Below are 230,686 nucleotides of genomic sequence, written 5' to 3'. Positions count from 1 at the left end.
GTGAAACGATTGAATTACTTGCTTCTGATTATGGAATTGAAACAGAAGAAAAAGTTCAGGTTGATTTAACAGATTTCGATACATTCTTCAACAAAGAAGTTGTAGAAGAAAATCTTGTTACTCGTCCAGCAACAGTAACCATCATGGGTCACGTTGACCACGGTAAAACGACTTTACTAGATACATTGCGTAATACAAATGTAACTGGTGGAGAAGCTGGGGGAATCACTCAGCATATCGGTGCTTATCAAGTGGAAGAAAAGGGCAAGTTGATCACTTTCTTGGATACTCCTGGACATGCTGCGTTTACAACAATGCGTGCTAGAGGGGCAGATATCACAGATATCGCAATAATCGTTGTTGCTGCAGATGATGGTGTTATGCCTCAGACGGTTGAAGCAATCAATCATGCTAAAGCTGCTGAAGTACCAATCATTGTTGCGGTAAATAAAGTCGACAAACCTGGAGCAAATCCAGATCGAGTTATGCAAGAATTAACTGAATACGAACTTGTTCCAGAAGACTGGGGCGGCGATACGATTTTCGTTCAAATCTCAGCTCTATTCAACAAAAACCTAGATGAATTATTAGATATGGTTTTACTTGTAGCAGAAGTTGAAGAATTGAAAGCAGATCCTACACGTCAATCAATCGGATCTGTTATCGAAGCAAGACTTGATAAAGCTAAAGGACCTATTGCTACATTACTTGTTCAAGAAGGTACACTTTCTCAAGGAGATCCAATCGTAGTTGGTAACACATTTGGTCGCGTGCGTACGATGACAAATGATAAGGGACGTAGAGTTAAATCTGCCACACCTTCAACGCCGGTTGAGATCACTGGTTTGAACGCTACACCACAAGCTGGAGATCGTTTTGTAGTCTTTGAAGACGAAAAAACAGCTAGACAGGTTGGAGAATCAAGAGCAATTGTTGCAACTGAAGCTAACCGTTCTAAAATGAATAAAGTCACCCTTGAAAACTTATTTGAAAGTCTTGAAGAAGGCGAAATCAAAGAAGTGAATGTTATCGTTAAAGCGGATGTACAAGGTTCAGTAGAAGCACTAGCTTCAAGTCTGAAGAAAATTGAAGTAGAAGGCGCGAAAGTGAACATTATTCACACTGGAGTTGGTGCAATCAACGAAAGTGATGTCACATTAGCATCTGCTAGTTCTGCGATCGTAATCGGATTTAACGTTCGTCCTACGGTTCAAGCAAAAGAAAGTGCTTCTCGTGAAGAAGTAGATATCAGAACACACCGTGTAATCTACAATGCTATCGATGAGATCGAAGCTGCGATGACAGGTATGCTAGATCCAGAATTTGAAGAACAAGTTACGGGTCAAGCAACAGTTCGTGAAACGTATACTGTTTCAAAAGTTGGAACGATTGCAGGATGTTTCGTCAGCGATGGCGTTATCAAACGTAGTAGTTCTGTACGTCTAGTTCGTAATGGAATCGTTCAGTTCGAAGGCGAACTGTCTAGTCTGAAACGCTTCAAAGACGACGCGAAAGAAGTTAGAACTGGTTTTGAATGTGGTATTACAATTGAAGGATACAACGATATTAAAGTAGACGATGTTGTTGAAGCATTCGAAATGGTTGAAATTGAAAGAAAATCCTAATATGATGGTATCAGCCATCAAAGATGATGGATTGAACTAGAAGACATATATAAGGATAGGTGAGCAAATATGCCAAATTATCGAGTTGGGCGAGTCTCCCAAGAAATTCAAAAAGAAATCAACGATATTATGCAAAAGCGAGTAAGAGACCCTCGTGTTCAAGGAATCACGATAACAGATGTTGAAGTTACCGGAGACCTACAACAAGCTAAAGTATATTATAGTACGTTGAAAGATGATGAAAAGACAGTTACTGATACTCAAGAAGGCTTAGAAAAAGCTAAAGGTTTGATCAGAAAAGAACTTGGAAGTCGTCTGTCTATTCATAAAACACCAGAATTATTTTTTGCTCGTGATGAATCCGTAGCTTACGGTAGTCATATTGATGAATTATTGAATCAATTAAAAAAAGAAGATTGATCCAACATTCATTTGAATAAAAGATCAAATCGAATCATAATTGATTGAAGTGGAAAGAGAGTCAACTGTCTTAACTGGCAGTGATTCTCTTTTTCCACGTTCAATCACTTTACATAGAGATATGCTATAATAGAAACATTGAGTATTGGAGGAATGGGCATGGAGGGGATCATACCTTTATGGAAAGAAAAAGGCATGACAAGTCATGATTGTGTATATAAACTGAGAAAAATACTGAAGACTAAAAAGGTCGGCCATTCTGGCACACTGGATCCAGATGTAGAAGGTGTATTGCCTATTGCTATTGGTAAAGCGACAAAAGTACTAGAATATATGGTGAATACGGGTAAAACATATGAAGGTGAAGTAACATTAGGTTATTCTACGACTACTGAAGACCGTTCAGGAGAAATAGTTGATAGACAAGAGGTAGATCTTGAATTGTCACTGGAAGCGATCGATAAAGCTATTACATCTCTAACAGGAGAAATCACACAAACCCCACCAATGTATTCAGCAGTGAAAGTGAACGGAAAAAGGTTGTATGAATACGCTCGAGCTGGAGAAGTGATTGAGAGACCTTCGAGACAAGTGACCATTCATAGTTACGAAAGAACGTCAGATGTCGTTATAGATGAAGAGCAAAAGACCCTTTCGTTCAAATTTAAAGTTTCTTGTAGTAAAGGGACGTATATTCGTACGTTAGCCGTTGATACAGGTGCCTTGCTGGACTATCCAGCGCATATGTCTGATCTAAGGCGAACAGAGAGCGGAGGCTATCAGTCAGCTCAGGCGGTCACTTTAAGCCAAGTGCAAGAAGCAGTAGATGAAAATAAGCTTTCAGCTATATTGAATCCTCTAGAATCTGCATTAACATCTTTCCCTTCACACCACCTTTCTGAAGAGGAATGGAGCAGAGTGAAAAATGGGACAGTATTCATGAAATCAGAGTTGCCTGTTTTTTCAGAATTTCCAATTATTTTTTATAAAGACAGCAAAGCTGTTGCAATTTATTCAGAGCATCCAACAAAATTAGATAGGATCAAACCAATCAAAGTATTGAGAACAGAAGTGTAGGTGAACGTATGAAAATTATTAAGATCCATCATCCTTATGATCCATCAGCGATTTTTCCAGACGATATTGTATTAATATTAGGATTTTTTGATGGTATTCATAAAGGACATAAAGCCGTTATTGAAACAGGCGTAAAATTAGCAAAAGAAAAAGGGTTAAAAGCAGCTATGATGACGTTTAACCGCCATCCGGCATTTGTATATAGAAAATTTGACCCGGAGTATCACTATTACCTCACACCCATCAAGAGAAAAGAAGAATTACTTGAACAGACAGGGATTGATATTTTATATGAAGTCGATTTTACTTCAAGCTTTGGTACTTTAGCGCCACAAGAATTTGTAGATCAGTATATCGTTGGGTGGAATGCTAAGGCAGTCGTAGCGGGCTTTGACTATACGTATGGTAAAGCAGACATCGCGAATATGGATAATCTAAGTCAGTTTGCTAAAGGTCGATTTGAAATTCATCAAGTGCAAAAACAACTAGCTTCTGAACAAAAAATTAGTTCTACTCGTATCAGAAAATGTATTGTAGAAGGCAACATGAACGAAGCAAATGATCTTTTAGGTTATATTTATGAAACTTCAGGCTTTGTCATCCATGGAGACGCTAGAGGGCGCACAATTGGCTATCCAACAGCAAATGTTTTATCAGATCCAGATGTCTTTATGCCGAGAATTGGTGTGTATGCTGTTAAGATGTTTGTGGATGACGTGTGGCATGATGGAATGGCTTCGATTGGTTACAACCCGACATTTGGTTATAGAAAAGATATTTCTGTTGAAGTAAACATTTTCGATTACAAAAAAGAAATCTATGGTGAAGATGTTCGAATCAAATGGGTTAAATACTTGAGAGATGAAGTGAAATATGAATCCAAAGAAGGATTGATTGATCAACTCATTCTTGATGAAAAAGAATCTAGAGCGATTTTATCAAAGGTCAAAATAAATCAAATTTAATAGTTGACAAGTTAAGGATCATTTGTTAAATTATAGTTGTGTTAGCACTCGGTTATGTCGAGTGCTAATTTAATGAAAGTGTTAAGGTAGAAGGCTTTTAAATCTCTACTATTAAATGATTGAAATTTTAGATGTCTCTAGCGTGCTTAGGGAGATGATGCACATGTTGACAAAGAGACAGTTGGCTATTTTGGAGACAATCATCAGGATATACACAACAACAAGTATGCCTGTTGGTTCAAAAAGATTAGTCGACGAAACAAATATCGATGCGAGTTCTGCAACGATTCGGAATGAAATGAGTTACCTTGAGAAAATGGGCTTTATCGAAAAGACGCATTCGTCTTCGGGTAGGGTACCTTCTTTGAAAGGTTATCGATTTTATGTCGATCATCTCATTCGTCCAAAAAAGGTCGAACAAGATCAGATTGTTATGATCAATAATACATTTGATAGTCATGTACGTCAGATGGATGATTTGTTTCATCAGTCCGCTCAATTATTGTCGCAGTTAACAAGTTACACAGCTTTCGTTCTTGGACCTCAAGGAAAGACGAGTAAATTGACTGGTTTCAGACTTGTATTACTGAACCATCAACAAGTTATGGCCATCATTCAAACGGATACGGGCGCAATAGAAAACACAGTTTTCCAGATTCCCGAACACGTCAATGAGTCAGATATCGAAAAAGTGACAAACATTTTTAACCAGCATTTAGTGGGAATATCGCTATATGAGGTTTATCAGAAACTTCAAAACGATATACCGCTGCTGGTCAACAAGTATGCTGCCACTGCTTCAGATATGTTGATGACCATTCAAACTGTCTTTGGTGAGTCACAAGAAGAACGGCTGCATGTTTCAGGGAAAATGAATCTACTTGATTTCACTGAAAACATGGATAGGAAAAAATTGAAGTCTTTGTATGAATTGCTGGATAACGATCTGGATCTGAACACGATTTTAAGTCGCGTAACAGAAGATTTTGAAGTCAAGATCGGTAGTGAACTCAATCACGAATTGTTTGATGAATTCAGCTTAGTTACGGCTACTTACAAAGTAGACGGTCATGGGGACGGAATCATAGCTGTTCTCGGGCCGACAAGTATGCCTTACGACCAGACTTTTGGTGTATTAGAAGCATTCAGAAAGCAATTATCAGCTAATTTACTCAGATTTTATTTAGAATAATGTTTAAAGTGAGGGACTATATATGGAAGATAACAACGAAGAAATTTTAGATCAAGAAGTTGAAGCGACAGAAGATGAAACAGAACAAGTTGAACTTGATCCAGTACAAGAAGAACTTGAGAAAACAAAACAAGAACTAGAAGAAGTTCAAGACCGTTATATCCGACTTCAAGCAGAACTAGCAAACATTCAAAAGAGAAACCAGAGAGAAAGAGAACAAGCGACTCGCTACCGTTCTCAGGACCTGGCAAAGCAATTGTTACCAGCATTAGATAATATGGAACGTGCATTAACCATTGAAGTTGAAGATGAAGCTGGCAAAAACTTGAAAAAAGGGATTGAAATGGTTGTGGAAAGCATCAATCATGCGCTTAAGTCAGAAGGCATAGAAGTCATTGAAGCAGAAGGCCAGCCGTTTGATCCAAACTTCCACGAAGCATACACTCAAGTGCCTGCTCAAGAAGGTCAAGACAGCAATGTTGTTGCACAAGTATTTGAAAAAGGATATAAATTAAATGACCGTGTTTTACGTGCGGCGAAAGTAACCGTAACACTTTAATTGTTAAAGTTATTTAAAAATAAAAATTTTAAAAAGCAAAGGTGAGATTATAATGGGTAAAATTATTGGTATTGATTTAGGAACAACAAACTCTGCTGTAGCAGTTCTTGAAGGTGGAGAATCTAAGATCATTCCTAACAAAGAAGGAAACCGTACGACTCCTTCCGTTGTTTCTTTTAAAGATGGCGAAATTCAAGTAGGGGAAGTTGCTAAAAGACAAGCAATCACTAACCCGAATACTGTGATTTCAATTAAACGTCACATGGGTGAAAACTTTAAAGTTGAAGCTGAAGGAAAAGAATATTCTCCTCAACAAGTTTCTGCTTTTATTCTTCAACATTTAAAAGCTTATGCTGAAGATTATCTTGGCGAAGAAGTAACAAATGCAGTTATTACTGTACCAGCTTACTTCAATGACTCACAACGTCAAGCAACTAAAGATGCCGGTAAAATTGCTGGATTAGAAGTAGATCGTATCGTTAACGAGCCGACTGCTGCTTCACTAGCTTATGGTTTAGATAAAGTAGATACAGATGAAAAAATTCTTGTATTCGACTTAGGTGGCGGAACATTTGATGTTTCCATCCTTGAATTAGGAGACGGGGTCTTTGAAGTATTATCTACTTCTGGAGACAACTTGCTAGGTGGGGACGACTTCGACGAAAAAATCATCGATTACCTTGTTGCTGAATTCAAAAAAGAAAACGGCGTAGATTTGGCTAAAGATAAAATGGCCTTACAACGTTTGAAAGATGCGGCTGAGAAAGCTAAAAAAGACTTATCAGGCGTTTCTTCAACTCAAATCAGTTTACCTTTCATTAGTGCAGGAGATGCTGGTCCATTACATTTGGAAATCACATTAACGCGTGCTAAATTCGATGAAATTACTGATGACCTAGTTGAAAGAACAAAACACCCTGTTCGTCAAGCACTTAAAGATGCTGGACTTTCAAAATCAGATATCGATCAAGTCATCTTGGTTGGTGGATCAACTCGTATCCCAGCTGTTGTAGATGCAGTTAAAAAAGAAACAGATAAAGAACCTAACCGTTCTGTTAACCCTGATGAAGTTGTAGCAATGGGAGCAGCGATCCAAGGTGGGGTTATCTCTGGTGACGTTAAAGATATCGTCTTACTAGATGTTACACCACTATCTTTAGGTATTGAAACAATGGGTGGCGTATTTACTAAACTGATCGACCGCAACACAACGATCCCAACAAGTAAAGCTCAAACATTCTCAACAGCAGCGGATAACCAACCAGCAGTTGATGTTCACGTATTACAAGGTGAGCGCCCAATGGCTAAAGACAACAAAACTTTAGGTCGTTTCCAATTAACAGATATTCCTGCAGCACCACGTGGTGTACCTCAAATCGAAGTTAAATTCGATATTGATAAAAATGGTATTGTAAATGTATCTGCGAAAGACCTAGGTACTGGTAAAGAACAAAACATTACGATTAAATCTTCTTCAGGCCTTTCAGATGAAGAAATCGAACGTATGGTTAAAGAAGCTGAAGAAAATGCTGAATCAGATAAACAACGTAAAGAAGAAGTTGAAATCCGCAATGAAGCTGACCAACTTGTATTCCAAATCGACAAAACCCTTAAAGATCTAGACGGTAAAGTCGACGAAGCAGACGTTAAAAAAGCTGAAGAAGCTCGTGATGAATTGAAAACAGCTCTAGAAAACGATGATCTTGAAGAAATCAAAGTGAAGAGAGATACTTTAAACGAAATCGTTCAAGAAATGTCAGTAAAACTTTACGAACAAGCGGCTGCTCAACAAGCAGAAGCTGAAGGACAAGATGCTGGAGCTCAAGCAGAATCTTCTGATGATGGTGTTGTAGATGCTGAATTTGAGGAAGTCGACGACGAAGAATAATAAAGACTTCTTTAAAAGAACGATCTGAACTGCAATTCAGTTTATTCATGAATCAACCGAATAGTCTGTACGATAAAAAGCCAAAGCTTAGTGCTTTTGGCTTTTTATTCGGATTGTAGTATAGTCATATAGAAGCAAAACATCTAGTAACTCTTAAGAGTATGGAGGATCAAAATGGCAGGAAAAGAAGATTTTTATGATCTTTTAGGGGTATCTAAAGATGCCTCAAAAGATGAAATAAAGAAAGCCTACAGAAAATTATCGAAAAAACATCATCCAGATATCAGTAAAGAAGCAAATGCTGACGAAAAATTCAAGCAAATCACTGAAGCTTACGAAGTATTGAGCGATGATCAAAAACGTGCTGCATACGATCAATACGGCCACGCTTCAACAGATCCGAACTTTGGAGCTGGTGGCGGTTTTGGCGGTGGATTCGGTGGAGGTGCCGGCGGCTTTGGCGGAGGCGGATTTGAAGATATCTTCGATCAATTCTTCGGTGGAGGCGGAAGACGCTCTAGGAACCCGAATGCTCCTATGCAAGGAGATGACTTGCAGTATGTAGTGGACTTGAAATTTGAAGAGGCCATTTTTGGTAAAGAAACCACTGTACGCTATAAGAGAGATGAAGAATGTAATACTTGTGGCGGTGACGGTGCAAAACCAGGAACGAGTCCTCAGACATGTTCTCAATGTGGTGGTGCAGGTGCAATCAACGTTGAACGTAACACACCATTTGGCCGTGTGATGACTCAACAAGCTTGTCCGACTTGTAATGGTACTGGACAAGAAATCAAAGAGAAATGTGATGTTTGTCATGGTTCGGGTCACACGAAAGAGCAACATTCTGTTAAAGTAACCGTTCCAGCTGGAGTAGAAGATGGCAATCAAATGCGTCTTCAAGGTCAAGGGGACGCTGGTAAAAACGGCGGACCTTATGGTGACTTGTATGTTGTATTCAGAGTAGCGGGATCAAAAGAATTTGATCGACGAGGACCAGAAATCTATTATGAATTGCCAATCAACATGGTACAGGCAGCTCTGGGAGATGAACTTCAAGTACCGACTGTTCACGGTAAAGTGAAATTCAAGATTCCTGCTGGAACACAGCCTGGCACAACTTTCCGTTTAAGAGGAAAAGGTGCACCGCGCTTACGTGGTACAGGGAATGGTGACCAACATATTACAATCAATGTAGTGATACCAAAAGATATCAACGACCAGCAAGCAGAACAATTGAGAAAATTTGCCCAAGTTAGTGACTATGATGAAGTTGTAGAGCAAGACGAAGGTACATTTTTTTCAAAAGTGAAAGATGTATTCAAAGATAAACACAAATAATCAATGAAGAGACGGCTAAGTAGTCGTCTCTTTATTATATGTTTTTGAATTTGATTGTACTCTATTCTCATCGTTGGTATAATTAAGAGAACGCTCGTGAAGACGAAGGAATGAGGACTTTATATAATGGATAAAAATCTTGCTCGAAAGAGACAGAAACAAATTAGAAACTTTTCAATTATTGCCCATATCGACCACGGTAAATCTACGCTTGCTGACCGTATTTTACAACAAACACATACGGTAGCTGATCGTGAAATGCAAGACCAATTGTTGGATTCAATGGATCTTGAAAGAGAACGTGGCATCACGATCAAATTGAATACAGTTGAATTGCAATATACTGCCAAAAATGGAGAAACGTATATCTTGCACCTGATTGATACACCGGGACACGTCGATTTTACCTATGAAGTATCTAGAAGTCTGGCTGCCTGTGAAGGCGCAATTCTAGTAGTGGATGCGGCTCAAGGGGTAGAAGCTCAGACGCTTGCCAATGTGTATCTTGCCCTTGAAAATGAACTGGAAATCTTGCCTGTAATCAATAAAATCGATTTACCCGCAGCAGATCCAGAACGTGTAAGAACTGAAGTTGAAGACATTATTGGATTAGATGCTAGCGACGCTGTTTTAGCGAGTGCAAAATCTGGTATCGGAATTGAAGATATTCTGGAACAAATCGTTGAAAAAATCCCTGCTCCTGAAGGAGACATCGATAATCCATTACAAGCACTGATCTTTGACTCAGCGTATGACCCGTACCGTGGGGTTGTACTGAATATTCGTGTGATGGATGGTGTCTTGAAAAAAGGGGACACGATTCAAATTTTAAGTAATGGTAAGAAATTTGAAGTAACTGATCTTGGAATCTTTTCGCCTAAACCATTATCTAGAGATTATTTGATGGTCGGTGATGTTGGTTATGTTACGGCAAACATCAAGACGGTTCGTGATACGCGTGTAGGGGATACTGTTACTCTAGCAAATAACCCAACAACTGAAGCTTTACCTGGCTATCGTCACATGAATCCAATGGTATTTTGTGGTATGTATCCAACAGATTCAGCAAGATACGAAGACTTAAGAGAAGCACTGGAAAGACTACAGTTAAATGACGCTGCACTTCAATACGAAGCAGAAACGTCTCAGGCTTTAGGTTTTGGTTTCCGCTGTGGTTTCTTAGGAATGCTTCACATGGACGTAATTCAAGAAAGATTAGAGCGCGAGTTCAACCTTGACTTGATTACAACAGCACCATCCGTTATTTATCACATCAACAAAACTGACGGTGAGAAAATTACCGTATCAAACCCAGCAGATATGCCTACACCTCAAGAAATTGAATCTGTAGAAGAGCCCTATGTTAAAGCAGTTATCACAGTACCAAACGATTACGTAGGTGCTGTAATGGAAATTGCTCAACGTAAACGTGGTGAATTCTTGACGATGGAATACTTGGATGATATTCGAGTAAATGTATCTTACTATATTCCTTTATCCGAAATTGTCTATGATTTCTTTGACAGACTGAAATCAAGTACTAAAGGATATGCGTCACTGGATTATTCTGAAGCTGGTTATAGAGAAAGTACATTAGTGAAAATGGATATTATGATCCACGGAGAAACAGTCGATGCCTTGAGTTTTATCGTGCATAAAGACTTCTCTTATGCTAGAGGACGCTCTGTAGTAGAGCAACTAAAAGAAACGATTCCTCGTCAGCAGTTTGAGATTCCGATCCAAGCAGCTATTGGACAGAATATTGTGGCGCGTTCAACGGTTAAAGCTTACCGTAAAGACGTTACAGCTAAGCTATATGGTGGAGATGTCACTAGACGTCAGAAATTACTCAAGAAACAAAAAGCCGGTAAAAAACGTATGAAGAATGTCGGCAACGTAGAGATTCCTCAAGAAGCGTTCATGGCAGTATTGAACTTGGATGATGAGTAAGAACTTACACACCAACTTTTAAATCCAATATCATCGAAAATAGTATAAAATCCTACCATCCTCTTATTTCAGTAGAGGCTGGTAGGATTTTTAGTTATCTATCTACTATTATTGTTCTTTAAAACTCTAGGCGAATTTGATAGTAGAATATGTATGAATTCTATTGTCTACTTCGTCAAATGTAAAGTATCAATTAAGTAAAAACAATTTTTAAAAATGATTCTTAAATATTAATTCTCCATCTTCAGTTACATCAATGATGGTTAGTATATGAGAATACCTTTTTGAATTTCCTCCAATATAATGGTTAACAGTATCTGTTTTCAAAGTCCCATCTTTAAGTGCATATTCCATCAAAATATTGTAATCTCTTTCTATTTCTTGAGAGCTAATGGTTTCACCGGTTTCTCCTGGCTGAATTGCGGAAATTGAGCCAAATTCAAAATCTTTTTCTGGTTCTGGATCATCAGGGATACTCGGAGACAAGTAAAATTGAATGGAGGGTACTAATTCATCACTATCATTTTCAACACTAATGGAATTTTCTATTTGAAAAGGCCCATAAAAAAACCGAAATAATAATCCACCTATCAATATAACAACCAATGAGAGCAAAGCAATAATTGTTTTTTTATACATCATATTTTTCACCTCAGTTATGGAATTTTAACTTACTGTCACTAAGTCAATAAGGTATTCTACATCAAAAAATACTATTGTATGAAAATTTTCTTTTAACTATAATTTAACATCTTTTATCTTAAAATATGTGCTAGACTATTTTCAGGAGTGAAATTTCTCATCAATGAATGTCGTTGTATCTTGGTTAATTAAAATTGATAGAAAACCATTGGACTTCATATTAACATATTGACGCTTGATAAAAACGAAATGAGGTGATTGAATGATAGAAGTAAAAATAATTGATGCTACAAATAAAGAGGATATTAAACTAAAGAATGAAGAGTTTCAATTATGGGGACGTATGATTCCTTCCTATGAGAATGAGAAGTGGGCGTATACAGTACATGAATTTGCACCAAAAGATGTGAGCCAAATGTGCTTCCCTGACGAAAATTACCAATACGAAGAAATGAGTAAGAATAGCATTTTCATAGGAGCCTATGATGAAGGTGAGTGTATAGGACTTGCGATCATGCAAGAAGCGTTTTTTAAGTATATGTATCTTTACGACTTGAAAATAAATAAAACACACCGCAAGCAAGGTATTGCCAATATGCTAATAGAGAAAGCAAAAGAAGTGGCGCATCTAAAAGGGTACCGCGGGATATATACGCAAGCACAGGATAACAACCTTTCAGCTTGTATTTTTTACGTGAATACAGGGTTCCATATAGGTGGTCTTGATACGAAGGTATATAATGGAACCGTGCAAGATGGCAAAGCAGATATTTTGTTTTATCTGGATATTTGATAACACGAACCTATCAGTATAAATGCCCATCAATTTTATTAAACCGTTCAATCATTTGTTCATGAGCCGTTGTGTAGCCTGAGCGCCCCATTAAAGTGCAAATACTTTCGATATCGGTTAAACGGGCTTCTCTAATCATTGTAATCAGTCCTTAAATTTTTGATATAATAGGGGATTTCAAATCTAGTAGCTATAGTGATATACTATGTGAAGTACTTGTTAGTAAAAGGACTATAGTCGATTAAAAATTCAATTGTTTTTAATGATATGTAAAGGGTTTAAAGTTAAATAATTTCTAAAAATAACAGAATATTTTAAAAAATATATAGCGTTTATGATACAATATATTATATAGAATTATAAAGGGGGAAGTCCAGCTTAATGGACAGTGGGGATTTATCGAGTATATTGCTCTTAATAGTATTAATCGTTTTATCGGCTTTCTTTTCTTCATCAGAAACAGCCTTTACTTCAGCTAACAGAATTCGGTTGCGAAATGAAGCGGAGAGTGGAAACAAACAAGCTAAAAGAACCTTACACTTAGCTGAAAGATTTGATTCCGTATTATCTACGATTTTAATCGGAAATAACATTGTAAACATTGCGACATCAGCCATCGCTACATTGCTTTTTGTAAAATGGTTTCCAACGTATGGTGCTACAATTGCGACGATCGTGATTACAGTTATTGTGTTAATCTTTGGAGAAATTACGCCAAAAACAATTGCGAAGGAAAAATCTGAAACAATCGCCAAATTTGCTGCTCCGGTTATCCAAGTATTTATGACTATATTCAGACCAGCAATTTGGTTTTTTGAAAAATGGAGAATGTTATTAGATAAGTTATTCGACTTTGATGGTCAAGAAACGATCAGTGAAGATGAGTTGCTTTCAATGGTTGACCAGGCTGAATTAGGTGGAAGTATAGAAGATCACGAACACCAGCTTGTGAGATCAGCGATAGAGTTTGATGACCTTGAAGTCTCGACGATTTTAATGCCTAGAGTGGACGTTGTCGGGTGTGATGTTAATGAAGACGATCGCAAAATAGAAGAATTATTCAGTACGCACAATTTTTCTAGATTGATTATGTACGATGACACGATTGATCACGTTGTCGGCATCCTTCACGAAAAAGATTTTAATCGCTACCTTAAAGCTAAGGAGCGAACGGGTAAGGCAACTTCTATCTTGACGATTATAAAAGAAGTGATTTTTGTACCGCCGGTTATGAATTTATCTAGATTGCTTAGAACGATGCAGTTAAAGAAAACGCATATGGCAATTGTAACGGATGAACACGGTGGGACAGTGGGAATTGCCACCATGGAAGATGTTCTTGAAGAACTTGTAGGTGAAATTTGGGATGAATCAGATGTCATTGAACAAGAAATCTTTGAAGTTGTTGAAGGTGAATCTTATAAAATTAAAGGAACGGCCAAATTAGACAAATTGTTTGATTTGTTCAGGTTAGATGATTCTGATGAATTTATTTCCAATACCGTTAGTGGATTTGTCATTGAAGAATTGAACCGGGTTCCATTTGAAGGTGACCAGTTCACCTATAAAAATATGGAAGTAACCGTTCTTGAAGTGAAAAATAGAAGAGTGCTTGAAATTCAGGTGGACTACAAGAGTATGGATCCTGATTCTGAGTAAAATAGTGGAAGCATGTTGATTATCAGCGTGCTTTTTCTTTATCTATAAAATCTGTAAGGCGAGGGTTAATAGTTTGAATTTAAATGAAATCGATCAAAATAAAAGTACAGAAGAAATCGCAAAACAGTTACTTGGCTGCTTAGTTATTAAAGAAACCGAAGTAGGAAAAGTATCTGGGTGGATTGTAGAGACAGAGGCTTATCTAGGTGTAGAAGATGAAGCGGCACATACGTTTTATGGGAAAAAGACACCAAGAGTTGCGTCCATGTATGAAACAGCGGGTACCGTTTATATTTATAGCATGCATACACATCATATGCTCAATATTGTGACTCAACCTGAAGGAATTCCTCATGCGGTACTTATACGTGCAATTGAACCATTTGAGGGTGAAGATTTGATGTTGATGAACCGTCAGAAACAAGGGGTTGAATTAACAAATGGTCCTGGGAAAATGACAAAAGCTATGGGAATCAACATGGCTGATAACGGAACTACTATAAAGGAAAAACCACTCTATATAGATGAATCGATGAAGAAGATTCCTCAAGTCATCGAAGCTTCTCCTAGAATTGGTATTCCCAACAAAGGAATATGGACACAAGCGCCTTTGAGATACACAGTTGTCGGTAATCCATACGTTTCAAGAAAGCGCGGAAAGGTTTCCGTAGATAATGGATGGAAGACTGTGTTAAAATAAACTGACGCATAACTATAGGAGGGTACAAATTGAAATCAGATCTCGCAACTTATATAGACGATGAACTAAAATCAATTTATCCGGTATTTCAATGGAAAGTTGTAAAAAATACAAAGAAAAGATTGATTGAAGTATATATTACATTCAACGTTAAGGTCGATGAGTCTTTACAGGTTCAAGATGTGACTGGTCGTTCCAACATGCCAGGGTCGATTCAATTTGAAGACGTTATCTGCTTTTACGATCCAGCATACGCACACATTAAGCCGCAAAACTATTTAGAAGCGGTTATCATGAATAGTCATACTGGAATCGAAAAAGGATACGTGGATGCTTGTATTAAGCAATTAAATATCGTAGCTGAAGCAGGAATAACTGAACTTGAAAAATTTGCTTTGGATAACGTATCTGGAGAGTTTAGGCTGGTTTGGAGTGACCGAGATCTTGAAGGTGCTGTTCAAACACTTAAATCACTTGATCGCTATGATGAAGAAAAAATCCAGATGAAACTGGACGAAGAAGAATCATTTATAGATCAAATCAAAAAGGATGAAGCGAATGGTGGAGTGGAAAGAATATAAAGTTTTTATCAATGGTGAGGCCTCTGAAGCTGTCTCTAATATCTTAGTTGAGCTAGGATCAGCTGGTGTATCGGTTGCTGATCGGCAAGACTTTCTAGTTCATCCTGAATACGTTACGGATTCACTTTGGGAATTAAATGAAGATGACTTTCCTGAAGATGGTGTTTTAATTAAAGGATATTTTTACGGCAAAGATGCTTCTGAAGAAACGAAAGAACGGTTGATCAAAAGAATCGAAGAGTTGAAAAACTATGATTTAGACATCAAGGAATTTCAAGTGGAAACTGTGGATGTCGTAGAAGAAGAATGGGCTAATGCCTGGAAAAAGCACTATCATCCTGTTTCGATCACAAGGTATATGACAATCGTCCCTCAGTGGGAAGAGTATACGAAAAAACATGAAGACGAAAAAATTATTACACTAGATCCAGGACTGGCTTTTGGGACCGGAACGCACCCAACAACACAACTATGTTTACAGTCTCTAGAATCCATCGTGCGCGGTGGAGAACATATCCTTGATGTTGGAACTGGATCAGGGGTCTTGACGATTGCTAGCGCACTGCTTGGAGTAGCTTCTATACAAGCATATGATTTGGATGACGTAGCTGTTAAATCTGCTTTAGATAATGTCAAACTAAACCAATTAGACGCTGATATTTCCATCAAACCTAATGACTTGTTAAAAGGAATCGATGTACAGGCAGATATTATCGTTGCCAACATCCTTGCAGAAATTATTTTGAAATTGATTCCGGATGCTTTCAAGAATCTTAAACCCGGTGGGCAATTCTTGTCTTCAGGAATTATTTTAGATAAAAAAGAACAAGTGCTCGAAAGTCTAGTTGCAAATGGATTTGAAATTCAGCAAATCAATCAGATGGGTGATTGGATAGCCATTTTAGCCATCAAACCTGAAGAAGATTAACCATATTATTTTAAATCACTCACTTAGAAAGCAGGAATTTATCAATGGAAAACTTAAAAAGCTATATCGATCACACCGTACTTAAACCAGAAGCAACAGACCTTATTATTCAACAAGCCTGTTTAGATGCAAAGAAATATGATTTCAAAGCAGTATGTGTCAACCCGACATGGGTATCTTATGTTTCTGATTTACTTAAAGGTACAGATGTACAAACTTGTACCGTTATCGGATTTCCATTAGGGGCAAACACTACAGAAATTAAAGTAGCTGAAACGAAACAAGCCATTGCTGACGGAGCGAATGAAGTCGACATGGTTATCAATATTGGTGCAATGAAGAGCGAAGATTTTGGATTCGTACATGACGATATTAAAGCAGTTGTTAAAGCTGCTGGTCATAAAGCCATCGTTAAAGTGATTATTGAAACATCTTTGCTTGAACGTAATGAAAAAATCAGAGCTTGTGAAATCGCTAAGCGCGCAGGTGCTGATTTTGTTAAAACGTCAACTGGCTTTTCAACAGGAGGCGCGACAGTCGAGGATATTAAATTGATGCGTTTATCTGTTGGTCCTGAAATGGGCGTGAAAGCTTCTGGAGGCGTTCGTACTTTAGAAGATGCTAAAGCAATGATCGAAGCTGGAGCGACTAGAATCGGAACATCAAATGGTATCGCCTTAGTCGAAGGCGTAGAAGGTTCTGAAACTTACTAATCTACAGCAGTGTGTTCTTGACTGGTTGAAAGTACAGCTTAAAAACGATATAATATACCTTAGAACCAGCACTGTAAAAAGTGCTGGTTTTATTATCAATACAGTAAAGTTCAACACTAATTTATTCATAAACTATTTAAAAATGAAATCATGAGAAAAGAAGGTAGGATTTATGTCACAAAAAAAAGACTATACTCCTCAAGAAGTTATAGCGCTTTGTTTAACGTATATGAACAGCAAGCACGTAACGTTTGTTAAACAGGCATATGACTTGGCAGAAGAGGCGCATAGAGGTCAGATTCGCAAGTCAGGAGAAGCTTACATCATGCATCCTGTCCAAGTAGCTGGAATCCTTGCAGATCTGAAAATGGATCCCGTAACCGTTGCTACTGGTTTTCTTCATGATGTAATCGAAGACACAGATTATACCTATGCAGATATTTCTAATATCTTTACACCTGAAGTAGCAGATTTAGTAGATGGTGTAACAAAGTTAGGGAAAATCAAATTCAAATCCAAACAAGAACACCAAGCTGAAAATCACCGAAAAATGCTATTAGCTATGGCTCAGGACGTCAGAGTTATATTAGTAAAACTGGCGGACCGCGTTCATAACATGCGTACACTCAAACATCACCGTCCCGAAAAACAAAGAGATATTGCTAAAGAAACACTTGAAATTTATGCACCATTAGCAGATCGCTTAGGTATCAGCCGTATTAAATGGGAACTGGAAGATACTTCATTAAGATACATGAATCCTCAACAATATTACCGCATCGTTCATTTAATGAATTCAAGAAGAGAAGATAGAGAACGCTACATCGAGGATTCAAAAAGTGCGATCGTTGAATCCGTTGAAGAATTAGGCATTAAAGCGAATATCACTGGACGACCGAAGCATATCTATTCTATCTATAAAAAAATGAAACATCAGAAAAAACAGTTCAATGAAATTTATGATCTTTTAGCAATCAGAGTCATTGTTGATTCTATTAAGGACTGTTATGGAGTTTTGGGTGCGATTCATACCAGATGGAAACCCATGCCAGGTCGTTTCAAAGATTATATTGCGATGCCAAAAGCAAATATGTACCAGTCTTTACACACGACTGTACTAGGTCCAAATGCAACGCCTTTGGAAGTTCAAATCAGAACAGTTAAAATGCACGAGATTGCTGAGTATGGTGTGGCAGCTCACTGGGCTTATAAAGAAGGCATTACAGAGAAAATCGATAATGATGACATGTCTCAGCATATTTCTTGGTTCAGAGATATTTTAGAGCTTCAAAGTGAATCAAATGATGCTAGTGATTTCATGGACTCCATCAAACAAGACATCTTTAAAGATAAAGTGTATGTATTCAGTCCTAAAGGCGACGTTATGGAACTACCGTCAGGCTCCAGTACACTAGATTTTGCCTTCCATGTGCATACAGAAGTTGGAAGCAAGTCCATGGGGGCTAAAGTAAACGGCAAAATCGTTCCGTTAAATTATAAATTAAAAAACGGGGATATTGTAGAAATGTTGACGTCTCCGAATTCATTCGGTCCAAGTAGAGACTGGTTAAATTACGTCAATACTTCTAAAGCCAAAAATAAAATCAAACGCTTTTTCAAAACGCAGGAAAAAGAACAGAATGTTGAACGCGGTAAAGATATTCTTGAAAAACAGATTCTTGACATGGGATTCAATCCAAAAGAAGTGATGAAAAAATACGCAATCAAAAAAGTTGCGGAGCGTTTTAATTATCAGCACAACGATGATTTTTTCGCGTCTATCGGTTTTGGAGAATTAAAAGTGGTTACCGTCGCGAATCGTTTAACAGATAAGTTAAGAAAAGAACGTGAAGAAAAAGCACTGCAATTGGATGAAAACAATCCAATAGAAATGAAACAGAAAAAAGAACCGGAAAAAATGAAAATCAGGCATGAAGGCGGCGTAATGATCCAAGGTGCAGACAACTTGCTTGTTCGTTTAAGTAAATGTTGTAACCCTGTACCTGGTGATGATATAGTCGGCTATATCACAAGGGGGCGTGGTGTTTCTATTCACCGAGTAGATTGTCCAAATGTCCATGCTTCAGAAGATGCTGATCAACGTTTAATTGATGTTGAATGGGAATCTACAGGAACTGAAAAGTCTTATAATGCAGAATTACAAGTACAAGGCTATGACCGTTCCGGGTTACTGAATGAAGTGCTACAAGTCATCAATTCTCAAACTGGAAAACTGAACAATGTAAATGGAAGAATTGATAACAATAAAATGGCGATTATTCGTGTGACGATAGGCATTCAAAACTTGGCAGAACTTGAAAAAATTGTTGATAAAGTGAAATCCATTCCCGATGTCTATTCTGTTAAGAGAATCACATCCTGATTTTCAACTTTATTTAATGGTATATTGGGAGGGAAAGCATTGCGTTTAGTTATACAAAGAGTTTTAGAAGCTCAAGTAAAGATCGATAATGAAATTGTAGGTTCCATTGATAAAGGGTTAATGATTCTTGTGGGTGTCGGTGAAAACGACTCAGAAGAAGATGTAGATTACCTCGTTCAAAAAGCGAGCAATATGCGTATATTTGAAGATGAAAACGGAAAGATGAATCTTTCTCTACAACAAGTAGAAGGTTCAATCTTATCTGTTTCTCAGTTCACGTTATATGCCGATACGAAAAAAGGGAATCGTCCAAGCTTTACCCGCTCGGCTAAGCCCGATAAAGCGATCCCGTTATATGAGCAATTCAACGAGTCTCTTAGAAATCAGGGAATTAGAGTTGAAAAGGGTCGTTTTGGAGCGGATATGAAAGTTTCCTTGATCAATGACGGACCGGTAACTATTACAATTGATTCTCAAAATAGGTAAAATGATCTGATAAAAAACTTCAGTATAAAAAAGGGGCCCCGGCTAAATGTGTTGTATTCACTCATTTAGCCGGGGCCTTTTTCGGTTCACGTATTTATAGTATTCACTATCTCACTTCTTTTTATTCAATAACTTAGTCAATGGATATATACCTGCACTTTGTAATACAAATGAGATCAGGATAGAAGCGAATGCCAAGGAAATCAAGATCGGTATTTCACCAGCTGAACTATCCAATGTCCATAGAAGAAGAATCACGGACATGGATCCTTTGATTCCTGACCATGAAAGCATGATCAGAACGGAGAGAATATTACTGAATTTTTTTCTCCATTTAGGCACAGAGTATAAAGTTAAAGCCAAGACTGCAAAGCGAGCCAAAACGGAAAGGACGAAAATAATCAGGGCTAAATACCAATAATCAAAATTCAAGTAAGCGGCTGATTGTATTCCGATAAAGAGAAATAAGATAGAGGATAACAATGGATCGATTACATTCCAGAAGCCTCCTAGCGCGATTCTAAAGGGTCTCTCTTTTTCTTTTTTTGAAAAGGTATTAGATAGCATGATTCCTGAAACCACCGTTGCGAGTACACCAGAAAAGCCAATTTCTTCAGCGAGCAGGAAACTACCGTATGCAATCAATACACTTAACATGACTTGATAGGGTTGATGGGAAGTAATATGCACAGCCTGACTTAATATCCAGCCAAATACCAACCCAACAACGACTCCGCCGATGGCTACAAAGGCAAAATCTTCTACGAAATGAAGGGTAGAAAATCTCCCACCTGATTCTACAAGCGTTAAAAAAACAGTGAATAAAACAACACTCGTTCCATCATTCAACATGGATTCTCCCTCGACAACATCAGCGATTTCATTTGAACCCGAGCTGTGTTTGAGAATAGATACAACTGAAATCGGATCAGTAGGAGCTAGTATAGCCGCGAGTAAAAAAGAGATACTCCAACTGAATGGATAGAAGAAAGAAGTTGCATAGTAGATACCAGTACCTAGTAGAAGAACTGTCGCAATCATCCCTAGAGTACTTAAGGAAATGATTAGTAAGGCATTTTTCTTAAAGGCTTCAGCCGAATACTGATAGGCTGACACAAAGAGTAGGCCTGGGATAAACAATTCGTAAAGAATATCTTTAGAGGTCTCAAATCCTGAAAACAAGGGCAAAAAGGAAAGACCGATACCGATAAAAACCAGCACAACGGGTACAGGAAAATAATACTGTTTTACGTCTATGGTGAAGACGATCATACTGACAAATAATAAAATGATTAATTGGTGAATCACTAATTGCATAAAAATACCTTCTTTCTATTTACTGAGTTATGTATTATTTATTACTTTAACATAATTTTATTTTGAACTTAAAAAATGTTTATGATATCTAAGTCATTAACCACGTATAAAAAGATAAACAAAAGACGGTCAAAAGATAGAGTGAAGCATTCTTCTGACCGTCTTTTATATAATGTATTTATGTTCATTTCAAGCTAATTTGAGAAGTAATCTCTTAATCCCTGGTAGATTGATTCTACAACAGTGGATTGATAGGACTGAGTATTTACTTGCGTGACATCGACATCATGATTCAAGTATCCCAGTTCCAATAAGATAGATGGTTGGGCATTGTTTCTTAAAACGTAATAATCTCCTAAACGAACACCGTTATTAGATAGTGGGCCATTCTGTGCTAGATAAGCGTTGACTGTATCTGCCAGATCTTTTTCGTTGTCGGAGTAATAATAAGTTGTTGTGCCAGTCATCGAATTAGCGATTTCCATCGCATCGAAATGAATACTAATATAAGCATCTGCTGAAGCTTTGTGAGTAAGGTAAACTCGATCATTCAGTGATATAAATGTATCATCATCTCTAGTTAGTAAAACATTTGCTCCGGCGTCTTGAAGACGACGTTGAAGTATTTTGGCGGTACTCAAGGCGATATCTTTTTCGTACAAGCCACTTGCAGAAATAGCACCTGGATCTTTTCCACCGTGACCGGGATCAATCATAATGGTAGCTTCTGATAAATTTGTGACCGCTCGGTTAGTTTGTCTTTCCACTTCTTGAACATTCACTGTCTCAACATTGGATAAACTTGTAACCCAGTTGGCGACAAAACCCGTTCTACCATCATCTAACTGAACTTTATACCAGTCTTGTTCTTGGTCTAAATAAATTAAACGGGCATTAGGCTCAGCTGTTGTTAAAATTTCTGCATCTGTTGAAGCAGCTGCTCGGATATTGGTTTGGACATCACCAACGATGACTTCTTGTGTTGAAGAAGTTTCTTCCGTAGGTTCAGCTGATAATGTATCAATGATTTCCACGTAGTCTTTGTGAATCCAAGCAACTTTACCAAGATACAATACTTGATACCAGTCACCCTCCTCGAAGAGTATAGACAGTTCAGTGTTCTCAAAAACAGTACCAAGGATTTGAGAATCTGTTGTAGCATATTGTCTAATATTAATTTCTTTACCGGTAACTCTGCCGTATCGTTGAGTTTCAGAAGTGATTTCATCATTCTCTACGAGCCATCCAGCGACCCAGCCGATTTCATCGTTTGAGAGCCTAACTTTATACCACTGGTTTTCTTCGTCAAGCACATTCAATCTCTGATTTTCATTGACTTGAGTTACTACATCATAAGAGAGACCAGGTCCAATTCGAACGTTTAATATACTTGCTTTGACCGTAACGCTGTTTTCATTCGCTAATACGATTGTTGAAGCTACCGTAATGCTGAGTAAGAGTAAAATAATGGCTATAAAAAGATTTTTTTTAGGTAAGAATTTATGTAGGGAAGGTTCATTCTGATCCATTCCAGTCATCCTTTCAGAAACACAAAATAAACGCATTTATTACTTTCTATTATAGCAATTAAATTCTTTGATATGCAATATGAATCAGTCACAGTGAAAATAAAAAACCTATATTGACATTAGATTGGCTTTCTTGTAAGCTTATATTCAATATACAAACATAATAAATTACAAATAGACCGTTGAAAGAGACAGTAAACTAAAAGTTACCGATAAAGAAAGGTTCTCCCTGGCTGAAAGAGACCCCTAACTTTTATTTGAAAGACACTCTGGAGGTATGACAGTGAAAAGCTGTCACGTTTAAAAGGCGTTAACTGTTGAGAGAAAGTATGTTTACTTTCTGAAATTAGGTGGTACCACGTGAGTATACTAATATACACGTCCTACTTTTATACAATTGTGTAAAAGTAGGACTTTTTTTATAGATTTTTTTAACAATGGAGGATTAAAATGGGCTATCAAAAACTTAAAGGCACACCAGATTTCTTACCTGAAGACACGAACAAATGGCAATTTGTAGAGTCAAAATCCAGAGAACTATTATCACGCTATCAATTCAAAGAAATACGTACACCGATTTTTGAGCAGTTTGAATTGTTTGCACGTGGTGTTGGAGAAACAAGTGATATTGTATCTAAAGAAATGTATGACTTTTACGATAAAGGAGAAAGACACGTAGCGTTGCGTCCAGAAGGTACAGCGGGTGTCGTTCGTTCTTATGTTGAAAATAAATTATACGGACCAGAACATCAGAAACCGACTAAATTTTATTATATTGCCCCAATGTTTCGCTATGAGCGCCCTCAAAAAGGACGCATGAGACAATTCCACCAGTTAGGTGTTGAAGTATTCGGTAGTCAAAATCCTGAAACAGACGTTGAAACAATGGCGCTGGCAATGGATTTGTTTAAATCTTTCCAGATCAAAAATCTTAAACTAGTGATCAATTCATTAGGAGACGTTGAAACAAGAAAAGTATATCGTCAGGCATTAATTGACTATCTAGAACCTTTTAAAGAAGAACTCAGTAAAGATTCAAAAGAACGATTATACAAAAATCCTTTAAGAGTATTAGACAGTAAAGATAAAAATGATAAAAAAATCGTTCAGTCAGCACCATCGATATTAGATTATTTAGATGATCAGTCGTCAAAACACTTCGAAACGGTCAAAGCCTCTCTTGAAGCACTGGATATCGAATATGTTATAGATTCTAACATGGTAAGAGGCCTAGATTATTATAATGACACGATTTTTGAAATCATGACAGAAGATCCTAATTTTGGATCAAACACCACAGTTTGTGCGGGTGGTCGTTACGATAAGCTTGTAGAAGAAGTCGGAGGACCTGAAACAGCAGGTTTTGGCTTTGGAATTGGCTTGGAACGTTTAGTTATGCTGCTTGAGAACGCGCAATTTGAGTTTCCTGTAATTGATGCATTAGATGCCTTTATCGTTACAATCGGAGAATCAACAAATAAAGAAGCAACGAAACTAGCACACGCCTTAAGAAAGAACGGAATGAACGTTGAACGTGAATTCTTGAATCGTAAACCAGCAAAACAATTCAAAACAGCTGATAAGTTAAATGCTCAGTATGTATTTACTTTAGGTGAAAACGAACTCGCTGAAGGAACAGTTAACATTAAAAAACTTTCTACAGGAGAGCAAATCAAATTAGCCTTGAGCGATTTGTATAGTGAAGATCATGAAGATCTTACTGCTGAAATAGAATCTAGATTAAAAAAATAGGAATGGTGAAGCATATGAAAAGAACGATGTATTGTGGAGAAGTAAGAGAAGAGCAAGTTGGAGAAAAAATCACACTTTCTGGGTGGGTTCAAAAAAGAAGAGACTTAGGTGGAATGATCTTTGTTGATTTAAGAGATAGAGAAGGTCTTGTACAAGTCGTATTTAATTCAGATAAATCAAAAGAAGCTTTTACGATTGCGGAATCTTTGCGCTCTGAATTTGTTGTTGAAGTAAGGGGTACAGTGGTTAAGAGACGGGAAGGAACAGTTAATACTTCATTACCTACTGGAGAAATCGAACTTGAAGCAACAAGCTTATCTATTTTAAATAAAGCTAAAACTCCACCATTTGACTTGCAAGATACAAACGGTGTGTCAGATGACCTTAGACTGAAATACAGATATTTGGATCTTAGAAGAAACAAAATGAAAGAAAACATGATCATCCGTCATAAAGTAAAAAAAGTATTCAGTGACTTCTTAGATGAACAAGGATTCTTGGATATCGAGACACCTTACCTAACAAAATCAACGCCGGAAGGGGCGAGAGACTATCTTGTACCTTCAAGAGTGCACGAAGGAAAATTCTTCGCACTTCCCCAGTCACCTCAATTATTTAAGCAACTATTGATGGGCGCTGGACTAGACCGTTATTACCAAATCGTTCGTTGTTTTAGAGATGAAGATTTAAGAGGGGATCGTCAGCCAGAATTCACTCAAGTCGATATTGAAACAAGTTTTGTCGATGAAGAAGAAATTCAAGAATTGATGGAACAGTTGCTCGTTGAAGTCGTTAGAAAAACTAAAGGTACAGAAATCACTAGACCATTTGCGCGTATTTCATATGATGAAGCAATGAACCGTTTTGGTAGCGATAAGCCAGACACAAGATTTGCTATGGAACTTGTTGAATTGGGAGATGTAGTTGCAGATTCAGATTTCAAAGTATTCTCTAGTACTTTAGAAAACGGTGGAATTGTTAAAGGATTGACCGTCAAAGGTGCTGCAGATCAATTCTCGCGTAAAAATATTGATGCACTAGGAGAAGTTGCTTCTATATACGGTGCTAAAGGATTAGCTTGGATGAAAGTTACTGCTGAAGGCTTTAGTGGGCCGATTGCTAAATTCTTTAATGATAAACCCATTACCACTGAATTACAAGAAAGAATGCAGGCGGAAGAAGGGGATTTGCTATTATTTGTAGCAGATAAGCCTAAAGTTGTGTTTGACGCGCTTGGAGCGATCAGAACGCATCTTGGTAAAGAACTGAACTTGATCGATGAAGATGAGTTGGCCTTTTTATGGGTAGATCAATGGCCACTTCTTGAATATGATGAAGAAGCGGGTAGATATAGTGCTGCGCATCATCCATTCACGATGCCACTTGAAAAAGATATTGAAAAACTAGAAACTGATCCTCAAAGTGTTTATGCGAATGCCTACGATATCGTATTAAACGGATATGAGATTGGTGGAGGCTCTATTCGTATACACCAAAGAGAGTTACAGGAAAAAATGCTTAGTGCATTAGGATTCTCAAAAGAAGAAGCGGCTAACCAATTCGGATTCTTATTAGATGCTTTGGAATACGGATTCCCACCTCACGGAGGAATCGCCTTTGGATTAGATAGATTAGTGATGATCCTTGCTAAAGAAAAGAATATCAGAGAAGTTATTGCCTTCCCTAAAAATGGAAAATCAATTGATCCACTGACAAATGCACCTTCTTTCGTATCTGATAGCCAGCTTCAAGAATTATCACTAGAAGTAACGAAAAAAGAAGGAGATTCATAAAAAATGGTTCTTATCGGTTCACATGTAGGGATGAAAGGTAAACCTATGTTACTAGGATCGGCAGAAGAAGCCGCATCTTATGAAGCCAAAACGTTTATGATTTACACGGGTGCTCCTCAAAATACAAGACGCAAAGATATATCAGAAATGAATATCGAGTCAGGTCAAGCTTTTATGAAAGAGAATGGCATTGATGTTAATGATATCGTCGTTCATGCACCTTATATCATTAACTTGGGGAATACGGTTAAACCTGAGAATTTTGGTTTTGCAATAGAGTTTATGAAAGAAGAAATCAAAAGAGCTGAAGCTCTCGGGGCGACTCAAATGACGATGCATCCGGGTGCTCACGTAGGTGCAGGTGTAGATGCTGCGATTGATCAGATAGCAAAAGGGTTGAATGAAATTCTTCATGAAGATCAAACAATCCAGATTGCACTGGAAACTATGGCGGGTAAAGGAACGGAAATCGGTAGAAACTTTGAAGAACTAGCTAGAATCATTGAAAAAGTAGAGCTGAAAGATAAAGTATCCGTTACTTTAGATACGTGCCATACGCATGATGCAGGATATGATATTAAAGATGATTTCGATGGTGTATTAGAAGAATTTGACCGTATTATTGGACTAGATCGATTGAAAGTCCTCCACATCAATGATTCTAAAAATGTGAAAGGTGCCGCGAAAGATCGACATGCTAACATTGGATTTGGAGAGATCGGATTCGAAGCGCTGAGTAAAGTCGTGCATCATCCTAAACTAGTATCTGTTCCAAAAATTCTTGAGACCCCTTATGTAGGGGAAGATAAGAAAAATAAAAAAGCACCTTATGGTCATGAAATTCAAATGCTCAGGAATAACGTATTCAATCCTAATTTACTTCAAGAAATTTTTGAAGAAAAAGACTGGAAGTAATTCAATATCTTAAACTCGAAAAACTGGAATCTAACCATTCAGTTTTTCGAGTTTTTTTATAGAAAAAAGGTCAGTCTATGTTGTTAGACTGACCTTTATCGTTATATTTAAGTGAGTAAATCTAGACTTTTTCGTTAACCGGTAGTTGCTTGATATATTTGGTTGGTGTTTGACCGGTAATTTTCTTGAACACTTTCGTGAAATAAGAATGACTATTGAATCCAGATAAATTAGCAACTTGGCTTAACTGGTAGTTTCCAAGATGGAAATAATATTTAGCCAAGTATATTCTTTGCTGGTTCACATAACCAATAAAAGTCGTACCTGTTTCTTGTTTGAATTTACGAGCAAGATGTACAGGGTGCATACCAAAAATTGAAGCAATATTCGTTAAAGTCAATTCGCTAGTAAGGTTTTCAGTGATATAACTTACTACTTCTGTCATCGCACTAGAATAAGTCAAAGTAGAGAAATCAATCACTGCCTGGCAGTATTCTCTATAGATTTCATAATATACATTTTCTCTTAGATATTGAATAGATTCAGCATCTTCAATAAGAATAGAGAAGCGCTCAGATATCAAGTGAAGATAAAGTGGTAATACGCCCCCATTTTTTGCAGCAATTCTACAGTAAGTGTTAACGATGATTAATTGATTCTTGAAATTTCTTAATTGATGTTCAATACCTTCTTCTGCAAGATACTCAAGTACCTCATCAAGATTAATAATGTTCAGCGTATCTTCAAGCATTTCACGATTTCCTTCAGTAATAGCATCTGTTACTTGGTCCTCAATCAAGTAACGGTAGCTGAAAGCATCGCTATTCAACTTTTTAAGTTTATCAACGCGTTCTTTTTTGAATAGTTCTTTTACTTCTACCTTATCCATAATACACGACCCTTCTTTGTAAAATTAAGTTTATTTCTCCCATCTATCTTGATTAAATATACCACAAATTCGGAATAAATAAAGTTCTTTTTTTAAAAAAGCGGACTAAATTAATCAAATTTTATTCTGCAATTTTATTCTAATATACAAAGTCCCATTAACTGGTGGTTGTAACTAAATTAATTTATCAGGAACTTCCTAGTCAATTTAGAATTAAAATAACACTTATTATAAACTTGTACATACAATTTATTGTAATTTTATAGTTTAAAAAAATATCTATTCACTTGTAAAAAACGCTTATCTTGTCATATGTATGACATTTTTATCAATGATGATAAGTAAAACTTATCGTTACAATATTGAAGTACATTAAGCCTTATCTTTTTACAACATTATAATGCGGTGGTAACATTCTAGGTAAGACAACCTTATCATTTCGTAGTTGATAAGGTAACTAAGGAGATGATTCATCAGATGGAAAGAAGATTTGAAGGTACGTTTCAGACTAAAAAAGAGATAAAAGCTGAAATAAAGAGATTAATCAATGAAGAAAACTATTCTGCCGACGAACTTTTAGTCGTAACAGTTAAAGATAATAATGAACTGTCGAAAAACGATACTTTGGAATCTGTTGAAGTTGATTTAGTAGATTCAGAAGAAAATGGTTCATTCTGGGAGAAAATCAAAGAAACCTTATCTTTTGGAACATATGACTCCGACGAAGCTCATAACTCGCTTGAAGAACATGGCGTTCCGCATGAGATTGCTGAACACCATATCGAAGCACTGCAAGCTGGCGAAATTGTATTACTAGCGAACAGTGATGCACCAAGTCATACGGAGTTATCAGAAGTAAATAAAAACGTAACTAATGAGGAGAATGATCAAGATATGAAAGATAATCAGACTAATCCAATAGAAGAAGAAAGCAAAGAAGTAGATGCCGTAACAAACGAGCAAAAAGATGTAAAACCTACGGATGTGGATACGAGCGAAACAGATCCTAAAAATATGAGTGGCGGTATTGATCCTTCACAAGCTCAAGATACTAGAGAAGAAGATAAAGTAGAAACAAATGAATCAAATGAGTCTAATCAGGGTACTGACAAGTCAGATGATCAGGATCACACTACAACTGAAGATAGTGGAGAATCATTAGATAAAAATCCTGATTTAACTGGGGAAGAGACAACTGTTGTATCAGAAGAATCTAATCATGGCTATCCTGAAAATGTAGCAAAGGGTGTCGTAAAACCTGAATCAAATAGTCCATTGAATGCTGAACCAAAATCTGAAAAAAGTCCTTCAGAAAACACTGAAATGCCAGAAAGTGATGCTAAGTATACCGACGACGATGCTAATGATGCCGGTATGAAAGAAGAACCAACAGAAAAATAAGCATAAGTGAATGCACTATACTAAAAACAACTTAAAGGAGTAATGACAAATGACTGAAGAAAATATCGTAAAAACTCAAGAACCGAAAAAAGATTACTTGATGGATGACGAATCAGAAAATATGCGTCGTGAGCCAGTAGTTGAAAATGAAGAATATAAATCAGCCGATAAACTTAAAGATAAAGTGGCAATCATTACAGGTGGCGATTCTGGAATCGGAGCAGCTACGGCTATACTTTTTGCCAAAGAAGGTGCAAAAGTAGCTTTCACTTATCATTCTTCCGATGATGATGCTGAAAAGACTAAAAATCGCCTTCAAGAAATTGGCGCTGATGTATTAGTATTTAAAGGTGACGTTGGTGATGAGAAACACGCGGCTGAAGTTACTCAAGAGGTCGTCTCTAAATGGGGATCTATTGATATTTTAGTGAATCATGCCGGGGAGCAAATGTATCAAGAGTCTATCTTGGATATAACTGCTGAACAAGTGGACAGAACTTACCGTACAAATATCTTTAGTATGATTTATTTTGTTAAAGCTGTTTTCCCTCACATGAACGAAGGTGGAAAGATTATCAATACTTCCTCTGTAACAGCTTATAAAGGTAATCCAAATCTACTAGACTATTCTGGGACGAATGGAGCGATTGTATCCTTTACGCGTTCATTGTCTCAAAACCAAGAGTTCACTAATAAAAAAATCAGAGTGAACACTGTAGCACCAGGACCAATCTGGACACCACTTATTCCAGCAACATTCCCAGAAGAAGAAATTGCTAGTTGGGGTAAAGATGGTGCACTTGGAAGACCAGGGGAAGCTTATGAATTAGCACCTGCTTATGTATTCCTAGCAAGTGATGATTCTAGTTACGTAACTGGGCAAACTATCCACGTTAATGGTGGAGTTATTGTTAACGGATAATTTTAGAAAGAATACTTGGAGGTTTAAACTATGAGTAAAGTGGATAAAACATCTAATAATGATTTAAAAAGAACCGGTCAGCCGGATGCAACGCCTGATAGACGTGATCCTGCTAGAGATGAAGTTACGAGTCCAGATACATCGTCTCCATTAGGCTTTGTGAAAGATCGTCCTTCAAGATCCGGACTGGATGAAGATGATCGCAGAGTTTATGAAAAAGCAAAAGGTGATCAAGTTGGTAATGATGTAGAAAAAGATCTTTAATCTGAATCACAATAGTATAGAGTCTACCTGAATCTAGGTAGGCTCTTTTTTGAGAACAAAAGTTCTTTTAATGACTCCAGAACCTATAGGAATCTTATTACCTGTGTTATAATAGAGATACTATATTTGGAAGGTGATAAAATGAATCGTTCGGATAAAGAAAAAAAATTCAATGAACAATTGATCAGACTACAACCGAATCAGCCACAAGAAACAAAAAAAGTAGGCAAAGAAAGTGGTAAAAAACCTTCTATCCAAAAAGAGACTAAATCAGTTAATGAAGAGAAAATCACTAGTATCCAAGCACAAAAACGTCCGGGTCGTTATAACATTTTTATCAATGAAGTATATGCTTTCCCAGTAGATGAGGAATTGATTATTCGACATATGCTTCATAAAGGGATGGTTGTATCAAAAGAATTTCAAGAATCCCTCCAAGAAGAAGACGTTTCTAGAAAAGCTTATCAAAGAGCGCTAGTTTACTTGAGTTACGGTATGCGTTCTGAAAAAGAAGTAAGAGATGACTTGATAGATAAAGAATTTGAAGAATACGTCGAAGAAATTATAGAACAACTAAAAGATCAGAGATTGATTAATGATCTGGACTACGCCAAGAGTTACGTAAGAACAGCGGCCAATCTAAATAGAAAAGGTCCGAAGACGATCATGAATGAATTGAACCGAAAAGGGATCGACAAATTACTAATAGAAGAAGCCATGCTAGAATATTCATTTGAAGATCAGTTTGATAATGCGTTCAACTTAGCAGAAAAATCATGGAGAAAATCTAATCAGAAGTCTCAAAGAGAAGCGATTCAGAAAACAAAACAGTTTTTACTTCAAAAAGGCTATGATATGGATATTATCCAAGAAGTGGTCAATGAGATGGACACAGAAAAATCAGAAGACGAAGAGTATGATGCATTAGTCGTGCAAGGTGAACAAGCTTGGAGACGTTACTCCAGCAAGGCAAAGGGATATGATCTGATTAGAAAAACTAAAACGAGTCTGTTTCAAAAGGGATATCCATCCGAATTGATTCAAAGATTCATCGAGATGAAGGAAGAAGAAAATGAAGAATAACCATTTAACAACTGAAGAATTAAAAACAAAATATGATATTGAAATGTGGTCACAAGATAAAATCGATTCATTTAGAACGGTTCTACTAGACTGGTATGATAAAGAGAAAAGGGATTTACCTTGGAGAAAAACGTCAGATCCATACAAAATATGGATTTCTGAAATTATGCTTCAACAGACTAGAGTAGATACGGTCATTCCATACTACAATCGTTTCTTGGAATTGTTTCCAACCATTGCGGATCTCGCCAGCTCAGACGAAGATACGCTTCTAAAAGCTTGGGAAGGGCTTGGATACTACTCCAGAGTCAGAAACATGAAAGCAGCAGCGATCCAAGTCGTTACTGAATTTGATGGAGTATTTCCTACCGAACCTGAACAAATTAAAAAGCTTAAAGGCATTGGACCCTATACAGCAGGAGCGGTTTCAAGTATTGCGTTCAACCATGCTGAGCCTGCCGTTGATGGAAATTTGATGAGGGTGCTTAGCCGACTTTTTGAAATCAACGTTGATATTGCGAAACCTGCTAGTAGAAAAGTCTTTGAAGAGGTTATGTACCATATTATTGATCCAAACAGACCAGGCGATTTTAACCAAGCACTAATGGATCTTGGAGCAACAATCTGTACGCCTAAAAATTATGATCCTTCAAAAAGTCCTGTAAAAGAATTCAATGCTTCTTACCTAAATGAAACGTATCTCGAGTATCCTTTCAAAAGTAAAAAGAAAAAGAAAAAAATCGTCAATTATTTTGCAATGATGATTAAGAATAATGAGGGAGCTTATTTGCTAGAAAAAAGGTCTGAAGACAGACTACTGGCTAATATGTGGACTTGCCCTTTAATAGAAGAGCAAACCATACTTGATCAAGTAGAATGGAAATCTTTTACTCAAAAAGATCTGCATGAGATTGATGAGATAGAAGCGAAGGCAGTAACTGAATTTCTAAAGCAAAAGTATAATGTAGATGCTACTGTGAGTCAGAATTCAAATGGATCGGTCAAGCATATTTTTACGCATTTGCACTGGAATATCTACTTATATGAAGCTACTTTAAATCAACTGGAACAAGATATACCAACAAATTGTGAATGGGTCAATGAAAGCGAGTTTGATCAATTCGTATTCCCAGTATTACAACAGAAACTCCTGAAAGCATCCAAAGAAATCACTTTATTTTAAAATACTCCCACAAATCTGCAGACGAAGCAGAGTCCTTTAAATTGCATTATATTTCAGGGGATTCGATCAGGATCACTTTTCCCTACGGATAATTAACGGATTGTGATATAATACGTGGTGAGATGAATCCGAGAATATTATTGTAGTAATATTACTTGGATAAAGAAAGTTGGTACATGGATGCAGTTTCCAAAAGAAGGAGATTTCATCACGATCAAAAGCTATAAACACGACGGAAGTTTGCACAGAACTTGGCGAGATACTATGGTTTTGAAAACAACTGAGCACTCATTGATTGGTTGTAATGACCATACACTTGTAATTGAATCTGATGGTAGAAGATGGAGAACTAGAGAACCTGCGCTTGTTTACTTCCATAAGCACTACTGGTTCAATATCGTTACAATGATTCGCCAAAAAGGAACTTCTTATTACTGTAATATGGCTTCTCCATTTCTTATTGATGAAGAAGGTGCGAAATATATTGATTATGATCTAGATGTAAAAGTTTTTCCAGATGGAGAAAAACGTTTGCTGGATGTTGATGAATATGAAGAGCACGGTAAAAAATGGGATTATCCAGAAGAAGTTGATCTTATATTGAAAGAGCATATCAAGGTACTTGTTGAATGGATCAAAGAAGAAAAAGGTCCGTTTTCAGAAGGCTACGTTGATTTATGGTACGACCGATATAAACAACTAACGGGTAAAAAATAATTGTGATGAAACAAAGTTAAACAGCAAGAGTCTTTCTTAAAGACTTTTGCTGTTTTTATTGTAAAGATAGAGGAAAGTATGATATGATTTTTAAGAATCTGCTTGAGAGGATGTTAATTTGTGAAAAAGAATATTTTTTTAACTGTAATATTAGGAATTGCTTCGATTCTGATTATCTTTTTTGGTAGACAATATGCAAATAATCAGGAAGAAGAAATGCTTCAAAATAGTTTGAGTGCAAATGATACAAATGAATCAGAGGGAGAAGGTAGTACAACTTCTGAGCAAACTGCACCTGATGCACTAAGTACTGAAGAAAAGCTTGCTGAATATGAATCGAATCTGGATTCATTATCTATTCTAGAGACGATTGATTATACAACGTTGACTAATGAACAAGCTAAATTAGCTTACTATGGTCCAATCGATACATCCTTAGAATGGTATGGACAGATGAATACAATCATTCAAGATAACGTAAGTGGTCCTTTAGAAATTGAAGAATATACATACCCAGAAACAGATACATATGACTTGTATATTCAACGAACAGTTGACACTGTGGTAGAATCTGGAGCGGATGTTATTATCTACCGTATGCCTGCTTTGGAAGACAAAAATAGAGATATTGGTCTTTCAGAAACTAATCAGTACCTAACCAGTATTATGAATGCTTTAACAGAAGGACTACCTGATACTGAAATTTTCTTTATGGAACCAGCACCAATCCTATCGGAATTTGATAACCCTAACTCTAGATCATTGAGTTATAGAAGTTATATGAATGAGATGAATTCAGTGGCAAGCGAGTTTGGAATCCCTGTTATCGCTATTCACGACCAGTTCACTACACTGGCTGAAGAAGAGGGACTTGAACTGGACTCTTTATTCGATGAAGAACAAACGAACCTTAATGAGCAAGGAAATACGTTAATACAGCAAGCCATTGAAAGTGAAGTTTCAAACACAACAGACGAATAAAAAGGGATATAAAAAACTTCCATTACTGAACCGAGATGGTTCAGCTAATGGAAGTTTTTTGCTGTGAAATTTAATGAAGATCTATGATTTTATCTTCTTCTTCATTGTGATTTTTCTTGTAACTGCTGACCAATTTGTTTAAATGCTGAAGGCTTTCTTCGTAATCCAAAACGGAAGACATGATATGAATAACTGCATTACTTTGTCCATATTCATTTTCCAAGTAGGATTCTAGGTTCGCTTCATTGAAAAAGGAGTCCATAAAGGATTTTCTTAAGGTTGCTTTATGCGTAATGAAATTGACTTCTTCAGGCAATACACGACCGTTCCATTTCAAGATAATCTGTTCATGCGCCGACATCAGTGTTTCTAGGCGTTCAATGAGTAAATGTCTCAATTCTTGAGGGAAGTGATTATAAACATTTTCTGCTTGATGTAGAGTCTGCACTAGATCATAGGCTTTTTCAGTTGTTCGAATAAATTGCCGATAGACAACGATCGTTCTAGCGAGAGAGTACTCAGAAGATCTAAAATATTTTCTAAGATCGCCATCAACCAAATGATCAAGATATAAATTCATTTTGGAAATACTGGCTTCTAAATTTTTCAAGTCTTTACGCATCATAGGATATTGAATATTTTTTCTTAAACTCGCGCGTATGAATCTCGTTAAGTCATCGGTTACTTGATTATTCAAGTAAAAGAGTTTTTCATCGTATTTAGGTGGTAAGACAACACCATTAACAACAAAAGCTGAGAATACACCAATGATTGTACCCAGAACGCGTATTGAAGCGCTCATAACAATTGGATAATCGGTTGACATCATAATGATGATTAGTGTGATGATAGAAGAGACGATCACGTTGTTTAGTTTGAATTGATGAAGAATTGCGATTAAAATTGCAGAAGCTAAGCCAATCATAAAATAGGAATTACCTAAAGCAATGACGGTAAGGACGGCAACAACGCCTCCTATTATATTCGCTAGTAATCTGTCTTTCAAAGTTTGGAAAGATTTTTTCACGGAAGGTTGCATAGAAACTACAGCTGATATCCCAGCAAGTGGAACACCTTCTGAGATATTTAATAAAGAGGGAATAGCTAATGCTAAAAACACGGCTAAACCGGTTTTGAATGTGCGGGCTCCAATTTTCATTTTATAAGTTCACTGCCTTCGAATAATATGGATAAAAGTATGAATGATATAATAGTATAGCAACTAGAATGATTTCTCAAAGGTTATTTTCGTTATTCCGCATTTTCTTGCATTAAAAGTAGTAAGAGAGTATCATGAAGAATAAATAGGCCGAATGTCGGAAATGTTATAAGTGAATAAAAAAGGATAGATAAAAAATGAGTTATTTAGTGAATCAGTCTATTGAGAGACTGAAATATAACAATGTAAGGATTACGCCACAAAGGCATGCAATCTTAGAATATTTAATTGATATGGATACTCATCCAACAGCAGATGATATTTATAAAGCTTTATCTAGTAAATTTCCTAGTATGAGTGTTGCGACAGTTTATAATAATTTGAAATTGTTCATCCAACTTGGTTTGGTGAAGGAAATGAAATATGGGGATGCCTCTAGTCGCTTTGATTTTGCTTCAACCGAGCACTATCATGCTATTTGTACAAACTGCGGAAAAATAGAAGATGTGTACTATCCTGGACTTGATGACGCGGAAGAGGTTACGAGTAATCTAACCGGTTTTAAAGTGACATCTCATCGACTGGAAATCTATGGATTATGTCCTGAATGTCAGTGAAAAGCTTGAAAAGACTACGTAAATTTTACGTGGTCTTTTTTTGTACGGCGTGGTTGAGAATGTAGTATAATAAAACCAATTACGAAAGAAAGAAGGGCAAGCCAGTGAAAGAAGTTATGATTATTGCCAATCCATCTTCTGGTAAAAAACAAGCTGAAGAGTTTGCGATTAGAGCTCAATCAATATTCAAGGAGAATGGACGTACGGCAGATATTAAAATCACGGAAAAAGAGGCAGATATCGGAAAATTTGCCAGAGAGGCTTGCGAAGAAAAATATGAAATTATTATTGCGCTCGGAGGAGACGGAACTGTTTCTGGACTAGGAGATGCACTTAAAGATGAACCTTATAGACCCAAAATTGGTATCATTCCAACCGGTACAGTGAACAATATCGCTAGAGGACTTGGTATTTCCACAGATATGGCTCAAGCAGTAGAAGATCTTGCAAATTGTGTGGACAAAAAGGCAGATGCAGGGTTAATCAATGGTCGCTTATTTTTAAGTTCTATTTCGGCGGGTTCTATTCCAGAAACTGTTTGGGAAGTGAGTAAAGAATCAAAAGAACGATTTGGATCATTAGCTTATTTCTTTGAGGGAATAAGATCCCTAACAGAAGATGAGACATTTGAAGTGGAATTAACGGTAGATGGAAAAACGAGTCAGCATGATTTAAGTTTACTATTGATTGGCTTATCAAATTCCATAGCGGGTATCCCTAACTTTTTCAAAGATGCAACCTATGATGATGGACAATTATACCTTTTTGGATTAGAAGAATCGACTTTAGGAGAAAAGATTACAGCAGTGACCTCTTTATTTAAAGACGATGAGAATAAAACAAATGAGGAAAATAAAGGGTTCGTCTGGAGCTTTAAAGAAGCCATTATTAAAAGTAGTCATGATGGACATGTAGCTTTAGATGGGGAAAAAGGACCAGCTTTCCCGTTAGATATAAAGGTTCTTCCTAGTCTTTTCACTTTCTTGGTTCCGAAAAATATGAACTAAAAGTAAGCATATGATTCGTTCTCTTTCAGCAGTATTGGTATAATCATTCTAATCTATGTTGGAAGTGAGCGATTCTATGAGTGAAAAACAATGGTGGAACGAAGCAGTTATTTACCAGATTTACCCAAGAAGTTTTAAAGACTCAAATAATGATGGTATTGGAGATTTAAAAGGGATTATTCAGAAACTGGATTATATTGAAAGTCTGGGTGTGAATACGCTTTGGATCAACCCGATTGTATCCTCTAATCAGGTAGATAATGGATATGATGTAATTGATTATAAACACATCGATTCATTATTTGGAACCGAAGAAGATGTAGATACATTTTTCTCGGAGATGAAAAGACGAGGGTTAAAAGTCATCTATGATCTTCCTCTTAATCACACCTCAATTGCGCATCCATGGTTTAAAGAGGCGCTGAAAGGTCCAGATAACCCTTATCGCAATTACTATATCTGGGCAGATGCGTCTGATGATGGAACTTATCCAAATAACTGGACAGCAGCTTTCGGTGGTTCGGCTTGGTCAAAAGAAATGAATGGAGACCAGTATTTCCTTCACACATTTAAAAAAGAAATGCCGGATTTAAACTGGGATCATGAACCTTTAAGAAAAGAGATGATTGGTATACTCAATTATCTAATGGATAAAGGAGTAGACGGCTTCAGATTAGATGCATTCATTTATATTGATGTTGATAAAGAATTTCCAGATAAAGAAGCTGACCAAGAGACTCAAGACGTAATAGAGTATGGTGGGAATCTAAAACAATACCTCAATGAACTCAATCAAGCGCTAACGGATCATGAAAATGAGATTTTCTTGATTGGAGAAGCAACAAGCGCAGATGCCGAAAAAATCAGAGAGTACACCAATAATAGTATTTTAGATGGTGTTATTACACTCCAGCACTTTACAGATGATGAAACACTGAAAATTGAAGAACTACCTCAAATGAACCAACACGTTCCGTTGGATTTCGAAAAATTCAAGAGAATTCAAAAAGAGATTCAAGAAAGTCTGAAAGATAAATGTGGTCCGATATTGTTTTGGAATAACCATGATCATCCAAGAGCACCTCAAAAATATGGGGATATGGACAATTATAGAGACGAAACAGCTAAAATGATGGCCACATTACTGTATCTGCAAAAAGGAATCCCGATTATTTATTATGGTGAAGAAGTTGGGATGAACAATGCCTGGTTTGATGATCCTTCAAATATTTCAGATAATAGTGCATATAGTTTTTACCAAGAAGCTAAAGCATTCGGATGGTCGCATGATAAAATCATGGAGAACTTGAATCTAACAGTCAGAGACGCTAGTAGAGGCATTATGCAGTGGACAGATGAAAAGGGATCAGGATTCACAGAAGATGCAGCACCGTGGATTATATCCAATCAGGAAGCCATTTATAACGTGAAAGACCAAGAAGAGTTAGAATCTAGTATCTTAAACTACTACCGTAAACTGATTAAGTTGAAAAAGACCGATTTGTTTACTAGAGGAGACTGGAAGCTTTTAGATACGCAAGATAAAACTTACGCATATGAAAGAACTTTTGGAGATTCTACTGGACGAGTGTACTGTAACTTTTCTGCAGAAGAAGCTGAAGTTACAATTGACATGCAGTTTGATGAAGATAGCCTTGTGTTATCAACGCATGAAGCTGATTTGACTAACGACAAGATTTTTTTACCACCTTATAGTGCATTTGTTTTTGTATCAGAGTAGATAGGTAAGGCTCGTCAGTGTGAAAACTGATGAGCCTTTTCTTTTTCAGAAATTAGTATGTGAAAAATAATGATAACTTATTGACATTTAAAGTAGTCAATATTATAATAATGGAGTTGCTAAAATCTTATTCCGCAATAGCTCAGTTGGTAGAGCGCGCGACTGTTAATCGCGTTGTCGCAGGTTCGAGCCCTGCTTGCGGAGTTTCACAATGGAGAATTGTCCGAGTGGCTTAAGGAGCACGCTTGGAAAGCGTGTATACGGTATTCCCGTATCAAGGGTTCGAATCCCTTATTCTCCTTTTGGGGTATGAAAGAGAACAGGTTAAAAAAAACAGCCTATTAACGTTGATTTACTAACGTTAATAGGCTGTTTTTCAAAGTTGTCTATTATAAATGATTGATAAATCTAACTGGTTAAAAAGGGGGAAGGTTTTAAAAATGAAGCGAGCAACCAAAGAAAGAATACTTGAAACAGTAAAGACTATACTTATTACATTAACATTGATTCCAATTGTAGAAAAAATACAAAATCAGGAAGTGAATGTCTTTCTGTTCATTTTTTTGGGAATTCTTATTGCTTTGGTTTCATACATAATGCTTACCGTGATTTTCAACAAGCTATTTTTAAAATAATAAAGGAACCATATTGACAAAGGGGAAAAAGTCCTGTAATATATCTCTTGTTGCTGCAATTTTTTTATTGCTGTTACACAAGTTAAGGCCCCTTGGTCAAGCGGTTAAGACACCGCCCTTTCACGGCGGTAACACGGGTTCGAATCCCGTAGGGGTCATCCATTTTTCAGGCGCAGTAGCTCAGTTGGTAGAGCAACGGATTGAAGCTCCGTGTGTCGGCAGTTCGACTCTGTCCTGCGCCATGATGCGCAGAAGAGTTCTTGATTTAGCAAGAGGATAGGGGTATAGTTTAACGGTAGAACAATGGTCTCCAAAACCATCGATGTGGGTTCGATTCCTACTACCCCTGTGGTTCAATTAAATATTATGGCGATTGTGGCGAAGTGGTTAACGCACCGGGTTGTGGTCTCGGCATTCGTGGGTTCGATCCCCATCAGTCGCCCTTTGGTTTTTGGGCTATAGCCAAGCGGTAAGGCAGCGGGTTTTGATCCCGTCATTCCCCAGGTTCGAATCCTGGTAGCCCAGTAACGAAAAAACGATATCTCAATTTGAGATATCGTTTTTTTAGTGCGCCTGGCATGGGCGACAACTTGGTGGTGAAAGTCCACTACAGGCTTGGCAGTAGGAACTGTTAGCGAAAGACAAGGGTGTCCGCCGTGAGGCGGAATCTGAAGGAAGTCGGACGCAAATGCTCGCACTGACGAACAGAAACTTCATATCAAGGCTGAATCAGGACGGACGAGCTTGCTAAACAAAGTAAAGTCCAATACTGCACGAATCCTGTACAGTAAATGAAGCAGTGACATGAGCGGAAGGTTGTCGTTCTTACCCGGGGAGGTCTGTCTAGCGACCGTTCGGTCGTAGTAACAACGAATAGGCAGAAGTCAGCCGAGGTCATAGTAGGGAAAATGTACTGAAGGACCAAACAATATCTAATACAAAGTATAGATTGGAGGTTAGAAGGGACGTTTACTGCAGAAAACAACCGAACGGTTAGCAATTTACAGAGGGATAAGGTGGAACCGAAAGAGTATGTAGATGTGTAGAGTACCCTTCTAGGTCAAATGAAAGAACTGTATCGTAAGTCTCCATCTTTGATGGAGCTCGTTGTAAGTAGAAAGAATCTATCGACAGCTGCCACGAAAGTTAGACGTAATAAAGGAGCAGCTGGGATAGACGGTATGACAGTATGGGAAGTCGAGGAACATATTGAAGAAATTTATCTGCCATTGAGGCAGAAACTCCTTAATGGAACTTATAAACCTCAACCCGTTAAACGAGTTGAAATTCCTAAGCCAAACGGAGATAAACGTAAACTCGGTATTCCTTGCGTTCGTGACCGTGTTGTACAACAAGCTATCAAACAAGTGATTGAACCACTGATTGACCCGCACTTTCTTCCGCAAAGTCATGGATTCCGCCCGAATAAAGGAACCCATACAGCATTGAAGCAATGTGTAGATTATTACGAAGAAGGATATAAATTCGTGGTCGATTGTGACTTGAAACAATGTTTCGATACATTAAGTCATGATAAACTGATGTACCATCTTGAAACCTTTATTCAAGATAAAGCGATTTTAAAGGTTGTCCGTAAGTTTTTGATGAGTGGTGTCATAGACCTGTCTGGCGAATTCGTAGAAAGTAAAACAGGCGCACCGCAAGGTGGCGTACTCTCGCCCCTTCTCAGCAATGTTTACTTACATGAACTGGACAAAGAACTAGACCGTCGTGGTCATCGATTTGTTCGTCATCTATGTGAAATCTAAACGAGCAGGTGAACGTGTGATACAAAGTGTGACACAATTCATCGAGAAAAATTTGAAACTAATCGTTAACAAAGATAAGAGTAAAGTCGGGTCTCCTACTCGTTTAAAGTTCTTGAGCTGTCTGATAAGGAAAGTGAATGGAACCTGTCGTTTTATCCCTACAAATTCAGCCAAATAGAAATTTAAACGAACACTCAAACGACTAACGAGTCGTAAACGTTCCGGAACCTTTGAAGTTATTATAAAGGAAATCAATCAAGTGACTCGAGGGTGGATTGGCTATTTTGGTCTTGGATTTATCAAAATGTTCATAAAACGGATAGAACAATGGTTACATCATAGAATCAGACAGCTGATACTCAAAAGATGGAAGAAAAGCAAAACGAAAATAACGAAGTTATTCAGCTATGGATTGGATATGGATAGTGCTAGAAGAATCGGATTTTCCCGCAAGAAGTACTGGAGGCTATCCATGACGCCTGAAGTTCATCAGGCACTTACAACGAAAAGACTCCACCATTGGGGCTTAGTCTCTTTAAGCTCCTTGGTAGAGTCAGCTTACGCAAGGTATTGAACCGCCGTGTACGGAACCGTACGCACGGTGGTGTGAGAGGACGGTAAATCAATTAATGATTTACCTCCTACTCGATTTGTCTGCTTTTTGCGAAGGGAAGACGGTGACCTTTATAATTGAAAATCTGTCCAAAATAAGAAGGCTTTGCTAGTACGTCATAATTTAATACAACGAACTGGTTTCTATTATTAATCCTACCAGTCAGTGAAAGGCGTGTACCTTTTTCAACTTCGTAAAGAAAAGCATAGGCCTGTTTACCTGTAATCAGGCAGTTAAGTTTGTGTGTAGGTGTAGAGAAAGTGAATCTGCATAGGGGGATAGCATCAGTTGTTTTAAGAACTTTGATTTCTTCTGAAATAACGTACCCTTCAGTCATGATGACATTCATGTGTAACCCTCCAAAATGATATAGTAACCGAACGTTTGTTTATATTTAAATTATAAACAAACGTTCGGTTAAAGTCAATGCTGTCATTTTACTTGGTATATGAGAATGGTTTAACTTAATAAATGAGAAAAAGCAACGTACTTTAATATGGTACGTTGCTTTTCTATTAACGAATACCTATTACCAAACTATCTCTAGCTGTTTCTACGACTTCGGTACTTATTTTATCTAATCCATTTATATCCATAATTCTATCGTAAGCGATGAATAGCTTGGTACCTGTGAAACCTAACGGCCTCCTGTTAAACTTAAGATATCTTAAGTACGCAGGAGGTTTTTAATTTGGAAAAGAGTAAACAGTCTATCGTTCCTGTAATATTACAGGACAATCAAACCCATCGTCGAACTGTGGAGAACTCCTCAGCACAAAAAGTAGTGGCCCATTTGAAAAATGGTCAAACAGAGCTGTTTATATATGAAGGGATCAAACCCTCGACGCTGAGAGTTCTCCTTTCGGAGATGACGATCAATGAAGCTCGTTAATTTTACTCAAGTAGAGAATATTTTTATTGTGTGCGGGAAGACGGATATGCGACGCCAAATTGATGGCTTAGCCGCAACAATCACTGAAGAATATGATATGGATGTTTACAACGACGCTCTCTTTCTCTTCTGTGGTGGAAATAAAGATCGGTTCAAAGCTCTTTATTGGGAAGGCGACGGCTTCCTGCTCTTATATAAACGTCTAGAGAATGGTAAATTGAATTGGCCGCGTAACCAGAACGAGGTTCAACAATTGACGACACAACAGTTACGTTGGCTCTTAGAAGGACTATCAATTAACCAAAAAGTCTCTGTTAAACCTGCAGTTAAAGGGAGTATAGCCTGAAGTAGGAGAGAGAAATTGATAAATAAATCAATGACTCTCTCGTTTTCTTTTCCTTATTATAGTAAAATTTAAGTACTATTTATGTGAGGAGAAGCAACCAACATGTCTATCAAGAGCGAAAAACAGTTTGAAGTGATTATTGAAAAGTTAGATCAGCTTTTAGAAGAAAACAAACAACTGAAGACCCTTATCGCTCAAAAAGATGATGAGCTCTCTTTACAGAAAGAACAAATCGAATTCTTAACTCAGAAATTGTACGGCCCAAAGAAGGAAACATTGAAGAATGATCCTAATCAAGGCAACCTTTTCAATGATCGCCTTTTTAGCGAACCAGAGCAGACTGGTGATCAAAGCGACGAAGATGAAGTCATTATCACAACAGAACGTCGCCGCAAGAAACGTAAGGGATTAAAAAACCAGCAGTTATCGTCTCTTCCTACCGTTGACTATATTCATGAAATCGAATCTTGTACGTGTCCAACGTGTCAATCAGCTATGAAAGAGGTCAGCACACAACTCATCCGTCAGGAAGTGAGATTTATCCCGGCGAGAGTTGAAAACCACAGACATTTCCAGAAAACATATGCCTGCGCGAACTGTGAGAAGAGCGGAACGCGGACGCCTTTTGCGAAAGCTGAAATCCCCCGATTTCCTTTAAATAATACAGCCGCTTCTGCGTCATTGATAGCGGAAACCATGTATCAAAAATTCGAGCAAAAAGTCCCGGGCTATCGCCAAGAGGCTTATTGGAATCTGCTTGGCTATCCGATCCCTCGGCATACCATTGCGAACTGGCACATTAAAACGTCCCAGTATTATCTCGAAGCGCTGGTGGCTGTCATGCGACAAGAACTGTTGAACCAGAAGGTTCTACACGCCGACGAAACGACATTCAAAGTACTGAATGATAAAGACCGACAAAAGTCTTATATGTGGTTATTCAGTACCGGTAAATACAGCGAACGTGCTATACATATCTACAAGCTTGGTCCATCACGCAGCGGATCTGTCCCTAGAGATTTCTTAGAGGAGTACACTGGGTATCTGCATAGTGATGGATTCTCCGGGTACAACAATCTTCCGGAGATGACGATGATTGCCTGTCTGGCGCATATCAGACGGAAGTTCTATGACGCACGACCAAAGAACTATTCCAGTAAGAGTGTCGCTCATAAGGGAGTCACGCTGTGTAACGAGTTATTTGCGCTGGATAAGTCCCTCAAGGACTTAACTGTTAGCGAAAGGTATGATCAGCGATTAAAACTATTGAGGCCGAAGCTTGAGGCCTTTTTTGACTGGTGTGAATCCCTGACTGCGCATGGGAAACTTGGTACAGCGATCAATTATGCGCTGAACCAAAAAGAACGCATGATGAACGTCCTAGAAGATGGCCGTCTTGTGCTTTCCAATAATTTAGCCGAGCGTGGAATCAAGTCGCTTGTCATGGGCAGAAAAAACTGGCTTTTCTCTAAATCGTTTGATGGTGCACATGCCGTCGCGACTATTTTAAGTCTCGTTGAAACAGCTAAATCCAATGGATTACATCCACGAAAGTATCTCGATTACTTACTAACTCACTTGCCAAACCGACAAAATACACCTTTGGAGGCTTATTTGCCATGGAATCCAAAGGTACAGATAGAATGTCGCTAGACATTCACCCTGCAAATAAAAATCGGACATCTCTCAGTATAGAGGTGTCCGATTTTTATTTGTAGGTGCTCAGCTATTCATCGCTTACGTTTAAATTATAGATTTTTTTAAAAGGTTATGATAAATTAAAGTTACAAAAATATTGTTTTGTAACTTTAAGGAGGAATTTTATCGCACAGTTTAAATTGCCTAAAAATGAATATTTAAAAGTCGAAAGTACTGAATTTGAATATAAAAAGCTTGGACAAGAAGAAGGCATACCTCTTGTTTTTATTATCCATTTTAGAGGAACAATGGAAAATTGGGATCCCTTAATGTTGGAAAATATTGCTAAAGAACGTCCAGTAATTTTATTTGATAATGTGGGTGTAGGATATACAAATGGAGAAACACCGAATTCTATCAATGTAATGGCGGAAGATACGTATAAATTTATACATGGTCTTGGTTATCAACAAGTTGATATATTAGGATTTTCAATTGGAGGTATGGTTGCGCAATCGCTAGCTATTCATCATCCAGATTTAGTAAGAAAGTTAATATTATCAGGAACAGGTCCTGCCGGTGGAATTGGCCCATCACATCCTAAAATGGAGGAAATGATGTATAAATCAGAAGGATCTGAAGAAGATGCGATTGAAACGTTTTTATTTCTTTTTTATCCAGAAACAGAAAAAGGACGTGAATTGGGTAAACAATCATCAAAGAGAATTTTTTCTCAAAAAACCAAGGACAGTACGTTACAAGTAAGAGATGCACAGTTAGTAGCAATTGCTCAATGGACGAATGAGGATTTTGATAATGCTAAAAAAGAACTGAATAATATAGAAAATCCTACATTAGTAATTAATGGAGATAATGATATTATGGTCCCTACCGAAAATAGTTTTATGTTAAGTCAAAATATATCGGATGCGCAGTTAATTATATATCCTAACGCGGGACATGGACATCTATTTCAACATCCTGTAAGATTTGCGAACCATGTAAATACATTTTAAATGAATAATAATATTTTATACATTGTATTTTATTAAATCCCAAAGGGTTTCGAATCTTAGCTTGTAGTCTGGTTTATTCCATGTTTCTTTAAACATTGGAAGGGTAAAAGTCGAAAATACTGAAAAAATGGCTTCTACTTTATATAAAGGGTCTGTTTTATAATCCATTTTATTTTGAACACGTATAAAGCAAGGATTTAAAATTTCTTTCAATACGTAAGGATCTTTTTCAACATAATAAGTATTTAGTTCAAACATTAAAGGATTACTATTATAGGCCTCCTTTTTCGCATTTACGAATTGCCAAAGATAGTCATGTAGCCATAATTGTTTATCAGTATACTGATTATCATCTATACCTATATTTTTAATAATAGACTCATTAAACCAATCTTCACATACAGCAGTCCAAAGCTCTTTTTTATTCTTAAAATGCTTATAAATTGCTGCATGTGTAATTTCGAGTGATGAGGCTATTTTAGAAAGAGATACTTCAGGTTTTTGAGTTTCTTGAATTAGATTTCGAGCTGTATCAATAATTAATCGTTGAGTTATTTTTTTCATAACAATAATAATATCACATATTATTAAAATATAAAGAGGAGTGGCTAAATGAAAGCTGTACAAATTGAAAAATATAATAAAAATTTAGAAGTAAAGGTTAGAGACATAGAAGTTCCAGAAATTAAGCCTAATGAAGTATTAGTGAAAGTTGCTTATGCAGCTATTAATCCTTTAGAAAAGTTGATTATAACTGGAAGTTTAAAATTAATACAAGATTATAAAATGCCTGTAACTTTAGGAAATGAATTGACAGGCGTTGTTACTAAAATTGGCAGTGAGGTGAAAGACTACCAAATAGGCGACGAAATTTACAGCCGACTACCAATCGATAAGATAGGTGCATTTGCAGAATATGTTGCCGTTGATGCTAATGCTATTTCTAAATTACCAAACAATTTAAGTCTTAAAACAGGAGCAGCAGTGCCATTAACAGGTTTAACAGCATATCAAGCAATTACTGAAGAATTACAGGCTGAATCTGGAAAGACATTATTTATTCCAGGTGGATCGGGTAGTTTTGGACAAATGGCTGTTCCAATAGCGAAAAATTTAGGTTTAAAAGTAATTGTTTCTGGTAGTCCAAGGTTAAGAGAACAATTTATCGCAAAAGGTGTAGATCAATATATAGATTATAAGAGCGAAAATTATTGGGACACTTTATCTAATGTGGATTATGTGATTGATACCCTAGGTGCTAACGAATTCGATAAAGAATTATCCGTAATGAAACCAGGAGGAACAATAGTCAGTTTAATTAACGCGCCCAATAAGCACTTTGCTGAAAAAAATGATTTCTCAATGTTTAAAAAGACGTTATTTACAATTGCAGGTAAAAAATTTGATAAAAAAGCCAAACAAAAATCTATAGATTATCGCTTCATTTTTGTACGTTCTGATGGTGAACAACTGAAAGCACTAAGTAAAATTATCGAAAGTGATCACATTATTCCAGACGTAGATGATCAAGTATTTACAATAAACGAAATCAATAAAGCATTAGACTACACATTTAATCATCATACAAATGGTAAGGTTTTATTAAAAATTGATGAGACACAAGGATATGTCTAATGATGAAACCATTAACATATCAAAATGTACCTAATGAATTTGTAACATCTAAAAAAAATACACAATACGCCTACAGAATTTTAGGACAAGGTAATAATAAAACCCTACTATTACTGACACATCTAGCTGCGACGATGGATAATTGGGACCCGAAACTTATTAATGCTTTAAGTGAAAAATATAGAGTGATTGTATTTGACAACAAGGGCGTCGGATTATCTAAAGGAAAAGTTCCTAATACGATAGAAGAAATGGCAGAAGACGTTTTAGAATTTATAGATGCACTGCAATTGAATACCATTAATGTTCTAGGGCTTTCGATGGGTGGAATGGTTGCTCAAGAGTTAGTAAAAATTGCTTCTGAAAAGATAGATAAGCTCATCTTAGTAGGGACAGGACCAAGAGGTGGAGAAGGTATAGAAAAAATCATTCCAATTGCTAATAAATTAAGCTTCAAAGCAATACTTCACGCTAAAGATCCTAAGTATTATTTATTTTTCAACCAAGATGATATTGGCAGAACTAAAGCAACTGAATATCTTAAAAGGTTAAAAGAAAGAAAAATAAATAGAGATAAAAAAATAACATTACCTCCATACATCAAACAATTAAAGGCGATAAAAAAATGGGGTAATGCGAATAGAGAGTCTTTAAATTATATTGATATGCCTACGCTCATTGTCAACGGAGACAATGATAAGATGGTACCTACTCAAAATAGCTTTATGTTGGCAGATGAAATTTCATATTCAGAGATAAAGATATATCAAAATGCTGGACACGGTTCTTTATTCCAAGAGCCAGTAGATTTTTGTGAAAGTGTAAATGAATTTATAGGAGAGTGATGGTTTGTCTGTTTTATTTCAAGAAAAAACATTACCTAACGGTAATATTACTAAGAATAGGTTTTTTAAATCAGCAATGAGCGAGACATTAGCTACTAAAACAGGCGTTCCAACGCCTACGTTGATTAATTTGTATAAAAAATGGGCACAGGGCGGCGCAGGTATTTTAGTAACTGGCAATGTGATGGTGGATAGTAATCATATTGGTGAACCTGGCAATGTAATTTTAGAAAGTGCATCACATTTAGAAAAATTTAAAGAATGGGCACGAGCTGGGAAAGTAAATAATACTGAAATTTGGATGCAATTGAATCATCCAGGAAAGCAGTCACCTAAATCTTTAACTAAGCAACCTGTTTCACCAAGTGGTGTAGCAATGAAAGGGTCAATCGCAAAAGGATTTAACCAGTCAAGAGCATTACATGAAGTGGAAATTAAAGCGATAGTTCAGCAATTTATAACAAGTGCTGTCCTTGCTCAAGAAGCAGGGTTTACTGGTGTTCAAATACATGCAGCACATGGCTACTTAGTAAATCAATTTCTATCACCTATCGAAAACCAACGAACGGATAAGTATGGTGGTTCCAGCCAAAATAGAATGAGAATATTAGTTGAAATTTATGAAGGAATAAGAACTGAATTAGGTGAAGACTTTAATATAAGTTTAAAACTTAATTCAGAAGACTTTAAAGTTGGAGGATTTTCGAAAGAAGATTTTATTGACGTTGCTAAAAAGCTAAATGAGTTAAAGATAGACTTGATAGAGATATCTGGTGGTAACTATGAAGATCCTAAAATGGCTGGTAGCCACAAAGAAGCAGCACCTTATTTTATTAGTTATGCATCCTTATTAAAAAAAGAAGTGAGCACGCCTATTGTCGTTACCGGTGGCTTTCGCTCTGTAGCATCAATGGAAGATGTAATTATTCAAAATAATACGGACTTTATAGGAATGGCAAGACCGTTTATATTGAAACCAAACATTGTTAATGATATTAAAAGCAATGATTTTTCGAATATCACTCTCCCAAGATTAACTACCGGTATTAAAAATATGGACAAAGCGCTAGGCCCAATATTAGCAAATAGTTATTACAATCAACAAATGAAAAGAATTGGCAATAATAAAAGTATCATAATAAAGAAAAATGCATGGCTTCCTTTATTATCTAGTTTTAGCCAACATGGCAAGACTGCCTTAACTCGTTTAAGAGAGTAAACATATAAATCAAATAAATGTTAATGGATAATTCAGATGTAGGTAATCATAAATAAGAAAAGCAATGTTTACTAGTGCACATTGCTTTTCTTATTTATTTGGTAAAATCATTCTCATATATAAAGTAAAGTTACAAGTCAATGCCTAAGGGTGATAATGAATGAGTTTGTTGAAATCTGCTTCTAAATCATTTAGTATTGAATTATTCGAAATGAAAATATAGTAATTTAAAGAGAGAAAGATAAAGATGAGCAAAAATAAAAGTAAAGTGATGTTAGGCATTGGAATTCTTTTAGTTCTTCTAGGCGGATATGCGTTTTTCCTTGACCCTATTATAGGTGGAGTTGGTTTTTTATGTGGTATCTGGACCATGTTTTTAGCAATAAAAGCATTACGTGGAAAACCATTATTTAAGAATTCAACTGAAGAGGAAGACGAAAAAAGGTAGCACTCGGGCTACCTTTTTGTTTATTCATTTTCTGAATCTTCTTCAGGTGGGGTAGTGGTATCTTCTTCATCAGAATCACCGTTATTATTCCCGTTATTTCCTGAGTTATTGTTTCCATTGTTCCCGTTATTGCCGTTGTTTTGGTTATTATTTCCACCGTTATTAGCGGGTTCTTCTGGTTCTGCATCATCATCTTGAGGATCAGGAACGTCTTCGGTGTCTTCTTCAGTATCCTCTTCGTCTTCAACTGGTTCTTCAGTATCTTCCTCGGGCTTTTCAGGTTCTTCTTCTTCGTCTTCATCCGGCTCTTCTTCCTCAGCTTCTGAAATCGTAAGAGTCGTTGTAGCGGCAGGTCCAGTTTGACCGTATGCCTGAACAGAAAGACTGATTTGCATCGTTCCAGGATCTGGTTCAGAAACTGTATAAGATGTTTCACCCGTACTGATCTCTTGACCATTTACAGTTAGAAGGTAAGCAAGTGTTTCTTCTTCATTTGTTAACTGATAGTCGTTCCAATTAATGGTGACTTCGTTAGCTTCTTCATTATAACTTGCGTTTAGTCCGCTTGGTGCAGATAGTTCTTCACCAAATGAAGTCGAGATAGAAGACGGTTCAGTACCAGCTACAAATAATTCCGTTACGATTGAACTTGTTGGTGCATTTGGTCCAGGTAATTTAGCTGGGTTTGAACCAGCTTCAACTCTAACTTCAGATACAGAAGAGGGTTTAGTCCAGTCCGTATTATCTAAACCTTGAGAAACTTGGCTCATCAGAGCTTGATAGATGTCTCTTGGCAATTGCCTTGTACCATCATTGTTGCTCAACCAGTTACCTTGTTCATATTGCTTGTCATAACCGGTCCAGACAGATAGCGAGTAGTTAGAAGTATAGCCAACATACCATGAGTCAGGAACTGCATCTGAAGGAATATTTAGTTCTTCAATCTTATCAGTGGGGTAGTTTGTCGTTCCGGTCTTACCTGCTTGAGGTACACCAGGAATGCCGACTGTACTATTGTAATTTTCAGCAACATCTTTAAGCATATCCGTTATCATATAAGCCGTATAATCAGACATCGCTTTGTTGGTTTCTGGTGTTAAATCAATTTCTTGACCATCTTGAGTGGTTACTTTAGAAACCGTGTAAGGCTCTGTATAGTTACCACCATTTGCAAAGGCTGAGTATGAAGCCGCTAATTGCAAACCGGAAATCTTTCCACTAATGGCATTTGAAGGAACAGGTTCAGAAGAATCAGAAATCTCTGCAGGATTAATACCCACGCTTGTTAAAAACTGTTCAATATCTGACATTTCCAACTCCTCAGTAAACAATCGAGCAGTTGGGATATTTCGTGAATCTACTAAAGCTTCACGCATACTAATTTGTCCTTTGTAGCGACCATCATAATTTCTAAGGGGTGAGCCGTCAGGGTAATTCCATTCTTCATCCACTAATTGATGATAAGTCGAAAACTGTTTGGATTCAATTGCAGGACCGTAAGTCGTTAAAGGTTTAATGGTTGATCCAGTTTGACGATCAGTCTGAGTCGTTCTGTTTGTCAATAACTGTCCTTCTTGCAAACGACCTCCGACAAGTGCTTTCACTTGTCCTGTGTTAACGTCAATTAAAGACATCGCAGTTTGAACTTCGTCATCTGGAAAAGCCACATAATCATTTGTGTTTGCTACATCAAAGGCAGCTTGTTGTGCGTCCATATCAATATTTGTTTGAATCGTTAATCCAGCAGTTTGTGGATCTAAACCGGTTTTTCTTCTAGTTTCATCTAATACTTCAACTAGATAACTATCAAATACTTGATTATTTTGTTCTTCTTCCGTACGATCTTTCAATCCTTCAGTAACAGGGATCGCTTTAGCTGTTTCTGCTTCTTGAGCAGTAATATGGCCTTCATCCCGCATAACATTCAGTACAACGTTACGACGATTTTCAGCTGCCTCAGGATCTACATAAGGATTATAACGGTTGGGAGCTTGAGCCATCCCAGCAAAAAGCGCTGCTTCTTGAACTTCTAGTTCAGAGACTGGCTTGTCATAGTATTCTTCAGCAGCAGTGGAGATCCCATAAACATTACCGCCTAAATTGATTTTATTCATATAGAGTGTAAGGATTTGTTCTTTTGAGAGTTCACGTTCAAGTTGAATGGCTAGCCATGCTTCTTGAGCTTTTCTTCTCAACGTTTGATCTTCTCTAGCAGTTGAAAATACAGAAAGCTTGACCAGTTGCTGAGTCAAGGTACTACCACCACCGGAAATACGTCCTTTGTTGGTTACAAAGCCCACAGCTGCTCGAGCGATACCAACTGGATCGATACCAAAGTGATTATAAAAGTTTTGATCTTCAATCGCAGTCATGGCTTCTTTCATGACTTCTGGATAATCTTCTGCAGAAGCATAATCACGATTTTCTGCACCTAACGTATAAAAGACTTCGCCGTTAGAAGCTAGAAGATCGGTTGAAAAGTCACCGTTTAAGTTTTCATTGGTGATTTCTGGAGCACTGGAAGCGTAATAAGCGAAAAGTCCACCTCCGGCAACAATGGCTAAAAGAAATAGTAAGACCAAAGAAAGAAAAATCCTCTTAAACCAAGATTTCTTTTTTCCAGTTTTCTTTGGCTGTTTTTTATTCTGTCTTTTGTTTTGTTTATTTTTCTGCTTATTTTGGGTACGAGACATGTTTTGATCAGACATAAGTTTCTCCTTTACTGTTCGAAATGTTCATTGAAGCATCTAAGATAATGGCTATCATTTATTTGATGCTAGTCGGAATTTGCAATATATATAAAGCTTTAGTTTCACTATACAGAAGAAATATTAAGAAAAGTTTGATTGGATCATTTGATCAACCGCATCGAGATAAGGTAGACGTGGTGAAAACCCATAATTTATTTCTATGCCTTCTAATTCAATTTGCTTTAAAGGAATCGATTTTTTCCCTTTTTCTTCAGATTGCTGATTCCACCACCAGTGCAGCTTATCAAAAGGTAGAACAAATACACGATTCAATGAACTAAACCTCAAAAGAATAAAACAAATCGCTTTCTGGTCACAGCAGGCTTTCATATGAAGAATTTGGTGTTCATGGAAGTTCTTTAATGGAAAACTCGTTTTGTTTTTTGTTTCTTTAGCTTCAAAATCTAAATAAAAGCCTTTATAAACACCGTTATAATCGGTTGTTGAAGCTTTCTGGTAATAAGCTTCCGTAATTTTGGCAGCACTTCTTTTAGGGTAATTTACGTTAACAACTTGGATCGGAATAGGCTTTTTATGAATAACAGCTAAACCTTTAGCTAAGTATTGTTCATTGGTCACATTTAGATCATTTTCCAATGTCATACCACGATTACTGTAAGTTGTTTTTTTAGTTTTCGCTTGCTTTTTTGCTTGTACTTTGTCAACATTAACCTGATAAGACTGACCGTTAGGATACTTAATATTCATTGTGCTCACGCTCCTTTAAGAGTGATCAACTAGTATAATACCAAACAAATGAACGGTTTGGGAAGAAAGGTGTGAAATTTTATCAAAAATTTATACGTAAGTGGCTACAGATCTTATGAACTTGGTATATTCAATGATAAAGATCCTAAGCTATTTTATATAAAGGCATACTTGAAATCTCGTCTACTTGAATACATCGATACTGGATTAGAGTGGGTCCTGATCAGCGCGCAATTGGGAACAGAATTATGGGTTGGCGAAATCGTTATAGAGTTAAGAGAAACTTATGATATTAAATTAGGTGTCTTGTTGCCGCATGCAGGATATGCTGAAAATTGGAAAGAAGGCAATAGAGCCGTTTTTGATCAAGTCATCGCTAAAGCAGACTACAGCAACTTTACTTCTAGTCAACCTTACCAGAATCCTTCGCAATTAAAAGGGAATCAGCAATTTCTTATTGATCATACTGAAGGGTGTTTACTTTTTTATGATTCAGAGAAGGAAGGTAAGCCAAAGTTCTTGCTAGATATGATAAATGGATACAAAGAGACACAGTCTTATGAGATTGATTTTATTGAATTTGATGAACTTCAGTCTTTTGTTACTGACTATGAAGAAAATCATTTTGAAAGCTAGCTTTTATTTATTCTGATAATTTGGTACAATTAGATTACAAAGTGACAGATTTCACTTTTTTATACAAGATTTACCTTAAACAGGTTAAAAGTAACCGAGGAACTAGGGGTGCAAAAATGATGAATAGAGAATTAACTCAAAAAGAGATTGTTGAAAAAGACTTTAAAACAACTATGCGTGGGTATAACCAGACTGAAGTAGATGAATTTCTAGATGTCGTGATTCGTGATTATGAATCTTTCCAAAGCGAAATCAGCCAGTTGAAAACAGAAAATGACCGCTTAATGGATAAGTTAGACGAATTTTCTAAACAAGTCGCAGCTAAACCACAAGGTCAAAACTCAAATGGTTCATCTGTTACAAATTTTGATATTCTTAAAAGACTATCTAATCTTGAAAGACACGTATTCGGTTCTAAACTAGACGACGAGTAGAAAGTTAAATAAATGTGCAAATCATGGATAATCGCACGTTGTTTCAAACAATGTGAGGAAAGTCCATGCTCACACAAACTGAGATGTTTGTAGTGTTCGTGCGTAGCGAAAAAATAAGCTACGGCTCTATTCTCACGAGTAGATGACGGCAGAAAAAAGAGCTAAGGTTTAAGCTATGCTTGAGTATTCTTGAAAGTGCCACAGTGACGAAGCAGTAGGGGAAACGCTACTGGTGGAACGCGGTAAACCCCTCGAGTGAGCAACCCAAACTTATGGTAGGGGCACTTTTCTCCTGGAAATGAACAGAGGGAAGAGGCAATTTTAAATTGCAGACAGATGATTATCTCTGAGAAAACGGCCTGATCATTTTCTCTAGACAGAACATGGCTTATAGTGATTTGCACATTTGTTTATGATGTGTAGCAGCTTTTCTTTTGAGAAGCTGCTAGATAAACAAACATCATTTTGATTCAGGAGCTATCCTCCCCGAATAGGGAGGATTTATTTTTTGCATTTTTATGTATGAAGGGATCGAGGTATGAAAGAACTTTTTGTTATTCCAATGGTACTGTATGGTGTATTAGTGGGTATTATGATCAGTATGAACAGAGCTAAGTCAAAGTCTGAGAAATTAAGTCAAACAGTTGCGACCGAAAACTTAATGGATACTATGTTTGGAAACGAACTATCTAAGAAAAAAGGAGTTGTTATCAGAATAGTATTATTTCAATTTGTCCTCTTATTCGGTTATACTTTGATTAGTTTATGGATGAATTTTACCGTACCAATAACGAGATATTTTACACTTGTGATGCTGCTTTTACTAGTAGTTGAATTGCTTACTCGAATGATTACGTTACTAAAAGCAAGCAGCTCAAAAGAATTAGTTGAACGGAAAAAAATTTCTGACATTGCGCCTTACATATATCTAGTAGTAATCGCAGTCAGTATCGGAACAATACTTTAAAACAAATGAAATGAAAGTAGGGATGAACTTGACGTATAAACTTTTAGCAACAGCAGCTAGCGGGATTGAAGCGCTGGTTGGTAAAGAATTAAAAGACATGGGATATAAGGTTGAAGTAGAAAACAGTCGTGCACGTTTCGAAGGTGAAAAAGAAGACATTGCGAAAACCAATTTGTGGTTAAGAACGGCTGACCGAGTCAAAATCATTGTTGGAGAGTTTGAGGCTACCACATTTGATGACTTGTTTGAGCAAACAAAAGCATTGCCTTGGGATGATTTCTTATCAATTGATTCAGCTTTCCCAGTTTCTGGAAAGTCTCATAAATCAACGCTTTATAGTGTGCCTGATGTACAGAGAATCGTAAACAAAGCTATTGCAGATAAGATCAAAGATGTTTATCACAGAAGTGGTATGCTTCCAGAAAGTGGCGCGAAAGTTCCAATCGAAGTATCGATTTTGAAAGATAAAGTATTATTGACGATTGATACGACAGGTCCAAGTCTTTTCAAACGTGGCTATCGTTCTGATAAAGGTGGCGCACCGCTTAAGGAAAATATGGCGGCAGCTCTAGTTATGCTGACAACATGGAGAAAAGATCGTCCATTTGTAGATCCAGTATGTGGATCTGGTACGATTGCCATTGAAGCAGCATTGATTGGTCACAATATTGCTCCTGGATTCAATCGTTCTTTCTTATGCGAAGAGTGGGACTGGATGCCTGAAGAAATGTGGGCAAAAGTGAGACAAGATGCTGAAGATCAAGCTGATTATGACGCAGAATTAGATATACTGGGTACAGATATTGACCATAGTATGATTGAGATCGCGAAAGAAAATGCTATGGAAGCGGGGCTTTCTCATAGTGTCAGATTCAAACAGATGCAAGTTGCTGATTTTACAACAGATAAAGAATTTGGTGTGATTGTAGCTAATCCTCCTTATGGTGAACGTTTAGGCGATCCGGAACAAGCAGCTCAGATATATCGTGATATGGGTAAAGCGTTCAAACCTCTTAAAACTTGGAGTAAATATATCATTACAAGTGATTTGGACTTTGAAACGCATTACGGAGAAAGAGCGACTAAGAAGCGAAAACTCTATAACGGATATCTTAGAACAGATTATTTCCAATATTGGGGAAAAAGAAAATAAAAATGCGTTAAACAAAGACCACTTTCTCAAAATGAAAATTTGAGAAAGTGGTCTTTTAATGTTTTTAGATTAGAAGCTTTTCTATTGATAAGGGATTAAAATAACTGAAGTAGTAGTCAAGTCCAGATTTCTGTGTAAAATGTACGATACTTTGTTTTAGTCTGATTAGTTTGATTCAAACTGGATATATTTTCTCGGAGAACTGATCCAGTTTTCATGCACGTCCATCAGGACGGCTCCAATTAAGCGATTGGCTGAAGCAGTATTGGGGAAAATACGGATGACTTTTTCTCTCCGTCTGACTTCCTCATTCAATCGTTCGAGTAAATTTGTGCTCTTCAATCGGTTATGGCTTTTGCCTAAAACAGTGTACTGGAAGGCATCTTCGAAACCTTCATCTAGTGTTCTACAGGCCTTTTGATACTTTACTTGATCAGCGTATTCTTCAACCAACGCATTTTTAGCCTTACGGGCTAAATGAATATCTGAGAATTTGAAGATCTCTTTGACTGCTTCTCGAAAGGGTTTAGAACCTTTCTTAGGAGCTGTACTTAAAATGTTTCGCATAAAGTGAACCTGACATCGCTGCCATGAAGCATGAGTGAAGGAAGTTTGAATAGCTGACACAAGTCCTTTATGCGCATCAGAAATCACGAGCTTGATTCCTGATAGTCCTCTGTTTTTCAGATAGTCGAAAAAATTTGACCAGGTTTCATGACTTTCTTCATTTTGAAGCATAATGCCAATGATCTGGCGATCGCCTTCTTCTGTAATCCCTATAGCAATATGGCAGCTTTGAGAAAGGACGCGCTGTTCTACTCGTGCTTTTATGTAGAGAACGTCTACCATGAGGTAAGGGAACTTCGTTCCTGTCAGGGTTCGATTCTGCCATTCTTTAACGATCGGATCTAATTGAGCGGTCAGAGAAGAAACAAAGGACTTAGAGACCGATTTTCCACACAATTCTTCTACGATCTGAGAGACTTTACGAGTGGAGACACCTGATACATACATCTCTAGCATAGAAGCTAGCAATGCTTTTTCATTTCGTTGATACCGCTCAAAAACAGTCGGAGAAAAGACACCATCTCTTGTCCTTGGAACCTTAAGTTCCAACGTTCCTACGCGTGTTGTCAATGCTCTTTCGTAGTAGCCATTTCGCTGTCCCGTTCGATTCTCGGATCGTTCGTAACCCTCAGCCTGAATAAATTCTGTTCGTTGGTGCTCCATTAATTGGTTAAAGACGGTCGTTAAAATCAGCTTTGAAGCATCGTCTTTCACACTATTCTCAATTAATGCTTGTATCTGTTTCGGTTCTAGGTTAATCTGTAGATGTTGGGTCATATGATTGCCTCCAGGTATGTTTTTAGTGGTTAAAAACATTGTACCGCACAGGCGATCATATGGCCTTTCTTTTTACACAATTATATGGACTTTATCGAAGTAGTTGCTTTATAATGAGATAAAAATATAAATTAATGTAAAATTGTTGGTTTAATTTTGAAGATAGATTTATTTAGAGGAGGCAAAAAAATGGGAAAAATTAAATTTACATATGGTGAACATGTTTCACAGTTTGGCGAATTACATCTACCTGAAACTTCAGGACCTTGGCCGGTCATTGTTAGCATTCATGGAGGTTTCTGGAAATCAAAATATCATTTGGATGAGAATAATGACCTAGCAGTGGATCTGAGTAAGCGAGGATATGCTGTCTGGAATATTGAATACAGACGCGTAGGAGAAACTGGTGGCGGATGGCCGGGAACTTTTTTGGATATTATTGCAGCTATTAATCATCTTACTCAGTTAAAGAGTTTATACGATTTAGAGCTTACTAAGGGGGTAACTTTGATAGGACATTCAGCTGGAGGTCATCTAGCATTATGGGCATCGTCAAATGATAAATTCACAGATGAAACTATCGAGCTAAAGGTACCTATAAAAAAAGTCATTAGTCTCGCGGGTGTAACTGATCTAGAACATATGCTACTTATTCATAATAGCCAGAAACCATTAATAAGTCCAGTTTTGGAATTAATTGGCGGCACTGTAGAAGCGTTTCAAGATCGGTACGATAAAGCTTCGCCAGCAAATTTACTACCCCTTCGAACTCCTCAGGTTCTAATACACGGTACAGAGGATCGACATGTTCCGGTCGAACTTAGTACGGATTACTACACTAAAGCAAAAGCAATGGGAGAGGAGATTGAGATAGTCAGACTCTCAGGTATTGAGCACTTTGGAGTTGTCAATCCAGCCTCTAAGGCCTGGAAAAGTGTTCTTCAATATTTTTAAAAAGAAAAAGTGAAATGATCTTTCAATGATGTGTGACGTTTAAGACAATCGGCGTCTTTCTTTACTTTGCTTGTTTTGACAGGTAAACTTGTAATACAGGACAGTAAGTAGCATTGAATCAATAGATAAAGACTTTTTGAAGTGTAAAAAAAATCAAACTGTTTGAATCACTTACTTCAACAAATGTATCATAGGAGGATTATTATGAGTGAAGAATTAAGGTTAAAAGCCGTAGAAAAAGAAGATGTAGACTTTATGCATCAAATGAGAAAGAATCCAGATATTATGGAGTTTTGGTGTGCTGAGGCCTATACGTCCAAAGAACGATTGCTCAAAGAGTATGAAGACAATCAAAAAAGTGATACAATCAGACAATTCATTATTTATGATGGAGACCAGAAAATCGGCTATACCAGTCTGTTTAATATTAATCCCCGCCACAGAAGTGCAACTTTTGCAATCATGTTAGATCCTTCCCATCACGGAAAAGGATATGCTACTCGTTCTACGGAATTAGTGGTCAAATACGGTTTCAATCAGTTAAACTTAAACAAGATTTCACTGGATGTTGTAGATTATAATGAAAAAGCCATTCATATCTATAAAAAAGTGGGATTCGAAATCGAAGGAGAAAGAAAGCAACAGTATTTCATTAAAGGTGCATATACGAACGGATATGTTATGGGACTTTTAAGAGAAAACTTCAACCAGTAATTTAAACGATTAAGAAGCCTACATCACTGTATGCAGGCTTCTTTTTAATTCTCTGGCTTATGTTTTAGTTCTAGCCGTCCCATCCATAGTCCAAGAAGTAAACCAATTATAAATAATACAACTGAGAAAATTAGACCGTATAGAGATAGTTGAGACCATTGATTTTGACTTGGAAAAATAATCACGGTTGAAGCGATCACGATTCCCAAGATAAAGTGAAAAATCGTTGTATAATACAAATTCATCAAGTGATTGACCAACTTGGAAAGAGCTATCACACATACAAGTGCACCGAGCCCAACAGGTAATAATATCATCCAATCCAGTCGACTGATTCCGCGAGTTAATGGTTCATAGAGATTCATGTAAATCAGAAAATTTGAAGGACTTAGACCTGGTACAATAAAACCCAAAGCGAAAATAAAACCTACCATAATCCACGTCACAGGTGTCTGGGCTACTTGTATATCCAAGAAGGTGTTGGCTGAGACTAATAAAATAAAAGAAATAATAGCCGTAAAAGCAGTAAGGTAAATATGCCAATTTTTCTGTCCATGAAACTTAGCTTTTCTATAAAGCAAGGGAACAGTACCGAAGATACAGCCCATGAAAAACAAAAGAATGAAAACGGGATGATTTCGTAGTAAGGATTCTATTGGATAGGCGAGTACGATGATTCCAAATAAGCCACCAAGTCCAACAGGTAAAAAGAAGAGCAATTTACTTTTGAATTCTTTCTTAATATTGGAAATAAACTGAATGATCTCTTCATAAATTCCAAAAACTGCTGCTAAGGCGCCGCCGCTAACGCCAGGTAAAATAGCACCTGAACCGATAAATATACCTTTTATAAAACGAATGATCCACTGTACTAATTCATTTTTCAATTTAGCTAACCTCCATTATTTTCCAATCATAAATGATAGCTCTTTAATTAGCAATTCAAATCAGGTACTTACGAATAATTTAATATTTCAACACATCTGGTCGTCTATGATAGTCATAGTTGACTGGTAGAAAAACATTGTTATACTAAGATTAATAAAATTTCATGTAGATAAGAAGGTTAGTCATGGAAAGTAGTGATGACGATGCGACAACGGAGCAATCAATTGTTAAAGATTTTGATTTTTCCGCTTGGATATATACGAAATATTATTCTAATGAGGATGGAAGTCGATTTATTCAATATTGTGTTTTACGTTTATAAAGTATTCCAGTGCAATGAAGCCCCACACAATCAAATCAAATACACTTGGAGGTAAATCAGTTGTCCGATATTTCTTTGCTATGGCTTTTTGTTTTACAGTTTGTCTTTATATTTCTAAATGCGATTTTTGCTAGTGCAGAAATTGCTGTCATTACAATAAACGATAATAAATTAGAAAGACTTTCACAAAGTGGAGATGTTCGTGCGAAAAGACTGAAAAAGTTAACAGAAAATTCTTCAGACTTTCTAGCAACGATTCAAATTGGGATTACATTAGTCAATCTACTGAGTAGTGCGGTGGCTACTGAAAACTTTTCGAGTCGATTAGTCAACCTACTTTCAAGAATTGGAGTAGAAATTCCAATTGCTATATTGAACCTTACATCATTAATTGTCATCACATTGCTATTAACTTTCTTTACAGTCGTATTAGGTGAGTTGGTTCCTAAACAGTTAGCATTGAGAAGTCCAGAAAAAGTAGCACTTTTTCTTTCTGGATTAGTAACCCTTATCTCAAAAATTTTCACACCCGTTGTTCGACTGTTTTCTCTTTCTACAAAAGGAATTCTGAGGATTTTTGGTATCAGTTCAGAGGATGATGAAAGTGAAGATACTGAAGAAGAAATTCGTTTGATGCTAGACATAGGTGCTCAAAAAGGACAAATACAACCAGATGAAGAACATATGATTCAAAATATTTTTGAATTCGATGATACTCAAATAGAAGCAATCATGACGCACAGAACTTCTGTTGTCTTTTTATGGATGGACGATACGGAAGAGGACTGGGAAAGTACGATTAGAGCTGGGAGACATTCGGTTTATCCAGTATGTAGTGAATCTACCGACAATATCGTGGGTATTTTGTACACAAAAGACTACTTCAGAGTGGATGACAAGAGAATAAGTTATCTAAGAAATGAAGTGATTCGTCCTGTGAACTATGTACTAGAAACGGTTCGAGCAGACGTACTTTTCAGAAATATGAAGCAGACTAAAGATCGCTTTGCTGTTGTGATTGATGAATATGGTGGCACAAGTGGGATTATAACGATGAACGATTTACTTGAACAAATTGTGGGAGAATTCAGTGATGATATCCTGATGTCCAATGAAACTCTTAATATCAAGCCACTTAATCAACATTCATGGCTTGTAAGTGGAAACACGAGTATCGAAGAATTGAATCGAAAGCTCCTACTGAAGATTCCAGTGGATCAATATAAGAACTTAAATGACTTTTATCTTTCAAATAAAGAATTTATTGAAAAGCAAAGCACACAGTTATTCACAGAACAAGGGTTTATTATGAAAAATATTCATATAGAAAATGATCGGTTAAAGAATGCGATCATCGTTCTCTCAAAATAAAGAACAAGAAGTGATCAACTGTCATAGATCACTTCTTGTTCTATTTTAACTTTAAGATAGCGATTTATTCGATTTTAAACTATTTTCAAGCAAATAAAAGTGAAACCTGTTATGATATAAGAGCAATATATGGGATACTAACGAATTGCTTTCTGCAAACCTTGCTTTGCAAGATTATCGGCACCTTTGTTTTGCTTTTCTGGAATCCAATTGATTTCATAATAGGAAATGGATTCAAGCAAGGCCAAACATTCGTTTAAATAAGGCTTGAAAGTCTCGCTTTTCACATACTTTTTTTCTATAGAGCGAGCGACGACCTGACTATCGGTAAAAAATTGAGTAATAGAATGAGTCTGGTCATTTTCTACGAGCCAGCTGATTGCTAGCCTCATAGCTTCAAATTCTGCAGTATGGTTATCCCATTGACCTTCTAATGGTAAAGCAAGTTGCGTGTACATACCTGCTCCAGTTATAACAATGCCGATACCGGCTGAACCAGGATTGCCATTGACTGCAGCGTCAGAATAAACTTTTAACATAAGCCACCCTTTCAATTATTAAAAAATAGGAGTTCAATGATTATGAAAATAAAACAAAAATCAACAAAACAGGTCTCAAACAAATATACTCTCATTTTAGAACCAGCGTTCCAGTCCATGTATATCTCAGCTATATTCATTTCTTTTTGTTTAGCCATCATCATTACAACAACGGTTACTAGACCAAACTGGGGTACAGCGGTTTTTGCGATTCTTACGATTGTCTTGGTGTATTTGAAGAAAGAGACTTATCTAACAATTAGTGAAGAGTCAATAAATTTTCGCTATTTTGCTGGACTAAAAAAGGATTCAATTGAAATAATAGAAATTGATCAGATTATTTTAACAGATTCCAGAACAATCGTTAAATTAAAAAGAACTAACCAAGCGCCTTATATCATTTATATGCCTAAAGCAGCTCAAGAGCAATTAGCCTTATGGGCGCAGCAGCAGAAAATTAGTTTAGGAACTGATATGATAGAATATAGTAAAAAGGACTAGACAATTGTCTAATCCTTTTTTTAATTATAAAGATTCTGTAGAGGTTTCAATTTCGCGTACTTGTGTTGCTTGAGGACCACGATTACCTTCAACGATTGAAAATTCAACTAACTGACCTTCTTGAAGAGTCTTGAAACCCTCTTTTTCAATTCCAGTAAAATGAACAAATACATCATCATGATCGTTGTATTCTATGAAACCATATCCTTTTTGATTACTAAACCATTTTACTTTACCTGAAGTCATGATAATCCTCCTATGAAAATTAATGGGTTCAATAAGCCTAATACGCTTATAAACAGTATATACAAATTTGTGTTTATAAGCAATCACAGACTGAAGAGCTATATGTTTTAAAAAAATCAAGTTAGGTTTTATAGAGAACTCAAATTATTTCATTATATGTTCCGTATGATATGATAGAATAGTAGTACGATAATATGAGGGGTGGGTCTAGATGAAAGAATTGAAAATAGAAAATTTGACTCATTCGTATGGGATGAAAACATTATTCGATTCAATCGATTTTTCAATAACAGACGGACAAAGAATTGGTTTAATTGGAGTAAATGGGACTGGAAAAACAAGTCTCCTAAACATTCTTACAAGACAACTATCTCCAGATAAGGGAGAAATCTCAAAACCCAATGACTATACTATTGGATATCTGGAACAGAAGAATACTTTAGACGAAACGAAAACAGTTTTAGATACAGTTTTTGATGGAACGAATGCGATCATGTCAGCTGTTAGAGATTATGAATCTGCTTTGCAGCAGTTGACGAATGATCCGACTGATGAACGTGCACAAAATCACTTTGCTTCTGCAGAACAGAAGATGAATAGCGCGGATGCATGGAACGCTAGTGCTAGCGCTAAATCTATCCTAACTCGTTTAGGCATTACGGACATGCAGTCAATCGTAGGTCAACTATCAGGTGGTCAACAAAAAAGAGTTGCACTGGCACAGGTACTGATCCAAGAACCAGACTTGTTGATCTTGGATGAGCCCACCAACCACTTGGACTTCGAGATGATCCAATGGTTGGAAAACTTTTTGATGTCTTACAAAGGAGCACTGCTACTTGTAACGCATGATCGATATTTCCTTGATCATGTCGTCAATCATATGGTTGAGTTAACTCATGGTCGATTGGAAAGATATGTCGGAAATTATCAGGAATATGTTCGGTTAAAAGCTGAGCGAGAAGAAACTCAAGCGGATAAGACGCATAAACAAAAGCAACTTTACAAGCAAGAACTAGCATGGATGCGTGCGGGGGTTAAAGCCCGTGGTACAAAACAACAAGCTAGAATTGACCGCTTTACTGATTTGAAAAAAGAGGTTTCCAATACAGATTCTAATGGTTCACTTGATTTGAATTTGTCAGGTAGCCGATTGGGTAAAAAAGTTCTTGAGCTTGAAAATGCTAGTTTCAAACGTGATGATCTAGTCATTTTGGATGAGTTCAATCTCTTGATTCAACAAACCGATAGAATCGGGATAACAGGAGAAAATGGATCGGGGAAAACGACGTTCTTGAATATCCTTGCCAATCAAATTCCACTCGATAGTGGGATTTTTGAAGTAGGAGAAACGGTTAAGATTGCGTATTACACCCAGACGAACGAATCTATGGACGAAAATAAAAGAGTGATTTCTTATTTACAAGAAGTTGCGGAAGAAGTTCGTTTAGCAGATGGGACAAGTGTGAGTGTGACTCAGTTACTGGAACGATTCTTATTTGATCGTTCAAGTCATGGGACTATGATCGGTAGACTATCTGGTGGGGAAAAAAGACGACTATATTTGTTGAAGTTATTGATGCAACAACCGAACGTATTACTGCTGGATGAGCCAACGAATGATCTAGATATCCAGACGCTAACTGTTCTGGAAGAATATATTCAAACCTTTAGTGGTGCGGTTATAGCCGTATCGCATGATCGCTATTTCTTAGATAAGATGGCTACTAAATTACTTGTATTTAATGGTAATGGATCAATCAGCGAGTATTATGGTAAAATGACAGAATTTTTAGAAGAAAAGAATCAAGAAACGAATACGGCTTCTACAAAGATTAAAAATCAAAATAACCCACCTGTTCAGAAATCGTCTGATAAGAAAGAAAAAACAAAGTTATCTTATATGGAGAAAAAAGAATGGGATACAATAGAAGATGAAATTGCGAAACTTGAAGAAGAACTAGAAGAGATTCAATCTGAAATGAATCAAGCAGGTAGCGACTACGGTGTCATAGGTGAGCTCACACGCCGTCAAGAAAACCTTGAGCAAAAATTGGAAGTTAAAATGGAACGATGGGAATATTTAACCGAATTTATTTAAAGAGGAGAAAATTTTATGGAACAAGAATATCTGGATCTAGCCCAAAGAATACTAGATGAAGGAAGTATTAGAGATGACCGAACAGGTACCGGTACAAAATCTGTGTTTGGACACCAGATGCGTTTTGATTTACAAAAAGGCTTTCCCTTGTTAACAACTAAAAGAGTCTTTTTTAAGTTGATCAAAAGTGAACTGTTATGGTTTCTTAAAGGAGATACGAACATCAAGTACCTTCTTGAACACAACAACCATATCTGGGATGAGTGGGCATTTGAACGTTACGTTCAATCAGAAGATTATACAGGACCGGACATGACCGATTTTGGCTTGCGCTCCCAAAAAGATGAAGTCTTTAACAAAACCTATCAAGAAGAAAAAAAAGCCTTTAATCAAAAAATATTAGATGATGAAGCTTTTTCTGAAAAGCATGGGACACTTGGTAATGTATACGGAGCACAGTGGAGAACTTGGCCAACCACAGCTGGTGGAACCATTGACCAGATTCAAAACGTCATTGACTCTATTAAAAACAATCCAGATTCAAGAAGACATATCGTTTCTGCATGGAATCCAGAAGAAGTACCAAATATGGCACTACCACCTTGCCATACGTTATTCCAGTTTTATGTTCAAGATGGTAAGCTAAGTTGTCAATTATACCAAAGAAGTGGAGATGTTTTCTTAGGTGTTCCGTTTAACATTGCAAGCTATGCTTTATTAACGCACTTAATTGCTAGAGAAACGGGTCTTGAAGTAGGAGATTTTGTGCATACTCTTGGAGATGCGCATCTATACTTGAACCACATGGATCAGATTAATAAACAACTATCTAGAGAGCCGATGCCATTTCCTACTTTAGAATTAAATCCAGAAAAAACAAGTATCTTTGACTTTGAAATTGAAGATATTAACGTTACGGGCTACAACCCCCATAAAGGTATTAAAGCACCTATAGCAGTGTAAAAGAGGTGGCAAAATGGACTATAAAGTACTAACTGAAAAAGATCTGACTCAATGTACCATGCTTTTTGTAGAGGTATTCAACCAGGCTCCCTGGAACGATAACTGGTCACTTGAAAAAGCTACTAATTATGTCCAAGATATTTTCAATACTCCTGGTTTTAAAGGGGTAGGATACTTTCAAAACGGGGCCTGTCAAGGAGCACTTCTTGGGAACACTAAACAGTGGTATAGCGGAAAAGAATTCTTTATTCAAGAAATGTTTATAGGACTAGAAATTCAGGGAAAAGGCATCGGTAAAAAACTGATGACAGTCTTGATGAACCTCTTGAAGGAAGAAAATATTAAAGATGTTGCACTGCTCACAGATCGAGGAATAGATGCAGAGTACTTTTACAAAAAAGTTGGATTCAATGAAGTTGAGCGCTTGGTTTTCTTAGCAAAATCGGCTGAATAAAAGATAGTTGTCTATAGCAATTAGTTTGGTTGTTATAGACAACTAATAAGGAGAATGTTTTAATGTTAACATTTGTATGGGCGGAAGACGAAAATGGCGTCATTGGTAAAGAAGGTGGCCTTCCATGGTCTCTTCCTAACGATATGAAATTTTTCAAAGAAGTTACTTTAACGGGAAACGTCTTAATGGGTCGAAAAACCTTGGAATCTATTCCGAATCCACCTTTAAAGAATCGGATCAACGTCGTGTTAACTCGAAACACTGAATTCGAAAAAAAGGATATTATTGTTCTTAATACTAAAGACGAAGTGCTTGAGCTCGCTAAAACGATGGATAAACCACTACACATTATTGGTGGAGCAGATATCTTTAATCTGTTTGTAGATGATGTAGATAGATTGTACCGTACCTTGATACATGAAACGTTCGAAGGGGATGTTTATATGCCTTCAATAGACTATGATTTGTTCGATCTAGTTGAAACAGTAGAAGGTAGTGTAGATGAAAAAAATATTCATGCCCATACTTTCCAGATTTTCGAACGCAAACAAGCTTAAGCCTTTTAACGTAAACAAAAAAGACTGACGATTAAAACATCATTGTTTTAATCGTCAGTCTTTAATTTTTATCTGAAACTTTTAAGTGTATAGATAAATTGAGAAGAACATACAGACTGTACCTGCTAATACAAATAAATGCCATACTACATGCATGAATTTAACGTACTTCATTCTGTAGAATATCGCGCCTACAGTAAAAGACAATCCTCCTGCGACTAACCAGATGAAACCAGTTGTCCCAAGTCCCTGGTATAGATAATTCAAGAAGAATAAGGAAATCCATCCCATAATGATGTACAACCATACAGACAGTCCTTGGAATTTTTTGAACCATACGGTTTTATAAATCACGCCTAATAAGGCGATAGACCAGATCATTACAGTTAACAGAATACCTAGACGTCCTGAAATTGTAATAAGCGTATATGGAGTGTACGTACCTGCTATCAATAGGAAAATACTACAGTGATCTAGAACACGGAAAAACTGTTTTGCTTTCGTGAACGTTAAACTGTGGTACAACGTTGAACACAAGTACAACAAAATGAGTGTTGTTCCGTAGACAATGTAAGAAGTAACTTCAACTACACCACCCATTTCAAGTCCTTTTCTGACTAGAAAAATCAACCCGGTTATGCTCAAAATCACACCTAAACCGTGGGTGATTGCATTAAGTACCTCATTCCATATCAAGTAGCCTCTAGAAAAAGCTGTTTCTGATGTTTTTTCTGGCATATTATACCTCCTCTACAACCTTCACTTCTGTACGTCAATACGATAATTTGGTATACTATCTTTTGGGTACTTTCAAATAGTAACCAAATCATTTTGACAAATTTAGTATAGCATATTCATCTTACTGAAAGCGACTTTTAGATTTTTTTATCTAGTTCAATTTCAAAAATAGAAGATTTTTAATCTGGAAAGGACTTCTTTATGAGAACATTAAAAAAAGTAGGATTTAGCTTGATCAGTATCATTTTGTTTGCACTTTTAAGCTATGTGGTTTTGGATTTTCTTGTTCCAAAGTCCAATTCATCTAGTTCTGAAAATGAGGAAATAGCGCAGCAACAAAGTAGAGTTTTCTTGGACTTAGTTGCTGTAGGCGATTCTTTAACAGAAGGTGTAGGCGACAGTACACAAAGAGGTGGCTACGTTCCGTTAGTTGCAGACATGTTAAGAACCAATCCTAATGTCAAAAACGTTCAAACAGCAAACTATGGTCACGCAGGAGATACTTCTAGTCAATTAATGAATTTACTGGAAGAAAACGAAGAGGCACAGGCAGATTTAAAAGAAGCTAACATTATTACTTTAACGGTTGGGGGGAATGATTTAATCAGGAACTTCAGACAAGTGGGGTTAAATGGATCTGTTGAAGATTTTGAAACCACCATACAAGAGTATGAAGAAAATTTAAACAGCATCTTTTCTTTATTGAATCAGTATAATGATGAGGCTTCGATTTATATATACGGGCTGTACAATCCTTACCATTACTACTTTGCGGAATTTGAAGGGTTGCAGGCTGTCTTTGATTTATGGAATGAGAGGACTGTAGAGATTGCCGAAAATACTGATAATGTAACATTTGTAGAAATTGATTCATTATTTAATCCAAGTGATGCGCCCACTGAAACAGAAGTGGAATCAAATAGTGGTGATTCCTTAGAAGACATTCAAGATACCAATCATCCATACTTGTTCGAAGACGATTTATTTCATCCGAACGATAGTGGTTACAAGGTTATGGCTTCAGCCTTAAGAGAAGCAATTGAAAAAGAACTTGAAGATACTGACTCCTTGCTCAGTATGAATAGATAAAGAAAGGAAGATTAATATAGTGGAACAACGCTCAGATAATTCAAGTAATAAGAAAACAGTCAATGTCTGGAAATGGGCCTTTTTGATTTTAATCGGCTTAATTATAGGTGCTGCTATATGGTTAGCTGTTCAATTACAACCAGTGAGTGTAGGCGAAGAAAATACAGCACCACTTGTGACAAACGACGATGATTTGATTTTTGAAGTCAGTACAACGAAGGCTGATGTAACAAGGCTGACGAATGAGTACCTTGAAAAAGAACTGGACGATCAATATGCGGGCTTTAGTTTCTCTTTAGAAGAATCTGCTGAGTTAAATGGGGAAATCGAGGTTTTCGGATTCCCAATACAGTTTTCTCTATATATGACACCGTATGTTTTAGAGAACGGCAATTTACAGCTAAGAGGGGATTCAATCAATATTGGATCACTTAACTTGCCGATCAGCTTCGCTATGTCCCAATTAGCAAGACAGGTCGATTTTCCAGAGTGGATTGTCATCGACAGTGAAAATCAGTTCATCATTGTTAATCTTAATGAATTTGAGTTAGATAATGGAACGCGTTTCTCTGCTGATCGAATCAATTTAGAAGAGGATGATATTCGGTTGAATATCCATTTGCCAGTTGAGGCAGTAAGATGATAAACTAGCTCAGATGAGTCATCGTACTGAAAATATAATAAAGAGGTGTTGAGATAGATGGAAAAAGCATTATTTGCAGGTGGATGCTTCTGGTGTATGGTAGAGCCATTTGAAGAACAAGATGGCATTGTATCTGTGTTGTCAGGTTATACAGGAGGACACGTTGAAAATCCAAATTATGAACAAGTTAAAAGTCAAACAACAGGTCACACGGAAGCTGTGTTAATTGAATTTGATCCTGATAAAGTAACGTATGAGTCACTTATATCATTATATTGGGATCAGACGGATCCAACTGACGCAATGGGACAATTTATGGACCGTGGGGATAGTTACAGACCAGTCATTTATTATTATTCAGACACTCAAAAAGAAATTGCTGAGACTTCAAAAGAAAAGCTACAAGAAAGTGGAAAGTATCAGGACCCTATTGTTACTACAATAGAAGAAGCTGGTGTTTTTTATGAAGCTGAAGAAGAACACCAAGAGTTTTACAAAAAAAATCCACGTTTGTATAAGCAAGAAAAAGCTGAACGGGCTGAATGGGAAGCTGCAAACTCCAAAGGAGCAAAGTAATGATTCGACCGTTTTATCATTATCTTATGACTGAAAGAGATCCCAGAAAGAAAGATGCTGTAACGCTTTTTGCAAATCATGCAGAAAATGACGGTAGCTTTCCAAAGCAATCGGAAGACTATGATGAAATCAGCGCTTATCTGGAACTAAATGGACATTATCTGCCGAGTATGGATGTTTTTGATGAAGCTTGGGGAAGTTACATTGATAAAAATTCAAATTAAGTTCAACTATTAAACGATTAGGGAGATGCAACGATGAGTACACATATTGAAGCTAAACAAGGCGATATAGCAGAAACGGTTCTATTACCAGGAGATCCTTTAAGAGCAAAGTATATCGCAGAAACTTTTCTAGAAGATGTTGTTCAATACAATACGGTTAGAAATGCTTTTGGATATACGGGAACTTATAAAGGACAGAAAATTTCCGTGCAAGGTACTGGCATGGGCATTCCTTCAATCATGATCTATGTAGAAGAATTGATTCAAGATTATGGCGTTCAGACATTGATGCGTGTAGGTTCAGCTGGCGGAATGAAAAAAGAAGTAGAAATTAGAGATGTGGTATTGGCGCAAGCGGCTACTACTGATTCAAGTGCTGTTCGAAATACCTTTGAAAACCAGGTAGACTTTGCTCCAATAGCGGATTTTGGTTTGTTGAAAGATGCATATGATATCGGGACTGCAAAAGGAATGAAAATCAAAGTCGGAAATGTCTTGAGTGCAGACCGTTTTTATAATCAAGAACTCGATAAAATGAAATTAGCAGATTATGGAGTACTTGCTGTTGAAATGGAAGCGGCTGGTCTTTATCTGTTAGCTGCTAAATACAATAAAAAAGCGCTGGCTCTTTTAACGATTAGTGACCATTTAATTACTGGTGAAGAGACGACTTCAGAAGAAAGAGAAAGAACATTTGACGACATGATGGTTATCGCACTAGAAACGGCTCTAAAAGCCAATGAAGCTTAGCTTAATAAGGGATTAGTCGAGAAAAGAGGAAGTTCATGGAACAAGATCCAGGAAATAAACAACCTAAAAAAGTCAGTTTGACGACTTATATTCTTTCGTTAGTTGTAGTATTGGTCGTAGGTATTGCAGGAACTAGTCTGGCCGTTAGAGGATCAGATGAGCAGTCAGAAAGCACGATTAGTACACAACCAGAAATGCAAAACCAATTACCAGATGAATTAATACAAGTTGAAGAACTCTATTCAGTGCTGATGGAGAATTATTTCGAAGAAATTGATTCTCAAGTGCTGATTGAAGGTGCACTTGAAGGTATGGCTGGTTCAATCGGGGATCCCTATACGGAATACCTAGATGTCAGTGAATCAACTTCTTTACAAGAAAGTACTGATGGGGAATTTGAAGGAATTGGCGCAGAAGTTATGAAAGAAGGAGAATTTGTTCGAATCGTTTCTCCAATAGCTGGCTCACCAGCAGAAGAAGCAGGACTGCAGGCGAATGATATGATCGTAGAAATTGACGGTGAATCAGTAGCAGAATTGTCCTTATCAGATGCAGTAGCTCTAATCAGAGGACCTAAAGATTCTGAAGTGACCATTTTACTTCAACGTAGCGGTGAAGAGTTTACCGTAACCTTGACTAGGGATGCTATTCCTGTAGAATCAGTCGTTTATGAGATGGACAGCAATAATCCATCGATTGGTCATATTCGTATTACGAATTTCAATCGACCAACATATGAAGAGCTTGTTAATGCTATAGAAACTCTAAAGGAACAAGGTGCCGAAAAGTATGTATTTGACGTTCGGAGTAACCCTGGCGGCCTTCTAGATAGTGCTTTACAAATTTCCAATATCTTTGTTGAAGACGGCAAACCATTGATGCAGTCTCAAGGCAGAGGCGAAGAGCCGTTTGTCTACCTTGCAGATTCTGAAAATCTTGGAGAGTACAAGTTTGAAGGCGAGGCGGTGCTGCTTATTAACGAAGGTAGTGCAAGTGCGTCTGAAATTATAGCAGGTGCGCTTAGTGAATCGGCGGGCATTCAATTGATCGGACAAACAACATTTGGTAAAGGTACAATACAAAACGTTGCACCGATTGTTGATGGCGAAGGCGAAGTGAAATATACGACAGGTAAATGGTTGACAGCTAATGGCGAGTGGATTCATGAAAAAGGGATTGCTCCTGATATTGAAGTCGCAATGCCTGAATATCAGAACTTACTCATTGTGAATAGTCAAGAAACTTATCAAATAGAGGATAGCTCTGAAGAGGTTGCCAACTTGAATGCTGTTCTTGAAGCACTTGAATATCCAGTAGGAGACTCTGGGGACACGTTTACAGAAGAAACGCAATCCGCTGTCAGAAGTTTCCAAGAAGATCATGAATTAGAGGTTGATGGTATTGTTACTGGATCTACGGCTACAAAACTCGTTGAAGCTTTGAGAGCCTTGATCGAATCAAATGACACACAATATGAAGAAGCAGTAAAAATCTTAAATGAAGAATAAAGACTCGAAGCGATTTATGAATTTATAAATCGCTTTTTGTCTGAATAAGATAAGGGTTACAATCAACAGATGACTGTACAATTAAAAATGGCTTGATAAAAATGGAAAATATGAGCTATAATAAGTTAATCAATCATTTCAATTACTTTATTCAGAAAGAGGATGCATATGCAAGAAAGTCTTAAAAAATTAAGACGTAAGCGCATCGCGAAAGTCTTGTTTGGCCTCGTTTTAGTCGGTGCCTTTTTAAGACTTTATATTTTAATACCTACAGATGTTACTGGAATATCCATGTATCCAACATTTGATTCAAATGATAAAGTAGTGATGTCGACCGTATCTTCAATAGAACGATTCGATATTCTCGTGTTTACAGATCCGATGAATAAAACGGTTGTTAAAAGGGTTATAGGACTGCCTGGAGAGTCTATACGGTATGAACAAGATCAATTGTACGTGAACAATCAAGTCGTAGCAGAACCTTTCTTTGACCGTGATGAGATTAATGAGGAGCCTGGACTTTGGACTTCAAATTTTGATCTTATTCAAACAGGTGATCAGAGAGTCCCTGAAGGCGAGTATTTTTTAATGGGAGACAATCGTCGTTATAGTTATGATAGTCGTTTTTATGGTAGTATATCCAGTGAATCAGTTATAGGTAAAGTTGTTCTGCTCTATTATCCCTTCGAAAGAATAGGATGGCATTGAACCAATTTTTGAAAAATCCCTATATCATTATGTTAGAGAGAAGGTTGATTAATGAGTGATCAACAATACGAAGAAACCAATTACGAACCTAGAAAAAGTAAGCATGACAAAAAAGCTAAAAAACCCGAGAAGAAACGCACATTTTTTCAAGAAGTCATTAGCACGTTACTGTACATTGCTGTTATAACCGGCTTGATACTGCTCTTTCAAACGTATGTCTATACCTTTGTTAGCGTGGAAGGCGAATCGATGGCGCCGACGCTTGAAGAGGGAGATAAACTTTTACTCAGCAAGATCGGGGAAGTTGAACCTTTTGATATTATCGTATTTCCCGCACCAGACGAACCTGAAAAACAATATATTAAAAGAGTCATTGGTGTCCCTGGAGACGAAATAAGATATAGCAATGATACGCTTTATGTGAACAACGAGGAAGTTGAAGAACCTTATCTTGAAGGGTTAGAAGAACTGGATGCTCCTGTTATTGGAGGAACTATCAACGAGTTCTCACTTGAATCTCTTCAAGGTGTTCAGACGGTACCTGAAAATGAGTTTTTCGTTATGGGTGATAATCGCGGAAATTCTAGAGATAGTCGTTATTTTGGTTTTGTGCCAGAAGATTCGGTTACTGGTATAACAAACTATAGACTATTACCTTTCGAACACTTTGGCCGTATTGATAATAACGATTAAAGCAAAAAGATAGTTGGTAAATGAAGGGAGACCTTCTGTACCAACTTTTTTTCATGAAATAAGCTAATTCATGATACACTGATAATAGATAATGTGTTAGGAGAAAAATAATGACAATACAATGGTACCCAGGTCATATGGCCAAAGCTAAAAGACAATTTCTTGAAAAACTTAAGTTAGTAGATGTGGTATTTGAACTGGTTGATGCTCGAATCCCTTATTCAAGTCGAAACCCTGATTTAGTAGATATGATTGGAGATAAGCCAAGAATCACCATATTGATGAAAAGCGATTTAGCTGATATGAAAAAAGTTAATGAATGGATCAGATATTACGAGTCTCAAGGCATTTATGCAATTTCCATCAATGCAAAAGAAGGTCAGGGGATGAAAGAAGTCATCAAACTGGCTAAAGTAGCGCTGACTACTTTTTTTGAAAAAAGAGAGAAAAAAGGGTTAAAACCACGCGCAATCAGAGCCGTATGTGTAGGTATTCCTAATGTTGGGAAATCTACTTTGATTAATCGCTTCGCTCGTAAAAATATTGCTCAGACAGGTAATAGACCTGGTGTAACAAAATCACAGCAATGGATTAAGTACGGTAAAGAGCTCGAATTATTGGATACTCCAGGTATTTTATGGCCTAAATTCGAAGATCAAGAAGTTGGCAAACGATTGGCTTTAACAGGGGCAATTAAAGATGCCTTATTGAATCTTGACGATATTGCACTTTTTGGAATGGATTACTTGGTTCAACATTACCCAGGGGCCTTATCATCTCGTTATAAATTTGATCAAGAACTTGAAAAAGGAATGGAATTACCGGAATTATTAATGGAAATTACACGACTAAGAGGCTTCAAAGAAGACTATGAACGAACAGCACAAGCATTGATATATGAGCTAAGAGACGGTAAGTTAGGTAGAATCACTCTTGAAACACCGGATGACATATTTACGGAAAGTGATGAAAATGAAGAAGCAGACAATTAAGGAAATCAAACAGCAACTTGATTTAATAAATGATCAAGACGATCCTCTTTTCCGTGAACTTTTAAAAGATGACCGTAAAGGTGTTCAGAGTGCCATTAAAAAATGGAAAAAAGATCAGGAAAGTCAGCAAAAGCTTTTAAAAGACTATCAAATAATGTCTAAATTTGAAGAAGCGGCTAGAAATCAAGGAGCTTCTTTTATCGCGGGAATTGATGAAGTCGGAAGAGGCCCTCTGGCAGGTCCTGTCGTAGCAGCTGCTGTTATATTAGATCCAGATCAGCCAATTATCGGACTGAATGATTCAAAAAAGCTTTCTCTATCCACTAGAGAAAGACTTTTTATTGAGATAAAAGAAAAAGCAATCGCTTATAGCGTGGGCCAAGTTGATGCTAAAGGAATTGATGAGATCAACATTTATCAAGCCAGTAAACGTGCAATGGAGATGGCGGTAGCGGATTTACCCATTGAACCTGATTATTTGTTAATTGATGCAATGAAACTGAATAGTCCTATAGCTCAAGAAAGTCTGATTAAAGGAGATGCACGTAGTGTTTCGATCGCAGCCGCTAGTATCTTGGCAAAAGTGACTAGAGATAAAATGATGGAAGCTTATCATGAGCAATATCCCGGATACGGATTGGATAAAAATGCTGGTTACGGTACAAAACAGCATTTAGAAGGGTTGGACTTACTAGGAATCACACCCATCCACCGACTATCTTTTGCACCAGTAAGAGAAAGACAGGAGTTTCGTTAAGTTAAAATTTATCAGTCAGTATATATAAGTAAGAAGCTTCTGAGTAAGTTTCTACTATTATATAAGGAGTGTGTATACTTGAACGATTATCTAAGTCTCTCAGAAACGTGTTTTATATTAGCTCACTACACAAAATGGACGATTAAAGAAAAATGGTGTTTTTTAAATGAGTTTTACCAAGAAGACCCGATTTTTCAAGACACGTTCAGACAATATGAGAAGCTTTCTGAAAAAAAGAAGGCTTCTTTTTTTGAATTCAAATCCAATTTTGATGTTCATAAACAACTGCACTCTTTAAAAAGTTATGAGGTATCATACGTGTCGGTAGATGATCCTTCTTATCCATTTATGTTAAAAGAAATTTTCTTACCACCACTGGTTTTGTTCTATAAAGGAAGCTATGATTGGTTATCTTCTAATATTGTAGGAATTGTTGGTGCAAGAGAATGTACGGTATATGGACAAAAAAGTGTAGACACACTCGTACCGGAACTCGTTAAACAAGGGATCACGATTTCAAGTGGATTGGCTAGAGGAATAGACACCCGAGCGCATGAAGCGAGTATACGTGCTCGTGGCCAAACGATTGCGGTTATCGGTACAGGCTTAGATCGGTATTATCCGGGAGAAAATCAACGATTACAGAGGAAAATTGAAAAAGAGCAGTTGATCTTATCAGAGTTTCCTTTAGGAACTAGGCCACTCAAACACCATTTCCCACTGAGAAATAGAATTATCTCGGGAATCAGTTCTGGTGTTATCGTCATTGAAGCCAAAAAAAGAAGCGGGAGTCTGATTACTGCCTATCAGGCACTAGAGCAAAATCGAGACGTTTACGCTGTCCCCGGATCGATTTTTGAAGAACGATCTGCTGGAACAAATGAATTGATCAAAATAGGTGCAAAACTGATAACATCAGCTAATGATGTAATAGAGGATATAAACTTTTAAACGGTCATTTTTCATGAGGGATAGATGGACCCTTTAACTTTTTTTGATCTTGCAAGTTGACAAACCCTATTCGTATAGCATATGATGAGTAACGATTCTTTCATAATGAAAAGAATATGGCATTAGAGGCAAAATATTAACGGATATCAACGGTTAAATCGTGCCATTCCAAACTGAATCATCTAGTTTAAATCTTACAAATCAGAGCTAACGAAAGGGGCCGTTCATTTGGCTTATAAATATTTGGTCATTGTGGAGTCACCAGCTAAAGCAAAAACAATTGAAAAATATCTTGGTAGAAATTATAAAGTAGTAGCGAGTTTAGGTCATATCAGAGATTTGCCTAAAAGTAGAATGGGTGTAGATTTTGAAAACAACTATGAACCTGACTATATTACGATACGAGGCAAAGGCCCGGTTATTAAAGATCTAAAAAAATACGCAAAAAAAGCTGAAAAAGTTTTTCTCGCAGCCGATCCGGATCGCGAAGGAGAAGCAATCGCCTGGCATTTGAGTTATTTATTAGATTTGCGAGACGATGAGAAAAACCGAGTTGTATTCAATGAAATTACCAAAGATGCTGTTAAAAATGCGCTCAAGAATCCGAGAGATTTAGATGAAAATCTAATCGATTCCCAGCAAGCTAGACGTGTTCTTGACCGTATTGTAGGATACCAAATCAGTCCTCTTCTATGGAAGAAAGTGAAACGTGGATTAAGTGCAGGGCGTGTTCAATCGGTAGCACTTAAGATCATTTGTGATCGAGAAGATGAAATCAAGCAATTCAAACCAGAAGAATACTGGACAATAGATGGAAACTTCATCAAGTCTCGTAAGAAATTCAAAGCAAGTTTTTATGGTGTGGATGGAAAGAAAAAAGCGCTAGCTGATCAATCAGAAACTCAGACCGTACTTGAGCGCATCAACAAAGAGGAACCTTGGACCGTTAAGAAAGTAACTAAGAAGGAACGTAAAAGAAATCCTCAAAATCCTTTTACGACAAGTAGTCTGCAGCAAGAAGCAGCAGGAAAACTGAATTTTAGAACGCGTAAAACGATGATGGTTGCACAACAGCTCTATGAAGGCATTTCTTTAGGTAAAGGTGGCTCTGTTGGTTTAATTACCTATATGCGTACAGACTCAACTCGTCTGTCTGATACAGCAAAAGCAGAAGCGACACAGCTGATTCACGATGACTACGGCGAAGAGTATGCAGCAGTGAAGGCTCGCGCTGTTAAAAACAAAGAAGGGGCTCAGGATGCTCATGAGGCCATCAGAGCGACTAGTGCAATGAGAAGACCAGAAGACATCAAGCAGTATCTTAGCAAAGATCAATACAAGTTGTATAATCTGATTTGGTCAAGATTCATTGCAAGTTTAATGAAGCCAGCCATTTATGACACTATGAGAGTTGATTTGGAACAAAATGGCGTGATGTTTAGAGCAAACGGGTCAAAAATCAAGTTTGACGGTTATCAAATCGTCTACAAAGATTCTTCCAGAGAAAAAGATAATATTTTACCTGAAATGGAAGAAAATGATGAAGTATCACTAGACACAATTGAACCCGAACAACACTTCACGCAGCCACCAGCAAGATTCAGCGAAGCGACACTAATCAAAACGCTTGAAGAAAATGGTGTAGGACGTCCATCAACATATGCACCAACTCTGGAAACCATTCAGCGTAGATATTATGTAGCGCTTAAAAACAAACGGTTTGAACCTACTGAACTAGGTGGAATCGTTAATGAAATGATCAAAGAGTTTTTCCCGAATATAGTAGACGTAAACTTTACTGCAAAAATGGAAAAAGATCTCGATTCAGTTGAAGAAGGAAAGATTGAATGGGTAGAAATTATTGACCAGTTCTACACACCTTTTAAAGAAGAAGTTGAAAAAGCTGAAAAAGAAATTGAAGAAGTCGAAATTGAAGATGAACCCGCTGGCTTTGACTGTGAAAAATGTGGTCATCCAATGGTGATCAAAATTGGACGCTACGGCAAATTTTATGCTTGTTCTAACTTCCCTGACTGTCGTAATACAAAACCCATCGTCAAGAAACTTGAAATCACTTGTCCACTTTGTAAAAAAGGGGAAGTCGTGGAAAGAAAATCTAAGAAAAACAGAATTTTCTACGGGTGTGACCGTTATCCAGACTGTGAATTTACTTCTTGGGACAAACCGGTAGGTAGAAGCTGTCCGAAATGTGATCATTTCCTAGTAGAAAAAATCACTAAAAAACAAAGCCAAGTTAAATGTTCTAACTGTGACTATGAAGAAGAAGTTCAAAAATAAATTTTAGACGTTTTGATCGTAGACAAATAAGTCATTTGCTGGTTCAGCACACGACTTATTTTCTACTTTCGGCGTCTTTTTGCGTCCGTTCTTCTTATACGAAAATTTATAGAAATGTGTTAAACTGTATGAGGAAGAATGTAGGAGGTAAGTCCAGTGGAGCGAAATTTAGTTACTTTGTTTATGAACTATCTGATTCATGAGCGTCACTATTCAGATTTGACAAAAAAAGCCTATCTTGAAGATATAGAAGCCTTTTCTTCTTTTTTGAAAGAGAGTGGAAATGATGATTTACTGGCAGTTACATTACCAGATGCTAGAGTTTATCTTGGCTACTTGAATGATCGCGAATATTCTAGAACATCTATTTCCAGGAAAATTTCTAGTTTAAGAGCGTTCTATCAATTTCTGCTTAACAATGAGCTAGCTTCGGATAATCCCTTCTCTTATTTGAATATGAAGAAAAGAGGGTTAAGATTACCCACCTTTTTCTATAGTCAAGAGATGGAAAAGTTATTTGAAGCAGCTGTAGGAACGAAACCTCTGGATTACCGAAATATTGCGATACTAGAAGTTTTATATGGTACGGGGATTCGTGTCAGCGAGTGTACTGGGTTGAAAATGGAAGATGTGGATTTTGACATGGGTGTTATGCTAGTCAAAGGAAAAGGGAACAAAGAGCGATATGTGCCTTTTGGCCATTATGCGTCCATTGCCCTTCAGGAATACATTGAAGTGACCCGAAACGTCATCATGGCAAAGTATGCTAAAGATCATGACTACTTGTTTATCAATCATCATGGCGATCAAATTACTCAAGCAGGTGTACAATACACACTGAATCAGATTCTTAAAAAGAGTACGTTAACTTCTAATATTTCACCACACATGTTGAGACATACTTTTGCCACGCATCTCTTGGATAATGGTGCAGATATGAGGACCGTACAGGAGTTACTTGGCCATAAAAGTTTATCATCTACTCAAATTTATGCACATGTTACAAAAGAACATCTGCAGTCGGACTACCGAAAGTACCATCCTAGAGCTTAAACAAATCGATTCTAAGTTATAATGGAGGAAAATCATGGTTGAATTTCATGCAACAACGATATTAGCAATACAGCATAACGGAGAATCCGCTATGGCTGGAGACGGACAGGTCACAATGGGTGAACAAGTCGTTATGAAAGGAACTGCGCGTAAAGTTCGTAAGATCTATAACGGAGAAGTTCTTGTCGGATTTGCTGGTAGTGTAGCAGATGCATTTACACTCGAAGAAAAATTCGAAGGTTATTTGAATCAATATAACGGACATTTGATGCGCGCTGCAGTGGAGCTTGCACAAGAATGGCGTACAGATAAAATGATGAAAAACCTTGAAGCGTTATTAATTGTTATGAATAAAGACGAAATGTTGCTGATTTCTGGTAACGGAGAAGTGATCCAACCAGATGATGGTATCCTTGGAATAGGATCAGGAGGAAACTTTGCATTGTCTGCAGCAAGAGCCTTGAAACAATACGGAGGACCGCTATCGGCTAAAGAAATCGCTGAAAATAGTTTAAATGTTGCGGCAGATATCTGTGTCTTTACAAACCATAATATTATTTCAGAGAAATTGTGAGGAGACCCTAATGAATTCTAAAACGGACTTGAAACCTAGAGAAATCGTAGAAAAATTGGATAAGTATATCGTTGGACAAAAAGAAGCTAAAAAAGCTGTTGCTGTCGCTTTGCGTAATCGTTACCGTAGATTGAAACTGGATGACGATATGCAAAAAGAGATCACACCTAAAAATATCTTGATGATTGGGGCAACGGGTATTGGTAAAACGGAAATTGCCCGTCGTCTTGCAGATATTGTTGATGCACCTTTTATCAAAGTAGAAGCCACTAAATTCACAGAGGTTGGATATATTGGTCGTGATGTAGAATCTATGGTCAGAGATCTTACAGAAGCAGCCGTACAACTTGTTCGTGAAGAGCAACGAAGAAATGTTCGTGGGAAAGCAGAAAATAAAGCGATTGACCGTGTAGCCAAGGCGCTTGTACCAGGGATTAAACAAGAGAAGAAGAAACAAGATCCTAATCCTTTGGCAGGTATGTTTCAAAGCATGGGCGTAGACCCAAGCCAACTATATGCTGATCAAACTGAAGAAACAGAGACCATAACAGCTGAAATCTCGACTAAACGAGACGAATTGACCAGGCAAATCAAAAAAGGTCTATTAGATAGTAGAGAAGTAGAAATCAAAGTGGATGAAAAGAAAGCTGCATCTAATCCTATGAGTGCTCCTTTAGAACAGATGGGGATTGACCTTTCGGATACATTAGGTCAGTTAAAACCAACGAAAAAAGTTAAAAGAAGTGTAACCGTAAAAGAAGCTGTAGAAATTTTTACTGAAGAAGAAGCGGACAAGCTCATTAACCAAGAAGACATCCACGCAGAAGCCGTTCACTTAACTGAGAATGCAGGAATCATCTTTATAGATGAAATTGATAAGATTACATCAAAAGGTCAAAATAACAGCGGACAAGTTTCAAGAGAAGGTGTCCAAAGAGATATTTTACCGATTGTTGAAGGCTCTAGCGTGAAAACAAAATTTGGTACAGTGAATACGGATCATATCTTATTTATCGGTTCAGGCGCTTTCCACGTTTCAAAACCAAGTGATCTGATACCCGAATTACAAGGACGCTTCCCGATTCGCGTTGAATTAAATGATCTTACAAAAGACGATTTCGTTAAGATTCTTACAGAGCCACATAATGCTTTGATTAAACAATATCAGGCTTTATTAGATACCGAAAACATCAATGTAATCTTTACAATGGAGTCTATCGAAAGAATCGCTGAAATTGCTTATGAAGTGAATGAATCAACGGATAATATCGGAGCTAGAAGATTGCACACCATTCTTGAGAGACTACTAGAAGAATTGTTGTTTGAAGCTCCTGATATGCAAATGGGCGAAGTGAAAATCACTCAAAAATATGTGGATGATAAGATTGGACATATCGTTGAGGATAAAGATTTAAGTCGCTACATTTTATGATAGGCCAGAATGATGCTATTGCTGAAAGGAAATCAGATTAAATGAGTAATGAAGCCTTTTTACAAAAAGTAAAAGAATTAAATAAACAGGCTAATGTTAAAGAATGGGCAAAGTATATTCTTTCTAATAATTCAAATGAAATAGACTTTCCATTGAAAAGCATCTCATTCGCCCTGGGTAAAATACTGGATGCAAATATTTATATTGTTAACGCGGAAGGTCATTTACTGGGGTATCATGAAAGACATCGTGTGAATACGCAAAGAGTTAGAAACTTGATCGAAAATAAGATGTTTCCTTATAACTATATTCAAAGGTTATCAAATGTTACGGAAACAACGTTGAATGTGAAAATCGATGATAATTTGACGATTTTTCCTGTTGAAAAGAGAGCCTATTATCCAGAAGCAATGACGAGTGTTATTCCGATTGTATTATCTGATGATCGTTTGGGGACCCTACTAGTAGGAAGGGTTCAAGATGAGATTGATGATGTAGCTGCATTGTTTGTTGAACATGCAGCTTCAATGATTGGTTTAGAAATCGCTTTGGAGTATGGGAAGAATGAAGTAGAAATAGAAAAACAACTTTCTGGAGCAAGGTTGGCTATTTCCACTCTTTCGGTCACTGAAGTCAAAGCACTTAAAGGCGTTTTCTCTCAAATCAATACCGATAATCAGGAAACCATTCTGACTACCTCAGAAATCGCTGATAAAATCGGTGTAACGCGTTCTATCGTCGTTAATGCTCTACGTAAGCTAGTATCTGCTTCGGTCATAGAGCAGCGCTCTATGGGAATGAAAGGGACCTATATCAAAGTTCTTAATCCTATCTTCTCAAAGACATTGTTTTCAGATCAGGATCCATCAAACTAAAGAAAAGAAGCCTTTTCCAAAAATAAGGAAAGGCTTCTTTTCTATTTGAATAATCGTGATCATGATTTATTCTTTTTAAGACCAAAAGGCACTTTACTTTCCGAACCATTTTTTATACGAACAATATTAGAACTATGTCGAACGATCACAATGATCATAGCGATCCAAGCAATCACAGTGAATAACGGATCTCCCAGAAAAAGAGAAGCAATTGCGGCAATGATCACAGCAATGATGCTCGCAAGACTGACCATGCTCGTAATATATAGGGTTGATCCCCAAATAGCAGCTAAACAAAGGAGAAATAAAGGTTGCGCGCCTAGTGCAATACCTGCGCTCGTTGCTACTGCCTTGCCGCCTTTGAACTTAGCAAATATCGGAAATACGTGCCCGATTACAGCAAACAAACCAACGACCATAGGGTGGACATTACTCCCTAGCCATAGTGGCAATAAAGCCGCAATGGTTCCTTTTAGAATGTCCATCACTAAAACGATTGTACCGGCGGTTGCTCCAAGAACTCTATATGTATTGGTTGTTCCTGAATTCCCGCTCCCATGTTCACGAATATCTGTTTTAAAAAATAGTTTACCGATCCATACACCTGAAGGAATTGATCCCAGTAAATATGCCAAGAGAAACATAAGTGTTTCTATCAAGGTCTTCACTCCTTAACTAACCAATTTATATCTTTGTCTATCATACCACGTATCAGAATAAAGGAAAAAGAAATTTTATCGTAATCTGCATATTGATTATTTGCTTAAAAAAATATAAAGTTAGAAACTGATTTGAAAGAAAGATTCACTTTTAAAGCTAAAAAGGATGTATTCGGCACATATGTTCTTCACAAAAACGCTGACTTTATGGTAAGATAAATATGCTTGCTTGAAACAGAATGGGAAATTTTCCTATTTTCTTGTAATTAGATCAGTAGCTTCTTCAAATATATTTGAAGAATAGAAATATAAGGAGTGGCTAGAATTGGCTAAAAAACCACAATATGATGATGCATCGATCCAGGTATTAGAAGGATTAGATGCAGTTAGAAAAAGACCTGGTATGTATATTGGGTCAACGGATTCAAGAGGGTTACATCACCTTGTCTATGAGATTGTAGACAACTCGGTTGATGAGGTACTAGCTGGATTCGGGACTGAAATATCCGTTAAAATCAACAAAGACGGTAGTATCTCTGTCTCAGACGACGGTAGAGGGATGCCAGTGGGCATGCACGCTTCCGGCATACCAACGATCCAAGTTATCTTTACCGTGCTACACGCAGGCGGTAAATTCGGTCAAGAAGGTGGCTATAAAACCTCAGGAGGACTCCACGGTGTTGGTGCTTCTGTTGTTAATGCACTATCAGAATGGCTGATTGTAGAAGTCGTACGTGAAGGTACCTTATACACTCAAAGATTTGAAAAGGGTGGAAGACCTGTTGGAAAACTGAAACAAGAGAAAGTTGCTAAAAGAAAAAATGGTACGACAATTCATTTCAAACCAGATACAGCGATCTTTTCGACTGTTGATTACTCTTACAGTTTGTTATCAGAACGCTTAAGAGAATCTGCCTTTCTTTTAAAAGGGTTAAAAATTACGCTAACAGACGAAAGAGATGGTCATGAGGATACTTTCCATTACGAAGAAGGTATTAAGGAATTTGTTCATTATATCAATGAAGAAAAAGATACATTGACACCGATTGCTTATTTTGAAGGCGAAAATAACCAGATTGAAGTTGAGTGTGCTTTCCAATACAATGATGGATACTCAGAAAGTGTCTTAAGTTTTGTCAATAATGTTCGAACAAGAGATGGCGGAACGCATGAAATCGGAACGAAAGCGGCAATTACAAAGACTTTCAATGAATATGCCCGTCGAACAGGACTTTTGAAAGAAAAAGAGAAAAATCTTGAAGGGACAGATGTAAGGGAAGGCATCGCGATTATTATTTCTGTTCGAATCCCTGAAAACATCTTACAGTTCGAAGGTCAGACTAAGAGTAAGTTAGGAACAACAGAAGCGAGAGCAGCTTGTGATACGGTCGTTTCTGAGCAATTAAATTTCTACCTTTCAGAAAATGGCGAAATGAGTCAGCAGATTGTCAGAAAAGCGATCAAGGCTCGAGAAGCTCGTGAAGCTGCCAGAAAAGCCAAAGAAGAATCAAGAAACGGTAAGAAAAAGAAACGAGAGACTTTGCTTTCTGGGAAGTTAACACCGGCACAAGGACGAAATGCTAAAAAGAATGAACTGTATCTTGTAGAGGGTGATTCCGCAGGTGGTTCAGCTAAACAAGGAAGAGACCGTAAATTTCAGGCGATTTTACCCCTTAGAGGTAAGGTTATCAACACTGAAAAAGCGAATATGCAAGACATTCTGAAAAATGAAGAAATCAGTACAATGATTTATACGATTGGAGCAGGAGTAGGACCAGAATTTGATATCAAAGACTGTAACTACGATAAAATCATTATTATGACCGATGCGGATACGGATGGCGCGCATATCCAAGTCTTGCTTTTAACCTTCTTTTATCGCTATATGAAACCACTGATTGAGCAAGGTAAAATCTACTTGGCCTTACCTCCTTTATATAAAGTTTCTCAAGGTAAAGGGAAAAATGAGAAAACAGATTACGCTTGGACGGACGAAGAACTTTCTGTCACATTGAAAAACTATGGTAAAAATTATATTATCCAACGGTATAAAGGTTTAGGAGAGATGAACGCTGATCAGCTTTGGGAGACCACTATGGACCCAGATACTAGAACGCTGATTCGAGTGACCCTTGATGATCTTGCACAAGCAGAACGTCGCGTATCCGTCTTGATGGGTAACAAAGTAGATCCAAGAAGAAAATGGATTGAAGAGAATGTGGAATTTTCTTTGGAAGAAGATGGAAGTATTCTGGAATCGACTAACATACTGGAAGAGAATGAACTGAACTCTTAACAGCTAGAAAGGTTTGAAGAACTGAATGTCAGAAGAAAGAGTAGAAATTCAAGAATTGACATTAGAAGATGTTATGGGCGACCGTTTTGGACGTTATAGTAAATATATCATCCAAGAGCGTGCACTCCCAGATATTAGAGATGGACTAAAGCCAGTTCAGCGTAGAATACTCTATGCAATGTTCTCGGAAGGGAATACCCAAGATAAAGGCTTTAGAAAATCAGCTAAGACTGTCGGGAATGTTATTGGTAACTATCACCCCCACGGAGATAGTAGTGTTTATGATGCAATGGTAAGACTAAGTCAGTACTGGAAAATGCGTGAGCCGTTAATAGAAATGCATGGGAATAACGGTAGTATGGATGGTGATCCACCAGCAGCTATGCGTTACACGGAAGCGCGACTTTCTAAAATCGCAGATGAATTGCTGGCTGATATCGACAAAGAAACAGTGGAATTTGTACTGAACTTTGATGATACAACACACGAACCGACTGTATTACCTGCAAAATATCCTAACCTCCTTGTAAATGGAGCTACAGGAATCTCAGCAGGTTATGCAACCGATATTCCTCCGCATAATGTAGGGGAAGTCATCGATGCAGCCATCTACTTAATTGGTAAACCTAAAGCATCGACACAAGATTTGATGCAATACATTAAAGGTCCTGATTTTCCAACAGGTGGGATTATCCAAGGTGTTGCTGGCCTGACATCAGCGTATGAAACAGGTAAAGGCAAAATTGTTGTTAGATCCAAAACGGAGATTGAAACTGTTCGTGGTGGAAAACAACAAATTGTGATCACTGAGATTCCTTACGAAGTAAACAAAGCGAATATGGTTCGTAAAATGGATGAAATCCGAATCAATCGTAAAATCGAAGGAATTGCAGAGGTACGAGATGAGTCAGATCGTACCGGTTTAAGAATCGTTATTGAATTAAAAAAAGAAACAAATGCAGAAGGTATTTTGACATACCTATTTAAAAATACGGATCTTCAAATCTCTTACAACTTAAACATGGTTGCCATTGATGAAAGAAGACCTCAACAAGTAGGCTTAAAACAAATCCTGAGTGCTTACTTGGATCATAAACGCGATGTCATTTTGAAACGTACGCAGTTTTTACTTCGTAAAGATCAAAAAAGAGAACATATCGTTGCTGGTTTGATTAAAGCCATTTCAATTCTTGATGAAGTCATTAGAGAAATCAGGAACAGTCAAAACAAATCAGATGCAAAAAACAATCTGAGTACGAAATTTGAATTCACTGAAGCGCAAGCCGAAGCGATTGTGAGCTTGCAGTTGTATCGTCTGACAAATACAGATATTACCCAACTTCAAAAAGAAGAAGCAGAGTTACAGAAACGCATCAAGCAGTATAGAGAAATTCTTGAGAGTGAAGCTAAGTTAAATGCTGTGATGAAAAAAGAATTAAAAGAAACGCAGAAAACGTATCGTTCAGATCGTCTGACTTCTATTGAAGAGAAAATTGAAGAACTGAATGTGGATACAGAAGTTCTAATTGCTGAAGAAGATGTGATTGTTTCCGTAACTAAAGAAGGGTATTTGAAACGAACCAGTCTAAGATCTTATGGTGCGTCAGAACCTTCAGAAATTGGATTGAGAGAAGGCGACTATCCGGTCTTCGCTGAAAAATTAACGACGCTACAGCAAATTCTGATATTCACAACAAAAGGAAATGTCATCAACCGACCCGTTCATGAACTTCCAGATGTTAGATGGAAAGATTTAGGTCACCATATTTCCCAATCCATTACGTTGAGTCAAGACGAAAAAGTTTTGGCAGTCTATCATATGAATGAGTTCAACGAATCGCACAAATTTGTTCTAATTACCCGAGAAGGTTATATTAAACAAACGACTGCGAATGAATATGAGGCGAAAAGAACGTATCGTACGAGATCAGCAAATGGGATCAAGTTAAAATCAGAAACAGATCGATTAACGGCGGTCTATTATATCGATGATCAAGATACAAGAGACGTTTTCCTAGTCACGAATCTTGGCTTCGGTCTGAAGTATGGTCTAGATGAAGTTTCTATTGTCGGGGCAAATGCAGTCGGTGTTAAATCAATGGATCTTAAAGAAGAAGATTATATTGTCTCAGGTACTGTCTTTAAACGTGACCAGAAACAATCTAACGTACTACTCGTTACCCAACGTGGGGCAGTTAAGAAAATGAACTTATTGGACTTTGATTCAATTTCAAGAGCTAAGCGTGGGTTACATGTGCTGAAAGAATTGAAGAAAAATCCGCACCGGATTACTTTGATGATAGATGTTCACGACAACAACGATTCTTATACAATCATTACAGATAAACAAAAAACTTTTGAGCTGACACCAAAGGCTTACAAAGTGAGCGATCGTTACAACAATGGTTCATTTTTACTAGATGAAACCTCTGATGGCGTTCCGGTAGATTTTAAAGTGAATAATATCGTTGAGGTAGATACCTCTTCCGATGAAGCTGAAAAGAAAGCTTAATGATCAACTAAAAAAGACGTGCCTATGAGTGAAATCATAAGCACGTCTTTTAAATTGTCATATTATTTACCGTTATAAGCCTGTTTGTATACTTCAGCCAATTCTTTCACAAGAGGCAGTTTGGGATTTGCTGTTGTACATTGATCTTCAAAAGCCCGTTCAGCCAGACTATCCACTAATTGATCGAAAGCTTTTTGATCAACATTGTTTTCTTTTATACTCATAGGGATAGCCAATTGTTCAGCTAATTGATAAATCGCATTGATTAAACTATTGACACCTTCTTCTGTTGTAGATGAAGGTAAACCAAGTGCTTTAGAAATCTCAGCGTAACGTATGTCAGCTATAAAGTGTTCATATTTAGGGAATGAAACAAATTTAGTCGGTTTTTTGGCATTATAACTGATGACGTGTGGTAGTAAAATCGCATTTGCTCGACCGTGGGCAATATGGAACGCTGCACCTAATTTATGTGCCAAGCTATGGTTGATTCCTAAGAATGCATTGGCAAAAGCCATACCCGCTATTGTAGAAGCGTTGTGCATTTTTTCTCTAGCTTGTTCGTCGCTGCCGTCACGGTAAGCTTTTGGAAGATATTCGAACACAAGTTGTATTGCTTTAATCGCAAGCCCATCAGTATAATCATTTGCCATATTTGATACATAGGCTTCTATCGCGTGCGTTAAGACGTCCATTCCAGTATCTGCAGTTACAACTTTTGGAACACTCATAACAAATTGTGAGTCAATGATCGCCACATCAGGGGTTAGCTCGTAATCTGCTAGCGGATACTTGATATTGTTTTCATTGTCCGTAATGACTGCAAAAGAAGTGACTTCAGAACCTGTACCAGAAGTTGTTGGAATCGCAACGAATTGTGCTTTTTCACCAAGTTTAGGATATTTATAGACACGTTTTCTAATATCCAGGAATTTTTGTTTTAAACCATTGAAGTCAGTGTCTGGGTGTTCGTAAAAAAGCCACATGCCTTTAGCAGCGTCCATAGGAGATCCTCCACCTAATGCAATGACGACATCGGGTTGGAAGGCGCGCATAGCTTCTGCACCGCGAAGAACCGTTTCTTTAGAAGGATCTGGTTCGACATCAGAAAACACTTCGCAGTGAACATAGTCAGGACGTTTTCTTAAATTGTAAAGAACTTTATCTACGTAGCCTAATTTAACCATCATTGGGTCTGTTACAATAAAAGCTCTTTTGATATCTGGCATTTTAGACAAATACTGGACAGAATTTTTTTCAAAGTAAATCTTAGGTGGTAATTTGAACCACTGCATATTATTGGTTCGATTTGCACGTTTTTTGATATTGATCAAATGCGTTGTCCCCACGTTTGTAGAAACAGAGTTTCCACCATAAGAACCACAACCTAGTGTGAGTGAGGGAAGGTAAGCGTTATAGATGTCTCCAATTGCACCTTGAGAAGAAGGGGCATTAACAATCAGACGGCCAGCTTTCATTCTTCTTTCAAACTGTTCAATCACTGTTTCATCCAGAGAATGAAGAACAGCTGAGTGTCCGATACCACCGTATGCCAGCATTTCTTCAGCTTTTTTCAGTCCTTCTTCTGTACTATTCACTTTATATGCTGCAAGAACAGGACTAAGTTTTTCTCTAGATAATGGATACTTTTTCCCGACACCTTGTAGTTCGGCAATCAGAATTTTCGTATCTTCTGGAACAGAAACGCCTGCTAGTTTAGCTATGTCATAAGCAGATCTTCCAACCACAACGGCATTTAAGCCACCGTCTTCTGTAACCATAAAGGTTTCAATTTTTTGTCTTTCTTCACTGGATAAGAAGTAGCAACTGTTTTCTGTCATTAACGCTTTAACTTCTCTATAGATTTCCTTATCGATGATAACTGCTTGTTCTGAAGCACAAATCATACCGTTATCAAACGTTTTTGAGAGAATCAAATCATTAACGGAACGTTTGATATTGGCAGTTTTTTCAATATAACAAGGAACATTTCCAGCGCCAACGCCTAAGGCAGGTTTTCCGGAACTGTAAGCTGATTTGACCATTCCAGGACCACCTGTAGCTAGAATTGTTGCGACGCCATTATGTTTCATTAATGTCTGTGTTGCTTCCACAGAAGGTGTGGTGACCCATTGTATACAATGCTCAGGAGCACCAGCTTTTACGGCAGCTTCGTAAACGGTTTTAGCTGCAGCCACACTGGAACGTTGTGCAGAAGGGTGGAAAGCAAAAATAATTGGGTTTCCTGTTTTGATTGAGATAAGTGATTTAAACATTGTAGTAGAAGTCGGATTGGTAACCGGTGTTACACCTGCAATTACGCCAATCGGCTCTGCAATGGAAACCGTACCTTCATGTTTATTTTCCTCAATAATACCAATTGTCCGATCATTTTTAATGCTGTGATAAACATATTCTGTTGCAAATAGATTTTTGATGATCTTATCTTCATAGACACCACGCTGAGTTTCTTCAATCGCCATTTTAGCCAAAGACATATGGTTGTTCAAACCTGCCAGGGCCATTTGTTTAACAATTTCATTGATCTGTTCTTGATCGAGCTGGGATAGAGATAGAAGTGCTTGTTGAGCATTGTCCACCAACACATCAATCGTACTTTCGACAGTAGGTGTGGGCATTTCTGTTTGTTTGACGGAAACTAATTGAACCATAATTAAAACCTCCATATTTTTATGTGAAATTGTGAGCAATAACCTTTAAAAAAAACTCTTTACTTCCCCTTGGTAATTAAGTTTACAGGATCGAGTAAAGTAAAACTTGTTTACAAGCTGACTATAGCATATCAATAATCACAATGGTCAACTGAAATGTGTCTATTTTGTGAATAAAAACACAATTGTAGAATTGTTCCTTATATGTTTTCGAAAAAAACAATAAACTAGTTCAATGTTTCACTTGTTGAGAAAGTTTATATGTGATATATTGAGCTTGAAAAAATCAGAATGTAAAGGAGTCAATATAATGGAAAAACAAGAAGTAGAATCAAAAAGATTTGATCATTTTTGGAAGGGCTTTAAGGGTAGTAGCTGGAAAGAAGCTATTGATGTTAGAACGTTCATACAAATGAATTATCAACCTTATGACGGAGATGACTCATTTCTAGAAGACGCTACTGAAGATACAAAAGAATTATGGGCGCAAGTAATGGATTTAAATAAACAAGAATTAGATGCTGGAGGTATGTTAGATATGGATACTGAGGTTGTATCAACCATTACCTCTCACGGTCCAGGGTATCTAGCAAAAGAAAAAGAACAAATCGTTGGATTTCAAACAGAAAAACCTTTTAAACGATCTTTACAACCGTTTGGTGGCATTCGAATGATGGAACAGGCCGCGGAATCTTATGGATTCGAAGTGGACCCAATGCTGTCTCATGTATTTAGAAACTGGACAAAAACACATAATCAAGGCGTATTTGATGCCTATACTCCTGAAATCAAGAATGCCAGAAGAACGGGTGTCATTACGGGATTACCAGATGCATATGGTCGAGGACGCATTATTGGAGATTATAGACGTGTCGCTTTATATGGTGTCGACTTTTTGATCAAACAAAAAGAAAAAGATTTATTAAATTGTGGAAACGGTATGATGAGCGAGAAAGTCATTCGTCAGCGGGAAGAGCTCAGTGACCAGATCAAAGCCTTAGTAGAGTTAAAAGAACTTGGAAATATTTATGGATTTGATTTATCTATACCTGCTCAAAACACAAAAGAAGCTTTCCAATGGCTATATTTAGGCTATTTAGCAGCAATCAAAGAACAAAACGGTGCTGCCATGTCACTAGGGAGAACGTCAACTTTCTTGGATATTTATATTGAAAGAGATTTGAAAGCTGGTTTAATGACTGAAAAAGAAGTTCAAGAACTAGTGGACCACTTTGTTATGAAACTGAGATTAGTGAAATTTTCTCGAACACCAGAGTACAATGAACTATTTTCAGGAGATCCTACTTGGGTAACCGAGTCTATTGGGGGAGTAGGAATAGATGGTCGCCACATGGTCACCAAAAACAGCTACCGCTTCTTGCATACTTTAACAAACTTAGGACCAGCTCCGGAACCGAATTTAACCGTTTTGTGGTCAACTAGACTACCGAATACTTTCAAAGAATATTGTACAAAAGTTTCAATCGAAAGTAGCGCGGTACAGTATGAAAATGATGATATTATGCGCCAGGAGTGGGGAGATGATTATGGTATTGCCTGTTGTGTCTCTGCAATGCCAATTGGAAAACAAATGCAGTTCTTTGGAGCTAGAGCGAACCTGGCTAAAGCATTACTTTATGCCATTAATGGTGGCGTGGATGAAAAAACAAAGACTCAAGTAGGACCTAAATACCAGCCAATTACGAGTGAAGTGCTGGATTATGATATCGTTCTTGAAAAATATGATGAGATGCTTGAATGGTTGGCAGGGATGTATATCAATACATTGAACATCATCCATTATATGCACGATAAATACAGCTACGAACGGATCGAGATGGCCTTACACGATACAGATGTAGCAAGAACAATGGCAACAGGTATCGCTGGTTTTTCCGTTGCAATAGACTCCCTTTCTGCCATCAAATACGCCAAAGTCAAGACGATTAGAGATGAGCAGGGATTAGTTACGGATTATGAAATAGAAGGAGATTATCCAAAATACGGAAATAATGACGATCAGGTTGATCAGATCGCCATAGATCTTTTGAAAACCTTTATGAGTAAAGTGAAAAAGCACCCAACTTACCGAGATGCGAAACATACGACCTCTATATTGACGATTACTTCAAACGTTGTATACGGTAAAAAGACTGGTAACACACCGGATGGTAGACGAGAAGGCGTTCCTTTCGCGCCAGGTGCTAATCCGTTGCACGGTAGAGATACAAATGGAGCGCTAGCAAGTTTGAATTCAGTGGCTAAACTTCCTTACTCAGAGTCGCTCGATGGTATTTCCAATACATTTTCGATTGTACCAAAAGCGTTAGGTAAAGAGGATGAAACACAAAGAAAGAACTTGGCAATGATGCTCGATGGGTATGTTAAAAAAGGTGGACACCATCTGAACGTGAATGCTTTAAATCGTAAAACGCTAGAAGATGCTATGGAGCATCCAGAAGAATATCCGCAGCTGACAATAAGAGTTTCAGGGTATGCAGTGAATTTCGTGAAATTGACAAGAGAGCAGCAATTGGATGTTTTAAGTAGAACATTCCACGAAACAATGTAAGGACACTTAGTATAAATGGAGGAATAATGATGACAGAACCAGCAGTAGGATACGTACACTCAACAGAAAGCTTTGGATCCGTTGACGGTCCGGGTATTCGGTTCATTATCTTTATGCAAGGATGTCGGATGCGCTGTGAGTTCTGTCATAATCCGGATACTTGGAATATGGGTGGCGGTACACCCTATACAGCAGAAGAAATGATGGTAAAGGCCCTAGACTATAGAGAATACTGGGGAGAAGAAGGTGGCATCACAGTAAGTGGTGGGGAACCACTTTTGCATATTGATTTTTTAATCGAGTTTTTCAAATTAGCTAAAGCAGAAGGTGTTCATGTTTCACTGGATACATGTGGTCAACCCTTCACTTATGAGGAACCCTTCTTTAGTCGTTTCGAAGAATTGATGGAGTACACAGACCTTGTCTTGATGGATGTAAAGCATATTAATAATGACATTCATAAAAAGTATACGATGCATTCCAATGAAAGTATTTTAAATATGGCTCAGTATTTATCCACACGAGGCATTCCAATGTGGCTTAGACATGTGCTGGTTCCAGAACGATCTGATTACGATCATCATTTAGAGCAGTTGAATTCCTTCATAGAAAAGCTTGATAGTGTAGAAAAAGTAGAAGTGCTTCCTTATCACAGACTTGGTGTTTACAAGTATAAAGAACTGGGTATTCCCTATAAACTGGAAGACATTGATCCACCGACAGCTGAACGAGTAGCCAATGCGAATCGGATATTACAGACACATAAATATAAGTAATGAACTACTTTAGAGTAGAACGGATCGAACAATCCTCTTAAATGACTTAGGATGTTTCGAATGGTTCTGCTCTTTTGTGTTTGGAGATTGAATTTTGACTAAGTATCCTATATTCTTAAAGTATAAATGAATTAAAAGGAGATTTTTAAATGAGTGAAATTTTTGTTTTTGGACATAAAAGTCCTGATACAGACGCTGTAACATCTGCGATCAGCTTCAGTTACTTGCAGAACCAACTTGGCTTAGATACTAAACCTGTAGCGCTAGGTGCTATTACGGACGAAACGTCTTATGCGCTGGATTATTTCAAGGTTGATTACCCAGAAGTGGTAACGACTGTTTCAAATGAAGTGAAACAAGTTATGTTAGTAGATCATAACGAAGCGCAACAAAGTGCGGATGATATCGATCAAGTTGAAGTGTTATCTGTGGTCGATCATCATAGAATCGCTAACTTCCAAACAGCGAACCCACTTTATTACCGTGCAGAACCAGTTGGATGTACAAATACAATCATCTTCAAAATGTTCAATGAAAAAAATATTGAAATTCCAAAAGAGATTGCAGGTCTTATGCTTTCAGCAATCATTTCGGATACTTTACTGCTTAAATCACCTACCTGTACAGAAGAAGATGTTACGGCTGCAAAAGAATTAGCTGTCATTGCAAATGTAGATCTTGAAATTTATGGCGTAGAGTTATTAAAAGCCGGTACAAAAACAAGCGATAAATCTGAACAAGAACTACTAGATGCTGATGCGAAGACTTTCCCGATGGGAGAAAAAAATGTCAGAGTCGGTCAAGTAAATGTTGTAGATGTTCAAGAAATCATTGACAGAAAAGACGCGCTACTTGAAGCAATGAAAAAACAAAGTGAAGCAGAAAATTATGATGTATTCTTATTATTGATCACAAATGTGCTTGAAAATGATTCAACTGCAATTCTTTATGGACCATATGAGCAAGAGGTAACTGAAGCGTTAGCAACAACAGTTACTGACAATGTATTATTCTTAGAAGGCGTTGTTTCACGTAAAAAACAAGTTGTCCCACAGTTAACCGCTAAATTTCAATAAATAAAGATATAGAAAACCCCAACAACATGTTTAGGCACGTTGTTGGGGTTTTTGACTATTCTTGAAAAATGAATAGGAATCATCAATAAAAATGAGTTTGTGATTTTATATCAATAAAATCTATATAGATACTAGCATCCTCACAAATCAAATAAATTGTGAAAAAATATCAAATTTACAATATTTGTGGCTTAATTATTCTGATAGTGGAATATTAGTTATCTTAAAGGTTTGATGATTTAAACTCGCCATTTGTTCTGAAAAAGCCCCGACACCTTTATGCGTGAAGTAATCTAATCTCAACGTATCGTTATATAGATAAACACGATCTCCAATTGAAACGGAAGTATCCACTTTGACCATCAAATGACTCATCATTAAAACGGCTATTGGAAAAGTCTTTTGGTTGATCATCACTTTGTGTTTTGAGCGCGTCCTTAAAATACCGTTACCGTATCCAATATCACAAATAGCTAGTGTCGTATCTTCTGCAGCTACAAAAGCCGCTGAGTAACCGGCGGATTGCCCTTTGGGAACAGAAACAACATCTTTAACAGTAGCGCTCACTTCAATAGTTTGCATCGCAAGCGATTCTGGTAAATCATAATAGGGGCGCGTGCCATAAGCAATGACGCCAGCTCTGATATGTGTATGCTGATCAAAGAGACCGTCTCTCAAGTAAGACGCACTATTTTGTGCATGAATAAAGGTCAAAGTATCCAAGTAAGGTTCTAAGACCGTTAAAACATTTGACCAGTTTTCTTTTTCGATTTCGTAACGATTATCTAATAATTCATCTGCAAAGGCGAAATGAGTCCAAATACCTGTAATCGTTAGAAGTTGCTCATCAAAGACGGTTTTCATTTCATCAGCGGTATCAAATCCAAATCGGTTTAGAAGGTTTTTGAATACCAAATGAATCTTAATACCTTCTAAGTGTTCTTTATACTGATGATAAAATGCTAAATTTGGTAAGGTCAGACTGATATCGTGTTCACGCAGTATATCAAATTCAGTTGAAGGATCCAGGAGTAAAACGGTGGTTTGATCGTCTTGTTTTCTTAACCACACGGCTTCTTCTAGATTAGTTGTAGCGTAACTTCTGATTCCGGCTTTGTAGAAAGCTCTATAAGCACGTTCCATACCAAAGTTATAAGCGTTATTCTTCACAACAACGATCACATCTTGTTTCTCTTGTAAAGAACGCGCCTGCTCGAACAATCTTTGTTGATTAAACGTTAATATCGCTGTCATGATTATTCTCCTAAATGATTTAATATTTCCTGAAAGTACTGAACACCATAAACGAGGACCGATTCATCAAAATTGAAAGTCGAGGTATGCAGTCCGCTAGTATAACCTTTAGCTGTATTTTTAATCCCTAAAAAAGCGAAATTTGTTTGTGTGACTGTAGAGTAAAATGAAAAATCTTCTCCGAATAAATAGGGGTTAGCTTTCAATGATAAAGATAATCCTGCTGAAGCTGCACTTTTTTCAACTAAGTCTAAAAGAGAAGACGGATTGATTACAGGAGGATAACCTTCCGCAATAGATAAAGTGGAGGTGGTGCCAAAGATTTGATCATTGCTTTCAACAATTGCGCTTAATTGACTTTTGATGACTTCAAGATCTTCTGGACTATACGTACGAATCGTCCCTTCAAGGTAGCCGTTACTAGCTACGGTATTAATGGCTTCTCCAGCATCCATTTTCCCGATGTGGATGACATTTTGATTCAGACCGGACAATTGATACTGTTGGATCTGAGCAATCTGGTTTACAATATTTGAAAGTGCCCCTAAAGCATTGGCACCTGTTTCCTTTTCAGCAACGTGGGCAGATCTTCCTTTGATGCGAATGCGGTATTCTGTAGCGCTCGCCGTAAGCGGGCCTTCTTTGGTTAAGAGTACACCTTCATCCGTGTCTGGTCCTAAATGCACTCCAAACAAGGCTTCAAGGTTATAGTCTTCAAAAGGAAAAGCTTTTATGAGCGCATTTGCGCCCGCATTCGATTCCTCTGAAGGTTGAAAGACGAGCAAGACATTATGCTTCAGTTGGTTTAAGTCTTGTTGGGCTTTACACCATTCAGCAAATGTCAATAAAATAGAAGCATGCCCATCATGACCACAAGCATGCATCGCCAGTGGGTGAGTAGACTCAAAGGGGACGCCCGTTTCTTCAACAATCGGTAAAGCGTCAATATCCGCTCGAAATCCAACAGTTTTATCAGAATTTCCTTTCAAGTAGACAACCGTTGCGGTTTCTAAAGGGGATAAATACTCAATAGATAATTTTTCTAACTCTGAGCGAATATACTCTGTGGTTTTGTATTCTTGAAAAGATAGTTCAGGAATTAAATGTAAGGATCTACGGTGAGTCGTGACGCGTTTTTCATAATCTATCATTTAAAAGCTCCTTAAGTTCAGTTAAAAGATAAGCTGAGAGCGAAATCCTAAAGAGAATTTCGCTCGGCTATCTGTTTTTAGTTTAAGTTTCTTAGAGCAGAAACAATATCAATTTTACTCGCTTCTACTTCGCTTGATTTTTTAATGATTCTTGCAGGGACACCGGCTACAACGGTATTTTCTGGTACATCTTCCGTTACGATTGCGCCTGCAGCGACCACCGCACCTTTTCGAACTGTAACGCCTTCAAGGACAACGGCATTAGCACCAATCAAAACGTTGTCTTCAATCACAACAGGTTGTGCACTAGCCGGTTCAATAACACCAGACAACACAGCGCCAGCACCAACGTGTACGTTTTTCCCAGTTGTTGCGCGTCCCCCAAGAACAGCACCCATATCAATCATGGTTCCTTCGCCGACGATTGCGCCAATATTGATCACAGCGCCCATCATAATGACGGCATTATCACCAATCACAGCGTGTTCTCTGATAAACGAACCTGGTTCAATACGTGCATTCACTTCAGAAGCATCTAAAAGCGGAATGGCTGAATTTCTTCTGTCTTGTTCCAGTACATGATCAATTAAAGCTTCTTTATTATCCATGAAGAAGGCTTTCCAGTCTTTAAGATCAGTGAAAATGGTATAACTATCTTTATTCCCAAACACTTTAAACGTATCTGGAAAATCAGATTTAGATAAAGAAGTGTTCACATAAATTTTGACCGGAGTCGTTTTTGTCGACTCACTAATGTACTGGATAATTTCTTGAGCTGAAAATTCGTTCATAAGTTTATTCTCCTAAGTTATGGTACGTGTAGTAACCATTTTGTTTGTGTTGTAATGTTTGAGCAACAGTCAAAGCGCCACTAGCGAAAATGTCTTTGGACTGAGCAGAGTGTTTAATAGAAATGACTTCATCATGACCTGCATAGATCACTTCATGCTCGCCAACAATGGTTCCGCCGCGGATAGAAGAGATGCCGATTTCTTTTGGATCACGTTTTTCTGATTTTTCATGACGATCGTAGACTGGCTGTGCAGCGGGTTTGGCGCTCTCAACGATTGCATCATAGAGCTTAACCAAGGTACCGCTTGGAGCATCCACTTTTTGATTATGATGCTTCTCGATCATTTCAATATCGAACTGTTCAAGTAGTGGGGTAGCATATTTAATGATCTCAGTCAGAATATGCACACCATAACTCATATTGGCACTAAAGAAAACCGGTTGTGTTTGGGCTTTTTCTTGCATCAACTCAGCCAGACGATCTTTTTCTCCGGTTGTTGCAATGACAAGTGGCGCAGTAATAGAGGATTCTAGTAAAGCGGTTGTGAGTACTGGATGAGAAAAATCAATGACGACATCGACTTTAGGCAAAGCATCATCAAAGGTTGAGAACACTGGATACTGATCCGCTTTTTCATCCGGTGTAACCACTCCAGCAATCTTGTGTCCTTGTTCTTCTGCGAGTACTGCGACACGCTTGTTCATTGCGCCGTATCCAACTAATAATATATCCATCTATACACTTTCTCCTTTTAAATGACGGAAGACTTCGATGATAGAAGCCTGATCCATTTCTTCAAGTGGGACAAGAGGGAGTCTGACTTCGTACTGACCAAACCCTAGAAAACTTGTTAACACTTTGATTGGAATTGGATTGACATCAATACTGAGCACTTCGACAACTGGATGCAGTTCTCTATAAATCAGATTTGCTTTAGCGATATCGATCTTAACCGTTTCAAACATCAGTTGATATTCGCTGGGTAGTACGTTGGCAGCGACAGAGATCAGGCCATGTCCACCTTGAGCAAAGAAAGGTAAAGCTAGATCGTCATTTCCACCATAAAAGGCAAAAGAGTCATTCACCACAGCTTGGAGACGACTTAAGTGAGTCAGATCTCCTGTTGCATCTTTAAGACCGACGATATTTGGATGCTCAGCGAGTATTTGCAAAGTTTCAGGTTCAATGGTCATCCCTGTTCTTGCGGGAACATCATACAAGATGATCGGAATGTTTACAGCATCAGCGATCGTTGTAAAATGTGCCACTAATCCTCGTTGGCTTGTTTTATTGTAGTAAGGGGTAATAACCAGTAATCCATCGACACCGAGTTCTTCCGCTTTTTTGGAAGCCTCGATACTTGCTTTCGTATTGTTTGAGCCAGTTCCCGCAATAACGGGGATCTGTCCATCAGAAACCTCAAGCGCAACGTTCAGCAAGTTCATTTTTTCTTCGGTTGAAAGCGTCGATCCTTCACCGGTAGTCCCATTTACAATTAGACTTTGAATCTGATTGTCTTTCAAAAACGTTAAGTGATTTCGGAACTGTTCATAATCAACGGCGTCTTCCGTAAAGGGTGTAGTAACGGCAGCGCCAATTCCTGTAAATAGGTGAGACATAATGTGTTTCTCCTCTCAGTTCGTTAATTGTTGAAGAATCTGTACGGCATTGAGTGCAGCACCTTTTAAAATATTATCGCTGACTGTCCAGACATGATAGGTGTTTTTAAGGCTGTCGTCTTTTCGAATCCGTCCAACAAAAATGCCTTCTTTACCACCTGCTTGAATGGGCATCGGATATTGGTCATTTTTAGGATCATCCACTAACGTAACGTAGGGACTTTCTTCAAATAACTGTTGGATGTTTTGAACCGTTGTTTCTTTTGTCAGTGTAACATTCATGGCAACGGAATGCGCGCTCGTAACGGGTACGCGTACACAAGTAGCCGTAACAGGTAATGTTGGCAGACTGAGTATTTTCCTTGTTTCTTCAATCATTTTCACTTCTTCTTTTGTGTAGCCGTCTTCTTGGAAAACATCAATATGCGGAATCACATTATTATAAATAGGGTACGGATAGTTCAATGGTTCTTTCCCTTGTTCACCACGTTTCAAGTCTTCGATGCCTTTCCATCCGGATCCGGACACAGATTGATAGGTCGTATAAGCGACTCGTTCAATACCGAAGGCATCTAGTAGGAGTTTTAGTGGTCCTACAGACTGTATGGTTGAACAGTTTGGATTGGCGATGATCTTTCTATCCAGTACGGGAGGGTTTACTTCCGGAACCACTAAAGAAATTTCTGGATCCATTCTCCAAGCACTTGAATTATCTATGACGACTGCACCGTGTTGTTCAAAAAGAGGAGAGAAGGTTAAACTTGTTTCTCCACCAGCAGACATCAAGACATAATCAAAAGGACCAGTTGTTTTTTCTGGTGTTAATTCTTCTACAACCAGTTCTTCGTCTTTGAAGATTACTTTAGTTCCTGCTGAACGGGCAGAAGAGAATAGAGTCAATTCTTCAATAGGAATATTTTTTTCTTCTAGTAAGCGAAGCATCGTACTACCAACTAATCCAGTAGCGCCGACTACGGCAATTTTACACATAAGAACGTCCTTTCTTGTTTTAAGAGATGGATTATAGATCGAATTTTTCGCAAAGCAATTTCGTTGCTTTTTCACCATTGCTTTCATCAATCACACAGGAAACACTGATTTCAGAAGTCGTTACTTGGTAATAAGTGATGTCTGATTCAATCAAAGTTCTAAAAATCTGAGAAGCGACACCAGACATATCTCTCATTCCTGCACCAATAACAGAGATCTTGGCATAATGATCAACGATGCTGACGGTCAAATCATGATAATGACCTTTCAACTGATCAAAAACTTGCACGAGCTGACGTTCATCGGAATCTTTAGCTGTGAAGGATAACTGCATGACGTCTTGATTTCTGATTTGAGAAATCATATCAATATTGATTTCTTCTTTTTCTAGTTCAACAAAAATATCATTTAATAGTTGAGCACCGTTTGAGGGATCCGTTAAGGTTACATGAGCCATATTCTTATCTAACGCAACGCCAGTGACGGCTTTGTGTTCAAGTATTTGTTCATTCGGCACGATCCAAGTTCCTTTCTCTTTAGAGAGTGTTTTAGCAAGATAAAGCTTTATTCCGTTATTGTTCGCCAGTTCCACGCTTCTCGTTTCTAGTACACCTGCACCAAGAGCAGACATTTCCATCATCTCTTCATAGGAGATTTTATCCCAACGTTTTGCATTTGGGAAAATTCTGGGATCCGTACTATAGACACCTGTAACATCTGTATAGATTTCACAAGTTGTTTTCAAAGCCGCAGCCAATGCAACGGCTGTCGTGTCTGAACCACCACGTCCCAGTGTTGTGAGTTCGCCTTCTTTATTGAAGCCTTGAAAGCCAGCAACAATAACGACCTGATTCGTTTCAAACAATTGATCGAACAAATCCGTTTTGATTGAAGAGATTTTACTTTTTAAATGATGCCCAATAGTTTCGATGCCCGCTTGGTAACCCGTTAATGGTTTAGCTTTAACATCCAAATCATTCAGAGTGATCGAAAGATAAGAAATAGTTTGCTGTTCACCGGTCGTCAGCAGCATAGCCAAATCCTGATCATTTGGTTTAGAAGTAATTTGTCCGACATTTTTCAGTAATTCATCGGTTGTTTTGCCCATAGCGGACACAACGACAACCAATTGCTCTCCTTGGTCAGTCCGTTCTTTGAGATATAAGGCGATTTCTTTTATTTTTGACAGATCGGAAACACTTGATCCACCAAATTTTAATACGCTTCTTTTCATGGCTATCCTTTCCAAACTTAGTGAGACTGCCTTTGGTACTCTAGAGTATACAAAAAGGACAAGTCGAAGTACCGACTTGTCCTAAAGAATCTATATACAAGCGGAAGCACTCCGTAAAGTAGATTACCTATTCAATTATTAGGTGTCTACTTATATTCATACGGCAGTCTGCATATTCTTCATATGCAGCCCAACAGTTAACCTTACTGTAAAGATCAACCATTTCGGCAGATTTCCCTTTCGTTATCAAGAACTTACAGGTTCTATTGTTGATAACTACTTTTGATTTCTGCGCCTCATCCAGTCATTCAGTTTTAATTTGTTATTTGCATATAACCTTATCAAAAATGCAAAAGAATGTAAATAGAAATCTTTTTGAGAGGTAAAAGAATGTGAAACAAAGGTCTTGATGAATCTATAGTGTTTTTTGATTAATAAAAAGAGGGAGTATTGATATACTGGTAGAGAATTCATAAGGAGGGTCCAAAGATGAAACAACAGATTCAATTTCCAGATGAACAGACAGTACTGAATTTAGGCCAAGGAACTTGGCGCTTAGGCGAGGATAGCAGTAAGCATGATCAAGAAATAACGGCGCTTCGCTCGGGAATAGACAGCGGCTTAACATTGATTGATACTGCAGAAATGTACGGAGAAGGACAATCAGAAAAACTTGTAGGAGAAGCCATCGCTAACTACAATCGAGAAGATTTATTTCTGGTCTCAAAGGTATGTCCTCATCATGCAGGAAAATCAGACATATTTGATGCTTGTGACCAAACCCTTGAACGTTTAGGTGTAGAGACACTCGACTTGTATTTACTCCATTGGAGAGGCCGTGTGCCACTACAAGAAACGGTCGACTGTTTTGAAGATCTGAAACGTCAAGGTAAGATCAAAAATTGGGGCGTCTCTAACTTTGATTTGGAAGATATGCAAGAGTTACTCGCAATAGAAGGCGGCGAAAATTGCCAAACAAACCAGGTCCTTTACCATTTAGCTTCTAGAGGAACGGAAGTTGTCTTACAGGATTATCTAAAAGAAAAAGGCATTCCCATGATGGCCTATTGCCCAGTCATTGGTCAAGAACCGAATTTGAAAGAGCGTGTCTATAATGATGCAACGGTTAAAAATATCGCTGATGCTCATGATATTTCCATCATTCAATTACTACTCGCATTCGTGATGCAACAAGATAATGTTATTGCGATTCCAAAAGCCAGCAGTAAGGAACATGTCCAGTTGAACGCTGACGTTTTGGACGTTACTTTATCTGAAGAAGAGATAAACCAGTTAGATGCCGCTTTCCCTGTGCCGGATCATAGAGTCCCATTAAGTATTCAATAATTGGGGAAGAAGGATAGCATATTAAGGAAATGATTTCTTGGAGTTTGAAATGAAATATGATTCGTATACAATGCCCAAACGGCAAGAATGAAAACAATCCAAGCGCAGATGGACAATATCGGTGCAAAAATCAGTAAAGAAGATCATGTTGATGCTAAGATGGCTGTTCGTTATCTAGCGGATCATGCAAAAGAACTGGAAATTGATTTGGACCGTATCTTGCTGTGCGGCGATTCTAGTGGTGGCCATACGGCTCTAATGGCTTGGTCAACTTGGAACAAGCCATTACTGGATGCATCAGAAGACCCACTTCCGGAAATTAAAGGATGTATTGATCTCTACGGAGTATATGATTTGCTTACGATTCCGGACAAAGAATCAGCGGTTGATCATAGAAACCCAACGAGCCCAGACAGTCTCCTCACAGGCGGTTTCTTACCAGAAAATTACCCGGAAAAAGCAGAGAAAGCATCCGTTCCTTACTACCTTAAACAAGCCGATGCATTGGGTCCATTACTCATTATCCATGGTAACAAAGACAGATTAGTTCCATTTGAACAAAGCGTAGAGCTCTTTGAACTCTGCAAGGAAAAGCAGACTCAAGCAGATTTTTACTGCGTAGATGGAGCTGATCACGGAGGCCCAACTTTTTTCACGGATGAAGTCATTCAAATCATGTTAGACTTTATGGATAAGTATTTGAAATAAAATGAGACAATGTTTTATGCAAAGTAGTAATCCCGCCTTGGAACTACTACTTTTTTCATTTATGAAAAATTAAAATAATGTTAATATATCTATTTTATTTGTAATGTTTTTTTAATATAATAGAACTTATAAATTAGTTAGTGAATAATAGGAGGGGTTCAATGAAAGAATACTTAAGATTTGAAACCGAACTGTTTATGAGAGACCGAAAAAATGGCTTCTTGTTCTTAGGGGTGGCACTATTTTTAATCGGTCTACTGTTTTACATACCGTACCAACAGGTGAATGACATTTATAATAAGACACAAAACGAACTACATACCGTCAGAAACACTATTACTAGTTTTCCCGTACATATTGTAGAAGAAGCTCCTGATCGTTTTCCGGTTTACAGTGATGTTTTAAAAGAATCTCAGCTGATTGGAAATCAGGAAGTCGCTTTAACATTTTATGATGACCTGGAGCAATATACGTCTGTCGGTATAGAACTTGCAGAAACGAGAATCCAGGCACATGAAAAAGGCTATGAATCCTTTAATCAGAATTTCTATGTGCCGTTAGAACACTCGCTAAGAGAAGCTGTTTACTATCAAGCTTTAGAGGATCAGAACCAAACGATCGAAAGAGATGCACAAAGTAGTTCCACGTATTTAGTGCTCGCAATCACGGCATTCAGCAGCGTGTTTTTTATCTTTTTACTTTTATTGACAAGTGATATTTTAACAAAAGACAATGCACATCATACCATCATTCAAGCCTATCCTATTAATGAAAGTCAAAGACTGCTTGGAAAACTATTGGTTTATCTATTCACCACGATGCTTGTATTAACCGGTTTATTCGGTTTAGCTTATATTGGTTCACTGCTACTGTTCGATGCAGGATCAATGCAATATCCGAGAGTCATCTATACACTATCAGGATATGAAGCAGTATCTACCGGTCAATTCATTCTGAAAAGCTTATTGATTTCTGCAGGCTTTGTTATCCATACCATTTTATTAGCGGCTGTTTTGAATAGTTTTTTGAAGAATCGTTACTTGACGTTGTTCTTTGGTAGTAGTTTTCTGCTGATTAGTTTCTTGTTTTCTGGAGAATGGGGCAACCTGGCTTATACGCCAATTAGTTATTTGAATCCAATAGCCGTTTTGACAGGGATAGCCAGAGAGCATTTTGGTCAGAGTGGGATTGTCTATTCTAGGGCAATACTTATTTACTCTCTATGGAGTCTAATCTATCTGATTATACTATCCATTTATTTTTCTAAAAAACATCGACTATCAACAAGTCATAAGGAGGGAGGAGAATGAGGGCCTTTTATTTCTTTGAATTAAACAGCATCATTCGCAATAAAAAGAATCTTGCGGCAATCATTCTTTTGCTGATTACGACACTGTATTATGTATTTGTTATTGAACCGAATTATCAACCGGATGAAAGAGTAGATGCAGTAAACGTACAACAAGACTATGATGAAATGAGTCATTGGTTAGAAAACTACAGAGGAGAAGGCACCAGTTCTGGAGCGGCGTTTGCTTTAAGTTATTTTCCACCACTTGTTGAACTTAATGAAACACGTTTAGATGCATTAGAGCAAAAAGACTTTGCTGCCTATACAAGAGCGACGGCTGAATGGTATCGATATGAGGACCAGTGGATCTTTTCAAGCCCAGAGTTTCTTTCTTATAATACGGCTTATTACGGAATTGGCCAGCAGTACCCATTACAAGAAGGTCGCTATTGGTATTTAAGCACCGCTACGCGCTATAGTGCTTATGTAGATAAAGGGACAAGGATAACACCAGCTGTTCTTGAGGAGCGCACAGCTCTTCAGACAGGCATTCGAGCATGGAATTCAAGTATTGTCCCCATCGCACTGATCAGTCTAGTGGTGATTTTCTCTATTGATATCGTAACAAAGGATCGTAACCACCTCTCATTAGTCAGTAGTTTTCCACTGTCATTTGAGCAAAAACTCTGGGTTAAAACAGCTGTTGTAATAACCACTTTCAGTATCGTTAGTTTTTCTATCTTTCTGCTTGGGTTGAGTATAGTTGCTCTAAAAGAAGGCTTTGGAAGTTTTTCAATCCCCGTAATCGTATTTAATGGTCCGATACTACTTGAAGAAAACTTCTATACCATTTCAATCTGTCTTTTCTATCTACAAGCCATCGCATTGATACTCGTAATTGCCTATTTATTTACTCGATTTATCATCTTGTGTAGTCTGCTACTGAAAAATGAATACTTCAATCTATTAGTCGGACTCGCAGTCATTTTCACAGAAAGGCTATACTATATAAGAGGCATTGGTTACTTTTCAAATGTCGATTTATTTCCTTCAACCTTTTTCCGAATGTTCCTAGTTAGTCGATTTAATAGAGTAAGAGCGATTATTTAATGTTAGGAGGATGCAAAATATGCTGAAGATCAATCAAGTGTTCAAGTCTTTTGGAGAAAAAGACATTTTAAAAGAAGTCAGCTTTGAAGCGCATAGTGGAGAAATCATTGGACTCGTTGCACCGAATGGAACAGGTAAGTCCACTTTACTGAATATCATTATGAATTTTCTTACACCAGATGCAGGAGAGGTAACCATTTTAGATCAGTATGGCTATCGATCCAAAAAGCAGGAAATCAAGATGCACGAGTACCTGTCCTTTTTGCCCGAATTAAATGACTTATATGCAGAACTAAGCGGCTACGAACATATGAAGTTGTATGCCAAAATGTGGAAAGGGAAGGTGACTAGTATAGACGACATCATTGAATCCTTGAACATGACGCATTATGTTAAAAAGCCGGTAGGAACCTATTCCCTTGGGATGCGTCAGAGGTTAGCCTTTGCGATGCTGCTCGCTGCGGATACAGAGATCATGCTAATGGATGAAGTTATGAACGGGCTCGATCCTGATAATGTAACACTGCTGACAAATGAGCTTATTGAACTAAAAAGACGAGGAAAAGTCATTTTGATTGCCTCGCATTTACTAGATAATTTGGATCTGTATGCTAACCGGATTCTATTCTTCAGAGATGGCCATATCTTACTGGAAACAAGGGAAGGTGAAGTAGACAAAATCAACCAGTCCTATATTAAAATACATTTGAATAAACCCAAGTATGATGAATTGAAAGCAGTAAAAGACTTTCCAGAAAACACTCAGTATATCGCTGGAAAAATTGTAGCAATCCCGTTAAAATCTCTTGAAAAAATCGAAATCAATGATTGGATCCAGTTTTTTATCGATCAGAATATCCTGAACGTTACGATTGGTCAAATAGGAACAGCAGAATGGTACGAAGAATTTTATAATCAGTAGATTTTTTAGAGACTAATAAACATAGATAAGATGATGTTAGATTCCAAATAGCGCCTTTAGAACTAAAAAACTATGATTCATTTAGGAGAGCTTTAGTAATGATTGGTCATTCAAAAAAGAATAAAGAAGAGAAGTTCCGCAGAATTGAATTAAGTGAGGAAGAGGAAACCGAACTCTATGGAAGTAAAGGCTTCTCGTGTGCAGGTGGCTTTGCGCTTGTTTTTCTCATTATTATAGTCTTCATACTTGTGATCATTGGATTACTTTACTTTTCAATGAGGTTTGACGTAGATCTTTTTAAATTATTTGAATAAAGTGATAATTTGAATATATATAAATGAATGGAATAAGTAGAACCTTCATCTTAGCTTAGGTTTTCATTATTTCTGAAAGGAATGTTTACAAATGACCAAAAAAAAGAAACTGGATTTATTTCATAGTCATGCCAATAATAATCGTTACGATATTTGAGTTCATACCAACTGATAACTTAAATACAATTCCAAGAATCCTTTTGGGTGGTTTAATCGGATTTCTAGTTGGTATGGCGATAGATTATATTTTAAAAAAGGTTGTGACTAACAAGAATGAATGAACTATTGAAAAAGTTTAAGGAAATATCTGATTTGAAAAGTACTGGTGAAGAATTTGAACAAACTAATCCTAAATTCTCCGGAAAAAGAGTAATATATATTTTAGGAGCGATTTTTGGTTTTTTAGCATCTACCATGTGTATGATATATGTTGAAGGCTCATATTTATTCTTATTTATCGGTATATTTGGCATGATGATCATGATGTATTCGATTCAGAAATTAGTACAAGGATTGATGAATTGAAAAACTAGAGGGAGTGATTAATGTGTATATACGTAAGACTAGGGCAGAAGACGCAGCTCAGATTGCAAAAGTGCAAGTAGATAGTTGGAAAACTACATATAAAGGGATTGTGCCAGATGATTTTCTAAATAAGATGAATTACGATTTCTATACAGATAGGTTTCAAACTTACTTTATAGAAAACAGCCCAATTAGTTATGTAGCTATTGACGATAGCAATCAAATCGCAGGATACATAACTGGTGGTCAAAACCGATTGATCGATACGTATCGAGATTACGATTGTGAAATTCACGCGATATACATACTTGAAGGATATCAAGGAAATCAACTAGGTAAAAAACTTGTGAGTCATTTAATGGATGATTTATTGAGACTGAATCATAAGAAAATGCTTGTACAAGTATTAGCAGCAAATAAAGCTGTAAAATTTTATGAAAAACTTGGCGGGAAATATTTAGACTCAAAACAATTATCGATCTCTGGAAAAAATTTAGAGGAATCCATATTGGGATGGGATGATATTTCCCAAGCTTGGGTGGATTAATGTAAGGATTAAACAGTCTAGATTGAATTTCAATTGGATTTCAATTTAAACCGATTGAGAAGAGACTTTATTTCATATATTCTACTTTGTATAATATATATTATGTAAACTAATATAAAAATTTAAGAGTCTATGGCTTGGAAAATCATCATATTATTAAATACCCTATTTATTGTTAAATAATACCTAATTTAATCTAAGAGTTATGCTCCGTTACTTTTGAATCATGTATTCTTGTTTTTACAAGCATACACATATATTTAGAGAACCATATCCAAGCTTAATTAGCTCTGCAGAATGTTTAATCCGACTCAACTCTTATTCATATTCATTCCTAGTAGATTATTCTTATTACTCTATATCTGTGCTTGATAATCATTATTTCTACAATTAATGACTAGTTGATTGCTATTTATAGATATTAAAAACATTTACAAATCAGTTTATAGTAAATGACTTTAATTAAGCAATTGGAACTAAAGTTATTAAAAAATTGCTGAAATTTACCTAAAAGTATATTATTGCTTTTATATATATGCTTTTATGATTAGATCCAATGGATTATCATTAATAGTTTAAAACAGCATAAAATCAAACAAATTCTATTTTAAGATCAAATCATTAATAGATCAATAAGGAAAGCTTGCAAATCATGGTATTAAAATGTAACGAAATCCATTATTTTTTGAAAGCGTTACAAAAGGAATTCATTCCTTAAACCAAAAGCACTCTATCATATACCACTATCAGCCCCTCTCTCCTACTCTCTAGCGTAAAAGAGTGAAGGGGGAACCGTGGTGAGCAAATATCTTCTTAATAAAAACGGTGAGTACCTCCAAAAGAGGCATTCACCGTTTGAATTTTAATATAATTATCTTAGTAGTCTTCTGCTTTTGTTTCAGGTTCTAAGTCATAGGCTTTTTGAACCATCTGGTGACGTTCGCCCAATGCTTCATCTGTTTTTTTGTTCCACAGATATTCTTGTTGTTCTTTTACTTGAGAAATCATCTTTTCAGGTATTACGTTACGATAAGATTTTGTTTCTCCTAGGATGACTTTAAGTCCACCTTCTATTAATTCTTCTGGGTTGAACTGTTCAAATGGAAAGGCAATGTCTTCGTAATTGAATACACGCTTAGAGGCATCATCTTGCCAGCTTCTCCAAACTTCCATTTCACGGTCGTTGAATCCAGTCAAATACGGCCCTGGGTTAATCGTAGCAACTTCTATATTAAACTCTTGTAGCTCCTGAGAAAGAGTATTCACTAACGCTTCAGTAGCGTATTTAGAAGCAGAATAAGGTCCGGAAAATGGATTAACCATCATTCCTGATATAGAAGAAACAAATACAATTCTTCCTTTATTCTTTTCAATCATCTTACGAGCAAAGCCTTGTGTTAATAAAACTGGACCAATAACATTGACATCAAACTGATTGCGCAGGTTATCTTCAGGGATATCAACCACTGCTCCTCCCTCTTTGATGGCTGCATTGTTAACTAGCACATCAATGTCCCAATTCCAGGCTTTTTCTCTGTCCTTAGGATCGGTTACGTCTAATTTATCAATCTGCATCGTAAGACCTTGTTTTTGGTTTTCATAATTTATTAGATTAAAATCCATTATATGTTCTTGATAAATCAACAAAGTGACTGGTTACCATTAAAATAAATTTCATTGACTTTGATTCCTAAGAAGGTCAATTAGATTACCAAATTAAGCAATGCATGGGCGTGCTGTTTCTAATAAATTAAAAAGAGTTACGAATGCGATCTCTATTTTATGGAAGGTTCAAATGAAATCAACTAATATCATTAGCTTATTGTAATAGGAACCTATTTTAAAATCCTACTTGTTAATTTCAGGTAATTATCTAAAAATTTATCTTGTTTTTTCAAAACACAAATATATTGTTACTTATATTGACTAAAAAAGGTTTGCTCTTACCATAACAAATACCATTTTTCACTATATATACTTCAACTAAATGACTTCCTACGTATAATGCATCTTCTTTTCTAACTCTTTTTCCTTCCTCAATCTCACTATCATAAAAATCTCCTCTTAAAGAATTTTTTTTACGAGCTTGACTTCCTGTATTTGTTACCTGCCAGAATATGTCAAAGCTTCTAATGTTTTCTGTGTAAATCTCAAATTTCAAATTCCAATTTGGATTTACAATATCTCCACTATTAAACTCTCTATATCTGAAGCCATCTCTTCGCTTAAACCCTTTAATAGTGACAACTTGCTCATCCCTCATTACCCAGTTAGGTTTTCTTCTATGAGGTATGTTATAAGAGTTTTGATCTGTACTGTTTATTCTTTTGTTTATTTTTAAACTTTCTTTCATTTTAATACCGTCAAAGAGTCCAAACTCAGAATCCATAATTCCAAAATCTTTTAGGAGCTGAATATGCCATTTCTTATAATTTTCATAGTATTTATTATCATGTTCCCATTTTTCTGTGAAATTTTCTTTGTCATTTGCAGGATTAGTAACAAAATACTTATTATTGTGGACAACTAAATAATCATTTATATTGGTGCATGTATAAATCCACAGATCAAATAAAGAATTATTACCTCTATAGTCTTTGAAGGCTTGCGCTGCCAATGTTGTAATTACGATAGAAGAGGGTTTATATTCTTGATTTGTTTCAAAGGCATACTCAGCATGCCTTTTTAATAATTGAATTACTCTTTGTAATGGATTCCTGACCTTATAGATCGGAATATCTTCAATAGACATTTCTCTAGCTTCTGCATATGTAGCCCTGTATTCATTGTATTTAGATACCTCTTGAAACCACTTATAATATCCTTTCGGATTACTAACTTCCCAGTTAGAACTTACTGTATTAAAAAAAGGATTTTTTTTATCAGTGATATAAACTAAATCTTCGGAGTACAAGTTAGTTTCTGAAATACAGGGAAGTATATCTATATGAAACTTTGAACCTTCACTGTAATTAATCGTCCAGCATCTCTTTCCATCTTTTGGATCATTCTTCATACTTTTAGCTTCTGAATAGCTTATTACCTCTGTACCAAGTTCTTTTTTTAGTTCTTTTTGAGTGATATCTTTCCTACCTAATTTGTTGAGTTTACAAACAATATCTAAATCAAAATTGCCTTCATCAGTTATTGGGTTTATTGCTGTTCCAAGCTTAAATGAGCCCTGAATAAAAATATCAGGTTCATATTTATTTAAAATAGATTGTTCTCTTTGAAGCCAATTGGAAAGTGACTTGTAACTTCTTTCTGCGTTTTCATAATCAGTATCTGAAACATCAATTTCTTTAATAAGTTCATTCAAGTAATTTTTGTACCCATTAATGTCAAATATCAATATTTCCCACCTCTATATTATGAATAAAGCATGTTCACCAATTGCTGTAGAAATGCCATTTAAGTTAAAGCTTTTAGCCTTTATTTCTTCAGCAGTTACTAATACTAAATAGTTATCTTTTTTTATTTTTTCTAAGAGAAGCTGATTATACTCTTCATCAAGTTCAATTTCGTAAATATCGTATACAAGTAATTCATCTATATTAAAATGAGTAGAGAATCTAATTCCTAATTTTTCCTGTTTTATAAACTCTGGACTTAAACCTATCAAAGCATCTGTAGGAAGAACGCCGGTATCAATCAGTTCTTCTCTAAATTCTCTATGAACCGATACTTCTCGATTTTCTCTTGATTCAAACCAATTAAGAAAATGATTTAACTTTTCCCCTTTAATATTAATCCTTAAATCATTATTATCATGAAAGTTTCGGTCATCAATAACGCCTAAAGTATTTTTCAAACTTTTAAAACTTTGATAATATTGATACACCCCTCCTACGGGCTGGTATTGAGAAATCTTAGAGCCACGTATAAGTAAGTATTTTTTTCCTATTTTTATTCTAAAAATATAAGACATACTAAGTCGTATATCTTTCTTTCTTAAGAAAAATGACTTTGTTAAGATTTTTAACTTTCCAAAATTACCTACAATATAGCCTAATACAAATTTCCCTATATCCAATATAATGCTTGATATAAAGTCTATATTAATCACTTCCTTGAGTAGTATTTGTTTTAATTAAAGAGGTAAAATATTTTATCGTCTATGTCCTTGGTCCGAGAAATTTATCGCCATTCAAGTGGATCATGTGATCAGGCATTTCCGCAATCCAAACTTCAGTTTCCCATGCTAGCTCTTCTGAAAACTTTTTAAACGTTTTAAAATCAGGAAATGCGGTTACATAAATTTTTCCAAATGAAGAGTCTTTCGTCATTTCTTCAATTTCTAAAATCCTTTTAGGACTCATTGGTCCAACTGAAGTAACTGATTCAATAAAAAACATCCAGTCATTTTCTTTTTGATAAAGTACTACGTCAGGCAACTTATCATGCAAAGTTATGTCAACGCTCAATTCATAAAACGCAGAGTCTTCTTTGACTAAATCCTTTTTTATTGTGTCACCTACATATAAGCATATACTGTCAGGAGCAAATCTAGGTGCGAATTCTTCAATTATATCTTTTTGTAATTGATTATGAGCTCCTGCTGAAAATGTATACTTCTTATTGTTTATCTTTACAGGCATTTTAGTCATTTTTTTCTTAGATGAATAGATACTTACTAATGTATCATGAGTATCTAGAAACTCATCAATTGCAACAACCCATTTTTCATTATCGTATTGTTGAATTAACTCTAACGCTTCTTCAGTAAGTCTATATCTATAGTTAGGAGAATTGGTTGCTTTTCCGTTATCTTCAATAATCGCGGCATTTCTAAAGTGGTGAATAGCTTGTTTCCTTATAGTTTCTCGACTATTTTCAGCATATTTTATTCCATACTCATCATTAATAAATACGATGATATCGTGTATTCTTATCCACTCAGCTTTCGAATTTCCCCATGACATTTCTTCTTTAAGACCTGCAAGAGCAAGAAAAACATATCCACATAGATCAGATTGCTGCCTTATAGGCATTCCTATTTGATTCAATATATCTTTTGCTTCATCTAATTTAGTCATTCAGTTCCTCCAATATAATGTCACATGTTTTTTCTGACAGATTATTTAATTTCTTTAGTTCTATACCCATTTTTCTGATTTGATTTATAGAGGGAATTGGCATGTTATTTATTTCAGTTGCATTTACTTGAGTAGAACCATTTAGAATTCTGTAGTACGCGTCGTAAATAGACGAATTAAAAATCACAAATAATCCATATACTAGGATATCATCCATATCCTCACCGTTTTTAAAGTCGATGAAATTAATTTTATTTTGCGTACTTATATACTCATATTCTGGGAATTTTGCACGTAAGTATATCCCCGACTGCAGTCTTCTCTTTTCTTCCTTACTTGTAAATCTTTTTACAAACAAATAATTTTTGTTCTTTTGAATTAGGCCAGCTTTTTCTTTAGTAATAAACTGATTATCCTTTTCGATTGGAAAAACAACTTCCCCATTCTTGATATGCGATGAATAAAATAATGGAACTGTATTGCTTTCAGGACTATTCCTTAGTTCATCTCTATTTCGAAAATCTACAGTAATCCCTGTTTTCATCTTTAATCCTAGAAGGGGTAATGTGTGTTCAAAGCTATTAATTTTTTCTACAACTTTTGCTTCCTCTTTTGAAGTTATTAAAAAAACGTATTTTTGCTCACCAACAACTATCTCGTCATACGGAACAGTTAATGTTTTTAAATTATGAAAATCACTATTGTTAGCTGATGATGTTATTACAATATTTTCCTTATGCTTATCTTTTTTATTTAATTTAAGAATCATAGTTTCTTGCAATACTTTTTCCTTTTCAAAAACTTTGTCTCTACTAACAAAAAGATGCATCTGCTCAATGTTACTGTTTTGTATTAAATACTCACGAAATGATTTAAAGTATGTCCCTGATGTCCATGATCTTGGAATAATATATACTAACTGTCCATCCTTAGCTAAATTAAAAATACTCATAGAGGTGAATAGAAAATATAGGTTTGGAGCTCCGTGACATACTTTCTTCATACATACTGCCTCTTCAGCATTCTTATTAATCTTTTTATACGGAGGATTGCCAATTATCATATCGTACTTAGTAGGATTATTATTTTCAAATATGGAATTGTTAAAATCATCGCTTTGGCTGAGTATATAATTTTCTTCATGGATATTTACGACTAAATCAATCCTACTTTTTCTCGTTGCAATTTCTAAATTCTCTTTAAGGATTGGTAAAATTGTAGAATCATTCTCATAACAAGTTAATTCTATTCTTTCGATGTCATTTTTTTGCAATTTTTCAATTAAAGCAACAGACAAAACTCCTGTTCCTGTTCCTGGATCTAATATCTTTTGCACAGATTTATCTGGAATTGTGAACATTTCTGCCATGTACAACGCGGTTTCCTTTGAAGTGAAAAATTGACCGATTTCTTTTTTCTCAACTTTACTTTTTGAATCTAAATAATTATCTGTATTTTTAATCACAGCATCTAATATGGTGTTTTGATTATGATCTGTATTCATTAACGCTTTTGTTTCTTCTATATCTAACATGCTTACCATCCTAACATCGCACTCTATTATCTATCTTAATAGTATCATTTTCGCTTTAACTATTCATCTTAATCTTAATAGTGATACAATAATTTGGTATGTCAACACTTTTTTGAACAAAAATTATAAGGTGTAAATGATGATTGAGTTCACTTTCCTTTTGCCTCTCTAACTGAATGAGAGGCTAGTTTCGACCAGCTGGGGAACAACGGATTTGCAGACTTCCATTTCAGACTGTTCCTGTTCCCAATCTTTTCGATAATCGATAGGAGATTCGTAGTCCAATGATCCATGTGGGCGAAAATGATTCCACCAATGGACGTAGTCCATAAGTTGGACCTGCAGTTCATAGAGTGTATGGAATGTGTTGTCGTAGACAAATTCAAACTTAAATGATTTATACGTGGACTCCGCTACGGCATTGTCGTAAGGATTCCCTTTTCTACTTAACGAGCGCACAATATCAAAGGTATCCAGTAACTCATCAATAGTATGGTTGTCGAATTCTTTTCCCCGGTCAGTATGGAACACGTTGACCGTATGTAAATCACCCTTAACTGTAGCGAGAGCCTGCAGGACTAAGTCAGCTGTCTTAGTGGGACCAGCAGAATACCCGATGATCTCGCGGTTAAACAAGTCTAAAATAAAACAAACATAGAACCACTTATTGGCAACTTTGACATAGGTCAAGTCCGTGACGATAGCTTTCATCGGCTCTTTCGGATTGAACTCACGGTTCAATGCGTTTTCAATCTTCGCTTGATTGACTCCACTCTTTTGTGGTTTGTATGATGGTTTATCATACTTGGACACCAGATGAAACTTTTTCATAATGTGTCCAATTCTCCGACGAGATACGATAAACGCACGCTTCTTCAATCTTTTCTTCAGTTTACGCGTGCCATAATTGTTTTTGCTTTTGGCAAACTCTTCAATAATCGCTTGTTCGAGTTCCGCGTCACTTTCTTTCTTTATTACTTCGTAATAATAAGATCCTCTACTGATCTTAAGGGCACGGCACATCGCTGATATAGAATAGTTATGTTTGTTGCGTTTGATTACTTCGACTTTCGCCCGAATATCAGCGCCGCTTGCTTTAAAATATCATTTTCCATCTTAAGCTGGGTATTTGCTTTCCTTAATTCTTTCAATTCTTTCTGTTCAGGTGTTAAGTTATCTCTTTCTTTGAATGAACCGGTTTGACTATGTTGACGTACCCATTTGTCAAAAGCCGATCCTGTAAGATCATATTCTTCTATGATTCCTTTTCTTGATTTTCCTGCTTTGTGTAAATCAACAATTTGTTTCTTAAATTCTTCTGTATAAGTTCGACGTGGACGACGAGTAGACATGATAGATTCCTCCTGTGTATGTTGTGTTTAGTATACACACCTTATCTTTTCTGTCCAACTGAGTGTAACCTATCCATTTTCTCCCTAGTGTAAATATACAATCACTCCTTTATAAATACAATGTTTTGTGGTTTTGCTTATCGTTAAGTTGTCTTATCAAACTTATTATAGGCGAGCCATTCTCCGCCGCCACCTTAAGACCAACTTAACCGTAACACATGGTTCCCTTTCATACCAACTTGGTCACCTCTCTTTTAATTATTCTATCTAGACACTCCTCTTCACTCTTTTGTAAGTAATCAAACACAAAAAGACGACCTCCGATTAAGAAGGTCGTCTCGAGATATTTTCTTAGTAAAGTTCAATGACTTTATCAAACAAGTCTTTTTCTTTTTCTATTTGTGTTTTGTTCCCAATGACGACAACTGTACTATCTTCCAGTACTTTGCTGTACTCAGTTGCTAGTGAAGCCAAGTCTTCTGAAGTTGTAGCTAAAATTTCTTGTTTTAGTTTCTGAATTTCTGCTTGCTTAATGCCTCGATTGAATCGTTCGAAAGCAATGAGTCCTTTACTGAATGCCGAGTTTGGTTGTTCTAAGGGACTCATGGTTCCTATAATATATTTAACCAATTCTGTCTCAGATAACGAGAGTTTATCTACAAAATTTGATAATTTCTTGTAGATCTCCAAGGTTTTACCAATATTTGGATCTCGATATGACCCAAGCGCAAAGCTTCCGTTTCTACGGTGATTGTACAGTGAACCATACGCCCCACCTTTTACGCGAATCTCATTCCATAAATAATCAAAACGGAAGACGGTACCTAATACACTAGTCGTGCCGTTAAATGGCAATTTGTCTGAAGCGTCAGCTGCAGTACCCACATAGTTTACATCCTGTGCCGTAACATAAGCTTCTTTAACAAGTTCTCCAGGAACGAATTGAACGGCATCCCCTATTTTAGAATCTTCTACCTCAGCAAAAGATGACTCTAATTGAGCTTTAATGGGCTCTACACGTTCGCTTTCACCGACGTACAAGACCGTGACTCTTTGTTTATTAAGCATTGTATTTAGTAATGATTTCAACTGTTCCGTTAATTCTTCAGTCTCTTCTGATTTCAATTGATCACGAATGGTTTTCAAGTGTCCAAACTGATCGATGCCACCAGCTAGCTCGTTTAATTTAGAAGCAGGTTTAACTTGGCTCAAAGCTCTATTAGCAGCCAATACATGGGCTCTATAGTTAACAGCATTTTCAAAGTTAGAAATCGAGCTTTGAGTGATTTTCAGCATCTCCGAGCTATCAGTGAATTGAGTGTGCGCAATAATCTCATGCATCAGTTCAATCACTTTTTCCGAAAAGTCTTCTAAACCTTTCCCTCTTATAACAAAGTGAGGTTTTACTTCACCATTTTTGTTCTCAAATATATCGATTGTTGCGTAAATACCACCAGTGTGTAAATCGCTTTGACGTTGAAGGGTCGCTACGTCTAAATGGTCTGTCCCTAGTCTACTGAGTAGTTTACTTAAATATCCTAGTAATGGATACGCTTCTTGTTTGAAGTCGCTGATATCAAAATACAGGCTAATATAATCGATTCCTGAAGTGAACTGCTCAGCATGATAGAACTTAGACTGTTCGAAAATAGTCGAAGATACTAATGGATAGTCTTCTACTTCAGTACTTAAATCTTCTCTTGTTAAAGTAGGGATTTTAGCTAGATCTTCCGGACGATCTGGCGTTTCTTGGCGTTCGATTAAGGCGTTCGTTTTCGTAACGATTGCCTTGATTTCATCCTCAGAAAGTTGAGCTTTGTACTCTTGTAATTTTTCTAGAGTTTCGGCTTCCAGCTTATCATTTTTACCCGGTTCAGCTTTTAAGGCCACTTCTACTCGGAACGTGTTTTCTAATAGTTTATCGGAAATAAGTTTTTCAAAATATCCTTCAGTAGCAAGTTCTTTTAACTGATCCAAGTAAGTTGAAAACTCAAGATTTACAAATGGATTTTCTTCATATAGCCATGTACTCAAAGAACGTATAGCATAAATGACACCACGCGGATTATCTTCTGATATAGCGGCTTCTTTTGTTTGGAAGGTAATTTTGTTCAATGCTCCATCAATAAGTTCTTGATCAATGCCATCTTTGACAAGGATTGATAACGTTTCTTCTACAACTTCTTTTAATTGATCCATTTTAGCTGTATCAGAATATTTAGCTAGAATCGTAAAGGCTGTTGGAAAACCAATATCATCCACGTCTCCGTCAATATCTCCACCGATTTCTGCATCCAGTAATGCTTTTTTAAGCGGGGACTGATTATTTCCGAATAAAATCTCTTGTAAAACTTCTAGTCCATACTTATCTAAAGGATGATCTTGAGAAGCCACGTGCCATCCTAGAGCCAAGAAGTCTTTTCCTTCAGGCGTATCCCCTTCAGTAATCGAATACGTTCCTTCGTAAGATTTTTGAGTGGGTTCAGTTGCATCCATCGTTAAATCAACAATATCTTTGCGGCCCATTCCTGAGAAATAAGATTCAAGGGCTGAAAAAGCTTCATCTATATCTAAATCACCATATAAAATCGTTAACGAATTACTTGGGTGATAATAGTTTTGATGGAATTCAACAAATTCTTTTTGAGTTAAACTAGGGATCGCTTGTGGTTCTCCGCCTGACTCATAACTGTAGATACTTTCTGGGTACAGATGACTGATCAAGTTCTGATATACTTGTCTCTCAGGAGAAGCGGTTGCCCCTTTCATCTCATTATAAACGACGCCTTTATAAATCAAATCGTCTTCTGCGTTCTCTAAATGATAATGCCAGCCTTCTTGTTCTAGTATTTGTTCATCCGTATATAAATTAGGCTGGAATACTGCGTCAAGATAAACACCCATAAGATGTTTGAAGTCTTTTTGATTTGTAGAAGCGACAGGATAAATCGTTTTATCCGAAAACGTCATTGCATTCACGAATGTATTCAGAGATCCTTTAATCAACTCTACAAAGGGTTCTTTAGAAGGATACTTCTTCGACCCATTCAAAACAGAATGCTCTAGAATATGGGCAATCCCGTTATCATTATAAGGCGGTGTCTTGAATCCGATGGTAAAAGATTTATTTGAATCATCATTCTTCAGATAAAGGACCTTTGCGCCTGTTTCTTCATGTTCGTAAAGTGTTCCGACTGATTGAATATCGGCTAGTTCTTTGGTTTCCAATGACTTAAAGCTCATATAATCTAATTCTCCTCTTCCTACATAGTATTTCTAATTCAATTCTAACACTATTTATGAAAAACCAGAATCATTATTTACGATTTAGTTTTTCTGTTACAAAACACTTTGAGATATCGCTTGATTTCGAACGTGTGTTTGCTATAATGGATTTGTAAGAAGTTCTGACGGTGGCTTTTATTTAGGAGGTGGCACTATGCGGTGCTATAGTCCATTTTTCAGAAAGAAGAAGCCTGATTGAGTGTTACCGAAGCCTTGCAACTGATGATGGGATTTGGCATGTTCGTCATTGCTATGATTTCTCTTGTCATCAATATCAATAAAAAAGATAAATGAAGACACAAAAAAACCGTCCTGACTTTGGAGAGTTAAAGGACGGTTTGATCGCTCAATTCATATGGTCACCGTCAGTAAACGGCTTATGGAAAGAGTCTTGTTCAGGCAAGGCTCTTTTTCAATTCTAGTATATCATATTACATAACACTGTCAATTTTTAAGAGAAGTCTCCTATAGTGATTTTTACTCAAAAATCAACGAGTTCGGTTGCTTTAGAAAACAAGTCCTGCTTGAAATTTAAATGATTTGTTTCAGCGATCTCTTTAGCTACCCGTTCCATTACTTTATTTAAAGAATCTAAAGTACTAGTGATCTGATCGTAGGTGGTTTGAGACAGTTTCAGGAGGTACACTTGCTTGTCTGGAGTTAATAGGCTTCTCTCCCCTTCGTATTTACTCCAGTCATCAGGACTATTGGCCGGAATACCTAAATGAATATGATAAAGCGAGACCAGGCAATGCTGCATCGATAAAAAACTTTGCTGAACATAATGATATTCCTTACGCTGGTATCTTCTATATAACTCATGAAAATGTGCTAAGTACTTATATACGATTGCTTCGAACTCTTCTTGAGTGGGTAAGTATGTTAACTTTTCAGAATCATTTTTCAACTTTTCCAAGATTCCTTTAGTATCCTTTAAGATTTTAATTTCTTTTAACCATATATCTGCATCTAATTGACTTTGGTAGTAGACAAAAAGATCTAATTTTACAAAACAGTCAAAATGGATAACCGCAAAAGACGGAAACCAAGATTCTATAAACAGAACATCTTTTCGATCTTCTATCAGTTCTGTCAGTTTATCCTGTTTTGAAGCACCCTCTTCTATTACGATTCTCAAGTCGATATCTGAAAACGCATCTTCCGTACCCTTTGCTAAGGACCCACCTAAGTATATACCGATAATATCCCTATCCTCTTTTAGCCTACTAACGATAGCCTTTTTTATTCTTGTCCGCTCATATCTCAACGTAAAAACCTCCTTTTATTCTAGGTTACTTGATTACGGAGATAGTTTCCACTAAAGATATAGAGTATCCTTTTACCATCTTAAAATAACAAATACACAAATACGATATCAAAACGATATTGTATTTGTGTATTGATTCACTGTACTTTTGTTAATCTTTTTCGGTGCTTATCTCTATCCTTCGACATTCATGCTAGAATTGATTAATTCTAGGAGTATAGATGAATCAATTTGGTTAATGATGAGTTCCCGCTCATCAAGCAACCTGACTAATCGAATATTTACGATTCCCCATGTACTGAGTTCATTTAAAGTGAAATTGTTTTTTCTCAATACTGTCTCTAAAGGACAATCAATCTTTCCATCTGCATTATGGAAAACATCGTCACTGTCTACAGTTAAAGTAATCAACACAGTTTTACCTTCAATAATAAATTTGTATTCTTTTTCCTGAATTTGCGATAGTTGTTTGTTCTCTTTCATGATTCTCTCCTTATATCGAAGTTTGTTTCATTACACTTTATACCAACTGTCTTTTACTACCGTCTCTATATAAGGTATCTTAACAACAATTTGTCACTTTCTTAATAATTGTTATTATTTTACCCGGAAAACTAGGAGGTTTTATAATGAGTGATAGGTATTATCATTTAGGGAAGGTATTAAAAGCTATTAGAGAGAATAAAGGATACACGCAACAAGAAGTTTCTGACAGTACGATGTCTAGATCAAACTATACTAAGTTAGAAAAAGATGAAATCAATCCAAACGTCGTTAAATTTTTAGCGATTCTTGACTACATGGACATGCATCATGACGAGTACTCATTTATTTTAAACGATTATAGTTTAAACGATAAAGATACCGTCTTACATCTGTTTAAGGAAATGGAACAGTTTCCAGATATTTCTTATGTTAAAGATTTGATAAATGCTGCTAATAAATTACTTGAAAAACGATATGATCATATGACCGAAGACGTATTGAATATTGCTCATGCCTATTATTGTTTAATTGAGAAGAACAGTTTAGCTGAGGCTCAACAATATGCAAAAAATATTTGGGATCGATTAAAAAAATTGGATAAGTTTTATCTCTCGGAATTCCATCTCTTAAATGGTATTTTATATTACTTTGAACTAGAAACAGCGGTATCATTGACAGATAAAGCTTTAGAGGAGTTAGAAAAGTATTACTCTTTAAAGAAGCTGAAGAATTAAGGCTGTCCTTTCTATCTCATATCTCTTGCCTCCTTATTACACATGAACAGTACGAGTTAGCTTTAAAGTATACTGATCAGCTTATAACGAAATCAAAGAGTGATAACAAGGTTCTATCATTCGGTGCTGCTCTTGTTCGTAAAGGGATGTGTTTAGAGGGTTTAAATAAAGAAAAAGAAAGTCAGGAAAGTTACGATTTATCTATCGAGCTGTTTAACGTTATGGGACGTGAGGATTTGAGTAAACAAACACGAGAAGATCCTAAACTTGTTTACAATCCCTATGGTTTTGTTGATGAAGAGATAAGGGCTTTCTAGCTGTATAGACTGATAACTTTAAAAGACATCAAAAAAACCAGTAATTCGACTGGTCTTTTTGATGTCTTTTGAGATTTTTTATCAAGTTCAGAGTAGATATTGACTCTGAAAGTCTCTGTCCACTCGGATAAAATCTTTATCTGCTAAACTCGTACCATAGACTTTTAAACCAGGAGCGTATTTTTCTTCTCTAACGGTTATCCTTCGTGACTTCCCTGAAGTATACGTTATCCCAATACAAGCAATGGTTTCTTCAAAGTTGAGCACAGCAATTTCACTTTGAGGTAAATGACTATGCACACCACAAATGAGCGCTGTAAGGTGTTGTATGCCTTTTTCGTGGTACTGTTTCAACTGCTGGATTTCCAATTTGGTAAATGAAAAATCCCAGCGTTTCACCTTTTTTCCATTATGATCTGGTTTTGATCGGTATTTCATCAAAACAATCTGCTCAGCTTCAGAACCTTGAGAAGTCAATCGATAAAAAATCCCATCTTCTGTTGTTTGGATCAATACAGGAATCGTTCCTGATTTTGTTAATTTAGATAGAAAAGCACCATAATAAAAATCTTCTTTATTCACATTACCCAATTCGTTCACTCACTTATCTTATATGTTTATAAAGGTGCTAGCACGCTTGGATGCTAAATGACAGAAAAAGACTCCGCCAGATCGATTTTAAGAATCAATCTGGCGGAGTCTTATTTAATCGCTTTGAATCAATTTTCGTATGCAACAGTTTGAATATTAAGCGTTGTAGCTCCTTGAGTCAATTTCGAAACAGGACAACGTTTTTCTGCAGATTCAACCAGTTTAGACGCATCAGCTAGCGATATATTCTCAACAGATGCAAATATAGCTACATCAAAGAAAAATCCAATACCGTCAGCTTCGCGTTTCAGTTGTACTGTGCAGGTAACCTGGCTCTTGTTATCGACCCCTCTTGCCTTTAGTAGAGATTGTATTGTCGCATTCAGACAAGTGGTAATCGCTAGGCCGAATAACTCTTCTGGATTCGTACCCGGGGCATCGCTCAATGGACTGGAAGTAATCACCCGCAGTCCTTTCGGATCATCTACATATGCAACGCCGTCTACGCCATCTTTATTAACAATGGACGTTTCAAATAATGCTTTATCCATAATGACTCCTTACCCTTTTTTAGGTGTCAGGTCAAGTCCGTCCATTTTTTCTAGTTCTGGCAGTAATGCACGTAAGATACGTCCGCCAAATACAAAGACGTCCATCACTGGATTGACATCTTCACCTGTAATCCCTAAATAACGCATGAAAAGTTCTCCATCGCCAGAAACTAAGAAGCGGAAATAACCAGACTTCATTGCATTTAATTCGTTCAGTTGAGTTAAGATATCTGGTAGTTTGTTGCGATCCGTTACATATCCTATTTTGTTGTAAGTGATTTGATAGTTTACACGCTCAAGTGGTGCATCATGAATAATGACAGCACATCCAACAGGTTTATCCTTAGTAACACGAAGTGCCGATTGGAATAAAAGCTGTTGTTGTTCAGTTGTTTCGCCTTCTTTATTGCGAATCGGTGCTGGAATTTCTTTAACTTTGAATTGAATTTGCTTTTCTTCTGCTAGTGCTTTGAAATTGTCCGTAATTGTGCTCATCAAAATCCTCCAATAAGTTCATTTCATACTATCATTAAATTCTCACTTTTATTATAACGTAGTTTAAGCTTTATGAACAGGGTTGTTCCAGAATTCATCCATTAATCCAAATAAAGATTTTTTTTAACTCCTCGTTATACGAAAATTTACATACACTCCTTACTGATTGTTGTGATCTATCAAAAATGAAAGAACAGTCTTTTTAAACAGTTTTTCATTATTGAAGTTTGGAAGATGCGTTGCAAAAGGAATCAGAACACGCTTAGAAGATTGTACAACTTTTTCCATATATCTACCGATTTCTAAAAAATCGACCACATCATGATCACCGTTTATCATTAATAATGGAAGCTCCAGTTTGTTTAATAGTAGCAAGCTATTTTCAACTTGTTCAATTTCCTCAACATGGTCAGTCTCTTTTGAGAAGAGATTGCCTAACATGTCATATAAAAGGTTTTTGTTTGCGTCACTTAAGAATTGTTTATCAAGATTTCTCTCTATCCAAAATTGATAGTTCAATTCGATTGAATCTAGTACCGTTTCAGCGGTCTCTTCCTTTCGTTCATAATCATCTAACTCTAGCGAATTCTGCCATCCACTAACGGCCGGAGAAATTAAAATTAATTTTGAAACCTTGTCTGGGTATAGCAAAGTATAATCAATGGCAATCTTCCCACCAAAAGAAGCGGCCATTAAAATGACTTCTGTTAGCTGATAGTGATGCATGACGGAGTTTATCGTTTCCGTAAAATCAATACAATTTCCTAATATCTCACTTTTACCAAAACCTGGTAAATCGATATTGATTACTTGAAAGTGTCTGGAAAGATAGTCCACTTCTTTAGTCCACATGCGCTTATCCGCTATCCCTGCGTGAAGGAGTAATAAGGTTTCACCGGATCCACTAGTTTCTATAGAGAGAGTAGCTTGTTTAGTATGTATTGTTTCGTGCATAAAGTCAGCTCCTTAAAAATCGTAAACTAAAAAAGCCTATTAACTCCTAGTGGAGAAAATAGGCTTTTAACTATCTCTTGGTGATTAACGACGAGAACGTTCTTGGATACGTGCAGCTTTACCACGTAAGTTACGTAGGTAGTACAATTTAGCACGACGTACGCGTCCTTGACGAGTCACTTCGATTTCTGCAACACGAGGTGAATGTAATGGGAAAGTACGCTCAACGCCTACTCCGTTCGATACTTTACGAACAGTGTACATTTCGCTGATACCTTGACCACGACGACCAATCACAACGCCTTCAAAAATCTGGATACGCTCACGAGTACCCTCTACGATACGTGCGTGAACACGAACAGTATCTCCAGGACGGAAGTCAGGAAGATCGCTACGTAGTTGTTCTTTAGTGATATCTTGAATTAATGGATTCATTTTAACTACTCCTTTCGCGCAATACTCTTAGGAGCTAGTCCCAGCGGAATATTGTCAGATACAAGTGGTTCCCCACTCAGCTATTAACTTTATCACACTATCGAAACAGTGTAAAGGTTTTTTACTTGATTTCTTAAATTTATTCTACTTCTTCTTGAGATGTCGCTTCTTTATTCCACTCTTCAATCCATTGTTTTTCTTGATCAGTCAACGTTCTCTTTTCCAGCATATCAGGTCTTCTTTGATAAGTGCGCTTTAAAGATTCCTTGTGGCGCCATTCTTCAATCAGTTTATGATTTCCGTTCATCAATACCTGAGGGACACCCATTCCTTTATATTCCGCAGGACGGGTATAATGCGGGTGTTCAAGTAAGCCACTGGAATGAGAATCTGTTTCAGCTGATACTTCGTTGCCTAATACACCAGGAATTAATCTAACGGCAGCATCCATCATGACCATAGAAGCCAATTCCCCGCCTGTTAAGACATAATCGCCTAACGAGACTTCATCAGTCACTAGACTTCTAATTCGCTCGTCATACCCTTCATAATGACCACAGATGAATACGAGATGCTCTTCTTTTGAAAATTCTTCTGCCATTGACTGATCAAAAGGCTTTCCAGCTGGATCCATCAAAATAATTCGTTTGGTTGTTGAGGGATCTCGTTTTTCGATTTCTTCAATCGATTGAAAGATAGGTTCTGGTTTCAACAGCATGCCTGCTCCGCCACCATAAGGGGTATCATCTACATGTTGATGTTTACCGTCACCGAATCGACGAAAATTTACTTTGTGCACTTCCAAAAGATTCTTATCAATGGCCCGCTTCATGATAGAGTGATTTAAAGGCCCATCAAACATTTCTGGAAACAAGGTAACAACATCTATTTTCATTCGTCCAACCCTTCCATTACATGAACCGTTACACGCTGATTTTCAATATCGACATCAAGGATGACCGGTTCAATGTATGGCAGTAATAAATCTTTCTTGTTCTGTCTTTGAACGACCCAGACGTCGTTAGCTCCGGTAGCTAGAATATCTTTTATCTTACCAAGAGTATCTCCAGATTCATCCACGACTGTACAGCCGATAATTTCATGCAAGTAAAATTCGTTATCTTCAAGCTCTAAAAGTTGGTCATCTCCGACTCTAAGAACCCCACCAATAAAACGCTCGACTTCATTGATTGAAGGATAATCTTCAAATGCAACAAGGTCAAAGTTTTTGTGTACGCGATGAGAACGAACAGTCAATTCAACCTGTTCTCCGTCTTTGAACCAGATCAGTGGCGCGCCAACGTAATATCGATCTGCTGGATTACTTGTGACAGAAAGGACACGCACCTCTCCTTTCAAACCATGTGTGTTGACCACTTTACCTACATCATAAAATTCCATTATCCTTCTCCTATACAGTCATTTATTATATAATACAACAAAATGGAGATGTTCTCCTCAGAGGCATCCCCATTCACTATGAACCTTCAAATAATCTTACATGGATTGTTGAAACTAAAGTCTTTAAATACTCAGCACACAATAATAGATTGTCTTATTAATCTACAATCGTTAAACGCACACGTTTTGGTCCGTCAAATTGGATACTGTAGACAATAGCACGAATTGCCTTAGCAATGCGCCCTTTCTTTCCAATCACACGACCGACATCATCAGGATGAACCGATAATAAGTACTCATGAAATTCATCGGTATCTTGCAAGTCAAGTTTGACTTCATCAGGATGACTAACTAACGGATTGACAATCGTAAAAATCAAATCTCTCATTTTTTGATCAGTCATAGTACCATCCTCTTTTATGTAGGATCACTTACCTGAGTAAAATTACTCAGGTAAGATCAAGTCGTTACTTATTTACTTCTTTTCTCGTCGTGGAATTTTTTGATAATTCCTTCTTTAGAAAGAAGATTTTTAACTGTATCAGATGGTTTAGCACCATCACGTAACCATTTTAAAACGAGTTCTTCGTCCACTTTAACTTCAGCCGGTGTTGAAACTGGGTTGTAAGTACCAACTGCTTCAATAATACGACCATCACGTGGAGCGCGAGAATCCGCAACAACTAAACGGTAAAAAGGTTTTCTTTTAGAACCCATACGTTTCATACGAATTTTTACTGCCATGTTTAACTTGCACCTCCTGTAGAATCCAGCATCATTACCCAGCTTAAACTCGGTATTGTGCCTTCTCTCAATCTCACGAGTCCTATCATATCATGGTTACAAAAGCTTGTAAAGTGTTTTTTCTTTACAGATTGATTTTATCTTACTAAATATTAAAAAAGAGGCGTTTATCCCATGAGTATTGAAGACCAAGACTATATTATGAGGCAAGTTCAGCTACTTGCAAAAGGTATCGGAAAATTTCTAGATATTTTTTCTATTAAGCAAATCTTGATGTTAGAGCATGGAATTGAGGATCAAATAACCGATAGAGAAATTGAAACGATTGTCTATATGACTAGATTAGAAGAAATACAAACATCCAAAAATTTAACAACAGAAGAATTGAGTCATGAGACAGGGGTTGACCCTACTACTTTAGCAAAATTATATTCAAATGAAAGATCAGCTAGTGAGGAAGAACTAGAAAAATTGATCGAGTATGTAGAAAATGAACAAATTTGGATTTCTTAAACAAATCTATTTTTTAAATTTCTCTATTGTTTTCAAGATAAAAGTTACTTGAAATTTTGTATATTCATTTTCTTTTGTGGTATAATTAAGACAGAAAAAGAGGACATGCTAGTAACATGCCCTCTTGTGTAGAACCGTTAAGACGGTAGCAGTAATAAGTTAAAAAATAACCGTTAACTGGCTAAAGTTAAAGACGGTTATTTTTTTTTGTCATTATTTAGCTTTATCAAAACAACTATAAGACTAATAATGGAAATCAAGAGACTCCCAAAACCAATCATCAGCTGTAATGCTTCAGCTACGGACAAAAAGGCTTTTCCTTTCTAAGATTCTAGCACCTATTCTCATAAGCACCACCACCTTCCAAGATAGCCACCGTCTCAACTTTCTACTCTACTATTATACCATGATTTAGCGTATAAATGTTGATATAACAACGTTTTTATAAAAAGGTTAGAAACTTTTTCCTAACCGATCTGGCTCCTACTCAACTTGAACACCTCTACAAAAGTTTATCAAAATAACCAAAAAAAACCCCGAAAAACAAGACACTATTTTTGAGTGTCTTGTTTTCGGGTAAAGATGCATGTAGATAAATGCGCTTTTCTCTAAATTATTTTTTTCGTCTAATTTTTTTCTTTTTCTTTTTGGCCATGTTTTTAGAGGCTTTGTTCATTGCCATCTTACCTAATTTACCTTTGATTCCGCCACCGAATAGATTTTCCATGCCGTTCATATTTCCATTAGACATCTTGCTCATCATATCTTTAGATTGTTTGAACTGCTTGATCATACGATTGACTTCAGCAATATTTCTAGCTGAACCAGCAGCGATTCTTCTTCTACGTTTTTGAGAAAGGATATCTGGATTACTTCTTTCCTCCGGTGTCATAGACATCACGATGGCTTTCATATGTGCCATATCCTTAGGATCCATTTCAAATTGATCCATACCAGGAATCTGGTTTACTCCAGGAATCATTTTGATTAAATCTTCAATAGGTCCCATATTTTGCATCTGGTCCATTTGCTCGATGAAATCGTTGAAATCATACGTATTTTCACGCATTTTCTCAGCCATTTCTTCCGCACGTTTCTCGTCCACTTCTTGTTGAGCACGCTCAACTAATGTTAAGATATCGCCCATGCCAAGAATTCGGTTAGCCATGCGGTCTGGGTGGAATGGTTCAAGTGCATCAAGGCGTTCCCCAGTACCCGTAAATTTAATCGGTTTTTGCGTTACGGAGCGTATAGAAAGTGCAGCACCACCACGTGTATCTCCATCAAGTTTTGTAAGGATCACGCTGGTGATATCCAATCGATCATTAAAGGTATTTGCAACATTGACAGCATCTTGACCAGTCATGGCATCTACAACTAAAAAGATCTCATGTGGATTGATGGCCGTCTTAACGTTTTCTAGTTCATCCATCAGTGTTTCGTCTATATGTAGACGACCCGCTGTATCGATGATGACAACATCGCGATTTGTATCAATCGCTTCTTGGATTCCTTTTTCAGCAATCTCGACTGGGCTTACTTGATCGCCCATGCTGAATACAGGGATATTCAAATCTCTACCAACCGTTTGTAGTTGATCAATCGCTGCAGGACGATAAATATCGGCCGCAACCATCATTGGCTTTTTGTTCTCATTTTTACGAAGATAATTTGCTAGTTTACCAGCTGTAGTGGTCTTACCAGCACCTTGGAGACCGGTCATCATATAAACCGTTGGTCCACGGTCTGCAAAAATGATTTTTTCTTGCGTATCACCCATTAAGTGAGTTAATTCATCGTTAACGATTTTAACAACTTGCTGACCACCGTTAATACTTTCTAAAACTTCTTCACCAATTGCTTTTTCTCTTACCGTCTTAACAAAATCACGTACAACTTTGTAGTTTACATCGGCTTCCAGTAAAGCCAAGCGTACTTCGCGCATAGCATCTTTTACGTCAGCTTCTGTAATTTTTCCTTTTTTACGTAGACCAGAAAATGCATCTTGTAAACGTCCAGTTAATCCTTCAAAGGCCATTCAGGTTATTTCCCCTCTCGTTTTGGTTCATAGCTTACTTCTTGTAATAGTTCCAGTAAGGTTGAATCCTGTGGGTATTTTTCTAGTGCATAAGTGCGCGCTTTATCCAGCACACGCTGTTTATAGTCGAAATCTTCAACTAGATGTAGCTTCGCTTCGTAATCCAGCAGAATTGTTTCGGACCTTCTAACATTATCGTAGACCGCTTGTCTACTAATTTCAAAGTCTTCAGCAATTTCTCCAAGAGAATAATCTTCGCCGTAGTATAGTTGCATATATTCCTGTTGTTTTTTCGTCAGTAGTGGCCCGTAGAAACTGAACAGTGTGTTCATTTGAAGTGTCTTTTCTAGTTCCATATAATGGCTCCTTTAAGCTGTCTGTTGGATCAGTTCCTTGAATAAGCCGATTGCAAACTTCTCTGAATCGAAAGCGTGCAAGTCATCCATCGTCTCACCGAGACCGACAAATTTCACAGGGATACTTAGTTCCTTGCCAATTGCTAAAACGATACCACCTTTAGCTGTACCATCCATCTTAGTCAAAACAATCCCAGTAACATCAGTTGTTTCTTTGAAAATTTTCGCTTGGTTCAGCGCGTTCTGTCCAGTTGTTGCATCCAGTACAAGCAAGGTTTCGTGTGGTGCTTCTGGAATTTCACGACTGATCACTCGTTTCATTTTTTCAAGTTCGTTCATCAAGTTCTTTTTATTCTGCAAACGACCGGCAGTATCAATCAGTAAAACATCTGCTCCATGTTCTCTTGCTTGAGTAATCCCGTCATAAACGACAGCCGCCGGATCGCCACCTTGTTTTGTAGAAACGACTTGCGCCCCTACTCGTTCACCCCAGATGCGTAATTGTTCGATTGCGCCCGCTCTGAAAGTATCTCCAGCTGCCAAAACAACTTTTTTACCATTATCGATATACTGGTGTGCCATTTTAGCAATTGTAGTGGTTTTTCCAACGCCATTGACCCCTACAAATAAAACGACGGTCAAGCCATCAGGATTATCATTGAATACATGGTGGTCAGGATTGGTTTCTCCATATAGATCGACCATTGTTTGAACGATTACGCGCTCAGCGTCTTGCATGCTTCTAACATTTTGAACTTTAGATTCGTGACGAAGTGTTTCAGAGATATACATCGTTGCTTCAAAACCAACATCTGACTCAATGAGTAAATCTTCTAGTTCTTCAAAAAACTCCTCATCTTCATATCTGAAATTAGCCAATAATTCGTTCAGACGTCTAGTGAATGAACGACGAGATTTCTGAAGGCCTTTTTCATACTGTTCTGTTTCCTTTTGTTCTGCACGTTCGGGTTCAACAACGGGGGCTGAAGTTTCTTCAACTGGTTCTGTTTTTTCGGGTTGTATGTCCGTTTTTTCGGTATTTGTAAAAGCAGATTTGATTTTATCAAACAATCCCATATTTTTCCCAACTTTCTGCTAATGATTGTGATCAGATGACCATTTCAGTTTTTATCTTACCTAGTTTAACACATATTGATCTATAGCATAAGCAACACCATGTTCATCATTTGATTTGGTGATAATATCAGCATGCGCTTTAACTTCGTCTGTAGCATTATCCATGGCGACTCCGATTCCGGCATACTGAATCATTGCCAAATCATTTTCCTGGTCACCAATAGCCATGATTTCACCGACGTCTAAATTCAGTTTATCTGCTAGCAGGGCGAGGCCTTTTCCTTTATCAACAGTTTTCGGTAAAATTTCCAAAAGATTGGGACGAGACTTCATGATTGTATAGCGATCATGATAATGTGCTGGAATCTGTCTAATTGCTTGATCCAGTTCTTCTTGATGCCAACAGAAAATCATTTTATTGATAGCCGTTGATTCTGGTAAAGAAGCAACATTAATAGGCTTAAATGGCAGAATATCCATAATCATAGGATAAAGAGAGTCTTTTCCTGTAGGATATGCTGGTTCATAGACTGTATTTAAATCGATAAAATTACAAGGAACAGATAGCTTTTGACTTAAGTCATAGATTTCAAGTACAGAATCTTTATCCATTGTGATCTGACTCAGACTTTCACCAGTTTTAGTCCATTGGATCAGTCCCCCGTTATAGGTAATCCCCAAGTCTCCTTCTTCAAGTAGATTACAGGCTTTCAGTATATGCAAAATCGCTTTAAGAGGTCGTCCAGTACATAAAACAACTTTTACACCAGCTTCTTTAGCCCGTTGTATAGCATCTCTATTTTCCACCGAAACTTCTTTATCTTTCGTTAGTAAGGTTCCATCCAAATCTAATGCTACAAGTTTAATACTCACAGTAAAACTCCTTCTTATCGTTTACTTAGCTCATTCAAGTAGAGATGTAACGAAAGCTTCTCCTTAATGCTCTAAGGAGATACACCTTCAATCTCTTCTATGTCTTTCATTCTAACGGAAACGAGCTTAGAAACGCCTTTTTCTCTCATAGTTACGCCATAAAGACTGTCCGCTTCTTCCATTGTTCCTTTTCGGTGGGTAATAACAATAAACTGAGTGTCGATTGAAAAGTTTTTTAGATATTTCCCAAATCTTGATACGTTGGCTTCATCAAGTGCAGCCTCCGCTTCATCCAAAATACAAAAAGGTATTGGTCGGACTTGTATAATGGAAAAAAGCAGTGAAATGGCAGTCAGTGCGCGTTCTCCACCGGACAATAAACTTAAAGATTGCAAGTTTTTACCAGGTGGCTGAGCGACAATCTCAACGCCTGAAGTTAGTAAATTTTCTGGATCAGTCAGTCTTAGTTCTGCCTTACCTCCACCGAACATCTGTGGAAAGACAATGGAAAATTGAGCTTTGATTAGATTGAAGGTTTCTTCAAATCTTCTAGAAACTTCTGTATCCATTTGATCCATTGTATCGTAGAGACTCGCTTTAGCTTCTAGTAAATCTTTTTGTTGCGCACTGAGGAAAGTGAATCGTTCAAATACTCTTTCGTATTCTTCAATGGCACCGACGTTGACTGGCCCCAGTTCTTCTATCCCTTTTTTAAGGAGCTTGACTTTTTTCTGAGCTTCTTCTTCTGATAGGGATAGAGGTTGTTCTAACCTTGCTTCTTCATAACTCAATCCATATTCTTCTGAGAGATAGTTCAGTAAATGATCGAGAGAAACATCCACTCTAGACAAATTAATTTCGACTTTCGTCTTACGATCACTTAATGCTTGCATGTCTGCTTGCCTTGCAGTTAAGCGACTTTCGACTTGAGTTTTTTTTGTTTCAAGGCGGTTAGCTTCTTTCTTGAGGACTTGTTCTTTTTCTCTCAACTGTTCAAGTTTTGAGCGATGATCTGTCAGTTGTTTTTTTAGTTCTTCTCTTGAACCGAGTGATTCACCTGACTCATAAGCTTTCAAGTCAGCATAAAGCACTTGAATATTTTCTTCTAACTGCTCTTTTTGATTTTTGAAATGCGTTACTTCAGCTTTTATAGCTGCTTGTTGCTCATTTACGGTATGCAGATGTTCTTGAAGAGATTCAAGATCTTCTTGCAAGATGATTTTCTGCGCTTCAATATCTTCTCTTTCAGCAGACAGTTCATTCATCTCCCGCTTTTGAGACGTCATTTGCTCATCAATCTGTTTGCGACTAGTCGCAATATCTTCTAATCGTTTCTGATTTTCTGTGAGTTCTTTTTCTGCTTGATTGGACTCGTAAGTCAGCGCTTGTTGCTCTCTGCTTAGCCTTGTCCGTTTTTCTTCAACAGAATTTAGTTCATTTTGCAATTGACGCTCGTCAACGCGCTTTTCTTCCCCCGCTGAGCGAACCTCTTCAATTTCAGTTGAAAGCTTTTTACGCTGTTCTTTATCTCTAGTCAATTCTTGTCTTCTCAGTTCAACAGTTTTTTCTGTTTCATCGATAAAGATTTCCAGTTCTTTTAACTCTTTTTTCTGAGAAAACAGATGAGAATTAGAAGAACGCTTTCCACCACCGCCGGTCATGGAACCACCAGCATTCATCATATCACCCTGAAGGCTGACTACTCGGTAACGGTAATTGACAGTTCTAGCTATTGCATTTGCGGCATCTAACGTTTCCGCTACAATTGTATTCCCAAGAAGATTTTCTAGTATATTAGAAACATGGCTTTCATATTGAATCAATTCACTGGCTATACCCACGAATCCTTCAATTTCACTAGCTGCTTGTTTTACATCAGACCGGATCAGTCGAGACTGAATCGTTGTAATGGGTAAAAAGGTAGCTCTTCCTGCACGAGTAGCTTTCAAGTGCTGAATGGCTTGTCTTCCTGCTTTTTCATTTTCTACCACGACAAACTGGCTTGAAGAAGAAAGAACTGTATCAATAGCTTCCAAGTAAGGCTTAGGCACCTCAATCAAATCGGCTACCGTACCAACAATTCCCTCCAGTCGAGATCGATGCTTCATAACGGCTTTGACACCGGCAAAGTAACCGGCATAATTTTCCTGCATTTCTAGCAAACTTGTTCGTTTAGCGATTGCCTGTTGAAGTTTACTTTGAGTGGCATTTAATCGCGCTTCTTTATTTTCTATCGCAGGCGTTAATTGCTCAATCGTTGCTTTAGTCTTTTGAAAGGCTGTTAAAAGTTCATCGACCTCTTTTTTCAAAACAGCATGACGATCAGATTTCGTTTTAACTTGTGCTTCAAGTTCCTCTAACTCCTGAGTGGTTTTTAAAGCATTCCGTGCGACTTTCTCTTTTGAAACAGATTGTTGTTGTATCTGACGTTCAAGATAAGTTTGTTCATTTTTAAGCGTTGTTTGTTCTTGCATCAAGTCGATATAAGTCGCTCGCAGGACTTCAATGGCTTCTTCCCGGTTCCCTTCGAGACGATTTTTTTGAGCTTGTTTTTCTTTGATACGAGAAGACCATTCGGCAGCTTTTATAATAAACGTTGCGAGCTCTTTTGTTACTCTGTCATAAGAGTTTGTAACCGTATCTAGTTGTTGTTCAAGGTTACGAATAGAGGCTTTCTTTTCATCAAGGAAGGCTTCTTTGTGTTTTTCTTTTTCAGCATGAAGATTCAAAGCAGATTCTGTTCGCTCAATAGATTGAACTGTCTGCAGTAACTGGTTTTGAATCTGTTCACGTTCTTGTTCAAGTTGAATTTGTCTGATTTTCAGTTTTTGAGCCTCTTGATGATCTCTATCAACCGCTGTAGTCAGTTCAGTTAGCTCTTGGGTTAATTGATCTAATAAAACTTGATCGGTTTCCATAGAATTTTGCAGTTGTTTGATTTTTAAAACAGATAATCCAATATCAACGCCCGTCAATTCTTCTTTTTGCTCTAAAAAAGAGTGCGCAAGATCGCTTTGAGCTTTTAAAGGCTCAACTTGAGTATCCAATTCATACAAAATATCTTGAACTCTATCAAGGTTATCCTGAGTGTCTTCCAGCTTTCTTTCTGCTGTTTGTTTACGCTGTTTATACTTCAAGACCCCGGCGGCTTCTTCAAAAATAGAGCGACGGTCTTCAGCTTTGCTGTTGAAGATGGCTTCTACTTGTCCTTGAGAAATGATTGAAAAAGATTCCTTACCTAGTCCTGAATCCATGAAAAGATCGACGATGTCTTTAAGACGACAAGGTTGCTTGTTTAAGAAATAGTCACTTTCACCATTTCGATTAATGCGTCTAGTCACACTGACTTCTTCAAAATCCACAGGAAGAAAGCCATCTTGGTTATCTAAAACCAAGGTGACTTCTGCGATGTTTATAGACTTTCTTGAATCGGTTCCAGAAAAAATGATGTCATGCATGCGTCCGCCACGGAGGTTCTTTGCAGATTGTTCTCCCATAACCCAGCGAATCGCTTCTATGATATTACTTTTTCCACTACCATTTGGACCAACAACAGCCGTTACACCATCATTGAAGTCCAGCGTCGTTTTATCAGCAAACGACTTGAATCCTTTCAGTTCCAGTTTTTTTAATTGCACAGGTGTTTCCTCTCCTTGCTAACGATATGAGAACGATGAACTCACTGGTCTGATTTAGTTCTTACTGTTTTTTCTCTAGTGTCATCAATGCGACTCGTGCAGCTTCTTGTTCTGCACCTTTTTTAGAACGCCCTCTACCAGACCCCAAAGAATCGCCCTCAACAAATACTTCTACTACAAATTGACGGTCATGATCTGGTCCGATTTCTTCGATGACTTGATACACGATAGTCACTACACCGTTTTTTTGCAATAGTTCTTGTAAGGCAGTTTTGTGATCCATCCCATGAGAGAAAGCACCAGAATCTATTTTAGGAAATAACACTCTTTCCAGAAAACTCATAACAACGCTCATACCTTGGTCGATAAAGATTGCACCAACAAAGGCTTCAAATACGTCGCATAGTAATGATGGACGCTTTCTACCATTCATCAGCTCTTCGCCTTTTCCTAAACGAAGAAATTGAGCAAGTTCACACTCTTTTGCTAGCATAGCCAGACTTTCAGCTCTGACAATGGCTGCACGCATACGAGTTAGTTGTCCTTCAGGAAGTTCTGGGAATTTGTTATATAAATATTCAGAAACGGTCAATTCAAGTACAGCGTCTCCTAAAAATTCTAGACGTTCCAAGTTTTTTAATGTTAACTCTCGATGATCATTCGCATAGGATGAATGAGTAAATGCTTCAATAAGAAGTTCTTTATCCTGAAATGTAATACCAAAACGATTTTCAACGTGTTGAATCAATTCTTTTGTCAAACTTCTTCACTCCTTTCTTTTGTTAATATACCTATAGTATACTGGAATATTGAATAAAAATAAACATTCAATCCAGTAATGGCGCTAATGTAAGGAAAGGTAGTTTGAATAGTAAACTAAAAAAGATACTTTCGAAAAAGTATCTTTAAAACGAGTGAACGTTTCTTCACGTATTGATTTGAATAGTTTCGATAAATTCAGCATAAGTTTCACATTGTAATAGTTTGCTCACGATTGAAGGCGTGTTGACGATTTTACCTAAAACGTCATATAAACGCTGTAAGTCTTCCAAGCTATCTTTTTCAACATTTAATAAACAGACAAACTGGACTTTACGTTCTCCCCATTGAACAGGTTGTTTCAATGTGCAGAACGTCAAAAAGGTTGTGCTTGTCTGAGGCGTGATTGGATGTGGAATCGCTACATAATTACCATAGGCAGTTGGTGCGATTTCCTCTCGTTTTTCCAACTGTTCAATATAGTCATCTGATAGAGTGTGCTGTTCTTTTAATTGATCCATCAAGAATGAGAAAATCTCTTCTTTTGAACGAAAAGATAGATTCAAAAAAGTGTGTTTTTCGTCGATATACGTCAAAGGATTAGACTGATTACTCTTTATAAATCGTTTAATATTATTAAGATCTACCTGACTTAAGATAGCATTGACTTCAAGCACTGGAACAGGTAACGGCTCGCTGATTGGAACGGCACTGATAATAAAATCAATGTCCTGGTAAGGAATTTCTTTTAATCGATAGAGTTCAGTCGTTCCCAAAACTTCAATCTCAGAACGAAATTCCGATTTCAACTTGTACTGAATCAATTTTGAACTGCCTATGCCAGATGCACAGACGATATAACATTTTTTCAAAGATGAATTTTCTTTTACTCTTTCTATCGCTGCTCCAAGATGTAAGGCGATATAAGCGACTTCATTTTCATCGATTTCAACGGACAGTGTCTGGTTTATCACAGTAGCTGCTGTAATTCCCGCTTCAAACGCCAAAGGATAATGAGATTTTATGTCTTCAAGCATAGGATTACGAATGTTCATATTGTATTTATATCGATTGATGGCTGGCTTTAAGTGTAAGGCTAAGCTGATTTTAAGTTCTCGGTCTTGAGTAAGCTGCAAACTCAATTCTTCTTGGACACGTTGAAGAATATCTTCTACTAATTGTAGGATTTCAGGATTAACCACTTGCTCATTTGAGCCGTCTAACGTAAGGGATGTATTCACTAGTTTAGTCCCAAGCAAGTGAATTGCGATATAAGCGATTTCAATTTCTGGAAATGAAACTCCTAATACTTCTTGGATTTGCATGATGATTTTCTCAGCGACTTCATACTCTTTCTGATTTTGTATATCAGCCAGTTCCTGTTTAATGAGATTGACACTATAACCTTCTTTGATCCGTTTATAGGCAATCACAATGTGTACAAAAAGATTATTTAAAGCAATATCTGAAAGGACGATATTATTGACTTCAATCTGATACAAAAGGATAATCCAAATATCGTTCAACGTCGTTTCGTTCATTTCAGCAATAGCACTGACTTGCTTTAATTGAATTAAATTAGGTCCGATTTCTCGGTGATCATAGAGATACTCTGAAATGGCAAACCGTCTATTCAGTTCCGTTCCCTGCAAAATCAAACCATAGTTTGGACGACTGATCAGGTTGAGCGAATATCGTTCGAGCAAGGGTTTAATCGATTTGAGATCTGCTTGCAGCGTTGAACGACTAACGTGAATCTGCTCACTAAGGTCATCTAGCTTTATCGGTTCGTTTTTTCTTAGTATAAGATTCAAAAGATATTTAATCCGTTCATTAGGCGTATCTGGAAGGTCCAAGTTCTGATTAAACGTAGGATCTAATTCCTGAACATAACGGTCAAAGAGACTTTTATCTTTGACGACGAGCTCAAATCCCTTTCCTTTAAGAGCATAGATATAAGCACCAGATTGTTCTAGTTCATCATTCAATATTTTTATATCTTTTCTAATTGTACGAGAAGAGACTTCAATCAGTGATGCGAGCTGATCACTGGTCACTGGTTGATGAGCGGATGACAATTTTTTTAAGATTTTAAGCTGTCTTTTTCGCATCAATGTTCTCCTTTCTTTAGAATTAGTCGATAATAGGTCTCTTTTGATCTCTTAGCATGATAAAAGCGCAGTAAGTCTTAATCACTACGCTTATCAGTTCTTCAGTTTAATTTTATTGGTTAAAACCGTTCTTTTCAGATACTTCGGCAAACCAAGAGGCGCTTTTCTTAGCCGTTCTTTTTTGCGTTTTTAAGTCCACAGAGTAGAAACCATAGCGGTTTTTATAGGCATTCATCCAAGACCAGTTATCCATGAATGTCCATAGATGATACCCTTTTACATTGCATCCTTCTTCGATTGATCGGTGCAACCATTTCAAATGACCTTTTATAAAATCAATTCTATAGTCATCTTCGATTCGTCCATTTACAAGGAACCTTTCCTCGTCTTGAACGCCCATCCCATTTTCAGAAATAAAGGATTCGATATTACCGTAATTTTCTTTTAAATTAATCATAATATCGTAGATGCCTTTTTCATAAATTTCCCATCCACGATAAATATTCATTTTTCTTCCAGGCATTTCATAATAATCAAAGAACCAGTCTGGCATAAATGGACTATCTGGATGCGGTTGAGCATCTCTAGCTTTAACTCTTCTAGGTTGATAATAATTCACACCTAACAAATCCACTATGTTATCTTTAAGTAAAGACTTATCCGCTTCTTCTGTTACGGGTAACTGATCGTATTCTGAAAGTAAATCAATCAAATCTTGAGGATACTCCCCTTTAACAGCTGGATCTAAAAAGCTTCGATTAAAGAACAAATCACAGTAGTGAGAAGCTTTCAGGTCTGCAGGATTTTGACTTCTAGGATAAGAAGGTGTCAGGTTCAAAACAATCCCGATTTTACCATCGTATTTTTCATGATAAAGTTTGACTACTCTAGCATGCGCAATCATCGTATTATAGCCCACTTGAATCGCTTTTTTAGCATCTACGATATTTGGATAATGAAAATCGTATAAGTAGCCGCCTTCTACAGGCACCACAGGCTCATTGAATGTGAACCATTTTTTTACACGATCGCCAAATAACTCAAAAGCTTTATTTGCATACTCGGCGTAAGCTTCAATCACTTCACGGTTTTCCCAACCGCCGATTTCTTGAAGTTCTAGAGGCATATCAAAATGGAATAAGTTCACAAAAGGTTCTACATCATTTTTGATCAGCTCATCAATGACTTGAGAGTAAAAATCTACTGCTTCCGGATTCACTTCTCCTCGTCCGCCTGGAATCAGTCTAGCCCAAGAAATCGATACTCTAAAACTATTATGATGAATTTTTTTCATATTTGCAATATCCTCTTTGAAACGATTGTAAAAATCAGAAGTCACTTCAGGTCCTACATTTTCAAAAAAGCGATCTGGTTCTTCTTCATACCATTTGTCCCAGATCGTTTGACCTTTTGTTCCATTTTCTCCACCTTCTGTTTGTGTTGCTGAAGCAGCACTTCCCCACCAGAAATTTTCTGGGAATTGATAGTCTAATGACATATGTTTGATCTCCTTATCTTGTTCTATAAATTTCAACAATTTCAGTAGCTAAATCACGAACAGTCATGGCTGTCATTAAATGATCTTGCGAATGTACTAATATAATATTCAGTTGCTGTTGTTCTCCCCGTGCTTCGTTTTGAAGCAGAGTCGTTTGATGTTGATGTGCTTTCCCTAATTCATCACCGGCTTCTTTCAACTTCTTGTCTGCTTCTTCAAAATTACCTTCTTTTGCTTCATGTATAGCTTCCATTGCGCTTGATTTGCCATTACCTGCAAACAAGATAATTTGAAACGCAACCTCTGTCATTGGATCCATTTTGTTACCCTCCATAAAACTAAAAGGAAAGCGAATGTCTAAGACATTCGTTTTCCTTTATGCAATTTTCTATTATCATTTTATTCTATTTAGCAGGTACAGCACTTTGTTCTTCACGGTAATACTGATTATCTAATACTTTTAGGAATGGTAACCAGATTACGAATACAATCGCTATATTAATCAATTGCATAACAGCACCCATGATATTGTTTCCTGTAGCTAGATAGCCACTTAGTAAAGCGGGTGTTGTCCAAGGAACAATCAGTCCTGCAGGTTTTGGTGCAAACCCAATGTCCATCGCGAAATACGTTACGATAGCTACGACAACAGGTGCAACTAACCAAGGTATAACGACAAGTGGATTCATGATAATTGGAAGACCAAAGATCAAAGGTTCGTTAACGTTGAATATTCCAGCAGGTCCACCTAGTTTGCCAAGCTCACGAAGCTGACGACTTTTAGTGACTACAAAAATTGCTGCAATAACAGCTAATGTCATACCAGAACCACCAATACCTACAATAAAGGTATCCATAAATTGTTTAGTAACGATATTTGGTAATTCTCGGCCTTCTTGGAAAGCAGAAAGGTTTTGATCGTTAAGAGAATACCAGATTGGATCAAATACTGAGTTGATAATAATTTGTCCATGTAATCCAAAGAACCAGAATACTTGGATCAATAGTACAGCAATGATGGTTGCTGGTAATCCACTACCAAGTGCTGTAAGCGGTTGTTGTATTAAAGTATAAATGAAGTTCTGAACCGTATCAAACGCTGTAAAGCTAAATGCGATACGAACGAGTAAAAATGCAGATAAAGTTAACGTAATTGGAATCAAAGCACTGAAGGATCTCGATACTGCATCCGGTACACCAGCAGGCATTTTGATTGTAAGATTTTTTCGAACAAATAATTGATATAACTCAGCAGAAATAAAAGCTGTGAAAATACCAAGGAACATTCCTTCCGCTCCTAGTGCAGAAGTCGGAATAACACCAGTTGTTTCTTCTAAGATTTGAGGAGTCAATATCAAGAATGAAGCTAAGGCAACTACTCCACCATAGATGGATTCTCCTCCACGCTGTTCAACCATTTTGAAACCAATACCGATAATAACGAATAGACCCATTATACTCAAGGTTGCAGCTGATGCTGGTCCTAATGCATTTTGATAAGCTGTATAAGCTTCTTCACTAATGACTCTATCTAAAAATGGCAGGTTAGCAATAACGACAAAAATTGATCCAAATATGATCAAAGGTAACGCTACCATAAAACCGTTACGTAAAGCAGTTAGGTAACGGTTATTATTAAGCTTGTCAGCAATGGGTAAAAGAAAATCTTCTAATACACTCATAAATTTATTCATGTTGTTCCTCCTGTTTCTATCATTATCCTTGTTCGATCAATTCGAAAGCTTTGTTTAGTACAGCCGCACCATCCACTCTACCGTATGACACTGGATCAATAACGTCTAATGGAATACCTACTTTTTCAGCAGTTACAGCAAATTTCTTTTTCATGAAACGCATTTGTGGTCCAATCAATAATACATCTGCTTCTTCCATGTCGTGTTCAGCTTTATCTTGAGCAACTGCCCAGATCTTAACTTCTTCTCCACGTTTTGCTGCTTCTTCTTCCATTTTTGTTACAAGTAAACTTGTAGACATTCCCGAAGAACAAGCTAATAATATTTTCTTCATGTTTTGTTCCTCCTTTCCTTTTGTTTTTCTTGATAGTCTTATCATAGTCTAAGAACGCTTTCATCACCACGTAGTTAAGTTCCGTTTAGAAGAGGAACTTTATTGTTTTAGTACAAGAAAGGTTTATCTTATTAAAGCATTTTTACTCGTAAAAAGCCCACTACTAGACTAACACCTAGCAGCAGACCCCTTGTTGATTAGTATAAGAAGTTTAAGTAGGCAACTAGTAAAATGAAGTAACCAACCATAGCGGTTATCGTTGCATTAAAAGTCAATTCAAGATGACCAATTCTTGTTAGAAAGCCCCCGTGCTTAATAATCCCATTGTAAAATCCGATACCGGCAATGATCATTAAAACATACACGATTCCTTTTTGAATGTACTCTTCAGGATTCACATGGACCTCAAAATTAAAGAGGAATTCAGATAGACGCTCTCCAAATATACCCGTGATTAAAGATGCGACACCCATAAATAAAGAGGCAGATAAAGCAAAAATATCGATTTTTGCACGGCCCTCTTTAGGATTTTTACCAAACAACATCGTAGCGTATTTAATAAAAGACATGGTCGTGCCTAGATTGACAATGTTTAGTAGAATCGTTGTTGAGTAATCGTACGTACCATGAGCAATCATATATTTTGAAATACTACCATTAAAAAATGGGGCACCAGTAATGCCTAACATGGCCAAAGCCGTAGCGATAGCGACCAGAGGCATTCGTTTGAACAGCCCTCTGATCTGATAGACATCTCGGGTATCATACTCGTCATAAATCAATCCAGCAGTTAAAAACAAGGTCGATTTGAAGATAGCATGATTGAAGATATGATAGACGGCTCCCCAGAATGCAATTTCAGAAGCCATATTCAGACCCATCATGATCAATCCAACCTGAGAAACTGTATGATAAGCGAGAATTAATTTAATGTCATGTTGCCCTAGTGCCATCACAAATCCTACCGTTGACGTAATAAAACCGATCCAGAAAAAGAATTCGTGCATATCGATAGCTGAAGCATACATATTTGAGAAGCGAATAAACAAATAGACGCCGCTTTTTATGTAAAGACCAGATAATATAGCTGAAACGACTGGTGGTGCACTCGGTGTCCCATGGGCTTTCGGAAGCCAGCTGAATAAAGGCGTTACGGCTGTTTTTAGCGATACCGTCGTCATCATAAAAGCGTAAGGTAAAATGACTGATTTAGGATCTTCGATTTGACTCATTGCTTCTTGGATCATTCGAATATCTAACATACCAAAAGTTCTATAAATCATTGCGATTCCAAATAATAAAAAAGCTGTTCCAATTACATTCACAAAAAAGTATATCATACCATCGTAAATTGCCTGCTTTTCTTTATTAATCATAATCAGTATAGAAACGACAACGGTTGAAACTTCCAAAAAGACAAAAATATTGAACAAGTCACTGGAAAGAAATAATCCCATCATCAAGCCTTCTAAAACCATAAACATAAAATAAAAAAGGGGTTTAAAATATGTTTGTCTAATGGCATAAACTAGAAAGGCAAAGTAAAAAACAGCTGTAAACAAGACCATTACACTAGAGATTGGATCAGCATAGAGACTGAGTGCTACTCCATCTGGATAACCACCAGCATTCCAAAGTAAAGTCCCAGAGCTGTTCACTGTGAAAAATACGTAGAAAGCATAAAGGCCAAAAAGAAATTGGAAAACTAACAACAGAACCGTAGCAATCTTTTTGTTCACTACATAAGCCAGTAGCCCAAAAATAATTGGCGCTAATACTAAACTATATAACATCAATGATCACTTCCTTGCTGCGCTCGTTTTCTAGTCCAATGCGTGATCCCGTGTTTTTGCTTATAATGCATAAACATGGTTAAGCCAATCGCTGTAACGCCGATACCAATAACAATCGCCGTTATCATGAGTGCTGAAGGAACAGGATCCGCAAACGAGGCTTCTTGGGCCTGACCGATAGGAGGAACACTATTGGTTGAATAATTAATGGTGATAAAAAACAAAAATACACCTGACTCCATGATCGACATAGACATAATGGTTTTCGCAATAGACTTTTTTGTCATCAATCCATATAAGCCTATGAAAAATAATAAGATACCGACAATCTCTCCATTGATAAACTCCAAATCGTTCAACTTCTTTCTTTAGCAAGATTCTGTTCTATAAATAAGCCGTTATTGGTTTTCGTAAAAAACAAACCGGTAAAATATAATACTTAATCCAGAAAACACCTTAAATCCTATCAGTAAATTCAATGCAATTAGATAGATTTGGTCCATAAAAATGTTATCGGATGGTCCTAGTTCCATAAAGATGTATAAGATAGGTAGCAAAAGAATACAAAAGAACAAAAGCTTCTCCAGTCGTTCAAGTATATCTAAGTTCAAATCGAAATTTGGATACACTAGATAACGAGTGATTAATGCAGTAGCTAAAATCGCTCCTCCCTGGAATCCTCCACCTGGGGACACATGACCATTTATAATCGTATATAAACCAATCAATAATACAAACGGATAAATCATACCCATCATACGTGTAATAATTTCTGAATTATTTTTCTTTTGAAGATTATTTTCTTCATATTGATATTTCTCTGAATGAATGTTTGACCACGAGACATTGATCACTTCGATTACGGATACAACAAGCATCAATGCTTCGAAAAGCGTATCGAACACTCTATAATTTAAATAAATTGCCCCGATAGCATTTTGTGCCCCTGTCTGGGCATAAAAATCGGCTGTAAAATAATCCATCAACGGTGTGTCGAGCTTCACTGAGTAACTAGTAAACGTAAAAATAACCACAATAGCACCGACAATAGCTAAAAGAACTCTAACTATGCGAAGTGTTTTATTCGATTGCATCATCTGACAGCACCTCGTCTCTGAAAACGACTCTGATTTCTTCTATGTTATCAATGGTCTCATTCATATTGGCGATGATATCTTGAAAAATAAGGTCGGATGCTTTTCCATAAAAATAGGTCAGGTGATCTTTTTTATAGATAATAAAGTCATGGAGATCTTCTTCTATAATGGACTCAAGAGAATGATTAGAATAAGCAATCTGTGGTTCGATTTCTTCTGTTCTTTCAAGAAAAAGTTCTAAAGGCTTAATGATGCTATTTGAGATACCTGTTATCTGATCGTCGCTTATTTGGTCAGCATGTTCGTCGACGTAAATAATGGAATAGACAGCTATTTTCTTAAGGGCTACTAGGTACATAATGGTGGATAAACCGACGCCTATTGCCGCCTCTGCTAATGCTACATCTGGTGCGTTATAATAGAGATAGGTCAAGGCCATCGTCAAGGAAAAAGCGCCTAAAAATACGATGGATCTTCTTAAGTTATCTGAGAGTACGGATATACAAGCTAAGACTAGTAGTATGCACATTAATATAGGTTCAATCATCTACATTCTCTCTTTCTTTATTCTATAACCGCTCAAATGAGCAGAACGAGTAACGGCGTGTGTAGCCAAAGGGTTTGTTATCAGATACATGACGAGTACTACCAGGATCTTTCCACTAAAAATACTGAACCCATTTTTAACCATCAGACCAAACATGACAGCTATAAAGCCAACTGTATCCACTTTTGCTGTAATCAGTATTCTCAAAAAGAAATCGTTAAATCTGTAAATACCGAATACACCCAAAGCCATGAAAATCACACCAATGACCATCAGAGTATTACCGACCCATTCAAGTACGATACCCATTAAATATCCCCTCTTCTCTCTATCGTCCTCGCAATCATAATTGTCCCGATAAAGCCTAATACGCCATAGATGATTGCGACATCTATAATATATGTACGACGAATGATCACCCCAATGAGCACAGCCATTATGATGATTTTTGACGAAAACACTGAAAAGCCAAGCATTCTGTCCCAAATCGTTGGACCAAGTAGTACACGAATCAGACCTAAAATGGATAACAATAGAACGATTAGCATAATAACTGTATCAAATGTCATTGGGTTCTCCTTTCTTATTGTTTGAACTGGAATTTTTTTGAGCAGCTTTTTCTTCATACTTCATCAATATCTTTTCGATTTCAAGTGGAATAATGCTTCTTAGATCTTCATCTTTTTCAGGAGGATTCAATACTAAAATTTTTAAGGTACTGCCCTTTTTATCTATCGTAACCGTTCCAGGCGTCAAGGTGATAGCATTAGCAAGAAGATCAATGAGTAGTTCTTCTTTAAGAATCGTCTTGCAGGTAATAATTTGTGCTTCTCCTTGGCCTTTCAAAATATTCGGAATAACCCGCATACCTGCTATAAAAATTTCTAGAATGAGTTGTACTATAAAATGAAGTAATGTTCCTAAACCAATCAAATAATCAAATTCATAATTGCCTTTTAAAAGAAACTGATCAGTGAAAAGAATAATGAGTGAAGATATAAGCAAGCCAGTACTTATCGTAACAATAGAAAAAGACTCAAATAAGATAACCCATATGAACGTAAGGATGACAATAATTTCTTTGTTTTGAATCATTTCTTGAATAGACTTTTTGAGTTTACTGCTCAAATTGAAAGACCTCCTTAACCTTGCTGAATTTTAGAGTATGTAATATAACGGTTTCATCTAATTTGATTGTAGCATTTAAAAGGAGAAAATCACAATTAGAATAGAGTAGATTGAAGAAAAAAAGGCATCTGAAAACAGATACCTTTAAATCTTATTTATTTCTGGAAAATCTTTTCACGGTATTCTTTATTTTTGGGGCGACTTTTTTATAAAAAGGAACCTTTTGATTTTCATCGTTGTTCAGTAAATGCTCATAATCAGTAGTATCGGTAGTACGATCAAACTCAAGCTCTTTTTTATTGATCTTCTTACCTTTCATATGAATGTTTTTCTTAAATTGCTTACGCATAAGGTTTTCTATAAAAGAAAGATTGACTGTTTCGCCATTCATTTCTTTAAAGGCCATTACACTAAGAACTTCAATATAACTTGCTGCTAAAGCACTTGTCACGATAGAAGCAGTTGTACCACTAATAACGCCCCCGATTACTGTACCCGCTCCTGGAATGAACTTCAATGCATTCCCGACGATGGATTTACCTAAGAATGTAGCCGAACCTGTTCCACCAACTGCAGCAATGATTGAGACTATAGAAGACTTATCCAGTGAAATCCCAAAAATGGCCGTAATATGTGCTAACAAAGTAATTTGCATAGGCACTAGTACAGAGGCATCTGAAAAGGGAATGGGAATAAATCCAATTCCAAAACTAGATGCAACATATCGAGTAGCCCAGCGTCTAGCATTTTTTGCTTTGCGTTCAATATCTGCTTGCTGGGCGTTCGTAAAAGCCTTTTGTGCATCTTCGGGGATAACTTCCAGTGATTTACTGACAAGTTCTTTTAAACCGAATGCTGGGATTGTATAGTCATCTGAAATCACGTAAGGTTCAGACATAACGGTTTGAATACCGGCAACTGGTAAATTCATGTTTTCAAGGTATCGCTTAAAATCTTCAGTTGGCTGCCCTAGAGCTTGAGTGAGCACAAGAATAACTGGAATATTTTCTGAGATATCTTTGATTAATTCTAGTTCCATGTCTTCGATACGAGAAGAGGTCGCTTGAATACAGTAATAAACAACATGGATTGCTTCTTTGGAGTGTTTATTTTGATTGATTAAATCGAGCATCTCTTTTTTAACGCGCTGCTGAATGGTCTGCTCAAGCTCTAAGCCACGCGTATCGTATAAAACAATCGGGATACCATTTTTCGATATTTTTCTAAGATGCTTGGTTACAGGTTTTCCTATTCCTGTATCAGCTAATTTTTCTCTGAAAATATTGTTAATGAGTGTACTTTTACCCACACCCGTTTTACCTGCGATCAGTATATTGACAGGATTCATATTTTCAATTTCTTTTTCTGTTTTATCTAAAATTTCTTGTATTACATTTATTCTATCATTTGGTAGCTTCATATAGTACCTCCTACTGATAAGTGTTCTCATAACAGTTTAACATGAACTTTTAAAAAAGAGGAAAGACAACGAATTAGAATCAAGATACAAATAAACAGTATCCTCAGCTCATATAGCAGCTAAAGATACCGTTAAAATTTCTGGCACTATTGATATTCTGAAGGTACGGCAGTCAATTTTTCTATCCTAGTTGGTTGCCATCCTTCTTCTTCAACAAATTGAAGAAAGACTCTATAAACTTCTGATTGATCATTTGTAGATGCCGTGACGGTTACTTGGCTTGGCCCATTTCCACCGACCCACCATTCAGTCATATTGCCAGCTGATAATCCTGTAACGGATCTGACGGCTTCACTGATTTCCGTACGGTCTTGAGAACCTGTACTAAAGTCAGTTGTATGTTCACCGGTCTGGCTTGTACCTATCGGGGACCAGTTTCCTGTAGTAGCTTCTTCTACGAGAGGATCATCCGACTCTACTTCTTCGACATCGGCCGTTTCAGAATCTTCTTCTGTGACCTCTTCGCTATCTTGTTCTGGTTGCTCAGAATCCATATCAGGATCTTCTGCATCTTCTGAATCTGCCGTTTCTTCTACTTCATCTGCGGATTCATCATTGTTACCTGATATGAGTTCAGGGTTTGTTTGTGGTGGATCCGCCAAGTTACTGTCTCCGTTTCTAGGAACGAAAAAAATGTAAGCAACGATAGCAATGAGGATGGCTAGTAATACTGCAACGACGATATAGTAGTATTTATCATAGGATTTTTTCGGTTGCTCTTTTTCGTCTGTTCTTGTCTTTCTTTCAACTCTTGATTTGTTTGAACGGTTGTTTTTCATAATTGAGTCTCTCCTTTTAGTGCAATCAGTCTGTAATAACTAGTTTATCATATCGAGATTTCAAAATTGAGTAAATAACGTAACAACCTTACAACAAAAAGACACCTTCAAGAAGGTTAAATCTACTTGAAGGTGTCTTCTATAACAACGAATGTTGATTAAGGTTTTAAAACAACTTTAATGTTGTTGTCTTCTTTTTTATCGAATATTTCATATCCTTTTGCTGCATCTTCTAAAGGCATCGTATGCGTTATGATATCACTAGGATCAAATTCATTGTTCTTAATCATTTCATACAGTTTAGGCATTAGATGAGGAACCGGCGTTTGGCCAGATTTCAATGTAACGTTTCTAGCGAAAATATGATTAATGGGGAAATTAGTAGCAGGTGTCAAGTAAACACCAGTCAGCATGATTGTTCCAAATTTTTTCACAGCCATACTAGCCATCTCAATTGGACTAGTCGTTCCCATTTGAGGTGTAATCAGATTAGTGACTTTTTCTAGTTTGCGTTGTTTTCCGTCCATTCCGACGCAATCAATGACTACATCCGCTCCACCATGTGTCATATCTTTTAAGGCCATTCCTGGAATATCAACTTCTTCAAAGTTAAGTGTTTCAACACCGATTTTTTTAGCTGAATATTCTAGACGATGTTTAACTCTATCTACAGCAATCACCCGTTTTGCACCCTTCATTTTAGCAAAACGTTGTGCCAGCAAACCAACAGGACCTGATCCAAGAACAATTACAGTATCTCCTGGTTTAACTCCTGCATGCTCCACACTCCAATAAGCTGTAGGAACAATATCAGAAAGAAACAGAACTTTTTCATCCGCTATATGATTGTCTGGTACTTTGAAAGACGTTTGATCAGCATAAGGAACACGTAGAAATTCTGCCTGCCCACCAGGATAGTCTCCATTTAATTTACCAAATCCGAATAATCCACCATAATCTGTTTCTGGATTACGATTGGATTCATCGCATTGGCTTTCCATGTCGTTTTCGCAAAAATGACAATGGCCACAACTAACATTAAATGGAACAACGATTCTGTCGCCTACTTTTAAATTTTTTACATCTGGTCCTACTTCTTCTACAATACCCATTGGTTCGTGTCCAACAACATAGTCGTCATTTAAAACCATATTTCCATTGTGATAAAGATGAAGATCGGATCCACAGATAGCTGTAGCTGTGACACGTATGATCGCATCAGTTGGTTCTTGGATCTTTGGATCAGGTACAGTCGTCACCGTCATTTTCTCTTTACCTTGATAAGTTACTGCGCGCATTTAGCATTCTCCTTTTTTCAAAGTTAATTACCTCTATAACTTAGCATGTTCGTAACGTAAGGTGTAATAATACGCTCGTATTGTTTAAAAAAAGTCCCTATATAGACTCAATGAGTCAAAACAGGGACTAGAATTATAATAGGATTAATGACGCATTTTTTTTAAAGGAGCAGCTACAAGAGGCGCTACTATTCCCGCTAGAATCGCTTCAGCAACACCGCTTGTTCCAACAATGACGAGTAAGACATTGGCCAAGTTACTGAAATCCACACTGGTTGCTTCGGCGTAACGTTCACCGTAGAAAAGATAAATGAATAGCAAAACAAAAATAGTATTCGTAAACGCTCCAGCAATTGAAGCGATTGACATAGACAGTTTGCTTTTAGTTGGAAAATACCGTTTCATTAGATTGAACGTTAACCCCGTAAAAAGGCCGATCAGTATTCGAGGAAGTAATGCAATCATTGGATTTGTCCACAACCATAAATCTAAAGGTGTAGCAGGGACTGTATAAGCACGAAGCATTCTAGTGAGTCCCCAAACGCCCCCAATAATCATCCCGTCTTTGGTTCCAAGCACCAAGGTTGCTACAATAACGGTAATATGAATAATGGTCGGATTTAAAGGCGGAATAGGAATATTTCCTAAAAAAGGTACAAAGTTTTGAATGAGTATAATGGCAGTCAAGATACCCAAAATAGCTATTCTATGTGGATTAGATTTTTTTCTACCTAGTGGCATTAGTTTTCCTCTTTTCTATTAGTAGACAGTTAGATCATCTTACTATTTTTAAGACCGTTTGTCATACTTCTATTTAATCTTCCTAATAAAACCGATAAAAGATGTTTCTCTTCTTCAGTCCAGCCAGCTAACATTTCTGTAAACTGCTCTTTGAAAGTCTGGTTGTATGTGGAATAAATACCTTTCGCATCTTCTGCTAAGGCAAAATAAGCATACCGCTTATCTTCTCCGGAAGTTTTAATAACGAGTTCTTTTTTTACAAGATTGTTCATCTGTCTACTGATAGTCGATTTATCCAACTGACTTTTTTCAGTTATAGATTTTAGCGTGGCTTTTTCTTCTCCTAAAATATCAATTAAATTCAAAGCGGAAGCAGAAAGTTGATGCTCGCTTAGAAGATCCTGAGTCATAGACTTGTATAAGGTTTGCAATTCTGAGAGTTTCAGTAACAACTCGTTTGTATCAACTTCTTGCGGCATATAATCGCTCTCTTCCTATAATGATTTCATTGTAAAACGAAGTGTTTGTACAAGACAACTATACCATTTAGATACACTTTGGGCAAAGGGTTATCTATTACTTCGATGGTACTCATTCTTTATAAATGCTATACTGGATTAGAGTCTCACGAAGAAAGGAGACATATTAACATGTCATTTGATGGACTATTTACACATGCTATGGTTGAAGAACTAAAACAAGAACTTATAGGTGGACGAGTTGCTAAAATACAGCAGCCCTACGAGAATGAAATTCTTTTCAAAATTCGTTCTAGAAGAAAAAACAAACAGTTATTATTATCTGCTCATCCACAATATGCGAGAATGCAACTCACAGAAATTCCTTTTGAGAATCCTTCTGTACCCCCGCAATTTTGTATGGTAATGAGAAAGTACCTAGATGGTGCAATTTTAGAAGATATCATTCAATTGGAAAATGATCGTGTTATTGAATTTTCTTTTAGTAATCGTAATGAATTAGGTGACATACAAAATCTCGTTTTAATTGTTGAAATTATGGGTCGACATAGTAATATTCTGCTTGTAAACAAACAAGAAGAAAAAATCTACGAAACGATTCGTCATATCTCTCCTAGTCAAAACACTTATCGTTCACTACTTCCTGGTGGAACGTACATTGAAGCGCCAAGACAGGATAAAGCGAACCCCTTCACTTACGAGTCTACTCTACCAATTAGAGCCGTTTCTTTTAAAGACAAAGTGAAATGGATTCAAGATACTTTTCAAGGTATGGGAAGAGATTCTGCAGAAGAGCTCGCTCATCAAGTTGAAACCCACCCTGATGATGCTCCGACTGCGGTATTCGCAAAATTCATGGCACCGTATAAGATGAACCAAGTGTCCCCTACTTTAACCATCAACAATAGAAAAGAACAATTTTCAGCAGTAGAATATCCTTCTCTTCCAGGTGAAAAAGAGTCGTACGCTACGTTGAGTGAACTAGCCGACCGTTATTTTGGAAACAAAGCAGAGCGCGACAGAGTTCAGCAGCAAGCGAATGATTTGTTTGGTCTTGTTAAAACAGAAACCGATAGGAACCGCAAGAAACTGGTGAAACTTGAAAAAGAATTTCAACAGACACAAAAAGCAGATCAGTATCGAATCAAAGGAGAAGTCTTAACAGCTTACTTGCATGAGATTCAGCAAGGAATGGAGTCTGTTGACTTAGACAACTTCTATGAAGAGAATCAGAAAATTACGATTGATCTGGATCCTAGAAAGTCTCCATCTAAAAATGCGCAAGCGTATTTCTCTAGGTATCAGAAATTTAAAAATGCCATTGCCCATTTGAATGGACAAATTGCTCAAACAAAAGCAGAAATTCATTATCTGGAGTCTGTGCTAACTCAAATGGAAGTGGCCTCTCCTAAAGACATTGAAGAAATCAGGGATGAACTTCAAAGTGGTGGCTATATTAAAAAGAAACGCAAACCACTGAAAGGCAAGAAAAAACTGGCGTCTGAACCGGATCAATTCGTCTCTAGTGATGGGACAAGCATTCTTGTCGGTAAAAACAACTTACAAAATGATCAGTTAACGCTGAAGATTGCTCGTAAAACAGACTGGTGGTTACACACAAAAGATATTCCTGGATCTCACGTAATTATTAGAAGCGATTCACCTTCTGAACAAACGTTAGAAGAAGCAGCAACAATTGCAGCTTATTTCAGTAAGTACCGTCTATCGGCTTCTGTACCGGTAGACGCGGTTCAAGTTAAACATGTCAAAAAACCGAATGGTGCAAAACCAGGTTTTGTCATTTATGAAGGGCAGACCACTTATTACGTCACTCCGACTGATGACTTAATCAAAGCTTTAAGAAAATAAAAAACATGCTCGACTTGTATATTCTGGTAATTAAACCGGATTTCAAGTCGGGCATGTTTTTTGTTAAGGTTTAATAATCTCTACGGCATTTTTGTGATCGACTTCTTCTACAGAAACTTTGACTTGTTCTTTAAGAGAAGTAGGAATATTTTTTCCAATAAAGTCTGCCTTGATTGGAATTTCCCTGTGTCCTCTATCAATTAGAGAAGCCACAAGGATTTTTTTAGGTCTTCCAAGATCCATTACAGCATCCATCGCTGCTCTAATCGTACGCCCGGTAAAAATTACATCATCTACAAGAACGACGACTTGATCTTTCACGGATACTGAAAAATGCTGTCCTTTCACCTCTGGATCGCCGACTTCATCAGGAAAATGTCTGTCGTCTCGATAAAGTGTAATATCCAGTTCTTCTACGGGTATCGACTTTTCTTCAATCTGTTCGATTCTTTCAGCAATTCGATTTGCAATATGAATCCCTCTTGTCTTGATTCCAGCTAAAATAAGATTATCTGTCCCCTTGTTCATTTCGATGATTTCATAGGAGATTCGAGTGAGTGCACGCTGCATAGCCATTTCATCTAATATCGTAATCGTTTTAGACATCCTATCATCCTTTCATTTACATTACGCGTTTATTGTTTTCTTAAAATGTCTAGATTCTCTTCAAAAATTTCTGGTATTGGAGTAGAGAAATGCAGTTCTTTTCCTGTGGTCGGGTGTGTGAAACCTAATGTTTCTGCATGAAGGAACTGTCCATTCCCTTTAAGTGTCTTACGAGGACCATAAAGGGGGTCACCTGCCATAGGATGTTCGATATAATGCATGTGTACTCTAATTTGATGAGTTCTACCCGTCTCAAGAATTAATTTTACCAAGGTAAATTTTTCAAAACGTTCAATGACTTCAAAGTGTGTCACTGATGGTTTACCATTGTCAACTACCGCATATCTTTTACGGTTACTCGTATCTCGTCCGATAGGGGCATCAATGGTCCCTTTTTCGTGATGAATCGTCCCATGTACAAGTGCCACATACTCTCTTTGAGCTTTCTTATCCTTAAGTTGCGCAGATAATTTTTCGTGAGCTTGATCATTTTTTGCGACCATTAATAGTCCCGATGTATCTTTATCAATACGATGAACGATTCCAGGACGAATTTTTCCGTTGATCCCAGACAAGTCTTTTACATGATATAAAAGTGCATTCACTAACGTACCGGAACTGTGACCTATTGAAGGATGAACCACCATTCCTTGAGGTTTATTCACGACTACAACATCTTGATCTTCATAAACGATCTCGATATCAATATTTTCAGGCTGGGCATTAATTTCAACTGGAGCCGGGATAAAGACTTCTATTGCATCTCCTGGTTGAATCTTGTAATTTGCCTTAGATGGTTGATCATTGACAGTTATGCTGCCTTCTTTGATTAATCCTTGAATCTGAGACCGAGAGGCTTCAGGTAGTTTCTCGGCCAGGTATTTATCTAGACGGTCATTAGACTGACCACCTGTAAATGAGTACTGTTCTTCCATTATTTATCAACTGCTTTCTTTTGTTTAAAGGTTTTAATTTCATCTAGTATCAAGTATAAAATCATTAGTCCGACACCAAACGTTAAGGACATATCCGCTACATTAAATATAGGAAACTGAACAAATTCAAGTCTGAACATATCTACTACATATTGATTCAACACCCTATCGATCAAGTTTCCAATGGCTCCTGCTAGCAATAGTGTTAGAGCTGAAGAAAACAAAAAGCTCTGACGCCCTTGTGTGTGTAAAAAATACACAATCACACCAATCACGATGAGCGTGACGATGATAAAGAACCACATTTGACCTTCCAGGATACTCCAGGCTGCACCTGAATTCTGATGGTAGGTAAAAGAAAGAACGTTTGGTATGGCGGTTACTGTTTCATACAAAGAAATGTTTTGTACGGTTAGATATTTCACCAGCTGATCTATTCCTACTATGATCGCTGCTATCACGTAATAAATAATCATGTCGACCTCTTTTCTAATAAATAATACTTTATAATTGTACCTTATTTACGACATAAAAAACACTCGAAATGAAACCTTTTATAGGTTGTTTGCATAGTATGTTGGATATTCTTCCTTAATCTATATGACATTTTCTTTTTAAGAATTGATTATTTTTGTTATACTCGTTTAGTGCCCCGTTTTTTGAATGGGTTAAAGAACGAATATACTTAAAGGAGATTCATGAAATGACTAAGAAAACATATGCTTTAGCCGGTCTAGGACTGACCACACTACTACTAGCAAGTTGTAGTGGAGATAACGTTGAGGAAATACAGTCAGCTGTAGGTGAAATTGATCAAATACATGGAAGTATTGTAGATGAGATAAATGGCTTGAGCGAAGAAGAAATGAATCTTCAAACAACATTTGATGATTCATTAGCGTCAGACGATCAGATGTCTACCTTTGCAGATGGTTCAGCGCCTGTTTTTGAAAATATTACTTCAAGAAGAGATCGCATCGAAACAATCAATACTTTAAGAGAAGACTTCGAGTCTCAAGAAGAAATTATTGCAGATTATGACGGAGACAGTCTTTCTGAAGAAGAACTGAGTGGATTAAACGCTAAAATTGACGAATTTTCTGGACAATTAGGAAGCTTTACATCTAACTACGAATCTTCTCTGACTGCTCAAGAAGACTATTTCACTTCTATCGGAAGTGAAGATGCAACGTATGATACCTTCTCAAATGGCATCACAGAACTAAACGAACAGACTGCAGCTAACAAAGAAGAATTGGTTCAGCTGGATCGTTCATTAGTAGAAGTAAAAGATCATATTACACAGGTTCAAGAAATGATTCAGTCCACAATGACTGAAAACGAATAAGGAGTAAATTAACGATGAAAAATTCTAAATATACCTTTCTACTAGCTTCTGCCCTACTTTTAGCTTCTTGTGGAAACCAAGATGAAGCGACAGATGCTGAAGACCAAAACGCTTCTACTGAGGTAACTGATTCAGCAGACTCAACGAGCGAACAAGCTGAAGAAGATACTAGTGCCGAAACGGATGAAGAAGTTGTTGAGGAAGAACCCGAAGAAGAAGCGGTTACCTTTGAATACGAAGTGAATTCCGGTATTTATACAATTCAACCGTTGGAAGGATCAGAAGCTGATAGTCAAGTCGCTCTACTAACATATGATGATGCTCCTGATAAATATGCACTAGATATTGCGAAGACTTTAGAAGAACATGATGCGCATGCGATTTTCTTTGTCAACGGAATGTATCTTGAAAGTGATGAAGGAAAAGACATGCTGAAAGAGATTCACGATATGGGATTTGAAATTGGGAATCATACACAGACCCACGCTAGTCTCCCAAGCATCAGTGAAGAAAAACAATATGAAGAAATTGTTACGACTAGTGATATGGTTGAAGAAATCACTGGAGAAAGACCAAGATTTTTTAGAGCGCCTTTTGGACAGAATACAGAATACTCCGCCGACCTTGCTCGCGAGCAAGGCATGGAATTGATGAACTGGACATATGGGTATGATTGGGAATCGGATTATATGAATGCTGATGCATTATCAGATATCATGGTCAATACGAATCTACTTGTTCCTGGAGCAAATTTATTGATGCACGACCGTGAATGGACTTTGGAAGCTACACCGTCAATTATTGAAGGATTAAGAGAAAAGGATTACGAAATCGTAGACCCTGCCCTTATTAAATCCGTTGAAAACGAAAGTGAGGATGCAGAATAATGAACTGGAAAAAGAAATTAACTTTAGGTGCTGCTAGTCTAATGACTTTAAGTCTTACGGCAAAAACAGTTTTAGCAGATGGTACAGATGACGTAAACGATATTACTGCTGAAACGGAAACAATTGAAACAACTTACTTGAACGTAACAACGGACCCTATTTTGACAGTACCGACACAATTCCCAAGTCAATTTAAATATGACAGTGGAGTAAATATTGAATATCCCGCAGACGGTGTTAAAGGGATTTTTGTAACAGGTTATTCTGCTGCTGGTGAAAAAATGAATAGTTTAGTGAATATGTTGAACAATACTTCTCTAAATGCAATGGTTGTAGATGTTAAAGATGATCACGGTAGTATGATGATGGAGCTAGATTCAGATAATGATTTAATAACGGAATCTACACAAAATGTAGTAGATCCAACTCAATTAATGGAAACAATGGAAGAAAATGAAATTTATCCTATAGCTCGAATTGTAGTTTTCAAAGATACGCAACTGGCTACAAGTCGACCTGATCTTTCTTTCTTAGACAGCAATGGTGAAGTATGGAAAAATGGACGTGGCGAAAGTTTTGTTAATCCGTACGAACGTGAAGTTTGGGAGTACAACGTTGAGGTTGCCAAACAAGCAGCTAAACTAGGATTCAAAGACATCCAATTTGACTATGTTCGCTTCCCAGAAGGATTTGAGAATCGTGATGAAGAGTTGACCTACTCTCGTGGTGATTATGCTGAAAGTGATCTTGATAACGTTAAGCAACGAGTAGACGCTGTTACAGAATTTGTGGCTTACGCTAAAAAAGAACTTCAAGGATATGATGTAGATGTTTCAGTAGATATCTTTGGTTATGCAGCAACTCAAGAAGAAACACCTGGCATTGGTCAGAACTTCTCTAGAATCTCTGCAAATGTAGATGTCATTTCTTCAATGATTTATCCAAGTCACTGGGGTGTTGGATCACTGGGTATATCTCGACCAGATTTAGAACCTTACCAACTTGTCTCTAACTACATGGAATACGAAAATGAAGTGCTTGGTGCTCTTGGAGAAGATGCTCCAGTATCTAGACCTTGGCTTCAGGATTTCACTGCTTCATATCTTGGTTCAGGATTCTATAAAAATTATGGCGCAAGCGAAGTAGAAGATCAAATTCGTGCTTTAAATGAACACGGTGTAAATGAATTTCTATTATGGAATGCAGGTAACAATTATTCAGAAGGAGCTCAATATAATTTTGAATAAATCTATATAAAAAGCGAAGTCCCGAAATATTTGGGACTTCGCTTTTTTTGTATGTTTAAGGAATTGGAACGATTTCTGTAATATCTAATAAAACAAGATACGTCTCTTTGACCGGTTTCTTCAAGATTGCTTCCAATGCTTGTCGGTAAAGTCTAAGTTGACCACTATATTTCTCTAACATCATTTGTTTGGGGTCTTCAAATCTTTGAATCTGATCTGTTTTGTAATCAAATAAGATCAATCCATCGTCCTCTTCAATATATCCATCAACGATACCATGAATGAGAATTTGGTCTGTCTCCTCTTCCATATCCATAAAGAGCTCGCTTGCTTCAAGAATCAGCGAAAAAGGCACTTCTCTGCGTACGTACTCTGAAAGACCAACTATTTTTTGACCGAAACTTGTTTCAAAGAAACGGACAAGTTGTTCAACTCGAACAAGTGGGGCCATTTCTTCTGATAACACTTCTTTTTCAACAAGAGTCTGAATATGTTCTTCAAGAAATTCTTTTGTTGGTAAAGTATCTATTTTTAAAGATTGTAACACTAAATGCGTTGCCTGCCCTATTTCTGCAGGGCTTGGTTGAAGAACTTCTGATATAAAAGCTGGACGTTCTAGGTTTTCTTCAACGTATCTGTAAGAATTCCTAGGATTTGTGACATCGATTTTCATCATTTGCCCATCATTAGGTTCCTCAAATAACCGTTTAATTTCAGAAACCGATTGGTAACTTGTGGTTAATGTTGCTGTCTCATGTGTATAATTAGATTCAATTAAATGAATGGCTTCATCTACTGCTTTTTTGGTTTCTTTCTTTTCTTCCCATTTAAGTTCTTTGCTTTTAAATGACGTAAACCAATTCGATTTTTCATCCGTTTGAAGATTTTGTAGTTGAGTTTCCAGATCATTCTGATTTTGAAAAGAAACGTTGAATTCAACTGGATGACTAACAATTTCTTTGTTTGCAGAAGGTAACCAGTTTTCATAATCAATACTACCATGCCTTGCTAGGCTCATACCTATCCAGTGCATGTAACTAGAAGCTTGTAAACGGGCGTCTGCTGGTAATACAGTCGCTTGGTGCGCACTGACTGTTCCCCACTCTTTCATAGCAGCTTCTTTATTTTTATAAGAACCGATTAAGAATAACTTTTGTTCAGCTCTGGTTAAGGCAACATAAAGAACGCGCATTTCTTCAGAAAGTAATTTATTTTTTTTGTGATTTTTTAAAACGCGCTCTGGTAATGTTGTGAATCGACCGTTAGGGAAAAGAGCATCCTCTTGTACTTCTTTATATTCCGCACCAACACCGAATTTTTCATCAAAGACATAAGGTTTTTTTAAATCAGTCTGATTGAATCTTTTGGACATATCCAGTACAAATACGACTGGGAATTCAAGACCTTTACTGGCATGAATGGTCATCACTCTAACGGCATCTTCCCAGTCACTAACCACAGAAGGTTCAGCTAGATCTTTGTCTTTTTTCTGCATCTTTTCAATAAAGCGTATAAACTGAAATAATCCCTTGAAACTTGTCTTCTCATAAGCAGCTGCACGCTCGTAAAGTGCGTGTAAGTTGGCTTTTCTTTGCTTACCAGAACTCATGCCTCCAACGTAATGTAGAAAGCCTGTATCTTCGTAGATAGTCCAAATTAATTTAACTATTGGCTGTCTTCTAGATAACTCTCTCCAGCGTTCTAGATTTTCCATAAATTCTATTAATTTTAGTTGTAGTTGTCGATTACTTGGTTCTTTTTCTTCCTGACCAATAAAATCAATTAAGGATTCAAAGTAAGGTGACGTCGTATTCATCAACCGAATTTTTGTTAGGTCAATTTCATTCAAGCCTACTATGGGAGACCTTAAGACCGCGGCCAAAGGAATATCTTGCCATGGGTTATCAATAATATTAAGCAAAGACATCATAATACTAATTTCAGTTGTTCTGAAGTAGTTTTGTGTATCTTTAATGGCTGTAGGTATGCCTAACTGTTTATTGAAAATATCTTGAATCACAAGATTATTCTTTTTAGTTGGTGTCAGTAAAACAATATCCTTGTAAGTTAGCTGCCTATTTTGCTTAGTTTTCTTGTCGTAAATCTGAAAACCTGACTGCATAAGGTCTAATATTTTCTCTCCAACCATTAACAGTTCACCTTCAGCTTTTGAATCGATCTGGAAAGCTTCGGAAACATCCTCAAAGTCTGTCATTTCTTCACTTTGATTTTCACTGTCATCTGTATTTTTTTCATAGATAAGCACTTCTGTCTCACACTGAAGTTCCTTTGGAAAAGCATGGAAGCCTTGTTTTAAACGAGCAGATTTATCATATGCTAAATTCCCTACTTCTTTATCCATTAATTGCGTGAAAATATAATTTGTGAAGTCCAGGACGTGATGATTTGAACGAAAATTCTCCGCTAGAATAATGCGTTCACCTTCTTCTCCGGATTCGTAGCGCTCATATTTTTCGATAAACAAATCAGGATCAGCTAAACGAAAAGCATAGATAGATTGCTTAACATCGCCTACCATGAATTGATTGCCATGGGTTTTAGAATCGCTGGTTAACCATCTCAAAAGACTTTCCTGAAGAAAGTTAATGTCTTGATATTCATCGACCATGACTTCTTTAAAACAACTTCGGTAGTAATCAGAAGCTTCAGAAGGTCCAATTGTTCCATCTTCCGTTTTTTTGGTTAATATCTGGAATGTGAGATGCTCTAGATCATTGAAATCCAGTAGTCGACGATCATATTTGTGGCTCTGGAAAGCATCTGAAAAAAGTCCAGTAACTCTTGCCATTTCCTCTACGAGTGTGTTGACGGAACCCATTAATTCAATTTGTTTTGAGATCGGAACACTGAAGAATTCTTCTTTCAGACGATTATAAACCGATTTATACTGATCTCTAAAAGCTTTCATCTCACTGGCTGCTTCTTTAACTTCGTCTGGAGTTGTTTTTTTTCTAGGAGCAGACCATGTCTGAAATTTAAACGTTTCTAATATTTGATAAGTCTCTTCCAATTGACCGTTCATTATGTTTTTTTGAACTTCTTTGAAGTGGTTTTTCTCTGCTTCTAGTGTAGCGATGACTTTGGATAGTTCTTCATCTCCGTTGCTGATCATCAAAGCATTTTCATTAAGTTCGATAAACAGATCGACCATTTGAAGCATTTGAGGTCTAGCTAGTTTTTCAAAGAGCTGACTTTTTTCTAATTTACCTTCTTCGATTGTATAAAGTCGTGTAAGTTCTTCTAGCCATTTTTTCGGATCTGGATTTGACCTTGAAAAATTATAGAGGGAAAAAATGAGTTCTGTTAACCCATCATCCGAACGATCATTGGAATAAGTAGCTGCTAGTGTCTTGAACAGTGTTCCTTCCTCGCCGTAGAGTTCTTCCCTTAAATCATCCCACACATCTTCTTTCATTAGAATGTTTTCAGTATCATCTGTCAACATTCTAAATACGGGGTCTAAATCGATTAGATAATAAAATCTTCTAATCACTTTCAGACAGAAAGCGTGTAAGGTAGAAATATTTGCTTGATTCAGTAACGGCAGCTGACGAACTAGATGCTGCTGGAGCTGTGTATCTTTTGTATCACTGATTTCTTTTTGGATAGCAACTTGAATACGTTCCTTCATTTCTTTTGCAGCAGCGTTGGTATACGTCACGACAAGTAACTCATCAACACTGACCCCATTCTTTATTTTTTCGATCACTCTCTGTACAAGAACGGTCGTTTTTCCAGAACCAGCTGAGGCTGAGATCAATAGATTTTTCCCTTCGTCATGGATAGAACGCCACTGACTGTCCGTAAACAAGCTAGACTCAGTTTTTTTCGGTAAGATCTTCATTAAATAGACTCCTCTCCTGGAATAATCAATTTATTAGAAATTCGGTGAATCAATTCTTTTTTATCCGGAATATCTTCAAAATGACGATAATTATTTTCTTCAAGTAAAACGTCAAACTGTGAAATAGCTTTATAAGGACCACTTACAGAGGGTGTAAATTGTCTTTTTTCAATAAAAGGCATCAACATATTTTTACCGGTTAGAATCTGGTTCCCTGCATCCACAATCAATTTTCGATTATGCTTCATTAGAAGATCCAGTTCTTCAGTTGTGATCAGACCTCTCCCTTTAAGGGTCCCATTCTTTAACTGGTTGATTGGATAGACAAGAGAATGGCTACCGGCTTCAAGTGTTAAATCTAGATTACTTAAAACTTCTTCATCGTTGATCGCAAGTCCATTCAATTTGAATTCTTTTAATAATGCACTCATCCACTCTTCTTCATTTGCTTCTTTAGACTTGAGATAAGGGTTCTTTACTTGTGCATAGAAAGCACCAGCGGGCTTGGCTTGTTGACCTAATAATACTGGGGAAAATTCAACAGCTGTATCCAGATAAGTGATCATCTGCATCATTAAACCATAGAAAAGTTCATCATATTTGAAAGAATGCTGACTAGATTTATAATCCACTATGCTCAAATACAAGTTATGATCTACTTCCATTGTATCAAGGCGATCGATCTTACCACGTACGTGGATTTGACCACCGTTATTCAAAGGGAAAGCCAATCCTGGAATGCCACTAGTATTACCGATTCGGCCGAATTGAATTTCAGATTTTTTAGGGGTTGAATGACTACGTTTATTTTGTTTACTAATCGCCCACATCATTCTCTTTACCGTTTTACCTAATTGATCCCTTATGAACTGCATTCTATTAGACATCGAAAGTAATCGGAACTGATTTTTTTCGTAAAGTTCGTTTAGAGCCTCATCTGTTAATCTAGCAAGTGTTTTGTCATCGAGATCCTTAACGTTTAAATCTCGAGATACAATCAGTTTAAAGATAGAATCCAACGCATCATGGAAGAAATTACCGGTTTCAGTAGGTGTCAGTTCTTGAATAGAACGCTCTTTTAACCGAAGACCATATTGCAAGAAATGACTGTAAGGATCAAGGTAGAAACTTTCTAACTGCGAGACAGAAAGGTAAAGGTCTTTCCCGTAAAGCTGTTCAGCCAAGTCATTAGTCAATGGTACCGGAATATTTTTATGATCTAAACTGCTAAATACTCTGTTCTCAAAAAAGCTTTCTTTATCTCGAAGCTTTTCATATAAACTGAGCCAAAATACATTAGGTAGTGTATCTTGATCGATACCTTCTCTTAGGATGGTATTTAATTGACCAATCGTTTGTTTTCTAGAACCTATAAAAGGCATAATTTTATTGAAATCTTGATCATAGATTAAGTGACTGTCAGCAAGTTTCGATTGAATAGGTACAGATAGATAATCGGCTATTCTTTGAATATAAGGACTAATGCGATTATCAGTACCACTTTCTTGTTTAACTGGAAAGCTAAAAATCAGCTTATCTGAAGCATTCATAAAAGCTCTGTAGGCTGCTAACGGTTCAGAAGCCATCATCGATTGAGTGGCTGGAGAAAGGAAACGATCCATTGGTAAGACAGATTGAATCTTTTCTCGATCTTCATCGGTCAAGATGGAGTCATTTTCACGATTCATTGGCAATACTTGATCAGTCATTCCCAGAATGAAAACCACTTTTTTCGTACGGACACGTTCTTTATCGAAACTGGTCAGCATTACTTGATCGATGCTCGGCGGTACAATACTATAAGTCGCTTGTTCAAATCCCGTTTCTAATATCGTTAGAAACGAATCGATCGACCATTCTTCGTCCCCCAGCACATCGACAAATTCATCTAGCATGTTCATGAATGTGCCCCAAACTTGTTCATGTTTCCGCGCTTCTACAAGGTCTCCGCTTTCTAGTGACTGATCGCGCCAGAACAGAATTTGATTATCTATACCGTTATTGACTAGAAATTGATAAAGAAGTCTTGCTGCATCACGATTGGTCTTAACTTTTTGGACTCGTTTAAAAAAAGGGAGTAAGGTTTCTCTTACAATCACTCTCACTTTATTAGCAATTGCTTGAGTTTGTTTGTCTGAATCCAACTGTTCTTCCATATCTTCAATCTGAAAGCGAGCATAAATCCATTCCTTATCCCTAGTCCATGCTGATCCTTCATAACCATAAGCGAGCATGACATTCTCTGTCAGATCCACTTCTCTTCGCCAATCTGAATGAGCTTGCTTCAAGTAAGGGATTCGAAGCTCTACATCCTTTGGTATAGTCGTATTTTTTAAATGTGGTACAAATAATTCAGTTCTTAAAAAGCGCATCACATCTTCATATCTCCAATTTCTCTTGAAGATCAGTAAGAGACTTTGTATGAGCTCAACAAGTGGATGACCGGACATTGTATCTGCTTCATCAATAAAGAGTGAAATATCATTTTCCTGAAACGTCGGTTCAATGACTGTCTTATAGGACTCGATGGCTCGACTCATAATCATAATATCTTTATATCGATACCCTTCTTGCAAAACCATTTTTCTAATTCTATTGGCTACATGAAGTATTTCAGCTTGCTTTGTTTCTGCACCCCAAATTTCAATACACTCATCCATTTCAATCCTTTGATCAGGGATTCTGATAGCTGAGCCAATAGAACTTTTAACCCAGAAATCTTCTAAATGATTGATTTCTTCACATCTATGATCACTCACCTCTGTTAGCAAGCGATCGTTCAAAACCGGCAAACGTTCCTGCAAAGCATGCTGATAGAGTCGGTAGTAAGTCATACCTGTTTCATAGAATAAGTGTGTCAGTTCTGGGGGTTCAACTGCGTATTTCTGATCAAGAACGAGTGAAATAACAACATTTTTGCAAGACCGAATCAATTCTATCAGGAGTTCTTGTTCTTGAGCTGAGAAATTTTGGTAGTGATTAATATAAATCGTCGTATTAGACATATCTCGCGTTTTGATTTCTTCAATCAAGACTTTAATGATATCTTCTTTTTCGATATATTGGTTTATCAGTTGCTCATTGAATGACTGAAATAATAACTGAATATCTGCAATCTTTTGTTTGAAATCATTACCTCTAGTAGCATCCATTTCTTCAGAGCCAGATAACTTTTCTAAATCTTCGATATTGATTCGTCCATTTCTCATTTCCATGAAAAGCGAAGTCAGCTTTTCAATAAATCCCTGCTGTGTGCTTTCGCCTCTGAATATACTGAGAGAGGTCTCATTATCTTTAACAAGCTTTCTTACAAGCATAGAAAGTCCGGTTTCTGTTAATTGAGTCTGATTATATACCGCATTATCCTGTAAAAAATACCAGGCTAAACGACTAATACTAAACACTTGAAGGTTGATCATACCTGTGTAGTCTTTTGGATTCTCTTGAAGGCTTTTTAAGTATTGAAGTACGGTGATTTCCGTCTCGAACTTGATATGATCGGGTACGAGATAAAATACTTGGGCAGTAGAATCTTGATCCATGATTTTTTTCATCTCGCTGATCAAAGCCGTTTCTTTCTCAGTATGTGCTCTTCCAATAACAAATTGAAGACTCATGCAATACTCCTTTCTAATCTCTGAATGGTAAAAAGAAAGACAGATACCTTTTTGACAAGATACCTATCTCTTTTGATAACCTTATTTTGTACTAGTCAATTTAATGATTTCAATAATGACATCCGTTGCTTTTTCCATACTTTCTACCGCAACAAATTCGTAACGACCGTGGAAGTTTTCTCCTCCAGCGAACAAATTTGGAGTTGGTAGTCCCATAAATGAAATTTTAGAACCGTCTGTTCCACCTCGAATCGGTTTAACGTCTGGTTCAATACCTAAGTTACGCATAGCTTCATCAGCGATTTCGACTGAACGCATGTCTTTTTCAATGATTTCTCTCATATTATAATACTGATCTTTCAACGTTAAAGTGATTCTTTTTTGGTCAAAACGTTTATTCAGCTCTTCAACGATAGAAGTCAGTTTCTGTTTCTTTTTCTCGAATAATTCACGACTGTGATCACGTATAATATAACCCATCTTAGCTTCTTCGACAGTACCTTCGATTCCTAAAAGATGATAAAATCCATTTCTACCGTCTGTTTTTTCAGGTACTTCTTCTTGTGGAAGTAAAGTATCTAATTCAACAGCTAATTTTAATGCATTGACCATAGTGTCTTTAGCTGTACCTGGATGAACGTTCTTACCTTGGATAAACAACTCTGCAGAGGCTGCATTAAAACTTTCATATTCAAGTTCACCAACAGGTCCGCCGTCTACAGTATAAGCGAAGTCAGCTGCAAAGTGATCCGTATCGAACAAGTCAGCTCCAGTGCCGATTTCTTCATCTGGACCAAAAGCGATTCTGACTTTACCATGTTCGATTTCAGGGTGATTCAATAAGTATTCTACAGCACCGATAATTTCTACGATACCTGATTTGTCATCAGAACCGAGTAATGTATTTCCATCAGTTGTAATTAACGTCTGGCCTACATAGTTTTTCATATTTGGAAAATCTTCTGGTGATAAGACAATAGACTTTTCTTCGTTTAAAACGATTTTTTGTCCATCGTAATTTTCATGGAATTGAGGTTGGATATTTTCGGCATTAAAATCTGCGGTATCAATATGTGCAATAAATCCAACAGTTGGAACATCTTTATCCGTATTCGTTTCTAAAGAGGCTGTTACAAAGCCGTTTTTCTCATTGAATTCAATTTCGCTTAGGCCAATTTCTTTTAAGTCTTCCATAAGCATTTTTGAAAAATCAATTTGTGACTGTGTAGATGGAACAGTCGCGCTTGATTCATCAGAGCGCGTATTGATTTTTACATATTTGATAAAACGATCAACTAATTGACTAGACATTTTTTCATTCCTCCAGATTGATTATAGGATTTATTTTACACTATTTCGAGTTTAAATACTTTCAATTATTTGAAATCAAAAACATCTTTTTGAGAAGACGCTTCAATGATTTCAAGATCCCACTCTAACGAATCTTTCCATGTATTGAGTACTTCAGACATTTTTGAAATAAAAATCGATTCAATAAAATGTCCAGGGTCAATGACATCCATTCCATCTCTTAACATATCTTGCGCTCCATGGTAAGAGACATCTCCAGTAATGAATAAAGTGACACCTTTTCTTTGAGCTTCTTTATAGTAGTCTTCTCCAGAACCACCAAATATAGCGACTTTTTTATGTTTTCTTGAGAGATCATAGCTACTATATCTTAAGTGATCAACATTAAAAGCAGATTTTACTGATGAAATCATTTCTTCAGTCGTCTGGTTCATTGTTCCAATCCTACCGTAACCAAATGTTTGTTTTTGGTTTTCAATCGTATACAAATCAAAAACAGGTTCTTCATAAGGATGTGCTTGAACAAGAGACTGTAAGATAGCTGACGTTTTATCTTCTGGAAACATCATTTCAATCCTGACTTCATCGACAGACTTCTGCTGATTGATCTCGCCTCTATTTGGTTCTGCTCCTTCCTGGGGTGTGAAATGACCTGTTCCAGCTATATCATAAGAAACATCTTTGTAGGCTCCCACTTCGCCTGCACCTGCAGCATGTATAGCTTGTCGAACCGTTTCAGATGAATCTTTAGGAACGAATACTGCGATTTTTTTATAAGCTGCCTCATATACTTCAGAAACAATCTCTCTTTCTTTAGGAAAATTCAAAGCATCCGCAAGCCACTCATTCATTCCGTATTCAGCGGCATCTATATTTGTATGAGCAGAGTACACCGCGATATCAGACTGAATTAATTGAATAAATTCTTTTCGACGACTATCTTCATCATTCAAAGTTTTCAAAGATTTAAAGATAGCGGGATGATGCGTCAAAATAAGGTCAACTACATGACTTTCAGCTTCTTTAATGGTATGTGCATCTACGTCTAGGGCAATGAGCACTTTCTTGACAACCGTTTCTTTTGAACCAAACGATAATCCGATAGGGTCCCAGTTTTCCGCTAAGTGAGGCGGTGCAAATCGTTCCATCTCATGTATGATATCTTGGACTTGGACCTCTTTCACTGAATCGTCTCCTTTATGATCGTAATTTCTTTGTTGATTTTAGCTTGTTTGTCGGTATCTGGTTGCGCAGACTTGTTTAGTTGAGCAAGAATATAATGAAGCTTATCTAACTCTTGAAGCCACTTTTTCTTAAATACAGCAGTTTTATTTGATAAAAGAAAAAGACCAAAAGTTAATTCGTGGTCGGTGTACGTGACACTTTCAGAACTTGGTTCAGCAACGATAATCTCGTAAATCTTATCATTTTCTTCTACGATTTCTTCAGCTATTATTTTATAGCTTTGATTCATTAAAAAGGTGCGCAAAGTTTTTTCACCGACATTTGGTTGAAGAACTAAAGTCTCTGTTCTACTAAGTTTTTTCTGAGACAGACCTCTATCTAAAATATCTCTGATTAGAGCACCGCCCATTCCACAGATAGAAATGGCTGTGATCTGATCATCTAACTGAATGACTTCTACTCCATCTCCAAATCTAACCTCAATTTGATTTTCAAGATTTCTTAGTTTCACTTCATTCAATGCTTTTTCAAAAGGTCCTTTAACAACCTCTCCAGCAACGGCAAAAGAAATCGCTTTACGTTGCACTAATGCACATGGAAGATAGGCATGATCAGAACCGATATCTGCTAACCTCGCATTTTCTGGTATATAGGCCGCTACACGCTCTAGTCGTTTTGATAATTGTACAGATTCCATCGGGCACCTCTTCTAGTTTCTTATACTCTAAAGTACAGTCATTTATGTAAGTTTTAAAACCACTTTTAAAAAAGAAAACCCGCGAGGGTCAATTGACCACTCACAGGTTATTCAGAGTCTTTTTTCAGAAAATTATTCAGAATCTTCTTTAGATTCACCGATAACTTCTGGTTCAGGCATTTCGTCTGAAGTTTCAGTAGTTTCTTCTTCAACTGCATCTGGAGCTGAGATAGAAACAACTGTTGAGTCAGCGTCAGTTAATAATGTCGTTTCAGCATCTAACTCGATATCGCCAGCAGAAATGCTGTCACCGATAGTCATTTTAGAAACATCTACAGTATATTCTGAAGGTGCACTAGCAGGAGCTACGTCAACTTCTAATTCAGAGATTGATTGAGAAACATATCCCTCAGCAATTTCTTCTTCACCAGTGATGTAAACTGGAATTGACATTGTAACTTTTTGTCCTTTAGTGAACGCAAGTAAGTCAACGTGGAACAAGATTGGCTTGATTGCTGCAGATTTTTGTTCTTTAACGAATACTTGGTAAGTTTCGCCTTCAACATCTACTTCAAAAACTCCATTTGATCCAACTTCACGAAGCGTATCTTGTAATTCTTTCTGGTTAAGCAATACAGAAACTGTATCTACGTCTTTACCATAGATTGCTGCTGGTACTTTACCTTCACTTCTTGCTTTCTTTGATGCTGATGTACCTGTTTCAGTACGTTTAGTAGCTGTAATTTTCATTATATTTCACCTTCCAAATTATATTATAAGTAATTAACTTATGATATTTCTATGCATTAACATAAGTATTATACCAAATTCCGCAACGTAATACAAAAACAAAAGTCGTTTTAGCGTGAAATGCATGAAAAAAAGACAGAAACCGCTAAAACAGCAGCTTCTATCTCATCAAATTTTCAGATTATTCTAAAAAGTCTTTCAATTGTTTCGAACGACTCGGGTGGCGTAATTTTCTCAAAGCCTTAGCTTCGATCTGTCTGATACGTTCTCTGGTTACGCCAAATACTTTACCAACATCTTCAAGCGTTCTTTGACGGCCATCATCTAGACCAAATCTTAATCGCAATACATTTTCTTCACGATCAGTTAATGTATCTAATACATCTTCCAATTCACTTTTCAGCAATTCATATGCAGCGTTATCTGAAGGACTTGTAGCTTCATTATCTTCAATAAAATCACCTAGATGAGAATCATCTTCTTCACCGATTGGTGTTTCAAGAGATACTGGTTCTTGAGAGATTTTAAGGATATCTCGTACTTTTTCAGTAGGAAGGTCCATCTCTGCTCCAATTTCCTCAGGAGTCGGTTCACGTCCAAGATCCTGAAGTAGTTGACGCTGAATACGAACAAGTTTATTAATGGTTTCTACCATATGAACAGGAATTCGAATCGTTCTAGCTTGATCGGCAATCGCACGGGTTATAGCTTGACGAATCCACCATGTAGCATAAGTTGAGAATTTAAATCCTTTTTCATAATCGAATTTTTCTACAGCTTTCATTAGCCCCATGTTACCTTCTTGAATCAAATCAAGGAAACTCATCCCTCTACCGACGTAACGTTTCGCAATAGATACAACTAAACGCAAGTTAGCTTCTGCTAACTCTTGCTTAGCGATAATATCACCTGTTTCGATTCGTTTAGCTAGAGCAATCTCTTCTTTAGCGCTTAAAAGATCCACTCTACCAATTTCTTTAAGGTACATTCTGACCGGGTCATTGATTTTAACACCCGGTGGCGCAATCATTTCTTCTTTTTTAGCTTCTTCAACAATCTCTTCTTCTTTATCTAATTGTTTAGCTAATGGATTACCGTCTTCGTCAACGACTCCAATACCTTCGTCTTCGATTTTTTGAATCAATTCATCCATTTGATTTTTTTCAAGTTCAAAAGGTTCTGCCAGTTTGTCAGTCAATTCAACATAAGAAATGGTTTGATCCATTTTTTTCTTTGTTTCTTTGATAACGGCTTTGACAGCTGCTTCGTAAGTTTTATTTGATTGGTCTTTAAGTTCTTCCTTTTTTTTGGCCATAGAATGGTGTGCCTCCTGATTTACGCTTCTTTTACAGCTTTTAGCTGACGATTAATATTGATAATTTCTATTGTTAAAGAGGTCTGTTTTTGCTTGTCACCAGTACGCTCAGCTTCTTTTAATTCTTCTCGCTTTAATTGAAGCTTTGTGACTAGCGGTGATCGATTGGATAAAACGTCTATATAGTCCTCGATTTCTCCTGGAACAAGTTCTTCCCCAAGGTCCATCCAAAAAATTTCAGTGGCTTTCTTTTTGTGTTCTGAATCTTTTATGAAATCCAGAAAGGCTTCTACATTGTGCTCACCTTTCTCCTTGAAATAAGATTCATATAAGAGATAGAGGATTTGGTAATGCTCATCCGGAAATGTAAAATCATAAGAAAGCCCCTGTAGTATATACCATACCTCATCATGATAGAAAAGTCTATTTAACAGCATCTTTTCCGCTTGTTCAACGGTCGTTTTCTTTATCTTGTTCTGTCGTGTGACTTGAAGCGAACTCGGTTCACTTTTTCGCTCCGCTTGTTGTTTTTTAAGTTCTTTTGTTCTGGATTTTTGTGTTTCCATTAAATATTGCTGGAATTGTTCTTTTAACGTATCTTGAGATACTTTAAATTCTTGAGATAACTGATTGAAATAGAGTTCTCTTTCAACCGGTGAGTTGACTACAGTCATTTCTTTTAACACTTTTTCAATATAAGATAACCGTTCGCTTTCGTTCTTTAAATTGATTCCTGAGCGAAAGTATTTCATCAGAAAACTCATAAACGTATCTCGCCCGTGTAGTAAAAACTCTTTGTAAGCTTCTTTTCCTCTGGAGCTAATATAATCATCAGGATCCAGTTTCTCAGGAAAACTCGCAATATCTATATCAAAGTGTGTCTGTTCCAGAAAATACTCAGTAGCTCTTTTCGTAGCATCCAAGCCTGCTTGATCACCATCGTAAGCAATGACCACTTTATCCGTCACTCGATCCATTAACTGAATCTGTTCGTTTGTCAAACTCGTTCCCATAGAAGCTATTCCATTTTTTACTCCTGCCTGCCAGGAAGAAATAACGTCCATAAACCCTTCAAAAAGATACACTTCACTTTCTCGCCTTATACTCGCTCTCGCTTTATCGTAATTAAATAAAACGCGTCTCTTATTAAAGATTTCCGTTTCAGGGCTGTTGACATACTTAGCTGAATGAAAAGGTTTCTCAGAAGTGTTCTGATGGGTAGGATCTTCAAATATCCTACCCGAGAAAGCAACGGTGTTTCCTTTATCATCTCTAATTGGAAACAGAATTCTGCCAGAAAATCGATCTAATAGCTGACCATCATCTCGGTCAGAGAATAAACCCGTTTGCGGGAAAAGGGCATGCTCCAAGTCTTCTTGATTATCTAGATACAATTTCAAAGCATTTCTTTGAGGAGGAGAAAACCCTAGCTTGAATTCTACTATAGTTTCCTTTTCCATCCCTCGATCAATCAAGTAGTTGTATGCTGCTTCCCCGACTTGAGTATTCATAAGAACATGGTGATAAAATTCCTGAGTCTTTTCGTAGATTGCAAGAAGTTTACCATAGCGACTATCTCCACTTGGCCGAGACTGATGCGCCTGTTCTATAATCTGCTCATCAATATGAACTTCAGCAATTTCTGCAGATTTTATGACGGCTTCAGGAAAAGACACGCCTTCAATTTCTTGTATAAAAGAAAAGACATTTCCACCTCTGCCACAACTGAAGCAGTGAAAGATTTGTTTCTTTTCGTTTACTGAAAATGAGGGCGTCTTATCATCATGGAAGGGACAATGGGCAAAATGATTCTGCCCGGATTTTTTTAATTGAACATACTGTGAAACAACATCGACGATATCAGACTCTTCTCTAATCTGAGTGATCGTTTCCTCTGGAATACGGACCATAAACGGTGACCTCCCTTCACAAGTTATTCAAAATCGCACATAATTTATTCAAAGTACTGAACACATTTAGCCTATTTTAATCAACCAATAGTATATCATAGATGACTAAAAAAGCAAATTCCTTCTGTATAGAAAAGAATTTGCTCAATAGATTATATTTATTAAATCATTAACCGATTAATAGTTTTTTTGATCACTTTTGTATTTTTTTAGATAAGTTAAGTACTCGGTCCCCCATCGATTTCCAAATAAACTGAGCTATTAAAAAATCAACCATACTATGAACGATCGTTCCAACGCCCACTAATAAAAATACGACATAGAAAAACCCTTCGGTGTAAGCTGTCCCTGGAAGAATCCCGAAAAAGAATAATGAAACGATTATCATCTCGGCCCCACCATGTAAAATACCTATTCCAAAAGAGAAAGCTGTACTCTTAGCTGGAGAACTTAAAATCTCTTCTCTACGGTTATATAAAATTTTAGCTCCGATATAGGCAAAAACAACATGACTCAATGCTCTTAACACAATCACAATCGGAAAACTAGCTAATAAAAAGCCGACAGCAGAGCCAATCGATACGGCGACAGCAATCCCTGGAGAAAAAAACATTGCTAAGAATATAGGTACGTGACTGGCTAACGTGAACGAAGCCGGTTCAATCAATATTCTAACGGGCATGACCATAGGAATTACAATAGCGATTGCAGTCAGTAACGCGCTAACTGTTAATTTTAATGTATTTGTTTTTTTTATCATAAACACTCCTTTTTTTACACCTAAACTTTACATGTGTCTTTACACTATATAAGTATAATGAATTTAGGAGAAATTACAATACTTTTATTTATAAAGAATCTTTTTGTGCTCTAGCGTAGCAATAATTTTTTCGATTGTTGCTTCATCTTTAGCTGAAATGGTATGACTATGCAGGCCATTTGTTAGATCCGCTAGCATAGTGGTCTTGTTTTTTTGTATCTCCTGCAAGAAGTCATCTGCTTCCAACCGACTAGAGATATTAAGTCCTCCAATCAGTTCTCCATATATTGGATGTTCTACAATCACATCTATAATTTGCCCACCGTAATCAACGACTGTATACAATTCTTCCTGAGTTTGCTCGTAGTGATGCTGACACACAATTCTTTTCTTAAGAACAGGCTGTTCATTTCGTTTTGTATATCCTCTAGGGGTAGACAGGATCTCTTGTCCTTCGGCTCTTAATAATGCAATATCTCCAACGATTACTTGACGGCTGACCTTATACATTTCAGCCAACTTTCTCGCTACGATCGGCTGTTCTGATTCTGAAAGAGTAGAAAGAATACGCTCTCTTCTTAACTCCGCATCCATAGAATTCTCCTTTTGATAAAGATGGTTTATAATAAGTCTAGTTTATATAAAAAAAAGCACTTTTAACAAGTGCTTTTTTTATCAGATAGTACTACTTACTCAGCAAACTGAGCATCATAGAGACGTTTGTAAGCACCATTTAGTGCCATCAGTTGTTCATGAGACCCCTCTTCTTCAATTCCATTCGTTGTAACGACTACAATACGGTCTGCGTTTTTGATTGTTGCCAGTCTGTGGGCAATAATCAGCGTAGTACGTCCTTCTGAAAGAGAATCGAGCGCTTCTTGAATCGCTTGTTCAGTCTCGGTATCAAGTGCTGAAGTGGCTTCATCTAATATGAGAATAGGAGGATTTTTAAGGAACATTCTAGCGATTGAAAGACGCTGTTTCTGTCCTCCGGATAACTTGACGCCTCGTTCACCAATAACTGTATTTAACCCATTTGGAAGTGAAGCAACAACTTCTTCTAAATTTGCGAGTTTGACGGCCGTTCTAACTTGTTCATCATTTGCATTTAAATCTCCATAAAGAATGTTATCTTTGATTGAACCAGGGAATAAGAAAACATCCTGTTGAACAACGCCGATTTGTTCTCTAAGAGACTGAACCGTCAAATCATGAATATTGTGACCATCTACTTCAATACTTCCAGAATCAATTTCATAGAATCTAGGAAGTAAATTACAAATGGTTGTCTTTCCTGCCCCACTGGGTCCAACAAAAGCGACCGTTTCCCCTGCTTTTATGGATAAATTGACTTTATCAAGAATCGGACTATTTTCTTCATAACCAAAAGTTACATCTGTATAGTCTATATTTCCAACTAAAGAATCTACTGCGACGGCGTTAGGAGAATTTTGGATCTCAGGTTCTATAGCCAGCTCATCTTGAAGTCTTTTAAATCCAGCAATTCCTTTAGGGTAACTTTCAATCATGATATTGACTCTTTCAATTGGACGCACAAGCACGTTGGCAAATAATATAAATGCGACAAAGTCTCCATACGTTAGTTCTCCTTGTATTGTATAGTAAGCACCGAAGAACATGGCGAACAAAGTGATTAGGCGCATCAAAAGATAATTGTAGGAACTACTCAGTCCCATCATTTTATAGAATAGATATTTTGACTTTTTATATGTTGTATTCAAAACTTTGAATCGCTCATCTTCGAAATCTTCATTTGCGAAAGCTTGTACAACTCTAATCCCACCGACAGAGGCTGAGATACCGGCACTAAAGCCAGCTAAATCATCGTAGATACGATTGTTTACGCTGGTCATTTTTTTATTAAAGAATATAACCGCTAAGGCGATGAGCGGCACGAGCAAGAACGTCATGATTGCTAAGCGTACGTGTACCGTAAGCATTAGTCCAAAAGCACCAAGTAAAGTGAAAATGGTAATAAAAATATCTTCAGGCCCATGATGAGCAAGCTCAGCGATTTCAAATAAGTCAGAAGTCAGTCTAGTAATCAACTTCCCAGTTTCTCTGTTATCAAAATATTTAAAAGATTGCTTTTGAATATGCTTGTAAAGATCCTGACGCATATCGGTTTCAATATTGGTTCCCAGTCGGTGACCGTAATACGTCACAATAAATTGCAAAAATGTATTCATAACATAAATAGATAATAATCCTATAGAGACCCAGACGATAGTCGGCCACTCTTCTGTCGGTAAAATTGTATCAATGACTCTTTGAACGATAATCGGAAAAGCTAATTCGAGAACGGCTACGATTATTGCTGAAGAAAAGTCTAATGTAAATAACCATTTGTACGGTTTATAATAGCTGAAAAATTTTTTTAACACTAAATAAATGCCCCCATTATTCTTCTATATGATCTTTAATACTGACATCAAGCAGAACAAGCTTCTCATTCAACTTGTCCTACCCTGTCAGATTCAACTTATTTGATGAGTAATTGTGTAGTGTCTGCAAAAGTGATCGATAAATCATTAATCATTTTCAATAAAGACAATCGATTTTGCTTAACGGCTTCATCATCAGTCATGACCATGTTTTCTTCGAAAAAGGTGTCGATAAATGTACTTAAAGACTTGAGCGCTTCGTATCGCTCATCTGCTTGTTTGGATTCCATGAATCGATCCGCAGTTGATGTGGCTTTTTCAAATAAAGTTTTTTCAGAAGCTGTATCCAGCAAGGCTTGATCAACAAGTCCGTTTGGATCTGCTTTTTGCGCCAGATTAGAAACACGGTTAAGTGATTCTATGATTGATTTATAATCTGAGTCATCTTTTTTAAGGTTCAATACAGAAGCCGTATCCATCAATAGTACAATATCTGCTTGATCAGCATTTAATACAGCTTGTCTGATGTCATAGGCAATGACAGATTGATCACTACTATCAGATTGCATTAACTGATCCATACGGTCTTTAAGGAACTGAAGTAAAATCGTTTGATTTTGTGCAATTCCAGCTTTCAGTTCTACATTTAGTGGTAATTGTTCTTCAATTTTAGTCATGACTTCTGCGATTGAGAAATGACGTGAAGACTGTTCAATCATTTTAACAATCCCCATTGCTTGTCTTCTCAAAGCGAATGGATCATTGGAGCCTGATGGAATTTGACCAATTGCGAAAAACATCATTAAAGTATCTAGTTTATCAGCTAAAGAAAGAACGGTACCTACTTTAGTAGCTGGAACATTTCCTGTAGCCGAAGTCGGAAGATACTGTTCAGCAATTGCCGCACAAACGAATTCGTCTTCTCCTTTTTCTTTAGCTAAAATCGCACCGATTTTACCTTGAAGTTTTGTAAATTCAACAACTGTACTGGAGACTAGATCGAACTTGAAAAATGCTCCCGCTCTTTCCAAAGCTGATTTTTCGTCAGAAGACAATTCAAATTGTTCTGAAAGGATTTGTGCAATTAATGAAACACGTTTTTGTTTATCATACATAGAACCTAGTTTTTCATGGAACGAAACGCGCTTCAGTTTGTCCACAAATTCTTCGATAGGAACTTTCTGATCTTCTTCATAAAAGAATTTAGCATCGGCCAGTCTTGCATCGAGCACTTTTTCATTTCCTTTGATGACAGTTTCAATGTGATCAGCTGATCCGTTACGGATTCCAATGAAGTTCGGAAGAAAGGCCTGAGAGGCATCTTCTTTGCGAACAGGGAAATATCTCTGGTGATCAGCCATCGAAACTTCTAAAGCAACTTCAGGCACTTTCAAATAGTCTTTGTCAAAAGAACCTGAGAAAGCTGTTGGATATTCTACTAGGTCAGTGACCTCATCCAGTAATTCCTTGTTATCTAAAGGTACTTTCCAACCATTCTCAGAACATAGTGCAGTAATCTGTTTCTCAATCATGCCTTGACGCTTTTCTCTGTCAGCAATAACATATTGATTTTCTAAAGCCGTTTCATAAGCGTCAGCATTTTCAATTGTAATGGCTTCTCCTAAGAAACGATGTCCTTTAGTGTTCTGACCTGCTTCGATGCCGAAAACAGTGATGGGTAAAACTTCTTGATCAAGTAAAGCCACTAGCCAGTGTAGTGGGCGAATAAATTTATAAGTATGCGTACTCCATTTCATACTTACTGGGAAAGTTAAGGAAGTGATGGTAGTTGGTAAGTCTGCCAAAATTTCAGCAGCCGTTTTTCCTTTTGTAAATTTCTCTACGTAAATGTACTCAACACCTTTAACTTCTTTGAACACAATATCGTCTGTTGAAGCACCTTGACCATGAGTAAAACCAATCGCTGCTTTGGACCAGTTTCCTTCAGCATCTTGAGCGATTTTTTTAGCGGGTCCTTTAACCAATTGCTTGTCATCGGGCTGCATTTCAGCTAGCTCTTCGATCATAATAGCCAGTCTTCTAGGAGTAGAATAGGTCTTGATTTCTTTGAAATCCAAGTTTGCTTCCTCAAGGTAAGCCTGAACTTTATCTTTTAATTGTTCAACAGCAGGTTTGATCACCTTCGCTGGCATTTCTTCTAAACCGAGTTCAAGTAAAAATGTATGTGGCATATTATTTTGCCTCCTTTTCAGTGTAGTGCTCTACCCAAGCAGGGCTTTCAGTTTCATCTAATAAAGGAAATCCCAGATTAGCTCGTTCTGAAACAAATGCACGAGCAATACTGTGTGCCATCCTACGAATACGTCTGAGGAAATCAGGGCGTTCTGTTGCAGATACTGCGCCTCTAGCGTCTAGTAAATTAAACGTATGACTACATTTTAGTACACAGTCGTATGCTGGGTGAGCCAGACCTTTTTCAATCAACACATGTGCTTCCATTTCATATTCTTTGAAATGGTTAAACAGCATCTCTTGATTGCTGTAATCAAAAGCATAAGCAGATTGTTCATATTCTGGTTGCTTGAAGATCTCGCCATACTTAACGCCAGGTGCCCATTCAATATCATAGACACTTTCGACATCTTGAATATAAGAAGCCAAGCGCTCAAGTCCATATGTTAACTCACTTGTAACAGCGTCAACTTCGAGTCCGCCAACTTGCTGGAAGTAGGTAAATTGAGTAACCTCCATACCATCAAGCCAAACTTCCCAGCCAAGCCCTGCACAGCCAAGAGATGGATTTTCCCAGTTATCTTCAACAAAACGAATATCATGCTCTAAAGGATTGATACCTAAAAGTTCTAAACTTTTAAGATACAATTCTTGAATATTGTCTGGTGAAGGTTTCATAACCACTTGAAACTGGTGATGTTGATAAAGACGGTTAGGGTTTTCTCCGTACCTTCCATCCGCTGGTCGTCTTGAAGGTTCAACGTAAGCTGCGTTCCATGGTTCAGGGCCAATCGCTCTCAAGAAAGTATACGGGCTCATGGTGCCTGCCCCTTTCTCTGTATCATAAGCTTGCATCAGCATACAGCCTTGATCAGACCAGTATTTCTGTAATGTTAAAATGATTTCTTGAAACGTCAGTGCTTTTTTCATATAATCGTACTCCTTTTTAGTACTGTATTGGTATAAGCATTTGAGCATATAAAAAACTCGTCCCTATACTGACAGTTTTACAATCAGTATAGGGACGAGTTCTCTCGCGGTTCCACCCTACTTCTAGCATGAAATCATACTAGCGCTTTATTTATGCACTCCAGATGCCTTTCAAAATGTGATCTACACTTGGCTCACACTATCCCAAGTTCGCTTGTTAGACGCTACATTTCTACTTCTTCTGTCTTCGTGCTGTTTAATTGTTAATTTCTATCTTACACGAACATATCATAATGTCAATCTTGAGTTGTTCAATTAAATGACATCTACGTAAAGATGATGCTTTTCAACAAGCTCAATCACGGCTTGCTGATCTTTTTTATCTAGGTAAAATTCTATGCCCATTCCTGTTCCTTCACCAACTGTTACGAGGCATTTGAGCATGGTCTTTTTCTCGTAAATCTCCCAGTCTCTCGTATGTTCAAAAGGCACCTCTTTGCTTAAAAATAAATGACCATAAGATTTCTGCTGAGGATGATAAAGACCTTCTTCAGTCAATCCGGTTGCGTTCATGGGTAATGAACAAGCGATTATCCAAGTAAAAGATACAAGAAAATTCAGCATAGTGTATTCACTATCATATGTAATGAAAAGGATTAGTAATACCAAAACACATTGAAGAACGATATACGACTTAAATCTTTTGGTTCTGATCTTGATTCCTTTCACTTGATACTGATGTTGTACAATTAATAGAATTGAAAAAAGTATTAAAAAACATTTGAAAACAGTTGGAATCATTCATCTACACCTCTATCTGAATTCATCAAGAAAGAACTCAATTTTCAGTTTCAATCCTTACATAGAAGCCTCTTTTCTCAAGAAAGTCTATAATTTCGGTTTCTTGAATTTTATCGAAAAACAAATATTCAGCTTCATTAGATTTTTGATTTTTTAACTTCAAATAAAATCGACATTTCAATTTTCTATTTTGTTCGTAAAGAACCCATTCGCTTGCCTGATGAAAAGAATACTTTTTACTAATGTTACCCCGATGAACCACTCGTACACCATCTTCGGTCAATCCTGATACGTAGGGTGATAGATTCATGGCGGTAATCATTAAAATAACTGTTACTAAGACAATAAATTCATTAAATTGATAAACGAAAAAACCTACTAAAGATAAAAGACCGCTGCGAGAAAAAAACGCTCAAGAATTGTATATCTCACTCTGACCAAAACTTCTTTGCTTTGTTTAACTTGTATGATAATGAGTACACTTGCCATTAAAAATAGAAATACTATAGAGATATTTGAATCCAATTATTCTTCCTTTCTTGGTTCTTCCGGTCTTTTTAATACCCCGTCCCATTCATGCATGTGATCGATGAATCGTTTGCTTTTCAGCTTCAATCCAACTAGTTCTTCGTAGAGCTTGTCGATTACGTAACGAATATCTTTTTTTGTTTGTTCAGACATAGAAATCGTTCCGATTTTTTCAAATGAAATTACTGAAAATAGACGAATAAAGTGAATGGCTTTTGGACTTGCATGATATCTTCGTTCATCTTCATGATAATGCTCAGGACACAACAGCCCGTTATACTTACTGGAGTAGTCAAAGGCCCCTTCAGTCTTTCCGCAGACCACACAGCCTCTTAACTCAGGCATAACACCAAAATATCTAAGGAATCTAATTTCAAAAATGTTTAAAATGATTTCTGGTTCTTCCAGCTCATCCATCAAGGCTAAGCCATCTTTTAATTGACTAAACAAATTAAAATCTGGAATTCTGTCTTCTAGTGCTGCATCAGCTAATCCGCAAGCATAAGTTGCATAAGCATTCTTAAAGATATCAAGCTGAACTTGAGAATAAGGGGCAATGTCTTTGGCATCTCTTAGAAAACTCAATCCTTGGTCCCTTATATCTGCAATATACGTTCCATGAGAAAAAGGCTGAATCGCTCGTTTCAGCTTATTATTAGGGTTTTTAGTTCCTCTAACAAAAAACATCATTTTACCGTAACGGTCAGTGAACAACTTAACCAGATAATCTCTTTCTCGATGCTTTCTAACAGATATGACAATACCTTCTACTTCTTCTAAATGTGCCATTTTACACCTCTGAATAAAGCAATAGACGCTTTCTAGGTAACAGAAAACGTCCAGCTGATTTTTATTTATTAATAATCTTCGTTCTTGTACCCATAATCTGAAAGATAGGTTTGTTTGTCTCGCCAGTCATTTTGAACTTTAACCCAAGTTTCAAGATAAATTTTATCGCCCAGTAGTCGTTCAATATCTTTTCTAGCACGCGTACCGATTTCTTTCAGCATTTTACCGCCTTTTCCAATAATAATGCCTTTTTGACTTTTACGTTCTACAATAATTGTAGCGTCTACTTTGACCTTATCGTATTCGTCTCGAACCATTCTTTCAACAACTACAGCGACTGAATGGGGAACTTCTTCTCTCGTTAATTCAAGGACTTTCTCACGAATCAATTCTGATACGATAAAGTACTCAGGATGATCGGAGACTTGGTCTTCAGGATAATATTGAGGGCCTTCATCAAGATACTTAATAACAACATTTAGCATACGATCCACATTATTCCCATCAATTGCAGAGATTGGAATGATTTCATCGAAGTCGTATTGTGCCTGGTAATCTTCAATGATCGGAAGTAATTCATCTGGATGAACTTGATCAATTTTATTTAAAATCAAAAATACTGGTGTAGAAATGTGTTGTAGTTTTTCAATGATAAAGTTATCTCCAGGTCCACGTTTTTCTGCTACGTTCACAAGAAATAAGACAACATCAACTTCATTAAATGTACTTAACGCTGAATCTACCATAAAATCGCCTAATCGGTGCTTAGGTTTATGAATACCTGGTGTATCGATAAAGACAACTTGCTCGTTATCTGTTGTATAGATACCTTGTATTTTATTTCTAGTTGTTTGGGCTTTGTCACTCATGATGGCAATTTTTTGACCGATCATTCGATTCAATAATGTTGATTTACCAACATTTGGTCTCCCAATAAGCGAGACGAATCCCGATTTGTGTACTCTTTCTTCTGACATTTTATACCATATCCTTTGATTGAAAGGCTCCAGGAAGCAATTCTTTTACAGTCGTTTCCTGTTCCATTCCTTTTTTATTTGTAAGTAACACTTTCGTTTCAGGTGCAAAGAATTCACTCATGACTTGTCTGCAAGCACCACAAGGTGAAATTGGGCCTTCTGTATCTCCAGTTACGACAATATATTCAAAGTTTCTTTCTCCCTCAGAGACTGCTTTAAAGATAGCCGTTCTTTCAGCGCAATTTGTTAAACCAAATGATGCATTTTCTATATTGCATCCAGAATATACTTTTCCTTCTTTAGTCATCAGTGCAGCACCAACTGGAAAATGTGAATACGGTACGTAAGCTCTGTCTAACATTTGATCTGCTTGTTGAATAAGAGATTTGATTTGATCGTTGTTCATATTGTAAAAATCCTCTCGTTAAAAAAACAGGTTCAGCAACTTTGGTGCAAAAATCAGTAGCCCAGTTACAACCGAAAATACAGTTGTACTCAACACTGCCGCTGCGGCCATGTCTTTTACTTTTTTAGCTAATGGATGATACTCTTGCGTAACGAGATCCACAAGGTTTTCAATAACCGTGTTTAGAATCTCCATGACAAAAACGAGAAAAGAAGCCAACAAGATCCATAACCATTCCGTTATAGACAACGAAAGAAAGACTCCAAGAAGCAACGCAATGGCACCTGCCATAACATGTGTACGCATATTGCGTTCTTCCTGAAAAGTCGTTTTGACGCCTTCAAATGCATAGCGGAAGGAATCGCTGTATCTTCTGTTTTTTTGCGGCAGCTGTTTTTTATCGTTCAAGTCCATACTCCTTTAAAATTTCTTCTTGCAGAGAGAACATTTCTTTTTCATCCGTTTCATTCATATGATCATAGCCATTCAAGTGAAGTAAGCCGTGAACAACAAGAAACCCTAATTCTCTTTTAAATGAGTGTCCGTATTCCTCTGCCTGTTCGATTGTTTTCTCGATTGAAATAAACAGGTCACCAAGCACTCTTGGCAAGTCAAACGAGTCATCATCTGGCATAACCCATTCATCTTCGTGCTCGTCTTCCATAGCAAAGCTGATGACGTCTGTAGCATAATCTTTGTTTCTATAGGTTTTATTGATCTCTTGAATTCGTTGATTGTCTACAATAGTTACAGAAATTTCTGCTGTTGTTTCAATTGAAAGTTTTTCAGCTGAGAAATCTAAAATTTCTGTTATCAGCTGTTCTTCTTCGGGCTTTAATCGATTTGTTTCATCGTATAATATGATTTCCATTATTTTTTCAGATCCGTTTCTTTTTCATAGGCTTTGATGACTTTAGCAACTAAAGGATGTCTGATGACATCTTCGGCTTCAAAGTGAATATGACCGATACCAGTGACTCCACTTAATACACGCTCAGCATGAATTAAACCACTTGTCGTACCAGAAGGTAAATCAATTTGAGTTTTATCTCCATTAATAATCATTTTTGAGCCAAAACCTAGACGAGTCAAAAACATTTTCATTTGTGGAACAGTTGTATTTTGAGCTTCGTCAAGGATAACAAACGCATCATCTAATGTACGACCACGCATATAGGCTAAAGGCGCAACTTCGATAATTTCTCTGTCCATTAAACGGTTTGTGTGCTCTGTTCCATATATATTGTAAAGCGCATCATACAGAGGTCGTAAATAAGGATCGACTTTTTCTTTTAAATCACCTGGCAGAAATCCTAATTTTTCCCCTGCTTCAACAGCAGGACGTGTTAAAATGATTCGTTTAACTTCTCCTCTGCGCATTGCCGCTACTGCCATTGCAACTGCGACATAGGTTTTACCAGTACCGGCTGGACCGATACCTAAAACAATGTCATTATTTTTTACAGAATGAACATAGTTTCTCTGACCCACATTTTTAATGCGAATTGGACGTCCATCGCGATCTTTACCAATTTCTTCTTCATACATTTTTATGAATTGAGATAGTTTGCCTTGTTGAGCCATTCTTACTGCAGATAAGATATCTGTACGCTTGATTTTATTTCCTCTTTCAGAAAGCTGCTCTACTTCGTTTAATACACTGTCTGCTAATTCAACAGCTTCTTTATCGCCACTAATCTCAACTTGATTACCTCGGTTGTTTATCGTGACAGCCAATTCATCTTCCAATAATTTGAGATGAATGTTCTGTGCTCCAAATATTTGAATCGCTATTTCTGAATCATCAAAGATTCGGACTTTTTTATGTGCATTGTCAGTCAAACAAATGCCAACTCCTTTGAATTGTTTAATTAATAATCTCTTCTATCAAATGATAGCATAAATGTAATCTAATCTCTATCTTTAGAAGTATAATAGCATTTTCTTATTCAATTAGAGTTTCATAGCCGTTGTTCAAAGAAAAAAGTCAAAAAAAAAAGAGGAGTCAAGATGAATATCTCAACTCCCTTTCTTTATTTGCTTAGTTCTTTTTTGACTAGTGAGCTTACCAGACTTCCGTCAGCTTTACCTTTAACTTGAGGTAAAATGGCACCCATTACTTTCCCCATATCTTTCATGGAGTCAGCTCCAGTCTGAACGACTGCATCTTGAACAATTTGAGAAATTTCTTCCTCAGTTAATTGTTCTGGAAGATAACGATCAACAATGGACAATTCTTTTTCGAGTTTTTCCACTAAATCCTTACGGTCAGCTTCTTGAAACTCGTGTAAAGATTCCAGTCTCTGCTTTTTCTCGCGAGCAAGAACAGTTAGTTCTTCATCATCTGTCAACTCTTCACCTTTGTTGATCTGCTCATTCTGCAATGCAGATTTAAGCATACGAATAGTTGTTAGACTCTCACGATCTTTAGCTTTCATCGCTACTTTCATATCTTGATTTAGTTCTTCTAGTTTGGCCAAACGATTCACCCTCTTAAAAAAGTGGTGGTACATTAAAATACATCGAGGCAACGAAACAGTAAATTAAAATTTACCAGGTTTACGTTTTCTTGCTTCCTCAGATTTCTTTTTACGTTTTACACTTGGCTTTTCATAGTATTCACGTTTACGGGCTTCTTTTAATGTGCCTGTTTTAGAAACGGAACGTTTGAAGCGACGAAGAGCATCATCAAGACTCTCACCGTTCTTGATATCTGTTTTAGTCATCGTTCTTCCCCTCCCCTCGTACGTTCAGGGCGTTCCATTGTTTAATGAGTTCATTAATCACAATTGGTCTTCCCTATCAATAAATGATGTAACTGATTTCATATACATTGAAAATGCATAAAAACAGTTCTTGCTCATTATATACAACAAGATATTTTACGTCAATACATTGTTGTAAAATAATTAAAGTTTTTATCTTTAGTTAGATTTGAACAGTTAACCTATTTAAATTAACTTGCAACACAGTCATCGCATAATCCAAACAATTCAAATCTATGAGAAACCACTTTACAGCCTGGTAGCTGGTCTGCAAACATGTCTAGCGGACAGTCTTTCAAGCCAATAGTCTTCCCACAATTCGTACAGATAAAGTGATGATGGTGGTGACCATGCATGTCACAATTAAATCGGAAAAGTTTTTCACCGTTTAATTCAGTTTCTTCCACTACAGATAATTCCACAAAAGTATTTAAATTACGGTAAATCGTATCTGGACTGATTCCTGGAAAAAGTTCTTTTAAATGATCCTGAACTTCTTTGGCTGACATATACTTATCTTGATTGTATAAGAGTTCTAAAAGCTTTTGTCGTTTGCCGGTTGTTTTATAGCCATTTTTCTTTAAAGTTGTTACAGCTTGTTCAAAAGCAGTCAAGCGATCGCTTCCTTTTAATTAGTTTAGTTTATAATAGCGAATATGTTAAAAAATATCAAGACGAGGGTGAGACTTTAACAATATATAAGTGTCCTGTATACTGAGTTATATTGAAATGAGAGAGGACGAACCTTATGGGAGACCATCAACCATTAGCTATATTTGTATTATCTGATTCTGTCGGAGGAACGGCTAGCAACATTAGTAACGCCGCTCTTTCACAGTTTCCTAGTCTACATTGTGACTTTAAAATATTTTCTTTTATTAGAGAAAAGAAACAATTATTGAGTATTTTAGAAAAAGCAGAGGCGGTCAATGCACTGATTCTACATACTTTTGTTGATAGCGTGTTAATTAACACCATTCACGATTACTGTAGTGAACATAATTTGACTTGTATTGATATACTGAACCCGATTATCAGAGAAATTAGCGAAAGAACAAATTTAGAACCTCAAGGCAAACCTGGTGCCATGCATAAGCTGGATGAAAATTACTTTGATCGTATAGGCGCAATGGAATTTGCAGTAACCTACGATGATGGTAAAGATCCTAAAGGATTTCTCGAAGCTGATATCGTTATATTAGGGATTTCGAGAACTTCAAAAACGCCGCTGAGTATTTATCTTGCAAATCAGAATTATAAAGTTGCCAACTTACCGCTTATGCCTGAATCTGAAATACCAAAAGAATTATGGCAAGTAGATTCCAGAAAAATTGTCGGACTAACAAACGATGAAAGTATTTTATCTAATATTCGAAGAGAAAGAATGATCTCTTATGGAATGAATCCAGATACGCCCTATTCAAGCACCGCGCGAATTCAAAAAGAAATTCGTTACGCTGAAGACTTGTATAAAAAGTTAGACTGTCAAATCATTAATGTAGCCAATAAATCTATTGAAGAAACGGCCGCAATCATCGTAAATTCTTTTCAAGCACAATAAGAAAAAGCAGCTGACCAAATGGTCTAGCTGCTTTTTCGCATAAAACACTAAGCTTTCTTACGTTTGATTTTACCGTCCCAATCAGCGTAACCGCCTTTTAAGATGTACAGATTAGAGTAACCTTGTTTCTTAAGCATGATGGCTGCTCGTGCACTCATCGCTTTTTTCTCATCGTACAAGTAGATTGGCTGATCTTTGCGCAATTCGTTTCCTCTTTGCTTCATCTGCATATATGGGACGTTACGAGCGCCAAGAATATGGCCAGCATCGAATTCGTCTTTCCCTCTTACATCTACGATTTGAGCTCTACGCATATTTTCCTTGAAAACTTCTTTAGTTACAACTTCAGCAGCATTCTTTCTTCTGAAATACTGAACCAGTTCCCAAATCCCCCACGCAAGTAACCCAATCCAAAGAATTATAGTAAAAATTGTCATTCCATCCAATTTCAAACTTCCTCTCTATCACTTCTCACCTTTACATATTACATTAGAAAAGCGTTTTTTTCTAGTGTATATTTCAAGAAGGATCAGTAATAAGAGAAATCAATTCTTCCGTGCCATCTAATTCTATAATATTTTCAAACTGCCAGCCGTAAAGAACGTATTGTTCATTTGGAGACAATGCTATTGGAGCGTTGTCCGGAAGCTCTAAAAGTTTTTCATATTCATTGTTCTCAAAATCCAATAAACACAAGTTGAAATTTCCTAGTGACAGATTCAAATCTATAGCCTCATTTGCAATGACTCCTAAAACGGCTCCATTTCGAGTACTCTGAGATAGAAAAGGTTTTACAGGTGTTCCCCCCCTCGATACTTTAGGGATGGTCAGTGCGCCTTGATTTACCAAAAAAGGGTGGTCTTTCATTAAGTGAACCTCTTTTTCATTTATATCCGAAGCCTCCATAGATATAAAGGTATCTTGATAAAGGTGATAGTCAATAGTTTTGTTGTTAATCATCTGATCGCCTTCAGTGGACCTGGTATCTCCAATATATAAGTAACCATCTTCGTCGTTTACATATAGATACAAATGTGCAGAATACCAGCTTGGTTCAATAGCATCTATGTGGAAGTCAGCTAATTCATTGGTCTCTATATTCCAGATCATGACTTTCGAAGATTCTACAGATGTTTCCTGATCATATTGATAGTGAGATAAAAACAGGAGATTTTCATCGACTGCATTCCAGTCGACAGAAATATAGCCAGAATAACCAAGGTCTATTCTATGTAGCTCTTCTCCTTCTGTGGTCATTGTAAACAATTCAACAATTGAGTCAGAGCCTTCCTGAATAAGAAGTTTATCCAAGGATGTATTGATCTCTACTGTTAGAATATGTTGACTTGTAGTATAAATGTTTTTCTGTTCTCCAGTATGAATATTTAATCGAATCAATTCTTGCTCTTCTTGATCTCCTAAGTGAACGAGTATATCTGTTTCATTCAACCAACCAACAATTTTCTGAACGGTTTGTTTTGATTGATCAATTTGAACAAACGATTCTAGTTCTTCATCCACTTCTTCTGTTTCTTTAGTATCAAGAGAGCTACATCCAAAAAGAAAGAGGGTGATCAAAAGCGTAGGAATAAAACAGACCATATAACGACCGTTTATTCTCAGCATTTTAATCACCCTCTTTACTCTTGTATTAGTATATTCTTAATACTAGCACAATAAAGGTAGAATTTTCACGTATTAAACCTCAGCTGTAGATTGGTTGAGTACCAGAGAACTTGCTCCGATTACACCAGCATCATTACCTAATTCAGCAATTTTAATTTTAGTATGATCATAAATTGGTGGAAAAGCGTATCTTTTGAATTTTTCTGTGATCCTATTTAACAAGAAATCTCCAGCTCTAGATACACCTCCGCCGATAACGATTGTTGAGGGATTTAACATATTAGCGATATTACCACAAGCTAATGCGAGATAATTGCACACTTCATCTACAACAATATTTGCAAAAGTATCGTTACCTTTAGCTGCATCAAAAACTGTTTTCGCATCTACACTGTCTCCATTATCGATGCTTTCTTTTAACATAGATTCTCCTGCAAAAGCTTCAGCCATCGTTCTCGCTAGCCTGACGACTCCAGTTGCACTAGCGACAGTTTCCAGACAGCCTTTATTGCCACATGTGCAATCAAATCCATGAGGATCAACAACGATATGCCCGATTTCACCAGCAGCACCAGTAGCGCCATGCATTAACTCATTATTCATAATGATGCCTCCGCCTACACCAGTGCCTAAAGTTATAAATACAACGTTAGGTTCGTTATTACCAGCACCCATCCATTGTTCTCCTAAAGCAGCAACATTAGCGTCGTTATCAATAACGAACGGTATACCTGTTCCTGCTTCGATGGCGGCTTTAACGGTCTGAGTTGTACGCCAATTTAAGTTATAAGCACCAATTACGGTCCCTTCTCCGTGATTCACACTTCCTGGTGAACCCATACCGATCCCTAAGAATTCTTCTTTTTGCATTCCGTACAACTCTATGTGATGTAAAATAGATTCAATAATTGAAGGAACGATTTTAGTCCCTAGATCAGAACTATCTGTTTCTATACTCCATTTAGTTTGTACTTGACCATCTGTTGTTAAGATTGCAAATTTAACGGTTGTACCACCAAGATCGATTCCAATTAATTTTTTCTCAAGCATCATGTAATCCTCCGAATATTAAAAATATAGTGAGCTGGTTGTTTGCCAGCCAATGACAAGTAAAATAATTAAAGCGATTAAATATATTGCAGCATACTTACCTTGCACTTTCAAACCACTGACCCAAGCGTTAGGAGCAGATAGTGCATATGTCAGTAGATACCCTCCAGCAATTCCGCCTATGTGGCCAGCCATATCAATACCACTACTGAAAATTCCAAATACTAGATTTATGATAATTAAAGCCATAAACCTTTTTGACATTTCTTTAATACTATAATTATTTGGAAAAAGTTTGGGTAAAGCTAGAGTAGCTCCGAATAGCCCAAAAAGAGCTGTACTGGCTCCCGCAGAAATAGATTGATTAAAAGCGAAGCTGGTAACGTTTCCAGCAAGTGCGCTTAACATGTACAATAAAAAATATCGCCAATGTCCAAAAATGTCTTCAACTTGAATCCCTAAAAAATAGATGAGCACGCAATTAAATAGAATATGCTCAAAACCAATGTGAAGAAATACAGGTGTAATGAGTCGCCACCATTCACCAAAAATAATTAACTGATTGACCTTAGCTCCATACTGTACTAAAACTAGTGGATTTTCACTTCCACCATTTACAGTTTGAAGAAAGAACATAACAATTGTTATTACCATCAGTCCATATGTAACATAAGGCTTTCTTTGCCATCTCCTAAGAGACATTTTCATTTGAGGGTTCATGTTTCGATCCTCCTTTTCAGCTATTTAATAAATAGTATAGCACATAAAATGGGTTTTTGAGAGACAAATAAAACGGTGTCAAACGAAAAAAGCTACCAAAGATCTGTAGGACCTTTGGTAGCTAAGAAGTCTGTTTACTCCATATTACCTTCTAAATCTTCTTTAAAAGCTTTGGCAGCTTTGAGATTCTGATCTGCCTTTTCATCTTTATCTTTTTGTGTAGGATGTGAATTTCCAGCTTCTACATGATCCGTATCGAATGAATCTGTTAAGCTAGTTGTTTCACCGGTACTTTCAATCGAAACAATATGTGCGGCATGTAGATAAATCGTTTCTCCAGATTTTAATTGAAATTCCTGAAAATCCGAATCTGATTTACTAAAAGCCGTTGTAATCTCATTGGGTGTTAATTGAATCATGTAAAGTTCACCATTCGTCATACTGACTTTAGACATTTTACTCATTCTAATCAACCTTTCTCTTTTTCATGATACTCTAATCATATAGGAATTGAGAAAGTTATAGAAATCATACGCCTGTTTTGTGAGAAAGAATTATCGCCCCATTAAGGCTTGTGCAATTTCTTCGTAAGACATATCACTTCTGATCTCGTAGCTGCCAGGTCTGACAAGTGGAGCATAATCATTATCTTCTAAGAAGCTGTCAAATTCAAAACGATCTTCAATAATATTTTGATCTAATAGCTGGCTCGCTGCAACACTACTTGGTTGTCCGTCTCCAATTGTAACGGTAGAAGTAACAACAGGATCTTCTTCAACTTCTTCTTCCTGATTTTCTTCTTCAGTAGCGTCTTCCGTTTCTTCGGTATCAGCGTTTTCTTCTGATTCTTCGTTGTTTTCTTCAGTATCTTCCTCTGGTTGTTCTTCACTAGCTTCTACTTCTACATCCGCAGCTGGCTCTTCAATTTGAGCTACTTCCATTTCAGCTATCTTGCTTTGTAAATAAGAAACTTCTGATTTCAACTCATCTACTTCATTATTATTCTGGGTACTTGCTGAAGAAGGTGCTGGAAAAACAAAGTAAAATAACGCAAGTAGAAGTCCAGAAATAAAAAATCCAAGTGCTAGTATACGTACATTTTTCTTAGACATTGAACAGTTCCTTTCGTTGTCGAATTTTTTGCTAATTGATTCCATCCGCTATATAAGCATCAATCGTGTGTTGAACTGAAGCTTCAGAAACATGTAAATGTTCTGATATCTCTTTTGCAGACAGGCCTTGTGTAAATAACGTTAATATGTGCGTTTGCGTCATATTCGTTACACGATCAGGAAAAGTCTGTTCTGGATTTTCTATTTTAAGTTCTTTTTCAAGAGTTTTAACTCTTTTATTTAAACCATAAATAATCTGTACCAAATTCAATGAAACATCTTCTAGTTCTTTATACGTCCGATCTTTTTCTTCTTTTTTCAGAAATGAAACGACTAACAAAATAGCCGATATCCCAAAAAGTATTCCGATGATGATCCATAACTCCATGTTTTTTCCTCCTAAAGATTTATCGCCTTACAAATTTTACCATAATCCCAATTAAACAGGAAGAACTCGATGCTCCTATAAACAAATTGTAATCTGTTTGCAAAGCAGTTTTTCTTTAAAACATAACAATTAACGTGTAAAATAGGATTTCAGGTCTAAAAAAGATAGCATTTTTTTTAGAAACATGGTATTCTAGTCAAGGCGAAAGACTAGACACCATGTTAGTCTTTAATTCAGGTAAGATTGGGAGGGACCATAATGCGAGTAAACGTAACTTTAGAATGTACAGACTGCAAAGAACGCAACTATCTAACTTCTAAGAACAAACGTAACAATGCGGAACGTTTAGAAGTTAAAAAATATTGCCCGAGAGAGCAAAAAGTAACATTGCACCGTGAAACTAAATAATTCAAGCAAAAAAGCCGAGAGATGATCTTTCGGCTTTTTGTTTATAAAAAATAGACCATCAGAGATTGTACTTTAACCTCTGATGGTCTATTTGCTTTACGAAACTTTTTTCTTATTCTTCGTCGTTTTGTGCTTCATTCGCAGCAGATTGGATATCTTCAACTGTTTCTTCGGCTCCAGAATTATCTGTTTCGAATTCACCTACTTTGAAATACGCATCCATAACCCTTCTTGCGGCTCTTGTATTTTCATGATTATTTCTTTCAGAGTCTCTTTCTGGCAAATAAGGAACAACTACTGCAACGGCAATTTCTGGATTGTCAAAAGGCGCGTATCCAACGTAGGTCAAGTTAATGACTCTTCCATCATTTCTTCCAAGCTCTTCATCATAATAGAACGCTTGAGCTGTTCCGGTTTTACCGGCAGACTCATAAGGCGTACCAGTGAAATAAGAACGAGCTGATCCTTGTGAACCATTAACCGCTTGATAAAACCCTTGTTGGACTCTGTTTAATGCCTCTTCTTCAACAGGTATCTTATTTAATACTTTTGGTTCGATTTCAGTTTTTAAAGCACCTACGCCGCCAGTTTCTGGGTCAGTATCTCTTATTTCAGATACTAATCTGGGCGCAATTCTTGTTCCATCATTGGCTATAGTTGAAACATACTGCAGAAGCTGTAAGGTCGTATACGTATCATATTGACCGAAAGCTTCAAATAATGCCTCACCTGGTTGAGTGGGAGTACCTTTAAGACCAGTTTCTTCACTTGGTAAATCTATACCAGTATTTACACCCAGTCCGAACATGGCATAATATTCTCGTTGTTTTTTAATAAGTTCATTATAGTTTAATGGTAACGTTTGATCTCTAGTATAGTCCCAAATTCCTCCCATTCTCATGGCTAAACGAGCCATATAAACGTTTGAGGAACGTTCTAAAGCAGTGATATCATTCATTTCTATAGAACCACTTCTATTAAACACAGAAGATATATCATTCGATCCTCTAAATTTTAGAGGTGTATCTATAATTCTGTTATTACTTGAATCTAAAACTCCATCCATATATGCAGATAACACAGTAGCTCCTTTTATAGAAGAGCCCATATTGTAAGATGAAGTAAATACGCCTAGTGCATCATCTATTACTTCTCCATCTTTAATTCGTTGTCCCGTCATTCCTAAGATATCTCCCGTTTTAGGATTCATAGCTGCTATATATATTCTGTCATTCTTACCTTCTCGTTTACCAAGAGAATCCTTTGCAATCTGCTCAAGTGTTCTCTGGAAGTCAATATCAGAAGTTAAAATTAAGTTGTCGCCTTTACTACCTGAATATTTTTCAATCTGGTTAATGACTTCTCCGGAAGTATTTGTCTCTGTTTCTATACTAGATTTTGTTCCTCTAAGAACTGATTCATATTGTGATTCTAGATATGTTCGGCCGACCCTATCATTTCTAGAATATCCCATTGCAAGGTATTTACTGACTTTATCACTCGGAATACCTTGTGCTTCTGTAGTTACCCCACCTAAAACACTTCTAAGCATGTTTTCTTCCGGATAAACACGTACCCAATCCGTACCCGTTCCAATACCGGGTAGTTGGCCTAAACTTTCGCTAACTCGAGCAATTTCTTCTTGAGTCACATCTTCATTTTTAATATTAACTGTACTAAGTGCATACGAAGCATTCATCTTCTTGAATATAGCCGTAGCTATTTTCTCTTTGTCGCTAAAGCCAGATACATCGTCTTCTGAGACTTTATCCAAAAGCGCTTGATAAGATTTAGAGCCACTGAGCTTTTTTTCTTCATCTGTCAGAGATTTATTCAAATCTTCCAGATTGGTAGAAATATAATAATCCTGCATATCTCTTAGAGTGATATCTCTTCCTTCGTCACTATCAAATGGAGAAACATGCGGCATAGAGATGTAATCTGCTAGCTTGAGCGAAAGTTCTGCCATATCAGTACTACTAGTACTTTTACCACGCGTATAAGTAATCGTATTTCTAGCTTCGTTTCCAACTAATTTTTTTAGATTGGCATCAAAAATCTCTCCACGAGGAACACTACCCGTAATTGTAGTATTTTCTGTACGCTCTACTTCTGCACGGTACTCATCTGCTTTAACGATCTGCAGATACCCAAGTCTTAAAATTAAAGCTGTAAATAACAGAAAGACGATAAAAAATAATAAATTCAGTCTGAATGGGATATGGGATTTTTTTCTTTCGTTTACTTTTTTTGCTGGTTTAATCAAATAAAATACCTCCACTAATTTTGCGTAAGTAAATAGAATCACTGTTTAAGGAATTGTAATTTTTAAATGTAATCTTTATATGCTCAAACTAGTTTACCAAACAGAAGGTCTTTTTTCTATAAGTTAAAAAGGAAATTTCTGTGAAGTTGACTAAATTTATGTAAATCTTATCAATATATAAAGAATAGTTAAACTAGTTTATAATAATTACTTGCAGTGTCGTTATTATTACTAGATCTGTATAATAAAACTATCTTTTTTACTGGAGGAAATCTATGGGCATTTATTTAGTACGGCATGGTAAGGATGAAGATGGATTTCGTGGTGGCTGGAGTCAAAGAGGACTCACAAAAGAAGGGATTGAACAGTCGAAAAAATTAGGTGAATATTTGAAAAAGAATTATAAGGAACTCAGCATAAATAGAGTGATATCCAGTGATTTAAAGAGAGCAACGGAGACCGCCGCATGTATAGCGAATCTGTTGCAGTTGCCTATTGAAAAATCTGAAGATTGGCGTGAAACCAATAACGGTTACTTAGCAGGCATGCTAAATGATGAAGCAGATCAAAAGTACCCTGGCTTATACTTTGATAGTCTACGAATGGATGAAAGTTACCCGGGTGGCGAAAGTCCAGAGGACAATTTCAACCGAATACAAAAGGTCCTTGATGAAGTACTCAAAAATCAGACTAATATAAAACATAATGAAAACTTGTTGATTGTAACTCATGGAGGTGTAATAAACATCATTTACCATATTCTAAAAGGAATAGAATGGACAAATAAGAATAAACCCTTTCCCACCTCTCATACAAGTTTGCATAAGATCGAATTCGTTAAGGATGAATGGGAAATCACTCAAGAAAATTTAGTCCAACATTTGATTTAACGTTGGCCGCCACCCATTACTGCATTTTTCAAAGTAAAAAAGAATCAGGAAGCGTACTAAGGTACACTTCCTGATTCTTTTTGAGCAATACAATTTGTCTGTTTCACTTTTCTTCCTAACATAAATACATACTTAGTTTAACAGGGTATGCATAATGTAACAGATAGAAGAGGTTAGAAATTTAAAGACCTAATTATTTTGCTGCTTCGTAACGTTTTGAAACTTCATCCCAGTTTACAACATTCCAAAATGCAGAAATGTAGTCAGGACGTTTGTTTTGGTAGTTCAAGTAATAAGCGTGTTCCCATACATCAAGACCTAAGATAGGTGTTTTGCCTAAAGATAATGGAGAATCTTGATTTAATGTGTCAATGACTTCTAATTTGCCATCAGTAACCACTAACCATGCCCAACCTGAACCAAAGCGGTTTGCACCAGTTGCACTGAATTTTTCTTTGAAAGCTTCAAAACTTTCGAATGTCTCATTGATCGCTTCTGCTAATGCTCCTGAAGGTTGTCCTCCACCATTTGGTGATAGAATTTCCCAGAATAAAGAGTGGTTTGCGTGTCCCCCACCGTTATTTTGAACAGCTGATTTGATATCAGATGGAACAGAATCAAGTTTCTGCATCAATTCTTCAATACTCAGTTCAGCTAGCTCCGGGTGGTTTTCTAGAGCAGCATTTACTTTAGTTACATATGCAGCATGGTGCTTATCATGATGAATGACCATTGTCTCCTCATCGATATGTGGTGCTAAAGCATCGTACGCATACGGTAATTCAGGTAAAGTATAAGCCATAATAAACATTCCTCCTGTTAATATTGTTCTTACTAAACTCATTCTAACATTAGAGATCATTTTATTAAAGAGGATAAGCTGGAATCCATTCAAATATTCGACACATATTCTGTTAATGACTCTTATATTAACTGAAAATCAGGTAAGGAATAAAAGCTAACGTTGTTTTTTAATCTATTGGGATGTAAAATGATTAAAGTCTTTAAATTAGTTTATTATATAAAAAGGAAGGTCGCTATTGATTGATTACTTGAAATATTCCATTTTTAATCCTAAAAAGATTCATCGAGCAAAAAATATGAAAAAAAGACAGATCGCTCAGTTAGTTGCTATACTTACCCTCTTTATCACATTGATTAGTATTGTGAGAGTCGTCCCGATATTACAATCTATTCAAAAAGACGGACAGGAAATTGCTAGTGAACTTCCTGAATTTAATATTACTGATGGTGAATTAATGACTTCAGAAACGGATGCTTCTATTTATCAAACAAATTCTTTTCTTTTATTCTTTGATCCTAACGATCAAATGAATTCCGAAGAGATTGATCAAAACCTAACTCGTCTGAATGTCCCTGTAGGTATTGGATTACTGAAAGATACTTTCTATCTAAGCTTCTTAGGTTATGGTGTTGATACCTCGTATGAACAATTAGAATCGCTTGATAGTGAATCCGTCAAAGTTCTTTTGAATGGTTTAGGTTCTTTTTCGTTCTTGACTTATGCCTTCACCTTCGTAATTAGTTATATTGGTATTGGATTTATTGAAATTTTTGAATTGCTATTTATTCTCTTATTTGCAAATCTTTTTTCTAAGCTCCTGCGCTCTGGGTTAATGTTCAAGCAGAACTTGAGAATGGCTATAATGGCATCTGTTCTTCCAACGATTGCTATAGAACTATCCTCTTTATTCAATATAGTTACGGTATATGCGTTTGAATTAAAAATTGGTTTATCCTTGTTTATATTCTATCTGGCAGTAAAAGATATGAAAAAGACAGCGTCTCCTAAAAAAGAAGCTAAGACATAATAAAAAACACAATCTTCACTGGTATCTGCTTAAGATACTAGTAAGATTGTGTTTTTTTCTAGAAACTTACTTACGACCTTTACGGTTGTTTTGCATTAATTTTCTAGCTTTCTTTCTTTTCTCTTCTTTTTTACGCTCGATTTTTCTCTTATATCCAGGTTTAACATTCTTTTTAGCTTTTTTACGCATACCATGAATTTCTGAGTCAAAAGATTCTTTGCTATTTTGATCTTTTCTCTGATCTCTTCGATTACGGTCATGTGTATCCAGTACTTCATCATTTTTGATTTCTTTAGGCTGGAAAGTAATCCCCATACTTTCTAATGTTTCAATTTCTTTTTCTTCTCCTGGAGAATAAAGGGTAACGGCTATCCCGTCCATACCATTACGGCCAGTTCTACCGACACGGTGAATAAAGAAATCTAATTCATGAGGAATCTCAGCATTAATAACGTGAGAAACACCTTTGATGTCTATCCCTCTAGCAGCAAGATCTGAGGCAACTACATATTGATAGTCAAGATTTTGAATCTGTCTCATGACTCTTCTTCGTTCACGAGAAGAAATGCCACCGTGAACAACAGCCACATCAAGACCCTTATCTCTAAGACCTTTTGCAATCTCATCTACTCTATCTTTAGTGTTTGCAAATACTAAAGCCAAATAAGGTTGACCAATCGTTAACAATTCGTGAATCACATTAACTCGTTGTTTACCTTTTGTTGAAATCAACCAGTTTTCCACGGTATCTGAAATAATCTGCTGATTTTCAACTTTAATTTCAATAGGACTCTTCATATATTTTTTAAGGAATGGCTGTAATGATTGCGGAATTGTAGCCGAAAATACAAGCATCTGCCCTTTTTCAGGAAGACGCGCAGCGATTTGATCTACTTCTTCCAAAAATCCCATGTCGAGTGTCATATCAGCTTCATCGACAACCATGTAGTTTGCTGTATGCGTCAATAGAACGTTCTGGTTAATTAGATCAAACAGTCGTCCAGGGGTACCAATAACAACATGGGGTTGTTTTTGAGCAAGCTTATCGATTTGTCGTTGTTTATCCGTTCCACCAATGAATTGTTGTACAATGATTTCTTGTTCCGAGTGTTCTGCTAATTGACTAGCTGCTTGAAACAACTGATCAGATAGCTCTCTACTAGGAGCCGTAATCACAACTTGTACTTGTTCATGTTCGGGAACGATTTTATTGAATAATGGCAGAAGGAAGGCATGTGTTTTACCTGAACCTGTTTGTGACTGACCAATAATGTCTCTCCCTTTTTTTACTTCTGGGATGACTTTTTTCTGAATTTCAGTTGGTTCATCAAAACCAATTTCTTTTATCGCTTCTATCAAGAAATCTTTCATATTATATTGTTCAAATGGGTGTGTCATTTTATCGCCTCTTTCTTTAAGTCTTTGATATTGTACCAAACGTCTTTAATGCAATCTAGATTTATGCCATCATTCTCATTATTTTTCCTTATATTTGGCACATTTCCGATGAATTTAAAGACGATTTATTAGTTTGATGAGAGTTTTTTAATTTTGAATTACAGACTAGCTTTAAAACTTGTTGTTATAACGTAATCATATATTTTTATCTTTGTATTTAACTTATTTTACTCGAACTGCTACAATACAGTTGCTAGAACTAGGAACAAAAAGTAAAATAGAATACAGTAACCTTTATACATGAATGTATAAGTAGAAAAGAGGGAATGTATGTCTCAAGCAAATAAAGCACTCTTCATTATTTTTGGAGGTACTGGGGATCTTGCCCAGCGTAAATTATATCCTTCACTATATCGATTATATACTAAAGGATTTTTAGAAGAAAATTTTGCAGTTATTGGTACTGCTAGACGTGACTGGTCGGATGAACATTATCAGGAAATCGTTAGAGATTCAGTGGAAAATATCGGTGGATCTGAAGAACAAATAGAGACATTTTCTCAACATTTTTACTATCAGTCTCATAACGTTAAAGATACGGAACACTATGACACTTTGAGAGAATTATCCAATAAACTTGATGAAAAATACGAGATTGGTGGAAATAGAATTTTTTACTTATCCATGTCCCCCGACTTCTTTGGAACGATAACGAATCATCTGAAAAGTCAGAATTTGGTAAATGACAAAGGATTTAATAGAGTTATTATTGAGAAACCTTTCGGAACAGACTATGAGAGCTCTAAAGCATTGAATGATGAAATATTAGAAGCTTTCGAACCAGAGGATCTATACCGAATCGATCATTACCTTGGCAAAGAAATGGTACAAAATATATTAGCTTTCCGATTTGCGAACCCAATGATCGAACAAGTATGGAATAATCAGTTCATTTCAAATATTCAAATTACATTAAGCGAAGAATTAGGCGTCGAAGAACGTGCTGGTTATTATGATAAAAGTGGTGCTTTAAGAGATATGGTTCAAAATCATATTATGCAGATTTTCAGTCTGTTGACAATGGAAGCACCCCATTCTTTTAATTCAGATGAAATTAGAGAGAAAAAAATGAATGTTTTAGAATCACTTAAAGCTTTATCCCCTCAAGACGTTAAGGATAACTTTGTACGTGCGCAATATACTCACTCTGACAAAAAGTCTCTACAAGGCTATTTAGAAGAAGAAAATGTTTCTGAAGATTCAACAACTGAAACGTATGTAGCCGGTAAAATCGAAATCGAAAATGATCGCTGGTCAGGTGTTCCAATCTATATAAGAACTGGAAAAAGAATGACTAAAAAAGAAGCTCAAATCAACGTAGTATTCAAAAAAACTACCCACTCTCTTTACACTGACAAGTCTACAGATGCTAACGTCATCACGATGTATCTTGGACCGAGCGAAGGATTTTCTATTCAATTAAACGAGAAAAAAATCGGAATGAGTATGGATACGACAACAATGCAATTTGATCATCTTAGAACTGAAGGAACCATTCAGGAAAGCCCTGAAGCTTATGAAAAGCTGATTTTAGATGGTTTGAATGGGGACAGAACGCATTTTGCTCACTGGGAAGAAGTTTCGAATTCTTGGAAATACGTCGACTCTATCCGTGAAGCATGGGATAAGGACTCTGAAAATCCTGCTAAATATGAAGCCGGAACAATGGGACCGGATGAAGCGGACATGCTTTTGGAAAAACTAGGACATCAATGGGTTTGGAATCCAGAAAAATAAAAACAAGAAAGGTCAGAGAGTAGGAATTTATTCCTCAAACTCTCTGACCTTTTTTTATCATTATTTTTTTTTGATTAATCCATGAGCAGTGAGGCTACGCTTCCTAATACTACTGTTGAGAGTACAGAATGTTTAGAGGCTTTTACATAAAGGCTTGATTTTCTTCTCCAACCTTCGCTTGTACCGCGCTCATGCATGCCGTATCCAGCTTTGTGTAAAGCACTATCGTCTTTTGGTTTTGAAGGTTTGCTAATATTGAAGGTTTGCTAATATGTTGTGTTGGATATGCATAATATTCTTCTATTTTATCCATTAGTCTAGGAAATCCTTTACCCAAAATACTCAATAGTTTTGCTTGTCCCCCGACAAACATATCTCTTTTTGGATGCTCAGCAGCAAAAAGAATGGCTTCCGCTACAGCTTCTGGAGGATAAATCATCCCTCTATGACCTGGTTGCTTTTCTAAATAGCTTTGAGCATGTTCATTATAGGGTGTATCGATTCGTCCAGGATGAATCAATGTGACAGATACAGGTATCCGGTCTTTTTCTGCCTCCATTCTAAGATTTTCAGTCCAGCCATGGACAGCAAATTTTGCAGCAGAATAGGTTGATTGTACAGTAGTTCCTCTATCTCCAAAAAGACTTCCCACGTTAATTAACGCACCCGGTTCTTCTCGATTTTTTTAAAATGATTTACAGCTTCTCTAGAGCCATAAACGACTCCCCAGTAGACAGTATCAAATACTTTTTTCATATCTGGTATTGTTACATCAATGGCATGACCAAAAATAGAAACGCCGGCATTATTGACCCATGTATCGAAGCGTCCGAACGCTGCTATGGCTTCTTCAGCAACCCGTTTTACATCCTCTTCAACGCCAACGTCTGCTTTTACGTATATGGCTTTCTGACCCTTCTCCTCAAGTTCTTCGACGAGAGTTTTTAAAGCTTCTTCATTTCGTGAAACGAGGACCAAACGAGGACCAAACGAGCTCCGTTATCTGCTGCCATTCTAGCAGTAGCCAAACCTATCCCACTTGACGTACCAGTGATTACAATGACCTGTTCCGCTAATTTCTTTAACTTTAATTTCATCATATTATGAGCAATTTTTAAATCTTTTTCTTCCATAATCGTATATCCTCCTCTATAGAATAAGTATGCATTGAGTACTTACACTTTCAAATTTTATAAGGATATACAGATAATACAAATAATAGCGCTTGTTATTTTTTATTTGTTCAAATATAAAGATGGATAGTCTATCTATTAAGTAAATTCGCTCTTTTTGAAAGGTATTGATACATATTTGTGGCATGTTCTTCATCTTTTGAAATGATCATAATTGTATCGTTGCCTGCAACCGTACCCACTACTTCGGAAAAATCAATATCATCCATTAAAGCACCCACTACATGCGCATTCCCTGGAATAGTCTTTACTACATTCATAAATTGTACTCGGGTAATCGATTCAACAACTTCTTTCAAAGTAGAAGACAGTTTATCTTCTATTGTGAGTTGATTGTTTTGATAAATCGTATATTTGGTTCCGCCTCTAGAGCTAGGTGTTTTAACTAAATTCAATTCTTTTATATCTCGAGAAATCGTTGCTTGAGTTGCTTCAAGACCTTTATCTTTAAGTCTAATCAACAAATCGTCTTGTGTTCCGATCTCTTCGTTTAACACCATCTGTTTAATCATCATTTGTCGTTCAGATTTTTTCATAAAGTCACTCCCACTTGTACATTTTTAAGATACTTCGATACTATCTACTATAACTGATTACGTATAGAAATTCACTATATTTGTATTAAAACGCTTTCTAATCAACTCTGTACCGAATACTGTTGCTAGCGGTATCTAGCTTTGCTATAATACAAATGCTTATGCATAAACGTAAAAATAGGTGTTTACTACTATAATTCATCTGAATTAAGTGAATAGTTAATGATTATACGTTGAACCATTAAATAGGACAATATAAATTAGGAGGATTTTTTTGGATTATAAATTGCTTGTAGCCCAGTCGCTACACGACGTCTTAAAAGATCAATTAGAATTAAACGAAATCAATCAACTTTTAGAAAAACCAAAAATGGTTGAACATGGAGATTTAGCTTTCCCAACTTTTCAACTTGCTAAACTTTTCCGAAAGAATCCAGCACAAATCGCTGCTGAATTACAAGATCAAGTGTCTTCACCAATTATTGAAAAGGTTCAAACAGTCGGTCCTTACTTGAACTTCTTTTTGAAAAAAGATCAAGTTAGTCAGCTTGTTCTAAAAGAAATACTTGAACAGAAGGAACACTACGGTGCAGTCAATATCGGTAACGGGCAAAATGTTCCTATCGATATGTCTTCCCCTAACATTGCCAAACCGATGTCAATGGGCCACTTAAGATCTACTGTTATTGGTAATGCTTTATCAAATATTTTATCTAGAGTTGGTTATAACCCTGTACGCATTAATTACCTTGGTGACTGGGGAACTCAATTCGGTAAACTCATCTCTGCATACAAAAAATGGGGTACTGAAGAAGACGTTCGAGCAAACCCAATCAAAGAATTGTTAAGATTATATGTCTTATTCCATGAAGAAGCTGAAGAACATCCTGAACTTGAAGATGAAGGCCGTGCTTGGTTTAAAAAGCTAGAAGATGGTAACGAAGAAGCGATTTCCCTATGGACATGGTTTAGAGAAGAATCATTAGCTGAATTTCAAAAAGTTTATGATCGCTTGAATATTCAGTTTGATTCTTATAAAGGTGAAGCTTTTTATAATGATAAAATGGATTCGGTTGTTTCGTTGTTAGACAAGAAAAATCTATTAACGCTGAATCAAGGTGCACATATTGTTGATCTTGAAAAATATAATCTAAACCCTGCCCTTATTAAAAAATCTGATGGTGCAACGCTGTATATGACCAGAGACTTAGCAGCTGCACTTTACCGTAAAGAAAACTATGACTTCTCTCAAGCCCTTTATGTCGTTGGTCAAGAACAATCAAATCACTTCAAACAATTAAAAGGCGTTCTTACGGAGATGGGTTATGAATGGGCTGAAAATATCCATCATATTCCATTTGGTCTAATTACTAAAGACGGTAAAAAGTTATCAACCAGAAAAGGTAAAGTCGTTCTTCTAGAAGAAGTGTTAAATGAAGCTTCGAGCCTAGCACTTCAACAAATTGAAGACAAAAATCCTTCACTTGAAAACAAAGAAGTTGTGGCCGAGCAAGTTGGTGTTGGTGCAGTTGTCTTCCATGACCTTAAAAATGACCGTTTAAATAATTTTGACTTCACGATTGAAGAAGTTGTTCAATTTGAAGGAGAAACAGGACCTTATGTGCAATACACTCGTGCACGCGGTTTGAGTATCCTTAAAAAAGCAGAAAAAGAATCGTTCTCTTCTTCTGAACAATATAGCTTAACTGACTCTTATAGCTGGGAAGTCGTTAAACTGATTCAAGAATTCCCTGAAACTTTGATTCGTGCTTACAAACAATATGAGCCTTCTATTATTGCTAAACATTCGATTCATTTATCCCAGGCTTTCAACAAGTTTTATGCTAACGTGCGAGTGTTGGATGAACATCCAGAAAAAGAATCAAGACTTGCCCTTGTCTACGCTGTTACAGAACTATTGAAACAAGACCTTACTATATTAGGGGTCGAAACACCTGATAAAATGTAATGAAAAAAGACTTTCCAACTGGAAAGTCTTTTTTTCTTACTTCAATTTGTCATTTTCATAAGTGTGCGTCAATTCAAGATTCAAAAACTTTTGTTGTCTAAGTGCTTCATAAATTAAAATATTCGCTGTATTAGATAAATTCAACGACCTCACATGTTGGTCATTCATTGGAATACGCAAACAATCTTCCTCATATTCTTTCATAAATGCTTCTGGTAAACCCGTTGTTTCTTTTCCAAAGATAAAAAAGTGGTCTTGAGTTGTATCCGTGAAGTCTTCATCTGAATAAACCTTATTCGCAAATTTAGAAATCAGATAGAACTTCCCATTCTTTGCATACTCAATAAAGGCTTCCAAATTTTCATGATAAGTAATTTCAACTTCGTTCCAGTAATCGAGTCCTGCTCGTTTTAATTGTTTATCTTCGGTACTAAACCCTAGCGGTTTGATCAAATGTAAGTGCGTATTTGTACCTGCGCATGTTCTGGAAATATTACCTGTGTTCGCTGGTATCAGTGGTTCATATAATACGATATGATTGGGCATTTCATTATCTCCTTAATTCGTAAAAATATATATTATGTTTTACAGATTTTCCTTCATTGAAGCGATTGCTGTAGTGAATTCTTCGATTGTTTCTGGATCCGTTTCTTTAGCTAGAGCTTCTTCAAGGAAAAAGATGACATCGGGATTCGCTTCCCTTTTCAAAATCATGGAAATTGCCCAGGCAGCCGTTCCTCTGATCATTGGACGTGGATCTTGATCAACCACTTTCAGTAACTCTGGGATTGCTGTACGGTCACGGTAATTGGCTAATGCGATAATCGCATTTCTTTGCAGAGGCTTCTTCCCTCTCCAAGAACCTGCCATTTCTCCATAAGTCTCTTTGAATTCTTTGTTAGATATGGTTAGTAAAGGTTTTAATAATGGCATTGTTTTTTCGGGTTCAGGTTCCATTTCTTCATGAAAATGAGAATCAATCCCTTTATTATATGGACATACAATCTGACAGATATCACATCCATAAATGACATGACCCATTCTGCGACGATACTCTTTGGGCATGTAACCTTTGGTCTGAGTCTGGAAAGAAAGACATTTCTGAGCATTCATCCGCCCGTCTCCGAGTAACGCTCCAGTAGGACAAGCCGTTACACATCGTGTACAGTCCCCGCAGCCGAAAGCGACCTCTTCATCGGGATCAAATTCAATATTTGTAATAATTTCACCTAGATATACGTATGATCCAAACTCTTTTGTGATCAGCAATCCATTTCTACCGATAAATCCAAGTCCTGCTCTTTGAGCTACTGCAACGTCGACTAGTTCACCAGTATCGACCATTGGCTTGAATTCAGTTTCTGAGCTTGTCTCTTCTCGAATGTACTCAATTAAGCGATCCATTCGGTCTCTTAGTACATCGTGATAATCCGTTCCCCATGACGCTCGAGCAAATTCCCCACGTCTCTCCCCTTTGACTCTCGGAGGCTTGGTACCCATCTTTGAAGGATAAGCTACAGCTATCGCAATAATGGACTTAGGCTCAGAAAAAATTCTATCAGGATAGATCCGTTCTTCAATTACATCATGTTCAAAGCCGGACGTATGACCTTTTTCTTTTTGTTTATGTAATTTATCTTCTAGGTCATAAAAGGGCTCTGCATGTGTGAATCCAATTTTATCTATTCCAATTTCTTGAGCCTTCAATTGTATTTTTTCTTTAAGCGCTAAAGTCATTATGGGTACCTCCTTTCATAATGGGTAATCGGTATAAATTATAACTTATTTTCCCTTGAACTTAAACATCATAATGTAAAATTCATTACACAAAAAAACGTATCGCCTCGGTGTCAAGCACTGCGAAGCGATACGTTAATTAAGCTGTTGCTATTTCACATTTTTTTATCAGCTTCTGATGGGGTGACTGATAAAAACCAATGAATCAAATCAGCTTATGTTTCATATGATAACACTGGAATATAGCGAATGCAAGGTACTGGCGGAATTAATCTCGAAATTAAGGTAAAGTTCAACAATATTGTGAACTTTTTGTAAATAGGTTTACAAAAAATCCATTCAATCATTTTTTTCTCAACATTACGCTTTCGTACCAACTAATATTTCCATTTCAACCGTCACACTTTTCAGACCTTTCAAATCTATTTGTTCAGCTGCATTCCATCCTAGTGGAGTCATTTCAACCAACAATGGAGCAAGAGATGGTTTCAAATCATGTTTGTATTGGATACTGATTTTTTCAGCACCTGGATAGTGATCAAAAAATTTTTCTACTACGTCTTGATTAGAATAAGGTTTCTCGTCATTCCCCGTTAATTCTCTTACCTCAATAAGATAACGCTCTGATGGAATAACTTTAATAACCTGACCGCCTTTTTTCAACAATCGATCAAATTCACTATAATTTGACGGAGAAAGAATGTTGAAGATGGTATCGTAAGCATTAGATGCAAAAGGTGATCGAGCCAAGTCAGCCACACTCCAGAATGCTTCAGTGTATAAAGCAGCTGCTAGCTGTATGGCATCTTTAGAAATATCAAAACCAATTTTTAGACCCTCTAATCCCATTTCATGTAAATGGTGAAGATGAGAACCTTCTCCACAGCCAACATCTAGGTGAACACCATCTTTTTTTGAAACAGTCTGAAAGACTTCTTGTAGCATTGGATGCCAAAGCCCGTCTTGGGCAATGATTCTTCTAGATTTAAGCATTTCACTACCATAATCATTGTGCGGCTGTTTCAAAAGGAAATGAACCGTTCCTTTTTTTGAAAGATTGAATGAATGACCTTGAATACAAATCATTTGATGGCTATTCACTTCTAGGAAATCATCCTGACATACCGGACATTGAAATAATGCACTATTTTCTCTTAGGAAATGAGCTGATTTTTCTATCTTTTTCATAGTAACCTCTTTTACTTGTTTTACTTCATATTACTCTAAAACATGAAGTCTAAATATTCGTGTTAATTCTATATTCATGATATAACGAAAACAGAAAATATGAAAGGATGATTTGTATGCCATGGGATACTAAAGACTACCCAGACGCTATGAAAAATTTAAAAAATGTCGTACGCAAAAAAGCTATTGATATTGCTAACGCCTTATTGGACAATGATTACCCAGAAGATCGTGCCATACCAATCGCTATAAGCCAAGCAGAAGAATGGTATGAAAAGTCAGATCAGGATGAAATAAAAGCTTTTGATTCCGAACAGAAACCGAAAAAAGACGACGACCATGAACACACTGGAAACGCTGATTTATTAGACAATGATGTACTGGTGTACTTCGAAGAAAATGAATGGAAAGTTCGGACAAAAAAAGCAAAAAGACCTGATTCCACGTTTGAAACAAAAAAGGATGCTACAAATCGCGCCAAAGAAATTGCAGAGAACAAAGAATCCAATGTTATCTCATACACTAAAGACGGAAAAAAACAAGTTTAAAATCGCAAAAGAAAACCATCTTAGACTACCTTATAAGGTAACGCTAAGATGGTTTTTATTAATCAATCTCTATTTAAAGGCATACTCATACATCTAGGTCCGCCCCGTCCTCTTGATAACTCACTTGAAGGAATTTCCAATACTTTAACACCGTGTTCTCTCATAAGATCATTTGAAACATAATTACGATTATATGTGACGACTACACTTGGTTCTATCGCTAAAGTGTTTGATCCATCGTTCCATTGCTCTCGAGGCGCAGCGATAGCATCGCCACCTCCACAAGGAATCAAGGCAATTTCAGATAAATTTAAAACTTGTTTAAGCACTTCAGTCAAGTCTGAATGTTGTGTTAAGTGGATATCACCGTCTGACTTGCCGGGTTCTAGGATATAAACAGACATTTTACCATCAAGTCCCTGAATTCCTGGATGAATTGTAAATTTATCTTTATCAATCATTGTAAAAACCGTGTCCAGGTGCATCATTGCCCGGACTCTAGGGATTTCAATCGCAACAACTTTTGAGAAGGTCGCATGCTTTTCGAACAAAGTTCGTGCCAGTTCTTCAATAGCAAGCCCCGAAGTTCTCTGGGAAATACCGATTGCTAAAACATCGTCACTCAATACGAGTACATCTCCTCCTTCTATCGAGGTAGAAACGGTTCTGTCTCTCCAGACTTCCAAGTTAGACTGCTTGAATTCAGGATGATATTTAACAATAATATCCATGAATAAAGATTCACGTTTTCTGGCCTTATACGTCATATTGTTAATAGAAATTCCATTATCGAGTATATTTGCGGGATCTCTCGTATAATACAAATTAGGCATTGGTTGCATTAAAAATAAAGAGCTCTTCTCATGGTCGGCTATCCAAGATAATGAGTTCGATTCAATATCAATTTCATCATTACGTACGCCACCCATAATTTTATCTACTAGGTCTTGCGTAGAAAATGTCATCAGATAATTTTTTAATTCCTTTGTTATATCTGACTCATAAACGCCAGATTCAGTCATAAATTTATCAATGACCATTTCTCTAATTCCAGCAGCGTCAATTGCTTCTGCTACAAGTTTTTCAAGATATAATACTTCTGAGCCATTATCTTTTAAAAGCTGTGCAAAGGCATCATGTTCTTGTTGTATAATTGGTAAATAGGGAATATCATCAAATAAAAGATCATGCATTGTGTTAGGGGTCAGATTCTCTACTTCTTTACCAGGTCGCTTTAATAAAACAGAATTTAATTTAGTAATTTCAGATTTCACGTTGAAGATCATACTCATTTTTGTCCTCCTGTAACAAGTAGTTATAACCACTATAATAAAGACTTTTACTTGGAAAAACAATCAAAAGGAACAAATGGTAAAAGATTCACTCTAAAGCTATTATTTGAATTTTTATACATAATGACTGGAAGTTTAAACAAAAAAAGAACCTTGATTGAGCATACACGAGCTAGAAAGCGTCGAAGGTACGTTCATCAAAGTTCTATAGTTTATCTAAACCAAGTACGTTTATAGTTTAACATCAGGTACAACGATAGGATCATCTACCAGTGCTGTATTCTCTGGAGGTCCAGCGACCGTTTCTGGTGTAACCTCGTATTGAACAGGTGGATTATATGAGTCAGTGTCTGTTAATTTTTCAGATACGGTAGTTTCTGCTTCATCTAACATTTCATCCAGTTTGATAACCATCTTATTTTTGGAGTCACTTACTTTATCTTTAAGATCTTCTTGAAGCGCATCTCCAGATTTCTGAGCTAATAAATAAGCCGAAGCTACTCCTATCGTACTTCCTAAAATAACGCCTAATCCAAAACTTCCTTTTGACATATTATTATTCGCCTCCTAAAAAATTTTCTCCATATTTCTCAAGTGTTACAAGCTCGACGCAAGTACACAAAGCCTCTAAAGCAACTTCTAGTTTATCTAATCCGATATAACTTGGTGCCAGTCTGATACTATTATCAAGAGGATTGATACCGTATGGATAAGTTGCATTCGCTGGTGTTAATTGTATTCCAATTTGTTCCATTTTGTCCACTATTTCGGTTGCACAGCCGTTTGCGGTTGTCAGATGAACAAAGTATCCACCTTTAGGTTCTGTCCATTTCAGAAGCCGACTTCTCTCTCCTGCAAAGTATGCTTCAAAAATCGCTTGTATCCATTCAAATTTAGGACGCAAAATGTCTGCATGTTTCTCCATCAATCGTTCTATCGTTTTTTGATCTTTCAAAAAGTCCACGTGTCTCTTCTGGTTCAGCTTATCAAAACTAATAATTTGTTTGCTGAGCTCTTCAGCGAATCTTAGGATATTTGTCTCTGAAGCACCTACTGCTGCAACACCAGCACCTGGAAAAGTCATTTTAGAGGTGGACACGAACATAAAGGGACGATCCGGTACACCCGCTTCTTTGCAGGCTTCTAATATATTGATGGCTTGTTCTTTTTCATCAAATAGATGGTGAACTGTATAAGCATTGTCCCACATGATCAAAAAGTCCTCCGCTGCCGTGTGCATATCTGCTAAGCGTTCAACGACTTCATCAGAATATGTTTCACCAGTAGGATTGCTATAGGTAGGGACACAGAAAATGCCTTTAATGGAAGCGTCTTGTGAAACAATTTTTTCTACTACTTCCATATCAGGTCCTGAACCGGTCAGTTCTACTGGGATCATCTCAATACCTAACCTTTCGAGCATAGAAAAATGTCTATCATAACCAGGACTTGGACAAAGGAACTTAACTTTTTCTTCATTATTCCATTTTGATTTTCCTGTGTACATGTGCATGATGAGCACACTATACATTAATTGAAGACTAGAATTTCCTGCGACAATCGTTTCTTCAATCGACGTACCAAGTAAATCACTAAATAGTGATCGAGCTTCCTTGATCCCCATTAGTCCACCGTAGTTACGAATATCTTGTTCATCTTCACTAAGCCAATCGGAACCTACCAGTTTGTCTAACAATGGTTTTGCTAACTCTAATTGCTTAGTGGACGGAATCCCCCTTGCTATCGTAATTTCAAATGGTCTATTTTGATAAGCCTTGTATTGCTCTTGAACTTGTTCTAATCTCGAAGTCTGTTGATGATTATCCATACGGATCCTCCTATAATGATCTTAAATAAGTATATGATGGAAAGATTTATGCTATTAGTATATCGTATTTAATAGAATTAAAGAAATTCTTCAGTTAAATTTCATTCTAAAAAAAGACAGAGTACATCATACTCTGCCTTTTAGTTATAAATGTTCTTTGATTCGCTGAATACATTGATTATGATCATGCGTTCTAGCAGGACATTGATAGCGTCCAAAGAAAATCATACGGTGATGAGCAATACTCCACAAATCTTCTGGTAGTTTTTCCATCAAGCTATCTTCTACTTGACGAACGGTTGCCTGCTGCGAACAAATATTGAATTTCTTACTAATTCTTTCTACATGTGTATCAACGGCAATAGCTGGTTTATCGAAAGCAACACTCATCACTACATTAGCTGTTTTCCGTCCAACACCAGGCAGACTTTCCAGCTCTTTATGTGTAGACGGTACAATCCCATCAAACCGTTCTATCAATTCACGAGAACAGTTTTTAACGAATTTTGCCTTATTACGGTAAAGTCCAATGGTTTTGATTTTGTTCATGATGTCATCTAGTGGAGCTTCCATCATCAATTCTGGGGTAGGATAAGCTTCAAAGAGTGCTGGCGTCACTTTATTTACGGCGATATCTGTTGTCTGTGCACTCATTATGACAGAGATAAGCAGTTCAAAAGAATTCTTGTGGATTAACTCAGCTTTAGCATTCGGAAATAACTTCCCCATAGCTTCAATCAACTTAGTCGTCTCTGTACTAGTCAGTAAAATTTCACTATCAGACATGAAAAGCTCCTTTTTCAATCTTTAATCTTTGTATTCTTTGAGCCAGTCATACATGGGAACCGGCTTAGCAGAGGATTTCTCTTGACCAGAATCATTTGATTTATGTTGGTTATTTCTGTGATTCTGAGATTCTTTAAGAACTTGGTCTTTATTCTTAATATTTTTCTTTTCCCAGCTCAATAAGATACGATCAATATATTTCAGGCTATAAACCTGGCTCAATACCGCTTCTCTTAAAGCCATTTGAATGAGTTCAGGATCGTAATGGTCTTCATCGATCCACATATTTAACGTTTGAATTTCAATTGGAGATAACGGTCTACCGAATTCTTGTTCAAATAAATTATATAAATCCTTTGAAGTCAGCCCAGAGGTTTCTTGTTCCTGTCGCTCCTGATCTTGTTTCATAAGCAAGATCAACTTTTCCCATAGGAGATCAAATGACAGTTCATCTTGACTCTTGCCATCTTGACCAGTATTGGTTTCAATAGATAATACACTCTTATTGATCAAGTTATGAATTTCTTTGAAAGCAGCCTCTCGTGTCAGCTCCATCCGTTCTGCAATTAAAGAGACATCAGGAAATCCTTCTCCTTGATCTACAAAAGATTTTAATTGTATTAGGAAAACGAGTTGGTCATTTGTTAATCCAATTTTCTTGTAATTCTCAAGCAAAAGGGTAGAAATCGAAACGTTTTTTGACTTTAACCACTTTTTCATTAATGCTTCGTTCAACGTTTTCACCCTTCCAAGTCACTTTACGGGTAGATTCTATTCAACAAACGTGGGAATGGAATCGATTCTCTAATGTGCTCTGTTCCTGATAACCAAGTGATCACACGTTCAAGACCTAATCCGAATCCTGAATGCGGTACACTACCATATTTACGCAACTCAAGATACCATTCGTAATCTTTAATGGCTAGGTTGTGTTTCTCAAGTTCTTTTTCTAACGCCTCGTAGTTATCTTCACGCTGACTACCACCGATGATTTCTCCGTAACCTTCTGGAGCGATCATATCCGCACAAAGAACGATATCTTCACGATCTGGATGTGGTTTCATATAAAAAGGTTTAATTGCTTTTGGATAATTCAAAATGAATACAGGTTGATTGTACTGGGTTGCAATAAATGTTTCTTCTGGTGATCCAAAATCTTCACCCCAAGTCGTATCAAAATCATTTTTCTGAAGCAATTCAACCGCTTCATCATATGAAATACGAGGATAAGGTAAACTAGTGTATTTTTTTAATAAGTCTTTATCGCGATCTAATACGTCAAGTGCCATATCACAGTTATCTAGAACACTTTGTACTAGGTAAGCAACATATTGTTCTTGAATTTCCAAAGATTGATCCTGATCCATAAAAGCCATCTCAGGTTCGATCATCCAAAATTCAATTAAATGGCGTCTTGTTTTAGATTTTTCAGCTCTAAAAGTCGGTCCAAATGAAAATACTTTTCCTAATGCCATCGCAGCGGCTTCCATGTAAAGTTGACCACTTTGAGACAAGAAAGCATCATATTCAAAATATTTCGTATGGAATAACTCAGTCGTATCTTCTGCTGCATTACCGGTTAAGATAGGAGGATCGACTTTTAAGAAACCTTCTTTATTGAAGAATTCATAAGTAGCCCTAATCACTTCGTTACGAATTTGCATGATTGCATGCTGTTTAGAAGAACGTAACCATAAGTGACGATGATCCATTAAGAATTCTGTCCCATGTTCTTTCGGTGTAATAGGATAGTCTTTGGATTCACTAATGACTTCGATACCGTCAACATGAATTTCATAACCAAATTTAGAACGTGTATCTTCTTGAATCGTACCCGTGATCCAAACTGAAGTTTCTTGTGTTAGGTTTTTAGCCTGTTCAAAAACCGTTTCTTCTACATCACTCTTGATGACAACACCTTGAAAATAAGCAGATCCATCTCTTAGTTGTAGGAAGGCAATTTTCCCACTTGATCTTTTATTTGCGATCCAAGCTCCTATGGTTACTTTTTCACCGATATGCTTAGATGCTTCTATGATTCTGATTTTTTTCAATGTTCAATCTCCTTATCCTAATTCAATTTTTAAATTTAAATATTATCGATTGTGCGGATCCATTCGCCATCTTCCAGCGAAAGGATATAATACCCTAATCGTCCATTTTGGTTACGGTAACTGATTTCCCATACGGGTCTCTGATTATCTATACCCATTCGAGCGTTTAGTATCTTCTTAGGCTGTCTAGCTTCACGAGTCATTTGAACAGCTTGCTGTTTAGGAATTATATCTGAAACATTCAGAGTTGTTGTTTCCTGAGTTTCCTGATTTGTAAACACGACAAGAGACTCGCCTTCTCCTGTTTCACCTACGACAGTAAAGGTTGTTTCTGTATCGTTATACCAGTAAAAGTCTGTAGCTGAAACGATTTCAGAGTTAGCTATGGCATACTCAATAGCTTGTTCTTCAGTATCGTTGTATAGCGCAACAGATCGTCTGTATATAACAACTGAACCAATAATGAGCACAATTAGAAAAACAGAAAGTCCTATAAAGAATTTTTTCACAGTGATTTCCTCGCAGTCCAGATTTTCAACTATCTAAGTATAGCAAAATAATGAATGGAAATAAATATCCGGTAACACATTCTATTTTCACATTCCCTATTTTCCTAAAAAGTCTTCTACTTTTTCAGCCATCTGAGATAAGTCTATTTTTTCGATTTCAACTTCCTTAGGCAACGCTTGTCTTAAAACCTTCGCATAACTTGAATGAAGAAAGCGATAGTCCAAAACAATCAATACACCTTTATCACTCTCAGATCGAATTAGCCGTCCAAAACCTTGTTTCAACCTCATAACCGCTCGAGGTAACATGTCTTGAACAAAAGCATTTTGATTCTGATCTGTTAGTTTTTTCAGCCTTAACTTAACGGAGGGTTGGTCGGGTGAATCAAAAGGTAGTTTCGTAATAATTACAATTTTTAACGTTTCACCAGGAAGATCAACACCTTCCCAGAACGTATCTGCACCAAGTAAAATGGCATTTTTACTTTTCTTGAATTGCTTGATTAGCTTTGACTTCGTTCCAGATAAATTTTGAGCTAATATCAATTTCTTTTCGAGCGATTTCTTGTTCTGTAATCCTCTATATACTTGTTGTAAAGAATCATTTGACTTAAAAAGGATCAAAGCATTTTCTGAAGTTTGTTTAACTGACTGCTCGATTGAATCGATCAGATACTTCAAAAAGTCTTCTTTTGTATAATCAGAAAAAGATTTTGATTGTTCAGGTACGTAAACTCTAACCTGTTCGTTATAGTGATATGGAGAAGAAAGTTCGATAAATTCCAGATTTTTGGCAGCAATTTGCTTTTGAAAGAAATGAATCGATCCATCATAAGACAGTGAACTACTTGTGTAGATTGCATGAGTGTAACGCTCTAATTGTTTTTGCAGTGCTTCTTTTACTTCAAAACTCGCTCGATGAAATCTCAATGTTTTTTCTGGATGTTTAGAGTAATAGGAAACCCAAGAATAATCTGCATGATCATTCTGATTGAACACCGTTTTTAGGCGATGAGCATCAGTAGAAATTGTATCAAGAACCTCTTTAAAAATACCTAGATTGAACTTTTCAGTAGCGGTCAGATTTTTGGCGTCTAATTCACTGCTCTGATAAATGTGATTTCCTACATAGACGATTTCGTATATCAATCTCGTCAGTTCTTTAAGTTGGCGCTTCAAAGAAATCGTTAAGTTCGAAAGCTGAATAGAGTGTTCTTTCCATTTAACGATAGATTGTTTCGGTTCAATAGGTATCGACAATTGACTGATCCATTGATCTATAAAGTCATTCCATTCAGATTCAAATAACTGCCGATTAGATTCAATCGCCCGTACTTGATAATCTTTGATCACATCTCTAGTCACTAGATCATAAAGCATAGCCATAATCGATTGCTCTCTATCTTGACTACCTAATTTTTTTAGATGCGTAGCGAATGATGCAGCTGATATGGAGGTATTAGCTGCGTCTTGAATAACGTCAGGAAAGAAATGCGCTTCATCGATAATGAGCTTGTTGACATTAGAAAACAATGGTTGCTCTTTTTTCCAGTCCTGAACGAGGAAAGCATGATTCGTAACGATAATAGAAGCTTGTTTGAGTCTTTTTTCTGCACGTAGGAAAAAGTCATAAGGTACCCACTTTTCCATTCGATCTTTTGAAAGTTCAGATTTACCTATACGGACCTCAGACCAAAAATCATGGCTACTGTGCCCACCAGCACCAATTTCATCGATATCTCCAGTGACTGTTTCAGTCAACCAGACCAGAACACGCATACTGAAAAGCGTTTCAATGTCTTCTTTATTAATCACGCTTAACTTATAGTCGAAATTCGCCAAGGAAAGATAATTGTGTTTCCCCTTTACTGAAGCAATCGCTAATTCAAATGGTACGAGTCTTTCTAGGTAAGTAAGGCTCTCTTCAATCATCTGACGCTGTAACACCGTTGTTTTAGTGCTAATTAAAATAGGGGCTTCTGGACTTGCTTCAAAACTGGCCGGTAGCAGGTATCCAAGTGATTTCCCAGTACCAGGAGGGGCTTCAATCGCCAGACCAGACTCTGGAGAAGAATTTTTTAAATAATGGTAAACACTATCCATCATTTCTTCTTGAACGTCTCTTTTAGAATATTGTTCATCCAATAAATTGATTTTGTCTAGTGAAGAAGCAGGATACTGCTTATCAGTTCTATAGTTATACGCGTTTAATGAAATTGAAGGATCTTGAAGCGCAATACCTTCAACGACAATTAATTGCTGATTTAAATCTGTCGGTTGTGACTTCATTTCTTCTAAAGCCTCTTCAAAAAACATACGAGTTTCTGCGATACAGTATACGGAAAGTTCCGCTAGTTTCTCCACCGTTGTAAGTGGAAGCGTTCGGAGTTTTGAGTCTATCTGGTTCAGCAAAAAACCTGTTGCTTCTGCATCAAAAAGCGCATTGTGCGGACGATCTAGATCATAGCCAAGCCATTCAACAATTTCTTGAAGCGCATAACTGTTTGACGTTGGAAAAAGAATTTGAGAAAGTTGCACCGTATCTATTGCAGGAATTGTTAGTTCAGAAACCCCAACTCTTTTAAATTCTTCATTTAAAAACTGAAAGTCGAACCCAACATTATGTGCAACAAATATCGTTTCTTCCAACATATTACGAAGTAAAAGGGCAATATCTTCGAAATAAGGCGCTGTTTTCAACTCTCTAGGATGAATGCCTGTTAATTCCTGGATACGCTTAGGGACGCTTTTAAGAGGATTTACGAAAGTGTCAAAAGTTTCAATGATCTCTCCATTTTTCATCAGTACACAAGCAAATTGAATCATCCGATCTTTACCAATACTTCCACCGGTTGATTCGATATCTACAATTGCATAAATTTGATCTTTCTTCATATTCCCCTCCTTCCCAATAACCTCAAAGTTATTTTCAATTTAATGTTTGTCCGTTTCTGGAATCAGCGTATGCTGTTTTGCCCAGGTGATAATTTCTTGTTTCGAATTATTCAGTTTCCCAAGGACAACCGCTTCTTCGATATGGTTCAAAGCATCACCTAACCACTTACCTGCTTTTGCACTCGTTAGCTCAAGAAGATCCTTTCCTTTTACTGCCAGATCTTGCTTAGAATAAATTGGTAAACTCTCATAGATAGAGAGAACAGCTTCTGAGTCCGCTGGATACTGCAAGTAAGAGAGGATATTCTCTGTTTCAAGTGCTAATTCTTTCCCAAGATGATAAATATAGAGCACGTCCGCAGAAGACTCCATTCTAAATTTTACCGATCGGAATAAAGACATTACCTGCTGGATGAGTTTATTTGATAGTTTCCATGATTTCATAAAAGCATTAAGCCGATTCGTATCATATTCGTCTAGCAAAAGATACGAAGTCCAGACTTGTCTCTCATTGTCTAGTGAAGGCAAAATTGCAGAAAATTTTCTTAAAGCTTCTTTTTTTAGACCGGGACAAAATTCATACAAGTTTGACTCAATAAAATATGCCAGTCCTTTTTGTTTGAATTGACCAAGACACATCTTAATAAATTCTACTTGGATCCGTTCTATGGCAATATGTTCAAGTAAAGCAGTATTTTTTTTCAATGCGAGCACGGTCTCTTCTTCAATATCAAATCCAAGTTGAGCCGAAAACCTTGTCGCTCTCATCATTCTAAGTGCATCTTCACCAAAACGTTCATCAGGTATCCCTACTGCTCGAATGACTTGTTGATTCAGATCATCCATACCATCAAACAAATCAGTGATATATCCGTCTTTATCCATTGCCAAAGCGTTGATGGTAAAATCTCTTCTTTTCAAATCTTCTGCTAAAGAACGCACAAAAGTAACCGAATCTGGACGTCTAAAGTCCTGGTAAGTTGATTCGGTTCTAAATGTCGTGATTTCATAAGTTTCTTTTTCCCATAGCACCATGACCGTACCATGCTCTATACCCACATCTATCGTCTTCTTGAACAAGTCTTGGATTTCATTGGGAAATGCACTTGTAGCGATATCGACATCATTAACGTCTTTACCGAGCATAGCATCTCGTACACTCCCGCCAACAAAATAAGCTTCAAATCCAGCTTGCTCGAGGACCTCCAAAACGGGTAATGCATTTGTGAAAACTTCTGTTAAAACCAGTTTATTTTGCATGATAGTAAGGTTGCATCCAGCATATATTGACTAGCATACAACCATTCTCTCCTTTTTAAACACACTAAATCGATTCGTCATCGATTCGTTCAAAACGATCACGATCTCGGGTGTTGAATTTATTCATCGTCAGCGCGAAAGCTTCTGAAAGATCAATCTCAAGAGAATTTGCCAAAGTAATGATGACAAACAAAACATCACCAAGTTCTTCTTCCAGCTTCTTGTCTGCTTCTTCTGGCTTTTTCTGCTTTTCTCCATAATGATGACTGATCTCTCTAGCTAATTCTCCTACTTCTTCTGTAAGTCTTGCTAGCTGGCCCAGCGGTGAAAAGTATCCCGCCTTGAATTGATTTATGTAATCATCTACTTCTTTTTGCATGTCTCTTGTATCCGTCACACATCATACCACCTTTCAATTTGAAAGAATAGAAAAGTCAAAGAGTACAATCATTTGAAAATGGTTGTACTCTATTGAATTTCCTTAAACAAACAAATTTATCAATACGGTAATTCGTTGCTTAACTTTTCTTCTATTTCTTTAAGTTCTCTTGTTAACATCAAGAATTGTTCTTTTTCATCATTTTCAAGTGCGATATCAATATGATGAATGAGATCATTTCGCTTCTCACTTAATTGAAAATAGTCGATTGCTTCGTTAACTTCAAGACTAAGGTCATTTGAAATGGAATCGTTCCAGCTAGAAAAAGGATTATCTTCTAATACAGCTAGATACTCAGCAGACATCCATGCATCTGAAAACAATAATTCGATATAAAGATCTGTATGCCAGTTCAATCTCACTTCGTGAAAAGCTTGTTCTGGGTTATCAAACGAATGACCGTCTTTATAGAATTTGAACGCTTCATTTTCTGATCCGACAGCTGCCATTTTAATCCCACGAGGTGTCTTTTCAGCACGTTCGACAAATTTTGCTTTGTTTAACACAATATCATGATTCAATAAATAATTTAATATCCACATAGATTCTCTGCGCTTCATTTGGTGTCTCTGTAAGAACCATTTCAAAAATTGTTTTTTATCATTTAACTGTACTCGATTATTCAATTTGACTTCCCTCCTTTTAGAACAGACACATTAAATATTCAAGTATTTCTACTATTATAGTATAACAAAAATCACTCAGTATCTGTCTGTTCATTGTTTAAGATTTCTTGAATTTCTAAATCGTCACTTTGGAGTTCAAGATACTTCGTACCTACGTTACGGGATTCCGCTAAACGTCCTTCTTCTCTTAAAAAGAAGAAATACTGCTTCATAAATTCAGCATTTGAATCAAAATAAGGATAAGCTTTTTCAAACGCTCTTCCAGCAGCTTCAAATTCTTCCAGTGCATCTTGAGCAGTCGCTAAATTCCAGTAAAATTGCGGATCCGCATCTAATTCTGTTAAGGCTTGCTGAATCCACTCAACCGTTTCATCATATCTTTCCTGATGATTCAAGAAATTCGTATATTGTAAGGAAATGGCTTCATTTTCTGGATCCAATTCCATCGCTAGCTTATAGTATTCTTCAGCTTTATCACTATTGCTTCGCTTGATCTCGATATCAGCACCGATTAGATAGAGTTGATAATTGGTTTTATCTTGAAGCAATCCTTCGCGCACAACCTCAGCAGCTTTTTCGATTTGATTCTCTTCATCCAATCCTTTAGCAAGATAAGGATACACCGATGTATAAGAATGATCCATTTCTTTTACTTTATGGAAAGTTTCATTGGATCGCTGAAATTCTTTGATCTGGAAATAGGTGAATCCTAATTGGAACAACGTATCGATTTGATCGTCGACTTCAACAGCTTCCTCAAGATACCCAATTGCATTCTCCCAGTCACCTAACGCACTATAAGCACTCCCTAGTCGCGTTACTAGATAAACGCCAGCAAAGGTATCTTCCCCATCTGTCAGTAACTGCTCGTATTCTCTAATCGCTTGGGCATGTTTACCCATTGTGAAATGCAGTTCTGCTAAAGCAAATAGAATAACGGGTTCATTTTCTAAAATGGACTGAGCTTCTAGTAGTTTTTGTTCAGAAACTTCTGGCAAGTCTAGTACTTGATAGTAATCAGCAGATACAAGTAAAGCTTGAGGATAAACCTCGCTCGTTTTCTCTACAGCTTGAAGCCATTCAATGGCTTCAAGTTCCTTACCTTCTTCAATTGCGATTTCTGCTAGATTCACTTTAATTTCATCGTCATTTGACTGATCAAGTAGAAAATGTAAGACTCTTTTTGTTTCTTCTAAGAATCCTAATTGATATAGAGAATCTGCCAGTTGATAAAGATCATCAATTGAGTCACTCTTGAGTGCCTGTTCAAGATGCTGATTTGCTTTTTCTAGTTGTTCGTTCTGTAAAGCATCAATCATTTTTTGAGAGTAAGACATGCTTTCTCCTCCTGAAAATACATTTTTTATGTTTAATATTATAAAGTCTGTTCTTTGAAAATACTCTTCCTATCTTATCATATCCAGTACTAAACGTCATGCACTCTTCGTATTTGGATAAAACAAAAACGCCTAAGGTATTAGACGTTTGTCCGAAGTTATTCTAAATTACTTGGTTGAGTATAAGTTCTAAGAAACAAAGTTCCGGTATTTGATTCAGTCTGTTCATAGGACAAAGATGAAATGTCTGTGATTTGAGTCATTTGGTATACATCTTCTATAAAAGACTCTAGAGCTGTCCTATCATCGTAAATCAGATCCAATTGAAAGTTATTGGAGTCAATAGAATCTATAGTTGATTCAGCTTCAGAATTTACCGTTGTTTCCATACTGTTTAGTAGTTGAATCGTAACTTGATTTGCATCAGCTATATGTTTTATTTCATCCATCCAAGTGCTTGGATCTATATTATTTGGAATACTGTTATTTAGTTCAGCTAATTGTTTTGAAAGACTATCTTCTGAACCATCAATCGATTCAACTTTGTTAAGAAGATCTTGTTGATCCTCAATAATACGCTCAGAACTTAAGTAAGCCTGTCTTGGGATATCCACCACTGTTTTTTTTCCGTAATAGAAGAGTATACATAGTGTCGTAGTTAGAAGAAGGATCAATAGCAAACTTTGCTTAGACCAGCTAATTTTCATTATTATTTTCCTTTCTCAATAAAAGTTGGTCTAAGGTCAGTAGAATTTCTGAATCGAAAGTATTTGTATCTGATTCAGTAACTGACAATGTCGACAGTTCTGCTGAATTAACGTAGTCAATCTCGTTGAGTTCTTTAATTAATGCAGTTAAAGCATCATAGTCCACACCTGAAACCTTTAATACTAGTGTGAAATCTTCTAATAATACAAACTCTGCTATTTGACTTTCTTCAGGTACATAGGTATGAAGATCTTTAATTAAAAATGGAATCTGATATCGAGCTGATTCAAGAGAAGTAAGACTTTCATTCAACTGAATAACTTGATTATTCAATAGTTCAATACTTCTTGCATCCTGAATTTCGCTAACTTGATTTTCAATGACCTGCATATTTCTATTATCTTTTAATGTATAGAAACGATTCATTCCAAATAAATAAATAAACAAGCCAGATAATAGGATTAAAAATATTATGATAATTACAAACGGTAGTCTATTGATTTCTTTTTTCTCGAAAAGGTTTATATTGATCATCCTGCATCAATCTCCTCAACGGTTTTTTTAAACGGTCTATTAAATAGTCCTTTTCTATGATTATTTATAGATTTAGACTTTGGTGTTACGATAGTATCCTTATATTTCAGTCCTATCAGCGGTACAAACCCTCTTGTGAAGTTTGAAGGTACCTCTATTTTAGATAACCGGATATCAATTCGATTACTAATTCGTTCATATAAAAGCTCGTACTCTGGGAAGTCTCCAGTAAGTATAATACGCGTAACCATCTTTTCTCCATTCATAATCGAATACTTATAAAAATCCAAGAAACGTTCAATTGTGTCAATATGATTTTCAATAGCTACCTCTAATTCTTCCTCAGAACCAGTCCATTCCCATTTAGAAAGACTATCTTGTTCCCAGCTTTGAGCTATTCTTTGGAAATTAGTCTGTCGATTGAATTGAGGAACATCTTTATGGAACACAGTTAGTGAGCTATCATATGGATGCCATTGAATCAATAATAAATGCTCGTCAGGAGAAATCTCGTTAGATTGATCTTTTTTAAATAAACGGTAAACACTCAGATATGAAAGATCAGCAATTTCCGGAACTAATTGTACGGATTCAAACAACTTCTGGAAAGACTGTATATATTCCTCTGGATAAGCAACTAAGAGAATTTCTTGAGCATCTTCTAGAGTTTCTAACAACTGAAAATCTAATACCGGAGAATCAAAAGGTAATTTAATCTTGCTGTCTAGTTGAAGATACAAGTATTCCTTGATTTCTTTTTGCTCCAGTTGAAGGGGAACTTGTTCTTTACGTATGACAGAAAAGTGATCTGGTAAAATGAAATGAACCACAGTATTTCTTAGTTTTTTTTCGCGCACGAACAATTCTAGTGTTTTTTGCACCAGCATTTCATTTGTCAGTTGTCCTTCAATCAATACAGGAATATCGAGTGAGAGCGAATCGTGTTCTATAATTTCATTTTTCTGTGGATCAATGATCATATAATAGATACTTTTATATTTAAATTGAATATAAAGTATTTGTTTTTTTCTAAATAGCATGTAAGTCCTCCATAGGTCATCTTTCTCAATACAATTTTTCTGGACTATAAGAGTGATAGATACCAGTCTAATAGTGTGTTACCGAAAAACAGTACGGTAAGTGCCGCTGCTCCGATATAAGGTCCAAAAGGGACTTTCGTTTTTCTAGAAACTTTTTTGGTTATTAATAATACACTGTTGACTGCAGCCCCATAAATAGTTGACAGTAAGAAAAGTAATAAAAACAGTTTCCAGCCAAAAATAAATCCAAATAAAGTGAAATACTTCAAATCTCCCATACCCATACCACCCTTTGATAGAATGATAATAAGAAATATAAGTGCAAAAGCTAACCCAGCCCCAATTAAGGCTGATAGAAACGTAATGTTTGATATAACTATAAGGAGAATCGAAATCAAAGGAGCAAAAAATAGTAAGATTTTATTCGGAATCTTTTGATAAGCTATGTCAGACACTGTAATGATTATGACCATCGAAACAACAATCAAACTAAATATCGTTTCTAGCGTAAATCCAAAAACCAAGTAAGAAAGTGCAAAGAGGATTCCAGTACTGAACTCCATTATTGGATAGAGTGCAGAGAAAGGTTCACCGCATCCTTTGCACTTTCCTTTTTGATTCAAATAAGAGATGACGGGTATCAATTCAGTCCAAGACAAACTTCTCTTACAGGTATAGCAATAAGATTGTTTCTGTTTCCAGAATGTTCCTATAGGTACCCTGAGGCCAACAACATTATAAAATGATCCAAGTACTAGTCCGTATACGAAAAAAATGATGGCTATGAAAGTTTGCATGCTGGTTCTCCTATGTATAAAGAGAAGCTTTATTAACTTCTCTAATTATTAATAATTATTACTCGATTACGTAAGTTTTCTGTTTTCCTTCAGTTTTAACAGTAACAGTTGTTGAATCTGAAAGACTTTCACTATCTCTGATCTCTAAATATCCTTCTGTTTTAAGAGTTTCGACAGTTACGCCGGTACTGCCGATAGTATGTTCAATGTCGTATAGTCTTGCTGCATCAATAACTAAAGCTTCTTCAGCTGTTTCAGCTTTACCATTCGCGTTTTCAACAACATTTCCGATTGCTGGGATTGCGATTGCTACGATAATTCCTAAAATAACTAAAACTGCAAGTAGCTCGACTAATGTAAATCCATTTTCCTTTTTGATTAGTTTCTTGATTTGATTTCTCATATTTTCTTCCTCCTAATATTTTATAAGTGATATTTTCTTTTGATCAGTATAAGTACTGATCGACTTGTCTTTTTGCTTATAACGTATACCCATTCCCCCTTTCAATGTCTTTAATTTAAAATGTTTCAAATAGTGAAAACATCGGAATGATAATAGCTAATACGATAGCACCAACAATCGCGGCTAAAAAAACAATCAATATCGGCTCAATTAGTGACTGCAGTTTATTCGATGCTTCTTCTAATTCTTGATCGTATACCTCCGCTACTTTATGCAACATTTCGTCAAGTGCTCCGCTGGATTCTCCAACTGTAATCATCTGAGTAATTAAATCTGGAAACATCCAATGTCTTTGCATGGGGATAGATAACGACTCTCCTCTTTCAAGGGAATCTTTACTTTCTTGGAGTACCCTTTTGACCACACGATTGCTCATAACATTAGAAGTGATATCTACTGCTTCAAGTATGGGAACTGAACTTGATAAGAGTGAGCTCAAGGTTTGTGTCATTCTCGCTAAGATGGATTTTTGAATAAAGACACCTACAACTGGTATCTTGAGTAAAAAGCCATCTATGATGAATGCAGTTGATTCTCGTTTAGTTAGCTCTTTGAAACCAGATAAAAGTATGATTGCAATCAAAAGAATTATCCACCAGTAGTTTTGAATAACTTGGCTTAAATTTAATACGAACTGAGTGTAAGCAGGTAAATCTTCACCAAAACTCAAAAATAAGTCAGCGAATATCGGAACAATAAATACTAATAGAAATATAGTAATTAATACAGCCATGCTTCCTACTACAGCTGGATAAGTTAACGCCGTAGATACTTTTTGTCTTAATCTGTGTTGCTTTTCGTAATAATCTGCCATTCTTTTTAGGACGTCGTCTAAACGCCCGCTCGCTTCACCTGATTGAATCATATTAACTAATAAATTAGGAAATAGCTTAGGAAACTTACTAAGTGCAGCTGATAGTGCGATACCTTCCCTAACTTGAAGCGCAATTTGTTCTAAAGCCTCTTTTAAAATTTTATTATCAATCTGTTTAGAAAGTATTTCTAAAGCATCTAATAACAATATACCTGATTCTATTAAGGTAGAGAATTGTCTAAGGAATAGAACAAAATCTTTTGATTTAATTGGTTTACCGATGTGAACGTCTTTATAAAGAAAGGAGTTTAATTCTTTAATGCTAAATACAATCAAATTCAAATGTTCTAGCTCAATGAGTGCTTCTTTTTTATTCGAAGTTTCCAACTTACCTTTAGTGATTGTTCCATCCGTTTTCTTTGCCTTATAAGCATACATTGTCATAAGTCATTTCACCTGTAATCTTTCTTTAAACATTCGAATAGGGAACAAGTTCAACAGAATTGATTAGCCCCTCTTGCGACTTTAATTTCATGTCCATTTCCATTGTATGCATCCCCTGATCCCTAGATGTCTGCAAGGTATTTGGTATCTGATGCATTTTTTCACTTCTGATCAGATTTTTGATTGCTGCATTGTTAATCAGCATTTCCGTACAGGCAATTCTACCGGTGCTTCTAGCTTTAGGGAATAATCTTTGTGACAAGATACCGACTAGAATATTGGCTAGTAGCGTACGCACCTGGTCTCTTTGATGTGCTGGAAAGACATCGATCATACGGTCAATCGTACTCGAAGCATCTTGCGTGTGTAAGGTACCTAAAACTAAGTGGCCCGTTTCTGCTGCCGTGATAGCCGTAGAAATGGTTTCTAAATCTCTAAGCTCCCCGACAAGAATCACATCAGGGTCTTGTCTTAGACTGGCCCTCAAACCATCTTTAAAAGACAATGCATCGAATCCGATTTCTCGTTGAACAATGATGGACTGATTGTGAGAATGCAAATATTCTATAGGGTCTTCTAAGGTAATGATATGCCGATTCATATTTTGATTCATATAGTCGATCATAGCTGCCAGAGAAGTACTTTTTCCGCTACCTGTTGGACCAGTTACTAAAATAAGTCCGTGAGGTTTTTTTGCGAGTTCTTTCAAGATATTGGGTAGCCCTAAATCGTCTAGTGATGGAATCTCTTTGGAAATGATTCTAAAAGCTATGGAGAGCGCGTTTCTTTGGTAAAAGACATTTACCCGAAATCTTGATATACCGTTAATTCCGTAAGACAAGTCTACTTCTCTATTTCTCTGGAGATCTTCCCATAATTTTTCAGTAAGCATTTCTTTGACAATTGCTTCTAAATCATCTGGCATGAGCTTTTCTTCCGTTTTCTGCGGAATCAATCTACCGTCAATACGATAAACGGGTTCAGAACCTGCTGTTAAGTGTATGTCTGAAGCTTCTTTGTAATAAGCTGCTGTTAGTACTCGATGTAAATAATCCATTGTATCCCTCTAATCTAATGTTGCGACTCTTAATACTTCTTCAATAGTTGTAAAGCCTTTTTGGACCTTGTCTAATCCATCGTCAATTAAAAACGGAATCTGCTTGTTTTCGACATACTGTTTAATCTTTTGCAGAGAAGCATGGTTCATCATCATTTCTTTCATATGATCATCGATCACAATCAATTCATGAATCGCCATTCGACCTCTATAACCAGTGAATCTACATCGGTTACACCCTCTACCCAAACATATTTCGTCGATTTCTCTACCTCTTTTTCGGAAAATTTCTTTCTCTATCTGAGTCGCCGCTCTTTTATACTGACAATCTTTACAAACTTTTTTGACTAATCGCTGTGCCATAATTCCAGAAAGCGAAGAAACAACCAAATAAGGTTCTACACCCATATCAAAAAGCCTTGGAATCGCTTCAATTGCACTATTGGTGTGTAACGTACTGAATACAAGGTGACCTGTTAGAGAAGCTCTAATACTTATATCTGCTGTTTCTCTATCTCTTATTTCACCAACCATGATGATGTTCGGATCCTGTCTTAAGATGGATCTAAGTCCCGTCGCAAAATTCAGCCCGATATTTGAGTTCACTTGTACTTGGTTAATACCATCTAGTTGATACTCAACCGGATCTTCAATCGTCAGGATATTGACATGAGCGTTATTCAATTCGTTGATAGATCCGTAAAGTGTGGTCGACTTCCCAGATCCAGTAGGACCGGTAATCAAAACTAAACCAGAAGGCTCTTGAATGATCTTTCTATATTCTTCAAGCGTACCTTCAGTCAAATCCAAATCATTCAATTTCTTGAGGATATTTGTCAAATCAAGTATTCGGATAACGATTTTTTCACCATACACAGTTGGTAATGTCGAAATCCGTAAATTGATAGATTTTTCCATAATCGTTAAACTAATTCGACCATCCTGAGGAAGTCTACTCTCGGTAATGTTCAAACCAGCCAGTATTTTGATTCGGGCTACTAAGGAATTCATAGCAGATTTTGGAAGGGTTCTTTCGTTTCTTAGTACGCCATCTACTCGGTAGCGTACATTTACCAAAGTCTCGGTCTGGTCAAGGTGAATATCAGAAGCATGCATCGTTACACCAGCTTCAAGGATTTGATCTAATATGTTAACTGCAGAAGCATTGAATTCTTCTTCTATTAATTCAGAGCTTTCATCATAATCATATAAATGATTCACAGTTTGTAAGATATCATCTTTAGTCGCAATAACAGGTTGTACACTGAATCCAGTTGAAAGTTCCAGGTCTTCAATCGCATAAAAATCTAACGGGTCATGCATGGCTACAATCAGGCGATGTGCTTCTTGTTTGATTGGGAGTAAAACATTTTCTCGAGCAAATTCTTTAGAGATTAAATCAATCAGACTAGTATCGATTGGATACTGGTATAGAGAAATACTTTCTAGCTTTAGCTGAATTTCTAAAACATCCAGCAACTCTTTTTCAGTGATATACTCTTGTTCTACTAGTGCATCTCCAAGCTTTTGATTCTTTTTCTTCAATTCAAGAACTTTGACGATATCTTCCTCGGTGATTAAATTTGCTTCTTTTAATAGATCGCCTAGCTTTTTTCTTTGAGTAGCCATTTAGTTTCTTCCTCCTTTTAAATTTCTATTTTTCTATGGATGCGTCGCTTTTTATAAGATCAAAATTTGGTTTATCAGACTGTTTTTTAGAACTAGTATTAAAAATATTTAAATCAACAATTGGTTTTCCAACCTTTATTTCTCCTGCTCCAGATAAAATAACCTGTTTACCAATAACAGCACCTTCTATGCTTCCACTACCTGAAAAATCAAAGTCTGCTGAGGGCGCAATTACAATAGCTTTTGTAGACGTACCACCGTTATGAGTCACCTTCGGCCCACCACTTATCAGTAATCCATTGATTCCATGAGCTGAATTAACGTTGACGACTGCATTTTTTACAAATATAGAGCCATTGACAATTCCACCATTCATAATAAAATC

Annotated in this window: 225 protein-coding genes, 7 tRNA genes, 1 other RNA gene, 1 riboswitch and 1 other annotated feature (2 of these 235 cut by a window edge); of the genes, 103 read left to right on the top strand and 130 right to left on the bottom strand. The window is 36.8% G+C overall.

Annotation, left to right across the window (positions count from 1 at the left end; translation table 11 throughout):
• The 9 genes from infB to lepA all read left to right on the top strand — a co-directional run.
• A protein-coding gene (gene infB, locus LG377_RS07930; protein ID WP_225744131.1) for a translation initiation factor IF-2 crosses the window boundary here: on the top strand, positions 1–1,625 show its 3' portion. The gene continues 745 nt to the left of window position 1, outside the view; 1,625 of the gene's 2,370 nt are visible here — the last part of the coding sequence; its start codon lies beyond the left edge, outside the window; its stop codon occupies positions 1,623–1,625.
• A 69-nt stretch (positions 1,626–1,694) separates the two neighbouring features.
• Entirely contained in the window at positions 1,695–2,045 is a 351-nt protein-coding gene (gene rbfA, locus LG377_RS07925; protein WP_225744130.1) for a 30S ribosome-binding factor RbfA, read from the top strand.
• A 159-nt stretch (positions 2,046–2,204) separates the two neighbouring features.
• On the top strand, positions 2,205–3,122 hold the full coding sequence (gene truB, locus LG377_RS07920; protein ID WP_225744129.1) for a tRNA pseudouridine(55) synthase TruB: 918 nt from the start codon (positions 2,205–2,207) through the stop codon (positions 3,120–3,122).
• 8 nt (positions 3,123–3,130) lie between these two features.
• Entirely contained in the window at positions 3,131–4,087 is a 957-nt protein-coding gene (gene ribF / locus LG377_RS07915; protein ID WP_225744128.1) for a riboflavin biosynthesis protein RibF, read from the top strand.
• A gap of 163 nt (positions 4,088–4,250) precedes the next feature.
• On the top strand, positions 4,251–5,279 hold the full coding sequence (hrcA, locus tag LG377_RS07910; protein ID WP_225744127.1) for a heat-inducible transcriptional repressor HrcA: 1,029 nt from the start codon (positions 4,251–4,253) through the stop codon (positions 5,277–5,279).
• Positions 5,280–5,301: 22 nt separating this feature from the next.
• Positions 5,302–5,838 carry a nucleotide exchange factor GrpE gene (grpE, locus tag LG377_RS07905; protein ID WP_225744126.1) on the top strand — a complete coding sequence of 179 codons (537 nt, stop codon included), beginning with the start codon at positions 5,302–5,304 and terminating at the stop codon, positions 5,836–5,838.
• Positions 5,839–5,890: 52 nt separating this feature from the next.
• Positions 5,891–7,726: a molecular chaperone DnaK gene (dnaK, locus tag LG377_RS07900; RefSeq protein ID WP_225744125.1), complete on the top strand. Its 1,836-nt coding sequence runs from the start codon at positions 5,891–5,893 to the stop codon at positions 7,724–7,726.
• A gap of 174 nt (positions 7,727–7,900) precedes the next feature.
• Positions 7,901–9,067, top strand: coding sequence for a molecular chaperone DnaJ (gene dnaJ / locus LG377_RS07895; protein WP_225744124.1), 1,167 nt, complete (start codon positions 7,901–7,903; stop codon positions 9,065–9,067).
• A 126-nt stretch (positions 9,068–9,193) separates the two neighbouring features.
• Entirely contained in the window at positions 9,194–11,017 is a 1,824-nt protein-coding gene (gene lepA, locus LG377_RS07890; protein ID WP_225744123.1) for a translation elongation factor 4, read from the top strand.
• Positions 11,018–11,227: 210 nt separating this feature from the next.
• On the opposite strand, the gene LG377_RS07885 is transcribed toward lepA, so the two are convergent.
• Entirely contained in the window at positions 11,228–11,656 is a 429-nt protein-coding gene (locus LG377_RS07885; protein ID WP_225744122.1) for a hypothetical protein, read from the bottom strand.
• Positions 11,657–11,921: 265 nt separating this feature from the next.
• Between LG377_RS07885 and LG377_RS07880 the strand changes: the two genes are divergently transcribed.
• The 8 genes from LG377_RS07880 to dtd all read left to right on the top strand — a co-directional run bounded on the left by LG377_RS07880 (position 11,922) and on the right by dtd (position 19,902).
• Positions 11,922–12,452, top strand: a complete 531-nt coding sequence (locus LG377_RS07880; RefSeq protein WP_225744121.1) for a GNAT family N-acetyltransferase — start codon at positions 11,922–11,924, stop codon at positions 12,450–12,452.
• Between the two features lie 381 nt (positions 12,453–12,833).
• Positions 12,834–14,111, top strand: coding sequence for an HlyC/CorC family transporter (locus LG377_RS07875; RefSeq protein ID WP_225744120.1), 1,278 nt, complete (start codon positions 12,834–12,836; stop codon positions 14,109–14,111).
• A 40-nt stretch (positions 14,112–14,151) separates the two neighbouring features.
• Complete coding sequence (locus LG377_RS07870; RefSeq protein WP_370632566.1) at positions 14,152–14,811, top strand: DNA-3-methyladenine glycosylase; 660 nt, start codon at positions 14,152–14,154, stop codon at positions 14,809–14,811.
• A gap of 29 nt (positions 14,812–14,840) precedes the next feature.
• Positions 14,841–15,392 carry a DUF3013 family protein gene (locus tag LG377_RS07865; protein WP_225744118.1) on the top strand — a complete coding sequence of 184 codons (552 nt, stop codon included), beginning with the start codon at positions 14,841–14,843 and terminating at the stop codon, positions 15,390–15,392.
• Entirely contained in the window at positions 15,370–16,320 is a 951-nt protein-coding gene (prmA, locus tag LG377_RS07860; RefSeq protein WP_225744117.1) for a 50S ribosomal protein L11 methyltransferase, read from the top strand. The genes LG377_RS07865 and prmA overlap by 23 nt, the downstream gene beginning before the upstream one ends.
• Positions 16,321–16,364: 44 nt before the next feature.
• The gene (deoC, locus tag LG377_RS07855) at positions 16,365–17,033 is read left to right on the top strand and encodes a deoxyribose-phosphate aldolase (protein WP_225744116.1); all 669 of its coding nucleotides are present in this window, start codon (positions 16,365–16,367) and stop codon (positions 17,031–17,033) included.
• Positions 17,034–17,205: 172 nt separating this feature from the next.
• Positions 17,206–19,416: a bifunctional (p)ppGpp synthetase/guanosine-3',5'-bis(diphosphate) 3'-pyrophosphohydrolase gene (locus LG377_RS07850; RefSeq protein WP_225744115.1), complete on the top strand. Its 2,211-nt coding sequence runs from the start codon at positions 17,206–17,208 to the stop codon at positions 19,414–19,416.
• A 39-nt stretch (positions 19,417–19,455) separates the two neighbouring features.
• Entirely contained in the window at positions 19,456–19,902 is a 447-nt protein-coding gene (gene dtd / locus LG377_RS07845; RefSeq protein ID WP_225744114.1) for a D-aminoacyl-tRNA deacylase, read from the top strand.
• 111 nt (positions 19,903–20,013) lie between these two features.
• On the opposite strand, the gene LG377_RS07840 is transcribed toward dtd, so the two are convergent.
• Together LG377_RS07840 and LG377_RS07835 are read right to left on the bottom strand one after the other, a co-directional pair.
• Positions 20,014–21,219, bottom strand: a complete 1,206-nt coding sequence (locus LG377_RS07840) for a sodium:proton antiporter (RefSeq protein ID WP_225744113.1) — start codon at positions 21,217–21,219, stop codon at positions 20,014–20,016.
• 194 nt (positions 21,220–21,413) lie between these two features.
• Positions 21,414–22,748: an N-acetylmuramoyl-L-alanine amidase gene (locus LG377_RS07835; protein WP_225744112.1), complete on the bottom strand. Its 1,335-nt coding sequence runs from the start codon at positions 22,746–22,748 to the stop codon at positions 21,414–21,416.
• Between the two features lie 173 nt (positions 22,749–22,921).
• Positions 22,922–23,137 (top strand) — a binding site (T-box leader).
• A gap of 61 nt (positions 23,138–23,198) precedes the next feature.
• On the opposite strand from LG377_RS07835, the gene hisS reads away from it, so the two are divergent.
• From hisS to LG377_RS07820, 3 genes are read left to right on the top strand one after another with little or no spacing between them, the layout of a single operon-like run.
• Positions 23,199–24,500, top strand: coding sequence for a histidine--tRNA ligase (gene hisS / locus LG377_RS07830; RefSeq protein ID WP_225744111.1), 1,302 nt, complete (start codon positions 23,199–23,201; stop codon positions 24,498–24,500).
• Between the two features lie 14 nt (positions 24,501–24,514).
• A complete protein-coding gene (gene aspS / locus LG377_RS07825; protein ID WP_225744110.1) occupies positions 24,515–26,293 on the top strand; it encodes an aspartate--tRNA ligase in 1,779 nt (592 codons plus the stop codon).
• 3 nt (positions 26,294–26,296) lie between these two features.
• Entirely contained in the window at positions 26,297–27,208 is a 912-nt protein-coding gene (locus LG377_RS07820; protein WP_225744109.1) for a deoxyribonuclease IV, read from the top strand.
• Positions 27,209–27,329: 121 nt separating this feature from the next.
• Here the strand turns inward: LG377_RS07820 and LG377_RS07815 are convergent, their stop codons facing one another.
• Positions 27,330–28,097 carry a helix-turn-helix domain-containing protein gene (locus LG377_RS07815; RefSeq protein WP_225744108.1) on the bottom strand — a complete coding sequence of 256 codons (768 nt, stop codon included), beginning with the start codon at positions 28,095–28,097 and terminating at the stop codon, positions 27,330–27,332.
• 477 nt (positions 28,098–28,574) lie between these two features.
• On the opposite strand from LG377_RS07815, the gene LG377_RS07810 reads away from it, so the two are divergent.
• The 7 genes from LG377_RS07810 (at position 28,575) to LG377_RS07780 (ending at position 34,648) form a co-directional block, all read left to right on the top strand.
• Entirely contained in the window at positions 28,575–29,498 is a 924-nt protein-coding gene (locus tag LG377_RS07810; RefSeq protein ID WP_225744107.1) for a general stress protein, read from the top strand.
• Positions 29,499–29,547: 49 nt separating this feature from the next.
• A complete protein-coding gene (locus tag LG377_RS07805; RefSeq protein WP_225744106.1) occupies positions 29,548–30,420 on the top strand; it encodes an SDR family oxidoreductase in 873 nt (290 codons plus the stop codon).
• 30 nt (positions 30,421–30,450) lie between these two features.
• The gene (locus tag LG377_RS07800; RefSeq protein ID WP_225744105.1) at positions 30,451–30,684 is read left to right on the top strand and encodes a hypothetical protein; all 234 of its coding nucleotides are present in this window, start codon (positions 30,451–30,453) and stop codon (positions 30,682–30,684) included.
• Positions 30,685–30,825: 141 nt separating this feature from the next.
• On the top strand, positions 30,826–31,767 hold the full coding sequence (recX, locus tag LG377_RS07795; protein WP_225744104.1) for a recombination regulator RecX: 942 nt from the start codon (positions 30,826–30,828) through the stop codon (positions 31,765–31,767).
• Positions 31,757–32,950, top strand: coding sequence for an A/G-specific adenine glycosylase (gene mutY / locus LG377_RS07790; RefSeq protein ID WP_225744103.1), 1,194 nt, complete (start codon positions 31,757–31,759; stop codon positions 32,948–32,950). Before recX ends, mutY begins: the two co-directional genes overlap by 11 nt.
• Positions 32,951–33,130: 180 nt before the next feature.
• Positions 33,131–33,667 (top strand): DUF402 domain-containing protein, encoded by a 537-nt coding sequence (locus LG377_RS07785; protein ID WP_225744102.1) that lies wholly within the window; start codon positions 33,131–33,133, stop codon positions 33,665–33,667.
• 120 nt (positions 33,668–33,787) lie between these two features.
• Entirely contained in the window at positions 33,788–34,648 is an 861-nt protein-coding gene (locus tag LG377_RS07780) for an SGNH/GDSL hydrolase family protein (RefSeq protein ID WP_225744101.1), read from the top strand.
• 70 nt (positions 34,649–34,718) lie between these two features.
• Here the strand turns inward: LG377_RS07780 and LG377_RS07775 are convergent, their stop codons facing one another.
• Complete coding sequence (locus LG377_RS07775) at positions 34,719–35,807, bottom strand: aromatic acid exporter family protein (RefSeq protein WP_225744100.1); 1,089 nt, start codon at positions 35,805–35,807, stop codon at positions 34,719–34,721.
• 197 nt (positions 35,808–36,004) lie between these two features.
• On the opposite strand from LG377_RS07775, the gene perR reads away from it, so the two are divergent.
• From perR to LG377_RS07715, 12 genes are all read left to right on the top strand, one after another.
• The gene (gene perR, locus LG377_RS07770; protein ID WP_225744099.1) at positions 36,005–36,424 is read left to right on the top strand and encodes a peroxide-responsive transcriptional repressor PerR; all 420 of its coding nucleotides are present in this window, start codon (positions 36,005–36,007) and stop codon (positions 36,422–36,424) included.
• 104 nt (positions 36,425–36,528) lie between these two features.
• Positions 36,529–37,431 carry a diacylglycerol kinase family protein gene (locus tag LG377_RS07765; protein ID WP_225744098.1) on the top strand — a complete coding sequence of 301 codons (903 nt, stop codon included), beginning with the start codon at positions 36,529–36,531 and terminating at the stop codon, positions 37,429–37,431.
• Positions 37,432–37,507: 76 nt separating this feature from the next.
• A complete protein-coding gene (locus LG377_RS07760; protein WP_225744097.1) occupies positions 37,508–39,172 on the top strand; it encodes an alpha-amylase family glycosyl hydrolase in 1,665 nt (554 codons plus the stop codon).
• A gap of 131 nt (positions 39,173–39,303) precedes the next feature.
• Positions 39,304–39,376 (top strand) — tRNA-Asn (locus tag LG377_RS07755).
• 9 nt (positions 39,377–39,385) lie between these two features.
• Positions 39,386–39,473 (top strand) — tRNA-Ser (locus tag LG377_RS07750).
• A gap of 420 nt (positions 39,474–39,893) precedes the next feature.
• A tRNA-Glu gene (locus LG377_RS07745) sits at positions 39,894–39,965 on the top strand.
• An 11-nt stretch (positions 39,966–39,976) separates the two neighbouring features.
• Positions 39,977–40,049, top strand: a tRNA-Phe gene (locus tag LG377_RS07740).
• A gap of 36 nt (positions 40,050–40,085) precedes the next feature.
• Positions 40,086–40,156: transfer RNA gene (locus tag LG377_RS07735), tRNA-Trp, on the top strand.
• A 20-nt stretch (positions 40,157–40,176) separates the two neighbouring features.
• Positions 40,177–40,249, top strand: a tRNA-His gene (locus LG377_RS07730).
• A 10-nt stretch (positions 40,250–40,259) separates the two neighbouring features.
• Positions 40,260–40,332 (top strand) — tRNA-Gln (locus tag LG377_RS07725).
• Positions 40,333–40,871: 539 nt separating this feature from the next.
• Positions 40,872–41,576, top strand: coding sequence for a reverse transcriptase domain-containing protein (locus tag LG377_RS07720; protein ID WP_225744096.1), 705 nt, complete (start codon positions 40,872–40,874; stop codon positions 41,574–41,576).
• Positions 41,577–41,814: 238 nt separating this feature from the next.
• Positions 41,815–42,150 carry a group II intron maturase-specific domain-containing protein gene (locus LG377_RS07715; RefSeq protein WP_225744649.1) on the top strand — a complete coding sequence of 112 codons (336 nt, stop codon included), beginning with the start codon at positions 41,815–41,817 and terminating at the stop codon, positions 42,148–42,150.
• Between the two features lie 67 nt (positions 42,151–42,217).
• Here LG377_RS07715 and LG377_RS07710 read toward each other — a convergent pair whose 3' ends face one another.
• Positions 42,218–42,538: an ssDNA-binding protein gene (locus LG377_RS07710; RefSeq protein ID WP_225744095.1), complete on the bottom strand. Its 321-nt coding sequence runs from the start codon at positions 42,536–42,538 to the stop codon at positions 42,218–42,220.
• A gap of 342 nt (positions 42,539–42,880) precedes the next feature.
• Between LG377_RS07710 and LG377_RS07700 the strand changes: the two genes are divergently transcribed.
• From LG377_RS07700 to LG377_RS07685, 4 genes are all read left to right on the top strand, one after another.
• Complete coding sequence (locus LG377_RS07700) at positions 42,881–43,081, top strand: hypothetical protein (protein WP_225743756.1); 201 nt, start codon at positions 42,881–42,883, stop codon at positions 43,079–43,081.
• Positions 43,068–43,427, top strand: coding sequence for an IS66 family insertion sequence element accessory protein TnpB (gene tnpB / locus LG377_RS07695; protein WP_225743755.1), 360 nt, complete (start codon positions 43,068–43,070; stop codon positions 43,425–43,427). Before LG377_RS07700 ends, tnpB begins: the two co-directional genes overlap by 14 nt.
• A 102-nt stretch (positions 43,428–43,529) precedes the next feature.
• Positions 43,530–45,080, top strand: a complete 1,551-nt coding sequence (locus tag LG377_RS07690) for an IS66 family transposase (RefSeq protein WP_225744094.1) — start codon at positions 43,530–43,532, stop codon at positions 45,078–45,080.
• Positions 45,081–45,265: 185 nt separating this feature from the next.
• A complete protein-coding gene (locus tag LG377_RS07685) occupies positions 45,266–46,081 on the top strand; it encodes an alpha/beta fold hydrolase (RefSeq protein ID WP_225744093.1) in 816 nt (271 codons plus the stop codon).
• Positions 46,082–46,096: 15 nt separating this feature from the next.
• Here LG377_RS07685 and LG377_RS07680 read toward each other — a convergent pair whose 3' ends face one another.
• Entirely contained in the window at positions 46,097–46,645 is a 549-nt protein-coding gene (locus LG377_RS07680) for a TetR/AcrR family transcriptional regulator (RefSeq protein ID WP_225744092.1), read from the bottom strand.
• 48 nt (positions 46,646–46,693) lie between these two features.
• On the opposite strand from LG377_RS07680, the gene LG377_RS07675 reads away from it, so the two are divergent.
• The 4 genes from LG377_RS07675 to LG377_RS07660 all read left to right on the top strand — a co-directional run bounded on the left by LG377_RS07675 (position 46,694) and on the right by LG377_RS07660 (position 50,228).
• Positions 46,694–47,716, top strand: coding sequence for an NADP-dependent oxidoreductase (locus tag LG377_RS07675; RefSeq protein ID WP_225744091.1), 1,023 nt, complete (start codon positions 46,694–46,696; stop codon positions 47,714–47,716).
• Entirely contained in the window at positions 47,716–48,561 is an 846-nt protein-coding gene (locus tag LG377_RS07670) for an alpha/beta fold hydrolase (RefSeq protein ID WP_225744090.1), read from the top strand. Before LG377_RS07675 ends, LG377_RS07670 begins: the two co-directional genes overlap by 1 nt.
• 4 nt (positions 48,562–48,565) lie before the next feature.
• On the top strand, positions 48,566–49,780 hold the full coding sequence (locus LG377_RS07665; RefSeq protein ID WP_225744089.1) for an NADH:flavin oxidoreductase/NADH oxidase family protein: 1,215 nt from the start codon (positions 48,566–48,568) through the stop codon (positions 49,778–49,780).
• A gap of 247 nt (positions 49,781–50,027) precedes the next feature.
• On the top strand, positions 50,028–50,228 hold the full coding sequence (locus LG377_RS07660; protein WP_225744088.1) for a hypothetical protein: 201 nt from the start codon (positions 50,028–50,030) through the stop codon (positions 50,226–50,228).
• A gap of 20 nt (positions 50,229–50,248) precedes the next feature.
• Here the strand turns inward: LG377_RS07660 and LG377_RS07655 are convergent, their stop codons facing one another.
• Together LG377_RS07655 and recU are read right to left on the bottom strand one after the other, a co-directional pair.
• Positions 50,249–52,936 (bottom strand): transglycosylase domain-containing protein, encoded by a 2,688-nt coding sequence (locus LG377_RS07655; RefSeq protein WP_225744087.1) that lies wholly within the window; start codon positions 52,934–52,936, stop codon positions 50,249–50,251.
• Between the two features lie 123 nt (positions 52,937–53,059).
• A complete protein-coding gene (gene recU / locus LG377_RS07650; RefSeq protein WP_225744086.1) occupies positions 53,060–53,686 on the bottom strand; it encodes a Holliday junction resolvase RecU in 627 nt (208 codons plus the stop codon).
• An 81-nt stretch (positions 53,687–53,767) separates the two neighbouring features.
• Between recU and LG377_RS07645 the strand changes: the two genes are divergently transcribed.
• The 5 genes from LG377_RS07645 (at position 53,768) to LG377_RS07625 (ending at position 56,876) form a co-directional block, all read left to right on the top strand.
• Entirely contained in the window at positions 53,768–54,322 is a 555-nt protein-coding gene (locus LG377_RS07645) for a DUF1273 domain-containing protein (protein WP_225744648.1), read from the top strand.
• Positions 54,323–54,438: 116 nt separating this feature from the next.
• Complete coding sequence (gene gpsB / locus LG377_RS07640; RefSeq protein ID WP_305067555.1) at positions 54,439–54,756, top strand: cell division regulator GpsB; 318 nt, start codon at positions 54,439–54,441, stop codon at positions 54,754–54,756.
• 19 nt (positions 54,757–54,775) lie between these two features.
• An RNA gene (rnpB, locus tag LG377_RS07635) (RNase P RNA component class B) lies at positions 54,776–55,152 on the top strand.
• 142 nt (positions 55,153–55,294) lie between these two features.
• Positions 55,295–55,723, top strand: coding sequence for a hypothetical protein (locus tag LG377_RS07630; RefSeq protein ID WP_225744085.1), 429 nt, complete (start codon positions 55,295–55,297; stop codon positions 55,721–55,723).
• A gap of 22 nt (positions 55,724–55,745) precedes the next feature.
• Positions 55,746–56,876: a class I SAM-dependent RNA methyltransferase gene (locus LG377_RS07625; protein WP_225744084.1), complete on the top strand. Its 1,131-nt coding sequence runs from the start codon at positions 55,746–55,748 to the stop codon at positions 56,874–56,876.
• 165 nt (positions 56,877–57,041) lie between these two features.
• Here the strand turns inward: LG377_RS07625 and LG377_RS07620 are convergent, their stop codons facing one another.
• On the bottom strand, positions 57,042–58,220 hold the full coding sequence (locus LG377_RS07620; protein ID WP_225744083.1) for an IS256 family transposase: 1,179 nt from the start codon (positions 58,218–58,220) through the stop codon (positions 57,042–57,044).
• Between the two features lie 189 nt (positions 58,221–58,409).
• On the opposite strand from LG377_RS07620, the gene LG377_RS07615 reads away from it, so the two are divergent.
• Together LG377_RS07615 and LG377_RS07610 are read left to right on the top strand one after the other, a co-directional pair.
• Positions 58,410–59,174, top strand: coding sequence for a S9 family peptidase (locus LG377_RS07615; RefSeq protein ID WP_225744082.1), 765 nt, complete (start codon positions 58,410–58,412; stop codon positions 59,172–59,174).
• A 204-nt stretch (positions 59,175–59,378) separates the two neighbouring features.
• Complete coding sequence (locus LG377_RS07610; protein WP_225744081.1) at positions 59,379–59,888, top strand: GNAT family N-acetyltransferase; 510 nt, start codon at positions 59,379–59,381, stop codon at positions 59,886–59,888.
• 44 nt (positions 59,889–59,932) lie between these two features.
• On the opposite strand, the gene LG377_RS07605 is transcribed toward LG377_RS07610, so the two are convergent.
• Positions 59,933–60,775 (bottom strand): DUF368 domain-containing protein, encoded by an 843-nt coding sequence (locus tag LG377_RS07605; RefSeq protein WP_225744080.1) that lies wholly within the window; start codon positions 60,773–60,775, stop codon positions 59,933–59,935.
• Between the two features lie 383 nt (positions 60,776–61,158).
• Between LG377_RS07605 and LG377_RS07600 the strand changes: the two genes are divergently transcribed.
• Positions 61,159–62,469, top strand: coding sequence for a CNNM domain-containing protein (locus LG377_RS07600; protein ID WP_225744079.1), 1,311 nt, complete (start codon positions 61,159–61,161; stop codon positions 62,467–62,469).
• 137 nt (positions 62,470–62,606) lie between these two features.
• Here LG377_RS07600 and LG377_RS07595 read toward each other — a convergent pair whose 3' ends face one another.
• Positions 62,607–63,008, bottom strand: a complete 402-nt coding sequence (locus tag LG377_RS07595) for a ribonuclease HI family protein (protein ID WP_225744078.1) — start codon at positions 63,006–63,008, stop codon at positions 62,607–62,609.
• Between the two features lie 42 nt (positions 63,009–63,050).
• Between LG377_RS07595 and LG377_RS07590 the strand changes: the two genes are divergently transcribed.
• Entirely contained in the window at positions 63,051–63,509 is a 459-nt protein-coding gene (locus tag LG377_RS07590; protein ID WP_225744077.1) for an EbsA family protein, read from the top strand.
• A gap of 24 nt (positions 63,510–63,533) precedes the next feature.
• On the opposite strand, the gene LG377_RS07585 is transcribed toward LG377_RS07590, so the two are convergent.
• On the bottom strand, positions 63,534–63,755 hold the full coding sequence (locus tag LG377_RS07585; RefSeq protein ID WP_225744076.1) for a cold-shock protein: 222 nt from the start codon (positions 63,753–63,755) through the stop codon (positions 63,534–63,536).
• Between the two features lie 211 nt (positions 63,756–63,966).
• Between LG377_RS07585 and LG377_RS07580 the strand changes: the two genes are divergently transcribed.
• The 4 genes from LG377_RS07580 (at position 63,967) to LG377_RS07565 (ending at position 67,830) form a co-directional block, all read left to right on the top strand.
• Positions 63,967–65,856: an ABC-F family ATP-binding cassette domain-containing protein gene (locus LG377_RS07580; RefSeq protein ID WP_225744075.1), complete on the top strand. Its 1,890-nt coding sequence runs from the start codon at positions 63,967–63,969 to the stop codon at positions 65,854–65,856.
• Between the two features lie 15 nt (positions 65,857–65,871).
• Positions 65,872–66,819 (top strand): thymidylate synthase, encoded by a 948-nt coding sequence (locus LG377_RS07575; protein ID WP_225744074.1) that lies wholly within the window; start codon positions 65,872–65,874, stop codon positions 66,817–66,819.
• Positions 66,820–66,832: 13 nt separating this feature from the next.
• On the top strand, positions 66,833–67,273 hold the full coding sequence (locus LG377_RS07570) for a GNAT family N-acetyltransferase (protein ID WP_225744073.1): 441 nt from the start codon (positions 66,833–66,835) through the stop codon (positions 67,271–67,273).
• A gap of 62 nt (positions 67,274–67,335) precedes the next feature.
• The gene (locus LG377_RS07565) at positions 67,336–67,830 is read left to right on the top strand and encodes a dihydrofolate reductase (RefSeq protein WP_225744072.1); all 495 of its coding nucleotides are present in this window, start codon (positions 67,336–67,338) and stop codon (positions 67,828–67,830) included.
• A gap of 81 nt (positions 67,831–67,911) precedes the next feature.
• Here the strand turns inward: LG377_RS07565 and LG377_RS07560 are convergent, their stop codons facing one another.
• Complete coding sequence (locus LG377_RS07560) at positions 67,912–68,568, bottom strand: hemolysin III family protein (RefSeq protein WP_225744071.1); 657 nt, start codon at positions 68,566–68,568, stop codon at positions 67,912–67,914.
• Between the two features lie 201 nt (positions 68,569–68,769).
• On the opposite strand from LG377_RS07560, the gene LG377_RS07555 reads away from it, so the two are divergent.
• The 16 genes from LG377_RS07555 (at position 68,770) to LG377_RS07480 (ending at position 83,691) form a co-directional block, all read left to right on the top strand.
• Positions 68,770–69,657, top strand: a complete 888-nt coding sequence (locus LG377_RS07555) for an SGNH/GDSL hydrolase family protein (protein ID WP_225744070.1) — start codon at positions 68,770–68,772, stop codon at positions 69,655–69,657.
• Between the two features lie 19 nt (positions 69,658–69,676).
• Entirely contained in the window at positions 69,677–70,300 is a 624-nt protein-coding gene (locus LG377_RS07550; RefSeq protein WP_225744069.1) for a YpmS family protein, read from the top strand.
• A 57-nt stretch (positions 70,301–70,357) separates the two neighbouring features.
• The gene (msrA, locus tag LG377_RS07545; protein ID WP_225744068.1) at positions 70,358–70,876 is read left to right on the top strand and encodes a peptide-methionine (S)-S-oxide reductase MsrA; all 519 of its coding nucleotides are present in this window, start codon (positions 70,358–70,360) and stop codon (positions 70,874–70,876) included.
• Positions 70,876–71,100 (top strand): YozE family protein, encoded by a 225-nt coding sequence (locus LG377_RS07540; protein WP_225744067.1) that lies wholly within the window; start codon positions 70,876–70,878, stop codon positions 71,098–71,100. The genes msrA and LG377_RS07540 overlap by 1 nt, the downstream gene beginning before the upstream one ends.
• Before the next feature lie 33 nt (positions 71,101–71,133).
• Complete coding sequence (deoD, locus tag LG377_RS07535; RefSeq protein ID WP_225744066.1) at positions 71,134–71,850, top strand: purine-nucleoside phosphorylase; 717 nt, start codon at positions 71,134–71,136, stop codon at positions 71,848–71,850.
• A 35-nt stretch (positions 71,851–71,885) separates the two neighbouring features.
• Positions 71,886–73,358: a S41 family peptidase gene (locus tag LG377_RS07530; protein WP_225744065.1), complete on the top strand. Its 1,473-nt coding sequence runs from the start codon at positions 71,886–71,888 to the stop codon at positions 73,356–73,358.
• 168 nt (positions 73,359–73,526) lie between these two features.
• The gene (lepB, locus tag LG377_RS07525) at positions 73,527–74,066 is read left to right on the top strand and encodes a signal peptidase I (RefSeq protein ID WP_225744064.1); all 540 of its coding nucleotides are present in this window, start codon (positions 73,527–73,529) and stop codon (positions 74,064–74,066) included.
• 51 nt (positions 74,067–74,117) lie between these two features.
• Entirely contained in the window at positions 74,118–74,759 is a 642-nt protein-coding gene (lepB, locus tag LG377_RS07520) for a signal peptidase I (protein ID WP_225744063.1), read from the top strand.
• A 110-nt stretch (positions 74,760–74,869) separates the two neighbouring features.
• Positions 74,870–75,751 carry a ribosome biogenesis GTPase YlqF gene (gene ylqF / locus LG377_RS07515; RefSeq protein ID WP_225744062.1) on the top strand — a complete coding sequence of 294 codons (882 nt, stop codon included), beginning with the start codon at positions 74,870–74,872 and terminating at the stop codon, positions 75,749–75,751.
• Complete coding sequence (locus tag LG377_RS07510; RefSeq protein ID WP_225744061.1) at positions 75,732–76,508, top strand: ribonuclease HII; 777 nt, start codon at positions 75,732–75,734, stop codon at positions 76,506–76,508. The genes ylqF and LG377_RS07510 overlap by 20 nt, the downstream gene beginning before the upstream one ends.
• A 78-nt stretch (positions 76,509–76,586) precedes the next feature.
• Positions 76,587–77,459: a DNA-processing protein DprA gene (gene dprA / locus LG377_RS07505; protein WP_225744060.1), complete on the top strand. Its 873-nt coding sequence runs from the start codon at positions 76,587–76,589 to the stop codon at positions 77,457–77,459.
• Between the two features lie 228 nt (positions 77,460–77,687).
• Complete coding sequence (gene topA, locus LG377_RS07500; protein ID WP_225744059.1) at positions 77,688–79,757, top strand: type I DNA topoisomerase; 2,070 nt, start codon at positions 77,688–77,690, stop codon at positions 79,755–79,757.
• A gap of 156 nt (positions 79,758–79,913) precedes the next feature.
• Positions 79,914–80,810 (top strand): tyrosine recombinase XerC, encoded by an 897-nt coding sequence (xerC, locus tag LG377_RS07495; protein WP_225744058.1) that lies wholly within the window; start codon positions 79,914–79,916, stop codon positions 80,808–80,810.
• Between the two features lie 34 nt (positions 80,811–80,844).
• The gene (gene hslV / locus LG377_RS07490) at positions 80,845–81,384 is read left to right on the top strand and encodes an ATP-dependent protease subunit HslV (RefSeq protein ID WP_225744057.1); all 540 of its coding nucleotides are present in this window, start codon (positions 80,845–80,847) and stop codon (positions 81,382–81,384) included.
• Positions 81,385–81,394: 10 nt separating this feature from the next.
• Complete coding sequence (gene hslU / locus LG377_RS07485; protein WP_225744056.1) at positions 81,395–82,816, top strand: ATP-dependent protease ATPase subunit HslU; 1,422 nt, start codon at positions 81,395–81,397, stop codon at positions 82,814–82,816.
• Between the two features lie 41 nt (positions 82,817–82,857).
• A complete protein-coding gene (locus LG377_RS07480) occupies positions 82,858–83,691 on the top strand; it encodes a GTP-sensing pleiotropic transcriptional regulator CodY (protein ID WP_225744055.1) in 834 nt (277 codons plus the stop codon).
• Between the two features lie 59 nt (positions 83,692–83,750).
• Here the strand turns inward: LG377_RS07480 and plsY are convergent, their stop codons facing one another.
• Positions 83,751–84,350, bottom strand: a complete 600-nt coding sequence (plsY, locus tag LG377_RS07475; protein ID WP_225744054.1) for a glycerol-3-phosphate 1-O-acyltransferase PlsY — start codon at positions 84,348–84,350, stop codon at positions 83,751–83,753.
• 325 nt (positions 84,351–84,675) lie between these two features.
• On the opposite strand from plsY, the gene parE reads away from it, so the two are divergent.
• Both parE and parC read left to right on the top strand, forming a co-directional pair.
• The gene (parE, locus tag LG377_RS07470; RefSeq protein ID WP_225744053.1) at positions 84,676–86,646 is read left to right on the top strand and encodes a DNA topoisomerase IV subunit B; all 1,971 of its coding nucleotides are present in this window, start codon (positions 84,676–84,678) and stop codon (positions 86,644–86,646) included.
• 25 nt (positions 86,647–86,671) lie between these two features.
• On the top strand, positions 86,672–89,158 hold the full coding sequence (gene parC / locus LG377_RS07465) for a DNA topoisomerase IV subunit A (RefSeq protein ID WP_225744052.1): 2,487 nt from the start codon (positions 86,672–86,674) through the stop codon (positions 89,156–89,158).
• A 62-nt stretch (positions 89,159–89,220) separates the two neighbouring features.
• On the opposite strand, the gene adhE is transcribed toward parC, so the two are convergent.
• Complete coding sequence (adhE, locus tag LG377_RS07460) at positions 89,221–91,830, bottom strand: bifunctional acetaldehyde-CoA/alcohol dehydrogenase (protein ID WP_225744051.1); 2,610 nt, start codon at positions 91,828–91,830, stop codon at positions 89,221–89,223.
• 310 nt (positions 91,831–92,140) lie between these two features.
• Between adhE and pflB the strand changes: the two genes are divergently transcribed.
• The 3 genes from pflB (at position 92,141) to LG377_RS07445 (ending at position 96,254) form a co-directional block, all read left to right on the top strand.
• Positions 92,141–94,402 (top strand): formate C-acetyltransferase, encoded by a 2,262-nt coding sequence (gene pflB, locus LG377_RS07455; protein WP_225744050.1) that lies wholly within the window; start codon positions 92,141–92,143, stop codon positions 94,400–94,402.
• Between the two features lie 29 nt (positions 94,403–94,431).
• Positions 94,432–95,178 (top strand): pyruvate formate-lyase-activating protein, encoded by a 747-nt coding sequence (pflA, locus tag LG377_RS07450; RefSeq protein ID WP_225744049.1) that lies wholly within the window; start codon positions 94,432–94,434, stop codon positions 95,176–95,178.
• Positions 95,179–95,327: 149 nt separating this feature from the next.
• Positions 95,328–96,254 carry a manganese-dependent inorganic pyrophosphatase gene (locus LG377_RS07445; RefSeq protein ID WP_225744048.1) on the top strand — a complete coding sequence of 309 codons (927 nt, stop codon included), beginning with the start codon at positions 95,328–95,330 and terminating at the stop codon, positions 96,252–96,254.
• A gap of 195 nt (positions 96,255–96,449) precedes the next feature.
• On the opposite strand, the gene LG377_RS07440 is transcribed toward LG377_RS07445, so the two are convergent.
• The 7 genes from LG377_RS07440 to LG377_RS07410 form a co-directional block, all read right to left on the bottom strand.
• A complete protein-coding gene (locus LG377_RS07440) occupies positions 96,450–97,508 on the bottom strand; it encodes an alanine racemase (protein WP_225744047.1) in 1,059 nt (352 codons plus the stop codon).
• A gap of 2 nt (positions 97,509–97,510) precedes the next feature.
• Entirely contained in the window at positions 97,511–98,659 is a 1,149-nt protein-coding gene (locus LG377_RS07435) for a M20 family metallopeptidase (protein ID WP_225744046.1), read from the bottom strand.
• A gap of 77 nt (positions 98,660–98,736) precedes the next feature.
• The gene (gene dapD / locus LG377_RS07430) at positions 98,737–99,450 is read right to left on the bottom strand and encodes a 2,3,4,5-tetrahydropyridine-2,6-dicarboxylate N-acetyltransferase (RefSeq protein ID WP_225744045.1); all 714 of its coding nucleotides are present in this window, start codon (positions 99,448–99,450) and stop codon (positions 98,737–98,739) included.
• A 4-nt stretch (positions 99,451–99,454) separates the two neighbouring features.
• Positions 99,455–100,186: a 4-hydroxy-tetrahydrodipicolinate reductase gene (dapB, locus tag LG377_RS07425; protein ID WP_225744044.1), complete on the bottom strand. Its 732-nt coding sequence runs from the start codon at positions 100,184–100,186 to the stop codon at positions 99,455–99,457.
• Positions 100,187–101,071, bottom strand: coding sequence for a 4-hydroxy-tetrahydrodipicolinate synthase (gene dapA / locus LG377_RS07420; RefSeq protein ID WP_225744043.1), 885 nt, complete (start codon positions 101,069–101,071; stop codon positions 100,187–100,189).
• Positions 101,072–101,086: 15 nt separating this feature from the next.
• Complete coding sequence (locus tag LG377_RS07415; RefSeq protein WP_225744042.1) at positions 101,087–102,061, bottom strand: aspartate-semialdehyde dehydrogenase; 975 nt, start codon at positions 102,059–102,061, stop codon at positions 101,087–101,089.
• A 31-nt stretch (positions 102,062–102,092) separates the two neighbouring features.
• Positions 102,093–103,295, bottom strand: a complete 1,203-nt coding sequence (locus LG377_RS07410; RefSeq protein WP_225744041.1) for an aspartate kinase — start codon at positions 103,293–103,295, stop codon at positions 102,093–102,095.
• A gap of 96 nt (positions 103,296–103,391) precedes the next feature.
• A riboswitch (Lysine riboswitch) is annotated at positions 103,392–103,603 on the bottom strand.
• A gap of 181 nt (positions 103,604–103,784) precedes the next feature.
• On the opposite strand from LG377_RS07410, the gene LG377_RS07405 reads away from it, so the two are divergent.
• The 8 genes from LG377_RS07405 to LG377_RS07370 all read left to right on the top strand — a co-directional run bounded on the left by LG377_RS07405 (position 103,785) and on the right by LG377_RS07370 (position 110,059).
• Entirely contained in the window at positions 103,785–104,642 is an 858-nt protein-coding gene (locus LG377_RS07405; protein WP_225744040.1) for an aldo/keto reductase, read from the top strand.
• Between the two features lie 87 nt (positions 104,643–104,729).
• On the top strand, positions 104,730–105,350 hold the full coding sequence (locus LG377_RS07400; protein ID WP_225744039.1) for an alpha/beta hydrolase: 621 nt from the start codon (positions 104,730–104,732) through the stop codon (positions 105,348–105,350).
• A 161-nt stretch (positions 105,351–105,511) separates the two neighbouring features.
• Positions 105,512–106,660, top strand: a complete 1,149-nt coding sequence (locus LG377_RS07395) for a hypothetical protein (RefSeq protein WP_225744038.1) — start codon at positions 105,512–105,514, stop codon at positions 106,658–106,660.
• Positions 106,657–107,751, top strand: a complete 1,095-nt coding sequence (locus LG377_RS07390; protein WP_225744037.1) for a hypothetical protein — start codon at positions 106,657–106,659, stop codon at positions 107,749–107,751. The genes LG377_RS07395 and LG377_RS07390 overlap by 4 nt, the downstream gene beginning before the upstream one ends.
• Positions 107,752–107,770: 19 nt before the next feature.
• Positions 107,771–108,673 (top strand): ABC transporter ATP-binding protein, encoded by a 903-nt coding sequence (locus LG377_RS07385; RefSeq protein ID WP_225744036.1) that lies wholly within the window; start codon positions 107,771–107,773, stop codon positions 108,671–108,673.
• A 98-nt stretch (positions 108,674–108,771) separates the two neighbouring features.
• Complete coding sequence (locus LG377_RS07380; RefSeq protein ID WP_225744035.1) at positions 108,772–108,987, top strand: hypothetical protein; 216 nt, start codon at positions 108,772–108,774, stop codon at positions 108,985–108,987.
• 273 nt (positions 108,988–109,260) lie between these two features.
• Positions 109,261–109,512: a hypothetical protein gene (locus tag LG377_RS07375; RefSeq protein ID WP_225744034.1), complete on the top strand. Its 252-nt coding sequence runs from the start codon at positions 109,261–109,263 to the stop codon at positions 109,510–109,512.
• A gap of 22 nt (positions 109,513–109,534) precedes the next feature.
• On the top strand, positions 109,535–110,059 hold the full coding sequence (locus LG377_RS07370) for a GNAT family N-acetyltransferase (RefSeq protein WP_225744033.1): 525 nt from the start codon (positions 109,535–109,537) through the stop codon (positions 110,057–110,059).
• A gap of 876 nt (positions 110,060–110,935) precedes the next feature.
• On the opposite strand, the gene LG377_RS07365 is transcribed toward LG377_RS07370, so the two are convergent.
• The 7 genes from LG377_RS07365 to LG377_RS07335 form a co-directional block, all read right to left on the bottom strand.
• Positions 110,936–111,682: an SDR family oxidoreductase gene (locus tag LG377_RS07365; RefSeq protein WP_225744032.1), complete on the bottom strand. Its 747-nt coding sequence runs from the start codon at positions 111,680–111,682 to the stop codon at positions 110,936–110,938.
• Positions 111,683–111,953: 271 nt separating this feature from the next.
• Positions 111,954–113,411 (bottom strand): nucleotidyltransferase, encoded by a 1,458-nt coding sequence (locus tag LG377_RS07360; protein WP_225744031.1) that lies wholly within the window; start codon positions 113,409–113,411, stop codon positions 111,954–111,956.
• A gap of 12 nt (positions 113,412–113,423) precedes the next feature.
• Positions 113,424–114,092: a hypothetical protein gene (locus tag LG377_RS07355; RefSeq protein WP_225744030.1), complete on the bottom strand. Its 669-nt coding sequence runs from the start codon at positions 114,090–114,092 to the stop codon at positions 113,424–113,426.
• A gap of 82 nt (positions 114,093–114,174) precedes the next feature.
• Positions 114,175–115,095 (bottom strand): BsuBI/PstI family type II restriction endonuclease, encoded by a 921-nt coding sequence (locus LG377_RS07350; protein WP_225744029.1) that lies wholly within the window; start codon positions 115,093–115,095, stop codon positions 114,175–114,177.
• Positions 115,088–116,629, bottom strand: a complete 1,542-nt coding sequence (locus LG377_RS07345) for an Eco57I restriction-modification methylase domain-containing protein (RefSeq protein WP_225744028.1) — start codon at positions 116,627–116,629, stop codon at positions 115,088–115,090. Before LG377_RS07345 ends, LG377_RS07350 begins: the two co-directional genes overlap by 8 nt.
• Before the next feature lie 168 nt (positions 116,630–116,797).
• Positions 116,798–117,981, bottom strand: a protein-coding gene (locus LG377_RS07340; RefSeq protein ID WP_225744027.1) for an IS3 family transposase whose coding sequence is annotated in 2 segments (ribosomal slippage) — positions 116,798–117,696 and positions 117,696–117,981 — 1,185 coding nt in all. Because the reading frame shifts where the segments join, the coding sequence is not laid out codon by codon here.
• 351 nt (positions 117,982–118,332) lie between these two features.
• Complete coding sequence (locus LG377_RS07335) at positions 118,333–121,224, bottom strand: insulinase family protein (protein WP_225744026.1); 2,892 nt, start codon at positions 121,222–121,224, stop codon at positions 118,333–118,335.
• A 237-nt stretch (positions 121,225–121,461) separates the two neighbouring features.
• On the opposite strand from LG377_RS07335, the gene LG377_RS07330 reads away from it, so the two are divergent.
• The gene (locus LG377_RS07330; RefSeq protein WP_225744025.1) at positions 121,462–121,560 is read left to right on the top strand and encodes a putative holin-like toxin; all 99 of its coding nucleotides are present in this window, start codon (positions 121,462–121,464) and stop codon (positions 121,558–121,560) included.
• Positions 121,561–121,747: 187 nt separating this feature from the next.
• Here the strand turns inward: LG377_RS07330 and LG377_RS07325 are convergent, their stop codons facing one another.
• Together LG377_RS07325 and LG377_RS07320 are read right to left on the bottom strand one after the other, a co-directional pair.
• Positions 121,748–122,533: an aminoglycoside 6-adenylyltransferase gene (locus LG377_RS07325; RefSeq protein WP_225744024.1), complete on the bottom strand. Its 786-nt coding sequence runs from the start codon at positions 122,531–122,533 to the stop codon at positions 121,748–121,750.
• Positions 122,534–122,707: 174 nt separating this feature from the next.
• Complete coding sequence (locus LG377_RS07320) at positions 122,708–123,016, bottom strand: hypothetical protein (RefSeq protein ID WP_225744023.1); 309 nt, start codon at positions 123,014–123,016, stop codon at positions 122,708–122,710.
• A gap of 146 nt (positions 123,017–123,162) precedes the next feature.
• Here LG377_RS07320 and LG377_RS07315 point away from each other — a divergent pair, with 146 nt between their 5' ends.
• Positions 123,163–123,753 carry a helix-turn-helix domain-containing protein gene (locus LG377_RS07315; protein WP_225744022.1) on the top strand — a complete coding sequence of 197 codons (591 nt, stop codon included), beginning with the start codon at positions 123,163–123,165 and terminating at the stop codon, positions 123,751–123,753.
• 404 nt (positions 123,754–124,157) lie between these two features.
• Here the strand turns inward: LG377_RS07315 and LG377_RS07310 are convergent, their stop codons facing one another.
• From LG377_RS07310 to rpsP, 9 genes are all read right to left on the bottom strand, one after another.
• A complete protein-coding gene (locus LG377_RS07310; RefSeq protein ID WP_225744021.1) occupies positions 124,158–124,670 on the bottom strand; it encodes a hypothetical protein in 513 nt (170 codons plus the stop codon).
• Positions 124,671–124,789: 119 nt separating this feature from the next.
• Positions 124,790–125,212, bottom strand: coding sequence for an OsmC family protein (locus LG377_RS07305; protein ID WP_225744020.1), 423 nt, complete (start codon positions 125,210–125,212; stop codon positions 124,790–124,792).
• Between the two features lie 9 nt (positions 125,213–125,221).
• Complete coding sequence (locus tag LG377_RS07300; RefSeq protein WP_225744019.1) at positions 125,222–125,707, bottom strand: hypothetical protein; 486 nt, start codon at positions 125,705–125,707, stop codon at positions 125,222–125,224.
• Positions 125,708–125,866: 159 nt separating this feature from the next.
• Positions 125,867–126,661 carry an alpha/beta fold hydrolase gene (locus LG377_RS07295; protein WP_225744018.1) on the bottom strand — a complete coding sequence of 265 codons (795 nt, stop codon included), beginning with the start codon at positions 126,659–126,661 and terminating at the stop codon, positions 125,867–125,869.
• A gap of 84 nt (positions 126,662–126,745) precedes the next feature.
• The gene (rplS, locus tag LG377_RS07290; protein WP_225744017.1) at positions 126,746–127,096 is read right to left on the bottom strand and encodes a 50S ribosomal protein L19; all 351 of its coding nucleotides are present in this window, start codon (positions 127,094–127,096) and stop codon (positions 126,746–126,748) included.
• A 139-nt stretch (positions 127,097–127,235) separates the two neighbouring features.
• On the bottom strand, positions 127,236–127,991 hold the full coding sequence (gene trmD / locus LG377_RS07285; protein ID WP_225744016.1) for a tRNA (guanosine(37)-N1)-methyltransferase TrmD: 756 nt from the start codon (positions 127,989–127,991) through the stop codon (positions 127,236–127,238).
• Complete coding sequence (gene rimM / locus LG377_RS07280; RefSeq protein WP_225744646.1) at positions 127,988–128,500, bottom strand: ribosome maturation factor RimM; 513 nt, start codon at positions 128,498–128,500, stop codon at positions 127,988–127,990. Before rimM ends, trmD begins: the two co-directional genes overlap by 4 nt.
• A 154-nt stretch (positions 128,501–128,654) precedes the next feature.
• Positions 128,655–128,900 carry a KH domain-containing protein gene (locus LG377_RS07275; RefSeq protein WP_225744015.1) on the bottom strand — a complete coding sequence of 82 codons (246 nt, stop codon included), beginning with the start codon at positions 128,898–128,900 and terminating at the stop codon, positions 128,655–128,657.
• Positions 128,901–128,968: 68 nt separating this feature from the next.
• Positions 128,969–129,241, bottom strand: a complete 273-nt coding sequence (gene rpsP / locus LG377_RS07270; RefSeq protein WP_225744014.1) for a 30S ribosomal protein S16 — start codon at positions 129,239–129,241, stop codon at positions 128,969–128,971.
• A gap of 174 nt (positions 129,242–129,415) precedes the next feature.
• On the opposite strand from rpsP, the gene LG377_RS07265 reads away from it, so the two are divergent.
• Complete coding sequence (locus LG377_RS07265; RefSeq protein WP_225744013.1) at positions 129,416–129,754, top strand: helix-turn-helix transcriptional regulator; 339 nt, start codon at positions 129,416–129,418, stop codon at positions 129,752–129,754.
• A gap of 197 nt (positions 129,755–129,951) precedes the next feature.
• On the opposite strand, the gene LG377_RS07260 is transcribed toward LG377_RS07265, so the two are convergent.
• The 24 genes from LG377_RS07260 to LG377_RS07145 all read right to left on the bottom strand — a co-directional run bounded on the left by LG377_RS07260 (position 129,952) and on the right by LG377_RS07145 (position 153,474).
• Positions 129,952–130,062 (bottom strand): putative holin-like toxin, encoded by a 111-nt coding sequence (locus tag LG377_RS07260; protein ID WP_225744012.1) that lies wholly within the window; start codon positions 130,060–130,062, stop codon positions 129,952–129,954.
• A 305-nt stretch (positions 130,063–130,367) separates the two neighbouring features.
• Complete coding sequence (ffh, locus tag LG377_RS07255; protein ID WP_225744011.1) at positions 130,368–131,792, bottom strand: signal recognition particle protein; 1,425 nt, start codon at positions 131,790–131,792, stop codon at positions 130,368–130,370.
• A 5-nt stretch (positions 131,793–131,797) separates the two neighbouring features.
• The gene (locus LG377_RS07250; protein WP_225744010.1) at positions 131,798–132,148 is read right to left on the bottom strand and encodes a putative DNA-binding protein; all 351 of its coding nucleotides are present in this window, start codon (positions 132,146–132,148) and stop codon (positions 131,798–131,800) included.
• 12 nt (positions 132,149–132,160) lie between these two features.
• Positions 132,161–133,225, bottom strand: a complete 1,065-nt coding sequence (gene ftsY, locus LG377_RS07245) for a signal recognition particle-docking protein FtsY (protein WP_225744009.1) — start codon at positions 133,223–133,225, stop codon at positions 132,161–132,163.
• Positions 133,226–133,285: 60 nt separating this feature from the next.
• Positions 133,286–134,098 (bottom strand): Cof-type HAD-IIB family hydrolase, encoded by an 813-nt coding sequence (locus LG377_RS07240; RefSeq protein WP_225744008.1) that lies wholly within the window; start codon positions 134,096–134,098, stop codon positions 133,286–133,288.
• 71 nt (positions 134,099–134,169) lie between these two features.
• Positions 134,170–137,736 (bottom strand): chromosome segregation protein SMC, encoded by a 3,567-nt coding sequence (smc, locus tag LG377_RS07235; protein ID WP_225744007.1) that lies wholly within the window; start codon positions 137,734–137,736, stop codon positions 134,170–134,172.
• Positions 137,737–137,797: 61 nt separating this feature from the next.
• Positions 137,798–138,496 (bottom strand): ribonuclease III, encoded by a 699-nt coding sequence (rnc, locus tag LG377_RS07230; protein WP_225744006.1) that lies wholly within the window; start codon positions 138,494–138,496, stop codon positions 137,798–137,800.
• Positions 138,497–138,662: 166 nt separating this feature from the next.
• On the bottom strand, positions 138,663–140,606 hold the full coding sequence (locus LG377_RS07225; RefSeq protein ID WP_225744005.1) for a BglG family transcription antiterminator: 1,944 nt from the start codon (positions 140,604–140,606) through the stop codon (positions 138,663–138,665).
• 112 nt (positions 140,607–140,718) lie between these two features.
• Entirely contained in the window at positions 140,719–142,104 is a 1,386-nt protein-coding gene (locus tag LG377_RS07220) for a glycoside hydrolase family 1 protein (protein WP_225744004.1), read from the bottom strand.
• A gap of 13 nt (positions 142,105–142,117) precedes the next feature.
• Positions 142,118–142,423, bottom strand: a complete 306-nt coding sequence (locus tag LG377_RS07215; protein ID WP_225744003.1) for a PTS lactose/cellobiose transporter subunit IIA — start codon at positions 142,421–142,423, stop codon at positions 142,118–142,120.
• Between the two features lie 85 nt (positions 142,424–142,508).
• A complete protein-coding gene (gene celB / locus LG377_RS07210) occupies positions 142,509–143,798 on the bottom strand; it encodes a PTS cellobiose transporter subunit IIC (protein WP_225744002.1) in 1,290 nt (429 codons plus the stop codon).
• A gap of 22 nt (positions 143,799–143,820) precedes the next feature.
• On the bottom strand, positions 143,821–144,132 hold the full coding sequence (locus LG377_RS07205; RefSeq protein WP_225744001.1) for a PTS sugar transporter subunit IIB: 312 nt from the start codon (positions 144,130–144,132) through the stop codon (positions 143,821–143,823).
• Between the two features lie 197 nt (positions 144,133–144,329).
• A complete protein-coding gene (locus tag LG377_RS07200) occupies positions 144,330–145,925 on the bottom strand; it encodes a complex I subunit 5 family protein (RefSeq protein ID WP_225744000.1) in 1,596 nt (531 codons plus the stop codon).
• On the bottom strand, positions 145,925–146,275 hold the full coding sequence (locus LG377_RS07195) for a sodium:proton antiporter (protein WP_225743999.1): 351 nt from the start codon (positions 146,273–146,275) through the stop codon (positions 145,925–145,927). Before LG377_RS07195 ends, LG377_RS07200 begins: the two co-directional genes overlap by 1 nt.
• Before the next feature lie 48 nt (positions 146,276–146,323).
• Complete coding sequence (locus LG377_RS07190) at positions 146,324–147,022, bottom strand: MnhB domain-containing protein (RefSeq protein WP_225743998.1); 699 nt, start codon at positions 147,020–147,022, stop codon at positions 146,324–146,326.
• Positions 147,006–147,569 (bottom strand): hydrogenase subunit MbhD domain-containing protein, encoded by a 564-nt coding sequence (locus LG377_RS07185; protein WP_225743997.1) that lies wholly within the window; start codon positions 147,567–147,569, stop codon positions 147,006–147,008. The genes LG377_RS07190 and LG377_RS07185 overlap by 17 nt, the downstream gene beginning before the upstream one ends.
• Positions 147,570–147,878, bottom strand: coding sequence for a monovalent cation/H(+) antiporter subunit G (gene mnhG, locus LG377_RS07180; RefSeq protein WP_225743996.1), 309 nt, complete (start codon positions 147,876–147,878; stop codon positions 147,570–147,572).
• Entirely contained in the window at positions 147,878–148,138 is a 261-nt protein-coding gene (locus LG377_RS07175) for a monovalent cation/H+ antiporter complex subunit F (protein WP_225743995.1), read from the bottom strand. The genes mnhG and LG377_RS07175 overlap by 1 nt, the downstream gene beginning before the upstream one ends.
• Entirely contained in the window at positions 148,128–148,697 is a 570-nt protein-coding gene (locus tag LG377_RS07170) for a Na+/H+ antiporter subunit E (RefSeq protein ID WP_225743994.1), read from the bottom strand. The genes LG377_RS07175 and LG377_RS07170 overlap by 11 nt, the downstream gene beginning before the upstream one ends.
• A gap of 151 nt (positions 148,698–148,848) precedes the next feature.
• Positions 148,849–150,117, bottom strand: a complete 1,269-nt coding sequence (locus tag LG377_RS07165; protein ID WP_225743993.1) for a YcjF family protein — start codon at positions 150,115–150,117, stop codon at positions 148,849–148,851.
• Positions 150,118–150,263: 146 nt separating this feature from the next.
• Entirely contained in the window at positions 150,264–150,956 is a 693-nt protein-coding gene (locus LG377_RS07160) for a YrrS family protein (protein ID WP_225743992.1), read from the bottom strand.
• A 158-nt stretch (positions 150,957–151,114) separates the two neighbouring features.
• The gene (locus LG377_RS07155; protein WP_225743991.1) at positions 151,115–152,254 is read right to left on the bottom strand and encodes a zinc-dependent alcohol dehydrogenase; all 1,140 of its coding nucleotides are present in this window, start codon (positions 152,252–152,254) and stop codon (positions 151,115–151,117) included.
• Between the two features lie 144 nt (positions 152,255–152,398).
• Entirely contained in the window at positions 152,399–152,995 is a 597-nt protein-coding gene (locus LG377_RS07150) for an ECF transporter S component (RefSeq protein WP_225743990.1), read from the bottom strand.
• Positions 152,996–153,024: 29 nt separating this feature from the next.
• A complete protein-coding gene (locus LG377_RS07145) occupies positions 153,025–153,474 on the bottom strand; it encodes a MarR family winged helix-turn-helix transcriptional regulator (RefSeq protein WP_225743989.1) in 450 nt (149 codons plus the stop codon).
• Between the two features lie 171 nt (positions 153,475–153,645).
• Here LG377_RS07145 and LG377_RS07140 point away from each other — a divergent pair, with 171 nt between their 5' ends.
• Positions 153,646–155,343 (top strand): NFACT RNA binding domain-containing protein, encoded by a 1,698-nt coding sequence (locus tag LG377_RS07140; RefSeq protein WP_225743988.1) that lies wholly within the window; start codon positions 153,646–153,648, stop codon positions 155,341–155,343.
• Between the two features lie 63 nt (positions 155,344–155,406).
• On the opposite strand, the gene pyrR is transcribed toward LG377_RS07140, so the two are convergent.
• Genes pyrR through lspA form a run of 3 tightly spaced genes read right to left on the bottom strand, consistent with a single transcriptional unit; the run spans position 155,407 to position 157,360 of the window.
• Positions 155,407–155,949 (bottom strand): bifunctional pyr operon transcriptional regulator/uracil phosphoribosyltransferase PyrR, encoded by a 543-nt coding sequence (gene pyrR, locus LG377_RS07135; protein ID WP_225743987.1) that lies wholly within the window; start codon positions 155,947–155,949, stop codon positions 155,407–155,409.
• 29 nt (positions 155,950–155,978) lie between these two features.
• Entirely contained in the window at positions 155,979–156,884 is a 906-nt protein-coding gene (locus LG377_RS07130; protein ID WP_225743986.1) for an RluA family pseudouridine synthase, read from the bottom strand.
• Positions 156,884–157,360 carry a signal peptidase II gene (lspA, locus tag LG377_RS07125; RefSeq protein WP_225743985.1) on the bottom strand — a complete coding sequence of 159 codons (477 nt, stop codon included), beginning with the start codon at positions 157,358–157,360 and terminating at the stop codon, positions 156,884–156,886. Before lspA ends, LG377_RS07130 begins: the two co-directional genes overlap by 1 nt.
• Positions 157,361–157,587: 227 nt before the next feature.
• Here lspA and LG377_RS07120 point away from each other — a divergent pair, with 227 nt between their 5' ends.
• The 3 genes from LG377_RS07120 to LG377_RS07110 are packed head-to-tail and all read left to right on the top strand — an operon-like array spanning position 157,588 to position 160,366.
• Positions 157,588–158,232: a YkyA family protein gene (locus LG377_RS07120; protein ID WP_225743984.1), complete on the top strand. Its 645-nt coding sequence runs from the start codon at positions 157,588–157,590 to the stop codon at positions 158,230–158,232.
• Between the two features lie 14 nt (positions 158,233–158,246).
• A complete protein-coding gene (locus LG377_RS07115; protein WP_225743983.1) occupies positions 158,247–159,119 on the top strand; it encodes a polysaccharide deacetylase family protein in 873 nt (290 codons plus the stop codon).
• On the top strand, positions 159,119–160,366 hold the full coding sequence (locus tag LG377_RS07110; protein ID WP_225743982.1) for a putative glycoside hydrolase: 1,248 nt from the start codon (positions 159,119–159,121) through the stop codon (positions 160,364–160,366). The genes LG377_RS07115 and LG377_RS07110 overlap by 1 nt, the downstream gene beginning before the upstream one ends.
• A 55-nt stretch (positions 160,367–160,421) precedes the next feature.
• Here the strand turns inward: LG377_RS07110 and addA are convergent, their stop codons facing one another.
• The 24 genes from addA to LG377_RS06990 form a co-directional block, all read right to left on the bottom strand.
• Positions 160,422–164,231, bottom strand: coding sequence for a helicase-exonuclease AddAB subunit AddA (addA, locus tag LG377_RS07105; protein ID WP_225743981.1), 3,810 nt, complete (start codon positions 164,229–164,231; stop codon positions 160,422–160,424).
• On the bottom strand, positions 164,231–167,848 hold the full coding sequence (locus LG377_RS07100) for a PD-(D/E)XK nuclease family protein (RefSeq protein WP_225743980.1): 3,618 nt from the start codon (positions 167,846–167,848) through the stop codon (positions 164,231–164,233). Before LG377_RS07100 ends, addA begins: the two co-directional genes overlap by 1 nt.
• A gap of 81 nt (positions 167,849–167,929) precedes the next feature.
• Positions 167,930–169,159 carry a peptidase T gene (pepT, locus tag LG377_RS07095; protein WP_225743979.1) on the bottom strand — a complete coding sequence of 410 codons (1,230 nt, stop codon included), beginning with the start codon at positions 169,157–169,159 and terminating at the stop codon, positions 167,930–167,932.
• Between the two features lie 65 nt (positions 169,160–169,224).
• Positions 169,225–170,343, bottom strand: coding sequence for a Nif3-like dinuclear metal center hexameric protein (locus tag LG377_RS07090; protein WP_225743978.1), 1,119 nt, complete (start codon positions 170,341–170,343; stop codon positions 169,225–169,227).
• Positions 170,340–171,041 (bottom strand): tRNA (adenine(22)-N(1))-methyltransferase TrmK, encoded by a 702-nt coding sequence (locus LG377_RS07085; protein ID WP_225743977.1) that lies wholly within the window; start codon positions 171,039–171,041, stop codon positions 170,340–170,342. Before LG377_RS07085 ends, LG377_RS07090 begins: the two co-directional genes overlap by 4 nt.
• A gap of 132 nt (positions 171,042–171,173) precedes the next feature.
• Positions 171,174–171,791 carry a 50S ribosomal protein L25 gene (locus tag LG377_RS07080; RefSeq protein WP_225743976.1) on the bottom strand — a complete coding sequence of 206 codons (618 nt, stop codon included), beginning with the start codon at positions 171,789–171,791 and terminating at the stop codon, positions 171,174–171,176.
• Between the two features lie 181 nt (positions 171,792–171,972).
• The gene (rpoD, locus tag LG377_RS07075; protein ID WP_225743975.1) at positions 171,973–173,106 is read right to left on the bottom strand and encodes an RNA polymerase sigma factor RpoD; all 1,134 of its coding nucleotides are present in this window, start codon (positions 173,104–173,106) and stop codon (positions 171,973–171,975) included.
• A gap of 20 nt (positions 173,107–173,126) precedes the next feature.
• The gene (gene dnaG / locus LG377_RS07070; protein ID WP_225743974.1) at positions 173,127–175,016 is read right to left on the bottom strand and encodes a DNA primase; all 1,890 of its coding nucleotides are present in this window, start codon (positions 175,014–175,016) and stop codon (positions 173,127–173,129) included.
• 193 nt (positions 175,017–175,209) lie between these two features.
• Positions 175,210–175,776, bottom strand: a complete 567-nt coding sequence (locus LG377_RS07065; protein ID WP_225743973.1) for a hypothetical protein — start codon at positions 175,774–175,776, stop codon at positions 175,210–175,212.
• Between the two features lie 84 nt (positions 175,777–175,860).
• Positions 175,861–176,370 (bottom strand): transcription repressor NadR, encoded by a 510-nt coding sequence (locus LG377_RS07060; protein ID WP_225743972.1) that lies wholly within the window; start codon positions 176,368–176,370, stop codon positions 175,861–175,863.
• Positions 176,371–176,465: 95 nt separating this feature from the next.
• Entirely contained in the window at positions 176,466–178,181 is a 1,716-nt protein-coding gene (locus LG377_RS07055; RefSeq protein ID WP_225743971.1) for an ABC transporter ATP-binding protein, read from the bottom strand.
• Positions 178,182–178,279: 98 nt separating this feature from the next.
• Positions 178,280–180,373, bottom strand: a complete 2,094-nt coding sequence (gene glyS, locus LG377_RS07050; protein ID WP_225743970.1) for a glycine--tRNA ligase subunit beta — start codon at positions 180,371–180,373, stop codon at positions 178,280–178,282.
• A gap of 1 nt (position 180,374) precedes the next feature.
• The gene (gene glyQ / locus LG377_RS07045) at positions 180,375–181,304 is read right to left on the bottom strand and encodes a glycine--tRNA ligase subunit alpha (protein ID WP_225743969.1); all 930 of its coding nucleotides are present in this window, start codon (positions 181,302–181,304) and stop codon (positions 180,375–180,377) included.
• 315 nt (positions 181,305–181,619) lie between these two features.
• Entirely contained in the window at positions 181,620–181,928 is a 309-nt protein-coding gene (locus LG377_RS07040) for a hypothetical protein (protein WP_225743968.1), read from the bottom strand.
• A gap of 214 nt (positions 181,929–182,142) precedes the next feature.
• Complete coding sequence (locus LG377_RS07035; protein WP_225743967.1) at positions 182,143–182,427, bottom strand: hypothetical protein; 285 nt, start codon at positions 182,425–182,427, stop codon at positions 182,143–182,145.
• 203 nt (positions 182,428–182,630) lie between these two features.
• A complete protein-coding gene (recO, locus tag LG377_RS07030) occupies positions 182,631–183,422 on the bottom strand; it encodes a DNA repair protein RecO (RefSeq protein ID WP_225743966.1) in 792 nt (263 codons plus the stop codon).
• A 68-nt stretch (positions 183,423–183,490) separates the two neighbouring features.
• A complete protein-coding gene (gene era / locus LG377_RS07025) occupies positions 183,491–184,399 on the bottom strand; it encodes a GTPase Era (RefSeq protein WP_225743965.1) in 909 nt (302 codons plus the stop codon).
• 1 nt (position 184,400) lies between these two features.
• Positions 184,401–184,805 carry a cytidine deaminase gene (locus LG377_RS07020; RefSeq protein ID WP_225743964.1) on the bottom strand — a complete coding sequence of 135 codons (405 nt, stop codon included), beginning with the start codon at positions 184,803–184,805 and terminating at the stop codon, positions 184,401–184,403.
• A gap of 18 nt (positions 184,806–184,823) precedes the next feature.
• The gene (locus LG377_RS07015) at positions 184,824–185,219 is read right to left on the bottom strand and encodes a diacylglycerol kinase family protein (protein WP_225743963.1); all 396 of its coding nucleotides are present in this window, start codon (positions 185,217–185,219) and stop codon (positions 184,824–184,826) included.
• Positions 185,203–185,676 (bottom strand): rRNA maturation RNase YbeY, encoded by a 474-nt coding sequence (gene ybeY, locus LG377_RS07010; RefSeq protein WP_225743962.1) that lies wholly within the window; start codon positions 185,674–185,676, stop codon positions 185,203–185,205. The genes LG377_RS07015 and ybeY overlap by 17 nt, the downstream gene beginning before the upstream one ends.
• Positions 185,676–186,647 carry a PhoH family protein gene (locus LG377_RS07005; protein ID WP_225743961.1) on the bottom strand — a complete coding sequence of 324 codons (972 nt, stop codon included), beginning with the start codon at positions 186,645–186,647 and terminating at the stop codon, positions 185,676–185,678. The genes ybeY and LG377_RS07005 overlap by 1 nt, the downstream gene beginning before the upstream one ends.
• Before the next feature lie 191 nt (positions 186,648–186,838).
• A complete protein-coding gene (locus LG377_RS07000) occupies positions 186,839–187,285 on the bottom strand; it encodes a GatB/YqeY domain-containing protein (protein ID WP_225743960.1) in 447 nt (148 codons plus the stop codon).
• Between the two features lie 63 nt (positions 187,286–187,348).
• Positions 187,349–187,531, bottom strand: a complete 183-nt coding sequence (gene rpsU, locus LG377_RS06995; protein WP_225743959.1) for a 30S ribosomal protein S21 — start codon at positions 187,529–187,531, stop codon at positions 187,349–187,351.
• A gap of 230 nt (positions 187,532–187,761) precedes the next feature.
• Positions 187,762–188,184 (bottom strand): Fur family transcriptional regulator, encoded by a 423-nt coding sequence (locus LG377_RS06990; protein WP_225743958.1) that lies wholly within the window; start codon positions 188,182–188,184, stop codon positions 187,762–187,764.
• 134 nt (positions 188,185–188,318) lie between these two features.
• On the opposite strand from LG377_RS06990, the gene LG377_RS06985 reads away from it, so the two are divergent.
• The gene (locus LG377_RS06985; RefSeq protein WP_225743957.1) at positions 188,319–189,131 is read left to right on the top strand and encodes a pyruvate, water dikinase regulatory protein; all 813 of its coding nucleotides are present in this window, start codon (positions 188,319–188,321) and stop codon (positions 189,129–189,131) included.
• A gap of 47 nt (positions 189,132–189,178) precedes the next feature.
• Here LG377_RS06985 and LG377_RS06980 read toward each other — a convergent pair whose 3' ends face one another.
• The 7 genes from LG377_RS06980 to LG377_RS06950 form a co-directional block, all read right to left on the bottom strand.
• Positions 189,179–189,568 (bottom strand): rhodanese-like domain-containing protein, encoded by a 390-nt coding sequence (locus tag LG377_RS06980; RefSeq protein ID WP_225744645.1) that lies wholly within the window; start codon positions 189,566–189,568, stop codon positions 189,179–189,181.
• A gap of 82 nt (positions 189,569–189,650) precedes the next feature.
• The gene (locus LG377_RS06975; protein ID WP_225743956.1) at positions 189,651–190,757 is read right to left on the bottom strand and encodes a hypothetical protein; all 1,107 of its coding nucleotides are present in this window, start codon (positions 190,755–190,757) and stop codon (positions 189,651–189,653) included.
• 72 nt (positions 190,758–190,829) lie between these two features.
• Positions 190,830–191,807 carry an ROK family glucokinase gene (locus LG377_RS06970; RefSeq protein WP_225743955.1) on the bottom strand — a complete coding sequence of 326 codons (978 nt, stop codon included), beginning with the start codon at positions 191,805–191,807 and terminating at the stop codon, positions 190,830–190,832.
• 18 nt (positions 191,808–191,825) lie between these two features.
• Complete coding sequence (locus LG377_RS06965) at positions 191,826–192,527, bottom strand: rhomboid family intramembrane serine protease (RefSeq protein WP_225743954.1); 702 nt, start codon at positions 192,525–192,527, stop codon at positions 191,826–191,828.
• A 134-nt stretch (positions 192,528–192,661) separates the two neighbouring features.
• The gene (locus tag LG377_RS06960; protein ID WP_225743953.1) at positions 192,662–192,982 is read right to left on the bottom strand and encodes a hypothetical protein; all 321 of its coding nucleotides are present in this window, start codon (positions 192,980–192,982) and stop codon (positions 192,662–192,664) included.
• 99 nt (positions 192,983–193,081) lie between these two features.
• On the bottom strand, positions 193,082–193,639 hold the full coding sequence (locus tag LG377_RS06955) for an endolytic transglycosylase MltG (protein WP_225743952.1): 558 nt from the start codon (positions 193,637–193,639) through the stop codon (positions 193,082–193,084).
• Positions 193,640–193,670: 31 nt separating this feature from the next.
• On the bottom strand, positions 193,671–194,027 hold the full coding sequence (locus LG377_RS06950; RefSeq protein WP_225743951.1) for a helix-turn-helix domain-containing protein: 357 nt from the start codon (positions 194,025–194,027) through the stop codon (positions 193,671–193,673).
• Between the two features lie 258 nt (positions 194,028–194,285).
• Here LG377_RS06950 and rpmG point away from each other — a divergent pair, with 258 nt between their 5' ends.
• Positions 194,286–194,435: a 50S ribosomal protein L33 gene (gene rpmG / locus LG377_RS06945; protein WP_072694965.1), complete on the top strand. Its 150-nt coding sequence runs from the start codon at positions 194,286–194,288 to the stop codon at positions 194,433–194,435.
• Positions 194,436–194,547: 112 nt separating this feature from the next.
• Here rpmG and LG377_RS06940 read toward each other — a convergent pair whose 3' ends face one another.
• Positions 194,548–196,701 (bottom strand): penicillin-binding protein 2, encoded by a 2,154-nt coding sequence (locus LG377_RS06940; RefSeq protein ID WP_225743950.1) that lies wholly within the window; start codon positions 196,699–196,701, stop codon positions 194,548–194,550.
• A gap of 275 nt (positions 196,702–196,976) precedes the next feature.
• On the opposite strand from LG377_RS06940, the gene LG377_RS06935 reads away from it, so the two are divergent.
• A complete protein-coding gene (locus LG377_RS06935; RefSeq protein WP_225743949.1) occupies positions 196,977–197,591 on the top strand; it encodes a histidine phosphatase family protein in 615 nt (204 codons plus the stop codon).
• 193 nt (positions 197,592–197,784) lie between these two features.
• Here the strand turns inward: LG377_RS06935 and LG377_RS06930 are convergent, their stop codons facing one another.
• Positions 197,785–198,393, bottom strand: coding sequence for a superoxide dismutase (locus tag LG377_RS06930; RefSeq protein ID WP_225743948.1), 609 nt, complete (start codon positions 198,391–198,393; stop codon positions 197,785–197,787).
• A gap of 238 nt (positions 198,394–198,631) precedes the next feature.
• Between LG377_RS06930 and LG377_RS06925 the strand changes: the two genes are divergently transcribed.
• Positions 198,632–199,423: a DUF1189 domain-containing protein gene (locus LG377_RS06925; protein WP_225743947.1), complete on the top strand. Its 792-nt coding sequence runs from the start codon at positions 198,632–198,634 to the stop codon at positions 199,421–199,423.
• Between the two features lie 66 nt (positions 199,424–199,489).
• Here LG377_RS06925 and LG377_RS06920 read toward each other — a convergent pair whose 3' ends face one another.
• The gene (locus LG377_RS06920) at positions 199,490–200,821 is read right to left on the bottom strand and encodes a DEAD/DEAH box helicase (RefSeq protein WP_225743946.1); all 1,332 of its coding nucleotides are present in this window, start codon (positions 200,819–200,821) and stop codon (positions 199,490–199,492) included.
• Between the two features lie 330 nt (positions 200,822–201,151).
• Between LG377_RS06920 and zwf the strand changes: the two genes are divergently transcribed.
• Positions 201,152–202,618, top strand: coding sequence for a glucose-6-phosphate dehydrogenase (gene zwf / locus LG377_RS06915; RefSeq protein WP_225743945.1), 1,467 nt, complete (start codon positions 201,152–201,154; stop codon positions 202,616–202,618).
• A gap of 142 nt (positions 202,619–202,760) precedes the next feature.
• Here the strand turns inward: zwf and LG377_RS12475 are convergent, their stop codons facing one another.
• From LG377_RS12475 to argR, 4 genes are all read right to left on the bottom strand, one after another.
• Positions 202,761–203,270: an SDR family NAD(P)-dependent oxidoreductase gene (locus LG377_RS12475; RefSeq protein WP_255612792.1), complete on the bottom strand. Its 510-nt coding sequence runs from the start codon at positions 203,268–203,270 to the stop codon at positions 202,761–202,763.
• 5 nt (positions 203,271–203,275) lie between these two features.
• Positions 203,276–203,596, bottom strand: coding sequence for an SDR family NAD(P)-dependent oxidoreductase (locus LG377_RS12470; RefSeq protein WP_255612791.1), 321 nt, complete (start codon positions 203,594–203,596; stop codon positions 203,276–203,278).
• Positions 203,563–203,751, bottom strand: a complete 189-nt coding sequence (locus tag LG377_RS12465; protein ID WP_255612789.1) for an SDR family NAD(P)-dependent oxidoreductase — start codon at positions 203,749–203,751, stop codon at positions 203,563–203,565. Before LG377_RS12465 ends, LG377_RS12470 begins: the two co-directional genes overlap by 34 nt.
• Positions 203,752–203,882: 131 nt before the next feature.
• Positions 203,883–204,347: an arginine repressor gene (argR, locus tag LG377_RS06905; protein ID WP_225743944.1), complete on the bottom strand. Its 465-nt coding sequence runs from the start codon at positions 204,345–204,347 to the stop codon at positions 203,883–203,885.
• A 274-nt stretch (positions 204,348–204,621) separates the two neighbouring features.
• Between argR and argS the strand changes: the two genes are divergently transcribed.
• Positions 204,622–206,316, top strand: coding sequence for an arginine--tRNA ligase (gene argS / locus LG377_RS06900; protein ID WP_225743943.1), 1,695 nt, complete (start codon positions 204,622–204,624; stop codon positions 206,314–206,316).
• Positions 206,317–206,352: 36 nt separating this feature from the next.
• Here the strand turns inward: argS and trmL are convergent, their stop codons facing one another.
• The 3 genes from trmL to LG377_RS06885 all read right to left on the bottom strand — a co-directional run bounded on the left by trmL (position 206,353) and on the right by LG377_RS06885 (position 209,241).
• Positions 206,353–206,862, bottom strand: coding sequence for a tRNA (uridine(34)/cytosine(34)/5-carboxymethylaminomethyluridine(34)-2'-O)-methyltransferase TrmL (trmL, locus tag LG377_RS06895; RefSeq protein ID WP_225743942.1), 510 nt, complete (start codon positions 206,860–206,862; stop codon positions 206,353–206,355).
• Between the two features lie 39 nt (positions 206,863–206,901).
• Positions 206,902–208,053, bottom strand: coding sequence for a tRNA epoxyqueuosine(34) reductase QueG (queG, locus tag LG377_RS06890; protein ID WP_225743941.1), 1,152 nt, complete (start codon positions 208,051–208,053; stop codon positions 206,902–206,904).
• A 360-nt stretch (positions 208,054–208,413) separates the two neighbouring features.
• Complete coding sequence (locus LG377_RS06885; protein ID WP_225743940.1) at positions 208,414–209,241, bottom strand: methyltransferase domain-containing protein; 828 nt, start codon at positions 209,239–209,241, stop codon at positions 208,414–208,416.
• 116 nt (positions 209,242–209,357) lie between these two features.
• On the opposite strand from LG377_RS06885, the gene LG377_RS06880 reads away from it, so the two are divergent.
• On the top strand, positions 209,358–209,789 hold the full coding sequence (locus LG377_RS06880) for a DUF2188 domain-containing protein (RefSeq protein ID WP_225743939.1): 432 nt from the start codon (positions 209,358–209,360) through the stop codon (positions 209,787–209,789).
• A gap of 62 nt (positions 209,790–209,851) precedes the next feature.
• On the opposite strand, the gene arcA is transcribed toward LG377_RS06880, so the two are convergent.
• The 21 genes from arcA to LG377_RS06775 form a co-directional block, all read right to left on the bottom strand.
• Positions 209,852–211,081, bottom strand: a complete 1,230-nt coding sequence (gene arcA / locus LG377_RS06875) for an arginine deiminase (RefSeq protein WP_225743938.1) — start codon at positions 211,079–211,081, stop codon at positions 209,852–209,854.
• 231 nt (positions 211,082–211,312) lie between these two features.
• Positions 211,313–211,633: a YtxH domain-containing protein gene (locus LG377_RS06870; RefSeq protein ID WP_225743937.1), complete on the bottom strand. Its 321-nt coding sequence runs from the start codon at positions 211,631–211,633 to the stop codon at positions 211,313–211,315.
• A 4-nt stretch (positions 211,634–211,637) separates the two neighbouring features.
• Positions 211,638–212,909: an aminotransferase class I/II-fold pyridoxal phosphate-dependent enzyme gene (locus LG377_RS06865; protein WP_225743936.1), complete on the bottom strand. Its 1,272-nt coding sequence runs from the start codon at positions 212,907–212,909 to the stop codon at positions 211,638–211,640.
• A gap of 144 nt (positions 212,910–213,053) precedes the next feature.
• The gene (nth, locus tag LG377_RS06860) at positions 213,054–213,695 is read right to left on the bottom strand and encodes an endonuclease III (protein WP_225743935.1); all 642 of its coding nucleotides are present in this window, start codon (positions 213,693–213,695) and stop codon (positions 213,054–213,056) included.
• A 21-nt stretch (positions 213,696–213,716) separates the two neighbouring features.
• The gene (locus tag LG377_RS06855) at positions 213,717–214,439 is read right to left on the bottom strand and encodes a DnaD domain-containing protein (protein ID WP_225743934.1); all 723 of its coding nucleotides are present in this window, start codon (positions 214,437–214,439) and stop codon (positions 213,717–213,719) included.
• Positions 214,440–214,453: 14 nt separating this feature from the next.
• Positions 214,454–215,749 carry an asparagine--tRNA ligase gene (gene asnS / locus LG377_RS06850; RefSeq protein ID WP_225743933.1) on the bottom strand — a complete coding sequence of 432 codons (1,296 nt, stop codon included), beginning with the start codon at positions 215,747–215,749 and terminating at the stop codon, positions 214,454–214,456.
• Positions 215,750–215,784: 35 nt separating this feature from the next.
• Entirely contained in the window at positions 215,785–216,258 is a 474-nt protein-coding gene (locus LG377_RS06845; protein ID WP_225743932.1) for a DUF5590 domain-containing protein, read from the bottom strand.
• 96 nt (positions 216,259–216,354) lie between these two features.
• Positions 216,355–219,153, bottom strand: coding sequence for a helicase C-terminal domain-containing protein (locus LG377_RS06840; protein WP_225743931.1), 2,799 nt, complete (start codon positions 219,151–219,153; stop codon positions 216,355–216,357).
• A 39-nt stretch (positions 219,154–219,192) separates the two neighbouring features.
• Positions 219,193–220,413 (bottom strand): CCA tRNA nucleotidyltransferase, encoded by a 1,221-nt coding sequence (locus tag LG377_RS06835; RefSeq protein WP_225743930.1) that lies wholly within the window; start codon positions 220,411–220,413, stop codon positions 219,193–219,195.
• A 64-nt stretch (positions 220,414–220,477) separates the two neighbouring features.
• Positions 220,478–220,792 carry a nucleotide pyrophosphohydrolase gene (locus LG377_RS06830; protein WP_225744644.1) on the bottom strand — a complete coding sequence of 105 codons (315 nt, stop codon included), beginning with the start codon at positions 220,790–220,792 and terminating at the stop codon, positions 220,478–220,480.
• Positions 220,793–220,911: 119 nt separating this feature from the next.
• Positions 220,912–221,478, bottom strand: coding sequence for a ReoY family proteolytic degradation factor (locus LG377_RS06825; RefSeq protein ID WP_225743929.1), 567 nt, complete (start codon positions 221,476–221,478; stop codon positions 220,912–220,914).
• A 71-nt stretch (positions 221,479–221,549) separates the two neighbouring features.
• On the bottom strand, positions 221,550–222,815 hold the full coding sequence (locus LG377_RS06820; RefSeq protein ID WP_225743928.1) for a tetratricopeptide repeat protein: 1,266 nt from the start codon (positions 222,813–222,815) through the stop codon (positions 221,550–221,552).
• Positions 222,816–222,973: 158 nt separating this feature from the next.
• Positions 222,974–223,522, bottom strand: coding sequence for a hypothetical protein (locus tag LG377_RS06815; RefSeq protein ID WP_225743927.1), 549 nt, complete (start codon positions 223,520–223,522; stop codon positions 222,974–222,976).
• Positions 223,512–224,057 (bottom strand): hypothetical protein, encoded by a 546-nt coding sequence (locus LG377_RS06810; protein WP_225743926.1) that lies wholly within the window; start codon positions 224,055–224,057, stop codon positions 223,512–223,514. The genes LG377_RS06815 and LG377_RS06810 overlap by 11 nt, the downstream gene beginning before the upstream one ends.
• Complete coding sequence (gene pilM, locus LG377_RS06805) at positions 224,054–225,097, bottom strand: type IV pilus biogenesis protein PilM (RefSeq protein WP_225743925.1); 1,044 nt, start codon at positions 225,095–225,097, stop codon at positions 224,054–224,056. The genes LG377_RS06810 and pilM overlap by 4 nt, the downstream gene beginning before the upstream one ends.
• 44 nt (positions 225,098–225,141) lie before the next feature.
• Positions 225,142–225,894, bottom strand: coding sequence for an A24 family peptidase (locus LG377_RS06800; protein WP_225743924.1), 753 nt, complete (start codon positions 225,892–225,894; stop codon positions 225,142–225,144).
• 58 nt (positions 225,895–225,952) lie between these two features.
• Complete coding sequence (locus tag LG377_RS06795; protein ID WP_225743923.1) at positions 225,953–226,297, bottom strand: competence type IV pilus major pilin ComGC; 345 nt, start codon at positions 226,295–226,297, stop codon at positions 225,953–225,955.
• Positions 226,298–226,412: 115 nt separating this feature from the next.
• Positions 226,413–227,615 carry a type II secretion system F family protein gene (locus LG377_RS06790; RefSeq protein WP_225743922.1) on the bottom strand — a complete coding sequence of 401 codons (1,203 nt, stop codon included), beginning with the start codon at positions 227,613–227,615 and terminating at the stop codon, positions 226,413–226,415.
• A 25-nt stretch (positions 227,616–227,640) separates the two neighbouring features.
• The gene (locus tag LG377_RS06785; protein WP_225743921.1) at positions 227,641–228,672 is read right to left on the bottom strand and encodes a type IV pilus twitching motility protein PilT; all 1,032 of its coding nucleotides are present in this window, start codon (positions 228,670–228,672) and stop codon (positions 227,641–227,643) included.
• Between the two features lie 9 nt (positions 228,673–228,681).
• The gene (locus tag LG377_RS06780) at positions 228,682–230,301 is read right to left on the bottom strand and encodes a GspE/PulE family protein (RefSeq protein WP_225743920.1); all 1,620 of its coding nucleotides are present in this window, start codon (positions 230,299–230,301) and stop codon (positions 228,682–228,684) included.
• Positions 230,302–230,326: 25 nt separating this feature from the next.
• Positions 230,327–230,686 carry the 3' portion of a PilX N-terminal domain-containing pilus assembly protein gene (locus LG377_RS06775; protein WP_225743919.1) on the bottom strand. 1,155 nt of this gene lie beyond the right edge of the window, so the window shows 360 of its 1,515 coding nt (coding positions 1,156–1,515); its start codon lies beyond the right edge, outside the window — the gene reads right to left on this strand; its stop codon occupies positions 230,327–230,329.

The sequence above is a fragment of the Marinilactibacillus sp. Marseille-P9653 genome, from assembly GCF_916618885.1.
Classification (GTDB): Bacteria; Bacillota; Bacilli; order Lactobacillales; family Carnobacteriaceae_A; genus Marinilactibacillus.
The sequence above is the reverse complement of the archived record's forward strand: the minus strand, read 5'-3'. Positions and strand labels throughout refer to the sequence as shown.

Excerpts from the sequence above, each read along its gene's own strand:
- parC (WP_225744052.1), top strand. The coding sequence starts at position 86,672 with ATGTCAGAAGAAAGAGTAGAAATTCAAGAATTGACATTAGAAGATGTT.
- rplS (WP_225744017.1), bottom strand. The coding sequence starts at position 127,096 with ATGAATCCATTAATTCAAGATATCACTAAAGAACAACTACGTAGCGAT.
- celB (WP_225744002.1), bottom strand. The coding sequence starts at position 143,798 with ATGAATAAATTTATGAGTGTATTAGAAGATTTTCTTTTACCCATTGCT.
- LG377_RS07595 (WP_225744078.1), bottom strand. The coding sequence starts at position 63,008 with ATGTTAAAAGTTTATTCTGACGCTGCAGTCAATGGCAATCCTGGTTCA.
- LG377_RS07320 (WP_225744023.1), bottom strand. The coding sequence starts at position 123,016 with ATGAAAGAGAACAAACAACTATCGCAAATTCAGGAAAAAGAATACAAA.
- LG377_RS07710 (WP_225744095.1), bottom strand. The coding sequence starts at position 42,538 with ATGAATGTCATCATGACTGAAGGGTACGTTATTTCAGAAGAAATCAAA.
- glyQ (WP_225743969.1), bottom strand. The coding sequence starts at position 181,304 with ATGAAAAAAGCACTGACGTTTCAAGAAATCATTTTAACATTACAGAAA.
- prmA (WP_225744117.1), top strand. The coding sequence starts at position 15,370 with ATGGTGGAGTGGAAAGAATATAAAGTTTTTATCAATGGTGAGGCCTCT.
- hisS (WP_225744111.1), top strand. The coding sequence starts at position 23,199 with ATGGGCTATCAAAAACTTAAAGGCACACCAGATTTCTTACCTGAAGAC.
- LG377_RS06780 (WP_225743920.1), bottom strand. The coding sequence starts at position 230,301 with ATGGCTACTCAAAGAAAAAAGCTAGGCGATCTATTAAAAGAAGCAAAT.
- perR (WP_225744099.1), top strand. The coding sequence starts at position 36,005 with ATGAGTTATTTAGTGAATCAGTCTATTGAGAGACTGAAATATAACAAT.
- LG377_RS07810 (WP_225744107.1), top strand. The coding sequence starts at position 28,575 with ATGGAAAGAAGATTTGAAGGTACGTTTCAGACTAAAAAAGAGATAAAA.
- LG377_RS07160 (WP_225743992.1), bottom strand. The coding sequence starts at position 150,956 with ATGAAAAACAACCGTTCAAACAAATCAAGAGTTGAAAGAAAGACAAGA.
- LG377_RS07295 (WP_225744018.1), bottom strand. The coding sequence starts at position 126,661 with ATGCACGAAACAATACATACTAAACAAGCTACTCTCTCTATAGAAACT.
- rpmG (WP_072694965.1), top strand. The coding sequence starts at position 194,286 with ATGCGAGTAAACGTAACTTTAGAATGTACAGACTGCAAAGAACGCAAC.
- LG377_RS07555 (WP_225744070.1), top strand. The coding sequence starts at position 68,770 with ATGAGAACATTAAAAAAAGTAGGATTTAGCTTGATCAGTATCATTTTG.
- LG377_RS06840 (WP_225743931.1), bottom strand. The coding sequence starts at position 219,153 with ATGAAGAAAGATCAAATTTATGCAATTGTAGATATCGAATCAACCGGT.
- nth (WP_225743935.1), bottom strand. The coding sequence starts at position 213,695 with ATGTCTGATAGTGAAATTTTACTGACTAGTACAGAGACGACTAAGTTG.
- LG377_RS07510 (WP_225744061.1), top strand. The coding sequence starts at position 75,732 with ATGAAGAAGCAGACAATTAAGGAAATCAAACAGCAACTTGATTTAATA.
- LG377_RS06800 (WP_225743924.1), bottom strand. The coding sequence starts at position 225,894 with ATGCAAACTTTCATAGCCATCATTTTTTTCGTATACGGACTAGTACTT.
- LG377_RS07655 (WP_225744087.1), bottom strand. The coding sequence starts at position 52,936 with ATGTCTGATCAAAACATGTCTCGTACCCAAAATAAGCAGAAAAATAAA.
- pyrR (WP_225743987.1), bottom strand. The coding sequence starts at position 155,949 with ATGTCTAAAACGATTACGATATTAGATGAAATGGCTATGCAGCGTGCA.
- LG377_RS06790 (WP_225743922.1), bottom strand. The coding sequence starts at position 227,615 with ATGACAATGTATGCTTATAAGGCAAAGAAAACGGATGGAACAATCACT.
- LG377_RS07880 (WP_225744121.1), top strand. The coding sequence starts at position 11,922 with ATGATAGAAGTAAAAATAATTGATGCTACAAATAAAGAGGATATTAAA.
- LG377_RS07065 (WP_225743973.1), bottom strand. The coding sequence starts at position 175,776 with ATGATAAAAAAAACAAATACATTAAAATTAACAGTTAGCGCGTTACTG.
- LG377_RS07250 (WP_225744010.1), bottom strand. The coding sequence starts at position 132,148 with ATGGAACTAGAAAAGACACTTCAAATGAACACACTGTTCAGTTTCTAC.
- LG377_RS07120 (WP_225743984.1), top strand. The coding sequence starts at position 157,588 with ATGACTAAGAAAACATATGCTTTAGCCGGTCTAGGACTGACCACACTA.
- LG377_RS07085 (WP_225743977.1), bottom strand. The coding sequence starts at position 171,041 with ATGGAATCTGTACAATTATCAAAACGACTAGAGCGTGTAGCGGCCTAT.
- LG377_RS07815 (WP_225744108.1), bottom strand. The coding sequence starts at position 28,097 with ATGGATAAGGTAGAAGTAAAAGAACTATTCAAAAAAGAACGCGTTGAT.
- ylqF (WP_225744062.1), top strand. The coding sequence starts at position 74,870 with ATGACAATACAATGGTACCCAGGTCATATGGCCAAAGCTAAAAGACAA.
- pflB (WP_225744050.1), top strand. The coding sequence starts at position 92,141 with ATGGAAAAACAAGAAGTAGAATCAAAAAGATTTGATCATTTTTGGAAG.
- deoD (WP_225744066.1), top strand. The coding sequence starts at position 71,134 with ATGAGTACACATATTGAAGCTAAACAAGGCGATATAGCAGAAACGGTT.
- LG377_RS07365 (WP_225744032.1), bottom strand. The coding sequence starts at position 111,682 with ATGGATTTTAATCTAATAAATTATGAAAACCAAAAACAAGGTCTTACG.
- LG377_RS07315 (WP_225744022.1), top strand. The coding sequence starts at position 123,163 with ATGAGTGATAGGTATTATCATTTAGGGAAGGTATTAAAAGCTATTAGA.
- LG377_RS07435 (WP_225744046.1), bottom strand. The coding sequence starts at position 98,659 with ATGATAGATTATGAAAAACGCGTCACGACTCACCGTAGATCCTTACAT.
- LG377_RS07690 (WP_225744094.1), top strand. The coding sequence starts at position 43,530 with ATGTCTATCAAGAGCGAAAAACAGTTTGAAGTGATTATTGAAAAGTTA.
- LG377_RS07175 (WP_225743995.1), bottom strand. The coding sequence starts at position 148,138 with ATGACATTTGATACAGTTATTATGCTAATCGTTCTATTGTTATCCATT.
- ybeY (WP_225743962.1), bottom strand. The coding sequence starts at position 185,676 with ATGGAAATCATATTATACGATGAAACAAATCGATTAAAGCCCGAAGAA.
- rpsU (WP_225743959.1), bottom strand. The coding sequence starts at position 187,531 with ATGACTAAAACAGATATCAAGAACGGTGAGAGTCTTGATGATGCTCTT.
- LG377_RS07540 (WP_225744067.1), top strand. The coding sequence starts at position 70,876 with ATGATTCGACCGTTTTATCATTATCTTATGACTGAAAGAGATCCCAGA.
- LG377_RS07405 (WP_225744040.1), top strand. The coding sequence starts at position 103,785 with ATGAAACAACAGATTCAATTTCCAGATGAACAGACAGTACTGAATTTA.
- hrcA (WP_225744127.1), top strand. The coding sequence starts at position 4,251 with ATGTTGACAAAGAGACAGTTGGCTATTTTGGAGACAATCATCAGGATA.
- LG377_RS07140 (WP_225743988.1), top strand. The coding sequence starts at position 153,646 with ATGTCATTTGATGGACTATTTACACATGCTATGGTTGAAGAACTAAAA.
- LG377_RS07835 (WP_225744112.1), bottom strand. The coding sequence starts at position 22,748 with ATGGATCAGAATGAACCTTCCCTACATAAATTCTTACCTAAAAAAAAT.
- mutY (WP_225744103.1), top strand. The coding sequence starts at position 31,757 with ATGAAGAATAACCATTTAACAACTGAAGAATTAAAAACAAAATATGAT.
- LG377_RS07580 (WP_225744075.1), top strand. The coding sequence starts at position 63,967 with ATGAAAGAATTGAAAATAGAAAATTTGACTCATTCGTATGGGATGAAA.
- queG (WP_225743941.1), bottom strand. The coding sequence starts at position 208,053 with ATGACTTTAGCGCTTAAAGAAAAAATACAATTGAAGGCTCAAGAAATT.
- gpsB (WP_305067555.1), top strand. The coding sequence starts at position 54,439 with ATGATGAATAGAGAATTAACTCAAAAAGAGATTGTTGAAAAAGACTTT.
- LG377_RS06815 (WP_225743927.1), bottom strand. The coding sequence starts at position 223,522 with ATGAAAATTAGCTGGTCTAAGCAAAGTTTGCTATTGATCCTTCTTCTA.
- LG377_RS07110 (WP_225743982.1), top strand. The coding sequence starts at position 159,119 with ATGAACTGGAAAAAGAAATTAACTTTAGGTGCTGCTAGTCTAATGACT.
- dnaG (WP_225743974.1), bottom strand. The coding sequence starts at position 175,016 with ATGGTCCGTATTCCAGAGGAAACGATCACTCAGATTAGAGAAGAGTCT.
- LG377_RS07400 (WP_225744039.1), top strand. The coding sequence starts at position 104,730 with ATGAAAACAATCCAAGCGCAGATGGACAATATCGGTGCAAAAATCAGT.
- LG377_RS06935 (WP_225743949.1), top strand. The coding sequence starts at position 196,977 with ATGGGCATTTATTTAGTACGGCATGGTAAGGATGAAGATGGATTTCGT.
- LG377_RS06785 (WP_225743921.1), bottom strand. The coding sequence starts at position 228,672 with ATGGATTATTTACATCGAGTACTAACAGCAGCTTATTACAAAGAAGCT.
- ftsY (WP_225744009.1), bottom strand. The coding sequence starts at position 133,225 with ATGGGATTGTTTGATAAAATCAAATCTGCTTTTACAAATACCGAAAAA.
- LG377_RS07760 (WP_225744097.1), top strand. The coding sequence starts at position 37,508 with ATGAGTGAAAAACAATGGTGGAACGAAGCAGTTATTTACCAGATTTAC.
- LG377_RS06950 (WP_225743951.1), bottom strand. The coding sequence starts at position 194,027 with ATGGAGTTATGGATCATCATCGGAATACTTTTTGGGATATCGGCTATT.
- zwf (WP_225743945.1), top strand. The coding sequence starts at position 201,152 with ATGTCTCAAGCAAATAAAGCACTCTTCATTATTTTTGGAGGTACTGGG.
- arcA (WP_225743938.1), bottom strand. The coding sequence starts at position 211,081 with ATGAGTATGATCTTCAACGTGAAATCTGAAATTACTAAATTAAATTCT.
- LG377_RS06820 (WP_225743928.1), bottom strand. The coding sequence starts at position 222,815 with ATGTCTTACTCTCAAAAAATGATTGATGCTTTACAGAACGAACAACTA.
- addA (WP_225743981.1), bottom strand. The coding sequence starts at position 164,231 with ATGAAGATCTTACCGAAAAAAACTGAGTCTAGCTTGTTTACGGACAGT.
- LG377_RS07115 (WP_225743983.1), top strand. The coding sequence starts at position 158,247 with ATGAAAAATTCTAAATATACCTTTCTACTAGCTTCTGCCCTACTTTTA.
- LG377_RS07575 (WP_225744074.1), top strand. The coding sequence starts at position 65,872 with ATGGAACAAGAATATCTGGATCTAGCCCAAAGAATACTAGATGAAGGA.
- rbfA (WP_225744130.1), top strand. The coding sequence starts at position 1,695 with ATGCCAAATTATCGAGTTGGGCGAGTCTCCCAAGAAATTCAAAAAGAA.
- LG377_RS06930 (WP_225743948.1), bottom strand. The coding sequence starts at position 198,393 with ATGGCTTATACTTTACCTGAATTACCGTATGCGTACGATGCTTTAGCA.
- LG377_RS07185 (WP_225743997.1), bottom strand. The coding sequence starts at position 147,569 with ATGATTGAACCTATATTAATGTGCATACTACTAGTCTTAGCTTGTATA.
- LG377_RS07590 (WP_225744077.1), top strand. The coding sequence starts at position 63,051 with ATGAAAATAAAACAAAAATCAACAAAACAGGTCTCAAACAAATATACT.
- dapD (WP_225744045.1), bottom strand. The coding sequence starts at position 99,450 with ATGAACGAATTTTCAGCTCAAGAAATTATCCAGTACATTAGTGAGTCG.
- LG377_RS06980 (WP_225744645.1), bottom strand. The coding sequence starts at position 189,568 with ATGACAATTTTTACTATAATTCTTTGGATTGGGTTACTTGCGTGGGGG.
- lepB (WP_225744063.1), top strand. The coding sequence starts at position 74,118 with ATGAGTGATCAACAATACGAAGAAACCAATTACGAACCTAGAAAAAGT.
- LG377_RS07440 (WP_225744047.1), bottom strand. The coding sequence starts at position 97,508 with ATGACAGCGATATTAACGTTTAATCAACAAAGATTGTTCGAGCAGGCG.
- LG377_RS06830 (WP_225744644.1), bottom strand. The coding sequence starts at position 220,792 with ATGCAAAAAGAAGTAGATGATTACATAAATCAATTCAAGGCGGGATAC.
- lepA (WP_225744123.1), top strand. The coding sequence starts at position 9,194 with ATGGATAAAAATCTTGCTCGAAAGAGACAGAAACAAATTAGAAACTTT.
- lepB (WP_225744064.1), top strand. The coding sequence starts at position 73,527 with ATGCAAGAAAGTCTTAAAAAATTAAGACGTAAGCGCATCGCGAAAGTC.
- LG377_RS07035 (WP_225743967.1), bottom strand. The coding sequence starts at position 182,427 with ATGATTACCGCCATGAATCTATCACCCTACGTATCAGGATTGACCGAA.
- LG377_RS07080 (WP_225743976.1), bottom strand. The coding sequence starts at position 171,791 with ATGAAAATTACAGCTACTAAACGTACTGAAACAGGTACATCAGCATCA.
- trmD (WP_225744016.1), bottom strand. The coding sequence starts at position 127,991 with ATGAAAATAGATGTTGTTACCTTGTTTCCAGAAATGTTTGATGGGCCT.
- LG377_RS06885 (WP_225743940.1), bottom strand. The coding sequence starts at position 209,241 with ATGAAAAAGATAGAAAAATCAGCTCATTTCCTAAGAGAAAATAGTGCA.
- LG377_RS06955 (WP_225743952.1), bottom strand. The coding sequence starts at position 193,639 with ATGTCTAAGAAAAATGTACGTATACTAGCACTTGGATTTTTTATTTCT.
- ffh (WP_225744011.1), bottom strand. The coding sequence starts at position 131,792 with ATGGCCTTTGAAGGATTAACTGGACGTTTACAAGATGCATTTTCTGGT.
- rpsP (WP_225744014.1), bottom strand. The coding sequence starts at position 129,241 with ATGGCAGTAAAAATTCGTATGAAACGTATGGGTTCTAAAAGAAAACCT.
- recU (WP_225744086.1), bottom strand. The coding sequence starts at position 53,686 with ATGAATATTAAGTATCCTAACGGTCAGTCTTATCAGGTTAATGTTGAC.
- LG377_RS06865 (WP_225743936.1), bottom strand. The coding sequence starts at position 212,909 with ATGGATAATCATCAACAGACTTCGAGATTAGAACAAGTTCAAGAGCAA.
- LG377_RS07335 (WP_225744026.1), bottom strand. The coding sequence starts at position 121,224 with ATGAGCTTTAAGTCATTGGAAACCAAAGAACTAGCCGATATTCAATCA.
- LG377_RS07350 (WP_225744029.1), bottom strand. The coding sequence starts at position 115,095 with ATGACTAAATTAGATGAAGCAAAAGATATATTGAATCAAATAGGAATG.
- LG377_RS07410 (WP_225744041.1), bottom strand. The coding sequence starts at position 103,295 with ATGAAAAGAAGCGTATTAAAATTTGGTGGATCAAGTGTTTCCGATCTG.
- LG377_RS07800 (WP_225744105.1), top strand. The coding sequence starts at position 30,451 with ATGAGTAAAGTGGATAAAACATCTAATAATGATTTAAAAAGAACCGGT.
- truB (WP_225744129.1), top strand. The coding sequence starts at position 2,205 with ATGGAGGGGATCATACCTTTATGGAAAGAAAAAGGCATGACAAGTCAT.
- LG377_RS07345 (WP_225744028.1), bottom strand. The coding sequence starts at position 116,629 with ATGTTAGATATAGAAGAAACAAAAGCGTTAATGAATACAGATCATAAT.
- LG377_RS07150 (WP_225743990.1), bottom strand. The coding sequence starts at position 152,995 with ATGCCACTAGGTAGAAAAAAATCTAATCCACATAGAATAGCTATTTTG.
- LG377_RS06880 (WP_225743939.1), top strand. The coding sequence starts at position 209,358 with ATGCCATGGGATACTAAAGACTACCCAGACGCTATGAAAAATTTAAAA.
- deoC (WP_225744116.1), top strand. The coding sequence starts at position 16,365 with ATGGAAAACTTAAAAAGCTATATCGATCACACCGTACTTAAACCAGAA.
- era (WP_225743965.1), bottom strand. The coding sequence starts at position 184,399 with ATGTCAGAAGAAAGAGTACACAAATCGGGATTCGTCTCGCTTATTGGG.
- LG377_RS07300 (WP_225744019.1), bottom strand. The coding sequence starts at position 125,707 with ATGAGCACAATTACGGACAATTTCAAAGCACTAGCAGAAGAAAAGCAA.
- LG377_RS07625 (WP_225744084.1), top strand. The coding sequence starts at position 55,746 with ATGAACTTGACGTATAAACTTTTAGCAACAGCAGCTAGCGGGATTGAA.
- LG377_RS07385 (WP_225744036.1), top strand. The coding sequence starts at position 107,771 with ATGCTGAAGATCAATCAAGTGTTCAAGTCTTTTGGAGAAAAAGACATT.
- LG377_RS07675 (WP_225744091.1), top strand. The coding sequence starts at position 46,694 with ATGAAAGCTGTACAAATTGAAAAATATAATAAAAATTTAGAAGTAAAG.
- tnpB (WP_225743755.1), top strand. The coding sequence starts at position 43,068 with ATGAAGCTCGTTAATTTTACTCAAGTAGAGAATATTTTTATTGTGTGC.
- LG377_RS07785 (WP_225744102.1), top strand. The coding sequence starts at position 33,131 with ATGCAGTTTCCAAAAGAAGGAGATTTCATCACGATCAAAAGCTATAAA.
- LG377_RS07265 (WP_225744013.1), top strand. The coding sequence starts at position 129,416 with ATGAGTATTGAAGACCAAGACTATATTATGAGGCAAGTTCAGCTACTT.
- LG377_RS07380 (WP_225744035.1), top strand. The coding sequence starts at position 108,772 with ATGATTGGTCATTCAAAAAAGAATAAAGAAGAGAAGTTCCGCAGAATT.
- dapA (WP_225744043.1), bottom strand. The coding sequence starts at position 101,071 with ATGTCTCACCTATTTACAGGAATTGGCGCTGCCGTTACTACACCCTTT.
- adhE (WP_225744051.1), bottom strand. The coding sequence starts at position 91,830 with ATGGTTCAATTAGTTTCCGTCAAACAAACAGAAATGCCCACACCTACT.
- argR (WP_225743944.1), bottom strand. The coding sequence starts at position 204,347 with ATGAAAAAATCTGAACGACAAATGATGATTAAACAGATGGTGTTAAAC.
- dnaJ (WP_225744124.1), top strand. The coding sequence starts at position 7,901 with ATGGCAGGAAAAGAAGATTTTTATGATCTTTTAGGGGTATCTAAAGAT.
- LG377_RS07205 (WP_225744001.1), bottom strand. The coding sequence starts at position 144,132 with ATGAAGAAAATATTATTAGCTTGTTCTTCGGGAATGTCTACAAGTTTA.
- dapB (WP_225744044.1), bottom strand. The coding sequence starts at position 100,186 with ATGGATATATTATTAGTTGGATACGGCGCAATGAACAAGCGTGTCGCA.
- glyS (WP_225743970.1), bottom strand. The coding sequence starts at position 180,373 with ATGCCACATACATTTTTACTTGAACTCGGTTTAGAAGAAATGCCAGCG.
- pepT (WP_225743979.1), bottom strand. The coding sequence starts at position 169,159 with ATGTCTAGTCAATTAGTTGATCGTTTTATCAAATATGTAAAAATCAAT.
- LG377_RS07480 (WP_225744055.1), top strand. The coding sequence starts at position 82,858 with ATGAGTAATGAAGCCTTTTTACAAAAAGTAAAAGAATTAAATAAACAG.
- dnaK (WP_225744125.1), top strand. The coding sequence starts at position 5,891 with ATGGGTAAAATTATTGGTATTGATTTAGGAACAACAAACTCTGCTGTA.
- LG377_RS07670 (WP_225744090.1), top strand. The coding sequence starts at position 47,716 with ATGATGAAACCATTAACATATCAAAATGTACCTAATGAATTTGTAACA.
- pflA (WP_225744049.1), top strand. The coding sequence starts at position 94,432 with ATGACAGAACCAGCAGTAGGATACGTACACTCAACAGAAAGCTTTGGA.
- LG377_RS07885 (WP_225744122.1), bottom strand. The coding sequence starts at position 11,656 with ATGTATAAAAAAACAATTATTGCTTTGCTCTCATTGGTTGTTATATTG.
- LG377_RS07840 (WP_225744113.1), bottom strand. The coding sequence starts at position 21,219 with ATGCAATTAGTGATTCACCAATTAATCATTTTATTATTTGTCAGTATG.
- LG377_RS07565 (WP_225744072.1), top strand. The coding sequence starts at position 67,336 with ATGTTAACATTTGTATGGGCGGAAGACGAAAATGGCGTCATTGGTAAA.
- recX (WP_225744104.1), top strand. The coding sequence starts at position 30,826 with ATGAATCGTTCGGATAAAGAAAAAAAATTCAATGAACAATTGATCAGA.
- LG377_RS06970 (WP_225743955.1), bottom strand. The coding sequence starts at position 191,807 with ATGCTTGAGAAAAAATTAATTGGAATCGATCTTGGTGGTACAACCGTT.
- aspS (WP_225744110.1), top strand. The coding sequence starts at position 24,515 with ATGAAAAGAACGATGTATTGTGGAGAAGTAAGAGAAGAGCAAGTTGGA.
- grpE (WP_225744126.1), top strand. The coding sequence starts at position 5,302 with ATGGAAGATAACAACGAAGAAATTTTAGATCAAGAAGTTGAAGCGACA.
- LG377_RS07275 (WP_225744015.1), bottom strand. The coding sequence starts at position 128,900 with ATGACTGATCAAAAAATGAGAGATTTGATTTTTACGATTGTCAATCCG.
- LG377_RS07560 (WP_225744071.1), bottom strand. The coding sequence starts at position 68,568 with ATGCCAGAAAAAACATCAGAAACAGCTTTTTCTAGAGGCTACTTGATA.
- LG377_RS07585 (WP_225744076.1), bottom strand. The coding sequence starts at position 63,755 with ATGACTTCAGGTAAAGTAAAATGGTTTAGTAATCAAAAAGGATATGGT.
- LG377_RS07190 (WP_225743998.1), bottom strand. The coding sequence starts at position 147,022 with ATGATGCAATCGAATAAAACACTTCGCATAGTTAGAGTTCTTTTAGCT.
- LG377_RS12465 (WP_255612789.1), bottom strand. The coding sequence starts at position 203,751 with ATGGAAGAAAAAGATTTAAAAATTGCTCATAATATGATGAAATTAAAG.
- LG377_RS07040 (WP_225743968.1), bottom strand. The coding sequence starts at position 181,928 with ATGCTGAATTTTCTTGTATCTTTTACTTGGATAATCGCTTGTTCATTA.
- LG377_RS07630 (WP_225744085.1), top strand. The coding sequence starts at position 55,295 with ATGAAAGAACTTTTTGTTATTCCAATGGTACTGTATGGTGTATTAGTG.
- LG377_RS06795 (WP_225743923.1), bottom strand. The coding sequence starts at position 226,297 with ATGAGAAATCAAATCAAGAAACTAATCAAAAAGGAAAATGGATTTACA.
- LG377_RS07155 (WP_225743991.1), bottom strand. The coding sequence starts at position 152,254 with ATGCGCGCAGTAACTTATCAAGGTAAAGAGAAAATGACGGTGACGACT.
- LG377_RS07130 (WP_225743986.1), bottom strand. The coding sequence starts at position 156,884 with ATGGAAGAACAGTACTCATTTACAGGTGGTCAGTCTAATGACCGTCTA.
- trmL (WP_225743942.1), bottom strand. The coding sequence starts at position 206,862 with ATGCCCAATCATATCGTATTATATGAACCACTGATACCAGCGAACACA.
- mnhG (WP_225743996.1), bottom strand. The coding sequence starts at position 147,878 with ATGGGTATCGTACTTGAATGGGTCGGTAATACTCTGATGGTCATTGGT.
- LG377_RS07720 (WP_225744096.1), top strand. The coding sequence starts at position 40,872 with ATGAAAGAACTGTATCGTAAGTCTCCATCTTTGATGGAGCTCGTTGTA.
- LG377_RS06835 (WP_225743930.1), bottom strand. The coding sequence starts at position 220,413 with ATGCAAAATAAACTGGTTTTAACAGAAGTTTTCACAAATGCATTACCC.
- LG377_RS06960 (WP_225743953.1), bottom strand. The coding sequence starts at position 192,982 with ATGTCTAAAGTCAGTATGACGAATGGTGAACTTTACATGATTCAATTA.
- LG377_RS07680 (WP_225744092.1), bottom strand. The coding sequence starts at position 46,645 with ATGAAAAAAATAACTCAACGATTAATTATTGATACAGCTCGAAATCTA.
- recO (WP_225743966.1), bottom strand. The coding sequence starts at position 183,422 with ATGGCACATTTAGAAGAAGTAGAAGGTATTGTCATATCTGTTAGAAAG.
- LG377_RS07060 (WP_225743972.1), bottom strand. The coding sequence starts at position 176,370 with ATGGATGCGGAGTTAAGAAGAGAGCGTATTCTTTCTACTCTTTCAGAA.
- LG377_RS07395 (WP_225744038.1), top strand. The coding sequence starts at position 105,512 with ATGAAAGAATACTTAAGATTTGAAACCGAACTGTTTATGAGAGACCGA.
- LG377_RS06975 (WP_225743956.1), bottom strand. The coding sequence starts at position 190,757 with ATGCTGAGAATAAACGGTCGTTATATGGTCTGTTTTATTCCTACGCTT.
- LG377_RS07020 (WP_225743964.1), bottom strand. The coding sequence starts at position 184,805 with ATGAACAACGATCAAATCAAATCTCTTATTCAACAAGCAGATCAAATG.
- LG377_RS07445 (WP_225744048.1), top strand. The coding sequence starts at position 95,328 with ATGAGTGAAATTTTTGTTTTTGGACATAAAAGTCCTGATACAGACGCT.
- hslV (WP_225744057.1), top strand. The coding sequence starts at position 80,845 with ATGGTTGAATTTCATGCAACAACGATATTAGCAATACAGCATAACGGA.
- LG377_RS07820 (WP_225744109.1), top strand. The coding sequence starts at position 26,297 with ATGGTTCTTATCGGTTCACATGTAGGGATGAAAGGTAAACCTATGTTA.
- LG377_RS07305 (WP_225744020.1), bottom strand. The coding sequence starts at position 125,212 with ATGGATAAAGCATTATTTGAAACGTCCATTGTTAATAAAGATGGCGTA.
- LG377_RS06870 (WP_225743937.1), bottom strand. The coding sequence starts at position 211,633 with ATGTCAAAAGGAAGTTTTGGATTAGGCGTTATTTTAGGAAGTACGATA.
- LG377_RS07610 (WP_225744081.1), top strand. The coding sequence starts at position 59,379 with ATGAGTGAAGAATTAAGGTTAAAAGCCGTAGAAAAAGAAGATGTAGAC.
- LG377_RS07615 (WP_225744082.1), top strand. The coding sequence starts at position 58,410 with ATGGGAAAAATTAAATTTACATATGGTGAACATGTTTCACAGTTTGGC.
- LG377_RS07200 (WP_225744000.1), bottom strand. The coding sequence starts at position 145,925 with ATGTTATATAGTTTAGTATTAGCGCCAATTATTTTTGGGCTACTGGCT.
- pilM (WP_225743925.1), bottom strand. The coding sequence starts at position 225,097 with ATGCTATTTAGAAAAAAACAAATACTTTATATTCAATTTAAATATAAA.
- LG377_RS06985 (WP_225743957.1), top strand. The coding sequence starts at position 188,319 with ATGGGAGACCATCAACCATTAGCTATATTTGTATTATCTGATTCTGTC.
- hslU (WP_225744056.1), top strand. The coding sequence starts at position 81,395 with ATGAATTCTAAAACGGACTTGAAACCTAGAGAAATCGTAGAAAAATTG.
- LG377_RS07165 (WP_225743993.1), bottom strand. The coding sequence starts at position 150,117 with ATGAAGCTACCAAATGATAGAATAAATGTAATACAAGAAATTTTAGAT.
- LG377_RS07850 (WP_225744115.1), top strand. The coding sequence starts at position 17,206 with ATGTCACAAAAAAAAGACTATACTCCTCAAGAAGTTATAGCGCTTTGT.
- LG377_RS07100 (WP_225743980.1), bottom strand. The coding sequence starts at position 167,848 with ATGAGTCTTCAATTTGTTATTGGAAGAGCACATACTGAGAAAGAAACG.
- LG377_RS07225 (WP_225744005.1), bottom strand. The coding sequence starts at position 140,606 with ATGCGAAAAAGACAGCTTAAAATCTTAAAAAAATTGTCATCCGCTCAT.
- lspA (WP_225743985.1), bottom strand. The coding sequence starts at position 157,360 with ATGATTATTTATTACGTGATAGCAGCGATCATAGTAGGAATAGATCAG.
- LG377_RS07775 (WP_225744100.1), bottom strand. The coding sequence starts at position 35,807 with ATGAAAATTGGAGCCCGCACATTCAAAACCGGTTTAGCCGTGTTTTTA.
- LG377_RS07415 (WP_225744042.1), bottom strand. The coding sequence starts at position 102,061 with ATGTGTAAAATTGCCGTAGTCGGCGCTACTGGATTAGTTGGTAGTACG.
- LG377_RS06965 (WP_225743954.1), bottom strand. The coding sequence starts at position 192,527 with ATGAACCCTCAAATGAAAATGTCTCTTAGGAGATGGCAAAGAAAGCCT.
- rpoD (WP_225743975.1), bottom strand. The coding sequence starts at position 173,106 with ATGGCCAAAAAAAAGGAAGAACTTAAAGACCAATCAAATAAAACTTAC.
- LG377_RS07145 (WP_225743989.1), bottom strand. The coding sequence starts at position 153,474 with ATGCCGCAAGAAGTTGATACAAACGAGTTGTTACTGAAACTCTCAGAA.
- msrA (WP_225744068.1), top strand. The coding sequence starts at position 70,358 with ATGGAAAAAGCATTATTTGCAGGTGGATGCTTCTGGTGTATGGTAGAG.
- LG377_RS07620 (WP_225744083.1), bottom strand. The coding sequence starts at position 58,220 with ATGACCCAACATCTACAGATTAACCTAGAACCGAAACAGATACAAGCA.
- LG377_RS07875 (WP_225744120.1), top strand. The coding sequence starts at position 12,834 with ATGGACAGTGGGGATTTATCGAGTATATTGCTCTTAATAGTATTAATC.
- LG377_RS07570 (WP_225744073.1), top strand. The coding sequence starts at position 66,833 with ATGGACTATAAAGTACTAACTGAAAAAGATCTGACTCAATGTACCATG.
- LG377_RS06920 (WP_225743946.1), bottom strand. The coding sequence starts at position 200,821 with ATGACACACCCATTTGAACAATATAATATGAAAGATTTCTTGATAGAA.
- LG377_RS07805 (WP_225744106.1), top strand. The coding sequence starts at position 29,548 with ATGACTGAAGAAAATATCGTAAAAACTCAAGAACCGAAAAAAGATTAC.
- LG377_RS07215 (WP_225744003.1), bottom strand. The coding sequence starts at position 142,423 with ATGGATCCAATGACAGAGGTTGCGTTTCAAATTATCTTGTTTGCAGGT.
- ribF (WP_225744128.1), top strand. The coding sequence starts at position 3,131 with ATGAAAATTATTAAGATCCATCATCCTTATGATCCATCAGCGATTTTT.
- LG377_RS07390 (WP_225744037.1), top strand. The coding sequence starts at position 106,657 with ATGAGGGCCTTTTATTTCTTTGAATTAAACAGCATCATTCGCAATAAA.
- LG377_RS07660 (WP_225744088.1), top strand. The coding sequence starts at position 50,028 with ATGAGCAAAAATAAAAGTAAAGTGATGTTAGGCATTGGAATTCTTTTA.
- LG377_RS06810 (WP_225743926.1), bottom strand. The coding sequence starts at position 224,057 with ATGATCAATATAAACCTTTTCGAGAAAAAAGAAATCAATAGACTACCG.
- LG377_RS07530 (WP_225744065.1), top strand. The coding sequence starts at position 71,886 with ATGGAACAAGATCCAGGAAATAAACAACCTAAAAAAGTCAGTTTGACG.
- LG377_RS07220 (WP_225744004.1), bottom strand. The coding sequence starts at position 142,104 with ATGTCATTAGACTATCAATTCCCAGAAAATTTCTGGTGGGGAAGTGCT.
- LG377_RS07015 (WP_225743963.1), bottom strand. The coding sequence starts at position 185,219 with ATGGACTTGAACGATAAAAAACAGCTGCCGCAAAAAAACAGAAGATAC.
- LG377_RS07375 (WP_225744034.1), top strand. The coding sequence starts at position 109,261 with ATGAATGAACTATTGAAAAAGTTTAAGGAAATATCTGATTTGAAAAGT.